The sequence below is a fragment of the Collinsella stercoris DSM 13279 genome, assembly GCF_020735465.1.
In the GTDB taxonomy this organism is placed as follows: Bacteria; Actinomycetota; Coriobacteriia; order Coriobacteriales; family Coriobacteriaceae; genus Collinsella; species Collinsella stercoris.
Map to the genome: position 1 here is coordinate 1,035,832 of NZ_CP085935.1, position 230,686 is coordinate 1,266,517.

Genomic DNA, 230,686 nt, shown 5'->3' on the forward strand with positions numbered 1-230,686 from the left:
CGGGTCCTCCGGCACGTCGAAGTTAACCACGTAGCGCACGTCGGAAATGTCGATGCCGCGCGCCAGCACGTCGGTGGCAACCAGCACGTCGCACTCGCCGGCGCGAAACGCCTTGAGCGCGCGCTCGCGCTGGGCCTGGCTGCGGTCGCCATGAATCGCCGCGCAGGTGATGCCCGCGCGCGCCAAGCGACGGCTGCAGGCATCGGCACGGTGCTTGGTGCGGCAGAACACGATGGCGCGGGAGGCGCCCTCACGCTTGAGCACGCTCGCGAGCAGCGCGTTCTTGGCCTCAAGCGAAACAGGGAGCACGTACTGCTCAACCGTGTCGGCGGTGGAGGTCACCGGGGCGATCTCCACGCGGGCGGGGTCGTGCACCAGATCGGTGATGGAGCCCACGGCTTGCTCGTCCAGGGTCGCGGAGAACAGCAGGGTCTGGCGGTCGTCGCGTGTGTAGCCCACAATGCGGCGCACGGCGGGCAAAAAGCCCATGTCGAGCATGCGGTCGGCCTCGTCGAGCACGAGGACCTGCACTTGGTCGAGCGAGCAGGCGCCCTGGTCGATGAGGTCCTGCAGGCGGCCCGGCGTGGCGATGAGGATGTCGCAGCCGCGCTTGAGCTTGTCGCGCTGCGGGTTGTAGCTCACGCCGCCCACCACGGTGACGCTCGTGTGGCCGGTGCACTTGGCGATGGCCCGGCACACGTCCTCGATCTGCTGGGCGAGTTCGCGCGTGGGCGTGACGACGAGCATGAGGGGGCCTTGCGCGGCGACGCGGCCACGCGCGCGCCCGCGGGGCACGTGCGGCAGGTTGTTCATGGTGGGCAGCAGGAACGCCGCGGTCTTGCCGGTGCCGGTCTGGGCGGCGGCGAGCACGTCCTCGCCGTCGAGGGCGTGCGGGATCGAGGCTGCCTGCACGGGCGTGGGCGAGGTGTAGCCCATGTCGGCCACCGCGGCGAGCACCTCGTCGGAGAGGCCAAGGTCGGCAAAGGTCGGGCCGTCGCCTGCCGCGGACCCGGCGGACGGCTCGACGGCAGACTCGACATACACAGTCTTGTCGGCGTGACGGGAGCCTCGTACCTCATTTTCGCGTGCGGCGCGATCGTTCATGGTGTTTTGAGAAGACAAAGGGGATTTCCGTTTCCGCGCGGCGGCAGGACATGAGCGCCCCATACAAGGAGCCGCATGCCGCATATACCCGTCCGCGCAAGAGGGTTCAATACAGATGCGCGGGCCGGTTTTCCGCGCGGTGGAGCGCGTCCGCACCGGCAAGCCGTATCGCCCGGGCACCGTGCCCGGGCGTAGGCGCATTCGCGTGACGCGTGGAGCAGATTCCACCGCAGGCAAGTATAGGGGCTCTCCCGCGCACCCCGCCCTGGTCGCTCCGTTCCGCAGCAAAACCCCACAGCCTGTCGCGCACGCGCTGCAACCGTGGTCCGCAGGCCCTCTTGCGCCTTCTACCAACAGAAAGCCGTCGGTCGCGCCGCGCCTCACGTGTTACGACAATTTTTCAATCGCGTCGCCGTCGGCAAACCAGTCGACATGTCCGCAATGCGCGCACGTGAGCGTCATCGCGCCTTTACTTGCCCAGTCAAATCCCATGAACGACATTCCACGGGAATCAAGCAGCGCACTACCTTCTAAAAAGCGCGTCCCGCCACAATGAGGGCACTTCACCTCAAGTCCGGCGACCGAATACCGAGCCCCCGACTCATCGCCGTTGACGGCCTTCGAAAACTCTGAAAAGAACCCCATGGTGCCCTCCTTGTGCTCAACGCCACCCCACGATGGCTTTTCAGGTTTGTACCCAGCGGGGGGGGTGGCAACGCGAAATCGAGAGTCAACTCTCGAAGCGATATCTCGCCCGTTTTGAACAAATAGCTTCCCGAAAGTTAACTCTCGGGGAACCTCCCGCCAGCGAACCACGCGCGCACGCACCGCGAGCGTGCGTCCTCCCAGCGAGACCCCGGAGCCTTTTGGGCACCTTAAAAATCACCCTCATAATTCACCTGGAGCGCACGGAGCTCCGCATCCGTAGTCCGCGCCGCCCAGGACCCCACGCAGCCCATTTCGGCAAAGCCGCCTCACTCACCCACTAGACACCCCAGGGGGGTGGGGTATACTAAGCCCATAAGATGATACGAAGGGAGCTGCATATGGCTCAAGAGAGATTCGATGTGGGCGGAATGACCTGCGCGGCGTGCCAGGCGCACGTCGAGAAGGCCGTCTGCAAGCTCGACGGCGTGTCCGACGTCTCCGTCAACCTGCTGTCCGGCAGCATGCAGGTGACCTACGACGAAACTGCGCTCACCGACGAGGACATCTGCAACGCCGTCGACCGCGCGGGGTACTCCGCATCCCCCGCCGTTGACTCCCCCGGCACCGCAGCTGGAAGCACCCGCGCCGCGCGCGCCCTGGAGTCCCCCACCAAAAAGCTCGAGGAGGCCGCGCGCGCCATGCGGGGGCGCCTCGTCACCTCGATCGCGTTTCTCATCCCTCTTTTCTACCTGGGGATGGGGCACATGCTCGGCTGGCCGCTGCCGGCGTTTTTCGGCGCGCCCGAGAACATCATGAACCTCGCGCTCACCGAGCTGCTCCTGCTCGCACCCATCCTCTACGTCAACGACGCGTACTTCAAAAACGGGTTCAAGTCGCTCGTCCACGGCGCCCCCACCATGGATGCGCTCATCGCCATCGGCGCCACCGCGAGCGTCGCCTGGTCCATCTACGGCATCTACCGCATCGGCGCGGCGCTCGCGGCGGGCGACATCCACGCGGCGCACGCGCTTGGCATGGACAACCTCTACCTGGAGAGCGCGGGCACCATCCTCTCCCTCGTGACGGTGGGCAAATATCTCGAGACGCGCAGCAAGTCCAAGACCGGTGGAGCGATCGAGGCCCTCATCGATCTCGCCCCCAAGACGGCGACGATCGTCAACGCCGACGGCACCGAGAGCGCCCTCAACGCCGACGACATCCAGCCCGGCCAGGTCATTCTGGTGCGCCCGGGCGAGACCGTCCCCGTGGACGGCGTGGTGCTCGAGGGAGCCTCCTCCATCGACGAGAGCGCCCTCACCGGCGAGTCTATCCCCGTGGAGAAGGCCCCGGGCGACACGGTGAGCGCCGCGACCGTCAACCGCACCGGCTCGTTTACCTTCCGCGCCACCCGCGTGGGCGCTGACACCAACCTGGCACGCATCATCCGCCTGGTCGAGGACGCCAACGCCACCAAGGCGCCCATCGCGCGCATCGCGGACAAGGTCGCCGCGGTTTTTGTGCCCGCGGTGCTCGTCATCGCGGCCGTGACGTTTGCGGCGTGGCTCGTCGCGACCGGCGGCGATGTGAACGAGGCCCTCACCGCGGCCGTCGCGGTCGTGGTCATCAGCTGCCCGTGCGCGCTGGGCCTGGCCACCCCCGTCGCCATCATGGTGGGCACCGGGCGCGGTGCCGAGATGGGCGTCCTGTTCAAGAGCGCCGAGGCGCTCGAGGCCCTGCGAGACGTGGACACCGTGGTGCTCGACAAAACCGGCACCATCACCCAGGGCAAGCCCGTCGTCACCGACATCCTGCCCGCACGCCGCGCCGACGGCGAGGCTGCTATCAGCGAGAAGGGGCTCCTCAAGCTCGCCGCGGCGCTCGAGCGCAACAGCGAGCACCCCCTCGCCGAGGCGATCATGGCGCACGCCGAACAGCGCGGCATCGTGGCCCGCACCGTGGAGGCGTTCCAGGCGATTCCCGGGCGCGGCGTGACGGCGCACGAGGGCGCCAACCGCATCGCCGCGGGCAACGCCGCCCTCATGGCTGACCTGGGCATCGAGGTCGACCGCGCGCAGCTCGAGGCCTTTGCCCGCGACGGCAAGACGCCGCTCTTCTTTGCCAAGAACGGCGCGCTCATGGGCACGATCGCCGTTGCCGATGAGCTCAAGCCCACCGGCAGGGAGGCCGTCGCCGCACTCGACGCGCTCGGCGTGCGCACCGTCATGCTCACGGGCGACAACGAGCTTACGGCGCACGCCATCGCACGGCTCGTGGGCGTGGGGCAGGTCATCGCCGACGTGCTCCCCGCCGACAAGGAGCGCGTGGTTCGTGAGCTGCAAGATGCCGGCCACCGGGTCGCCATGGTGGGCGACGGCATCAACGACTCCCCCGCCCTCGCCCGCGCTGACGTCGGTCTGGCGATCGGTGCGGGCGCCGATGTCGCCAAGGAGGGCGCCGACGTCGTGCTCATGAAAAGCGATCCCCTGGACGTCGCGCGCGCCATCGAGCTCTCCCGCGCCGTCATCCGCAACATCAAGCAAGACCTCTTTTGGGCGCTTTTCTATAATTCTCTCGGGATTCCGCTGGCGGCGGGCGTGTTTTACCCGCTGTTGGGGTGGCAGCTCTCCCCCATGTTCGGCGCGGCGGCTATGAGCCTCTCGAGCCTCTGCGTGGTGAGCAACGCCCTGCGACTGCGAGGGTTCAAGCCCAAAAGCTGATGGGCGAATCGACCCCAAAGACCGAGGCGCAGACGTCTGTAACGGCAAAGCATGTGACCGGACGCCGCAAATCGGGCGATAATGTAACGAATTTTGAAACACCCCGAATAGAGGCACGCAATTCTTGGAATACCCGCAGGAAACACGGAGCGAAATATGCCATATACTCGACCCGTCTCATTTTTCGTTACATTATCGCCCGATTTGTGGCACTCCGGCCTCAGACCACCCCTCCGCAGCGGCAAGTCGGCCTTCCGCAACGGCGAACTGGCCCTCGAAAACAGTAAGTCGGCCCTCCGAATCGGCCATCCCCTCCACGACGACGAAGCCCCTTCATGACGACTACCAATTCCGCGGTCATAACGACCGCAAGTCCTCAAACATGACGAACGCCAACTCCTCGCGAAGGCGAAAACGCCCCTCCACGACGACCGGGGCCATCGCCGCAGCATCGAGGCAATCGCCACGACGGCCCCAAGCTCGTCTCGAAGCAAGCCCGCAGGCGTCTCTCTCGATGGCGGCGCATTCCCCATCGCGATACCCTCGAGCCCTCCACCGCAACGATCTCACGCGCCCCACCAAGACGAACACGGCCACCCCTCCGTCCAGCGTCACATATGAATCGGGTACCAAGAGCGGCACCGACGCCTCTCAAACATAGACAAGGCACAGAAAGGAACCATCATGAACTACATCATCAAAACCGAAGGCCTCATGTGCGGCCACTGCGATGCGTCCGTTGAGACCGCCCTGCTCAACGTGGCAGGCGTCACTGACGCCGAGGCCAATCACGAGACGCAGACCGTCACCGTCACGTGCTCCGACGAGGTCGTACCCGAGCAGCTCTCCGCCGCCGTCCAGAGCGCGGGGGAGAAGTTCCGCGCGCTGTCCGTCGAGGAGGCGTAGGCTCACATGATGGCAAACCGCGAGCGCACGCTGCGCCTGCTCAAAACCGCGCGGGGACAGATCGACGGCATCATCAAGATGGTCGAGGACGACCGCTACTGCATCGACATCTCCACGCAACTCATGGCGACCCAGTCGCTTATCGGCCGCGTGAACGCCGACGTGCTCAAGGCGCACATCGGCGGCTGCGTGCAGCAAGCCGTTGAGAGCGGAACCGACGCGGAAAAGACGGAGAAGCTCGCCGAGATCGAGGCGGTCATCGAAAAGCTTGCGAAATAACTGTTCGATCTGTGTCAGTTTGTCGTGAGTTGGGGTACCGTAACGGGATGAGAGTCTCAGCCGCGCGCAGGGCACGGCGTTAACTTGGGAGGAACCTCGTGAACGACTTCATGAAAGACCGGTACGGCGTCGACGAGCTCGCCATGATCATGGGCGGGACCGGCGTGGTGCTCGCGCTCATCGGCACCATCGCCAATCTGGACCCGCTCACGTGGCTGGCGCTCGCGGTCATCCTGCTCGCGCTTGCGCGCGCATTCTCGAAGAACGGCGCGGCGCGGCGTAAGGAAAACGAGGCGTTCCGCTCGTTCGCCAACAAGGTCCCGGGTCTGCGCGACCTTGTTGCTCGCATGGGTGGCGGCGCAGGCGATAGCGCGGCGAGTGCGTCCGGAGCCAAACGCGGCCCGTCGCAGGCCGACCTCGACCGAGCCAAGCGCACCGCAAAGAAGATGTGGAAGGAGCGCAAGACCTCGCACTTCCTCAAGTGCCCCAACTGCGGGCAGATCATGTCCGTTCCCAAGGGCAAGGGCAAGATTCGCGTGACGTGCCCCAAGTGCCGCACCAAGATAGAGACTAAGTCCTAACTAGAGATCAAGCCCTAACGGCGCGCGTTCTGATCGCCGACCAATGACATGTCCTGGTGTCCTGGGACCGCGGCGCATCGTCATGCGTCGCGGTCCCAAGCTGTTGCGCTGCATATTCGCGTTCGAGCCCCGGCGCTGATGCACGCAACCGCGTTCGGCGACACGGCTCATCTGGAAGCGATATGCGACGACACGCGCCCCAGAGCGACCCCCGACGGCACGCGCCCCAGAGCGATCCCGCGACAACATGAGTTCGCGTCCTAAACCCAACACCATTCGTCTTGGGTCGCTCTTCTTGCCCCGCAAACCGCAAGACGCCTGCGCACCAACAAGAAACCGACACGCCAACAAGACGCCTGCGCACCAACAAGGCGCTTGCGCGATGTGCGAAAACGGCCGTTTGAAAACACCCCGTTCGTTTCAAACCATTGATAAAGCACATTACCAAGGCCATTTCTGTGCGAAAACCACCTTTTGAAACCATCCGGTACATTTCAAAAGGTGGTTTTCGCATATCCGGGCAATGTAGCCAGCCTATCACGGCAATGCGTCTGGCGTTCCAGGGGGAATGCAACCGGCATGTCAGAGCCTGCGGCGGGTATGCCAGGGGGAATGCAGCCGGTATGTCAGAGCCTGCGGCCGATATGTCGGAGCCTGCGGCGGGTATGCCAGGGGCAGCGAGCCCAGCACATCGGGGATAACGCATCCGGCGCATCCGGGGCAACGCACGCGGCCTATCAACGTACGCGGCACGTCGGGGGCAACGCACGCGGCCCGTCGGAGGCAATGCACCAGGTCCGCAACGTACGCTGCCCGTCGGGGGGCAACGCATCAGGCCCGTCGAAAGCAATGCACCGGGGCCCATCGAGGGTATGACCAGGTCCATCAAGGGCGTGCACCCCGCATACCAGGGGCAATGCGTCCGCATGCCGTAAAGGCTTTGGCAACCCTACGGAACCGGTTGCTCCATGATCCAGTCGAGCTCCGCGTCCAGCTCGGGAATATGCTTGACGCGGGGGCGCTCGACGTACGCCCCACGGCACATCACGTGGCGCACATCGCGCAGGGCACAAAGGTCATCGAGCGGGTTGCGCTCGACCACGATGAGGTCGGCCGACTTCCCCTCCTCGACGGTGCCCGTCTCTTCGCCCAGCCCGAGAAGACGAGCGTTCACGGCGGTCGCCGTATGCAGCGCAAAGGCGTTGCTCACGCCGACGTACTTGGCAAAGTACGCCACCTCGCGCCACATGTCGTACTGCGTCACGTACGGGCAGCTCGAATCGGTGCCAAGGCCCACATCGATCCCGGCGTCGAGGGCCTCGCGGGCGCTTTGGATGATGCCCTCGCACACGATGTCGCCGTTGGCCTTTTGGACGTCGGTGGAGCGGGTCTTTTCCGGGTCGAGCTTGGCAAAGGGCAAGGCGGGCGAAATGGTGCACGTGAGGCTCGGTTTACGGCCCGCGAGCTGCGTGTGCGCCGCACCGCGGTACAGCTCGACGATCTGCGGGGTCATGGGGGCGCCGTGCTCGATGGTGTCCACGCCGGCCTCGAGCGCCACGCGTACGCCCTCGGTGCTCTCCACGTGAGCCATCACGGGAAGGCCGAGCTTGTGTGCGGCGGAGCAGGCGGCGGCTGCGATTTGAGGAGACATGCGCAGCACGCCGGGCTCGCCCATCTTGGTGGCGTCGAACACGCCGCCCGTCACGAACAGCTTGATCACGTCGGCGCCGTGCGCGGCGATCTCGCGCACGAGCTCCGCGGCGCGCTCGGGACTCTCGGCAATCTGGGCGAAGAGCCCCGCGCCGTGCCCTCCCTCGACCGTAATGCCCGTTCCCGGCGTGATCATGCGCGGGCCCACGTACTTGCCCGCATCGAACCCGTCGCGCACGGCGATGTCGCCATACAGGGGGTCCCCGGCACCGCGCACCGTGGTCACACCGCTCGCCAGCTGCTGCTGAGCGCTCTTACGTAGCAGCTTGCGCACCACGGCGCGCCCCAGCGGATTGTCGAGCTTCTTCATGAGCGCACCGGCGTCGCCCGCGCTCGTGGGCCGACCCGACCCGCAAAAATGCACATGCATGTTGATGAGCCCCGGCAGCAGGTACGCGCCGCCCAGGTCGACCACGCGCGCCCCGGCCGGAACATCGACCCGTGACGCCTTGCCGACCCGCGCGATCACGCCGCGGTCGACCACGACCGTCATGTCCTGCTGCGGCTCCATGCTGGCGGTGCCGTCGAGAATCGTTGCATGGGTAAAGGCGATCGACTCGTTTGGCGTCATCGTGCCCTCCTTAGGTCCTTGGTGTGCCCGCGCCCCGCGCATAGCTCAAACCACTTTACTCCTTTAAAGCGTTTGTGGAGAAGTCGATTTGCCCCGGTGGCCACAGCAAAGGGCAATTCGGACGAGCCGGGGCGAGGCGAAGTCGGGCCGCAGCGACGGCTCGAGCCCACACCGCGCCCTCGCAACCTCGAAAACCTACCGCTCGCCGAATCACGCCGAACCCTTGCCGACTCTTTGGGCGAAGCGCGCGGGCGCTGGGGTATCAATAGGGCCATTGGAACGGTAAAACGTTTTTCGGTGGGCATATCCCGCAATCGTGCAACTCAGGCGACGGCTTGCGCCCGCCCGAGGCAGAACCAGAGCGGCATACGAGCCCGTGCACCGATTAACCGCAACCAGCTCATCCCAAGGAGGATCGACATGTCAACCACTTCCGTCACCCAGGTCCTGGCCGACCACGGCGTCCATGCGGCAGAGGGCTCCATCCACGTGGACATGGTGCCCGCCGAGCTCGTCGAGTGCGCGCTCGCCCGCAAGGAGGGCAAGCTCGCCTCCAACGGCTCGCTCGTGGTCGAGACCGGCAAGTACACCGGGCGCAGCCCCAAGGACCGCTTTGTGGTGGACACCCCCGACGTGCACGACAAGATCGCCTGGGGCAACGTGAACGTCCCCATCTCCCAGGAGAGCTACGAGAAGGTGCGCGACGGCGTCGCCGCCTATCTCTCCGAGCGCGACATCTACGTGGTCCGCGGCCTCGCCGGCGCCGACCGCGGCCACGCCCGCAAGTTCATGGTCACCTGCGAGCGCGCCAGCCAGGCCCTGTTCATCACCCAGCTGCTCGTCCGCCCCACCGATGAGGAGCGCGCTGCCTACGGCGAGCCCGACTTCACCATCCTCACCGCGCCCGGCTACAAGTGCGACGCGTCCATCGAGGGCCTGAACTCCGAGGCCGCGGTGCTCGTCAACTTCTCCGAGCGCACCGTCATCGTGGCCGGCACCGAGTACTCCGGCGAGATCAAGAAGTCCGTCTTCTCCGTCATGAACTACCTGCTGCCCGTCGAGGACAAGGTCCTCCCCATGCACTGCTCCGCCTCCATGGATCCAAAGACCCACGACACCGCCGTCTTCTTCGGCCTGTCCGGCACCGGCAAGACCACCCTGTCCGCCGATCCCAAGCGACTGCTCATCGGTGACGACGAGCACGGCTGGGCCATGGGCGAGGGCATCTTCAACATCGAGGGCGGTTGCTACGCCAAGTGCGACGGCCTCACCGAGGAGCGTGAACCCGAGATCTTCCGTGCCGTCAAGTTCGGCGCCCTGTGCGAAAACGTCATCCTCGACGACAAGCGCCAGCCCGACTACGACGACGTGTCCCTCACGCAGAACACGCGCGTGGGCTACCCGGTCGAGCACATCCCCAACAGCTGCCTTGAGGGCGTGGGCGGCGAGCCCAGCGTGGTGATCTTCCTGGCCTGCGACGCCTTTGGCGTGCTGCCCCCCATCTCCCGCCTGTCCGCCGACGCCGCCATGTACCACTTCGTGAGCGGCTTCACCTCCAAGGTCGCCGGCACCGAGCTCGGCATCAAGGAGCCCGTGCCCACGTTCTCCGCGCTGTTCGGTGAGCCCTTCATGCCGCTCGACCCCATGGTCTACGCCGACATGCTGGGCGAGCGCATCGCCGAGGGCAAGACCCGCGTGTACCTGGTGAACACCGGTTGGGTCGAGGGCTCCTACGGCGTTGGTCACCGCATCCCGCTCGTGTACAACCGCATCAACGTCAACGCCGCGCTCGACGGCTCGCTCGAGAACGCCGAGTTCATCCACGACGACGTATTCAACCTTGACATCCCCACCAGCTGCCCCGGCGTGCCGGACGACGTGATGGTCCCGTGGAAGTGCTGGTCCAGCAAGGACGAGTACGACGCCACCGCCAAGAAGCTCGCCGGCATGTTCCAGGAGAACTTCGAGAAGAAGTACGCGCACCTGCCCGAGAACGTGAAGAACGCCGGCCCGCGCGCCTAATTCCCCCACAGCACACCAACGCAAAGGAGCCTCGTGCAACCCATCTGCACGAGGCTCCTTCTCTATGGATTCGGCTCAACCGCTGTCAGACCAGCGCTACAGCAGCACCGCGCCGGCCATGCCCAGCACCGCCATGAGCACCATGAACGCGAGGGCGATGGGCAGCACGCGCGCGAGCAGCTTGCCCTCGATGCCGACGACCTTGACCGAGGCCATGCCGATGGCGAGCGTCTGGGGCGAGATCATCTTGCCCGCACCCACGCCCAGCGAGTTGAGGGCCACCATCCAGTACGGGTCCATGCCGAGCGCCTCGGCGGCCTGCTGCTGCACCGAGCCGAACAGCAGGCCCGAGCTCGTGCCGGAACCGGTCACGAACGCGCCCACCGCGCCGATGACCGGCGCCATGAGCGGAAAACACGCCCCGGTCACGGCGATGCAGAACGAGGAGATGGCGCCGATCATGCCGGCGTAGCCCATCACCTTGGCGCACCCCAGCACGGCGAGCATCGTGGCGGCGGTGGGCAGCATCTGCCGCACGGTGGCGACGAGCACCTCGCCCATCTGGCGCAGGCTCGCGCCCTGGATGAGGCCGCCGGCGAAGGCCGCGATGAAGATCCACACGCCCGGCGTGTTCGCCCAGGTAAAGGTGACCGTCGAGGGGTCCTCGCCGGTAAAGATCGTCACGGAGCTCGCCAGCGGCGCCAGGGCGTCGTGGACGGCCGGCAGCAGGTTCGACGTGCCCATGAGCAGCACGAAGATGAAGATGAAGCACGACCAAGCGCGCAGCGCGCCCGCGACGGTCACGGCCTCGCCCGCATCGACCTCCATGCGGTAGGCATCCTCGACGGCGGCGGGGCGTCGGGCCAAAAGCGCCGTGGCGACCAGCGAGCACAGCGAGCCCACCACGACCGCGAGCTCGGGGCCCACAAACGCGGCGACGGCCACGGACGGCAGCGCGTACGCGACGCCGGACGCCAAGGCGATATGCCACACGCCGCGCAGGGCGGAGGCGATACCGGGCTTGGGCGCGCCCTCCTCGCCCGTCTGGGCGGCGAGCACCACGATGATGAAGGGGACGATCACGAAGAAGGGCGCAAGCTGCAGCATCTCGGTGAACGCCAGGCGGATGGGGTCGAGCCCCGTGAGGCCGGCGAGCGACACCGTGGGCACGCCCACCGAGCCAAAGCACGTGGGCACGCCGTTGGCCACCAGGCAGATGAGGACCGCCTGCAGCGGCGGGAACCCGAGCGCGGCGAGCATGCCGGCGGGGATGGCGACGGCCGTGCCAAAGCCGCTCATGCCCTCCATGAAGCCGCCGAAGCACCAGGCCACCAGCAGGGCGAGCACGCGGCGGTCGCAGGAGAGCGAGGTGATCATGGAGCCGATGACGTCCATGGCGCCCGTGCGCACGCACAGGTTGTAGGTGAAGACCGCGGCGATGATCACGAGCACGATGGGCCACAGGGCCATGAGGAAGCCCTCGAGGCTCGCCGAGGCGACCTCGACCACGGGCATGCCCCACCAGGTGAGTGCGAGCACGCAGGAGATGGCGAACGACCCCAGGGCGGCCTTCCAGGCGGGAAGGTGCAGCGCGACGAGCGCGACGATCAGCCAGATTATTGGCAACAGGGCCAAGGCAAAGGGAACGGCGAGTTCAGCGATGGACAAAACGGCTCCTAACGACATCCGATGTGCTGTATCCGATCATGCGGCGCGGCGCACGAGGGGCCGCGCGCCGGAACATGGTACCACTCGCCGACGCGGGCGCAGGCACGCCGCCCGCTTGCGAGACCCGTTGGAAGCAGATGGCACAGGCAGGCGGCCTCCCATCGCAGGGCGCCGGGGGCGCCACGCCACCATGCGCGGGCCGCCCGTCCCATCGCCACTCGCCCCATCGCCGACCACCCGCGCGCAAAGGGACTATACTTGCGTCCATCCCGATCGATTGGAACGTCCCGTGCCCATCCATCCGCTCGACAACCTCCGCCGCAAGGTCCGCGATCTCCACGCCCGCCACGATGCCCGCCACAGCGTGACGCTGTTCGGCCCCGGCCGCCCGTCCTCCGCCCCGGCAGGCGGCACCCCGGCGGGCGGCGCCCCCTCCGCGCCCGGCATGCGCGAGCCCGGCCCACTCGCCCGCATGGCGAACGCCTGGTGGACGCGCCTCATCGACTCGGTGTACGACGGCGGCCTCGCCGCCCAGGAGGCGGAATACGAGAGCGGCGAGACGCGGCGGGACTACCTTTGGAACACCGTCGGCGTGGGCGCGTGGGGCATGGTCTTCCCCGCACTCACCGTCGTGGCCACCCAGCTCGCCGACCCCGAGCAGGCGGGCCGCTTTTCCATGGCGTTCGCCGCGGGCACCCTGCTCATGTTCCTGTCCAACTTCGGCGTGCGCAACTTCCAGGTGTCCGACATCGACCAGACCAGCTCCTTCGCCTCCTACCAGGTGCACCGCTGGGTCACCTCGGGCCTGGCCCTCCTCGTGGGCCTTCTGTACTGCACCATCCGCGACTACGGCCCCGCCATGCTCATGCTCTCCATGGGCGTCTACGTCTACAAGATCGTCGACGGCCTCGCCGACGTGTACGAGGGGCGCCTGCAGCAGGCCGACAAGCTCTACTTGGCGGGCATCAGCCAGGCGCTTCGGTCCGTCGCGGCGATCGCGGCCTTCGCCATCCTGCTCTTCCTCACCCGAAGCACCGCCATCGCCGCGGTGGGCATGGCCATAGCCGCCGTCGCCACGCTCGCGCTCGTGTCCGTCCCCCTCGCCCTCCTCGAGACCGAGGCGTCCCGCCCGTGGAAGACGCAGGAGGTCGGCGAGCTGTTCCGCCACTGCCTCCCGCTGTTCTCGGCGCTCTTCCTGTTCAACCTCATCGAGAGCCTGCCCAAGTTCGCCATGGAGGGCATGCTCCCCTACGACAACCAGCTCTACTTCAACGCGCTGTTCTTCCCCGCGCAGGGCATCCTGCTGGCGGCGGGCTTCATGTACAAGCCGCAGCTGCTGCGCCTGGCGAACATCTGGGCCAACCCGCGCCGCCGCAAGCGCTTCGACCTCATCGTGCTCGCCATGGTCGGGGTCATCTGCGTGCTGACGGTGGGCACGCTGGTGTTCATGGGCTGGATCGGCATTCCCGTCATGGGCTTTATGTACGGCATCGATTTCGAGAAGTTCCGCGCGCTCGCCTACCTCATGATCGCCGCGGGCGGCGTGAGCGCGGCGATCGACTTTCTCTACGCCATCATCACCGTGCTGCGCCACCAGGACTCGGCCACCAAGCCCTACCTCGTCACGTTCGCCTTCGCGCTCGTGGTGCCCACCGCGCTCATCTGGCTGCTCGGCCTCACGGGGGCCGTCGTTGGGTACCTCGCCTCGATGCTCTTGCTGCTGGTGCTGCTGGGTATCGAGTACTACCGTATTCGGCAGAACCTCTCGCAAAAGAACCGCTCGCCGTTCCGCTCGTAGGACGCGTGAACTGCCTCCCATTTCCTGGACGCGAGAAATGGGAGGCTTATTCTGGCAGGAAACGCTCTTTACGACGTCGGGACGAGGATGCGCGCCGTCGAGCTGCGCGACGAGGGATGGGGCCGGCGCTCGGTCGCGTCCCTGCTCGGCGTTCCCGAGGAAACCGTGAGAAAATGGCTGGACACCTATAGGTCTGCGGGCATCGAGGTTCTGGCTATGATGGGCACGAAGAGGACAGCGTACTCGTTCGAGACGAAGCTGGCCGCCGTCAGGGCGGTCGCGGACGAGGGGATGACCAGGCCCGAGGCCATGGCGAAGTTCGGGATAGCATCGACCACCCCGTTCAAGAAGTGGCTGAAGGCGTACCGCGAGGGCGGCCCGGAGGCGCTCAGGCCGAAGCCCAAGAGAAGGCCGAGGGGCGCCGTGCCGGCGCCCGCGGAGCCCACGCGCGAGCAGGAGCTCGAGCGTCGCATCCGGAGGCTCGAGGCGGAGAACGCCTACCTAAAAAAATCGATAACCCTGAAGGCGGAGAAGCGCTCTCGAACCGCGAGAAGGCCGCGGCCGTGAGCGAGCTTTTGATACTGTCAATGAGAAATTACCCATCTACACCAACGAAACTTACCCGATCGCGCCAACGCCCGTTGGCCAGCGGCGCCAGCCGACCCTACCCGGTTTCGGCTACTTCTGCTCCTCCTTCCTCTCCACCGGGACGTCCTTGAGCCTGTAGGAGCGCCCGGTTATCCTAACGATGTGGCAGTGGTGGCATATCCTGTCCGCTATCGCGCTGGCGGCGACCTCGTCCCCGAAGACCTTCGCCCACCCGCCGATGCCGACGTTCGTGGTGATTATCGTCGAGCGCTGCTCGTAGCGCGTGCCGACCAGCTGGAACAGCAGGTCGGCGCCCCCTTCGTCGATGTCCAGGTAGCCGAGCTCGTCTATGATGAGGAGCTTGGAGTGCGCATAGTACTTGAGCCTCTTCTTCAGGATGCCCCTCGCCTGGGCGTCCCTCAGGTCGTCGACGAGCCTCGCGCAGTCGATGAACTTGACCTCGCGACCCGCCCTCACGGCCTCGACCCCGATGGCGACCGCGAGGTGGGTCTTCCCGACGCCCGGGCTCCCCACCAGCAGGACGTTCTCCGCCCGTTCCATGAACCTGAGGGTGGAGAGCTCCTCGAGAAGCGGGCGCGGGACCGACGGCTGGAACGTCCAATCGAAGTCCGCCAGCGTCTTCACGCACGGGAGGCCGGAGGAGCGTATCCTCAGCCTCGTGATCCTCTCGGTCCTCGCCTCCACCTCGACCTGGGTCATCTCCGCGACCGCGCGGGCGAGGTCGGCGTCCCCCTCCGCCACCATCCTCATGTAGTCAGGCAGCATGGATGCCATCTCGTGGAGCCCGAGCGTGCACAGGTTCGCCTGCGCCCGGATGTAGGGGCTGGCCTCGCCCACCGCCGCCGTCACAGCCCGCCCCCGATCCCCTCGAGCAGCTCGAGGTTGGCCCGGGCCTGCTCGCGGATGTCGGCGTCGGCCGCCCACGCCTTCCCGGCCATGGCCTCGACGTAGTGGTCCTCGGTATAATTGATGCGCGCGGAGCCCCGCGAGGCATCGTGCACGGCGACGAGCCCACCCGCCACGGTGACCCGTATCTGCCCGCCCGGCATCGACACCACCCTGGCCTTCCTGCCTATGCACCCGCGGGGCACCGACCACTGCCTGCCCGCCGCCCTGACCAGCATCGTCGGGGGCACGACCTGCTCGGTGACGTCGCCGACCATCGACTCGAGCAGCGCGACGTTGCCGATCGGCCGCAGGTGCTCCTTTTCCCGCAGGAACAGCGCCGCCGGGGGCAGGCCGGTCGTCTCGTTGGGCTCGGAGTTGCTCCTCGACTCGATCCGCGCTATCGCCTCGAGCAGGCCCTCCAGCCCGACGAAGTCGCCGTCGTAGGCCAGAAGGCGCGACAGGAACCTGTTGGCCGACTCGTCCTTGCCCTTCGTCTGCGGCGTGCGGGTCCTGCAGAGCTGCAGCTCGAATCCCGCCTCCCTGGCGAAGCGGGACACCCGCCCGTTCTTCTCCCTTCGGCCCGACGATGCGCTCACGACCGCCGCCATGTTGTCGGTGAGGCACTCCTGCGGGACGCCGCCCATGAACCTGAACGCGCCGAGCAGGCACGCCAGCAGGTCGTCGGTCGTCCTGGTCGGGGAGTAGGTGAACTTGTGCAGCCTCGAGTACCCGAGCGTCGCCGTGAACACGTTGAACTCGAAGACCTCGCCGTTCGCGTCGACCATCCTGACGTCCTCCTTCCAGTCGAATTGCAGCTGGCGGCCCGGCGGGGTCTCGAAGCGCGGGTGCGCCTCGGAGTCGCGGGCGGCGCCGAACTCGATGCCGCGGCTGCGGCAGTACGCGGTGAAGGCGTTGTAGCCGGGCAGCCCCGCGCCTGCGTGGCGGTGGAGCAGGTACTCGTGCACGGCCCTCTTGGTGACGCCCGGCAGCCCCGCCTTCTCCTCGATCACCTCCCTCACCGCGTCGAACCCGCTCGGCCGCGGCGGCCTGTCGGCGGGCGCCTCCCCGAGGCGCCAGTACTTCGCCACGGTCTTCCGGTCCATCCCGTGCCTCCGCGCGACCTCGCTGAAGTTCGGCTTGGCGCCGGCCTGCCTGTACATATTCAGCTCTCCCATCACGTTCCTCTCCATCAAGGTCCTCCTTTCGAGCGGCGCTCGAGCGGAGGGTACTTCGTTGGTCTGGTTGGGTAAAGCCGATTGGCGCGAACGGCCGTTGCGAATTGGTGCGACCGGGATTCCCGCTTGGTGTGAATGGGGATTTTTATATTGGCAGTATCAGCTTTCAGGGCGCCACCTCCTTTCCGACCTGCTGGAATGCGCGGGCCTGGCCAGGTCGAGCTACTATTATGCGCTGTCGCACCCGAAGGCGCCCACGAGGCCCGAGCTTTGGGAGGCCGCCGCGGAGATATTCTCCCGCACCCCCAACGGATGCGGGCACCGCCAGATAGCGATGTGCCTGCGCGCCGAGCTGGGCGCGCGCATAGCCGACAAGACGGTCCTCAAGATGATTGCGCGAGATGGGCATCAGCTGCGGGATACGGCGCGAGACCGACTACCACCGCTACAGCTCCTACAGGGGCGTCGTCGGAAAGACCTTCGAGAACGTCGTCGGGCGCGACTTCTCGGCCGCCGCGCCGTGGCAGAAGATGGGGACCGACGTCACCGAGTTCAAGCAGCCGTGGGGCAAGGCCTACTTCGCGCCCGTCTACGACTTCGGGAGCAAGGAGATCGTCGCGTGGGCGGCGTCGACCAGGCCCGACATGGAGCAGCAGGAGCTCCTGCTCGACCGGCTGCTGGAGCGGATGCCGGAGGGCGCCAGGCCCATCCTGCACAGCGACATGGGCTGGCAGTACCAGCACCCCCGCTGGACGGAGAGGCTGAGGGCGGCGGAGATCACCCAGAGCATGTCGAGGAAGGGTAACTGCCTGGACAACGGGGCGACCGAGCAGGTGTTCGGCCACATGAAGGACGAGTTCTTCCGGGGCCGGGAGTGGCCCGACTTCGAGTCGTTCAGGGCCGACCTCGACGCCTACGTGACCCACTGGAACACGAGGAGGCGCCAGGTCAAGCTGAATGGGCTGACCCCGGAGGAGTTCCGGGGCCAGCCCATCGCGGCGTAGTCTATATTTGCGTCGTCCAAGTTTTGGGACGCAGTTCAGGTTCAGACCGGGACGCCCCTCCGAAAAGAACGCGATTGTCGTCTACCGCTCCAGCTCGGCCTTGAACCAGCTCGTGAGGCTCGTGGGGTGCGTGATGGCCGTCCCCACCACGACCGCCCACGCACCGGCGTCGATGGCGGCGCGCGCCTCGGCGGGCGTGTGCACGCGACCCTCGCACACCACGGGCACGCCGGGGAATTCCTCGACCGCCTGTCGGAGCAGCGGCAGGTCCGGGCCGTCGGCCATACCGCAGTCGATGGCGGCGGTCCCGTGCGAGAGCGTGGTCGAGACCATGTCGAAGCCCAAATCGGCCGCGCGGCGGACGTCCTCGATCGTGGCGCAGTCCGCCATGATGAGCACGCCCTCCTCCTTGAGGGGCGCCACGGTGTCCTCGAGCGAGCGGCCGTCGGGGCGCGGGCGGTCGGTGGCGTCTATCGCGACGATGTCGGCCCCGGCATTCACACAGGCGCGCGCGTGGCGCAGCGTCGGGGTGATGTACACCCCCTCGTGCCCGTCCTTCCACAGGCCGATGACCGGCACCTCGACGCGCCCCTTGATGGCGGCGATGTCGGCCAAGCCCTGGCAGCGAATCGCGGCGGCGCCGCCCAGCTCGCAGGCGCGCGACATGGCCGCCATGATCTCGGGCGTGCGCAGGGGCTCGCCTGGGTAGGCCTGCACGCTCACGATGAGTTTGCCCTCAAGCGAGGCGATGAGCGGGTTCATTGACATAGCGGTGCCTCCTATCAACCGATGCTATGCGGTGAGCATCTCGGCAATCTTGGGCGCGAGCAGCTCGGTCAGACGGTCGTAGCCCGCATCGTTGAGATGCAGCCCATCCACGTAGAGCTCGCGGCGCGCCTCCCCCGTCTCGTCCACGAACGCGGGGAACACGTCCAGAAGCTCGGTCTGCCCATCCAAGATCAACTCCTGATATTCGGAGAAGATCATGTGGGAGAAATCGTTGCTGCGGATGCCGGGAACCTGATGATAGCTGCGCAGGGCCTCGATGCACGGCAGCGTCGAGTACAGCAGCACCTTCGTCTGCGGGCAGTTTCCGCGGATCAGGTCGATGACGTTCTTCACGTTGCGCGCTATCTCGCGCGGCGAGCTCATGACCGTGTTCCCCAAATCGTTGATGCCCACCATGAGCACCACGAGCGCGGGGTCGTACTTCACGACGGCCTCGTCCACAACCCACAGCAGCTCTTCGGCGACCGCGCCGCCGATACCGCAGTTGTACTTGTTCTCTATCTCGGGAAAGCACCGCTCAATCGGATAGCACTCGGTCAGCGAGTCGCCGAAGAACACCACGCCGCCGGGACGCGCCGCCTTCGTCTGCTCCATGATGGCGAGGATGCGCCGCAGCTGCCCCTCGCGCAGCTGGTAATAACCCGGGTTGTACCTCATCGTCTCCCTCATGCGACCCCCTCTATCTCCATGCCGATCTCGAACATGCGGTGCCAGGGCATGTAGACGCGCCCGATGCGGGTCGGGCACGCGCGGGCGAAGTCGAGTTCGTCGAAACGCTCCTGCAGCTCGGTGCGGATAATCTCGGCGACCTGCTCCTCCCGGTCCTTGAAATCATAGTAGCCCAAACCGAGGGCGGGCAGCTCCTCGGCGACCACGCGCGGACGCACGAGCGCCTGATAGAACACGTCTTCGATGATGCGGTAGCAGGTATTGCGGGCAATCTCGCCCTGGTTCGTCCCCACGAGCGCCTGCGCGAGCACGGTGCCCAGCGTGTTGCAGTTCGTATTCCACCCGGCGTAGGCGCAAAGCCCGCCGAGCACGCCCAGACGATCGAGATAGCGGACGCACTGGGCGTCGCCGCCGTTGGCGAAGGCGCTGTCGCACAGGGCCACGCGCCTGCCGTCGGCCAGATACTCGGCGATGCGCTGCGTGAAATCGGAGAGCTGGCGCCAGCTCGTGTAGGTGAGGTCCTTCTCATGCTCGGGGACGAACGCTTCCTGCATCACCTTGCCGGGGCAGTTGATCGCGAGCAGCACGTCGGCCTCGGCCGGGGCGTCGGCGAGGCGCGCGCCCGTCACCCGCACGTGGGACTTCAAGCTCTCCATCATCGGCCGGTCCTCGTACAGGGGAACGATGTGCGGCCCCGCGACCGATGCGAAGAACGGCCACACGCGCGGCGAGCGCCCGGCGGCCTCGTTGCATGCGCGGGCGAGCAGCGACATCGAGACCTCGTCGGCGCCGGGGTAAATCATGCACCGCATGTCCAGCCCGCGGCGCTTGAGCTCGGCGATGACGCGCTTCTGCGAGATCGCCGTGTAGCCGAAGGGAGCCGAATCGTCCTGCGGGATGACGAGGAAGTCGATGGTGCCGTCCTCGAGCAGGCCGAGCGCCTCGACATTCATGTCCTCGTTGAAGGCGCGGCGGCTCTCATAGTCGAGGACCACCTCGTCGGGAATCTCGATGGCCGCGAGCTCCGCGTCCTCCTCGGGCGAAAGCCCCTCGCGCTCGCGCAGGTCCATGAGGTACTTGCGGCGGAACAGGCGGTAGCCCCAGTCGGCGTAATATTCCGGCTCCTCCTCGGACGAATCGTAGGAGGGGGCGCGCATGATGCACTGGAACGCGTATATCTTGAGGCCGGGGTTGGCGCGGCGCATCTGGCGCAGGACCCCGAAGCGCCGGACGGCCTCCTCGCGCTCGAGATGATGGAGGCGCGAGGGAATCAGCCCTCCGTACAGCAGCATGTCGAGCGACACGACGGCGAAATCGAGGTGCTCGATGCCGTCGAGCAGAAAACGCTCAATCCGGGCGGCGTCAGCCGGAATCCGCTTGCTCCCCAGCACCTCGAGCGCGGGGACCTCGAGTTCCAACTCCTCGTTCGTCCGCGCGATCATCTGCGGAAAGACGCGGTTGCACGGTCGCTCGTCGAGCGGCAGCAGCTTTCCTTTCACTTCAAACTCCCATCTAGACAGGAAGGGGCCGCGAGCACGGCCCCTTCCGAACAATCTGTCGGCGAGGCGTCAGGCGAGGTATCGCTCGATATCCCGCAGCGCCTCCAAAATCGACGGCTCGCGCACCACATCGACCGGACACGCGACATCGGAGACCAAGTAGGAACGCTCCGCCTTGCCGAACATCTCGAAATCGTTCGGCGCGTCGCCGATGGCGAAGATGCGCTTGCCAGCATACATCTTCGCGAGCGCCGCGCCCTTCGACACGCCGCGCGGCATCAGCTCGAGCGAGGTCGCCGACGACATCACCGCCTGCACGTCGCGATAGGTCTCGTTGACCATGCGGGCAATCGGCTCGAGGTCGGCCGCATCGCCCACCACCAAAAACAGCACGACCGGCTGGCAGCGGATGAGCTCGCGCATATCGCTCTTGATGATATGCGAGTCGTACAGCTCCTTGGGGAAGCTCGGGTCGCGCTCCGAGGTCCAATACCGGTTGGAGACCGTGTTGATCTCGATGCGCACGGGGGCGTGCTCGATGCGCTCGAAGATGGCGAGCGCGCTGGCCGGGTCGAGAAGCTCGGCCTCGATGCGCCCGCCGCTCACGCGCACGGCGCCGTGCTGCGAGATGCGATTCGCGAAATGCAGGCCGAAACGCTCGCCGGCGCAGATGATGTCGTGATCGAGGCGCCCGGTGCCGATGGCCATCGTGCAGCCACGTTCCTGCAGGCGTCCCAAGGCATCCACCGTCTCCTGGCCGCCGATCACGTTGTTGTCGGCGTCGAGCAGCGTGCCGTCCATATCGAAGGCGACGACGATGTCGCGGGGGTCGAGAGAGGCCACGGCGTTACGCCTCCTCGGTCGAGGCCGCCTCGACCTCGCGGTCCATGGCCTTCACGAAGGGCATGTAGATGAGCACGCACACCACGAGGATGACGACCGCCGTGAGGGCCGCGCCGATGCTGCCGCCCGTCGAGAGGAAGGCGCCGAGAACCGGCGGGGTCACCCAAGGCGTCATGACGTAGGTGTACCCGGCGATGCCGAGCGTGGTCGCCAGCGCGCCGATGCCCATGCCGACGAGCGTCGTGATAATCATGGGGATGATGAGCACCGGGTTCATGACGACCGGCAGGCCGAACATGATGGGCTCGGAGATGTTGAACAGGGCGGGAACCAGACCGACCTTGGCGACCGTGCGGTAATCGGCGCGACGCGAGACCAGCAGGATGGCGATGACGAGCGCGAGCATGTTGGCCGCGCCGCCCATGAACATGAACGAATCGAGGAACGGCTTGGTCATGATGCCCGCCATCGCTCCGCCGGAGGCGACGGCCTCGGCGTTAGCGGTGAGCGTGATGAGGAACAGCGGCTCGAGGATGGGGTTCATGATGCTCGCGGAGTGGATGCCGAAGCCCCAGAGCAGCATGTAGACGATGTAGATGACCACGAGGCCGACCGGCGAGTTCACAAGGCCGAGCAGCGGCGTCTGCACCCAAGAGGTGATGAGGTCGTTGACGGGCATGCCCGCAAGTCCGCTCAACACGCGCACGAGGCCGAAGATGATCACGGTCAGCGTCACCGGGATGATGGAGTTGATGGAGCGGGCGATGCCGCCGGGAACCTCGGGCGGCATCTTGATGATGAGCGCGTCGAAGCCCGCGAGGAACCGATAGAGCTCGACCGCGAGGATGGCGGAGATGAACGCCGTGAACATGCCCGTGGAGGATAGATAGCCGGTGGAGACGAACTCACCGATGTTCTCGTCCGTGCCGAACGGCGTCAGGCACAAAAAGCACACCACCGCGGTGGTGGCGCCGATGCTCGTATCGAGACCGTAGTGCTTCGTGAGCGCCTTGGACGTCGTGAACGCCAGAAGCAGGCCGAGCACCGACATCGAGGCCGAGGAAATGAAGGCGCCGAGCTGCTGGGCCTCGGTGAAGGGGTTGCCGAACAGCATGTTCGTCAAGCCGCTCGGTCCCAAGATGACACTGTTGATGAGCGTGAACAGCGACGCCGTGATGACGAGCGGCATGACGGCGATATAGCCGTCGCGGATGGCGCAGAGCCACCGGTTGCTGCCAATCTTTCCCGCAAGCGGCATGATCTTTTCCGAAATCTTGTCTAAGAGTCCTGTTTTCATCTACGTCTCGCCCTCCCAATCATGTACGGTTTCGACGTGCATTGCCGGATATTTGGGGATTAACCTGCAGGTCAAAGCCTTGCCCCATCTCACCGGCGTCCTGTGCGAACCTCTGCGCGCTCGAGATTCGCCTCGCATACCCTGCATTGTATGGAACGTCGATACGCGCTACTTGTCCAAATTCGCTTTGTCAGTCGTTCAAATTTCGCGAGTTCGTGATATTTGTTCGGAATTGCACAGAAATCTGTTGACAAGATAGCTATCAAATAGAAAAGCGATATGCAAAGCCATGTGCGAACTCTGAGTGCGATTATGCACTTTTATCGTGCTATACCTGCGCTTTTTGAACCGTCTTCACGAAGATGGCCTCCAACCGTTCGCCGAATATTTGCATCCTTTGGGCGAATTGTCATCCATCTATCAAACACAGCGTCACAATGGAAGAAATTTTTGACAATAACCGTACAGGCGAGGAACCGTGGACGCGACGACCACCGGCAAGATATTCCAAGTCAATATCGAATCCGACCACAACGAGCCCATGCGCTACAAGAACGTCCTGCTCTACCAGCTCGGCGAGGTGCGCTACGAACAGGGATTCGACGACGACCACGAGCAGTGGTGCTACGAGCTGAGCGTCATCCTCTCGGGCACCGGGACGTTCTCCATCGATGGAAGCGTCATCCCCGTGAAAGCGGGCGACATCGTGCTGTCCCCAAAACGCGGCCGCCACGTGGTGTCGGCGCTCGACAACCAGTTTCGCTTCCTCTATCTCGGTTTCGACCTCGCACACGACACCGGCTTCGAGTACATGACGGTATTCCAGATGTATCTGGGAAGCCTGCGCGAGAACGTGTGCCGAACCGACCTCTACGGCATCGGAGGCATCATGTCCTCCATGATCGAGGAGTTCAACAAGAACCTCCCCTACTCGTTCGAATACCTCATCAACAGCCTGGAGACCATCATCATCCTCTCGTTCCGCACGTTTGGGAACTACCGGCACGAAGGGGAGATGACCGCCGTCAAGGCGACCTCCGTCGGCACGACCGTCTACACGCTCATCAAGTACATCGAGGACCACGTCTTCTCCATCCCGGACATCAAAACGCTCGCCGCGCAGATGCACTTCAACTACGACTACGTGTCGCATGTCTTCAAAAAGCGCACCGGCACCACCCTCAAGCACTACATCATCCAAGTGAAGATGAAGAAGGCGCGCGAGCTGATTGCCGACGGAACGTGGTCCATCTCGGAAATCGCCTGCATGCTGGGCTACGAATCGATACAGTCGTTCAGCAAGGCGTTCAAGAAGGAGCTGGGCGTGTCTCCGAGCGCCTTCAAGCGCGGGGCGGACGTCTCGGGCGGCACGTCCGAGACGTCCGCCCCTATAATGGAGCCAAACGATACGACCCAAGAAAGCGAGACCTCGTGACGAACCCCGCCGCAAGCTCCCATTCCGCAGACACCCCCGATGGCCCCAAGCCGGAGACCGCCAAGGACCGGCTGTGCATCATCTTGGGAGCGGAAGGGCTCTCCCGCGTCGAGGGGTCGGTCGTCATGGTGCTCGGCTGCGGCGGCGTCGGGTCGAGCTGCGTCGAGGCGCTTGCGCGCGGCGGCGTAGGCACGCTCGTCATCGTGGACAAGGACGTCGTCGCGCCCTCGAACATCAATCGCCAGGCCATCGCCTTCGAGAGCACCGTGGGCGCACGCAAGGTCGACATCATGGCCGCGATGGTGCGCGACATCAACCCCGCCTGCCGCGTCATCGCGCGCGACGCCTTCGTGCTCGCCGAGAACCTCGAAGAGCTCATCGACACCTGTCTCGCCGCGACGGGCGGACGCCTCGACTACGTCATCGACGCCATCGACACCATCTCCACGAAGCTCGCCATCGCCGCGCTCACCCAGCAGCGCGGCCTTCCCCTCATCAGCTCCATGGGCGGGGCGAAGAAACTCCATCCCGAGTGCCTACGTTTCGCCGACGTGCACAAGACGGTGAACTGCCCGCTCGCGCGCATCATGCGCAAGGAGTGCCGTCGTCGCGGCATCCGCCATCTGCGTGTCCTGTACTCCTGCGAGGAACCCGTGCGCATCTCGGCCGCACCCGGCGCGGCGCGCAGCGAGCGCACCGATCTGGGCACCGCGAGCTGGATGCCCCCCATTATGGGGCAGATGCTCGCGGGAGAAGTCCTGCGGCAGCTCTCGGGCGTCGGCGCGGACGACGACACCAACGCGGCGCTCGCCATGCACGACGCCGCACAAAAGGGCAAGCTGGCCGGACGCAAGGGCGGCAAGGCGTGAGGGCCGCTGCGCGCGAGGCGGGCGGGCGGACGCTCCGTCCGAGGTGCGCGGGAACGCAAATCCTTCCGGCGAAGATGCGCCCCCGGCGGGGGGCTATCGCCTCGTCGACATGCACTGCCACCTGAGCCACATGGCGAACGGCCCCGAAGTCGCGGCCGCCGTACGACAACGCGGTATCGCCCTGCTCGACGCCACGCTCGCACCGTCCGAGTACCCGGCAGCGTGCGAGCGCTTCGCCGCGGCACCCAACGTGTGTGTCGCTTCCGGGCTCCATCCCTGGCGCATCGAGGCGGGCCCTGCCGGCGAGAAGACGGCTGCGCGGGCGGCCGCCCAAGCCGCCGCCCACGAATTCGTGGGCGAAGTCGGGCTCGACTTCTCGCGCGCCCATGCATCGACGCGCGCGGCGCAGCCCTGCGCCTTCGACCGCATCGTGGCCGCCTGCGCCGCGCAGCCGCGCGCGGGCCGCGTCGTGTCCATCCATGCCGCGCACGCCGCCACAGAAGCGCTCGACATCCTCGAGCGCCACGGTCTCCCCGCATACGCGACCTGCATCTTCCACTGGTTTTCGGGCAGCGGCGAGGACTTGAACCGCCTGCGCGCGCTCGGGCGCCTCGTCTCGGTCAACGAGTGCATGCTCGCGACCAGGCGCGGGCGCGCCTACGCGCGCCAACTGCCGGAAGACGCACTGCTCTTGGAGACGGATACGCCCGCACGGCTCGATGCCCCCTGCTCCGCCGCAGAGCTGGAAGCCTCGCTCGCCCACACGCTCTCCCTGCTCGCCGAGATCCGCGGCACCTCTACGCAAACGCTCGCCCCCGCTCTTGCGGAGACGAGCGTGCGTCTCTTGCGATTGTAATCAGCAGATGCGCGGGGCGGCGCATCGCGCAACTCGATGAACCGCCCCGCCGCAGTCCGGACGGTTAGACCACATTGAACGTGAAGCGCGTGCCCGCACGCAGGCCGTCGAGCAGCATGAGCTCCGCGCCATCGATATACCCCACCACATTCGTCCGCCCGCTGTTTTCCATGGCCGCGAGCGCAATCTGAACCTCGCCGGCATACTGGCCGTAACCGTCGTTGTCCACGAGCACATCGCCCCGCCGGATATCGACCGTGTTGAAGGGAGCGACCTCCCCTTTCACCATCCGGCTCTCGACGGTACGCACGAGATAGCCGTTTTGCTCGGGACGACACGACAGGCCGAGGCGCAGGCGCCGCTCAAGCTCCTTCGGCAAACCGGGAGCGCAATGCAAGGTGAACGCCATCGGGGCTGCGACGCCCGCAGCGATTGCCGCAAGCTCGCGCTCGCTCGCAAAGCAGTTGCCCACGATGATGTCATCCACGCAGCCGAGTTGCACGAGGTGACGGGCCTGCACGGCGGCGGGCAGATCGCGATGCATCTCAAGCGTAGGCAAACCGTCGCATGCCGGCCACGGACCGAAGGCCTCCGGCTCCTGCGATGACACGAATGCCTGGAGTGGAAGCCCGCGCTCCTTCCACCGACGCGAGCAGGTCAGAAAATACTCGAGCGTCAGACCCGTGTAGCGATGCGGATAGTAGTTATGGCAGCCTACGATGCGCGCCGGCTCCCCACCGCTCGCGAGCAGCGCCCCGATGTGGTCGCACGCGTTTGCCGAGGCGTTGAGGCACACCCCGATGCCCGCCTCGTTGCGCGTGAGAAACGCCTCCTCCATCTCGGAGAGACCGAGATCGAGACGCATGACATCGCAGCCTATCTCCTGGAGAAATCCCAGATCGAGCTTGCCGCGCAAAACGCTCGCATTCACGCCGAAGCGCGCAAGCACCGAAGGGTTCACGTCGCAGAACACCTCGAAGCCGAGCGCATGCGCCTCGTCGGTCAAAGCCCGATAACGTGCCGTGACTTCATCGCGTTCATCGCGGACGCCGAGCAGTGCCACGAACAGCACGCGATAGCCGTGACGGGCGGCGAGGCGCAGGTATTCTCGGCACGCCTCGGCAGAGGCGAATTCCGGGTAGAGGGAAATGCCCAACCGCACCTCACGCATGGGAGACCTCCCCGCCGAGATCCTCGCCGTTCGTCTCGATCACGCGCTGGTACCAATAGAACGAGTCCTTGCGGCTGCGCTCGAAGGTGCCCGTTCCGTCATCGTGGCGATCGACGTAGATGAAACCGTAGCGCTTCGCGAACTCGCCGGTCGAGGCGCTCACCAAGTCGATGGGGCCCCACGAGGTGTAACCCATGAGGTCGACGCCGTCGGCCACCGCCTCGGCCATCTGCTCGATGTGCTGGCGCAAATACTCGATGCGGTACGGGTCGTGGATGGAACCGTCCTCCTCGACCGTATCGTAGGCACCCAAGCCGTTCTCCACGAGCATGACGGGCTTCTGATAGCGATCCCAGATGGCATTCAGCGACCAGCGCAGGCCCACCGGATCGACCTGCCAACCCCAGTCGCTCGTCTTGAGGTAGGGATTCTTTGCGCCGAAGGCGAAGTTGCCGCCCGTCGTCTCGAGCTTCTCGGGATGCGCGGAGAGGCAGACCGACATGTAGTAGCTGAACGTGACGAAGTCGACCGTGCCGCGCGCGAGCGTCTCGGCGTCGTCCGGCTCCATCGCGACCTCGATGCCCTTCTCGGCAAAGTGGCGCCTCATGTAGCTGGGATAGTATCCTCGCACCTGAACATCGGAGCAGAACCAATTGGCCACGTGCATGCGCTGCTGCACGAGCACCGCGTCATCGGGATCGCAGGTATAAGGGTACATGAGCGCAAACGAGGACATGCAGCCGATGCGGTACTCGGGATAGCGCTCGTGGGCCAGAGCCGTCACGCGCGCGGCAGCGACGAGCATATGGTGCAGCGCTTGGAAGCGCTCGGCGGGGTTATCGGGCAGGCCGTTGATGGGCCCCTCGTACCCGCGGACGGTGCTCAAGTTGAGCACGGCCCCGCCGCGACCGATGCCCGTATTCATTTCGTTCAGCGTGAGCCAGTAGCGCACCTTGCCCCGATAGCGCTCGAACACGCAGGCGCAAAAGCGCTCGAAGCACGCGATGAGCTCACGGCCGGCCCAGCCGTTGTACTTGCTCGCCAGCGCATAGGGCATCTCATAATGGCTGAGCGTCACGATGGACTCGATGCCGTGCTCGCGGCAGCAGTCGAACACGCGGTCATAGAACGCCAGACCGAGCTCGTTGGGCTCCGCCTCCTCCCCCGTAGGGAAGACGCGCGTCCACGCAATCGAGAGCCGCAACGCCTTGAAGCCCATCTCCGCGAGCATCGCGATGTCCTCGCGATAGCGATGGTAGAAATCGCACGCCTCGTGGCTCGGATAGAACGTGTCCGGCTCAAGGGTCGGCGTGATGCGCTTGTCGACTTTATGCGATCCGGCCGTACACACGTCAGGCACCGAGACGCCCTTGCCGTCCACATCCCATGCGCCCTCGATCTGATTGGCCGAGATGGCGCCGCCCCACAAGAATCCATCGGGAAATCTACCCATGGAACACCTCCAAATACAACGAGGGGCGAGGCTCGAAGAGCCGCGCCCCAATCACAAGTCACCCGCAGAGAGCGGGGCACATGCGCACATGCGCCAAGATGGTCCCTACGCTTCGGAAGCGGCCTTCTCGGCAGCCTCCTTCTCGCACAGCTGATGGTCATACACCTTCACGAACGGCAGGTAGACCAAGAAGGCGATGACGAAGGCCATAGGGGCAATGAAGAGGTTCTGCCACGCAAGGGAGGGCATGAAGCTCTGCATGATGATCGGCAGCTGCGTCATGATGAGCAGGTGGCCGGGCTGGAAGAAATCGAGCGAGTAGCCGATATAGGCAAAGAACATGATGATCATGGGGTTCAGGATAAACGGGATGGCCATGATGGGGTTATAGATGATGGGGGTACCGAACGCCATGGGCTCGGAGATGTTGAACACCGCAGGAACGATACCGGCCTTGCCCACAGCGCGAAGCTGCTCGGACTTGGAACGCATGCAAAGCACGGCGAGCGGCAGCACGTTGCCGCTACCACCGCAGCAAGACATGACGCCATACAGGGCGATCGGAGCGAACATGGCAGCCTGGCCGGAGGCGACGAGCTCGGCGTTCTGGGTGTAGAACTGGATCATGGGGGCCATGATGACCGGAGAGAGCACCATCGCGCCGTGGATGCCGAGACTCCAGAGCAGCTGGCACACAAACGCGAGTACGAACATGCCGGGCACCGACATGAGGGGCGTCAGCGGGATGGACAGGATACCGGCGATGGCGCCCGGGAGCACGACGCCGATGGTCATCTGGGCAAGTGTGTTGAGACCATGCCAGAGCAGGATGCAGATGACGAGCGGCACGAGGGTCGCGAAAGCGTCCGAAAGGAACTGCGGAACCGCGTCGGGCATCTTGAGGCTCACGTGATGCTTCTGGCAGAAATCGATGATCTTGACCGAAACCAGCGGGATGATGAGCGCGGTGAAGAGACCGGTGCCGCCAAGGTAGGTGGTGGCGAGCACGCTCATGGTCGAGCCGTCCTGCAGGGTGACACTCTGAACGGGAGCACACACGAGCAGGAAGAGAATCATGGTGACGATGCCGTTCGCCAGCGCGCCCTCCATCTCCAAGTTCTTGGAGTAGATGTAGCCCACGGCGAAGGCCACGACGACGCCCAGGATGCCCATGGTCATGTTATAGGGCGTGGTGAGCCACATATAGGCGGCGTCGGTCGTCTCGAGCACGCCTACGATATCCAGCAGCGTGGCGACGACGGTGAAGATGGCGCCGGCGAGGATGACCGCCATGGCCGCCATCATGCCACCGCTGATGGCGGACAGGGCCTTATTGGCCTGGAGCTTGCCGCCCCATTCCTGCAGCTTCATCATCACTGGGGATTGATACAGGTTGTCAAGTTTGGACATTGGTGTTCCGTTTCTCTTCGATCGAGACGGGTATCTAGCCCTGGACGAGAGACTCGACGAGCTTCATGATATTGGCGCAGTTGCCCGTGCCGTAATCGGTCGGCGGAATGACGGCGACCGGCATGCCGGACTCGGCGGCGATGTTGTCCTTCTGATAGGAAATCTGCGGACCCATGAGGATGCAGTCATACTCATGGCAGACCGTCTTGTACGTGTTGACGCTCTGGGCGGCGATGCTGAAATCGATCCCCTGCTCAGCGGCATACTTCTCAAGCTTCTTCATGAGAATGCTCGTGGACATCCCCATGGCGCAAACCAGCAATACCTTCATTGTTGCGATTCTCCTTGCATAACGGTCGTATCAACAAAGACGGCGGCCTTGAGCGCGCCATCCCGCCCGCATTACTCGGCGCGCGTCGCGTCGAGCTCGCGATACACATTCACGATCTCCTCGACCAGCTCCTGCGCGAGCATCGAGGTCATGAGATGGTCCTGGGCGTGCACGAGCATCACGTCGACGACGGTATGGTCGCCCAAAGCCTCCTTGGAAAGAAGCTGGGTCTGCACGTGATGGGCCTCGAGCGCGGCCTCCTTGCTCTGCTCGAGCAGGGCCTTCGCCGCCTCGAAATCATGCTCCTTGGCCTTCTTCAGCGCCTCGAAGGCGAGGCTGCGCGCCTGACCCGCCGAAGCGATGATGCCGAAGGAGATCATCTCGGTGCTCTGTTCCTCCTCTGCCATGGTTTTCACCTCCCTCTCGGTTTGCAAATATCTCAATGGAAAACGTATGGGCTATCGTGCGGAGCACGACTCGATGGGATCGACCAACTCGATGAGCGTCTGCCAAGAGCGCTCGGAAAGCAGGCGGTCGATGAACGCCTCGCTCAAAACCAGCTCAGACATCGCCGAGAAGAAGCCCTCGGAGACGTCGGTCGCATCGCGGGCGATTGAGACGAGGAACACCGCCTGCACCTCGCGACCTCCCCAGATGATGGGTTCGTCGATGAGGGCGAGGGCCACGAAGCTCTGCGTGCTCGCCGCTTCGAGCGGGTGCGGCATGGCGACCCGGTTGCCGAATGCCGTCGGAGCCGCCTGCTCGCGGCGATACACCAAATCGAGGAAATCGGGCGAAAGGTCGTAGACACGCGAGGCCTCGCCGACCAGCAGCTCGATTGCCTCCTCGGGCGTCGAGCACGACGCATGCGGCAGAAAAAGCTCCTCGCAGAACAGCGGGCGGGCATCCGACCGCCGCGAATCGGAAAGCAGGATTTCACGCACGTCGCTCACCTCTGCCGCGTCCAGAAAATAGCCCACTTGGCGTACCGGGACCGGCACCTCCTCGGCAAGCGGAACCGTCGTGAACACATAGTCGATGCGCGAGAAGTCGACGAAGCGCACGTGGGCGGCATCGCATGTCTCGATATGCTCGACGTACGAACCGAACTCCTGACGATAGCGGTGCTCCAGCAGCCGGGCGCTGCCCGCGCCCGAGGCACAGACCACCAGAATGCGTTTCTTGGGGGCATCGGTCTTTTGGCGCTCGAGCGCCAAGGCGAAGGAGAGAGCGATGTAGCCAATCTCTTCCTCGGAAAGCTCGGCTTCATAATGCGCCGCCAACGAGGAGCCCGCCTCGACGGCCATGGAATAGGCAAGCGGAAAACGCGACTTGATGTCCCCCAAGATGGGATTATCGAGATGCAGATGGTGATGCAAGCGCACCTCGAGCGGCACGAGATGGCGCGCGAGATTCATGCGCAGCTCCAAATCGTGCCTCAAGTCGAATCGGAACGTGCGCCACACCGCGTCGAGCATGCCCGTCACGGCATCCCACACCTCATCCGAGATGACAAGCCCCGCCTCCTGATCATCCCCGGCATCGAAATCCCCGAGCAGGCGCTTGCCCGTCAGATGGATGGCGATATAGGCGACCTCCTCGTCGGGCAAAACGACGCCGGTGCGTGCGCCGATGGAATCGGAGATGCGCCGGGCAATCGGGAAACTCGGGGACTTCCGAATCTCGGTGAGCTGCTCGCCCTCCATGGGCACATAGCAACCTTCGCGTATCCGCAACAATGCGATGACGATATGCGTGATGAGATTGCGGTAGGCGACCGAGTTGATGGCGAAGCGTTCCTCGGTCGTCACGTCGTCGACGCAATCGGAAACCACGTCGAACAGCGCACGATACGCCTCGGCGTCGACCGAGAGGCGCGCCGCGCCCTTCAGCTCATCCGAGCCCTCCATGGCGAGGCTCGCGAGGCACAGACGCTTGGCCATCTCGGATCCGATGACCTTGATGCCATGATGGCTGCGCCTGTCGATGGCGAGGCCAAACTGCGCCAAGCGCTCCTCGACCTGTTTCAAATCGTTCGATATGCTCGTCCGGGATACATAAAGGACGCTCGCCAGTGTGTCGATGGCGATGTAATCACTGCGCGAGAGCAAATCGTTGAGGAGATAGGAGACGCGGGCCTCGGCCGTCTGGGGCAACGACGCACGCCGCTGCTTGCGCGCCTGCTCGAATATCGCATCAAGCGTCTGCTCGTCGGCGACGGAAACGGTATAGCCCCGCCCGCGCGCAAGGTCGATAGACGCGACGCCCTCAAGGCTGCGATTGACCGCCTGCACATGGTTGCGCACGGTACGAACGCTCACGCCGAACGCCTCGGCAAGCTCAGCGGGCTTGATGCCCTCGTGCTCCATGATGTGGAGCGCAAATCGCGCCAGCTGCACGTCCATCGGCTTTGACCTCCCCTCGCCTAGCTACGATACCAGCGGCGATGGGACGGGTTCCATACCCGGCTTTTCCCTTCCGAGAAGGAAAGCGTTTGCCGAAAACGAGCGCGCGGCGTGCGTGTGGCGCTCGCCGCGCTCTTTGAGACCCGCCAAGACCTCGTGCACGCCGGGATTCATCAGTGCGGCGTAATCGACCTCGCGCCCGTTCTTCCAATCCCGATAGATGCGCAGGGCCTCGTCAGGCGTCACCGCGCGCCCGATGCGGCCCAACCAGTCGACGAGGGAGCGCTGGAACGACTGGAACGAGGCGCCCACGGTCGCCAACAGCTCCTCGTCGCTCACCTCGATGCCGAATTCCTCGAAGAACTCGCGCTGCTCGATCTGGTAATACGCCTCGGTATCGACGATGACGCCGTCCATATCGAAGATGACGGCTTTGAAGGGAAAGGCTCCTTGGACCATGATGATGGTTCTCCTGAATCCACTCGTGCGCCGCAACGGCGAAGGGCGCCCTTCGCGACGCTACATCGAAAAGGTGTATCGCGACCCGATGATATATTGCTGCCCCACGTACAGCGGCTTGTTGAATTGATCGCGATACCTGCCCCTCAGATTGAAGAGGGGCTCGGCGAGAGGGACCTCGAGCAGTTTCGCGAGCTCGTCATTTGCCAGTTGGATACCAAGCGACTGCTCGCTGCCGCGAAACGCGCGACGATCCGTCCGCTCGCGAATGAGCTTGAACAGCGAAGCGTCGCCCAGCGGCTCAGTCTCGAGGAACTCGAGACCCACTCGAGGGAAAAGATTGTGCTCGACCATGATGGGGCTGCCGTCGGCCGTGCGGATGCGGTCGATGGCAATCAACTCCTCGACCTCATCGCCAAAGAACTCGCGTTCCCCCTCGGGAACCGAAACGACTTCACGACGCAGCAGCTGGGCTCCGGGAACAAACCCGTTCTTGCGGCAGGAAACCGAAAAACCGTTGATTTCCGAGCTCCTGTCATCGAGAATCACGCGCTCGCGGCGTCGCGGCTGGACGAACGTGCCCTTACCTTGACGCTTGACCAACAACCCCTCGTCGACCAGCTGCTCGATGGCCTTGCGAACGGTAATGCGGCTCACGGAGTAGAGCTGGCTCAACTCGGCTTCGGAAGGAATCCGATGCCCCTCGTGATACACGTCGTTCTCGATTGACGAGCGCAAATCGCCCGCCACTTGTTGATAGAGGAGCAGCGGCGAATCTTTGAGCGTTTGAGCGGACATCGACAGCCAGACCTCCTCAAATAAACACCCGGTGTCACTTCACATGACATATTAAGATGATGGGGCTTGCCTAGTTTAGGGGCCTTTCCCGGAGTTCCCGAAGCATGAATCTGTACATGTCCCGCCCCCGCATGTTGAACCTGAACTCGCATTCCTTCAGATGGAGGTAGAAGTCCTCCTTGGGTATCCCCTGGTATTTTACCAGCCTGTTCTTGGCGTATCCCCAGAAGCTCTCGATGCCGTCGATATGGTTGCCCGGGCTCCCCCGCTCGACGAACCCGTTCTCGCCGCGGCTCACCCTGTAATGGCGCTTGCAGCCCCAATCGACCAAGCCGTCGTAGGACGCGGACCCGTCGGTGCACATTATGGAGTCCTTGGACACCTTTCCCTCGATGACCGCATCGACGTCCTGCGGGTGACGTCCGGCACGATCCGGGTGTGGACCTTGCCGCCGCGCTCGGGCAGCCCGAAGGCGATCGCCTTGCCCCGCCCCCCGCGGCCCCGGACGCCCCTCGCGCGCCTCGCGCCGAAGTAGCTCTCGTCGGCCTCGACCTCGCCGTCGAAGGGGCTGTCGGCCTCGCTGATCTCGGCTATGCGCGCCCTCGGCATGCCGTGGCAGCGGTTGACCGTGTTGCGGTTGAGGCCCGTCGGGGAGGCCGCCGAGAGCGCCGTCACGTCGGCGCAGAAGAGCCTCGGCAGCTCCCTGAACTTGCGCTCCGAGAGGTGCGATTTTGTGACGTACTTGTTCTTCGGTGCCTTCTTGCTGCTCATGGCCTAATTCTAGAGCCTTTCCGGCCCCTAAACTAGGCAAGCCCCTATGTACGGCATCGATTTCGAGAAGTTCCGCACGCTCGCCTACCTCATGATCGCCGCGGGCGGCGTGAGCGCGTCGATCGACTTTCTCTACGCCATCATCACCGTGCTGCGCCACCAGGACTCGGCCACCAAGCCCTACCTCGTCACGTTCGCCTTCGCGCTCGTGGTGCCCACCGCGCTCATCTGGCTGCTCGGCCTCACGGGGGCCGTCGTTGGGCACCTCGCCTCGATGCTCTTGCTGCTGGTGCTGCTGGGTATCGAGTACTACCGTATTCGGCAGAACCTCTCGCAAAAGAACCGCTCGCCGTTCCACTTGTAGGACGCGACCGCAGTCGCGGTTGCAGCGGCACCTCAAATTAGGGACTGTCCCTAAATTGAGGTGGTCAAAGGGGCCCTCGCCGACCCCTGCCTCCGCTACTCGCCCTCGTTGATGTCGGCGTACCACACGCGGCGGTCCTCCAGGCGCATGACGCCCACGCGGCCGCTCGGGTACCCCGCGGCGGCCGAGCAGTCGATGCAGATGCGGTCGGCGACCCCGCCCGTGTCGCGCGTCGGGCCAACCTCCACCATCACGCCGCGCAGGTTCTCGTCCACGCCCGTCCCGCACATGAGGCGCGCATAGCGACCCAGCAGGATCGACGGGGTGTGGCCGGCCACCACCACCGGGCCGCGGCCGTCCAGGCCCACAAGGCCCGTGGGGTTCGACCAGAACTCGCGCCGAATCCACAGCAGGTCCTCGACCTGCTGGGAAACCATCGCCCCCAGCAGGTCCTCCGCCGTGGCGTACGCATAGCCACCCCGGCCATCCGGCCCCACGCCCGCCTGGGCCAGCGATGCGCGCAGGCGCGGCGCGTCGATGCCGGCGTGGCACAGCACGTGCATGCGGCGGGCGCCGGGGGCGGCGGTGGGACGAGCGTCATCGGTCTCCACCACGGCGAACGTGGGCAGCGCCGCGAGCCAATCCATGAGCTCGGCGTAGCGCTCGCGCGGCAGCGCGTCGAGCTGCTCGGAGGTCACGAACCCGCCGTTCATATGCCACGACATCATGTCGAGCTGATCGTCCTTGAGGATCGTCTCGAGCAACATCGCCTCGTGATTGCCCATGAGCACGTGGACGTTGGGCAGCGAACGCACCAGGGTGATGACGCCCAACGGGTCGGGGCCGCGATCGACCATGTCCCCGAGGACGAACACCGTGTCTTGGGTTCCGGGCCGTGCCATCTCAAGGGCGCGGTCGAGCGCCCGCACATGCCCGTGCGCGTCCGATGTCACATACGTCGCCAAAGCGCCCTCCTTCAAGGTCAACTTGAACGTTAGGGTTATTGTATGCCCTCATGGCCCGAAGCTCAAACAACTTGTGGGACACTTGTTAACATTCAGGTCACGCGCCCTTCATCCGCCCGGCAAGTACTTTACAGTGCTAAAGTTCTCGTCACATCATCCGTCCGATTGGAAGGTGCGCCATGGCGCGTGTGCACAATTTCTCCGCCGGCCCGGCCGCGCTCCCCGAGTGCGTGCTGCGCGAGGCTCAGACCGAGCTGCTCGATTACGCGGGCAGCGGCATGTCCGTACTCGAGATGAGCCACCGCTCCGCCACGTTCCAATCCATCATCGACGACGCCGAGGCGAGCTTGCGCCGTCTGCTGGGCATCCCCGGCAACTACCGCGTCCTGTTTCTCCAGGGCGGCGCGACCCTGCAGTTCGCGGGCATCCCGCTCAACCTCATGCGCACCGGGCGCGCCGGCTACCTCCTCACTGGCAATTTCGCCAAGCTCGCCTGGAAGGAGGCGTGCAGATACGGTGAGGCCGAGGTGCTCGCCACCAGCGAGGACACGAACTTCGACCGCATCCCCAACCTTGAAGCCGCGGGCGAGCGGGCGAGCCGGAACGACCTCGACTATGTGTACATCTGCCAGAACAACACCATCTTTGGCACCATGTTCAGCGAGCTCCCCCCTACCGGCGCGACGCCGCTCGTCGCCGACGTGTCGAGCTGCTTCTTGTCGCTGCCGCTCGAGGTCGAGCGCTACGGGCTCATCTACGCCGGGGCGCAAAAGAACGCCGGGCCCGCGGGCGTCACGGTGGTGATCGTGCGCGAAGACCTCATCGAGAACGGCCCCGCGCGCGCCGACATTTGCCCCACCTACCTGGGCTACCAGCTGCAGGCGGCCAAGGGCTCGATGTACAACACCCCCAACACGTTCGGGATCTACCTGTGCGGCAAGGTCTTTCGCTGGGTCGAGCAGACCGGGGGCCTCACCGCCATGGAGGCGCGCAACCGCGCCAAGGCGGAACTGCTCTACGACCTGATCGACCACAGCGAGCTGTTCCACGGAACCGCGCAGCCAACCAGCCGCTCCATCGCCAACGTCACGTTCCGCACGGACGACGCAAACACGGATGCGGCCTTCATAGCCTTTGCGCGCGAACGCGGCATCGAGGGCGTCAAGGGGCACCGCCTGGTGGGCGGCATGCGCGCGAGCATCTACAACGCCGTGAGCATGGAGTCCGTCGAGGCGCTGGCAACGTGCATGCGCAACTTCGAGGCCAGCTGGTCCCCGCGATCTATCTAGGGCCTTGGCGCCCCAACCCGCCCGCCCGGGCGGTTGGACCCGCCTCGGGCAGTCCCGCTCGCGCGAAGAGCCCACTGATCTCTTCGGCTCGTGGGAAACTCGCGGCGGCACTGACCGCCCGGGCGGGCGGATCGGGACTCCAAGGCCCCTCAGCACGCGAGCCTTTACCACTAGCATGAGGGCCGAGCGCTTGGGCGGATGATGGAGTCCGCCGCGAACTCCGCACGCAAAAGAGACCCCGTGGGCCCCTCCGTCGTGCGCAGGGCTGTTCGAGCGCCGGACCTCATCATCCACCCAAAACGGAAATCGAGGACCATCATGCGATACATCAAGACCATCGACGACATCACCAAGGACGGCGCCATCGACTTTGGAGCCGGTTACGAGTTCGTCGAACGCGCCGAGGACGCCGACGCCATCCTCATGCGCTCCACCGACCTGCACGGCTACGACCTGCCCGAGGGCATCCGCGCCATCGGCCGCTGCGGCGCCGGCGTGAACAACATCCCCATCGAGGAGTACGCGCGCCGCGGCGTGGTGGTGTTCAACTCCCCCGGCGCGAACTCCAACGCCGTCAAGGAGATCGTGCTCGCCATGATGATCATGTCGAGCCGCGGCATCGTGCAGGCCATGCAGTGGGTGCGCGCCAACGCCGACGACCCGGACATCCTCACGTCGGCGGAAAAGGCCAAGAAGGCGTTCGTGGGCCGCGAGATCCGCGGCAAGCGCATCGGCGTCGTGGGCCTGGGCAACGTGGGCTCCAAGGTGGCCAACGCGTGCGTCGAGCTGGGCATGGACGTCTACGGCTACGACCCGTTCATCTCCGTCGAGCACGCCTGGGCGCTCAACCGCGAGGTCCAGCGCGTGGGCACCCTCGAGGACCTCTGCCGCGGCTGCGACTACCTCACCTTGCACGTGCCCTCCAAGGCGGACACCGTCGGCATGATCTCGACCGAGCAGCTCGCCCTGCTCGCGCCGGGGGCGGTGCTCATCAACTTCGCGCGCGAGACCATCATCGACGAGGACGCGGTCGCCGCGGCGCTCGAGGCCGGCAAGCTCTCCTGGTTCGCCTGCGACTTCGCCACGCCCAAGACCGTGCGCATGCCCCGCACGTTCATCACCACGCACTCCGGCGCGGGCACCGAGGAGGCCGAGGCCAATTGCGCCGACATGGCCATCTCCGAGCTCAAGGACTACCTGGAGAACGGCAACATCGCGCACTCGGTGAACTACCCCGCCTGCTCCATGGGCAAGGCGCGCGCCGCGAGCCGCATCGCGTGCCTCCACGCCAACGTGCCCAACATGATCGGCCAGATCACGGCGATCCTCGCAAAGGACAACGCCAACGTGCAACGCATGGTCAACGAGAGCGCCGGCGAGAACGCCTACACCATGTTCGACACCGACGAGCACCTCGACCGCGCGACCATCGAGGCCCTCAAGCAGATCCCCTCCATGTACCGCGTGCGCGTGATCAAGTAGGCGAAGGCGCGCTGGGTATCGAGCCGAACGGAGCAGTCGCTACGACCCCAAAATCGAATCGGCGGCGTCGGGCGGGAACGCGATCGACGCGATGCCCTCCGCCACCAGGGCGCTCACCGCGCTCGAGACGCTCTCGATGGGCACGCCGCCGTCCGAGGCGATCCAGCGCCGATACGCCGCGAGGATCCCGCCGAACACGAACGAGAGGTAATACTCGAGCAGTTCGGCGGGGATCGCGCGCGGCACCGCCCCGTAGCGCCTGAGCTCCTCGAGCATGGACGCCTTGACGCAGGAGAGCAGCAGGTCGAACGGGACGCACTCGAACACGCGGCGGTTGAGCGAGATGTTGGTCATGAGCGACACGTTCACCATGTCGAAAAACGTGCGGAGCCGCACGTCGAGGTCCTGCTCCAAAAGCTCCCCATCGCGAAAGAGCAGCGCGTGCGTGCTCTCCACGATCTCGGCGATATGCCGGTCGAGGATGTAGGCGAGCAGCCCGTCGATGGACCCGAAGTGCTTGTAGAACGTCTTGCGGTCCACATCGGCCTCGCGCGCGATGTCCGTGACGGTGATGTCCTCGTAGGGCTTGGCCCTCAGCAGATGCTCGAACGCGTCGATCATCACCTTGCGCGAGCGCATCACGCGCTTGTCCGTGCGCTTGTCCGGATGCCCATCCATGCACTCGCCTGCGCGCCCGTCCGCGCGCTCGCCCGCGCGTCCACCCGCATGCGCATCCGCGTGCACCCTCGCACGTCCATCGTCGTTCGGCACCGTCTCCACGCTCCTCCCCATTTGGGTCGAAGTGGGTATAAACCCACAACTACCTGCATTTCGTTGATTAGACACAACTGTAAGTCCACAGTTGTAGAATATACCACAGCTGTTATCATGCATCCTCAAGGCAAGGCCCGTGGCACCGTCCGCCGTTACCGCGGCGCCGCAGGCGAGCCCCAGACCCAAGGCGCTCGGAACCCGGCAACGCACCCCTAAAAGCGCACCGCGAGAAAAACGGGGGCGACTCCGCACCGAGACGTCCGTTTGCGAGAGAGGAAGCAGGTATGGCACTCACGCAGGCCGCCGAGCGCGCGGCCCTCAACAAGCTCATCGACTATCTCGACGAGGACCCTAAGGCCCATATCGACAAGATCATGGCGCTCGTCGACAGACTCGTGCCCGAATCGGTTCTGACCTCGCAGCGCCGGGCCTTCGACACCGCGATCCGCGAGCGCAACAACTGGTACCGCCTCATGATGCGTATCTTCGACCTCAACCCCGCCGTCCGCACCAAGCTGCTCAAGGTGCTCATCGCCGATTGCAGCATCCTGGGGTGGCCCATGCAGGAAAAGATGCGCGAGGAGCACCAGTGCAACATACCCTACGCCATCCTGCTCGACCCCACGAGCGCCTGCAACCTCCATTGCACGGGCTGCTGGGCCTCCGAGTACGGCCATGCCCTCAACCTCTCCCTTGAGGACATCGACTCCATCATCTGCCAGGGCAAGGAGCTCGGCTGCCACCTCTACATCTACACGGGCGGCGAGCCGCTCGTGCGCCGGAACGACCTCATCGCCTTATGCGAGAAGCACCAGGACTGCGCGTTCCTCTGCTTTACCAACGCCACCCTCATCGATGAGGCGTTTTGCCAGGACATGATCCGCGTGGGCAACTTTGTGCCCGCCATCTCGGCCGAGGGTGACGAGGCCACCACCGACGCGCGGCGCGGGCGCGGCACGCACGCCAAGATCGAGCGCGCCATGGCGCTGCTCAAGGAGCACGGCCTGCCCTTTGGCATCTCCTGCTGCTGGACGCGCGAGAACGCGGACACGGTCGCCACCGAGGAGAACATGGACTGGATGATCGGCAAGGGCGCCCTGTTTTGCTGGTACTTCCACTACATGCCCGTGGGCGCCGCATCGCCCGCCTCGCTCATGCCCACGCCCGAGCAGCGCGAGCGCATGTACCACTTTGTGCGCGACATGCGGCACAAGAAGGACCTCTTCACGCTCGACTTCCAAAACGACGGCGAGTATGTGGGCGGGTGCATCGCCGGCGGTCGCCGCTACCTACACATCAACGCCGCGGGCGACGTGGAGCCCTGCGTGTTCATCCACTACAGCAACGCCAACATCCACGACGTCAGCCTGCTTGAGGCGCTCAAGTCGCCGCTGTTCATGAAGTACTACGAGTCGCAGCCCTTCAACGACAACCACCTGCGCCCCTGCCCCATGCTCGAGAACCCCTACGAGCTGGGGCGGATGGTGGCGGAGTCCGGCGCCCACGGGACCGACCTCGTGGAGCCGGAGACGCCGGAGGAGCTGCGGCGCAAGACCTTGCCGGGCGCAGCCGACTGGAAGCCCGTGGCCGAGCGCATCTGGCGCGACGAGGCCGACCCCATGCACGCCAAGCGCGCGGAGGGCCCACGCCAGGGCATGGCGGAGAGTGACCTCAAGCGTTTCGAGCGTTTGAAAAAGTAACTTGTGCGGCGAGGGGATCCGGCGGACAGGGTACGATATTCGCATGCGCGATTCACCCGCCGCGAGAGGATTTTCCATGAGAGCGCTTCCCTTTCCCTGCATACGCCCCGTCCCCGAGCACGCCGCCGAGGTCGCCGCGCTCCCCTACGACGTGTTCGACCGAGCTGAGGCCGCCGCGTACGTCGCGGACCGTCCGCTCTCGTTTTTGAACATCGACCGCCCCGAGACGCAGTTCGCGCCCGAGCAGGACATGTACGCCCCCGAGGTGTACGAGCGCGGGGCGGCGCTCCTGCGCGAGCGCATCGAGGACGGCACGCTCGTCGAGGACCGCAACCTTTCGTACTACATCTACGAGCTCTCGTGGGAGGGGCACAGCCAGACGGGCATCGTCGCCGTGTGCTCGGTGGACGAATACGAGCAGGGCGTCATCAAGCGCCATGAGCTCACGCGCGAGGAGAAGGAGCGCGACCGCATCGAGCACATCGGGGCGCTCGGCTGCCAAACGGGCCCGATCTTCCTCGCCTACCGCGATCAGCCCGTGCTGGACATGATCGTCGGCGCCGCCAAGACGTCCACGCCCCTGTACGCGTTCACCGACGATGACGGCGTACGCCAAACGGTATGGGAGGTCGTGCGCCGCGACGCGGTAGACGCGCTCCACGCGATGCTCGGGCAGATTCCGTGCGCCTATATCGCCGATGGGCACCATCGCGCGGCGAGCGCCGTGCGCGTCGCGCAGCGCATGCGCGAGGAGGCGCGCGCAGCGGGCACGTACACCGGCAAGGAGCCGTTCAACTACTTCCTGTCCGTGCTGTTCCCCGCAAGCCAGCTCACCATCCTGCCGTACAACCGCGTCGTGGCCGATCGCAACGGCCTCAGCACCTATGAGCTGCTCGAGGTCCTGCACGGCGCGGGGTTCGGCATCGTCGAGTCGCCCGTGCCGGTCGAGCCGCGCGAGCGCGGCGTCTTTGGCATGTACACCGATGGGACCTGGTACGAGCTGCGCGCCGACCAGCCCGACGCGCGCGCCTACGCCGAGAGTACGGGCGGCGGTACGGATGGCGAAGCGAGTGAGGTCCGCGTCGCCGACGCGAGCGAAGCCCTCGTCGCCGACGCCCCCTCCTCCGGTGACTCCGACGCGTTCGCCTGTGCCGCATCGAGCCCTGTCGACGACCTCGATGTCTCGATCCTGCAGACCTGCATCCTCGCGCCGATCTTTGGCATCGACGACCCGCGCACCGACGAGCGCATCGCCTTTGTGGGCGGCATTCGCGGCACCGAGGAGCTCGAGCGCCGCGCGGGCGCGGAAGGCGTGGCGTTCACCCTGTGCGCCACCGGCATCGACCAGCTGCTCGCGGTGGCGGACGCCGGGCTGGTCATGCCGCCAAAGTCGACGTGGTTCGAGCCCAAGCTCCGCAGCGGCCTGTTCATCCACCGCATCGCAAAACAGTAACGGCTCCGCCCAGAGCGGCGCCGCACCGCACCATAAGCGCTGCGCACCAACACGCAGGGCATCTCGCAGTTCAAGCGAGAGGCCCTGCGTTTCTCATTCCCCACAAAGAGGCGGTGTTGCGGAAGACGTCGACGTCAATATGCGATGTTGCGGAAAACATCGACGTAGACATGTGATATTGCAGAAACGTCCACGTCGACATGCGATGTTGCAGAGATGGGCGCATCAAGATGCGGCCGCGCAAAGTCGGACGTTTCCGCATGGCGGCGGGTCACCGCGCGACGCGCGGGACGGCCGAGCACTACTCCCCCAACAGCTCCCTCAATCGATCCTGCTCAATGACCTCGCTGAGCGAGAACACCCCGCCGTCGTATGCGAAGCGCATGATGCTGCAGTTGCCGGGCACACCACCTCGGTCATAACCGCCTTCGGGCACCCAGTGCGAGAGGAACTCGCGACATGCAGAGCCGTGGCTCACCGCCAGCACGCGCTCATGCCCGGCGCGGCTCATGATCTTGGTGAGCGCATCGCACACGCGTTTACGCACGTCGGCCTGCGACTCACCGCCAAACGGCACGTAAAAATCGCCCCAGGGAAACGACGACATCAGGCTCACGCGCTCTCCCTCAAAGGCGCCAAAGCCCCATTCCCGCAGATCCTGCACGCGCTCATAGGGCATGTCGACGATGCGCTCGATGGTCTGCTGCGTGCGCGTGAGCGTGGAGGTGTACGCATGGTCAAACGAGATGCCCTCGCGCGCGAAGTAGCGCCCGATGCGCTCCGCCTGCTCCTCCCCTTCCCGGGTTAAGGGCGCATCGCACCAGCCCTGGATCACGCGCTTTTCGTTGAACATCGTCTTGCCGTGACGAACCAGATAGAGCTCCCGTGCCATTGCCTCTCCCATCAACCGGCGACGCCGCCTTCCAAACGGCGGCGATCAACAATCATGCATGCACAGCATGATAGCCTTCGGCGGCACCAGCAAGGCGGCTCGCGCAGGCGTCGCGCGAGCCGCACCTACGGGGCGCGGTGCCACGCTCCGGCGCTGCCCGCGATGAGGTCATGCGCGTCAAGCGGACCGGCGTCCTCGCGGCGGCGCTTCCCTTGGGCTCAAGGCCCCTCCGGGCTCGATGCGGGTCTACCCCTCGAGTTGCTCGCTGGCCTCGAGCCAGGCCATCTCGAGCTCTTCCAGCTCCTCCTGGGCGGCGGCAATGGCCTCCTGCTGCGCGGTCAGCGCCGCGAAGTCCGTGGGGTCGATGTCGAACATGGCGGCCTTGAGCTCGTCGATCTTGGCGCGACGCGTCTCCATCTTGCGGTCGAGCGAGGCGACCTCCTTTTTGAGGCGCTGGCGCTCGGCATTGGAAAGCGAGGGCGCCGCGGGAGAACCCGAATCCCCAGAGCCCTTGGCGGCCTCACCGGAAGCGCCCGGAGCGGCGGCACCGGCGCCAGAGGCAGGCACGGCGGCCGCGCCCGTGAACCCGGGCGCCTGCAGGCGCGCATTGCCGGAGGCGTTCAGCTGCCCCGCCAGGTGCAGGTACTCGTCGACGCCGCCCGGCACATGCCGCAGCGTGCCGCCCACGAGCGCCCACTGCTGGTCGGTCACGCGCTCCATGAGGAAGCGGTCGTGCGTCACCAAGATCAAGGTGCCCGGCCAGCTGTCGAGCAGGTCCTCAACCAGCGCGAGCATATCGGTGTCCAGGTCGTTGCCGGGCTCGTCCAAAATGAGCACGTTGGGCTCGTCCAAGATGGTAAGCAGCAGCGACAGGCGGCGCTTTTGTCCGCCGGACAGGTCCTTGATGCGGCTCCACATCTGCTGCTGGGTAAAGCCCAGGCGCTCGAGGAGCTTTTCGGGCGTGGTCTCCTTGCCCTCGACCATCACGTAGCGCTTGCCGCGCGCGAGCACCTCGCGGATCGTGTCGTCCTCGACGGGCTTGAGCTCGTCGAGCTGCTGGGAGAGCACGCCAAAGCGCACGGTTGAGCCGATTTTCACGCGGCCGCGCAGGGGCTTGAGCTTGCCCTGGATGATGTTGAGCAAGGTGGTCTTTCCGGCACCGTTCTCGCCGAGCAGGCCGTAGCGGTCGCCCGCCCCGATGAGCCAGGTCACGTCGGAGAGGACGGGACGGTCCGAGGACGCGGCGGATGTCGAATCGCCGGTGGCGGCGGCCGTCGCGTGCTCGGCACCTGTCGCGCCGTCGGGAGATGCCGCGGCGCCGGAAACCTCGCCCGCCGAGCTGAGCGCCGCGTCGCGGCCGTCCGCAACGCCACCCGCAGCGCCTGCGCCGCGCGCATACCCGGCATCCACGTCGATCACATCGATGACCTGCTTGCCCAGACGGCTCACCGCCAGGCGCTTGAGCTCAAGCTCGTTGCGCACGGGCGGGACGTCGGCGATGAGCTCGCGCGCGGCCTCCACACGGAACTTGGGCTTGGTGCTGCGCGCCTGGGCGCCGCGCGAGAGCCATGCGAGCTCCTTGCGCGCCATGTTGCGACGGCGCTCCTCGGTGACGGCCGCCATGCGATCGCGCTCCACGCGCTGTAGGATGTAGGCCGAGTAGCCGCCCTCGAATGGGTCGACGCACCCGTCGTGCACCTCCCACATGGACGTGCACACCTCGTCGAGGAACCAACGGTCGTGCGTCACCACGAGCAGACCGCCGCTCCCCCGCTGCCAGCGGGACTTGAGGTGGTCGGCGAGCCAGTTGATGGTGCGCATGTCCAGATGGTTGGTGGGCTCGTCGAGCATGAGCACGTCGTAATCGCCGATGAGCAGGCGCGCGAGGTCCACGCGGCGGCGCTGACCGCCGGAGAGCTCGCCCACCAGGCCCTCCCACGGCACGTCGGCAATCAAGCCGTCCAGGATCTGGCGCACGCGCGGGCTCGAGGCCCACTCGTACTCGGGGATGTCGCCCACCACGGCGCGGTGCACGGTGCTGGCGCTGTCGAGCGAGTCGCGCTGGCCCAGCACGCCCACGGCCACGTCGCGGCGGCGCGTCACGCGGCCCGCGTCGGGCTCAAGGACGCCGGCGAGCACGGACAACAGGCTCGACTTGCCGTCGCCGTTCTTGCCCACGATGCCGATGCGGTCGCCCTCGTTGACGCCCAGGGTGACGTCCTTCGCGATCAGCTTGGTGGGAAATTCCAGATGCACGCTGTCGCAACCCAGCAAAATGGCCATAAGCACATGCTCCTCGCACTCGTATTCACAGCCATTCATCTTAGCAGGGTCAGGCGCTCTAACGGCTGGGGTGGAGGGCGTAAGGTCCGATGCTCGGACAATCGTTTCGAGTAAATACGAGCAGTCCACTGGACTGCTCGGCATGCGGAACTCGCCTCGGACCTTACGCCCTCCACCCCAGCCGGCACGTCATCGCCGTGGGCCCTGTGCTCCAACTCACTTAACACGCTTTCGCCATGACTCGCACAAAGCCGTCTTAGGTCCTGCACATCCTATCAGCGCGCTCTTGTCGCAGGCGCCATATGTCCCCACTCCACTAACATGTTCCCGCCGCGAGCACTGAACCCTCCGTCTTTCCGATACGTCGTCTCAACACGCAATAACCAGGAGCCCTCCCGGGGCATATCGTCCCGCGCGCAGTTCCGCATGAGCCGGAGGGTCCAGTGGACCCTCCGCGCGAACAGGATTGTTCGAGCACGGGATGACGTGCCCCGGGAGGGCTCCGATGGGATTGGTGCGCCCTACGAGAACATACCGGTCAGGTAGTCGTTCAGGCGCTTGTCGCGCGGGCGCTGGAAGATCTGGTCGGTCTCGCCGTACTCCACCATGTCACCCATGTAGAAGAACGCCGTGCGATTGGACACGCGGCTCGCCTGCTCCATGTTGTGCGTCACGATCACGATGGCGCGGTCGCGCACCACGGAGTGCATGAGCTCCTCGATGGCGAGGGTGGAGATGGGATCGAGCGCCGAGCACGGCTCGTCGAACAGGATGACGTCCGGGTGCATGGCGAGCGTGCGCGCGATGCACAGGCGCTGCTGCTGGCCGCCCGAGAGCGAGAACGCGCTTTGATGCAGCTTGTCCTTGACCTCGTCCCACAGCGCGGCGCCGCGCAGGCTCTCTTCCACGAGCGCGTCGAGGTTGTCCTTGCCGCGCAGGCCGTGGCGCTTGGGCGCGAACACGATGTTCTCGTAGATGGTCTTGTGGAACGGGTTGGGCTGCTGGAACACCATGCCGATGGAACGGCGCAGCTCGTAGAGGTTCTCCTCGCGCGTGTTGACGTTGCGCCCGCCGTAGAGGATCTCGCCCTCCACGCGGCAGCCACGGATCTCGCGGTTCATGAGGTTCAGACTGCGCAAAAAGGTGGACTTGCCACAGCCCGAGGGACCGATGAGCGCGGTGATCTCGCCCTTATGGAACGCCAGCGAGGTGTTGTGCAGCGCATGGTTGTCACCGTAGAACACGTTGACGTCGCGCGTCTCGAGCACGACCTCAGGGGCTGGAGCCACCGCGGCAGCGACACGACCCAGCTCACTCGCGGCTGAAGACGTGCCTGCGGCGGCCGATACGCCCCCGGCTATGCCCGCGGAACCAGACATCGGTTGCGCTGCAGGCGCAGTGGTCCCCAGCCCGTTACCGTCGGGCGCGGCTGCCGTCGACGCACCCGCACTACCTGCGGCGGCTTCGCCCGTAATCACGTCACTCATTCGGCAGTCATCCTTTTCGCCAGGGCCTTGCCCGCCACGCGGGAGACCACATTGAACAGCAGTACGCAGATCATCAGCAGCGCGGCGGTGCCCCACACGATCTGCTGGGCCTCCGGGGCACCCTCGCCGTAGATCTTGTAGATGTGCACGGCGAGCGACTCGCCGGGGCGGAAGATGTTCCAGGCGCACGTGGGGCTCGCGAAGTTGAGGGTGAAGAAGTTCAGGCGCACGGGGCTCGACATGCCCGAGGTGAACAGCAAGGCGGCCGCCTCGCCGAACACGCGGCCCGCGGAGAGCACCACGCCCGTCACGATGGCCGGCATGGCAGCGGGAATCAGCACGTGCACGGTGGCCTCCCAGCGCGTGAGGCCCATGGCCAGGCACGCGTCGCGCTGGTGCTGGGGCACGTCCTCGAGCGCCTGCTGGATCACGCGCACCAGGATGGGGATGTTGAACATGGTGAGCGCCACCGCGCCGGAGATGATGGAGTACTTCCAGCCAAAGTTGACGGAGAACACCAGGAAGCCGAACATGCCCACCACGATCGACGGCAGGGAGGAGAGTGTCTCGATGGCCGTACTGGCGATGTGCGTGATGGGGCCCTCGGGAGCGTACTCGGTCAGGAACACCGCGGCCCCCAGGCTCACGGGCACCGAGATGAGCAGGGTGATGACCAGCAGGTAGAACGAGTCGAACAGCTGGTAGGCCACACCGCCTGCGGCGCCGTTCGCGCGACTGGGCTGCGTGAGGAACCCGGGCGTGAGCAACGTGGAGAGGCCCTCGTACAGGATATAGGCCACCATCGACACGACGATGAGCATGACGAGACCCGCGATGGCGGTGAGGACACCGGTGGCGATGCGGTCCATGCGCTGCGCGCGGGCGATGTGCCCCGTGTCGACCTTGAGTCCCGCGTTGGCCCCGCGCCCCGCATCGACCTTGTGACCCGCATCGGCCCTCCGCCTTGCGTCAACCTGAGATCCTTCGTCAACCTTAAGCCCCGCTTCGGAGCCCGCCGCGGCGGCGGCCGCTGGCACCGTTGGCGCCGCCACGGGCGCCGGGGACGTTCGGCAGGTCTTAGCCATGGGACTTCGCCCCCTTCTTGCCGATGAAGTGGATGATCATGATGAAGATGAGGGACATGCCCATGAGCATGAGGCCGAGCGACCACAGCACGTCCTTTTGCACCGAGCCGTCGGCGTAGATGGCCATGCTCGTGGTGAGGGTGGTGGTGATGGTCGAGGCGGGCGAAAGCAGCGAGGCCGGCATGACCTCGGCGCCACCGATGACCATGCGCACGGCGAGCGTCTCGCCAAAGGCGCGCGTCATGCCCAGGATGACCGCGGTCATGAGCGAGGGCAGCGCGCTTTTGAGCACCACGTGCCAGATGGTCTGCCAGCGGGTGTAGCCGAGCGCGAGCGACCCCTGGCGGTATCCGTCCGGCACCGCGCGCAGCGCGTCCATGGAAAGGGTCGTCACCGTGGGCAGGATCATGATGGAGAGCACGATGGCGCCCGGCAGGATGCCCATGCCCGTCTGCGTGCCGAACAGCACCTTGCACGCGGCGACCACCACGTGAAAGCCGATGAGGCCGAACACGACCGAAGGGATGCCCACCAGCAATTCGACCATGGGCTGGAACACGCGCTTGCCGAACGAGGGCGCGATCTCGACGGCAAAGATGGCGGAGCCGATGGCGATGGGCAGCGCGATGGCGGTCGACAGCAGCGTGACCGCGAACGACGTGACGATGAGCGGCAGCGCGCCGGTCTGCGGCAGGCCGGTCGCCTCGTCCACGTTGGCCAGGCTCCAGTCAGTCCCGGTAAAGAACCCCACGACGTCGACGCCGTCCTTGATGAAGGTCGACAGGCCCTTTTGCGCCACCATGACGATGAGCGCAAGCACAAGGAGCGTCACGAGCGCTACGCACGCGCCCGTGACGCCCTGGCCGACCCTCTCAAGGTTGCGCTTGGGCAGCTGTTTTGCCATGACGCACCTTTCGAGATGATTGCAGATCAGCGATTACTTGTTGGAGACGTTGCCCTCGGCGTCCTTGACGACGACCATCTCGGACACGGGGATGAAGCCTTGCTCCTCGACGAGCGAGCTCTGGACGTCGTCGGAGAGCATGTACTCGAGGAAGGCCTTGGTGGCGTCGTCGGCGTCCTTGGCGCAGTACATGTGCTCGGTGGCCCAGATGGGGAAGCTGTTGTCGAGCACGTTCTTGCTCTCGGGCTCCACGCCGCCCACCTTGATGGCGGTGAACTTAGTGTCGTCGAAGTGGGAGAAGTCGATGTAGGAGATGGCGTTGTCGGTGGAGCCCATGAGGGTCTGGACGTCGCCGGACTTGTCCTGTTCGGGCTGGGCGGGCTTGTAGCTGTTCTTCTCGTCGCCAAAGACGGCCGCCTCGAAGGTGGCACGGGTGCCGGAGCCCTCCTTGCGGTTGACCACGACGATCTCGGCGTCCTCGCCGCCGACCTCCTTCCAGTTGGTGATCGTGCCGCCAAAGATGCCCTTGAGCTGCTCCAGGGTCAGGTCGTCGACGGTGACGTTCTTGGAGACGATCGGGCCCATGCCCACCACGGCGACCTCATGGTCGACGAGCTTGGCGGCGGCGTCGGCGTCGAGCTTGGTCTCGGCGAACACGTCGGAGTTGCCGATGGTCACGGTGCCAGAGGACACGGCGGTGAGGCCCGCGCCGGAGCCGTTGCCGGAGCCGGACACAACGCAGTCGGGGTTCTCGTTCATGAACTGCTCGGCGGCGGCCTCCACGAGGGCCTGGAAGGAGGAGGCGCCGTCGTAGGTGACCTCGCCCACAACGCCCGCGGCGGCGTCGGCGGAACCGGCGGCGGGGGCGTCGGAGCCGCCGCAACCGGCGAGGCCAAGGCCCGCGAAGGCGGCAAGGCCGCCGGCGAGGCCGAGGAAGGAGCGGCGAGAGCAGGAATAGTCGAACATGGTTCTCCCTTCGAGAGCAATAAAGCGCGTCATCGCGCAGACGGCATGCGCGGGCGTTCCCATCCCGCGCGGGGCGTGTCTGGTTTTGCCCCATCCGTCGTACGGCTAGCACCTTACCGCGCGCTCGCCGCGCGCCCGCTCTCGCCCGCCGACTCTTACGGCGCTTTGACCAAGCATTACCGCGAGCTGCGCCCGCGCTTACACGCGGCTTACATTTGGCCCTCGCTGGCGAATCCTGGTTTACACGGAACATGAGGTCCGAAAAACAGCCGCAATGCATCGAGGAGTTTCTTATATGTCGCCTTCCACGCAGGACATGCAACGCATCCCACGCAAGGACATGACGCAGGGCATATATCGCAGCCCACGCAAGACATGTGGCATACTTCGCGCGGGACATGTGGCGCGTCCCACGCAGGACATTGAGAACTGGGGAGCGACAACAATCGGCAACACATGAAAGATCGCCCCGGCCCGAAGGGAGCGCCCCGGCTTGGTCGCCAAACGACCAAGCCGGGGCGCTCTCCCCTAATGTTTCGATCCTAACTGCGCCTCAAGACGCTTTGCGTGCCCCCATTACACGCCGCTCGACAAAATGTGTGGGGTTTTCTGGGCCCATGCGATATATCCACTTATTTTGGACTACAGCGACCTGCGGTTTCATTGGTTAAAAAGCCCGTCTACTCACGTAGACCGCGATAAACCCCACACTTTTTAATAAGTGACACCCTATCACCCTGCCCGTTTCACCTTATAACGCCCAAACATCCCGCTCGCGCTCACCATCAATAGGGCAAACTGGAGACAAAGCGCAGCATGAAAGCCTAACGCTTCTTGCGTGAATGTTTCTTCGCGTTCGATTGTTTCTTCGCACCCGATTGCTTCTTAGAGCTCGACTGCTTCTGTGGGTTCGACCCCTTTTGAGAAGCGGGGCGGGAAGCACTCGTACGACCCGTGGTCCCGCCATGATTCCTACGATACAAAAATCCACCGAACACCATTGCCAACGCAACGACCACGATGCCGAACAGCTGCTCCCAAATACTCGGCATAGTCGATCTCCTTCTCTTTCACTTGCGGTCGATCCTTCTTGAGCGAGAAGGATCGACCGCGTTCCTCGCCACCGATGCGGCGCTCGTCCGCACTTCGAAGCATGTTGCCCATCGAGCCCGCGCTACAAATCAAGCTCATTCAGGCGCAACAGCGCCAGAATGTACATCTTGAGCGCATCACGCAGCAACGCCTCGTTCACAGCCTCATTGGGACCGTGCATCGTGCCCGCCCACGCCGGAAGCTCCAGCGAATTGTCCTCGGGGCCAAACGAGACCGCGCTCGCGAAATTGCGCGCGTAGGTGCCGCCGCCCATCGAGAACGGTTCGGCCGACCTGCCCGTAACCTGGCGATATACGTTGAGCAACGCCTGGACGCACGGGCTGTCCGCCGAGACGGAGAACGGTTCCTTGACGCTGCCCTGGCAGAACTCGGCACCGTATTGGGCGGCCGTCGCGTTGCAGATCATGCGCATCTCGTCCGCCGTGATGGAATCGGGGAAGCGAACGTCGATGGTCTGCAGGATGCGGCCGTCCACCACCTCGATGGTGCCGGCGTTGCAGGTGAGCGGGCCGAACGCCGCGCTCTCGGAGGCGATGCCCAAACCGCGGCCCGCCGTATCCTCGTGCACGCAGGCGAGCAGGTCCAGGAAGGCGCACTCCTGCGCGGCGAAGAGCTCCGGCCTCGCAGCGGCAACCTCGCGCAGGTACCCCACGACGAGCGCGATGGCGTTGATCGTGCCCTCGGGCAGCGAGGCGTGACCGCCGATACCCTGCGCGAATATCCGCGCGGAGCCGTCCTCAAGCGCCTCAACCGCCACGCGGTCGGCGTTGGCCCGCGGCACGGGCAGCTCGGAGACGGAAACGCCGAGCACGCAGACCGACTCGCTCGGAATGGCGTTGGTCGCCTCGGCGCCGCTCCACGAGTGAATCACACCGCCCTCGATGGGCGCGCTCGCGAACGTGCCGCCAAAACAGCCCTTCTCGGCGTTGCATACGGGGAACTCGGCGTCGGGCGTGAACAGAAACAGGGGCTGCTCATGCGACTCGAGGTAATGATGGACATCGGACATGCCCACCTCCTCGTCGCACCCCAGCAGGGCGCGGAACGTGTAGCGGGGCGTTATGCCCTGGCGCAGCAGGTACGCGCCCGCATACAGGGAGAGCACCGCCGGGCCCTTGTCGTCGATCACGCCGCGGCCGAGCAGCCAGCCCTCGCGTCGCTCCATGGCAAACGGGTCGGTGGCCCAGCCGGGGCCGGCGGGAACCACATCCACGTGCGCGATTGTGGCGATGTGCTCCGCGCGCTCGCCGGCGATATCCGCGTAGCCTACAAAGCCCTCGTCGTCACCCGTCTGGTAGCCCAATCGCTCGGCGATGCCGAGCGCGCAGTCCAGCGCGGCGCGCACGGGACGCCCGAACGGCGCACCGGGCTCGGCAGCCGACGCATCGGCCACGGACGCGTGCGAAACGAGCGTGGAGATATCCGCAACGACGTCCTCCCACACCTCGTCGACGTACGCGTCGACGCTCTCCATCACATCAGCGCGCATGGGCGCCTCCTTCCCTCAAAAACAGTCACGCCGCTTATTGTGCCCCATTACAAGAAGCGGATACACCTCAAACATGGCGCAGAGCCCCACGCGCCCGGGACCGCGCGCGGCGCCTAGACGCCCGAAACTCACACGCCCGGCATCCACGACAGGCTCGCGGCATTTAGACGCCCAGCACGCGCGCGACGTCGAACATGTCGGAGCACACCGCGGCGGCGCCCGCCTCCTCGTGCTCACCCGGCGCAGCGGCGCCCGAGTAGATGCCGATGCAGGGAATACCCAGCTCCGCGGCGCCCAACACGTCATACATGCGATCGCCCACCATGACCGCGTCCTCGGGGCGAACGTCGAGCGCCGCGAGGGAGGCGGCGATAGACTCGGCCTTGGTCTGACGCACGCCGGGCACGCGACCGCACACCGCCTCGAAGTGCGTCACGCCCAAATCGCGCACCAGCTCCGCCGTGGAGGCCTCGAGGCGTGACGTGGCCACGGCCATGCGCTTGCCCGCCGCCGCGAGGGCGTCCAGCAACGCCACGGTTCCGGGAAACAAAGGGATGTCGGTCGCGGTGACCGTCCGTGCAAAAAGGTCGCGATACTCCGCGGCGATGCGCAACGCCTCGTCCTCGCCCACGTTTGCGACCAAACGGATGCCGTCCTCGAGCGGCGGCCCGATCAACGGCAGCATCTGCGCCTCGGTGAGAGAGATGTCGCGTCGCGCCAGCACCTCGCTCACCACGCGCATGATGGCGGGTTGCGTGTTGGCGAGCGTTCCATCGAAGTCGAACAGCACGACGGGGCGCGCCGCCAGCGACGGGTCGAACAGCCCGCACGCATCAGAATCGGACGTCAAGCCCGAACCGCGCGATGCAATGCCCCCGCCCGCGGACGCCCCACCCGTCCGCCCCTCCGAGCGGAACACCTCCAACGCGGGCACCGCCCCGCCGTCGTCCTTCCTCCCGGCCATCATCTCGTTTCCCATCATCACGGCTCTCCCCTCTCGGCAATCGATAGAAAAACCCCGACGGGCGCAGAGCCCATCGGGGTTTGCAGCGAACCTAAGGTTCAAAGGCGACACGCGCGGGCGCTACTCGGCGTCCTCGGCCTTCTCCTCGCCCTCGAGCGGGGCGACCTCGATCTCGATGCCGAGGGTCTCGGCAGCGGACTTCATGGAAAGGGAGATGCGACGACGGTCGAGGTCGATCTCCATGACCTTGACCTGGACCTTGGCGCCCACAGCGGTGACCTGGGCAGGCTGGTCCACGTGCTTGTTGGCCATCTCGGAGATGTGCACGAGACCCTCGATGCCGTCACCGAGGTCGACGAACGCGCCAAAGGGCACGAGCTTGGTGACGGTGCCCTCGACGATGGCGCCCACGGGGTACTTCTTGACGAGCGCGCGCCACGGATCCTCGGTGGTCTGCTTGAGACCGAGGGAGATGCGCTCGCGGTTCAGATCGACGTCGAGCACCTCGACCTCGACCTCCTGGCCGACCTTGACGACCTCGGAGGGGTGGTTGACGTGGTTCCAAGAGAGCTCGGAGATGTGGATGAGGCCGTCGATGCCGCCCAGATCCACGAAGGCGCCGAAGTCCACGATGGACGAGACGGTGCCCTTGAGGCGCATGCCGCTCTTGAGCTTGGAGAGAATCTCGGAGCGCTCGGCCTTGCGGGACTCCTCGAGCACCACGCGGCGGGAGAGCACGACGTTGTTGCGGTTGCGATCCATCTCGATGACGCGGGCCTCGATGCGGGTGCCGAGGTAGGAGGTGAGGTCCTTCACGCGGCGCAGGTCGACGAGGGAGGCGGGCAGGAAGCCGCGCAGGCCGATGTCGAGGATGAGACCGCCCTTAACGACCTCGATGACCTCGCCCTCGACGTTCTCGCCGGCGTTGAACTTCTCCTCGATGCGGTTCCAGGCACGCTCGTACTCGGCGCGCTTCTTGGAGAGAACCAGACGACCGTCCTTGTCCTCCTTCTGGAGCACGAGCGCCTCGATGGAGTCGCCCAGCGCCACGAGGTCGGCGGGGTTGGCGTCCTTGCGGATGGACAGCTCGCGGACGGGGATGACGCCCTCGGACTTGAAGCCGATGTCGACGAGGACCTCGTCGCGCTCGATCTTCACAACGGTGCCGTTGACCAGGTCGCCCTCATCGAAATCGGTGATGGAGTTGTCGATGAGGTTGTTCATCTCCTCGGTATCGACGTCGTCGAGGGAGAAGATGGACGAGTTCTGAATCTCACTCAAAGGTGGACCCCTTTCGAACTACGGGGCCCCGATTACCTGACCTGCAGATGGTTGCGAGCCTTGAGGGCACATGCCGCCAGCGCGCGCGCACCGTTTGGAACAATCTCGGGGGCCGACAGATACTGATGTGAAGCATACGCATTCACGAAACAGTAGGTTACGTGGAAACTTCTGTGTTTTCAAGCGTGAAGTACGATTTTTTCGTACTCGGCAACAAACCTTACGCGAATGGCATTCCGCCTGCTTGGGCCCTCACGTAGAATGCTTTATATAAATCGATTCAATTCTGGGAGTCGTCGTGTCCACCATCCAAGAAGTCGCCAAACGTGCCGGCGTCTCGGCGGGAACGGTCTCGCGCTACCTCAACGGGCATCAGCTCAAGGCGAGCAACCGGATCCGCGTCGAGGCGGCCATCGAAGAGCTCGGCTACCGCAGCAACTACCTGGCGCGCAGCCTGCGCTCCAAGCAGAGCATGTCCATCGGCCTGCTCATCAACAACATGCTCAATCATTTTGCCGTGAGCGTGGTGGCGCAGGTGGAACGCGAGATGGAGCTCAACGACTACAACATCATCCTCTCCGGCTTTCGCGAGGACCGCGAGGTGTTCGTGCGCAAGCTCGAGAACCTCATCGACCGCCGCGTCGACGGGCTCATCCTCTTCGAGGCCATCGAGGACGACCGCGCGCGCAGGCTCCTCGAGCAAAGCGGCATCCCGACGCTCTCCATCTCGAACCCCCTGCCCTATTCGTGCGTGGACAACATGCTCGCCGCTAACCGCGCGAGCTGCCGCGAGGTGACCGGGCGCATGATCGAGGCGGGCCACGAGCGCATCGGCATCCTGGCCGCGTCGCAAGACGAGTACGTCTCGCGCGAGCGCCTGGCCGGCGTGCTCGAGGCGTTCGACGAGGCGGGGCTGCCGCGCAAGAACGCCGTGGTGCGCATTGGCGGCTACGAACGCGAGTGCGGGTACCGCGACATGATGGCGCTCGTGAACGAGGACGGCATGGACTGCGTGTTCGTCCTCAACTACGGGCGCAGCCAGGGCGCGCAGCAGGCGCTCAACGAGCTGGGGCTGCGCGTTGGCGAGGACATCTCGTTTGCCTGCTACGACTATCTGGACACCAAGACGTACTTCCACCCGAGCATCACCACCGTGTGCCCGCCGTCGATCGAGATCGGCTCGCGCGCCGCGCGCGAGATCCTCTCCATGATCGAGGAGGGGCGCCTGGGCTCCGGCAAGACGACCTACACCGACGAGGACATCGCCTGGCTGCCCTCGATCATCGGGCTCAAGGGCTGCTAGATCCCAACGTTCGACATCGATATGCCATTCGCTCCGGCCCGCCGGCATGGTCCGGCGGGCCGTCCCACGATGAAGAAGGACCCTGGCGGCCGGAACAGGGGTCATCGGGCCAACGCGTAAAACAACCGAGGCGATCAGCGCGGGAACCGTGCGACCAGCCAATGCCAACGACGGGCAAGAAAAAGCCCCGCAGCCGCCATGCGACTGCGGGGCACGCGATGGCCCGTCTCGAACGAACCGGGCCTTGGGAAACGACCGTTTGTCTAGGCGTTCTTCTTGGCAAGATCGATGAACTTGCCGGCCAGGATCTTGAAGGTCTCGGCGCTCATGAGCTGGTCCTCGGCGTGGATGAGGATGATGCTCGGGTCGATGTGCTCGCCGCCGGCCTCCTGGGCGATCATCTCGCCGTGCTTGGCGTGACCGGTCAGGAAGAACTGCTCGCCCTCGGCGACACGGGCCTCGGCCTCCTCGATCTTGCCCTCGCCGGCCAGGTCGATGGCCTCGATGAAGCAGCTGCGGGCAGAGCCCACGTTGGCGATGATCTCAAAGCACGCCATCTCGATCTTGTTCATGTCGTCCATGTTACTCCTCGCTCTCCGCGGCATCGGCTGCCGCATCCTCGGACTCCTCCGCGAGACCGGCCTCGGCCTCGTCATCCAGGGAGGACGCCCCATGTTGCTTGATGTAGGTTTCCATATCGCGCAGGCGGTTCTTGATCTTGCGCTTGGCAAAGGGGCTGTACAGCGCGCCCATGAGCTTGCCGTTCAGGTCGTTGAGGGCCTTGTCGCCCGCGTAGCCCTCCTCGTAGACCACGCTGATCCCCTCCCCGCCCTCGAGCGGGGAGATCTCGTAGCGCACGGTGTTGACGCCGCGCGAGGACGTGATCGAGGCGGCGTACAGGCGCGGCGGCTCGAACTCGGTGATCTTGGTGGTCACGTGCTGCGCGCCGCCGACCTTGGCGGCGAGCGTCTTTTGGTAGGTGAACCCGGCCTTGATCTTCTTGGCGGGGACCTTCTTGCCGCGCGCCTGCTCGGCGTCGTAGCGCACCGAGGTGACGATGCTCTCAAAGAGCTCGTCGGCGCCGATACCCATCTTGACCTGTACTTTCATTACCCCTCCTCAGAGGGCGCCGCCGTTGCCCGAGCACGCGCGACGCCCCATCTGCCTTCCTAGAAGCCGCGCGCCTCGGCGAGCTGCTTGTACCAGCGGCCGCTCTTCTTGATGCGGCGCTCCTGCGTCTCGAGGTCGAGCTCCACCAGGCCGTAGCGGTTCTTGTAGGCGTTGAGCCAGCTCCAGCAATCGATGAACGTCCACAGATGATACCCGATGCAGTTGGAGCCCTCGTCGATCCCGCGGGCGAGCTCGGTCAGGTGCTCCTTGATGAAGTCGATGCGATAGTCGTCCTGGATGGTGCCGTCCGCCCCGCGGAACTTGTCCTCGCCCTCGACACCCATGCCGTTCTCGGAGACGATCCACTCGATGTTGCCGTAGTTGTCGCGCAGGTTGATGGCGATGTCGTACAGCGCGTGCGGGTAGATCTCCCAACCGCGGTGCGGGTTCATGCGACGGCCCGGCATGGCGTACACGTCGTAATAGTACGTGGGCATGAAGGGCGCCTCGGGGTTGGGCAGGCTCGCACGGGCGCAGACGCGCAAGGGCTGGTAGAAGTTGACGCCCAGGTAATCCACCGTGTTGTCGCGGATGATGGCGAGATCGGTCTCGTCGACCACGGGCATGAGGCCGTGCTTCTTGATGAGCTCGACGAGCTCGGGATCGTAGGCGCCGTGCACACTCGGGTCCAGGAAGCTCTTGTTGGCGAAGAGCTCGGCGATGTGGGCGGCGCGGACGTCGGCGGGATTGTCGGAACGCGGATAGGCGGGCGTGAGGTTGAGCACGATGCCGATCTTGGCGTCGGGCAGGACCTCATGGCAGGCACGGACGGCCAGCGCGCTGGCGAGCGCCGTGTGGTAGGCAACCTGTGCCGCGGCCTTAGGGTCGACCTTGCAGGGGTAGTGGTACTGCTGCAGATAGCCGCACTCCACGTGCACGATGGGCTCGTTGAACGTGTACCAGCGCTTGACGACGTCGCCGAATAGCTCGAACGCAATGCGGGCATAGCGCTCGTAGAGGTCGACGACCTCGCGGCTTTCCCAGCCGCCGCGCTCCTGCAGGGCGACGGGCATGTCAAAGTGGAACAGGTTCACGAAGGGCTCGACGCCCTCGGCGCGCAGCGTGCCGAACACGTTGCGGTAGAACTCGACGGCCTCGGGGTTGGGGTCGCCCTCCGGGTCGGGCAGCAGGCGCGACCAGCTAATCGAGGTGCGGAAGGAGTTCTGCCCCGTCTCGTGCAGCAACTCGATATCCTCGCGCCAATGCTCGAAGAACGTCGACGTGTCGGCGGGACCGACGCCGCCGTGGAACTTGTAGGGCTCCTCCTCGAACCAGAGGTCCCAGATATCCGGGGCCTTGTGATCGGCGGTATGGGCGCCCTCCGCCTGGGTCGCGCTCGTGGCGCTGCCGAAGTAGAACCCTTCCGGGAACTTGACGTCCATCGTCTTACCTCTTTCTCTTCACGAACAGGTAGATGCCGCTCACCACGACGATCACCAGACCGCCCACGAGCAGGCCGATGCTCCTCGGTGAACCCTCGGCGGCGCCGAAGTTCGACATCACGATGAAGAAGAAGCCCACGCCCAGCATGAACACGGCCCAAGGCGATCGAAATCCCATGAGTGACAAACCTTCCTTAGTAAAAGGGCCGTCGGTGAGTCTGGGACTACCGGCGGCCGAGTGGGCGCGGCCCGCATGGAGCATATGCAACCACTGTGGGCCACGCGAATCAATCGTTGAGAGCCGAAGCCCTTAACGCCTAGGCAGCGACCTCGGCCTTCTCCTGCTCCTTATTCGCCAGAATGACGAACGGGAGCCAGATGATGAAGGAGACGCCGAGGTTGAGCAGGGCGACCAGGGCGGCCATGATATTGCCGCCGGTGGCGAAGAAGGCGTACAGGCCGACGGGCATGATCCAGGGCACCTGGATGTAGACCGGCGGGATGATGCCCGCATAGGTGAAGCCGAGCGCGATGGCGGCGGTGACCACCGGGACGAGCAGCCAGGGGATAAAGTACAGCGGGTTCAGCACGATGGGCATGCCAAAGATGATGGGCTCGTTGATGTTGAACACGCCCATGGGGGCGGCCAGCTTGGCGATGGTCTTGGAATCCTCACGCTTGGAGAAGAAGAGGATGGCGATGATCAGGCCGAGGGTGAGGCCGGAGCCGCCCATCATGGTGTAGGCGTCGAAGGAGCCGCGCGTCCACATGTAGGGAAGCTGGGACAGGTCGTGCGTGGCCTCCCACACGGAGAGGTTCTCGAGCAGTGCCGGGGTGTAGATGCCCTCGGTGATGGGGGCGAGGACGTTCATGCCGTGGATGCCGAAGAACCAGAAGAGCTGGGCCAGGAACTCGACGAGCAGGACCGTGAAGAAGCCGGAGCTCATGCCGAGCAGCGGGCGCTGGATGAACTCGGAGATGAGGTCGTTGGGGTAGGCCCCGGTGGCCACGACGCAGATCTGAGTGATGGCGCCGGAGGCGAAGATGGCGACGACGCCGGGGATCATGGCCACGAAGGCGCTGTTGACCGCGGGCGGGACGGAATCCGGGAGCTTGATGGTGAGCTTGGCCTGAATGAGCTTGATGTAGATCATCGAGCAGACGAGGCCGAAGATGAGCGCGGTGAACAGGCCAGTGGCGCTGGTGAGCGTGGTGGAGATCATGCTCGGGGCCGTGACGCTCATGCTGACTGCGCCGTCGGCGACGGAGAGGCCCGTCACGCCTGCCGCCTCAAGCGCCTTGACCGCGTCAGGGCTGACGTCGGGCAACGAGAGGGCGAACTCGGGCGCGAAGTTCATCGTGGCCACGACGGCCGCGAGGGAGACGGCGCCGCCGGAGATGGGCGACACGTCATAGGCCTTGCACAGGTGATAACCGAGGGCGAACGCGAAGCAGAGCGCCAAGATGGAGATGGTGCCGTTGTAGACGTTCACGTTGACGTTGATGAGCTGCGTGCACGCCGTTGTGAAGGCGTTGCCCGCACCCCACCAGGTGTTGGGCAGGTCGCGGAAGAAGACGTTCAGAAGAACGGCGACGGAACCGGCCATGGTAACCGGCATGATGGAGATGAAGCCGTCGCGGATCGCGACGAGGTGGCGCTGGTTGCCGATCTTCTGCGCGATCGGCATGAACTTGGTCTCCATCCAGTGCATGAAACCGTCCATGGGTGATGCCATGTCATCTCTCCTTAGAAAAATCGGGGTGATGAATGAATAGATTCACGCGCACGAACCGTGCGCACGTGCGACGCGCAAACGCGCGGGGCACCTACTCGTGGCCGATGAGCTTGAGGCCCTGGTCCAGGACCTTGGCACCGTCCATCATGCCGTACGCCATCATGTCGATGACCTCGACCGGCGTGTCGCCGGCGACGGCCTTGATCTTGTCCAGCAGGAAACGCACCTGCGGACCGAGCAGGATGACGTCCGCCTTGTCGGCGTTCGCCTGAGCCTCGGCCTCGGGCACGGCCCAGATGGTGGCCTCGATGCCGCGCTCGGCAGCGCTCGCCTGCATCTTGGAGACCATCAGGCTCGTGGACATTCCTGCAGAGCAGCAAAGCAGAATGTTGACCATGAGCTCTCCTCCTTTCCTTCTCCCCGCACCATGCGGGAACGACATTTCGCGACCGCCGGGGTGGCCGTCGCGATATTCTCATCACCCCACCTTGATGATACGCCGTGGGGCAAAGAATACCCAGACCAACGCTGGCGCGACTCGCCAGCCGGTAACATCGCCCGCCTACGCGAACTGCGGCAGATACGCCTTGTGGGCCTCCATGAGCTCGTCGGCCACGACGTTGGCGAGCGCATCGGAGGGGCACAGCGGGTTCATCTCGAGCGCGGCCACCGCCAGATCGCGGTCGCCGGTGACGGCGGCCTCCACGACCATGCGCTCAAAGCCCTTCATCATCTGGACGTAGCCGGCGATGCGGGGCTTGAGCTCGCCCGTGGCGATGGGCTGCGGGCCGTTTGCGGTGATGCGGCAGGCCACCTCGACGGCACTGCTGCTGGGCAGGCCCTCGATGCAGCCGTTGTTGCGCACGTCGACGTACTGGATGTCGCCGCGGTTGGTGTGGATGGACTCGATGAGGTTGCAGGCCGCGTCGCTGTAGCGGGCGCCGCCGCGCTGCTCGAGCTGCTTGGGCTTGACGTCGAGGTTCTCGTCGCGGTAGATCTCGAAGAGCTCCTCCTCGAGCCTGGACACGACCTCACCGCGCACGTTGCCCTGCTCGAACTCCTTGAGCTCCTCGGCGAGCATCTCGTCGGTGTGGAAGTAGTAGTTGTGGTACGGGCACGGGATCGCGCGGATGCCGCGGATGAACGCGGGCGAGAACGGGATGGACATGAAGTTCTTCATGGCGAGCGCCTCGTCCTCCGAGACGTGCGCGTACTTCTCCACGGCCTCGTCGAGGACGGACACGCCGTCCACGAACACGTCGGTGGCGAACACGAAGTGGTTCACGCCCTGGAGCTGGAGCTCCAGGCGGTCCTCATCGACGTCGAGCACGCGGGCGATGCCGGCGTGCATGTTGATGGGCACGTTGCACAGGCCGATGGCGCGGTCGAAGTCGGTGTAGTTGAGGATGGCCTCCTCGATCATGCCAGAGGGGTTGGAGAAGTTGATCATCCAGGCCTGGGGGCAAAGCTCCTGGACCTCGCGCACGAAGTCCAGGATCACCGGGATGGTGCGGAAGGCCTTGAACATGCCGCCGGCGCCGTTGGTCTCCTAGCCGAGCATGCCGTGGGACAGCGGGATGCGCTCGTCGAGCACGCGGGCGGGCAGGCGGCCGATGCGGACCTGGGAGGTCACGAAGTCGGCGCCGTCGAGGGCGGCGCGGCGGTCGGTGGTGAGGATCACCTTGGTGGGCAGGCCGGCGTGCTTGACCATGCGCTGCGCGAGGGCGCCCACGGTCTGGAGCTTCTCCTCGCCCTCGGGGATGTCGACGAGCCACAGCTCGTCCACGGGGAGGTTGTCGTAGCGCTTGATGAAGCCCTCGACGAGCTCGGGCGTGTAGCTCGAGCCGCCACCGATGGTCGCGATCTTGATGCCGTTTGCCATTGTGGATCTCTCCTGTTCCTCAAAAGTGAAACGTCGCATGTCCACGTCAAAAGTCAAAAGAAGTCGGAAGAAGTCGAAAGTCCGAACGTCTGAAATGCGCCGCCCGCCCACGGGTTTGAGGCCGGGCGCGGCGGAGGCGCTGCGCCACGGCGAAGGCAACCGGGCGTCGCAGGGCGCCAGGGGCGCATGGCGGCGCGGCGCGCTTAGAGCAAGATGTCGAAGCGCGACCAGGAGTCCAGGTAGTCGAGCAGCATCTGCTCATGCGCGGGCAGCGTGCCGATCGCGTTGCGCGTGCCGTCATCGGGCATGTCCTTAAGCACCAACTGCAGCTCGCCCTTGTAGCGCGGGCTCTCGTTGTTCACCACCACGACGTCGCCGCGCACCAGGCCGCGACCCACGGGGCGCGCCGGGATGTCCAGGTTCGCGAACTCGACGCGCGACCAGGTGCTGCGCAGCAGGTACGGGCTCACGTCGCCGCGCACCTTGTGCTTGGCGTACGACGCGACCGTGCGCTCGTTCTCGGTGATACCGGCATCGAGCGCGGGGCGGAGCTGGACCTTGGAGCGGTCGATGCGCTCGATGGAGGCGAGCTCCTCCTCTGTGGCGAAGCAGTTGGAGATGATGATGTCATCGACGAGGCCCATCGCCGAGAGGTGGCGCGCCTGGAAGTCGAGCGGCAGGTCGCGATGGCACTCGAGCGTGACGAGGCCCTCGTTGAGCGGCCAGGGGCCGAACGCGTCGGCGCGGGGCAGGCCGATGAAGGCGGCTAGGTTGACGCCCAGCTCGCGCACCGCGGCGCTCTCGCGCTCGAAGAAGGCGGTGTCGAGGCCGCTGAAGCGCTGCGGGTAGAAGTTGTGGCACGAGATGAGGTGGGCGCGGTCGGGATCGTGCACGAGCGTGGCGGGCAGGATGCCGTCGGCGCAGCTCGCGTTGAGCTCGATCATGAGGCCGTAGGGGTTGCGGGTCATATCCGCCACCTGGCTGGGCTGGAACGGCTCGTCCAAGCGGATGCCGTCGGCGCCGATCTCGTGGAAGAAGGAGAGGTCGTCGTAGGAGATGCCGAGCTTGGCAAAGACGTTGGGGGCGACGTCGAACACGACCTCCATGCCGTTGGCGTGCGCGTATGCCGTGAGCTCGGCGGACTCGTGCTTGACCTGCTCCGGGTCCCCTTCCACGGACAGCAGGCACGAGAAGATACGGGCAAAGCCGTGCGCCGCCGCGCGCTCGATGTACGCGCAGTCCTGCTCAACCGTCGAATGCTCGGGATACAGCGAGATTCCCCACTTCATACGCCCGCACGCTCCTTCTCAACTTGCCGACCTTGCGGCCCCGCGGCCTTTGTGTGCATCTGATGGTTGAAATTATATCGATTCAATTAGAGATCAAGGTCGGCGTTTTACCTGCCCCATTCAGGTGGTAACACGGTTTATCCCGCTGAATCCGCAGATAATTGTATCGATTTAATTTTTATCGCCAGATAATCTCAAACCCGCGAACGGTACCTATTTTCCGGTGAGCGGAAGGACGCCCTGCGCCCCCGCCGCACCTCAAATTAGGGACAGTCCCTAATTTGAGGTGGGCTGAGACTGCGGACGAAAAGTTGGACCGCCCAGGCGCACCTCAGATTGGGGACTGTCCCTAATTTGAGGTGGGCTCCGGAGGTGATGGGGCAGAAAACGGCAGGTCTGGGGCTGAGCATCCTTGTTTTTGGGCATAATTGGAAAATATGGCCATCGCATAGGAAAGGGAGTCGCCCATGGCGGAGCTCAAGGCGGTCGTCTTCGACATGGACGACACGCTGCTCAGCATCAATTTGAACGCGTTCATCGGCGTTTTTGCGCTCGACGAGGCGAACCTCCTCGCGCAGGCGGCGCGCAAGAGCGCCGTGTCGATGTTCACCTCGATGGGCGGCGCCATGCTCGAGCTCAACAACGGCGAGCGCACCGAGGGCGACATGCGGACCAACCGCCAGTTCTTCGCCGATGAGCTTGAGCGCCGCAGCGGAGTCCCCCTGCTCGAACCCGCCGTCCTCGACATGATCGAGTTTTACGAGCGCGAGATCCTGCCCAAGAAGAACGACCGCCTCATCTCCGCGCGCCCGCGCGAAGGGGCACACGAAGCCGTCGAGGCAGTGCTGGACCGCGGCCTGCGCATCGCGCTGCTCACCAACCCGAGCTTCTCGCGCACGTGCATCGAGTGCCGCATGGGCTGGGGCAACATGCTCGACATGCCCTTTGAACTGGTGACCACGTGGGAGAACTCCACGCGCTGCAAGCCGTGCGCCGGCTACTACCTCGAGGCGCTCGAAAAACTCGGCCTCTCCCCCGAAGAGACCCTCATGGTGGGCAACGACCCCAAGCGCGACTTCCCCTCCCCCGCTATCGGCCTGCAGACGGCCTATGTGGGCAACGGCACGCAGCCGCATGCGCTCTGGAACGGCAGCATGGCCGACTTTGCCAAGAACTTCGACGAGATCGCGGAGCGGTTCGACGCGAACCGCGAGAGCGGCGACCGGTAGCACGCAAGCCTGGCACGCAAGCCGCAAGAACACCACACGGGCGGGAGGGCGCCTTACGTGCACGCCCTCCCGCCGCGGCCCACAGCCGCGCCTCGCCTTACGGCTGCGCCTTGTCCTACAGCCGCGCCATGCCTTACAGCCGCGTCTCGCCCGTCATGATCTTGAGGATCTCGACGTCGGTGTCCTTCATGCCCACGCGGCCCACGTAGCCCATGCTGGCGATGGTCTCCTCCACCGTGTCCTGCACGATGCCCTCACCCGCGCGGAACCCGCGGCCGGCGAGCGCCATGTCGCACCCCAAGATGGCGGCGTCGACCGCCGCGGAGATCTTGGCCGCGCAGCTCGCCTTGGCGCCGTCGCACACGATGCCGCCCACGTTGCCCAGCGTGTTCACCACCGTGGCACCGATCTGCTCGCGTGTGCCTCCGCGCATCCAGCAGACCGCCGCGCCCGCACCGCACGCGGCGCACACCACGCCGCAAAACGCGGAGAGCGCGCCGATGTAGCTCTTGGTGTGGATGGCGACGAGGTCGGCGAGGGCCAGGGCGCGGGTGAGGCGCTCGCCCTCGACCCCAAGCTCCTCGGCGTAGGTGAGCACCGGCAGCGCGCAGGTGATGCCCTGATTGCCCGACCCGCATACGATCGCCACGGGAAGGGCGCAGCCGCTCATGCGAGCGTCGGAACCGGCCGCCGCACGGGCGCGGGCGCGGCGGGCGATGTCGTCGCCGCGCGTCGCCAGCAGCGTGCGGCCCACCTCGGCCCCCCAGGCGTTCTCAAGGCCCTCCGCCGAAATGGCGGCGTTAAGCTCCAACTGGCGCTCGAGCGAGGCGCGCGCGTGCGAGACGTCGCCGTCCTCGATGTAGTCGAGGATCATGTCGAGCGAGAGCCCGAGAACCGGAGCCGCCTGGGCAGCGTCGGCACCCTCCTCCCGCGCGGCCTCCTGAGCCGTGACCGCGCTCATGAGGGCGCATGTGCCCGAGCAGGCGTCTTCCACGTCGGCCCCGGCACGGGCGGCGGGGCACAGCTGATTGGCGGGCACGCCGTCGCGCGTGCAGCGCACCACGTTCGTGTGATGCTCCGAGATCGCGACCTCGGCCACATGGCCCAGCGCCTCGGCGCGCACCTCGATATAGAGGTTGGGAACACCCTCGACGAGCGACACGGAAACATAGCCCTCGCGCCCCAACAGCTCGCGCGTGCGGGCGATGTCCGCCTCGGTCACGCCCTCGAGCGTCTCCAACGCCGCCGCGGCGTTGCCGCCCACGGCGCCCAACACCGCCGCCGCCTCGACACCGCGCATGCCGCCGGAATTGGGCACCGTGACGCTCTTGACGTTCTTGATGATATTGCCCGAGCACCCCACAGCGAGCTGCTCGGGTTCGCAACCGAGCACCAGGCGCGCCAACGCCGCCGCATACGCCAGCGCAATCGGCTCCGTGCAACCCAAGGCGCAGATGAGCTCGCTGTTCAGCAGCTCGCCCAGGGCAAGGTCGCGCTCCTCAACCGTCATTTCGCACACGCTCTGCTCCGCCACGGGGACCTCCTCATCCGTATTTCCGACGCACCCAGTGTAGCGAACCCAAGGCCGCCCGCGCCACACCAAAGCCCCCGCCTCCCGGACTTCTCATTCCAAGTCCAAGAGACGGGGGCGATTCGGCGCAGGTCGCCTCGTAATAGCTCGATTCGGCGTAGATTGAATCGACGCGTAGCCCGACTCCGCCAAAGGACGTTTAGCCGAAGAAGCGCTCGATCTCGATGGCGGCGTTCTCGAGAGAATCGGAACCGTGGATGACGTTGGCGTTCACGTCGACGGCGAAGTCGCCGCGAATGGTGCCGGGCGCGGCGTCGAGCGGGTTGGTGGCGCCCATGAGCGTGCGCATCTTGGAAACCGCGGAAAGGCCGGAAACGACCATCTTGACCACGGGCCCGCTCGTCATGAACGCGACCAAGCTGGGGAAAAACGGCTTGTCGGCAAGGTGGGCGTAGTGAACCTTGACGGTCTCCTCATCGAGCACGCACTTCTCCATCTTCTCGATGGTGAGGCCGGAGCGCTCGATGCGGTCGATGATCTGGCCGGTCTTGCGGTCGCGCACGGCGTCGGGCTTGATCATGATAAACGTCTGCTCGATAGCGGGCATTGCGTCCCCTTTCAACAGGAATCGACGATGGCGCACGGTGCGACGAGCTGCCAGCGAGACCGCGACATTGCACCAGCGCTGGGGCCATCTTACCCCATGCGCACGTTCGCCAAGCGTCCTGCTCCGCCAAAGTGCACTTTGGAGCGCTTCGATTCGAGTTTCTACGGGAAATCATCACCGAGAGTTAACTCTCGGTGATGCGACCGGGCTCAGGCGCGCCCCGGTCTGCGGCCACGCCCGGGTCCAGACCCGCAGTCGATAGCGCACCCGAGCACACAGCAGTATCCGACAGGAGCCGCGCCCCGGCCTGCGGCCGCGCTCGCACCCGTGCCGCTCCCCGGTCCGCGGCCGCACTCGGTCCGCGTTCGTACTCGCACCCGCGCCCGCGCCGCGCCCGCAGCCCACCGCCGCGGGCGCCTCCTCAAGCCGCTACGCCCCCGCGCCCATGGGGACCACGTGGCCCAGGCCCTCGACGCGCGCCTCGTCCCCCACCAGCGACGTGCGCACGAACTTGAGCTGCTCGGCAACCGCGGAAGGCGCCGTGCCGCCCTCGGTGGTGCGGGCCGCCACGATGCCGTCGATGTCCAGCGCGCCCGTGATGTCATTGCCGAACAGGGGGCTCGCCGCGCGGAACTCCTCGATGGGCAGCTCGTCCAGCTGGCAGCCCCGCTTGTCGCACTCGAGCACCAGGCGCCCCACCACGGCGTGCGCCTCGCGGAAGGGCATGCCCTTCTTTGCCAGGTAGTCCGCCACGTCCGTCGCGGCCAGATGGCCCACGCGGCACGCGGCGCGCATGCGGTCGGCGTTGACGTGCATGGTGCCCACCATGCCCGCCATCACCTCGAGGCACTGCACGAGCGTGTGCGCGGAGTCGAGCGCGCCCTCCTTGTCCTCCTGCAGGTCCTTGTTGTACGCGAGCGGCAGCCCCTTGCACGTCACCAGCAGCTGCATGAGGTTGCCGTACACGCGGCCCGTCTTGCCGCGGACCAGCTCGGCAAAATCGGGGTTCTTCTTTTGCGGCATGATGGACGAGCCGGTCGAGAACGAGTCGGACAGCGTGATGTAGCCGAACTCCGAGCTGCTCCACAGCACGATCTCCTCGGCCAGGCGCGAGAGGTGCATGGCCATGGTGGAGCAGGCAAAGTGCAGGTCGAGCAGAAAATCGCGGTCGGACACCGCGTCGAGCGAGTTGGGGATCACCCGCGTAAAGCCCAGGGCGTACGCCGTGGCCACGCGGTCGAGCGGATACGTGGTCCCCGCGAGCGCGGCGGCTCCCAGCGGCGAGGCGTCGGCGGCCTCGAACGCCGCGTCGAGCCGCTTGAAATCGCGGGTGAGCATCCAGTAATACGCGAGCAGATGGTGCGCCAGCAGCACGGGCTGGGCATGCTGCAGGTGCGTCATGCCGGGCAGGACCGCGTCCGCATGCTCCTGCGCCACGCGCACCAGCGTCTGCCGCAGGGCTAGATTGGCCTCCATGAGCTGCTTGACGAGCGCCTTAGTGGCCAGGCGCGTGTCGGTTGCCACCTGGTCGTTGCGCGAGCGCCCCGTGTGCAGGCGCTTGCCCGCCTCCCCGATGCGGCGCGTCAGCTCGCCCTCGATGGCCATGTGGATGTCCTCGTCATCGATGTCGAAGGCGAACGCGCCCGCATCGATCTCGGCCTCGATCTGCCCCAGGCCCCGACTGATCGCATCGCAGTCGTCCTGGCTTATGATCCCCTGCTTGGCGAGCATCGCCGCGTGGGCGCGCGACCCCGCGATGTCCTGCTTGTACAGGTGCTTATCGACCGGCAGCGACGCACCGAACTCCTGCGTCGACGTCTCCACGCCGCCCTCGAACCGTCCGCCCCAAAGCGCCATCTACCTATCCCCCTTATCCGCAGCGGCCGGGCCGCCGATCATGGCGGAGCGCACGCGCGAGCCGTGCGCCGCGCGATACCCCTTGAGCGTGTACACCGGCGAGTAGCCGTCGGCCTCCCGCACGGCGGGCTTCCAGAGGGCGGCGACGCGCATGCGTGGGCCGGCCCCGGTGGTCCATGCCTTGAGCGAGGGCGGAATGGCCTGTGCGGCGGCCGTGTCGAATGTGGTGGCGATCATCGAATAGATCCCTTCCCTCGCGTCGCTTAGCAGTTCACGGCCTGGGCGAAAGTCTGCCCGTACGCATCGGCGCACGCAGCTTCGCCCGTACCGTCGAGCACGTCGAGCTGCACGTCCTGCGGGGCCTGGGCCAGCTCGGTGCGCTTGGTCGCCCACGTCTTGATGGACAAGCCCTGGATGTCGATGAAGCCCTTGGCGGCCTTCTGGTCGAACGAGTCGTCGTTGTCGTAGGTGGCCAGGCCCGCATCGTACAGGGACGCGGCGCTGGAGCGTCCCACCACCACGCAGCCGCCCTTGTAGAACTTGAGCTTCACGCTGCCCGTGAGGACCTGCTGGGTATTGGCCATGAACGCGTCGAGGGCCTCCTTGAGCGGGCTGAACCAGCGGCCGTTGTAGACCTGATCGGCCCAGATCTGCTCGAGCGCGAGCTTGTGGTGGAGCACGTCGCGCTCAAGGCAGAGGTCCTCGAGCGCCTTGTGCGCCTGGATGAGCGCCAGGCCCGCCGGGACCTCATAACACTCGCGGGACTTGAGGCCCACGTAGCGGTTCTCGATCATATCGATGCGTCCAAAGCCGTTCGCGCCCGCGATTTTGTTGAGCGCATCCACGAGCTCGGCGAGCGGCATGTCCTGGCCGTTCAGGCTCGTGGGCACGCCCGCGGTGAACCCGATCTCCACGTAAGTGGGCGCATCCGAGGCGTCGAGCGGGTCGACGGTCATCGTCCAGATGTCCGCCGGGGGCTCGGCCCACGGGTCCTCGAGCACGCCAGCCTCGATGGCGCGGCCCCACAGGTTATCGTCGATGGAATAGGGCTTCTCGATGCTCTGGGCCACCGGGACGCCGTGTTTCTTGGCATAGGCGATCTCGTCGGGGCGCATGCCCAGGTCCCACTCGCGCACCGGCGCGATCACCTTGAGCTCGGGGTCGAGCGCGATGATGGAGGTCTCAAAGCGAACCTGGTCGTTGCCCTTGCCGGTGCAGCCGTGGGCGACGCACGTGGCGCCGTACTTGTGGGCCACCTCGACCAGGTGCTTGGAGATGAGCGGGCGCGAGAGCGCGGAGAGCAGCGGGTACTTGTTCTCGTACATGGCGTTGGCGGCGATGGCGCAGGTGAGGTACGTGTTGGCGAACTCGTCGGTCATGTCGACGACCTCCACCGCAACGCAGCCGAGCTGCTTTGCCTTGGCGGCGACCTTCTCCAGGCCGTCGTGCTCCTGGCCCACGTTGCCGAGCATGGCGATCACGTCGAGGTCCATCTCGTTTTGGAGCCACTTGATGCACACGGAGGTGTCGAGGCCGCCGGAATACGCCAGCACGACCTTCTCTTTGGCGGTTGCGGATGCGGGGGTTGCAGATACGTTCATGGGTTCGTCCTTTCCAAGATGCCATATGCTGGCCTGTGAGCGGGCGAGCCCAACTGATATACCGGTGCCCCGGGATGTGCCTGCGGCGCATGCACGGCGAGTCGCGTGCAGTGCATGCGTAAGAAAAATCCGCCTGCTCGGCGGACGCTCCCTCGACGATATCAGTTGGACTCTGCTGAAGGCCCTGGGCCTTCATGCGAACAGAGACAACGAGTTATCGTCGTCGGGAGATTGCGCGCTGGCGTCGGCCGGCTGCGTCGATGGCATTCTGGCGGGGCATGCTGGCGATCTTCGCCATACCCTCATATGTCGCCAGAGCGTGTGCCATGTGGACTACAACCTCTCCATACCAGTCAAATCGCAATCAGATTCCCACGAACGGTCGCTATGAATCCATGAACGGTCGTTCGCGTTGTTGCTATAGTAGCGTAAAGTGCCTCACGGGAGCATAAAGAATATCGAATATTACAGCCCTGTTTCTCACGTGCATAAGAAACAGGGCTGCATGCATATTACGGGCTTAATCCCGAAGATATCTGGATAGGAACTCACGCGTGCGCGGATGTTCCGGAGCCGTGAAGATCCGCTCGGGATCCCCCTGCTCGGCAATGACGCCGCGATCCATAAAGACCACGCGGTCGGAGACCGTGCGCGCGAACTCCATCTCGTGCGTCACCACGACCATCGTCATGCCGTCACGCGCCAAGCCGCGCATGACCTCGAGCACCTCGCCGACGATCTGCGGGTCGAGCGCGCTCGTGGGCTCGTCGAACAGCATGATCTTAGGCGCCATGCACAGGGCGCGGGCGATGGCGACGCGCTGCTTTTGGCCGCCCGAGAGCGTGGAGGGCGCCGCGTGCGCAAAGCCCTCCAGACCCACCGACCGCAGGTGCCCAAGCGCCACCTCCTCGGCCTCGGCCTTCGACATCTTTTTGCGGATCACCGGCGCGAGCGTGCAGTTGGCCAGCACGTCCATGTTGTTGAACAGGTTGAAGCCCTGAAAGACCATGCCGATGTCCTCGCGCAGGCGGTTGACGTCCACATGGTCGGCCGTGAGGTCGCTGCCCTGAAACCACACGTGGCCCGCATCGGGGGTCTCGAGCAGGTTGATGCAGCGCAGCAGGGTCGACTTGCCCGAGCCCGACGCGCCGATGATGGTCACGACCTCGCCGGGCGCGACGTCCAGGTTGACGTCGCGCAGGACCTCGAGGTCGCCAAAGGATTTGCGCAGGCCCTCGATGCGCACCATATACGTGTCGGCGGGGACTTGCGCGGGGGCAGTGCCGGGGGCCGGGATAGGGACCGGATTGGCGGCCGAGACGGGGGCCGGGGCCGGATTGGCTGCGGGAGCCTGAACGGGGACAGGGGCTGAAGCGGGGACCGGATCGACGGCCGGGACGGGGGCAGGGGCAGGGGCAGGGTCGACGGCGCGGACGGGAACCGCCGTTGTTTCATTCATGTCCATGGTTTAGCGCTCCTCGACGTTGACGGGCTGGTTTGACGTGCTGCCAAGCTTGACCGATTTGACGTTGAGGCGGTTGGCGAAGCGCCCCAGCAGCCACGACGCGAACATGGTGAGGCACAGGTAGATCACGCTCGTCACGAGCGCCGCCTCGAACTTGGCGTAGTAGATGCCGCCCACGGTGGTGGTGGCGAACATGAGGTCAAAAGTACCGATGACGGACAGCACCGACGAGTCCTTGATGTTGATGACGAGCTCGTTTGACAGGCCGGGGATCGCGAACTTGACGCCCTGGGGAAAGACGACCGTCCGCATGGCCTCCCATTGGGAGAGGCCGAGCGAGCGGGCCGCCTCCGTCTGCCCCGCGTCGACCGACTCGATGCCACCGCGCAGGACCTCCATCATGTAGGCCGTGGAGTTGAGCACGATGGTGACGAGGCCCGCCGTGAAGGTGCTCCAGATGGCGTTGATCTGCGTGGTGGTGAGGTTGGTCATCTTGAACAGGCCGAACACGCCAAAGAAGATGATCATGGCTTGCACCATCATGGGCGTGCCGCGCACCACGGTGCTGTACACGCGGGCAAAGCCGCTGCCCACGACCTTCCAAAACCGAACGAAGTCGTTGTCGGACCGGTCGATGACCTGCATGCGCAAAAACACCAGGAGCAGGGCGAGGAAAAACGCGATTACCGTTCCGAACACCGCCAGGGCCACCGTGGTCTTAAAGCCCGAGAAAAAGATGGCCCGGCTGTTGTAGAGCATGAAGAGCATGCTCTCGAGCATGGAGGTGGGGCGCGACTGCGCGGTGGTGGCGACCTCCCAGGCCGAGGCGAGGCCGCAGCCGATGCGATCGACGGCGAGCAGGGCGGTGATGGCGCACACGACGTACGAGCCGTAGCGCAAGGCGTGCGCGACCGCCGGGCGCGTGAAGGGCGACACCCGGGCATAGGTCTTCCACGCGGCCAGCTTGAACACCAGCGCCACGGCGCTCAGCGCGACCCACGCCACAAGCAGGTAGTACATGGCGACTTCGAGCGTGTACGCGCCGGCCAAAAAGCTCAAGGCGGGTCGCGGCTGGCTGGACAGCGCCATGCCCAGCGCCGCGATCGCGCTCGTGCCCAGCAGCACGTAGCGATGGTCTGCGCGTATGAATGAGATGAGCTTGGCGCGCCGGGTACCCTCCGCGCCAGATAGGATGGAGGTCATGCTCTCTCCCCTAGTTCCGAGATATGGCCTTACGGGCGCGCGCGGACCATGCGGCCCGTCGCGCGCCCGTAAGGCACAGCGATTGTGCGGGTGATGAGATCTGCGCAAGCCTTACGCGGGCTGGCGATCCATGCAAGCGGACCACATGTCCTGGCGCTGCTCATCGTCGATGCCGTCGATGATCTCGTTGACCTGGTCGAGGATGGCCTTGTTCTCATTGGCAACCGCGGCGTTATCGGGCATGAGGGAATCCTCGAAGGAGTCCTCCATATCGAGCACGACGAGGTCGTGATACACCTCGAGGAGCTTGGGAGCGGAGAGCATGGAATAGGTGATGATGTCGCACGTACCGTTCATCAGGTTCTCGACGACCATGGGCTGCGTCTCAGCAGGCGTCATATGGTTGACGTCAGGAATCTGCTCGATCACGTCGTCGTACATGGTCGCCGCCTGGCCGAGAATCGAGGCACCCGCAAGCTCGTCGAACGTCGTGGCGCCCGCGTAGGCGGAGTCGTTCTTGCAGATCATGACGATGTCGTCGTCGACGTAGGAATCGGAGAACGCGGCGGCATCGGCACGCTCGGGCGTGATGGACATGCCGGCGCACACGATGTCGATCTGGCCGCTGTTGAGCGCATCGATGAGCGAGCCGAACTCGAGCTTGACCGCGACGGGCTCCATGCCCAGGCCCTCGGCGATGATCTTGGCAACCTGAACGTCATAGCCGTCGGCAAAGGCGCCGGAGACGTTCTCGATGGGGATGGTGTACTCGGACTCCTCAGACACCTGCCAGTTGTACGGGGCGTACGCGGCCTCCATGCCAACGCGCAGCGTCTTGCCGTCGCCCAGTTGGGCCGTCGTCGCGGCGTCTGCGGCGCTGCCGCTCTCGTCGCCACCCTGGGGAGCCGGGCCGCAGCCCGCGAGGAACATCATGCCTCCCATGCCCAATGCAGCCATGCCCGAGAGCTTGAGAAAATCCCTGCGGGAGCGCATGGCAGGCTGGATAGTTGCAGATACAGTCTCGTGAGTCATGATGATACCTCCTGTTGTAGACTGAGACCCCTTCCGCACGACGCAACCAGAGGGGGCCCATCCCCCTCTCCCTTGCAACTTAATGCGTGAAAGTTCCGCGTGCTGCAGGGCAGAATACTCCACTAAACAGGAGTGCTCCCATGCGATATACCAAGAAATCGTTTAGTTACATTTGTTATTCGTTTTTATGAATATGATTTGCCGCACAGGCATGCGACGCGCGAAAGAAGCTGCCACCGCGTTACGGCGCCGACATCGCACGCGCCGCGACGGCCGTCAAGCTATACAATACCGGCGGACAAGACTCGTCGCGATGCCGGCAGACCGGGCGCGACAACGGTGGGCGAGGCCAACCATCATGCAGGCACACCAGGCGCTATGCAGGCAGGCCAGTCGCGATGCCGGCGGACAAGGTCAGTCGCGCCACGACCCGAAACGAAAGGACCCTATGCTTCCCTCGTATCTCTCCGACACCAACCTGGACTCGATCAAGCTCGTCGCCACGGACATGGACCTCACCCTGCTCGCGGACGATAAATCCATGCCCGCCGGCGTGGACGAGCGCATCGATGCGCTCGCGAAAAACGGCGTGCTCTTCTGCGCCGCGAGCGGTCGCCCGGCGCTCGCCCTGCGCGAGTCCTTCCCCGCACATCACCAGGACATGGCGCTCGTGGCCGACAACGGAGCCTCGGTCTACCTGCGCGACGAACTCGTCTACCGCGACCTCATCGATCGCGACCTGTACCACGAGGTGCTCGCCCTCGCCACGGCAACTGAGGGCAGCGTGCCCGTGCTGTGCGCCTTTGACGACGCCTATGTGCTCGAGCGCGACCGCTGCCACGAGGATGTCGTCAGCATCTATTACCGTTCCATCACCTACGTCGAATCCTTCGAGGAGCTCGACGTCGACTCCAACAAGATCTCGATCTACTTCCCGGGTTGGGACAGCAAGCAAAAGAACGACGAGGTGTACTCGCCCGCATTCGCGTCGCGCTTGTACCTGACGTGCGCGGGCAACGAGTGGCTCGACTTCATGAACATCGGCGTCGACAAGGGCTCGGGCATCCGGCACCTCGCCCAGCACCTGGGCATCGACCTGTCCGACATCGCCGCGTTCGGCGACACCTACAACGACATCCCCATGCTCGACATCGTGGGCCACAGCTACGTGATGGCAAACGCCGCCGAGCACATGCACGACCACGGCAAATTCCTCGCACCCAGCAACAACGAGGCGGGCGTGCTGACCGTGATCGACCATATCGTCGACGTGATGGGCGCCAAACCCGAGCCCGTTGCCGCAAATCAAGCGAAAAGGTAACGAAATTCAGAGAGGGTCAAGTATACGAGGGTTTCCCTTCCTTGCGAACTGGGTTTTTGCCCTCCAAAACGGCCGTCTACTCGGGGAGTCTCATTGTTCGTTACCTTTTCGCCCGATTTGCGGCAGGAGGATCGGAAAAGAGGGGATTGCGGGCAAAAAATCCGGGCCGGCGAAAGCCGGCCCGGAACAGAAATACACATGTTTAACGGGAAAAGCGATTGAGATGGTACACACCGTGCGAAATATCGGCGTCCGCGCGAAACCTCCACGAACAAAGGTTGCGCTATCATGGGCGCGCATCGCGCGAAATATCGACGTCCGCGCGGGACTGTGGACGATTTCTTATGCCTACACCGCATAGCCCAGCGCGAGCCGGTATCGCGTCACGAAAAGTGGTGTAGGGCCGTTCCCCGGGGCCGCAGCCATACCCCCCATGCTACGCCGCCATACGCCTCCCGTCGGACGCACCCCCACAACATCAAAAATCGGGGCGCTTGCGCATCCAAAACGCAAGCGCCCCGACCGTTGAACCTCAATCGCTAAAAAGCTGCGCCTCGGTCCGGATTAATCTCGCCTTAACCCAGAATTACTTCCCTCAGCCCAGAACTACTTCGCCTCAGCCCAGGTCTCGCCCACGCTCGCGTCCGCGATGAGCGGGACGCGCAGCTGGGCCACGCCCTCCATCTCCTCGCGCACCATGGCCACCAGGGCGTCGACCTCACCCACCGGGCACTCGAAGTCGAGCTCGTCGTGCACCTGCAAGATCATCTTGGCGGCAAAACCCTCGGTGCGCAGGCGCTCGGCGACGCGCACCATGGCGATCTTGATGATATCGGCGGCCGAGCCCTGCATGGGGTGGTTCATCGCCGTGCGCTCGCCGAACATGCGCTGCGCCGGCACGCGCAGCTCCGGGATGGGGCGGCGACGTCCGTACATGGTCTCCGCGTAGCCCGTCTGCTTGGCAAAGGCAACCGTCTCGTCCAAATAGGTGCGCACGCCGGGATACGCGCGGAAATACGCGTCAATCATCTCGCGCGCCTCCGCCATGGGGATGTCGAGCGCCTGCGACAAACCATAGGCCTGCTGGCCGTACACGATGCCAAAGTTCACCGCCTTAGCGCGGCTGCGCAGCTGCGGCGTGACCTCCTCGACCGGCACGCCGAACACGCGCGCCGCGGTCTCGGCATGGAAGTCCTCACCCTCGTTGAACGCGCCCACCAGGTGCTCGTCGCCCGAGAGGTGCGCCAGCAGCCTGAGCTCGATCTGGGAGTAGTCGATGGCGACGAAGACCGAGCCCTCCTCGACCGAGAACGCCTTCTTGACGGCGTGGCCCAGCTCGGAACGGGTGGGGATGTTCTGCAGGTTGGGGTTGGAGCTCGACAGGCGCCCGGTGGCGGTGATGGTCTGGTTGTACGTGGTGTGCACGCGCCCGTCCGTCTCGCGCAGCGCGCCCAGCGTGTCCAGATACGTCGACTTGATCTTGGTGCGCTCGCGGTACTCCAAGATGAGGCGCACGATCTCGTAGTCCTTGGCCAGGTCCTCGAGGACCTTGGCGTTGGTGGAGTAATAGCCGCGCTGGGTCTTTTTGAGCCCCGCGGTGGGCAAGCCGAGCTTGTCGAACAGGACGCGGGACAGCTGCATGGGGCTGGAGAGGTTGAACTCCTCGCCGCCCGCAAGCTCGCGGATGCGGTCGGAGAGCTCCGCGATCTGGCCCGAGAGCTCCTCGGACTGCGCGGCGAGGCGCGCCGGGTCCACGTACATGCCCGCGCGCTCCATGGAGGCGAGCACGCGCACGAGCGGCATCTCGATCTTGGTGAAGATGTCCTCGGCGCCTTGGGCCTCGAGGGCGGCCGCAAGCGGTTCGCGCAGGATGCGGGCGAGCCATGCACTCCGGGCGGCGGCACTCGGCGCATCCGCGGGCGCGCCGTCCTCCCCAGCCGCCGCAGGGAGCGCGGCATGGAGATAGGTCTCGGCTAGGTGCGCGTCGGCGAAGTCCGAGCGCACGGAATCGAGCAGGTACGCGGCAACGACCGTGTCGAACAGGCGCGCGGGGTCAGCATCGAGCGGGTCCATAAGTTCCGGCTCGCTCGAGTCGACCGGCGAGAGCACGTGCAGCAGCGCCTTGACGTCCGAGGAAACCACGGAGCCCTTGGCGAACAGAAGGCCCAGCACGCCGGGGATGACGCCGTGAGAGCAGTCGATGTCGGTGGCGAACACGCCGCAGGGGCCGATGGGCTCCTCGAACGAGAGCAGCGCCCGGTCGGTGGCGACCCATAGGCGGCGCGTCATGCCAAACAGGGCGTCGGCCTCCTTGTCGTCCTCCATGGCGACGCCGAGCCATTCGCCCGCCTCGAGGGCGCGCATCAGCTCATCGAAGCAGGCATTCATCTCAGCGCTTTCACGATTGCTTTCAGCCTCATCAAAAGCCCTGGAGGCGTCGAGGGACACCCGCAGGACCTCGGGCAGCTCGAGCTTCGAGACCGCAGCCTGCGACGCGGCGGCGTCGCCCAAAAGCGCCAGGAACCGATTCTGCATGGCCATGATGCCCAGGGCGCCCAACGCCGCGGAGACGGAGGCGGCGTCATAGGCCGGGAAGGACACCTCGTCCAAGTCGCACTCGACCGGCGCGTCCGTCATGATCGTGGCGATCTTGCGCGAGACGAGCGCGTCGTCGATGTGCGCGCGCAGGCTCTCGCCCATCTTGCCCTTGACCTCGTCGGCATGGGCGATGACCTCGTCCAAGCTGCCGTATTGCACGATGAGCGCGCTCGCCTTCTTGGGACCGATGCCCGGCACGCCGGGGATGTTGTCGGAGCTATCGCCCTTGAGGCCGTAAAAGTCGGGCACGAGCTCGGGCGTGATGCCGTGGTACAGGTCGTCCACGCTCTCGGGCGTCATGATGGCGATGTCGGACAGGCCCTTGCGCGTGGATACCACATGCACGTGGTCGGTCACGAGCTGGTACATGTCGCGGTCGCCCGTGACGAGGTACATGTCGCAGCCGGCAGCCTCGCCGCGGCGGGCGAGCGTTCCCAAGATGTCGTCGCCCTCCCAGCCCTCGAGCTCGACCACGGGCACGGACAGGCTCGCGAGTAGCTCCTTGATCATGGGAAACTGAGCGCGCAGGTTGGGGTCCATGGGAGGGCGCTGCGCCTTGTACTGCGGCAGCATCTCCATGCGGACCTTCGGGTGCCCCTTGTCGAAGGCGCACACCACGCCGTCCGGCGAGAACTCATCCACCATCTTGAGGAACATGTTGAGGAAGCCGAACACCGCGTTGGTGGGACTGCCGTCCGGCGCGTTCATGGTGGGGGGCACGGCATGGAAGGCGCGGTGCATGAGCGAGTTGCCGTCGATGACGGCGATCACGCGGCGGTCGCGAGCCGCGGAAGCGCTATCTGACATGGGGAAGACCTCATTTCGTCGTGGTACGCATCCAGTCTACCCCACCGGGCGGACGCCTTGCCGTCGATGTGCAAAAGGGCACCTCAGATTGGCACCCGTCCCTCATGTGAGGCGGCACCTCAATTTGGGGACAGGCACCAATCTGAGGTGCGAACGGCTCGGGATACGGTGAGCTTAGTTGAACTTGAAGATCTTGGAGGCGAGGTGGTACATGCCGATGGTGGTCTTTTCGCCCATCTTGCCGGGCAGGTTGGTGCCCCAGCCGATCACGCCGTGACGGGCCTTGCGGTACATCTTCTCGTCGTAGGCGCGCAGGTCGCCCCACAGGGCGGTGAGCTCGTCGTCGATCCCCGGCTTGTCGGACAGCTTGGTGAACACCGAGCAGATGGCCATCATCATGGTGAAGTAGCCCATCATGTAGGAGCGCAGCTTTTCCTGCGGCACGTCCTCGTACAGGTGGTAGCTCTCCATCATGATGCGCGTGATGCGGTACTGCTGGTCCAGGCGCTTGACCATGGTGGCCTCGTTGACGCTCTGACCCTCGCGGCCGATGAAGTAGCGGTACAGGTCGATGTCGGCGTAATAGAGCGTCTTGCAGTTGGGCAGCGGCACGTAGGCGTAGATGTTGTCCACGTAGAACGTGTGCGGCGGCATGGGGAGCTCGTGGGCGCGCAGCACGTCGGTGCGGTAGCACAGCGAGTGCATGAGCAGGTTCTGGTCAAAGCGGAACCGGCCGATGTCGTCCCACGTGAAGACCTTCTTGCGCGGCAGGGCCATGCGATAGCTGATGGTGGTGTGCGTACCCTCGTGCACCTTCTCGTACACATAGTTCGAGATGAACAGGTCCACGCGCAGGTCGCGCTCCTCAAAACCGCGCAAAATGGTGAGCATGGTGGACAGCGCGCTGGCATCCAGCCAGTCGTCGGAGTCCACGACCTTGTAGTAGGTGCCGTGCGCCTCGCGCAGGCCCGCGCGAACGGCCATGCCGTGCCCGCCGTTCTCCTGGTGCACCACGCGAACGATGCCCGGGTAGCGCGCCTCCCACTCGTCGGCCTTGGAGCCCGTCTCGTCCTGGGACCCATCGTCCACGATGATGATCTCGACATCCGGGGCGTACTTGGAACCCTCGAGAATGGACGAGATGCAGTGGTCCATGTCCTTGGCGGCGTTGTAGCTGGGAATGCCAAAGGAGATGACCTTATGGCCCTCCCCCGCCGGAGTCACGGAAATCGTCTTGATGGGAAACGCGGCGCGGGCCGCCTCGATATCGTAGGCCGCCGCGGGCGAGGTCTGTTCGAAATTAGGCATGGCAGGCAATGATCTCGTCTGAGAGGTTGAGGGCGGAGGCGGTCACGGCATCCATGTCGTAGTAGCGGTACTCGGCAAGGCGGCCGACCGGGTGGAAGTTCGTGATGTGGCGCACGCGCTCGAGGTAGCGTCCGTAGAGCTTGCGGTTGTCCGGGTCGAGGATCGCGTAGTACGGCGTCTGGCCGCTGCCCGGCTCGTAGGCATGGCTGTACTCGCGCATGATGGTGGTCTTGCCCGGAAGCTCCTGGCCGGTCATGTTCTTGAACTCGGTGATGCGCGTGAAGTCCTCGGAAACCGTGTAGTTCACGGTGCCCACGGGCTGGAACTGGTCCACGTCGAGGGTCTCGAACTCCATGTCGAGCGTGCGGTACGGCAAGGCGCCCAGGTCGAGGTCGAACAGCTCGTCGAGCGGGCCGGTGTAGACGACCTCGCCGCCGTACACGTTGCCGCACACCTTGACCGTGGTCTCGTCGAGCTCGAAGATGTCGCGCGCGTCGACGCCGCAGAACACGTCGATGCAGTCGTGGTCGAGCATGTTCTCGAAGAGCGCGGTGTAGCCCTCGGCGGGCATGCCCTGGAAGGGCGCCTGCGGGAAGTAGCGGTCGTCGTCGCCCACGAACACGGGGACGCGCGCGGTGACGGAGGGGTCGATCTGGTCGGGAGTCTGGCCCCACTGCTTCATGGTGTAGTGGAGGAAGACGTTCTCGTACACGTAGTCGGCGACCTCTGCCAGGTCGGGGTCGTTCTTCTCGCGCAACTGCAGGATGGGCACCTTGACGTCCTTGCCAAAGGTGTCGATGAGCTTGTTGTAGAGCTCCTCGCCGCGCTCCTCGCCAAAGGCGAGCAGCAGGCTCTTGTGGTTGAAGGGCACCGGCATGAGCGTGCCGTGCACGTTGGCGAGCACCTTGTGCTGGTAGTCCGTCCACTCGGTGAAGCGCGAGAGGAAGTTGTGCACGTTCTCGCTGAACGTATGGTAGATGTGCGGTCCGTACATGTGGACCAGCACGCCCGCCTCGTCGTAGTAGTCGTATGCGTTGCCGGCGATGTGATCGCGGCGCTCGAGGACGGCGACACGGAAGCCGACGGTCTCGGCGAGGCGGCGGGCGCACACGGCGCCGGCGTATCCCGCGCCGACGACGATCATGTCGTAAGCACTCGGGTTGAAATCCTCCGGGAGACCGAAAGTGATCTGCATGACAGCTCCTTGCAGGTGGTGGCGGCATCCGTTCCTATGAGGCGATGCGCGGGGCCGCCATGACCCGCATATCGCGTTTTCATCCAAACGATTATACCGGTCGAGTCCTATAATTACCCCTGTCACACCAATAATGCTCATCGCGACGCGCAAAGAGGCGATGGGCAGGTCGCATTGAGGAGCGTACATGAGCGATTTCCTGACCCGCATGAAGGCCGCCGCCAAGGCCGACAAGAAGACCGTCGTCCTCCCCGAGGGCGAGGACCAGCGCACCATCGACGCCGCCAAGATCATCGTCGAGGAGGACCTCGCCAACCTGGTCATCCTGGGCGACCCCGACAAGATCGACCTGCCGGGCGTCACCGTGATCGACCCCAAGTGCGGCCCCAAGCACGAGGAGTACGCGCAGAAGTTCGCCGAGCTGCGCGCCAAGAAGGGCGTGACCATCGAGCAGGCCCGCGCCCAGATGAACGACGCCACCTACTACGGCACCATGATGGTCAAGATGGGCGACGCCGACGGCCTCGTGTCCGGCGCGTGCCACTCCACCGCCGACACCCTGCGCCCCGCGCTGCAGATCCTGAAGACCGCCCCGGGCACCAAGCTCGTCTCGGCGTTCTTCATCATGTGCACGAGCACCCCGCAGTTCGGCACCGACGGCACGCTGATCTTCGCCGACTGCGGCCTGAACATCAACCCCACCTCCGACGAGCTGTCCGAGATCGCCATCGCGAGCGCCAAGAGCTGGCAGACCTTCATGGGCGGCGCCGAGCCGCACGTGGCCATGCTCTCCTACTCCACCATGGGCTCCGCCGGCGGCGAGGTCGCCAAGAAGGTCCAGGAGGCCGTCGCCTTCTGCAAGGAGAAGGCGCCCGAGGTGCCCATTGACGGCGACCTGCAGCTCGACGCCGCCATCGTGCCCACCGTGGCCCAGCTCAAGGCCCCGGGCTCCCCGGTCGCCGGCAAGGCCAACGTGCTCGTGTTCCCCGACCTCGAGGCCGGCAACATCGGCTACAAGCTGGTGCAGCGCTTCGCGGGCGCCGAGGCGTACGGCCCCATCCTGCAGGGCATCGCCAAACCGGTGAACGACCTGTCCCGCGGCTGCTCCGCCGAGGACATCGTGGGCGTCGTGGCCATCACGGCGGTCCAGGCCCAGATGGCCGAGTAGCCGCCAGACGGCCGAAAGACCAAGCCCCGCACAAGCCCCGCGGCATCGCAGCGCCTCGCGCCGACACCGCGGGGCTTTTTTGCGCCGCTCGCGGTGCGCCTCGTCTACATTGCCGCGCGGCAGGGTACAGAACCTACAACGGATGCCAAGGCGAGAGAAAGGGGCACCCATGCTGTTCAAGAACGTTTTGGTTCCCTTCGATGAGTCCGAGCACGCGCAGGCGGCGCTGCATTTGGCCATCGACCTCGTGGGGGACGACCCGGGCGCGACCATCCACGTCGTCACGGTGGTCTCGAACGACATCATGCCGCCCTCGATGATCTCCGCCTCCGGCGCGTTCGGCGAGGCCCCCGTCGACTACAGCACCTACGAGTCGTTCCTCTCCGCCATCGCCGAGCGCTCCGACCACGACCTGCACGACAGCATCGACAGCCTGCTCGGGCAGGACGCGCGGACGCTCCAGGCAAAGCTCGTCGTCGACACGCGCCTGGCGCCCTCGCCCGTCGACGGCATCAGCACCTACGCCAGCGACCATTGCTGCGACCTCATCATCATGGGTCGCCGCGGCCTTGGCGCGCTGCGCGGCATGCTCGGCAGCGTGAGCTACGGCGTCCTGCGCTCCTCCGACATCCCCGTCCTCACCGTCAAGTAGCCCATGCGCCCACATGGGCTCATGCGTCCCTTGCCCTATGAGCCCACACGGCCCATACGCTCACCTGGCTCATGTGCCCACAGGGTCATGCGCCCACACGGCACATGCGTCCACACGGCTCATGCGTTCACCTACAAAAGCGGCCCCTCGCGTTGAGAGGCCGCTTTGCTCAGGTAGCTGTAAGTCGCCGCCGCCTGAAATGGCGAGCCGGCGCTAGCGAGTCGGCATCAGCGAGTCGGCGCTACTTGGCGAGGCGCTCGACGTCCAGCGAAATCATATACTCCTCGTCCGTGGGGATGACCACGACGGTCACGCTGGAGCCGGCGGCGGAGATCACGCCGCCCTTGCCGCCCACGCACTCCTTGTTCTTGGCGCGGTCGACGCGGACGCCGAGCCACTCGAAGAACTCGCAGAACGCCTGACGGGTGGCCCAGTCGTTCTCGCCGATGCCGCCGGCGAAGGTGATGGTGTCCACGCCGGCCATGGAGAAGATCATGGAGCCGGAGTGCAGCATCGCCTTGTACGCGAACAGGTCGAGCGTGAACAGCGCCTTCTCGTCGCCCTTGAGGGCGGCCTCGCGGATATCGCGGGCATCGCTGGTCTTCTCATACATGGCCAGGATGCCGGACTGCTTGTTCATCATGGTGTCGACCTCGTCGGCCGTGTAGCCGCCCACGCGCTGCAGGTAGCACACGGTGGCGGGGTCGATGGAGCCGCAGCGGGTGCCCATCATGAGGCCGTCGAGCGGCGTGAGGCCCATCGTGGTGTCGCGGCAGACGCCGTCCTCGATGGCGCACAGGGAGCTGCCGTTGCCCAGATGGCAGGACAGCAGGCGGTGGCAGCGGTCGCCGAGCATCTCCTTGGCGGTCTTCCACTCGTAGCGGTGGCTCGTGCCGTGGGCGCCGTACTTGCGCACATGGTACTTCTCGCGGACCTCCTTGGGCAGCGGATAGGTGTAGGACATCTCGGGCATGCCCATGTGGAAGGAGGTGTCGAACACCGCGACGTTGGGGATGCTCGGGTAGGCCTCGCGGCAGAACTCGATGACGCCCGCCTCCGCGTAGTTGTGCAACGGGGCGAGCGGGGCGACCTCGTAGATCTTGGCGAGCACGTCATCGTCGACGAGCGCGGAATCGGTGAAGTGCCAGCCGCCCTGGACGATGCGGTGGCCGATGGCGTCCATCTCGAAGCCGTGCTCGTTGATGAGGTCGATGACCATGCGGACGGCGGTGCCGTGATCGGGCAGGACGACGGTCTCCTTGACCTTCTCGCCACCCTCGCTGTGGCCGAAAATGCCCTCCTCCAGGCCGATCTTCTCGCAGTTGCCCTTGGTGAAGATCTCGCGAGTCTTGGTGTTCATGAGCTGGAACTTGAGGCTCGAGCTACCTGCGTTGAGAACGAGGACGTTCATGGCACTCCCTAGAAATTGGCGCACGACGGAGCACTCCGGCGCGCGGGTCGAAACATTGCTCTTATCATAGCGCGAAAGCGCCCCCGGTGCGAAACGCGGGGCGGCCGCGCGGCGTGAAGCCGGTATGAGGTCGGAGCGGCTGGCGTGAAATCGAGACGCGACCGCCTGCGGACGAAAGCGGCGCCGGTCAATGAGGGCAACGATGCCGCACGGGGCCGATGGCGCCGGACGGGGCCATCGCCTCTGCTCCGGACAGGCGATGCCCCTGCACCGGGATGAGGCCGGCGCCTCCGAACGGAACCGACGGCGCCGCTATACGAGGCCCTCGCCCAACGGCTTGCCGCCGAGGACGTGCAGGTGGACGTGCATGACGGTCTGCCCCGCCGCCTCGCCCTTGTTCGAGATGACGCGGAAGCCCTCATCGAGGCCCTTGATGCGGGCGACCTCGGCGACGGCGTGCATCGTGGCCGCGAGCGTCTCGGCGGGAACGCCGTCGATGATGTTCTCGTAATGCGCCTTGGGGATCACCAGCGTGTGCACGGGCGCCTGCGGGTTGAGGTCGTCGAATGCGATGACCAGGTCGTCCTCGTAGACCACGGTGGACGGGATCTCGTGCGAGGCGATCTTGCAGAAGATGCAGCCGGACATGGGGGGGGTTCCTCTCAATCGTTCCCAACGGCTCCGGGACGCGATGCCCCTGAGCCGTCGCCATTCAACTTGATTATCGCACCGGATGCGCAGAGGGGACCCGGCCCCTCATGCCCATCTTGCAGATTGAGGGCTAAAGGTTGAGGGCGTCGGCGTCGCTGGCGGGCTCGCCGGGGACCAACTGATCGGTGCCGTCGACGTCCTGCAGCAGCACGGAGACCTTCTGCTCCGCATCGGCCAAACGTCCGCGCAGGCTCTTGAGGAGCTCAACGCCGCGGGTGTAGCTCTCGAGCGACTCCTCCAACTCCATGTCGCCGGACTCCAAGCTGCGAATGATGAGCTCGAGCTCGGTGGAGGCCTCCTTGTAGGTGAGCTCCTCGACGTTCTTGCGTTCTGCCATGTTGTTCTCCTTACTCACGCGCCGCATGGTGCGGCGGTCATGTCCATCAATCGTCGCGACCGGGCCGCGGGGCGAGCGACACCTCGTCCACCCGGGCGCGCACGTCGCCATCGGCCATGCGCACGCGCAGGCCATCGCCGGGGGCGAAGGACCCCGCAGAGGTCGCCACGCGCCCATCGCCGTCGTAGGCGATCGAGTAGCCGCGCGCGAGCACCTTGAGGGGCGAGAGCGCGTCGAGCGCCGCCGCGCTGCGCCCCAGGCTCGCGAGCGGCGCGCTCAGCAGCCGAGGACCCGTGGCGCGCAACTGCGACGTCGCCAGGTCGAGGGCGTGCCGCTTGCGTGCAAGGCCCGTCGTGCTCCCGACCAGGCGCGGGGCCATGCGCTCCAGGGAGGCCGCATGGCGCTCCAGGGAGCGATCGCACGCTTGGGCGAACCGATCGGATGTCTGCGCCAGCTCGGCGCGCCGACGGTCGACTACATGCGCGGGGTCCGCCAGGCAGGGACGCGACGCATAGCCCTCGATCGCCAACGAGAAGCGCCCGAGGAGCGCGGACGTCGCGCGACCGAGACGCGCCGCCCGGCCATCCAAATCGGCCGCCGCGGATGAGGTGATCGCGGACAGCGAGCGCTGCAGACGCTGCTCGCGCATATCCAGCACGTTCACTAGCTCCGCAAACTCGGGCGCCACCGACTCCGCGGCCGCCGTGGGCGTTGAGCAACGGCGATCGCTCACCATGTCGCAGATCGAGTTGTCGGGCTCGTGTCCTATGCCCGTCACCACGGGGACGGGACACGCTGCGACGGCGCGGGCAAGCTCCTCGTCATTGAACGTCATGAGGTCCTCGAACGACCCGCCACCGCGCACGAGCAGGATGCAGTCGGGCGCGGGTGTGATGGCGGCCGCGCGGCGCAGGCCCTCGATGAGCTCAGCCGGGGCACCTTCGCCCTGCACCTTCGCCCCCACGCAGATGACCTCGACGAGCGGGTTGCGCCGGCGCAGCGTGCGTTTCACGTCGTTGACGACCGCGCCGGACAGCGAGGTGACGACCGCCACTCGGGTGCAGAACACCGGAATGCGCCGTTTGCGCTCGGGCTCCATGAGCCCCTCGCGTCGCAGCCGCTCCGCGAGCTGCGCCACCTGCTGGCGCAGCAAGCCCTCACCCGCCAGCGTGAACGAGCTCGCCTTGAAGCTCATCTTCCCCGTGGGCTTGTAAAGATCGAACGTGCCGGTGAACAGCACCTGCAGCCCGTCGCGCAAATCGAAGGCGCGCTTGTCGTAGGTGCCCTTCCACACGATGCAGTCGAGCGCCGCCGATTCGTCCTTGATTTGGAAATAGCAGTGCCCGCTGCGCGCGTTGGGGCCGCGAAACCCCGTGACCTCGCCGAGCACCGTGATCTTGGGCACCCCGTGCAGGGCGCCCGCCGCAAGCTCCGCCGCCTGCGAGACGGACAGGGCGTCATCCTCGCCCGCGGCGCTCGGGGGCGCCGGCGGCTTTTCGGCCGTCAGGTTCCAAACGTTCAAGAGCAGTCCCCCTCTCCTACCTCGTCATTCTTGGTTTGCCTATCGTATCGCGCCGTCCGGACAAAACATTTGCACGCACCTACCGGTCATCGTTCGTGCGGGCGAGCAGGTACAGCAGCTGCAAGATACTCGTGAGGGCCGCGGCGACGTAGGTGAGCGCCGCGGCGGTGAGCACCTTCTTGGCGCCGCGCACGTCGACCTCGCCCATGCCGGACTGCTCGATGTACGCGACGGCGCGACGGCTCGCATCGATCTCGACGGGGAGCGTGACGAGCTGGAACACCACGGAGAACGCGAAGAACACGATGGCGAGCGTGGTGAGGCCGGCGATGTTCATGAACAGGCCGAGCATAAGGACGAGCATCCAGGTGTTCTGGGTGAAGTTAACCACGGGCACGAGCGCAGTGCGGACCTTCATCATGGCGTAGCCATGCGCCTTCTGCGCGGCGTGACCGGCCTCGTGGCACGCGACGGCGACACTCGCCACCGAGCCGCCCGTCAGGTTCTCGCTCGAAAGGTGCAGACTGTTGTCGCGCGGGTCATAATGGTCGGTCAAGTGGCCGTTCACGCGCTTGATGTCCACCACTTGGCAGCCGTTGGCGTCGAGCATGCGACGCGCCACGTCGGCTCCGGTCGCGCCGGAGGCGGGCACGCGGCTCCACGTGCGGTACGTCGAGTTGATATAGCCCTGCGCCGCGAGGCCGATGACCGTCGACACCAGGACGAGCAGCATATATGCAGGGTCGAATCCAAATCCATAACCGTAGTAAGGCATGCGCGGTTCCTTTCAAGATGCGCCACGATACACATGGCATACCTTGTACCCAAAAAAGAAGTGCCCCGACATGCGTCGGGACACTTCGAGCACACTGTCCGAATCGGGTTGCGGCGACACGCAGCGCGCGCAACGCCCGCGCACACGCGGGGCGCACAGTACTCGCACACGCAGAGCACATCGCCTTCGCGCACAAGGCACATCACATCCGCATGCGCCGTGCGCACAACGTCCACACGCACGGGGCGCATCGCCTTCACACGCACCGTGCGCACAGCGCCTGCACGCGCACAACGCACGGGGCACCCTTCGCCCGAACCCCTTAGCTTAGAAGTCCGCGGCGCCCTCGCTCGCCATCCACTCGGCCTGGAACTCGGCATAGCGGCCGTCGATGATCGCCTGACGGGCGCGACGCATGAGGTCGAGCAGGAAGTAGATGTTGTGCTGGGACAGCAGGATGCCGCCGAGCATCTCCTTTTGCGTGACCATGTGGCGAATAAGCGCGCGCGAGTACCCGCCCGTGCACACTGGGCACGTGCACTTCTCGTCGATGGGACGCGGGTCCTTGGCAAACTTGGCATTCTTGAGGTTCATGCGACCCTGACTCGAGAACGCGGTGCCCATGCGGCCGGTACGCGTGGGCAGAACGCAGTCGAACATGTCGATGCCGCAACCCACGCCGCGCACGAGCGTGGTGGGGTTGCCCACGCCCATGAGGTAGCGAGGCTTGAGGCGCGGCATGTGCTCGGACACGAGTGGCTCAAGCGTCTCGAACATGACCTCGTGGGGCTCGCCCACAGAATAGCCGCCGATGCCGTAGCCGGGGAAGTCGCCGATCTCCTCGAGGTGCTTGAGCGAGCGCAGGCGCAGGTCCAGGTGCATGCCGCCCTGCACGATGCCGAACAGCGCCTGGTCATCGCGGGTGTGCGCCTTGTAGCAGCGCTCGGCCCATATGCTGGAGAGCTCGACGGCGCGCTCCACGAACTTGCGCGTGGCGGGGTAGCCCGGGCACTGGTCGAGCTGCATGCAGATGTCGCTACCGAGTTTCATGGCGATGTCCATGTTGTCCTCGGGCGTCCAGAACACATGGGAGCCGTCGTAGTCGGTAGCAATGAAGCGCACGCTCTCGTCAGTGAGCTTGACGGCGTCGGAGTGGGAGAAGATCTGGAAGCCGCCGGAATCCGTGAGGATAGGGCCATGCCAGTTCATGAAAGTATGCAGGCCGCCGAGCTCGGCGATGGTGTCCGCACCGGGGCGCATGGCCAGGTGGTAGGTGTTGGCGAGCACGATCTGGGCGCCCAGGTCCTTGACCGTCTCGGTGGGGATGCCCTTGACGTTGGCCTTGGTGCCCACGGGCATGAAAATGGGGGTCTCGATGTCGCCGTGCGGCGTATGCAGGACGCCCGCGCGCGCGTGCGTCTTGGGATCCTCGGCGACGATCTCGTATTTAAACAGGGACTGATCCATATGCGGCTCCTCGGCCATCCAGCACCTCGCGCGCTCGGCACGCCGACCGCACGGGTCCCGGCGCGGAATCTCGCGCGGGGCGTATCCCCAAGCTGCGCGTTTCAACAGGCGCCTATTGTACTATCGCGATGCGCGTTGCAGGTGATGCGACGGAAAATGAGCCGGAACACCATGCGAGGCACAACTCCCCTACTCCGCGCCCGGCAGGCCGTTGTGCGCACCGCGGTTGGGGCGCTTGAGGGCGAGGAGCTGGTCGCGTACCTGCTCGCACTGGGCAATCGCCTGTTCAACACGTTTTTGCGACTCGATGATCCGCTGTTGGACCATGGCGTCCATAAAGGCGTTGTCGAACAGCCAATCCGCAGCGAGAAGGAAGTCGCCCACATCGGGACCGAGACCTGCGAAGCCCTCAACGTCGTTCAGTTCGTCCGCCAAGCGGCCCAGCGCCGCCTGAGCCGCGGAGAGATGTCGCTGAGCCGTCTCCATCTTGCCGTGCTTGAGCATGGAGGTAAGGAAGCCGCCGCCAAAGATGTCGAACCATCCCCAGTTGCCGGCACTCTTGAGGTCGCGCGCCGCCGCGTCGAGGCATTCCAAGGCATCCTCAACCGCTCCAAGCGCCTCATCGATCTCTATTTCCTGGCGTGCCATGGAACTCCTCCCCCTGCGCCGGTGTACGTTACGGGGCAATTCTAACGTTGCCCGAGACCCATTTGTCTGTCCAAGCCTTTTTACATCTGAACATTTTTACGTTCAACAATCGTCGGACGGGCGCGCTGCACGCGTCACGACACCACCTGACGGGGTCAGCCGCCAAAACCCCGCCACTCCAGATAACCCCACGCACGTATCACAACGCTACCTGATGGTGCCAACCGCCATGTCGTGGCGCGCTTCTCAAATCCAACAAGGGCAGATCCCGTCCCAAGTGCGCGAAATTACGCAAATGCGCGGATAAATTCGAGACTGCCCAGTAGAACGCGGGAGGCAATAGAGAAAAGCGCAGGTAGTTGACTCATGAGCAAAAGCCATACTCCGGCTCCCCGAGTTTTATCCGCGCATTTGCGAAGTAACGCCCCGCAACGGCAAAAAAATGGCTCGCCATCCACCGAATGCAAATGGCGAGCCGTGAAATCCTCAGCTTACTGAACGACACCAAGGGAGACCGAGAGTTTCTCAGGTGCCGCAGATTCGCGCGAAAGAGAATCGAGACGTGCCAACGCACGTGGACGACGATTGAGCGCGAAGGTACGGCACCCGAGGAAACCTAGGGACGCTGGCCCATGCCGCCCTCGAGGGTGAGGGTCTCACCGTTCATATACTTGAAGTCCGGGCCGCAGAGCTGGACGACCACACGGCCGATCTCGGTCTCGACGTCGCCGTAATGACCCGCCGGCGGCATGTGGACATTGGCCTCGAAGGCCTCGGGATAGGCGGTCTGGAAGTTCTCGAGCTGAGCCGTCCAGGCGAGCGGGCACACGATGTTGACGTTGATGCCGTCGGCGCCCCACTCGTTGGCGGCGACGCGGGTCAGACCACGGATGCCCTCCTTGGCGGCGGCGTACGAGCACTGTCCGTAGTTGCCGAACAGCCCGGCGCCGGAGGCGAAGTTCACCACGGAGCCACGGGTCTCCTTGAGGTGCGGATAGCACTTCTGCATGTACAGGAACGTGGCGTACAGGCCGGAGTACATGGCCAGATCGAACTGCTCCATGGTGTGATCGGCGATGGTGACGCCGGAGGCGGACGCCTGCGCGTTGTTCACCAGCGCGTCGATGCGGCCGAACGTCGCGATGGCCTCATCGACCACGTGCTGCACGACGGCCTCGTTGTCCTGGCCAGCGGAGACATCGGCCGCCACGGGCAGGACCTTGATGCCGTACTCCGCCTCAAGCGACTCCTTGGCCGCCTCGAGCTTTGCGACGTTGCGGCCGGTAATCACGAGGTTCGCGCCCTCCTTGGCGAACGCGATGTCGATGCCGTAGCCAATCGAGCCGGCAGACCCGTCCTTGAGCGTCGCCTTGCCGCCACCCGTAACGATGACCGTCTTGCCAGTAAAGAGTCCCACGATGCTCTCCTTTCTCACCGTCAGCGCGCAGCTGATTGCGCGCACTGTTAACTCCACGATACCCAACGCCGCCGACGCATAACGCGACGGTCGGGTACCGGTCGACCAACGGCCCCCTATCCGCCCTTGCCGGGATGCGGGCAAGCGAGCGGCGGGAGGCGGTGTGCGGGCGAGTGAGCCGAGAGGGGGCGGGCGTAACGGACACGGCGGAAGGCGCTGTGACGGCAGACGGGATTGGCGTTGAGAGCGCAGCGGATAGGGCTGCGGCGGGCGAAGCTGCGGGCACGGCGGGGTGGGGCTGCGGGTTGTAGGTGCGACGGAAGGGGTTGCGGGGGTGCCGGACGAGAGCACCGCTGAGGCATGTCAAGCAGAGCCGAGGATGAGAAGGCGAGGAAGTCGGGCACGGACGGCAAACACGCCAACGAGCCCCACGCAACGCATGCGTAAAACAAGTTGGGACCGCGCGACATCGCACCCGATCCTTTGGCGCAGCCGTATGATAGATGCAAACACTTACCGGGATGTAAACACTTACCGGGCAATGCCCGCGTGCGAAAGGAGCGCCATGAGCGAACTTGAGAACACGCAACAAGATACCGTGACGTGCGATGAGCAAAAGAGCGGCCTTGAGCCGCCGACAATCGACCGACCCGCCGGCACTGCCTATCTCCAAGCCGAAGACGCCGACAATCGCCAAGCCGAAGATGCCGCCGGTCTCCAAGTCGAAGACGCAACAGGCCTTCAAACCGATAGCGTCACAGGCCTCCAAGCCGGCAGCGGCGCCAATCGCCAAGCCGGCAGCGGCGCCGATCTCCAGGCCGAAGCCGCCACAGGCCTTCAAGCCGATAGTGGCGCCGGTCTCCAGGCCGATAGCGCCACAAACCCCCAAGTCGGCTACGCCGGCCACCTCCCACTTGGCGGCTCCATCGAGCTCGAACAGGATTCCCAAACGGGCGGCGTCCTCGACCTTCAGCGGAGCGACGAGATGAGCAGCGTCGCCGGCCCAAATGGAGACGGCCGGGCACGTGGCATCCCCACCCCCGAAGAGGGCGACGGCACGGGCACCGATCCCGAACTCGAGCCCACACGGAACAATCCGCCTAGTGACCTCGTCGAGGCAGGACCTGGGCAAAACAACCAGTCACCCGAGGCAATCGAGCCCAAGCCCGACGACCAGACGGGAGCCTCCGGCATTGCGGGCGCGGCACGTACGGTCAGCGCGCTCTTTTCCGAAGGCGTGACGAGCATGAAGGAAGTGAACGCCGCGCACCGCGCGCATGCCGCGGCCCGCGACGAACTCGAACGCCTGGACAACACCATCGCCTCGCGCGAAGCCGAGCTTGAGCACCGTCGCGACATAGCGGCGCGCTACGACGAGATCATCGCCGAGGAGTCCGCCCGCAAGAACGCCGCCCGCAAGAACCAGGCATCCGCCACGCAGCAGCGCGAAAAGTTCCTCGCCAAACTCGCTGAACTCAAAAAGCAGCTCGAGGACATGCGCGAGGAGGACGCGACAACCGAGCGCCGCCTCAAAACGGCCCTCGAGGCAGCGGAGGACAAGGAGCGCTCGGCGCGCGAATCCGGGCGCCGCCTGCAACGCAGGCTCGACGACGCGCAGGCCAACCTCGAGCGCACCATCAAGGAGCAGAGCGAGGGCGTTGCCGCGGCGCACCAGGCGGTGACCAGCGCGGAGGCGCATCTCGCCACGTTGAACTCCGAATATGCAGAGATCCAGAAGAACCCGTCCGCCAACCCGGCAGGATACTCCGTGCGCAAGCGCGAGCTGGAGGACGAGATCTCCGATGCGACCGAGGCGCTCCGTAACGCCAAGAGCGACGTCCCGCGCATCGAGCAGGAAACGCAAACGGCGATCGACAAGGCGCGCGCCGCCGTCGACGAGGCGGAACGCCCGATCGCCACGGCAAAAGAGGCGTTCAACACCGTCGCCGCGGCCGCAGACCGAGCTCGCGACGCCTACGGCGAGGCGCGGGAGGATGCCGAGAAGCGGCAAAAGGAGCTCCGCGGCACGATTTCCGAAGGAGAGAAGGCCGCCAAAGCGCAGGAGCGCGCGACGCAGGATGCCCAAGCGAGGGTCGATGCCGCCCAAGCTGCCATCGACGAGGCGAACGACATCCATGCGCACCCCGAGGCGACCGCCGCGCTCGTCAACGCGCTCGAGGCGGATCGCGCCGAGCGCGAGGAGCGCGTCGTCGAGGTCGAGCAGCTCGCCGGCGCCGAGCAGGCAGTGCGCGAGCGCACACGAGGCGCCCGCGTGCGCCTCACGCTCGCAGTGGCGGGCATCGCGCTGACCGTCCTGCTCATGTTCGTCTGGACGTACATCGCGCAATAGCGTGTCGCCGTACGCAAAAATCCGGCCTCCCAACGCCATGTGGCGTGGGAGGCCGGATTTTTCATGTGCGATGGCGGGGGCACCCCGTTACTCGGCGACCTCGACGAGCTCGATGTCGAAGTTGAGGTCGCAGCCGGCGAGCTCGTGGTTGGCGTCGAGCTTGATACCCTCGGGCGAGACCTCGACAACCGTCGCGGGGACGGGCATGCCGCCGGGGCCCTGCAGGAAGAGCTTCATGCCAGCCTCGATCTTGTCGAACTCGGGCACCTGATCGGCCGGGAAGAAGAGAATCATGTCCTCGCTGCGCTCACCGTAGGCCTCGGCGGCGGGGATGTGGACGGTCTTCTTCTCGCCCACCTCCATGTCGAGCACGGCGGCGTCAAAGCCCTTGATCATCTGACCGGCGCCGGCCACGAACTCGATGGGCTCGCCGCGATCGTAACTGGAATCGAACTGGGTGCCGTCGTCGAGCGTGCCGCGGTAGTGGGCCTTGACCGTCTTACCCTGGTTGGACATGTGCATCCTCTTTCAAAATCGTTGTGGGCCTCGAAGCCGACGTTTCGGCGACAAGGCATGACCATCGCCGACGTGGGCCGCATGGCGAACGCCGGCACGTGGAACCACTATACCCGAGCACGGGCGAGATTATGCCTGCGCCTCCGCCTCGCCCTTCTTCTCCGGCGGGAGCACCAGATTCAAGATGATGCCCACGAGGGTAGAGGTGGCCATGCCGGGCAGGGTGTAGTCACCCAGCGGGATGGCGATGCCGGAGGTCTCCATGCCCACGCCCAAGATGATGACCACCGAGGCGATCATGAGGTTGCGGTTGACGTCGAAATCGACACGATTGGACACGAGCATGCGCAGGCCGTTTGACGCGATGAGGCCGAACAGCAACAGGCACACGCCGCCCATGACCGGACTGGGGATGGAATTGATGAGCGCGGCGAGCTTGGGGCACAAGCCGCCGACGATGAGCGCGAAGCCGCCCGCGTACCAGAAGATCTGGGTGGAGTAGACGCGCGTCACGCTCATGACGCCGATGTTCTCGGCGTACGTGGTGGTGGGAGGACCGCCGAGGAAGCCCGAGATCATGGTGGACAGGCCGTCGCCTGCAAGGGAGCGCGGCAGCAGCGGGCGATAGTCCTTGTCGACGATCTCGCCGACCGCGAGCAGGTGGCCGATATGCTCGATGACCGTCACCACGGCGACGGGCGCGATGAGCGCGATGGCGCCCATGTCGAACTTCGGGAAGCTGATACTGGGCAGGCCGATCCACGCGGCCTGGGCGATCGGGGCGAAATCCACCATGCCGAACACGCACGCGACCGCATATCCCACGATGATGGCGAGCAGAACCGGCACCGTGCCCACGATGCCGCCGCGCCCGGAGAAGATCACCGCCGCGAGCAGGGTGATGGCGGCCACGATGGCGCCCTGCGGATTGAAGACCGAGGCACCCGCGGCATCGGTGCCCATAAAGGCCATGTTGGCCGCGGTGGCGGAAAGGCCCACGCCGATGACAACCATGACGGAGGCGACGAGCACCGGCGGCAGCAAGCGGTCGAGCCAGCCCGTGCCGACGAGCTTGATGATGCCCGCCACCGCCAGGAACACCGCGCCCGCGACGATTACGCCGGACATGGCGGCGTCGAGGCCGCGCGTGGCGCCCACCGCGAGGATGGGGCTGATGAAGGCGAACGAGCTGCCCAAGTAGCTGGGAATCTTGTTGCCGGTCACGAGCAGGTAGCAAATGGTGCCGATACCCGAGCACATGATGGCGACATTGGGGTCGAGGCCGGTCAACACGGGCACGAGCACCGTGGAGCCGAACATGCTCATCATGTGCTGGATGCCCAGCGGGATGGCGCGAGCGGGAGAAACCCGGTCGTCGACGCCGATGACCTCGCGTTCGCGGTGGCTCATAGGCGGTCCTTTCTGTTGGATGCAATTCGGTCTATGGTACCGTGTAACGTGCATGAGCGGAATGACAGCGCGCAAACCGGAACGGTTCGCTAAGGCAGCCCTCGCTGCAGGCCGCTCGGCCATGCCGGCTGACTCTGGTACCAGCGGCTCTCGTGCCACCGCGCCGTCCCCCTGCGGTTGGTGTCGAAGGCGCATCCGCCCCTCCGGCAATTCCAGGCGTCACCACAACCACATCGACAGCCCTGGGCATTCCCCCAACGCCGTCCGAAACGCTTCGCCCGCTTCAATCAGCCTCGAAAGGAGCCCTCGCGCATGAACGCCGCCCCGTTCATCCTCGCCCTGAACATCGATGGGCTCGAGATTCCCATCGAGGTCACCCGCAAGCGCGTGAAGAACCTCAACCTGCGCGTGCGCTCGGACGGCACGGTCACGCTCAGCATTCCCCTGCGCACGCCGTCCGCGTACGCCCAGGCGTTTCTCGATCGAAAGGCCGCCTGGATTGCGGAGCGCGTTATCCGCGCGCAGGCACGCGAGCCCCAATGCCTTACCCCCAACATGCCGGAACTCATCCCCCTCTGGGGTAGCCTCATCCCCCGCAATTCCAACCTCACCGACCAAGCAGCGCTCGATGCACGGTATCGAGTCGAAACGCAAGGCGCCCTTCCCGACGTGTCCGCGCGCATGGAACGGCGCATCGGTGTCCAAGCTTCACGTTGGAGTGTGCGCATCATGAAGACGCGCTGGGGGTCGTGCACGCCCAAAACGGGCGCGATTCGCATCAACGCTCGACTCGCCGCCTACCCTCCCGAATGCCTCGAGTTCGTGGTGGCGCACGAGCTCGTCCACCTGCTGGAGCCCAGCCACAACGCACGGTTCCACGCCCTGCTCGACGAGTTCTACCCCGAGAATCGCCGCGTCTCACAGCTCCTCAAGCGCCCCGCAGCCGAATAGCCGGACGCACGATGTCCCTACAGCATCCAAGCTCGCGTGATGTACCGTGCTGGCACTCGATGCACCTCCCGAGCGTCGATATGCTCTGAATGCCGATATGCTCTGAGTGTCGATGCGCACCGAGCTTCGCTGCGCCACCCTCTTCGGAGCCCGATGCGCCCACCGAAACCCGATGCACTTCCTGAGACTCAGTGCACCTAACGAAACTCGGTGCGCTTCCTGAGACTCGATGCACCTAACGAAACTCGATGCATTTCCTAGAACTCAGTGCACCTGTCAACCATTTTCCATCCGAGATATGGTTAATACGCGCACTGAAGATTCCCGGGTGCACCGAAGATTCCCGAGCGCACCGAAGATCCCTGGGTGCACTGAAAATCTCAAAGTGCGTCGAAGATTCCACTGCGTCCGGGGACGACATCGCGTGATGCCCGGGAGCCAAGTGCTCAATGCCCCAAATGGGCATGCATTACGCGCTGCATTCACTGAATGGTGGTGCCTTAGGCGCAAAGTGCCGTGAATGGAGATGCACCGACCGGCAACATCGCCCCCCTTGCGCCAAGCGCGCTCCGTCGCAAGAACTCCGTCGAGCAACGTGCAAGCCGAGTAGCGTACGGACCGAACAGCGCGCAAGCCGAGTGGCGCACATGTCGAGCGGCGTGCAAGTCGAACGGCGCGCAAGCCGTGTTGTTATTGTGGGTTGTGAAGCATCTCCATCCAACTAGCAGCAATGTCAGGCTTTTGTCAGAGAAACAGCGATGTCTGCCTGGCACGTCATCGCTATGGTCGCCTCAACCATTTGCTGTAGACAAGGGGCAACCATGGAGACCAAGAGCGCCACCGATTTAAAACTCGAGCTCGCAACGCGGCACGCATGTCTCTTGCTCCCCGCAGACACACCGGAAAAACGGCGCCTGGACCGTCGCGTCACCAAAGGGACGGTATGCATGCCTTATCCCGGCGCATACGCCCTTGCCGAGCCGTACAACAAGCTCAACCCGCGCGCCAAAGCCCGCATGACGCTCAAGGCCATACACGCCCTTCACCCAAACTGGACGTTCTGCTCATTTTCCGCCGCCGTGGCGCATGGACTCCAGGTTCCCCGGGCGCTACTCGCCCCCGTTCATATTGCGATCTCGCCAACGGAGAGCCGCCGCAAAAATCCAGGGCACATTGCATGCCACACCGATCACGGCGGATCTCGCGTCATCACCGATGGAATGCCCTGCACCTGCCTTTTGCAGACGCTGCTCGATTGCCTATGCGCAACCGGGTTTCGCTATGGTCTGGCAATCGTCGATTCGGCGCTGCACTACCATTTGACGACGCATGAAAAGCTGGCCCGCCACTTCGCCGATCATGGAAAAGGCAGGCGCGGCATCCGACAGGCGCGGCAAACACTGGCCTACGCAGACGGTAGGAGCGAAAACGGCGGGGAGTCCATTGTCCGTGCGGCAATCATCGAACTCGGGTTCCAAACACCCGAACTTCAAATAGAAATCGAGGACCCCATGAATCCGGGAGCACCGAAGCGCTCAGACATGGGATGGAGACTTCCAAATGGCAGGTACATACTCGTCGAACTCGATGGGCTTTCAAAGTATCTATCCACAAACGCGAGAACGCATGAAGAGCCCTCTGTTTATCAAGCTGTTCGGACCATGAGGGCCGAAAGGCTACGAGAGTCCCACCTCAACCTAACAGGAGCGACCATTCTGCGGCTTTCTTTTGCGCAGGCTCTCGATGCCGACTACCTCTTTCGGCTACTCTCCACAGCAGGGGTCCCACTCAATAAGGAAACTTCTAGCTAGTGAGCCACACAAATAAAGAGCCCTCTAGCCAGTAACCCCTGCTCAATAAAGAACCCTCCAGATAGTTAAAGAAGCGTCTGCCTTGTTAAAAAAGCTTCCGCCTGGTTAAAGAAACCACCGTCTGAAACCCCTATCTGGTTAGAGAGGCGAATAGGAACGAGCAAATCCGCCGAATACAACACCCCCGCTAACATCCCTGCTAAATCGGGTGAAGAAAGCAGGGACTCGGTGCATGTGCAGGAACTCAGCGCACTTATCGAAGCTCGGTGTATGTGCAGAAACTCAGCGCACTGACCGAAGCCCAGTGTTTGTGTCGAAACTCGATGCACTTCCAGAAACTCGATGCATTTGCAGATATTCGGTGCACTTGTAGAAACTTCGATGCACCTGGCAACCATTCCACACTTCAAAAATGGTCTAAAAGTGCACCGAGAATCGCTGAGTGCACCGAAGATCTCTAGTTGCGCCGCTAATCTCTGGGTTCACCGAAAAAATCTGGACGTAAATAAAAATTCTGGACGCACCGAAAACCCCTATCACATCGAAGGTGCCCCGGCGCGCCTACGTTTCCCGGTATTCCGGAAAACCATGAGTGCACGGGTTCAGCATCGCCCGTGGAGCCGTGAGCTCAACGTCAGCCGTGGGCGGGTCGACGTCGATCGTGGTGCCGCAGGTTCAACGTCAGCCGTGGGCTCAACGTCAGCCTCGACGCCGCAGTTTCAGCGTCGGCCGTGGGCGGGTCGACGTCGACCGTAGAGCCGCAGGTTCAACGCCAGCCGTAGGCGGGTCGACGTCGATCATAGAGCCGCGGGGTCAACGTTAACCGCGAAGCCGCGGATTCAGCATCGACCGCGGGACCGCGGGTTCGACGCCGGCCGCGGGACATAAAAGAAGAGGCGCCTCCGAAGAAGCACCTCTCTCTCAAACAACTTGATGCGCAGTCGAGCGCTATGCGCGCGCTACTCCTCGACGAGCTCGAACTGGTCCGGGCCAACGCCGCACAGCGGGCAGACGTAATCCTCGGGCAGCTCGGGGGTGTCAACCTCGACCTCGTAGCCGCACACAAGGCAAACGAACTTGTAGGTCTTGTCAGCCATGATGGCTCCTTTCACAGGCGAATGAACGTAGGGTGAGTATACCCGACTTACGTTCCAGACAAACAGGAACGGGCTCAGAATCACCCCGTCTCTGAATTATATGTTACCGGAATACATTCCTATTAGCAAGCGGCCCGACGCAAAAGAACGCTTACGCTTGGTACGAGCTCGCCTTGGGCGGCGTCTTGCCCTTGAGCGTGCTGTGATAGTAGGCATACGTGAGCGGGGGCTCGTCCGAAAGGCGCTCGGCCTGCACGACCTCGCCCACGAACAGGTAATGCGTGCCCACGTCGACCGTATCGATGAGCCTACAGGCGTACATCGCGCACGCGTGCTCCGGGCAATACGGGGAGCCCGTCTCCGACACGGCCGCCTGGTACTTCTCGAACTTGTCGTAGGTGTCGCTGGTGCGGAATCCAAAATTGCCGATATAGGGCATGTCCGCCGTCTGATCGAGCGCGGTCACCGCAAAGGTGCCCGCCTCCTTGATGACGCGTGCAGTCACGTTGTCCTTGTGGACCGCGACGCTCATGCGAATGGGCTCCGCCGTGACCTGAACCGCCGTGTTGACCACGCAGCCCGCCTTGAGGCCATCGGCTTCGGACGAAACGACGTACAGGCCGTAACTCATCGAGAACATCGCCGTGGAATCGATCGCCATACATACTCCCCTTTCTCAGAGCGCCCACGCCCCAACACGAGGCTGGTGGGCGACCCATCTTTCAAGTCCGATGAGAATCCGCTCCCACCGGACTCGTCGTAACTCAGTCGGCGCCAAGGCGCCTCGCCCAGGGAACATTGTGCCCCTTGGCGGCCGTACTGCACCCCTGGCAACTACGGCCTAGCGGCTGCGTTGCTTGAGCGCTCGGTCGATCTCGCGCTGCATATCGCGCTTTGCCATATCCTCGCGCTTGTCGTAAAGTTTCTTGCCGCGGCCGAGGCCGAGCAGGAGCTTGACGCGCCCGTCTTCGTTGAAATACAGCTCAAGCGGGACGAGCGCCACGCCGCGCGTGCGGAGCTTGCCGTCGAGATAGTCGATCTGCTTGCGGTGCAGCAGGAGCTTGCGGCGACGGTCGGGGTCGCGGTTGAAAATCGAGCCGTTGGAATACGGATGGATATGCACGTTGTACAGCCAGCACTCTCCGTTGCGGATGAGGGCGAAGGAGTCCGTGATCTGGCAGGCGCGCTCGCGAAGGCTGCGCACCTCGGTTCCGGCGAGCTCGAGACCGCATTCGAACGTCTCGTCGATGAAGTACTCGTGATGCGCTGAGCGGTTCTTGGCGATGAGCTTTTTCTCCTTGCGGGGCTTGGGCGCAAAACCGGCCATGGCTACTCCTCCCCCGTCTCGGATGCGGCGATAGGGTCGCCAGTGCCATCGGAACCGTCGCCCGCGCCGCGAGCCGCCCCCGCAGCCTGCGCGAGCTCGGCATCGGACTCGCGAATCAGGCGAATGAGCGCCTCGCACGCCGGGGCGCCGATCAAGTCGCGGGCGAGCAGCGTGAGCCGCGTCGCCTCGTTGCGGTCGCCCTCGGCGGCGGCGTCTGTGGCGCACATGAGCAGGCACACGGCGATCTCGGCATTGGCGCCCGTCGCCAGGCCCTCGGCCTCGACCGCACCGTTCACCTCGGCATCTGAGCGGTCGGCGAGCTCAGGATGCTCACCGTCGATCTGTGCGGCGAGCGCGGTGGCCGCAGGATCGTCCGCGCAGGCGCGAATGGCGGCACGACGGCAGCCCTCGGCGACAAGCGGCTTTTCTGCGGCAAGGAAGAACTGGCCGAGGTTCGCAAACGCGCGGGCGAGCGCCTGGGGCGTTGCGGCCCGCTCGAGCACCGAGGCGGAAAGCGCCGCCCACTCCTGCGTGTTGCCGAGCGCGCGGAACACCTCGGCGAGGTTCAGGCGATGCGCGCAGTTCATGGGGTTCCAGCGAACCGCCTGCTTGAGCGCATCGCGCGCGCTCTCGTACTCGCCCTTTTGGATGTACACGTATGCGAGGGCAGCGTACAGCCGGTCGAACGGCGTCTCGAGCTGCGTGAGCTCACGCGGGTCGCGCTCGACCCGCCGGTATGCCAAGCGCTCGAACGGGCTGGCGAAGCTGAACCACTGGCGGGCATCGGTGGCGATACAGGCGGTGTCGGCGTACTCCCCCGCCTCGGCGGCGAGCTCTTCAAGAAGCACGCGAGCGGTCTCGAGCTCGCCCTCGGCAAGCAGGTCCTCCGCGTAATCGATGTCGTGGGCCGCGATGGGCATATCCATGGTGTCCTCCTAAATAGAGTCGAAACTCCAGTGTAGCGCAGAAGCGCTGCCGGCAAGAACGACGTACAGGGCGGGCTATCGAACCGCGCCTTCGACGTGGATGAGCTTGAAGTCGAGATGCCCGCGCAACACGTTGACGCCGACGACCTCAACCACCACGCGCTGGCCGAGCTCGATCACCGTGCCGGTCGACTCGCCCACCAGCCGAAGGCGGATATCGTCGTAGTCCCACCACTCGTTGCCGAGCGAAGCCATGCGCACCAAGCCCTCGGCCCCCGTTCCATCCAAACGCACGAACGCGCCCATGTCCGAGATCCACGAGATCGACCCGGTGTAGCGCTCGCCCATGCGCCCCGCGAAATACTGCGCGACCTTGACCTTTTGGGAGGCGCTCGCCGCGGCGTCGGCATCGCGCTCAAGGGCACTCGCCTGACGGCACAGCTGCGGACAGATCTGCACAAGAGACTGAGCGCCCGTGCCTATCAGCTGCGGCGCGCGCTGAGCGGCCTGGCGCTTGCCGAGATCGCGCTTTGCGAGCGCCACCTTGAGCACGCGATGGACGATGAGGTCGGGATACCGGCGGATGGGGCTTGTGAAGTGACAGTAGGCGCGGGCGCCCAGCGCGTAATGCCCGCCGTTCTCGGAACGGTAGACCGCCCGCTGCTGCGCGCGCAGCAACAGCGCGTTCACCAAGGGCGCATAGGGCGTGCCATGGGCGTCGGCGACGGCGGCCGCCATGGCGCGCGGCTCCCCCGCCATGATGCCGACCGCCAAGCCTCCATCGATCGCGCCGAGCTCCGCGAGCGTCTTTGCCGCCGCGGCGAGCGTGTCGGGAGAGGGCTCCTCATGCACGCGATACGCTGCCGTAAGATCGCGGTCGGAAATGAACTCCGCCACGCATTCGTTGGCGAGCAGCATGGCCTCCTCGACCAAACTGGTGGCGGCACTGCGCTCGCGCGTGACGATGTCGACAGGCAGGCCGGCGTCATCCAAAAGCACGTGGACCTCGGGCGTCTCGAAGTCGATCGACCCGCGCTTGCGGCGGATCTCCCTGCGAGCGCTCGCCAGCGCATCTGCGTTCTTAAGGAACTGAACGAGGTCGACGCCGCATTGACGGGCAGTGTGGGCGGCTTCGGCAGCGCGCCGCAGGGTCGCCTCATCCGCGTGCCGATTCTCTTCCGGCGCACCAACCGCGCCACCCGTGTCGCTGACATGCCGCGCGGCGCCCTCATCCGCGCCCTGTGCCGTGCGAGCGTCCTCGCGCATCACATCGACAGCAGTGTCTGAGCTGTCTGAACGCCCGGCCGTCCCTTTCTCTGCACCCTGGGGCTCGCAAGCCCCCGCAAGCAACGCATCGGCGGCACCGTAATCCATGCGCACACGTGAGCGAATCACGCTCGGGTACGCCTCGTACGCGCGCACGCGCCCCTGCGCGTCAAGCTCGATGTCGACCGTGACCGCCAGTCGGTCCTCTTGAGGGCGCAGTGAGCACAGATCGTTGCAGAGCCGCTCGGGCAACATGGGCAACACGCGATCGGCCAGGTAGACCGAGGTCGAACGGCGACGCGCCTCAAGGTCGACGGCACTCTCCCAAGCCACATAATGCGAAACGTCGGCAATGTGCACACCGAGCATCCAGCCGCCGCGCACCGTGCGCGCGACCGAAATGGCGTCGTCGAAGTCGCGCGCGTCAACCGGATCGATGGTCAGCAAAAAGCGATCGCGGATATCGCGACGCAAGGGGTCCTTGAGCGCCTCATCGACATCGACGCACAGCGTCTCAGCCTCGTCAATCGCCGCCTGCGGATACCCGTCCGCCAAACCGTAACGGGCCATGATGCACTCGATACCCAGGCTCGGCTCATTCGCGTCGCCGATGCGGCGCTCCAGCGTGACCACGCCCGACTCCGTGCGAGACGGGTACTCGACGATGCGCGCGGACACGATGTCGCCGGGCTCCACGCCAAGGCGCGCTGGGGAATCGTCGCTGGGCAGTACGAAGAAATCCTGCTTGATGCGCGCATCGAGCGGGCAGACCGCACCCAAGGGTCCCGCAGGTGCGAACACGCCCACGATGGCGGCGACCGCGCGATCGATGACATGCTCGACCACGGCACGGCGCTGGCCTCCGCGACCCCGATGCAGGCTCACATACACGCGGTCCCCCGGCATAGCCTCGCGCATCGAGCGCGCTCCCAGCCGGTAGACGCCCTCAGCGGTCTCGACCTCGGCGCGCGCATCGTACACCCGCACCGTTCCCGTCAACCCCGGCAATCGACGAGACCGCGCAGGCCCACGCCGTCCGCTCTTCGAACCCCTACCTCTACCCATGCAATCCTTTCGTACTCATGCTGATGCGCCCCCTTTAGACGCGATTTCGTCTGTTATACCCGCTTTGCCCCACACACCGTTCACAGGGCTCTCTCCACGAACAGCAGCGCAATCGGCGTTTGCACATTCTCCCTACGTGCGCAGCATCGCAAGAGCAGGAAACCCCTGGGTGTTTCCTCAGCAAACATTCCGCAGGAGGTCGAGCGAAACTCGCCTTCCGAGGACGTTTGCGTGGAAACACCCAGGGGCTTCCGATGGGATCGACCGATACTCGCGCCTACACCTTGAGGTAGCGCCTCATCGCGATGGCAGAGCCGAACAGGCCGATAATCACGCCCAGCAGCACCAGGGCGCCATAGGTCGCATAGTAGACCTCCATGGGCACCGCAAAGCTCATGTAGCTGATGCTGGACGCCACCTTGGGAACCACCAGATTGCGGAACAGCTCGAGCACGCCAATGGACAGAAGCGCGCCGATCATGGCCTGCAGCACGCCCTCCGTGATGAAGGGCCCGCGAATAAAGCCGTTGGACGCACCGACGAGGCGCATGATGGCGATCTCGCGGCGGCGGGCGGTGATGGAAAGGCGAATCGTGTTGTTGATGAAGATGAACGCCACGAACGTCAGCAGGGCAACCAGCACGACAGCCGCGATGCGGATGTAATTGGTGAGCTGGAACAGGCGGCTGACTTCCTCCTGGCCGTACCGCACGTTCTCGGCGACGTCCGCGTCCTTGTCATCGACCTCGGGGTTAGCGTCGTCGACGATGTCGCGGAAGTCGGAGTCGGCCTTGATCTGGTCGGCCATGGCCTCGACCTGGGACGGGTCCTCCATCTCGATGCGGAACGAGCGAGGCAGCGGGTTCTGGCCGTCGAGCGCGGAAAGCGTCGCGTCGGCGTTGCTCGAGATGGAGCTGCTGTACTCCTCGAGCGCCTCCTCCTTGCTCACGAACTCGACGTTCTTGACGTTGTCCATGTCCTCGAGCTTCTCGCGATAGCCGTCGACATCCTCGTCAGAAGCCTCATCGGAGATATACGCCTGGATGGTCACCTGGTCCTCGACGGTGCCGATGGCGGAGTTGATCAGCACCGATCCGATGATGAACAAACCGATGATGAACAGCGACAGGAAGATGGTGATGACGGCGCCGAAGGACGTCGTCCAGTTGCGGAAAAAGTGGCGGAAGGCCTCTTTGATGGAATATCCGAAATTAGAAGGCGCCATAGTTGCCGTAGCCTCCCTTCTCCTGGTCGCGGATCACGCGGCCGCCCTCGAGGGCGATGACGCGACGGTGCATGGAGTCGACCATCTCGCGGTCATGCGTGGCCACGATCACGGTCGTGCCGGTACGGTTGATGCGCTCGAGGAGCTTCATGATGCCCAGCGAGATCGCGGGGTCGAGGTTGCCCGTGGGCTCGTCGCAGATGAGCAACGGCGGGCGGTTGACCATGGCGCGGGCCACGGAGACGCGCTGCTGCTCGCCGCCGGAGAGCTGATCAGGCAGCGAGTCCATCTGCTCTGCCAGGCCCACCAGGCGCAGTACCTCGGGGACCTGGGCCTTGATGACGGCCTTGGGCTTGCCGATGCACTGCAGGGCAAAGGCGACGTTCTCGTAGGCGGTGCGGTTGGGCAGGAGCTTGTAGTCCTGGAACACCGCGCCGATCTGACGGCGCAGGAACGGGATCTTGCGGTTCTTGATCTTCATGAGGTCCTGGCCGGCGACCATCACGCGGCCGCTCGTGGGCTTGACGTTGCGCAACATGGTGTTGAGCAGCGTGGTCTTGCCGGAACCCGAGTGGCCGACGAGGAAGACGAACTCGCCGGGGTAGATCTCGAGGTTGACGTCATCGAGGGCGGGCTTGTTGGGCTGCGCCGGGTAGATCTTGGTGACATGCTCCATGAGGATGACGGGCTCGACGCCGGCCTCGCGAGCCTGACGGGCGCGGGAATCGTCCACCGGTGCGAACACGGTGGTGAAGTCCGGGTTGTTGGCGAGCGCGGCATCCAGGGAAGCCACCTCGGCCGCCTGATCGGGCGTGACCGCGGGCGCGGGCGCCGTCGCGGGGGACGGAACGCTCACGGGCGCGGCGCTGGGCGCGTCGGGCGACGGCACGTTGAACAGCGGGTTGGCCGCCGGCTGCGGGGCGGCTGCGGCCTCGCCCTGCTGAGCGGCGGCGAACACCTGCGACCCGAGCGCATCGGGCGCCGCCGGTGCATCGAAGACGGTTTGGGGAATGTTCTGCGGGACGGGCTGCTCGAACAACCGATCCTGCACGTCCGTTGACGGCGCGGCGGGCGCGGCGCCCACAGGATCGACCTGCGGCACCTGCGGTGAGGCCTGCTCGTCTCCGGGGGTACGGAAGTGGTTACCCACTAGAGCTCCTTAGAGTCGTGCGTTTGAACTACAGACTCACCTATTTTAGCAACATGGCGCCCCTACCATCAAAGCAACACGGCGGAGCCCTCACGTCACCGCCACCTCAGATGAGGGACGGGCACTAATCTGAGGTGTCAACGAGCTGCGGCCCCATGCTCTGCCTCAGATGAGGACCTCAAATTAGGGACAGTCCCTAATTTGAGGTCGGAAGGTCAGCCGATCGACTTGAAACCGTAGCCGATGGCCTCGTTCACGTCGGTGATGATGAGCATCGCGTTGGCGTCGTGCTCGTACACGATCGTCTTGATGATGGAGATTTCCCGGCGGCTCAGCACAAAGAACAGGACCGGACGGTCCTTCTTGGTCCACGAGCCCTGCGCCAACAGGCGCGTGCAGCCGCGGTCCATGGCGTGCAGGATGTCGTGCTCGATGTCCTCGTACGCGTCGGAGATGATGAACGCCGCGCGCTGGCTGTTGCCGCCGTCCACCACCACGTCCACCACGTAGCCCATGACCACCATGGCGAGCGCCGCGTACAGCGCGTTCGTCAGCGAGAACACGGGGGCGGAGGCGGCGCACACCGCCACGTCGATCGCCATCACCGTGGCGCCCACCGGCAGCGAGCTCTTGCGCGCGATGATCTGGCCGATGGTGTCCGAGCCGCCGGTGTTGGCGCCGCAGCGAAACACCAGGCCGTAGCCGATGCCCGAGACGATACCGCCCCACAGGGCCGAGAGCATCAGGTCGCTGTGGCCGACATGGAGCACGAACGGCGCGAACAGGTCGGTGAAAAAGCCGAACAACACAAAGCCGGTGATGGTCTGGACAACGTACTTGAGCCCACCGGAGCGCACGACCACCAGGATCAGCAGCGCGTTCATGACGATGGTCTGCAGACCAACGGGCAAATTGAGGCCAACGCGGCGTCCAAGCTCGGCGATGATCGTGGCCAGGCCGGTCAGCCCGCCGGCGGCGAGGCCGTTGGGAACCATGAAGGCGTCGGTGGCGAAGCCGGCGATGGCGCAACCCGCGATGATGAACGGAAGATCGCGCACGAATTGCGATTTGATGATGCGGTTGATGTCGATGCGCCGTGCCATATGCCCCCTCTTGACCACGCGGCACCTATATGTGCCCAGGCAATTCTAGCAAGGTCCACTGCATCGCGTCAAAGCGCATGCCTCACTACAGGACGCAATCAGCAGCCCCATCGACCTTGGCCGCAACGACATCATGAGGCCGCGTAATCACACCGCAGCCTCCCCTGCCGGCCCCATTCACTTGCATGCACCTCGGCAGGCAAAGGCGGACGGGCGCGCCATTCGCACCCGCCCGCCTTGCGACAGCGCCCAACCCCTTCCCGCGATGCGTTGCAAGAAGGGGCAAACGCACGAAAACGATACAGCCGCTACTCCGCCTGCTCGGTCGCCCAGCGGTGATACCCGATGATGAACGGGTCGAGGTCGCCGTCCTCCAGCACCGAATCCACGTTGCTGGTCTCCACCCCGCTGCGCAGGTCCTTGACCATCTGGTAGGGATACAGCACGTAGCTGCGAATCTGGTTACCAAAGCCGATCTCGGTCTTGGGGCCGCGGATCTCATCGAGCGTCTCGGCGCGCTTCTCCAGCTCGAGCTCGTACAGGCGGGCCTTCAGGATCTGCATGCACGCGGCCTTGTTCTGGATCTGGCTGCGCTCGTTTTGGCAGGTGACCACGATGCCCGTGGGGATGTGCGTGACGCGCACGGCGGAGTCGGTGGTGTTGACGCCCTGGCCGCCGGGGCCGCTCGCATGGTACACGTCCACGCGGATGTCGTCGGGCGCGACCTCGATCTCGATGTCGTCGGGCAGCACGGGGATGACCTCCACGCCGGCAAACGTGGTCTGACGGCGCTTCTTGGCGTCCGTGGGCGAGATGCGCACCAGGCGGTGCACGCCCGCCTCGGCGCGCAGCATGCCGAACGCGTCCTTGCCCTCGACGGTGATGGTGGCGCGGTCGATGCCGATGACCTCGGCCGCGGGGCAGTCGTTCACCGTGACCTTCCAGCCGCGGCGCGCGAAGTACTTCATGTACATCTTGAAGAGCATGAAGGTCCAGTCCTGAGCCTCCAGCCCGCCCTGCCCGGGCTTGATGGAGAGGATGGCGCTGCCGTGGTCGAACTCGCCGGTGAACCAGCTCGAGAGCTCCATCTCGTCGATGGCGCGCGTGAGCTCCTCGGCGGCAGCGGCGGCCTCCGCGATGAACTCAGCGCCGTCCTGGCCCATCTCGTCGGCGAGCTCGAGGGCGGCACGCGCGTCGGAAAGGCGCTCGTGCGCGCGGTCCACCAGGCCAACGTCGCCCTTCACCTGGGCGAGCTCGGCCATATAGGCGCGAGCCGCCTCGGCGTCGTCCCAAAACCCGGGAGCGGCGCTGGCCTCCTCGAGCTCCGTCACGCGCCCGCGCGCCTCCTCGATATGCAGATAGGCCTCAACCTCGGTCAAGCGGGCGCTGAGCGCCTCGAGCTCGGCCAAAACGGCGTCGGCGTTCGCCTCCGCCGCCATTAGCGGTTCCTGCCATGGCAGTTCTTGAACTTCTTGCCGCTGCCGCACGGGCACGGGTCGTTGCGGCCCACGTTGGCGTACGGGTCGCCGCTCTGGTCCTTGCGATACGTGCGAACGGTCGCGCCGGCGTTGCCCGCGGCACCCTGCGGCGCGCGTCCGGCGCCCGCCGTGGCAGCCTGCTGCGCGGCCTGGCGCTGGATGGTCGAGGAACCGGTGTCGCCATCGACCTCGGCGGGACCGCTCATGCGGGCGCCGGCGAGGGCCGGGTTGCGCTCGCCCTCGATGCGGGCGCGCGCGACCTCGGGGTTCTTGAACTCGGCGTGCATGACGGTGCGCAGGTAGTCCTCGTACATAGTGTCGACCAGCATCTGGAACGCGCGGAACGCCTCGGTCTTGTACTCGACGAGCGGGTCGCGCTGGCCAAAGCCGCGCAGGCCGATACCCTGCTTGAGGTAGTCCATCTCCTGCAGGTAGCCCATCCAGCGGGTGTCGATCACGCGCAGCATGACCTGGCAGTTGAGCTCCTGCATGAGGCTCTCGCCCAGGCGCTCGGCCTTGGCGTCGTACGCCTTCTCGACAAACGCCAGGACCGCATCGCAGAGCTCTGTGTAGGAGGCGTCGGCGAACTGCGGGGCATCCGGGCGGCCGGTGAGCTCGACGACCCACTTGTGCAGGCCCTCGAGGTCGCGCTCGCCCTCGTGCGAATCGACGGGGCAGAACTCGGTCACGCAGCGCTTGATGGTATCGGCGATCACCTCGTCGATGTGGTCGGAGAGGTCCTTGCCGTCCAGGATCTTATTGCGCTCGACGTAGATGACCTGGCGCTGCTTGTTCATGACGTCGTCGTACTCGAGCACGTTCTTGCGCATGGAGAAGTTGATGTTCTCGACCTTGCGCTGGGCGCCCTCCACTGCCTTGGAGATCATCTTGTGCTGGATGGGCTGGTCGTCACCCATCTCGGTGGCGACCATGAGGTTGGAGATCTTGTCCATGCGGTCGCCGCCGAACATGCGCATGAGGTCGTCCTCGAGCGAGAGGTAGAACTGCGTCTCGCCGGGATCGCCCTGACGGCCCGCGCGGCCGCGCAGCTGGTTGTCGATGCGGCGGGACTCGTGGCGCTCGGTGCCGATGACCGTCAGGCCGCCCGCCTCGACCACCCGGTCGTGCTCGGCGCGGCACACGGCCCGGGTCTTGGCCATGACCTCCTCGTATGCGCGCGCGATCTGCGCGAACGTGGCGGTGTCGACGTCGATGCCGAGAGCGCGGACGCCCTCGAGCACCCGGTTGAACACGGAGCGCTCGACCGGCTCGAGCTCCGTCTCGTCCTTGCCCAGCAGGCGCCAGTTTGCCTCGTGGAGCACGCGGTCGAGCACCTCGGCGTCGATGCCGAAGTCGTAGCCCATGAGCTCGTCGCGGGTCATCTCCTCGGCGTTGCCGCCCAGCAGGATGTCCGTGCCGCGGCCGGCCATGTTGGTGGCGATGGTGACGGCGCCCAGGCGACCGGCCTGCGCGACGATCTGCGCCTCGCGCTCATGGAACTTGGCGTTGAGCACCTCGTGCTTGATGCCGCGCTTGTTGAGCAGGCGCGAGAGCCTCTCGGAGCTCTCGATGGACACGGTGCCCACCAGGACCGGCTGGCCGGCGGCGTGGCGGTGCTCGATCTCGTCGGCGACGGCGTTGAACTTGGCGTCGATGGTGCGGTACACCAGGTCATCGTGGTCCACGCGCTGCACGGGGCGGTTGGTGGGGATCACCTGCACGGGCAGGTTGTAGATCTCGCGGAACTCGGCGTCCTCGGTGATGGCGGTACCGGTCATGCCGGAGAGCTTGTCGTACAGGCGGAAGTAGTTCTGCAGCGTGATGGTGGCGAGCGTCTGGTTCTCCTCGCGCACGAGCACGCCCTCTTTGGCCTCGATGGCCTGGTGCAGGCCCTCAGAGTAGCGGCGTCCCTCCATGATGCGGCCGGTGAACTCGTCGACGATCTTGACCTCGCCGTTGGTGACCACGTACTGCTTGTCGCGGTGGAACATGTACTGGGCCTTGAGGGCCTGCTGCAGGTGGTTGACCAGCGCGCCGGAGAGGTCGCTGTAGATGTCGTCGATGCCGAGGCGCTGCTCGATCTTCTTCAAGCCCTGCTCCGTGGCGGCGATGGTGTGCTTGGCCTCGTCCATGACGAAGTCACCGGTGGCCTCCACGGGCTCACCGGCTGCGAGCATGTCGAACTGGGCCTCCTCGCCCTGGGTGAGGCCGCGCACGGCGCGCGCGAAGTCCTTGTAGGTGCTGGCGCTCTTGGTGCCCGCGCCGGAGATGATGAGCGGGGTGCGCGCCTCATCGATGAGGATGGAGTCGACCTCGTCGACGATCGCAAAGGCGTGGTCGCGCTGGACGCGCTGGCCGGCGCGCAGGACCATGTTGTCGCGCAGGTAGTCGAAGCCGAACTCGGAGTTGGTGCCGTAGATGACGTCGCACTCGTAGGCGGCGCGCTTCTCGGTGAGGGGCATGCCGTTTTGCAGCAGGCCGACCGTGAGACCCATGAAGCGGTAGATGGAGCCCATCCACTCGGAGTCGCGCTTGGCCAGGTAGTCGTTGACCGTCACGACGTGGACGCTCTTGCCGGAAAGCGCGTTGAGGTAGCCCGCGAGCGTGGACACGAGCGTCTTGCCCTCGCCCGTCTTCATCTCGGCGATCTGACCCTCGTGCAGGGCCATGCCGCCGATGAGCTGCACGTCGAAGTGGCGCAGGCCGATGGTGCGCTTGGACGCCTCACGCACGGCGGCGAAGGCCTCGGGCAGCAGGTCGTCGAGCGTCTTGCCGGCGGCGAGGCGCTCGCGGAACAGACGCGTCTGGTCGCGGAGCTCGTCGTCGCTCATGGCATCGTAGGTGGGCTCGAGCGCGTTGACGGCGTCGACGTTCTTCCAATAGCGCTTCAGGTCCTTGTCGGAGCCGAAGGAGAGCAGCTTAGAAACGAATCCCATGTGGTTTCCTCTTCACGATGCGCCGTGGCACGCGGCGTTGCGCAGACCCGCAACCCCCGTTTGTCTCAACGCGTAGACACAGTTAAGGAAACTTTAGCCAAACTGCAAGCACCCTATGCGCAGGATGTGTGTGCTCACAGGGAAAATACGGCGAACGGCCCGGAGGCGAGCGGTGCCGGGCGAGCGGGCTGGGCGAGCGGGGGGGGGTCCGGGCAGCGGGAGCCGGGCGGGCGAACCAGACCACACGCCGAGTGTGCGCTTTTCCAACGTTTGAGGTGCCCCAAACGTTGGAAAAGCGCACACTCGATTTCCGCGACACGGCGGTTCTGCGGGGCGGCGCTTTTTCAGCACATCGTTTTTGCAGCATGTCGTTCCTGCTGAATGGCACTTCTACAAGATGGCGCTTTCGCAGCACGCCTCTTCTGCAGCGCGGCGGTCCTGCGGAATGGCGTGCACTGGAGCCTCGTTTCCCCACCGCTGCCGAATCACATCAAAAAAGTCCCGCTCCCCAAAGGGGAACGGGACTTCACGCGTACAGATGATGACGCGAGCTACTCGGCGGCAGCCTCGGTCTCGACCACAGCCTCAGCGGCGGTCTCCTCGGCAGGAGCCTCTTCGGCCTTCTTGGCGGCCTCGGCGGCAGCCTTCTTCTCGTACTCGGCGGCACGCTTGGCCTTCTCGGCGAGCTTGGCCTCGCGCTCGGCGGCCTTCTTGGCAGCGGCCTCCTCGGCAGCGGCCTGCTTGGCGGCCTTCTTGGCGGCCTCGCGCTCGAGGGCGGCCTGGGCGGCGCCACCGAACTTGTCAGCAAAGCGCTGGACGCGTCCACCGGTATCGACGAACTTCTGCTGGCCGGTGTAGAACGGGTGGCACTCGTTGCAGAGTTCGACCTGGATCTCGGACTTAGTGGAATGGGTCTTGAAGGTGTTGCCGCAGCTGCAGCGCACCGTGCACTCCACGTACTCGGGATGGATGCCAGACTTCATGGCAGGGCTCCTCTTCTGGTCACGTCCTGGTTACCGACCAGGACAAAGGGGTGACTTGGTTTCCGACCAAGTCAAAATAGCTTGTCAATGCTACCACAGGCAGCCCACGTGCGCGAGGCGGCACAAAAGGTTCACGACCTAACGTTCACGACCCAACGGCTCGCACTCAACACGAGGCACTCGACACGGCGATACCGCAATGGCTGGGCGGCGCTCGAGCCGCCCCCTACCCCGCCTGGCAGTCGTGGTAGCGGGGGCGCTTTGCCAGCGGCACGTAATCGCCCGACTCGAGCACCGAGCGGTACGCGGGGCGGATGATGCGATGCGCGCAGATGAGCTCCTCCATGCGATGCGCCGCCCAACCCGCGGTGCGCGCCACGGCGAACAGCGGCGTGAACATGGTGTCGGGGATGCCGAGCATGCGGTAGATGAACCCTGTGTACAGGTCGATATTCGCGCAGATGGGCTTGGTGGTGCCCCGCACGTCGGCCATCACCTGCGGCGCGAGCTTCTCGATGCGCTCGATGAGCTCGAACTCCGCGCCCATGCCCTTGGCGTTCGCCAGACCGCGCGCATAGCGCTTGCACAGCACGGCGCGCGGGTCGGACAGCGTGTAGACGGCGTGCCCCATGCCGTAGATCAGGCCGCTGCGGTCAAACGCCTGGCGGCGCAAGATCTTTTCCAGGTACGCGGCGAGCTCGTCCTCATCCTCCCAATTGGTCACGTGCGCGCGGATGTCCTCGTGCATCGCCACAACCTTAGCGTTGGCGCCGCCGTGGCGCGGACCCTTGAGCGAGCCGATGGCGGCGGCATAAGCGGAATACGCATCCGTTGCGGAGCTGGACAGCACGCGGCAGGCAAACGTCGAGTTGTTACCGCCGCCATGCTCGGCGTGAAGCATCAGCATGACGTCGAGCAGCATGGCCTCGGCGCGGGTATACCCGTCCTCGCCACGAAGGATCTGCAAAATCGCCTCAGCCGTGGAGAAGCCGGGCTCCGGAATGGGAACGGGCGCGCGCTTGCCACTCAGCTGGGCGATGCGGAACGTCTGGGCAAAGGCGGCAAGACGGGGCAGACGGGACAACAGTGAGATGGCAACGTCGACCTCGTGCTCGGGCGTTATGGAATCCGGATCGGAGTCGAAGGCGTAGAGCAGCAGCACGGCGCGCTGCAGCGCATTCATGATCGAGGGGCTCACCGTGGTGATGGGGAACTGGCACACGAACTCACTCGACAGATGACGATACGCGCCCAGGCGACCGTTGAAATCGTCGAGTTCGCTGGTAGTGGGCAGCTCGCCGGTGATGAGCAGATACGCGACCTCCTCATACCCAAAACGGTCCTCCTTCTGGGCATTCTCTATAAGGTCCTCGATGTCGTAACCACGCAGGATAAGATGGCCCTCGTCGGGCACGACCCGACCGTCGACCACGTTGTATCCGTGCACGTCCGAGATACGCGTGAGACCGGCGACCACGCCGGAGCCGTCCGCATTGCGCAGGCCGCGCTTCACGTTGTGGGTGCGGAACAGGTCCTCGGAGTATTCCTCAGAGGGAATATCGTGGTAGAGACGGTCGGAATTCTCATCAACGCGGCGGCTCGCCTCGTAATCGAGAACCAAGCGGCTCAGGTGATCGTCGAAGCGATAGTAGATGTTGTGGGCGTCGTACGACATAGCGGGCTCCTTATTTGGCAAGCGCCCCGGCATATCGCCGGGGCGAACGAGAAACGATGGACGGAGTCGAGGATCACGCCGCGTGCAAACATGCACCCGTCCCCAAATGGCACAGGCTACAGGCGGTACATGAACTGGAAGACATCCTCACGCTGCATCTCGACGGTGACGCCGAGCACATCACCCTTAGCGGAAAGCGCCTCTTGGAGCTCGGAGAAGCCGAGCGTCGAGGCGGACACATCGGCGATGAGGGTCATGGTGAAGATATCTTCGATGATGCTCTGCGTGATGTCGCGGATATCGACGCTCGCCTCGGATAGGACGCACGTCACGCCGGCGACGATGCCGGGGCGGTTCTTACCGAGGACAGTGATGACGACGCGGCTGGAAGAGGTCTCTGCCATGGGGTTCCTTTCGGGTCATGCGGCGATGCCGCCCAAATCATTGCAAAGTGCCCGCCCTCGACGGCGTACGGAAGACGGGTGGAGCCGCGCGGCGCTAAGCCAACATCCGGCATGTCCAAACGCACTCCATTGCGATGCAGTGTTCCCAGTCTAGCCGATTTTGCGTGCCACAAGGCACGCCGAGACCCCCGCATCGACAAATGCAATCAAATTGCAAATCTCCGCGTTACCGCAGCGACTCGAGGACTCGGCGCATCTCCGTCTGCACGGCATGGTCGACGTTGCACCCAACGACCCTGTCGGCGACAGCCTGCAAGGCGGGGCGGCCGTTGGCCATTGCGCAACCCGTGCCGACAAATCGGATAATCTCGTAATCGTTCATCGCGTCTCCAAAGGCCATGACCTCATCACGCTCGATGCCGTAATGGTCCATGAGCAACGCGATGCCCGACGCCTTGGACACCCCGGGCTGCATCGCGTCGATATAGGAGTTGCCCGAAGGCGCGAAAGTGAACAGATCGCCGAGCTCGCGCTGGAGGACATAGGCGTTGTCCATCACGTTGCCATCGTCGCAAAAGATAGTCGCCTTGATGATGTTGACCTTCGGCGACGGAAGCTCATAGATACGCTCCGCATTGGGAAGGTCCTTATCGACCTCCCGTACAAATATGTCCTCATCGTCGAGCAGGTAGGACTTTGTACGATCGAATAACGCCAAATGCATGTTAGGAAACATGGCCACAGTCCGTGCCAGGCGGCGAATCGCCAGGTGCGAGTACACCTCTCGGTCAATTTGCACACCATCCGCGTAGACTTGGGCCCCATTAGATGCGACGAAGTCCATGCTGTCCTTTATGGGGGCGAAGAACTCGCACAGTCGGTCATACCGCCTGCCCGAACTTGCCGCAAAGTGAACGCCGTGCTCCTTGAGTTCGAGGATGAGGTCGTATGTCTCGGCGGGAACCATTCCGCTCTCGTCGAGGAGGGTGCCGTCCATGTCGGAGGCGATGAGCTTGATGTGTCGTGTCATGATGACGCTTCCTTACGCGTACAGGCCCCGCGGCAGCCATGCGGCCGCGGGGCGCAACCTGTCGAGAAGCGTACCCCCGTAAAGCCGAGCGCAAGCACCGCTCACCAAAAGAGCCCGAAACCCTTACCCAGCACTTATTTTTTGTGGCCTTGCTAAGGAGGTCGGGAGGCGTCACAAACTACTCTGCGTAGGCGAACGTGGTGACGTCGAACATGCCCTCGGGGCGGATACGCAGGGTGGGGATAACCGGCAGCGGCAGGAAGATCATGCCCATGATGGGGTCGAGCGGCGGCTCGATGCCCATCGCGCGCCCGGCGTCCATGAAGGCGTCGTGCTCGCGCGCGATCTCCTCGGCCGTCTTGTCACTCATAAGGCCACCGAGGGGCAGGTCGATCTTGGCGACGACCTCGCCATCGCGCACGAGGACAAAGCCGCCCTGCCCCACCGCGCGCACGGCGGCGAACATGTCAGCGGGGTTGTCGCCCACCACGCAGATGTTATGGGAGTCGTGCCCGATGCTGCTGGCGATGGCGCCGCCGGTGATGGTGAAGCCGCGCACCCAGCCGCGACCGATGTGCTTGCCCACCAGGCCCATGCCGCACGCGCCGTCGCCATCCGCGCCAGCCTGCTGCGCCGCCACGCCGCGACCGTGACGCTCGATGAGCATGATGCGGCGCAGGCCCTCGGCGGTCTCGGGGCGCGCCATGCCGGTGACGGCGTTGCCGGGGATCACGTCGATGACCGGCTCGCCGGGGCGGAACTCGTAGGAAAAGACATCGAGGTCGAGCTCGGGCAGCTTAACGGAGCCGCGCAGGCGCTCCTCGAGCTCTTCGAGGCCGGGGCGCGAGGCCGCCGGGGCGACCGTCCCCACAAAGGCGCCGTCCTCGGCGACAAGCTCGCCCGCGCTGTACACGCGGTGCGGGGCGGCAGTGAACGCCAGGTCGTCGAGCAGCAGGATGTCGGCGCGCTTGCCCGGGGCGATGGCGCCGCGGCGCTGGGCCGCGCACAGGTCGCCATGGTCGAAGCCAAAGATGTCCGCGGCGGAAAGCGTCGCCATGGAGACGGCGACCACCGGGTCGATGCCGGCCTCGACCGCCATGCGGCAGGCGTTGTCGATCATGCCGATGTTGAGCGCGTCCGACGGCGCGCGGTCGTCCGTGGCAAAGCAGCAGCGACGCGCGAGGGCGGGGTTCTCCAAGATGAGCGGGGCGAGGGCGGCCAGGTCATGGCTGCAGGTGCCCTCCCGCAGCATCACGTACATGCCGCGGGAGATCTCGTCGAGCGCCTCCTCGACGCCCGTGTTCTCATGGTCAGCGATGATGCCCGCGGCGGCATAGGCGTTGAGGTCGTTCCCGGCCGTCATGGGGGCGTGCCCGTCCACCTGGCCGGATACGGTCTTCGCACCGACCGCGATGCGACGGCAGGTCTCCTCGTCAGCGCCGTAGACGCCGGGCAGGTTCATCATCTCGCCCAAGCCGAAGATGGCGCCGCGGTGCTCGTCCATGAAGGCCTCCATATCGGCGGCGGAGATCTGGGCGCCCGCCTGCTCGTCGGGCAAGGCCGGGACGCAGGAGGGCAGCATGAACTTGATGTCGAGCGGCGCGCGCTGGGCGTCCTCGATCATGAACGCGAGGCCGTCGAGGCCGCACACGTTGGCAATCTCGTGGCTGTCGGCGATCGCGGTGGTGGTGCCGCGGGAAAGCGCCATGCGCGCGTACTCGGACGGGCGGATGTTGGAGCTCTCGATGTGCAGGTGCCCGTCGATGAAGCCCGGGGCGAGGTAGCGGCCCTCGCAGTCGACGACGCGCTCGGCCTCCCATGCGGGAACGGCGGCGTCCTCGCAGTCGCGGCCCTCGAACAGCACGCCCGCGATGCAGCCGTGCTTCACCGCCACCTGGCCGCGCGCCACGCGCAGCCGATACACGTCGACGATCCGCGCGTTCGTGAACACCACGTCCGCCGGAACGCGCCCCTCCGCCGTGTTGATGAGAGCCTGCATCAGGCCGACCAGATCGTTTTCCATCTTTGAAGCACCCGCCCTTCCCGTATGTTGCCATTGCACCCATGGTACCCAACCCGATCGAGTTACGCGCGGGACACGCAAAAGCAGGCAGGCGGTGTCGTCCCTTGCCGGCACCCAGCCCGATCGAATTGCGCATGGGACACGCCAACACGCTCACCCCTGCAAGCCGGTCCGCCGCACGCGACCGCTCCGGCGGCGCGCGCAGGGCGGACCTTTCATCGCATGCCCTCTCAGTCCGCACACCGACACCGGCGCGCCCTCGGTCCGCCTACCGGTGCAGATCGAACCGCTCGCCGACGACCGCGGGATCCTCATACCGGTGCCCCTCGGTCCGCTCGCCGACGACCGCGGGATCCTCATACCGGTGCCCCCTCGGTCCACATACCGACAAAGTAATTTCACCCGGCATGAAACATTCCCACCCTCGCGAACGTACTCTAGATGAGGGCCCACATCCCATTCCCCACAACAAGAGAGGAGGCGAGCATGGGCAAACGTAGAAGAGCTCGTCGCGCCAGAAGGGCTCGTCGCCCCCGAACCGCAAGATCGCCGTTCGGGGCGACGTTTTCACGACTTGCCGGGCTCATTACCCAGGTTTAAAAAATGTGCGGGGTTTATTCTGGGGTGTTGGGGATGCGTGGCGATTGATCATATCTCAGACTCAAAAATGTGCGGGGTTTATTCCGTACCCTTGGAGTAGAGAGCGCGATCTCGCAACAAAACCGCAGGATTGCTCTGCGATTTATCCCCGTATACTCCGACCGTCGGAATAAACCCCACACAATTTAATTTATAACCCCCTGCACCATGATCAATAGTCCCTCATTTCATACGAAAGAAGGCCGATCGGCGACAAACCGATCGACCTTTTGCGTCTTTGGGGCATCGAAAGAGGTAATTCGGCGCCTCGGCGGCGGCGCTACAATCGCATTATTAAAAAACCACGGCGATATCGCATCGTCGCGATATCGCCGTGGCTTGAAGGCTCGTGCCCGCGATATGAAAGGTCGCACCCGTGACATGAAGGCTCGCGCGATACCTTGCCGGCCAATCGCACATGGGCAATTGTGCCAATGTGCATAAATGGACAATCGCGCTAGCGTGATTGAAGCTTACGCCAAGCGGGCGAAGTGGCGCTTGCCCACCTGCAGGACCGTACCGGGCTTGAGCGCGGCGGGGTCGACGTTGTAGGCCTTGGGCGCAACCGCCTCGCCGTCGAGCTTGACGCCGCCGCCGTCGATGTCGCGGCGGGCCTGGCCGGCGCTCGGCGCCAGGCCAGCGGCCTGAAGCACGGCGGGCAGGTACACAAGACCCTCGTCGTTGACCACGATCTCGACCGCGACCTCGGCAATGTCGCTGGGCATCTCGCGGTTTTTGTGCACCTGGTCGAACTCGGCCTCGGCGGCAACGGCGGCCTCGGCGCTGTGGTAGGTGGTCACCAGATCGCGACCGAGCGCGCGCTTGAGCTCGTAGGGGTTGGCGGAACCATCGGCAAGCGCGGCGTCGATCTTGTCGACCTCCTCGGGCGAGAGCGAGCTGGCAAGGCGGTAGTATTTGCCGATCATCTCGTCGGGGATGGACATGGTCTTGCCGAACATATCCGCGGGCTCGTCGGTGAGGCCGATGTAGTTGCCGTAGGACTTGGACATCTTGCGGGTGCCGTCGGTACCCTCGAGCAGCGGCATGGTGAGCGCGATCTGCGGCTCCATGCCCATCTTCTCCATGAGCTCACGGCCGGCGAGCAGGTTGAAGAGCTGGTCGTTGCCGCCCATCTCCACGTCGGCCTCGATCTTGACCGAGTCGTAGGCCTGCATGATGGGGTACAGGAACTCGTGCAGCGCGATGGGGGTCTGGGACTGGTAGCGCTTGGTGAAGTCGTCGCGCTCCAGGATGCGCGCCACGGTGAACTTGGACGCGATGGACAGCAGCTCCGCCAAGCCCATGGGGAACATCCAGTCGCCGTTGTGGACGATGGTGGTCTTTTCGGGGTCGAGGATCTTCATGGCCTGCGCGACGTACGTGGCGGCGTTGGCCTCGACCTCCTCCTGCGTGAGCTGCGGGCGGGTGGAGTTCTTGCCCGACGGATCACCGATGGTGGCGGTGCCGTTGCCGATGATGAGGGTCACGCGATGTCCCAAATCCTGGAACTGGCGCATCTTGCGCAGCGGAACGGCGTGGCCCAGGTGCAGGTCCGGACTGGTGGGGTCGACGCCGAGCTTGATGTTGAGCGGCACGCCGCGCTCGAGCTTCTTCTTGAGGTCGGCCTCGGGCACGATCTTGGCCGCGCCGGAGGTGATGATGCGCATCTGCTCGTCGACAGGCAACATAAGGTGCACCTTTCTACAAGGTCATAGCACCCTCGCCGCATCTTGACGCTGGTGCGTAGACGGGCGGTGCTGGGAGTTACGTGTAGTCGATAGTGTAGCGCACAATGGGCCCCGGAGGACAGGGCGGAGTTCGAACAGGGACGAATGCATCGAAGCGGACGTGAAGGTGCGTCCCGACCGAGTAAGCGCCGCCCCCGGCGAAGCCCCGCGCGGCGCGGGCGCAGGCGACCCCGCTGCAGGTCCGTGACGATGCGGGCGCGGGCGACCCAGCGGCAGCGCGTGCGCCGATGCGAGCGCGGGCGATCCTGCAGCAGGGCACGCGCAAATGCGAGAGCGGGCGGTCCCACAGCGGAATCCCAACTAACACCGGCATGTGATGCCACACGGCAGGGCTCCCATCACCACCTGCATACACGGCACCGTGACAGAGCCCGCCGTCTCCGGCGGGGCGACCCGACGGGGCGATCCCGCGGCAAAGCCCCTAACGATACAGGCGCGTGCGGCCCTGCTCGTCGACGCGCACGCGCACGCGCGCTCCGGAGCTCTTGCGGTCAAGCTCAACCAAAACGCGCTCGCCCCGCTCACTCGCCAGACGACGAGGGCACGTCGCGCACGCATGGTCGCACGACCCCTCCGCGGTGAGCACGCAATGCTCCAGGATCATGAGCGGCGTCGAGCCCCGCGACGCATCCTCAAGGTCGATCGCCAGGCCATCGTCGACGGCGGCGGAACGGACGGCGCGGCAATCGGGCTCCGAAAGCTCCTCGGGAAGCCATACGCGGCGGGCGCCCAGATCCTGCAGAACGCGGGCCGCCCGGGCGTTCCACACGTTGAGCGGAGCCGCGGCCTCCCACGGCACGGCAGCCTCAATCGCAAGCTCGACCTGGCCGATGTTGCGGCATAGGACCGCATCCGCCTCCCAGCGGGCCACCGCATCGCAGGCGCGGCGCACCGCGGCGATGTCCGACGCGCGGCACACCTCACCCAAATCGATCACGCGGTCGCCAAAGGCGGCCCCAGCGGCGTCATCGAGAGTCAACTCTCGACGGCAAAAATCGCCAGACGCATCATCTGGAGACATCGAAAGCGAACTTTCGCGAGTGGGCGAGGACTTGCGCCGCGCATGGGCGTGCCGCGGCACATCGCCCGAACGCGGCACGTCGCCCGAATGCGGCCCGTCGCCATGGGGACGCCCCGACTCCTCGTCGCGCCATGCGAGACCCTCGCACAGCCTCTCCTCCTCCACGCGCATCGACTCGACGGCGGTGCGGGCCTCCTCGATCACGCCCGCGGACCGCACGACGTGCACGGCGCTCCCCGCCTCGACCTTGCGTTTGCAGCGCACGAAGACGCGCTCGCCGGCGCGAACATCCGCCGCGCACGGCACGATGGGCCAGCGCTTGGGGACATCGGCGGGGGCGTCCGTCCCGGGCGTCGAGCGGATCTCGAGCATGTCGCCCGCCGCCACATCGCGGTCGAACCTCACCCACGCGCCCTCAAACCCGGACTCGTCGACGCAACCGACTTCGAGCCCCTGGTTGATGGCGCGCTCGACGCTCATGAGCCCCGCGCCGGTGGCCGCATGGCCGCCGAGCAGGTACCCGTCGGTGAACCCCCGACTAAAGGACCGGGCGAGCTGGGCCTCGAGCGCATCGAGCTCCGCCTCCCCCAGCGGAGCCCCCGCAAGCACGGCGTCCAGCGCCCGCCGATAGCAGCGCACGACGTTGTAGACGTAATCGGGGCCCTTCATGCGACCCTCGATCTTGAGGGCCGCCACCCCGGCGCGCACGAGCTCCTCCACATGGCAGATGCCTAGGTAATCGCGCGGGCACAGCAGGCGATCGCCCTCGGGCCGCCCGCCGGGCCGCGACGCGTCGCGCCGCCACGCCCCGCCGGCAAGGACGCGCCCGCTGCCGTCCTGCAGCTCGTAGGCCAAGCGGCACGGCTGCGTGCAATCCCCTCGGTTCGCCGACCGGCCGCGCATAAGGGCGGAGTACGAGCACGCCCCGGAATAGCAGATGCAAATCGCCCCGTGGCAAAACGCCTCGATGGGAACGCCCTCGGAGCACAGCCGCCCCAGCTCGGCGCACGACAGCTCGCGCGCGCACGTCACCCGCCCAACGCCCAGCTCGCGCGCGGCAAAGCGCACCGCGGGCGCCGACTGCGCCCCCGCCTGGGTGGACAGGTGCAGTTCGACATGGGGCAGCTCGCGTCGCAGCACGGAGCACAGGCCGATATCGGCGACGATGAGCGCGTCGGCACCCGAGGCGGACGCCGCGGCGGCGAGCTCGACGGCGGCGGCACATTCGCGATCGCGCAGGCACACGTTGAGCGTCACGTAGACGCGCGCGCCGCGGGAATGCGCGAGCACGCACCCGCGCGCAAGCTCGTCGAGGGAGAACCCGCCGTTCGCCGCGCGGGCGTTGAACGCGCCCAGCCCCACGTACACGGCATCGGCCCCCGCCGCGACCGCCGCGCGTAGCGCATCCGGCGTCCCCGCCGGCGCCAGCAACTCGACCCCTTGAGCCATATGCGCCCCTTCTCCTCCCGCACCGCCCCGTGCCCGCCCAAGCAATCCAAGCCCCTGGGCACGCGGATTCATCTGCGTGTTTTTTCGCGTAAGTAAGGATACCCGAGCGCAGGGCGCATCGCGGTTGCGCTATCGTATGAACATCTATGTGTACGTCGTCCGGGCATGTCCCGGTCAACCAGCAGGAGGTCGTCTATGGGTCCTCGACAGCGTCGCGCGCGCGGTCGCGCCAAAACGCACGCCGCCCCCGTCATCCTCGTCTCGGTCCTGGGGTTTTTGCTCGTCGCCGGCATCGCGTTCGGCATCGGCATGCTCGGCAACGTTGAGCGCTGGCTCTCCGATTTGCCGGATTACACCGACGCGGACGAATACCTGGTGAGCGAGCCCTCGCACATCCTCGACGCCGCGGGCAACGAGATCGCCACGTTCTTTGTCCAGAACCGCGAGAGCGTCACCGCCGACCAGGTCTCCCCGTGGGTCCTCAAGGGCACGGTCGACGTCGAGGACGAGCGCTTCTACGAGCACCCGGGCGTCGACATCATCGGCATCGGCCGCGCCGTGCTGGCGCAGCTCTCGGGCCGCTCCGAGGGCGCCTCGACCATCACCCAGCAGCTCGTGCGCAACACCATCCTGTCGGAGGAGCAGTTCGACCAGACCATCGAGCGCAAGGTCCGCGAGGCCTTCATCGCCCTGGAGATGGAGAAGATCTACTCCAAGGACGAGATCTTGATGATGTACCTCAACTGCATCTACTACGGCCACGGCGCGTACGGCATCCAGGCCGCCTCCAAGACCTACCTCTCCAAGAACGCCAGCGACCTCACGCTCGCCGAGGCCGCGCTGCTCATCGGCCTGCCCAACTCCCCCTCCTACTACGACCCCACGGTCAACCCCGAGGTTGCCGTCGAGCGCCGCAACAAGGTCCTGGGCAACATGCTGCGCCTGGGCACCATCACCCAGGAGGAGCACGACGCCGCCGTCGCGGAGCCCCTCGCCCTGAACGTGACCGAGGTCTCCGACTCGGGCATCACGGTCAACGCCTACCCGTACTTCGTCGATTACGTCAAGACGCTGCTGCAGGAGGAGTTCTCCACGGACGTCCTCTTTAAGGGCGGCCTCACCATCAAGACCACCATCGACCCCGTCGTGCAGGCGGCGGCCGAGAACGCCGCCGTGAGCAACCTGAACAACTACGCCGCGACCGCGCGCGAAAACATGGACCTCGATATCGGCATGACGGTAATCGACCCCAAGACCGGCGCCATCAAGGCGATGGTGGGCGGGCGCGATTACAACCGCGTGGAGGACGACGGCAGCGTGCTGCACCTCAACCACGCCACCGCGCGCCAGCAGCCCGGCTCCTCCTTCAAGCCCTTCACGCTGGCGGCCGCCATCGAGCAGGGCATGAACCCCAACATCATCCTCAACTGCAATTCCCCGCTCACCTGGAAGATCGCCGGGCAGGCCGACTACCGGGCGCAGAACTACGGCAACCAGTCCATGGGCTACATCTCGCTCGCCCGCGCGACCGAGCTCTCGTCCAACACCGGCTATCTCCAGGTCGCCGAGACCATCGGCAACCAGAACATCATCGCCATGTGCAAAAAGCTGGGCCTGGACACCTCCCAGATGGAAGACGTCCTCACCATGACGCTCGGCACGGGCAGCTTCTCCACCATCGAGATGGCCTCCGCGTACGCCACGTTCGCCAACGGCGGCACGCGCCATGAGCCCATCGCGATCTCCGAGATCGTCTCCCGCACGGGCGAAACGGTCTTCAAGGCGGACACCACGGGCGAGCAGGCCATCAGCCCCAGCGTCGCCAGCGCGGTGACCGGCGTGCTCGAGGGCGTTATGACCAACGGCCTGGGTGCCCCCGGCAACCCCTACAACAACCAGCCCGTGGCCGGCAAAACGGGCACGGCGGGCACGGCCGACTCCGCAACCGCGCTGTGGTTCTGCGGCTACACCCCGCAGTACGCCGCCGCCATTTGGGTGGGCGGCTACAACGGCACCGTCGACCTTGGAAGCTTCATGGGCAACCAGCTCACCCTGCCGGTGTTCCGCTCCTTTATGAAGGCCGCGCTCGACGGCGTCGCGCGCGAGGAGTTCCCCACCGCGGACGCTCCCAAGTACAAGAACAACTCCGAGTGGAAGTTCTCCAAGACCAAGTCCGGGGCCGAGCGCACCGCCGAGGAGGCCGCAAAGGCGGAAGAGGAAAAGAAAAAGGCCGAAGAGGAGGCCCAGAAGGAGCAGGAGCAGCAGACGCCCACCACGCCCGAGTCCGGCAACGGCAACACGGGCGGCGGGTCGAACGGGGGCACCTCGGGCGGCACCGGCGACGGCAACTCCGATGGTAACACGGGCGGCTCCGGCGGCAACTCGGGCGGCAATTCCGGAAACTCGGGCGGCGGAACCGGCGGCAACGGGGGAACCGGCGGAGGCACGGGCGGCGGCACCGGCGGTAACGGGGGAACCGGCGGAGGCACGGGCGGCGGCACCACGCCACCCACCACGCCCCAAACGGGCAACTAGCGCCTATACCGTTCGGCGCCGCGCGCTCCCCATGGGCGATCAGCTCCCACGAAGGCGCGCGGCGCGCCCGCAATGGGCGATCCGCCAAGCGTGGCTCCGCGCGGCGCCTCCCCAATGGGGGGCAACCCCACGCGGGGACGCGCGACGTCTCTCCAATGGGGGGGGCAACCCCACGCAGAAACGCGCGACGTCTCCCAGGCGAGCGGCCCGCCCGCGCGCCATCGCCGCACGGCGCATGCCATGCGGTCGGTCAGTTCAACGCGGCTCTGTGCGGCATCCAAAACAGACAGCCAGCCTTATGCGACACATGCGCCGCATCCAAGGCAAACCGAAGCCCCAGTCGTACACCATGACGACTGGGGCTTCTTCATGACGCCGCCCTTCTTACCATCGTGCCCAGCCCCATCTCCCCTGAGGCCGCCCCCTAGCGCCTCCCCGTCGCATCCATCCCCTCGAGTCCACCGGCCCCGAGCGCTCCGGCCCCGAGCGCTCTGGCCCCGAGCGCTCTGGCCCCGGCCTCGAGTCCGCCTCCCCAACCCGGCGCCCCCGGGTTCATCGTGCCAGAGCGATATGACAAAACCACCTTTTGAAACGACTCGTTTGTTTCAAAAGGTGGTTTTGTCACAAAAATGGCCTTGGTAATGTGCTTTACCAATGGTTTGAAACGATCTCCGCCGTTTCAAACGGCTGATTTCGCACATCGAGGGGCAATTGCTCGCCGTTGAGCCGCTAACCAGACTGCCGGCCACGCGCATCACCGTCCCGCAGCTCATCCGAATGGAACGGAGGCTCGCGCCGCTACCCTACCGGCTGCGCCGCCAATACGCGACGAGCAGGACGACAAGCGCGATGGGCAACAGGATGAGCAGGCTCAACAGAATCGTATGGACGACCATGGGACTCATTTGCGCACACTCCGCAGCTTGGCGATCATCGCCTCGAACTTCTCGCCGTCATCAGGCGTCTGGGTAATCACGAGAATGGTGTCGTTTCCGGCGAGCGAACCGAGCACGTCGGGCAGCTCGGCGGCGTCAATCGCCGCGGCGATGCCGAGCGCGGTGCCGGGCTGAGCCTTGATGATCACGAGATTCTCGGTGCGTTGCACGCCGATCACCAGCTCTGACACCATGCGCTGCAAGTGGAGGTCCTCGGCAAGGACGTACATACCCTCGGGGAGCTTGCGCAGGCCCATGTCGGCGATATCGCGCGAGACGGTCGCCTGCGTGCAATCGAATCCGCGCGCCTTGAGCTCATCGACGAGCACCCGCTGCGTGCGCACGTCCTCGGTGCGCACGATCTCGCGGATGGCGTCTTGGCGGCCATTGCGCTTCTTAGCCATATCCCTCACCGTTCCCAGCTATACCAAGCAATTTCCCAGTAAGCATACCGCCCCTTGCACACAAAGCGGCTAAGCAGGCAGCATGCTACCGAATTGAAACATTTTTGTATATAACGAGAGAATAATACGCCATGAATGCATATGAACGCCAGTGCGCCGGTGCGAAGCCATCGTATGCCGGCATGAGAGCCGGCCTGTGCCGATATGGGCGCCAGCGCGGTCTCGATACGAACGACGATGCATGCTGACATGAGCGCGAGCGAATCGACATGAACGCCAGCACGCGCCGGGGGGGCGTGACCCGCAACGCTAGGGGCAGACGCTCAGCACGCCCTCGTCATAGGCCACATCCATAAAGCACAGACCGCGTGCGGGCGCGGTCGGGCCGGCGGCACGGCGGTCGCACGCCGCCAAGACCTCGACGACCCAGGCCGGATCGCGCCTCCCCGCGCCGACCTCGACGAGCGTGCCCACGATCGTCCTCACCATGGAATGCAAAAAGGCGTTCCCGGTGATGGTGAAGGCGAGGTGATCCTCGCCAAGCGCCTGCTCACGCGCGAACGACACGGAGATCACGTTGCGGCACGTGGGTTTTCCCACCGCGGAGGACATCTTGCAAAAGCTCTTGAAGTCGTGCTCGCCCACCAGATGTACGGCGCCCGCCTCCATGGCCTCCACGTCCAGCGGCAGGCGGTGCCACCACGTCACATTGCGCGTGAGCAGCGGACGGGCGTCCCCCGTCGCGATGCGATACGTGTAGGTGCGTGAGCGGGCATCGAAGCGCGCCGAGAAGCCCGGGGCCGCATGATACACACCGCTAAGGGCGATATCATCAGGCAGCAGCGCCGCCATGGCGCGCATCCACCGGCGATGCTCGATGGCGAGCTCCTCGCGATGCGCTGGGACGCTCACGTACTGCGAGATCGCATGCACCCCGGCGTCGGTGCGGCCGGCGCACGTCATGTCGATGGGGCGGCGCAGAAACGTCTCGAGCGCACGGCGGGCCTCCCCGGCGACCGTTCGCACATCGGGCTGCTCGGCAAATCCGGAAAACCCGGCGCCATCGTAGCCCAAGCGAAACACCAGCGTGCCGTCGAGTACCTCGGGTTCATCGCAAACCGCCGCCACGGTCGCAGGTTCGATACATGCGGTCATACTGCCTCCCTCATACGCCCTGTCATCCTACCAAAGTTGCGCGAAAGCACCCACCGCGGACAACGCGATCGCAAGCCCGGTCCCCACGATGAGCACTCGACGATCCAAGGAGCCAAGCGGACGAGGCGCGGGCAGACGTCCCGCCGAGACCGCATCGTAGCATCGCGCCGACATCGCCTCGGCCAGACGGTCGGCACGGCGGAACAGACCGATCATGAGCGGCGTGAGCACCGATGCCCACACGCCGATCCGTTCGATAACGGTGCCGTTGTCGAACGATGCCCCACGTGCCCGCTGCGCAAGACGGATACGGTTGAGTTCCTCGCTCACCAGCGGAATAAAGCGCAGCGCCAGCGAGAGCACCGTTCCGAGCGGGCCCACGGGAACCCCCCAGCGCGCGCACGGGCGCAGCAGGCGCACGCAGGCGTCGCTGAGCTGCGTGCCCGTCGTCGACGCGGCCACCACCAGGGAGAACCCAACGAGCAGCGCGATTCTCACCACGGCGAGAAGGCCGCGCAGGCCACCGGCGGGATCGAGCCCCACGGGCCCCGCCAGCTCGATCGTGGCGCGGCCATCGCACGACACGAGGTTGGCGATGAGCGTGAACGTCAAGACGATGGCGACCGGCCGCATGGCGCTCAGGATGCGGCTTGGCCTCATACGGGCCGCGCCGAGCGCCCCAAATAGCACCACGGCCCAAGCAGACAGCACGACGGGCGATTGCGCAGTGAACACGCCGACCGTGGCAAGCAGCAATAGGATGAGCTTGACGCGCGCATCCACCCGTGCCGCGGGAGCATGAGGCGTGTAGCCTCCAAGCGCCGTCAGCGGCGTTGCAGTGCCCCCAGAGGACACATGAGAAGAACCGTCGCCCCGCGGCGACTCTCCCGGCGCGCTCACACGTCCGTCGCACGCAAATGAAGCTGCGCCCGTCGCGCCGCGGCCGCGCTCGTGCAGCGAACCGTCCGCGAGCTCCACAATACGCGAGGAGACGGGCGCCCACTCGTCGACATCGTGCGTGATGACGAGCACCGCCCGCCCCTCGCGGGACAGGTCCTCCACCATACGACGGGCAAACGCCCTGCCCTCCGCATCGAGCGCGGCACTCGGCTCGTCGAATATATATGCGGGTGCATCGAGGGATAGAACCGACGCAAGCGCCACCCGGCGAGCCTGGCCGCCCGAGAGCTCGAACGGAGAGGACGCGATCAGGCCCTCGTCAAGCCCCACGGTGCGCACGGCGGCATGGACGCGGCGATCCACCTCGGCCTCATCGCATGAAAGGTTGCGCGGCGCATAAGCGATCTCATCGTATACGGTGTCGAGAAAGAACTGGGCTTCCGGCTGTTGAAATGCCAAGCCAACGTCGCCCGGCACGGGAGGCGCGCCCCACAGACGGACCTCACCCGAGCAGGGCGCCACCAGCCCGGCGGCAATGGACGCGAGGGTCGATTTGCCCGCGCCCGAAGCCCCCGCCAACAAGACGACCTCCCCCGCATGCACGCGCAATGAGACGTCGGTCAACACAGGACGGTCCCCGTAGGAGAAGTAGATACCATCAAGTTCGAGCACGGGTCGCGCATGCACGATATCCGCGCGTCCGACCCGCGAGCACGTAGCGGCCCCGAGCGAACCGCCCTCAGACGCGTTGTCCGCTCCCGCGTCGCGCGCGTCACTCGCGCACGCATCAAATGAACGCACGCTATCCAGGCTCGCATCGCCCGTGCTCCAGGCGCCCACGAGCGCATCATCTACGCACGCGCCGCTCCCGCGCGCTTCGTCCCCGCGCACGTCACCCACGTGTGCATCGTTCGCACGGTCCCCACCGGCGGATGCATCGCTCGCACGCACCCCCATGCGCGCCACGTCAATCACGCGATCGGCACGCGCGATCTCGGCAAAATCATGGGTAATCAGCACGATACCCATATGCGATTCGTGGGCGAGGCGCGAAAACAGGTCGCGTAACCCCGCGCGGGCGCTCGAATCGAGCTGCGCGGTCGGCTCGTCCAGCACCAGATACGTGGGATGCATGGCAAGGACGCCCGCCAGGGCGATACGCTGCTGCTGCCCACCGGATAGCTCGGTGGTAACGCGATCGGCGAACGACGGAATGCCAACCAGGTCAAGAGCCGCAAGAACGCGCCTCTCGACCTCAGCATCATCAAGACCCAAGTTGCGCGGGCCAAAGGCGACCTCGTCGAACACGAGGGATGAGACGATCTGGTCGACGGGATCCTGGCACACCCGCCCCACCAAAGCGCGCACACGTAAACGCTCCAGCTCACTGACGGAGGGGTCGTGACCGTCGACGACCACGCTCCCTTCGTCAACAAGCTGCGCCGCGCACATAACGCGTCCCAGCGTAGACTTACCGCACCCGTTGTCCCCCACCAGGGCCACAAGCTCACCGGGGTCAACGGAAAGCGAGGCCCCGCTCAGCACCTCGACATCGCCATATCCAACACCAGCGTCAACAACTTCAAGCATATGCACACCTCCCCTCACAGGTGCCAGCAGCATAATCACCTCAGTGGCAGTAACATCACAAGCGGATCCAGGATTACCAGAGCACAATGCCTATCACGAGGCATCTATCGATTATTTCTCTTCATGCAAGTCGAAGATCAGGCAAGTCATCTTTGTCTATCCGGGCCCGCCCAGGACCGCATCGTCCCGCGCGAGCTCCGCACGCAAAGGAGAGCCCTGTGGGTTCTCCATCTTGCGCAGGACTGTCCGAGCCCGGGATGATACGGCCCAGTCCGGGCCCGAGACAGACAAAAAGGGGCACGCGAACGTGCCCCTCTTCAACGCGATGCAAGAGCAGCAAATGCTACTCGGCAGCAGCCTCGGTAGCCTCGGCCTCGACGACCTCGGCGGTCTCCTCAACGGCCTCGTCCTTCTTGACGACCTTGGGAGCGGCGGCCTTCTTGGCCGGAGCAGCCTTCTTGGCCTTAGGGGTGCAAGGCTCGGAGACGATCTCGATGATGACCATCTCGGCGCAGTCGCCCTTGCGGGGGCCGAGCTTCATGATGCGGGTGTAACCGCCGTTGCGGTCGGCCCACATGCCCTGAGCGGCCTTGTCGAAGATCTCGGCAACGAGGTTCTTGTCGCCGAGCTTGGCGATGGCCAGGCGACGGGAGTGCAGGTCGCCCTTCTTGGCCCACGTGATGATCGGCTCGGCGTAGGAGCGGAGAGCCTTGGCGCGGGTCTCGGTGGTCTTGATGCGATCGTTCTCGAAGAGCGCCTTGGCAAGGCTCTTCTTCATGGCCTTGGTGTGGCTGGCATCGGTGCCGAGCTTCAGGCCCTTCTTCTTGTTGTGACGCATGGTCTAGTTCTCCTCTATACCTAGGGTTTAAGCCTTGAGGCTCAGACCCATGGACTCAAGCTTGTCCTTGACTTCCTCAATCGACTTCACGCCGAAGTTGCGGATGTTCAGCAGGTCGTTCTCGGAGAACTCGACCAGCTGACGCACGGAGTGAATGCTCGCGCGCTTGAGGCAGTTGTAGGAGCGGACGGAAAGGTCCAGGTCCTCGATCTGCTTGTCAAGCTCGGCGTTATCGCTCGTCACCTCGGGGGCGAAGATGGAGATCTCCTCCTCCGCCTCGGGCTCGTCAGCCAGGGTCATGAACGCAGCCATGTGCTGGTTGATGATGTTGGCAGCGGAGACCACCGCGTCACGCGGGTTGATCGCGCCGTTGGTCTCGATCTCGAGAACGAGGCGATCGTAGTCGGTGTGCTGGCCAACACGGCACGCCTCGACGAGCTTGGCGCAGCGCTTGACCGGGGAGAAGAGCGAGTCGACATGGATGATGCCGATCGGATCGTTGTCGCGCTTGTTCTGCTCGTAGGACACATAGCCGCGGCCGTACCCGATGCGCATGCTCATGGTCAGGTGACCGCCCTCGGTGAGGGTGGCGATGTGCTGCTCGGGGTTGACGAGCTCGAACTCGGACGGAATGAAGAAGTCAGCGCCGGTAACCTCGCACGGGCCATCGACCGAGATGGTCGCGGTGCCCTCGTCCGTGGTACCGAGCGTGCGGAACACGAGACCCTTCACGTTCAGGACGATGTCGGTGACATCCTCGACCATGTTGGGAATCGTGGTGAACTCGTGCTGGGCGCCATCGATCTGGATGGCCTCGACGGCTGCGCCCTCGAGCGAGGAGAGCAGCACGCGGCGCAGGGAGTTACCCAGCGTGTCGCCATACCCGCGCTCCAGAGGCTCGACGGAGACGCGAGCGGCAGTGTCGCTGATCTCCTCGACGTGAACCTGGGGCCTAATGAATTCGGACATGTAATACCTCCAGCGTAGCGCGCAACCGATTACTTCGAGTAGAGCTCGACGATGAGCTGCTCGTTGATGTCGCCGCTGATCTGCTCGCGGGAAGGCAGCGAGATGACGTTGCCGGAGAGCTTCTCGATGTCGACCTCAAGCCAGCCGGGAACCTCAAAACGCTCAGAGGAGATGAGGGCCTCCTTGATGGGGAGCAGGTCGCGGAACTTCTCGCCCACGGCCACGACGTCGCCGGCCTTCACGCGGTAGGACGGGATGTCCACGCGCTTGCCGTTGACGGTGAAGTGACCATGGCGGACGGACTGGCGAGCCTCCTTGCGGGTGCGAGCGAAGCCCAAGCGGAACACGACGTTATCGAGACGGGTCTCGAGGATGGTCATGAGGTTCTCACCGGTGACGCCGTCCATGCGGAGGGCGTGCTCGTAGTAGTGGTGGAACTGCTTCTCGAGAACGCCGTAGATGAACTTGACCTTCTGCTTCTCGCGCAGCTGCATGCCGTACTCGGATTCCTTGCGACGGCGCTTGGGCTGGCGAATAGATTCCTTCTTGGAGCTGTAGCCGAGCTCAACGGGATCGATCCCGAGCTGGCGGCAGCGCTTAAGAACCGGAGTCCTGTCGATTGCCATAATAAATCGATCCTTTCAGTTACACGCGGCGACGCTTCTTGGGACGGCAGCCGTTGTGCGGGATGGGGGTCTTGTCCTGGATGCTGGAAACCTCGAGGCCGGCAGCCTGGAGGGAGCGGATCGCGGTCTCGCGGCCCGAACCGGGGCCCTTCACGAAGACGGCGACCTTGTGCATACCGTGCTCCATGGCGGCCTTGGCGCAAGCCTCGGCGGCCATCTGGGCGGCAAACGGGGTCGACTTACGGGAACCCTTGAAGCCCACGGTACCAGCGGACTGCCAGGCGATGACGTTGCCCGCGGGATCGGTGATGGAAACGATGGTGTTGTTGAACGTAGAACGGATGTGAGCCTGGCCCACGGAGATGTTCTTACGGTCGGCGCGCTTGATGCGAGTGGAGGCGCCGCGCTTGTTCTTTGCAGTAGCCATGATGCGTCAGTCTCCCTTATTTCTTCTTCTTGGCACCGATCTGACGCTTCGGACCCTTGCGGGTGCGAGCGTTGGTGTGGGTGCGCTGACCGCGAACAGGGAGGCCCTTGCGGTGACGGAGGCCGCGGTTGCAGCCGATGTCCATGAGGCGCTTGACGTTCTGGGAGCGCTCGCGACGGAGGTCGCCCTCGACCATCAGGCCGTTCTTATCAATGTAATCGCGGATCGCCGAGATCTGCTCCTCGGTGAGGTCCTTGATGCGAGTGCCGTCGACAATGTTCAGATCGGCGCACATCTTCGCTGCGGTGGTGCGGCCGATGCCGTAGATGTAGGTCAGACCAATCTCCGCACGCTTCTCGTTCGGAAGGTCGACACCGTTAATACGGGCCACTGTGGATCTCCTCTCTTAGCCCTGGCGCTGCTTGTGGCGCGGGTTCTCGCAAATGACGAGCACCTTGCCATGGCGGCGGATGATTTTGCACTTATCGCACATCTTCTTGACGGAAGGGCGTACCTTCATCGTTCTTCCTTTCGGGTAGTGCTCAAGCTACAAGGTGGAATGTTATCTACTCGCCCAGCCGCAGGCGTTAATAACGAATGGCTGGAACACACGTACGCGAACCGGCGGGGCAGAGCACTCCCCTCTCGGTTCGCAAGCATGTGCAATGCGTGTCGCTACTTATAGCGATAGGTGATGCGACCGCGCGTGAGGTCATAGGGGGAAAGCTCCACCACGACCTTGTCGCCCGGCAGGATGCGGATGTAGTTCATGCGGATCTTGCCCGAAATGGAGCAGAGAACCGAATGACCGTTCTCAAGCTCGACGCGAAACATGGCGTTCGGCAGCGGCTCGGTGACCGTGCCCTCAAGCTCGATAGCGTCTTCCTTCTTCACGTGCAGCATCTTTCTCTCAGAAACGACAGCAACAGTGCATGTTACTACATGCAGAACAGGCAATCGAGTATTACCCAATCGCTTCACAAATTCTTCCGCCCGGTGTCGGCCGGGCATTTACCTCCGCTGCTCGAACAGTCCTGCTCGCACGAAGAGCCCACTGGGCTCTTCGGCTCGTGCAGAACTCGCGACGGAGGTAAATGCCCGGCCGACCCCTACGGAGAATGTACTCGTAGCTCGGGATCGGGCGTATATCGTCCGAGCGCAGTTCCGCACGCAAAGGAGCGTCCAGTGGACGCTCCGTCTTGCGCAGGACTGTCCGAGCAGCGGACGATATACGCCCGATCCCGAGCGGACAGACTACATAGAACCGCCGGACATGGGGCACCAGGGGCCCTGCGCGTCCTGGGTGAGAATCACGGGGCCGTCGTTGGTGATGGCGATCGTGTTCTCGTAGTGCGCGGCGGGCAGACCGTCGTCGGTGCTCACGAGCCAACCGTCCGCACCGGTGTGCACGCGGTTGGATCCGAGCGTGATCATGGGCTCGATGGCGATGACCATGCCGGCCTGCAGCTTGACGCCGCGGCCCTTCTTGCCGTAGTTGGGCACGTTGGGATCCTCGTGCATCGCGCGGCCCACGCCGTGACCGACGTAATCGCGCAGCACGCCGTAGCCATTGCCCTCGGCAAGGGTCTGGACCGCATGGCCCACATCGCCGATGTGGTTGCCCGGCACGGCCTGCTCGATCGCGGCCTTGAGGCAATCCAAGGTGCATTCGCACAGGCCCTTGACCTCGGTGCTGGGGGTGCCCACGTAGAAGGTCCACGCGTTGTCCCCCACCCAGCCGTCGACGATGGCGCCGGTGTCGATGGAGATCACGTCGCCGTCGCGCAGGATGACGTCGGGATTGGGAATGCCGTGGACCACGGCGTCGTTCAGCGACGCGCAGATGGAGCCGGGGAACCCGCCGTAGCCCTTAAAGGCGGGGGTACCGCCATGCATGCGGATGATCTGCTCGGCGAGCTGGTCAAGCTCGAACGTCGATACGCCAGGGCGAATCATGGCGCCAACGTGGCGGAGCGCCATCTTGGACAGCGCTCCGGCCTTCTTCATCTGCTCGATCTCGGCCGCAGACTTAATCTTAATCATAGACCGAGCTCAGCCTTCACATCGCCGTACACGACATCGATGTCGCGGTTGCCGTCGACGACCTTGAGGATACCCTGACCGCGGTAGTACTCCACCAGCGGGCTGGTGTTCTTCTCGTACACGTCAAGACGGTTCTTGATGGTCTCGGGCTTATCGTCGTCGCGCTGGTACATCTCACCAGAGCACTTGGGGCACGTCTGGGTGTCGGGACCCGCGGTGTAACCGCAGTCGCGGCAGGTGCGACGCGAGGACAGGCGATCGACGATGACCTCCGCCGGCACATCGACCAACAGCGCGCCATCGAGCTCACGGCCCATGGCGGACAGCTCGGTGTCGAGCGTCACGGCCTGCGTGGTGTTGCGCGGGAAGCCGTCGAGGATGAAGCCCTTCTGGGCGTCATCGGCGGCGAGGCGCTCCTTGACTAGGTCGATGACAAGCTGATCGGGCACGAGCTCACCGGCATCCATGTACTTCTTGGCAGCGACGCCGAGCTCGGACTGAGCCTTGACCGCCGCGCGAAGCAGGTCGCCCGTGGAGATGTGCGCCACGCCAAAATCGGCGACAAGGCGCTGGGCCTGCGTGCCCTTACCGGCGCCGGGGGCGCCCAACAGGACGATGTTCATGCGAGACTCCTTACACGTCCTACTTGAAGAAACCGTCGTAATCGTACATCTTGAGCTGGCTCTCGACCTTGTCGATCGTATCGAGCACCACACCGACCATGATGAGCACCGAGGTGCCGCCGAAGGCCTGAATCAGGGCGTTGTTGGTGAATGAGAACACGATCGAGGGGACGATGGCGATGAGGGCCAGGAACACGGCGCTCGGCAGGGTGATCTTGTTGAGTGCGTTCTTGATGTACTTGGCGGTCTGCTTGCCCGGGCGCACGCCGGGGATAAAGCCGCCCTGCTTCTTGAGGTTCTCCGCGGTCTCGTCCGGGTTGAACACCATGGACGTGTAGAAATAGGCGAAGAACACGATGAGCACGACGTTCAAGATCCAGTTGATCCAGCCGCTCGAGAGCGCGCCGGCAAACGCCTGCATCCAACCCACGTTGGGGAAGAAGACGGCGAGCTGAGCCGGGAAGTACAGCAGAGCGCTCGCGAAGATGATCGGCACGACGCCCGCGGTGTTCACCTTGATGGGCAGGTAGGTGGACTGGCCACCCATGATGCGACGACCCACCACGCGCTTGGCGTACTGCACCGGGATGCGACGCTGGCCGCGCTCGAGGTACACGATGAACGGGATGACGCACAGGATCACCAAGACGACGACGAGCGTGGTGATAATCGCGACGCTACCACCGTCCATGGACTGGATGATGGCCTGCGGCAGGCCGGCCATGATGTTGGCGAAGATGATCAGGCTCATGCCGTTGCCGATGCCACGCTGGGTGATGAGCTCACCGATCCACATGATGAGCATGGCGCCCGCGGTGAGCGTGCCCACGATCATGATGTCGAAGATGACCTCGGGGGCCTCGGCACCGGTGAACTGGATACCAAAGCTCTTGAAGAGGAAGAGGTAACCCACGGAGTTCAAAAGCGCCAAGGCGAGCGTGAGGTAGCGCGAGTACTGGGTGATCTTGGTCTGACCAACCTCGCCCTCACGCGCCAGCTCGTGCAGGCTCGGCACGACGGCCTGGAGCATCTGCATCACGATGGAGCTGGTGATATAGGGCATGATGCCCAGGGAGAAGACGGACACATAGGAAAGCGCACCGCCCGAGAAAAGATTCAACAGGGCCATCGCGCCGCTGGCGAACGTGTCACCGGCGGATGTAAAAAGGGCCGACATCCCCTGGAAGGGGATGCCGGGCACCGGAACGTGCGCACCGATACGGTACACGACGAGCATCGCGATGGTAAAAAGAATCTTTCCGCGGAGTTCTTTGATGCGGAAGGTGTTCTTTAGACCAGTTAGCAAGGGAGCTCAACCTTTCCGCCAGCGGCCTCGATCTTGGCCTTCGCGGAAGCGGAGACCTTGTCGACCTTGACCGTGAGCTTCTTGGTGATCTCACCGTCACCGAGCACCTTGACCGGCTCGAACTCGGACTTGGTGATGCCGGCGGCCTTGAGGGAGGCACCGTCGACAACGGCGCCGTCCTCGAACTTCACCTCGAGGGTGGAGACGTTCACCGCGGTGTACTCGATGCGACGGGGGTTCTTGAAGCCCGGGAGCTTGGGGAGGCGCATCGCGAGCGGGGTCTGGCCGCCCTCGAAGCCGGCGCCCTTGGTGCCGCCGGAGCGGGAGCCCTGACCGTTGAGGCCACGGCCGGCGTAGGTGCCGCCCTTGCCGGAGTTGCCGCGACCGACGCGCTTACGGCTGTGGGTGGAACCCGCGGCCGGAGTCAGATCATGAAGCTGCATTGTTACTCCTCTACAATCTCAACGAGGTGCTTGACCTTGAAGATCATGCCGCGGACGCTCTCGTTGTCAGCGATCTCGCGCGTGTCGTTGATGCGGTGCAGGCCGAGGGCGCGCACGGTGCGGCGCTGGTCCTCCTTGCAGCCGTTGATGCTGCGAACCTGCTTGATCTTGATGGTAGCCATGCCTAGTTCTCCTTCTTGCCGATGAACATCTCGGAGACGGTGAGACCGCGGCGGGCGGCGACATCCTCGGGGCTGGAGAGCTGCTTGAGGCCCTCGGCAGCAGCCTTGATGATGTTCAGGCCGTTGTCGGAACCGAGAGACTTGGACAGGATGTTCTTGATGCCGGCGAGCTCGAAGAGCGGACGCACGGCGCCACCGGCGATAACACCGGTACCCTCGACGGCGGGGCGCATGATGATGCTGGCGGCACCGAACTCGCCCTGGACGTCGTGGGGAATGGTGCCCTCAGCGGTGACGGGCACGTGGAACATGTTCTTCTTGGCGTCGATGGAAGCCTTGGAGATGGCCAGCGGCACCTCGGCGGACTTGCCCATGCCAAGACCGACGTTGCCCTTGCCATCGCCCACGACCACGAGGGCCACGAGGCTCATGCGACGACCGCCCTTGACGGTCTTGGCGACGCGGTTGATGAAAACGACGCGCTCCTCGAACTCGGAGGCCTCGCGCTGCTGCTTCTGCTGATTACGAGCCATGCTCTAACCTCCTAGAATTCGAGACCGGCGGCGCGGGCACCGTCGGCGAGGGCCTTGACGCGACCGTGGTAGATATGGCCACCGCGGTCGAAGGAAACCGTCTTGATGCCGGCTGCGAGGGCGCGCTCGCCCACGAGCTTTCCGACCTTCTCGGCAGCCTCCTTGTTACCGGTCTTGGTGCCCTCGAACTCGGCCTCGAGCGTGGAGGCGGAGACCAGGGTGTGACCCTTGGTATCGTCGACGATCATGGCATAGATGTTGGCGTTGGAACGCACGACGCGCAGACGCGGACGGGCGGGAGTGCCGAAGATCTTGCCGCGGACACGGCGCTGACGACGCTTGAGGCCGGCGCGCTTTGCCTGTTGCTTGTTCATGTGAAACTCCTTAAGAAGTCCTGCCAGCACCTGACGGGGTGCTGGTCTTACGACGTGGAAGCGCTCTACTACTTAGCGGCCTTGCCGAGCTTGCGGCGGATGTGCTCGCCCAAGTAGTGAATGCCCTTGCCCTTGTAAGGCTCCGGCGGACGCTTGGCACGGATCTCGGCGGCAACCTGGCCGACCTGCTGCTTGTCGATGCCCTTGACGTGGATGTGGGTGTTGTCGGGGCACTCGAAGGTGATGCCCTCGGGAGCGGTGTAGATCACCGGGTGAGAGTAACCGAGGGACAGGTCGAGGTCCTTGCCCTTGAGCTGGACACGGTAGCCGACGCCGGCGAGCTCGAGGACCTTGGTGTAGCCCTCGGAAACGCCCGTGACCATGTTCTGGATGAGGGCGCGGGTGAGGCCGTGGCGGGCACGGGTCTCACGCTCGTCGTCGGGACGGGAGACGGTCAAAACGCCGTCGGCGACCTCGATGGTGAGCTTCTCATAGAAATCGGCCTCAAGAGTACCCTTGGGGCCCTTCACGGTCACGTGCGTGCCGTCAACTGCCACTTCGACTCCGGCGGGAATCTGGACAGGCTTCTTACCGATACGAGACACGGTGTTCTCCTTTCCTTCTACTCGCCTAAGCGAATTACCAGATGAGGGCGACGACCTCGCCGCCGATGCCCTTCTTGCGAGCATCGCGGTCGGCCATGACACCCTGGCTGGTGGAAACAATGGCGGTACCCAGGCCACCGCGGACGCGGGGCAGGTCCTTCACGCCGGCGTACTTGCGCAGACCGGGCTTGGAGTAGCGCTTGATGCCGTTGATGACCTTGGACTTCTTGGGACCGTACTTGAGGGTGATGTGCAGGGTCTTGGCGGGGGCGGTGTCCTCAACGGTGTAGCCCTCGATGTAGCCCTCCTCGTAGATGACTCGAGCGATCTCGACGAGCTTCTTGGAGCTCGGCATCGAGACCTCGGCCTTGTTCGCAGCATTGCCGTTGCGGATGCGCGTGAGCATATCTGCGATCGGGTCGGTGAGATTCATGTGGATTCTCCTTCGTTCTTGATGAGTCCATGTCCTCGGTACTCTCCCACCCTTAGCGGAAAAGCCTATAGGACACGTCTTCCGTGCGCGTGTTCCGCATCAATGAGCGGCTCGCGCGCTGGCAGTGACTTACCAGCTGGCCTTCTTGATGCCGGGAAGCTCGCCCTTGAGCGCCAGCTCGCGGAAGCAGACACGGCACAGGCCGAACTTGCGGTACACAGAGTGCGGACGGCCGCAGCGCTGGCAGCGCGTGTACTCGCGGGTCGAGAACTTCTGCTTGCGATTGCACTTGACGATCATCGATGTCTTAGCCACTTATTTCCTCCTCACATATTGATATATGCGCCTTGGGACGGGCGGCACGTGCTCTTCGCGCACCGCCCGTGGGCCCCAGGGCTTTAAGAACCTATTTCTTGAACGGGAAGCCGAAGGCGTCGAGAAGGGCCTTGGCCTCTTCGTCGGTCTTGGCGGTGGTGACGATGGTGATGTCCATACCACGGGTGTGATCGACGGAGTCGAAGTCAACCTCGGGGAAGATGAGCTGCTCGGTCACGCCCATGGAGAAGTTGCCGCGGCCGTCGAAGGACTTGGCGGAGATACCGCGGAAGTCGCGGATACGGGGGATCGCAACGGAGGTCAGGCGATCGAAGAACTCCCACATGCGGTCGCCGCGCAGGGTGACCTTGGCGCCGATGGGCATGCCAGCGCGCAGCTTGAAGGAGGCGATGGACTTGCGGGCGCGGGTGACCATGGGCTGCTGACCGGTGATGACGCGCAGGTCGCGGACGGCGCCGTCGATGGCCTTGGAATCGGTGGCGGCCTCGCCGACACCCATGTTCACGACGATCTTCTCGAACTTGGGGATCATCATGACGTTCTCATACTGGAACTTGTCCTGCATGAGCTGCTTGACCTCGTTGTTGTACTTGGTCTTGAGACGCGGCACGTACTTTTCAGCCATTGTTCACTCCTTAATGGGGTTTTAAGCACGGGGTTGGCCTCTTGGACGAACCATGCACCCGACCTTGCCTCATCAATCGTCGGGCGCCGCACGCAAGGCGCGCACCCTCCTCTTTCAAGGCAATCTCGGGCACTTGGCTCGCCCAACCTTTTGGATGGGTTAGCCTCGTGCCTCCTGCTGCCGTGCACGCCGCATCTGGCTGGTTGCGACATGACGAAACGCGGCAGGAGCCGACAAAACATTCGTTACTATACGCCGATGCGCACGTATGCGCCAGTAAAACTTCATCTGTGCAGGCGATTCCATAACTTTTGCCCGCTTCCGCGCGCAGCACCCGCGGCCCTTGACGGCCACCACGCCACGCGCCACGCGCACCCGGGCACTGCAACGTACAGCGGCTAGCGCATAGCCACCAAAAACGCCTCATCGGCCAAGATGAATTCCTCGCCTGCGGCAAGCGGGACGGGCACATGCGCCGCAAGGCGCTGCCCGCGCACCTGCGTGCCATTTGCCGAACCCAGATCCTCGATCAGGCCCGCCGCCATATCAAGCCGCACATGACGCCGGCTCAGCGCGCCGTTTCCCGCCACCGCGATGTCGCACGTCGCGGAGCGCCCGATCACAACCGGGGCGCAGGGCAGTTCGTAGCACGCATGATCACGCAGGCGCTCGAGCACGAAAACGGACGTGCGCGGCGGCTCATCGGCAGGTGGCTCAGATGCGACAGCATCCCCAGGCGGCTCAGGTGGCCGCAGCAGCGTGGTCCCCTCAACATGCGCAAGCGGACCGGAATCCACCATGCCGCCCACCTCGGTGGCGACCCCATGGGCAACGTGGCGTCGTGGCGCCGCGCCCGTCATCATGGCAACGGGATCGAGCGCCATGGGTCTGTGCGCCGCATCCGCATCGCGCGCCGAGGCGTAAGCTCCCAGCAAGCCGCTCGTGCGTGGGCGCTGCGCGCGCTCGGCCTCCGTCATCACATGCGTGTCCACGGCGGTCGTGGACGTACGGCCCAGCGAACTCGATCCCGCGAGCATGCCAGACCCCAGCCGCGACCCACACGCGCCCAGCTGCTCGCTCGCGGCGCCGGCGCCGAAGCACTCCGTCAAAAACGCGTTGAAATCGGCCGCAGGCAGCACGCTGCGACTCCGGGCAAACGCCGCTACCTTGTCGCGCACGGCCTTGTCTTGCGGTAGCACCATTCGAACGGCGCGCCCACTGATATATTCCAGCAGCTCCAGTGCCGAACTCGTCCCATCCACCCGTTCGAAGGGCACGAACGCAACGTGCAGGGCGGCGCGCTCGTCCACGAATACGCATGAGGGGTCAAAGCAGATGTTGCCTTGGGGCAGCCCCTCGCGCACGCACAGCTCCATCACATCGCGCAGCGATTCCAGCAGCGTGCGGTACTGCACGAGCGAAAGCGGCAGTGCCATGAGTGCATCGAGACGCTTGAGGGCGCCCACGCTGTAGTAAAAGGTGCGATCCCCTTCCTGGTGCACCTCCAACAGGCAGGCGCTTTGCGCCTGCTCCGCCTGCGCCAGCAGGCGGTAGTTCACCGCATCCCGCCTGCCCACTTTGAGCACGAGCGCGTTGAGCGCGGCGCTGTACTTGATGTTGATACCCGCCATGAACCGTCCGCCTTACGCCACGGCAACCAGCGTGCCGTCCGACAGATCCCCGTTTTCCACGAGCACGCGGATCAGATCGCGCGGGTTGAGCATGTTGCCCGGGCACGCGGACAACGGGTCGATAATGGCAAGGTCCGCCTGCGGATTAGCCTCGTATTGCTCGCGCTCGCGAGCGGCCAGCAGCTCGGAGATCATACGCGCGGCGTCCTCGACCGTCATATCGTACGGCACGCGAAACTCGTAGCGTCTCCCCGTCGCCGGCAACAGCACACTCAGCAGCACTTTGTCTTTCATCCAAGCCTCCCCGCAGCAGACCTTATGGGCAGTGTATACCCGTATGCGGCCACGTCCCCTCCAAAAATCAGAAATCGCCTTTTGCTGTTGGATAATGATGCAACGTACCAAAGTGCGGGGGCATCGTATGGGGCATCGTCGCATCGTCTACGTGGGTTCGCGCGACCAGCGGGGTCGGTTTTGGACCGTCCGGCAACCCGACATATAAAGGGTTCGGATTCAGACCATCCAGACCGCAAAAACGCTTCCAGACGGCCCAAACCCGAACCCTCTACGTGCCGGATGGTTCGCACGCGAACCCTTTATCGGCGAGCGACTCACGCGTGAACCGTTTTCACCGGATGCCCCCGCCGGCCTACCGTGCGGCGTCGATGCGGCCCTGCGCCCAGCGCGCGAGCTCGCGCGCGTCGGCGCCGCCGAGGGCGGAGGCGGGGACGAAGGCGTCGCGCAGCCCGTCGCGCGACGCGGCCTGCAGGAGCATGTTGTAGCCCAAAAGCATCTTGAGCCCGCCGCCGCGGCCGCGGCGGCACTCCAGGAGCAGCCCCTCGCGCCCAGAGCGCGCCGCGCGCCACTCCGACCAGGGCACGTCGACCACGAGGGCGCTCTCCGCGTCCTCGTCCGGCGGCCAGCACGCCAGCCCGACCCCGTCCTCGCCCAAGACGACGCGCCGGCCGAAGGGGCCGCCGCCCCGGGGCGCGCCGTGCCGCTCGAGGTAGGCGCGGGCCTGCGGGCGCCGCGCGGACGCGATCCAGGGGGCACGTCCCGCGACGCCGGCCGCCAGACACCCCGCCGACAGCACCGCCAGGGCGGCGAACGCCAGGGCGGCGCGCGCGTCGCCAGCCGAGAGCGCGGAGGGCGCGAGCAGGAGCGCGGGGGACAACAGGAGCCCCGTGGACAGGCCGGCGACGCGCATGAGCCCCCGGTCGCGCAGCGTCACGTAGGCGCGGTACTCCTCCTCGCCGAACGCGAATTCGTACACCATCGGCTCGCTCATCGGGCAGCCTCCCCTTCCCCGGCGGGGCCTGCGGCGCCCTTCAGCTCGGACGCGAGCGCGTCCAGGCGGTCTACCAGCGCGGCAAACTGCTCGTCTTGATATCCCAGGGCAAGAACCCCCTCGATCGCATCGCGATCGAACATGACATCGCTCTCGTCGGGCGACCATCCAGACGGGTACCGCCTGGCAAAGCAGTCCCACACCTTGCCCCCACCGGCGTCGCTCCCGAGATACCCGACGATCATGACCGGGTCCTCGAACCCACCGACATACACAACCGAGCCAATCGGCAGCCAATCATCCGTCGTAACCATGCAGAGCATCCTCCTTCATATGCAATGAACCTTATCGTTCCGAGTAATTCCTGATACGTAGGCGAACCGCGCTCGCCCTCGCTCGGGCGGACGCTGCGTTTGCGGTTGCCGCGCTGAGGCTGCCCTGAGCCGTTGCCAGCGACCCCTCCAGGGTCGCTATCTCCTGCTGCAGGCTTGCGACCAGCGCTTCGCAGGCCGACTTTGCGGCCGACGCGGTATCGGCGTCCCCCGAAGCGATGGCCTCGACCTCGCTTGAAACGTCCTCCCCGATCGCCGACGCCAGGTTCGCACCGAGCTGGCGGAGATCGTCCTCAACCTGGGACACGGCATCGACGACATTCCCGCATTCCGTGTCGGCCGCCTGCGCCAGCGCCAATTGGCCCCGCTTGTAGTCAAGTTGCCCCGCCAGCGTGGACACCGTGGCCCCGAGCCCGGCGGCCTGGTCCTCCCAAAAACGCTCCGCACCCTCATGCTCCGCGAGCGCAGAACGCAACTGTTCCAATCTCATAGATCTCCCCAATCAGCCGTTATCCAAGCAATGGGGCGACTGTCACTCCGAGTCTCCCCCACGCAGCTTGGATGCTATGAACTCGTCTGCCTCCGCAAGCGTACTCACCCCGTCGCCGACCATGTTGCAATGCCTGAGCAGAGCGTCCTGCGCCTGAGTCAGATACCCGCCGACCTCTTCGAACGTCAGGCTTGCCTGGCTGGCCGCCCGGCCCTTCCAAGACCCCTCCAGCGCATCGCGCGCCATGCCGATCTGCTCGCACACGCTGGCGATCTCGCGGGCCTCCGACTGGAACCGCTCGATGGCCTGCAGGCTTTCCTCGCGGTTGAGGCGGATCACACCGGGCAGCATGGCTCATTCACCCTCATCCGCATCGCGACCCTCGCCGCGCATCCGCTCGAAGGCCGGGGTGTTGGCCTCAAGAAATACCTGAAACGCGTAACCTCGGTCATCGAGGTATCCCAACTGGCACAAGCGCTCGACCATGCCCTTGTCGAAGAAATACCCCTCATCCGATCCCGCGCGACCCTCGGGATACGGGACGCCCACATAGTCCCAGTATCGATTCGTTTTTCCGTCGAGCGCCATGACGCCGGCGACCATGAGCGGGCGCAGCGCCCCCTCCACCATCACAACGCTGCCCACCGGCAGCCAGTCTTCCTTCGCGATCATTGCAGTCCTTTCTCCACCGGCCCGCCGCACCCGGGCCTACCTGAACTCCTCGGGGTAGTCGTAGAAGTCGAACATGTAGTCGAGCAGCGTTCCGCCCGAAACGAAGTCGATAACCGAGAACTCGGTGAAACCCCTCTCCTCTGGCGATTTAATCGCCGAGCCATCCGTCGACCTGGCAGGTATCTCTCCTGGCGATTTAAACGCGCCCGCACTGGTCATGAAAGCTCCCGCCGATGGAAAAACGAACGAACACTTCGTCCTCCACTGCTCCCCCGTGGGCGTCGGGATTGTGAAGCCAAGCGATTCATCAAACGTGCTATCGCGCAGGTCGGCAGAAACTACCGAGCGCACCTCGCGCCTGAGTGCGCGATCGGAAGAGAGGCGCGCCGCGAACCCGAATAGGGCCCTGCCGTCGCTACCGTACCTGGCGCATAGGGCGCGCAGGTACGCAACGTCATTTCGTATAATCGACTCTCCAATGTTAGGGTCCGGCCTACACACAATCCTCTCTTGTACAGGCGCCGGAACGATCGGCGGGATTCCGGCGAGCTCGCGGAAGCGCTCGTCCCACCCGGCGGGGTCCCCCAGCGGGTGGACGGTGAAGCCGCCGCGCCGTCCGGGCTCCCGGCGCAGGGCCGTCGCCCGCCCCTCGTAGAAGGCGGCCGACACGGTGCGGCCGTCCCGCTCCCCCGCGGACATACGCGGAGAACCGTCCTCGACCGTGACACCCGGCTTGTTCAGGGGGTAGAGAGCCTCTGCCAACGCGTCGCAGGGCTCGCCCGCGGAGTCGACCAGGCCCGTGGGCGCCAGGCGCGCGGCCATGGCCCGCCGCCAGACCCCCATGCCCTCTCGGTCCAAGCGGTCGAAGTCCACCGTGTACTCGTCGACCGCGAACTGCCCGGCGTCGGCCCCGCCCAGCAGCACGAAGAGGTCCTCGCTGGTGAAGCGCACCCGGGGCAGCGGGACCGCCGCCTGCGCCGCGTGGCGACGCGTCAGGAACCCGAACATGTGAAACCACCTTTCCCGCCGGCACCTACAGGCCGAAGAAATTGCCTATCGCATCGATGCCGTCAGATATCTTATTTGCAAGATCCTTCTTGAAGCCCGTCTTTTCGAGATGCTCCTCACCCATCTTGATTAACTCGCCCACGCCCCAGCCCACAAACGCGCCGGCAGCAATACCGATAGGGCCACCGATGGCGCCGACCATGGCGCCAACGCCAACGCCAGCACCGAACTCGACAAGCCCCTCTGTAACCTCAACGGCCGCGGCGCCGATCTTGTCACTCGTGTCGCCAACGGTCGAATTGTACGCCGCACCAGCCTGCCCCAGCGTGTCGACGACTTGGATCGCATTTCCAAGATAACCGAGCCCTTTCACTGCGCCCGCAGCGTCATCAGCAAGGGATGACATGGCTTTAAATGAACCGTCGAAACCCTTTCCTAGCTTCTGATGGCCAATAACGCCCTTCGCCTGCTCCCCAGCAGCCTTCAGGAAGTCTTTAGCATCACCAGCCGCTTCCGCCCTTTTGCCCGGCTTGATCCAATCGGTCGCCCCCGCAATGAAATCACTTTTTACCATGCTCCCAAATTCACTCCAACTCGATGGAATGATATGGATGCTATTCGACAGACGGAAGCCCAGCCACGCATCGCTCGCGCGCTCCAACAACGGCGCACCTTTGTCGAATCCGGTATTCGCCAGACATGCAAACGCGGTCTTCAAAAATGCGATGTCCTGCTTGTCGACCTCGCCTGCCGCGCCCGCGATTCCCGAAAGAATCGTCGTTATATTCCCATACATCCCAGACACTTGGAATGGGACAGAGCCAAGAACCTCTTCCCTTGCGGCCTCCATCTCTGCCTCTATCTGAGAGACCATCTGCTCAGTCAAGAAGTTCTCAGGCGCAAGCGCCGCGCCATAGGTGGACTCAAAGGTCTCAATAGACTGCGTGTATGTTCTATAGGCATCTGAAACGGACTGGAGCGTTTGCACCCTGCCCGGAAGAACACCAGACAGCGCGTTCAGCTCTGCGGCAATTGCAGAAGAATTGTCCAATCCAGCAAGCGCATCAATGGCAATAGAAACCCCGCTTTGCGCGTCCTTCACCGAATCGCTCGCGTATTGGCAGTAGCCATCGACATTGTTGCCCGCCTCGAACATGAGCCGCTGCTTCACAGCCGCCTGCGCCGACACGGACGAAAGCAAAGTGTCACGAGCGGGAATCAAATCGCCCTTGAGATACTCTTCGGCCGATGCATACGTGTCCGCCATACCCTCAAGACCCTTGCTCAACGCACGAAGGGTGAGTTCAAGCACATTGAACGACCTGGCTTGCGCCGAAACCCATGCACCGGACATCAGGTTTGTAAGGCTCATGTTCTCTTGAGAGAGGCGATTGACCAGGTCCGCTTTGTCCATTGATGCATTCTTAATATCGGTGACCGCCGCGGAGAACGTCTCAACATCAACCTCGAACACTGCGCACCTCCTTAGTGCAGTGGTTTTCCACAATATGTCTCCTCTCGACTGGCCTTTCATCTCGCCGAGACATCGTCACACCCCCCTTCTGCCGTCTCTTGTAGTAAACGGGTCCATATGGACTCACCGCGTAGGAACACAAACCCTTCAGACGCGGGGATTGAACGGCGATGCTCCGGCAGGGCGCGCGGCACTTTGAACACCGTCTGATCCAGCACGCCAGATCCAATCCATAGGCCGTTTCCGTATGCCGTAAGGGCCTTCAACCAATCGTCGTATTTCCCCCGGATGCGCCACATCTCGCTCGTTGCGATAACGCCCGTTCTGCCCTTTCCCTTTTCCTGGGCCACATATGCCGCAAGCGCTCTGGATGCCTCCACCGGCAACGAACCAAGCAGGGAGGAGATATCCATCAGGATTAGCATCCGAGGCACTGCCTCAGCATCGGCAGAGAGGCTGTCCACAAACGATGCGATATCCTCAGGTTCGTTCAGCACATGCGGAAGCGAATTCAACTCCCCACTCAGGTCCACCGCGCGATACGGAATGCCCTCAGACTCAAACAACGAACAAACTGCACGCATATACGCACCAATCGGAGTCATTTCATTCGAAACAACCAACATGCTCGGAAGGCGTTCAAGGTCAAACCACAACGGAGCAACACTTGCATGCGCAAACCCGACGGGAACAGAATAGGCACTCGGCGCCTCAGACATATCCCGCTCCGTCACCGCATCGGGCAGCACGGGAATCGTAGTTGCTTGAGCTCCACCGTTTTCCATGCTCAACCTAGAAGCAAGTGCGGCAATTGCCTCGGCTGCTGTTTGGTTCTTATCGCAGAAATCCGCGCCCTGAAACTCATACAAGCTTTTGTCACGCTGCGCGACGCCGCGCATATTCCCTTTTGCAACCTTCACATCAGGTCGATGCCCAAAGATGGTCGCATAGTCCCCTTCATCGTTTAGTACCGTCGTAATGCTCATCGAGAACGCGGAACGGAAACGCAGTCGCGGTACCGTTGCGCCCGTTGCAGTAACCACAAAGTAGATACCGTATCGAGCGGCATCGCGCACCAGGGCGTTGAGCCGATCTTCGAGATCAGCATAGGCCTCATAAAACGCTGCAAGGTTTGCGATCGCCACAACGATGCTGGGCTCGTGCCCCCAACGCGCCCCAGAAGCTATGCGACCCCGACGAACAACTATCTCCTCTTCGAGCATCTTAAAGAGGTTGCGTGCCAATTCGTCATTCCCCGGCAACACAATGCCACCGCAACATGGCAAGGCGCGCAAACAACTCAGCATCCCCGCATCAAAATCAAGCACATAGAAGGAGAACTCTTCCGCTGAATAGCCTCGCGCCAACGAACAGATCGCCGTAGCGATAAGCTCATCGGTACCCGTCCCCTGGGCGCCATATATCATCAGGTTGCCATTGTGACGGAAATCAACAATGTGAGGAGCCCGTCGCTGCTCGGCAGGCATATCGATTTCACCCAGCATAGCAGCAAATCCATTGTCCATACGCGCCGCTTCGAGCTCGCCGGCGTAGCGCCCCTCGAGCTCCGCAAGCCCCAACCAGTCGGGCAGGGGATCCAGCCATAGCCGCGCTGCGGCCAGCCGCTGCCCGGACGCCTGGCGCTGAATCTCGCCCAACGCCGCATTGATCTCGGACAGGCCGCTTTTGACTGCCACCGCTGCCGGACGGGCAGATGCGACGGGGGTACCCTCGTCGTCGATGAGCTCCACGGCGTCGTCGCGTTTGGGCGCGAACCGCTCCACCGGCGCGTAGGGGGCGCCGGCGTAGGCCGCCTGGCCCCCGGTGAAGTACTCGTTGAAGCCCACCAGCAGGTAGAAACGCCCCGGCTCGCGAATCTCGGCGGCGTCCGCACGGCCGATCATCTCCTTGGAGTCACCGGCGTCGGCCACCTTGAGGCAGACCTTGAAGCGCATGTTGGAGCGGATCTGGTCGTTCACCACACCCGAGGGCTTCTGCGTGGCCAGGATGAGGTGCACGCCCAGGGAACGGCCGATGCGCGCGGCGCTCATGAGCTCGTCCATGAACTCCGGCTCCTGCTGCTTAAGCTCGGCAAACTCATCGGCCACGATGAACAGGTGCGGGATCGGCTCGGAGAGCACCCCGCGCAGGTAGTACGAGATGTACTTGTAAATGTCCATCGTGGCCTCACCCGTGGCCTCGCGGGCGCGGTTGAAGGCGTCCTGCCTGCGCTTGAGCTCGCTTTTGATGGACACGAGGCTGCGCGAGATCGCCGCGCCGTCCAAGTTGGTGATGGTACCGGCCAGGTGCGGCAAGCGGAAGCGCTCGTTGTCGAAGGCGCCGGCCAGGCCGCCGCCCTTGTAATCAATGAGCACGAAGGCCACCTGGTCGGGTGGGTAGCACGCCGCCAGGGACAGCACGTAGGTGATGATGAACTCGCTTTTGCCCGAGCCCGTGGTACCCGCAATCAGGCCGTGCGGGCCGTGGACCTTCTCGTGCAGGTTGAGCATGGCCGGCTCGCCTTGCGCGTCCACGCCCACCGGGGCCTGGAGCGTGCGCGAGGCGTCCGCTGCGGCCCAACGCGCGGCGATCCCCAGCTGCCCCACGTTGCCCGCCTCGAACATCTCCAAAAAGCCCAGGGACGCCGGCAGCGTGCTGCGCTGGCCGGGCATGTCCAAGTGCACGCGCGCCATGCAACGCGCGAAAGCCTCCATGTCCTGCGGGGAAACACCGATGTCGCTGGAAAACGGCAGCATGGTGCCCGAGACATCGGCGCGGTCGAACATGCACGCGCCCGGCTGGGAGGCGCCACCCTCGCCAGCCACCGCGCCAGCGAGGTCGATGACGTAGGCGCACTCACGCGGCAGGTCCTTGAGCTCGTCGCCCATGAAGATGAGAGAGACCCCCCGGTACGCGCGCAGGCGCGCCAGCCGCCCGATCGTGTCGGACGGATCGGTCAGGGCCTTGTTGGCACACAGGACAACGTAGCGCGGGCCGGCCTCCAGCGCCTCCTCGCCGCGCTGCGCGCCACGACGCTCGAGCTCACGCTCCAAGTGCATGGTGAGCCCCATGAGCCCCTCAGGGCCCGTAGCCAAAAAGCGGGTCCGGCCCGCGTCGTCGAACAGGTGCGGCAACGCGCGCATGCAGCCCCATTCGACCTCCTCGCCCGCATCGGCCACGAGCATGAGCTTCACGTCCTGGTAGCTCATGAGCGCGCACAGCTGCACCACCAGGCCGCGCGCAAAGGCCCATACCCGCTCAGTGGGACCCACAACGCCCGCCACGTAGTGCTCGGCCGGGTTGAAGGCCAGCGGCACGCCTGCCAGGAACGGCGGGCGGTGCGATGCCTCGATGACTTTCGCCAGCAGTCGGTCGCGGTCGACCGCGAACTGCTCCGCAGGCCAGCGGACGTCGGCCTCCAGCGGCAGATCGCCCGTGCCGACGCGCAGGTCCATGAAGTCACTGTGCGCGCTTGTGCGGTTCATGAGCTCGGGCGACAGCGTCGATGCGCGGTCGAGCAGCGCCGGCACGGTCACGCGGTTCTCGGCCAGCACGCCGCCCTGCACGGCGCACTCCTGCTGCAGAGCGTGCTCGATGGCGTTGAGGTAGTCGGTGTAGGTGCTCTCGCGCCGTGCCTCCTCGCGCTCGTCGCGGCGGCGCTCGTAGCGCCTGGACACGAGCGGCCACACCAGCATGCCCGCGATCATGGAGATCGACATGGCAAGCATGGGCAGCGTGGACGTCACATCCGCCCCGGCCATCAGGCGCGAGACGGTGTTCGCCACCATGAATACCGAGGCCAGGCCCATGATGAATGAGGGGCCGAGCTGCATAATAGCCGGGGACTCATCGCGCTTCCTGCCGGGCGGAGGGCCATCCACGGAAAAGGCGCGCCGATGCACCGAATGCATCAGGCGCGGGGCGGGATAAAACAGGTGCTCCTCCCCCGTCGGCTCGACGGGGTCGGGGCTTGCCGCCCTGAACGCGGCGTGCTCAATGGGGCGAGCGACCTCGATGGACGCCTCCAACGGAACGCTCCGGCGACAGTTGGCCACCACGTAGCGGTTGCCCACCATGCACTTGAACGCCGCGATCTGCACCACGTCGCCCGCGCGCAGCCGTAGCGGCGTGCGGGCGGGCAGTGCCCGACCGTTCACGAGCGTGCCGTTGGTGGAGCCCAAGTCCTCCACCGTGAACGCATCTCCGCGCAGGGTCAGCCGGGCGTGACCGCCCGAGACCTCGGGGGCCTCGTAGCGGATCTCGGCGTCCGGCGAGCGCCCGATCACACAGCTGAAATCGTCGGCGAAGCCCACGACGCGGAACTGCCGCGCCTCAGGCTGCATGGTTGATGCATGTTGCTCTGCCATGGCGATACGTTCCCCTTGCCACCTGGGGTGGCCGCGCGCGACGTTGCGGCGCGGCCACCCGTGCGGTCAGTTCCTACCCGCGGAATGCGCTTGCGATATTCGCGTCCGTCTCCTCCAGCGCCTGGGCGGTGGAGTCGAGGCTCTGGGCGATCTCGGTGATGAGCTCCTGGGCACGCACGAAGCTGGGACGCAGCTCCTCGAAGCGGGACGCATAGGCGTTGGACGCCTCGCCTTCCCACTCGCTTTGCAGCGCGGACAGCAGGCTGTCCATGCGGCTGATCACGTTGCCCACGTTGTCGGCCTCGACCCGGTACTCACCGGCGCGAGAACGCATCTGATCCGGGGTAATCCTAATCTGACCTGCCATGAGAAACTTCCTTTCTCTCATGCGCCGTCCATCTTGAACGGCGCGGTTCCACATGTGGTGCACGGCCCGTTATGAATTGAGCCGCTCCCTCAGCTCGCGGATGCGCCTGGCGCGACGCCACAGCGCCCAGCTCACGCCAACGACGGCGCCTGCCGCGAGAATCACGCCGCCCACGGTGCCAAACAGCAGGCGAGGTGTGTTGAGGATGAATGAGATCCAATCGCCGGTGACCACCACGTCCTCGTAGCGGGCATACGCCGTGTTGCCCGCGCGGTCCGTGACGGCAAGCTCGTAGGTATGGGGCTCGGCATCGGCCGGCAATTGCCACGTGGGCGCACCGTTGACAAGGTCGGCGGCATCCCAAGCTTGGACGTCGCGACCGTCCACCGTGAGCGCCACGCTCGCAAGTTCGACGTTATCGTGCGCGTCGACATGCACCTGCTTTTGCGGGTCAAGATACACCCCGCGAGAGCCGATGCCGGCAAGGCCTGCCACCGGCGCCGTGGTGTCGACGGCGAACTTGACCTCGAAAGCGCCGTCGCGCGTGGCGTTTTTGCCGTCCATGGTGTTTTGCGACAGGTTGCCCGCACGGTCGCGCGAGGTGAGCAAGATGCGATAGAAGCCGTCCTCATCAAAAAGCTGCTGCCCAAAGCGATACGTGGTCGCGCTCCATCCGCCCGTCGAGCCGTCGACCAACTCATAGTCCGCGCCGGCCTTGAGTGCCTGCGTGCGCGAGTCGTGCACGAGCTCAGCGTGGGTGCGACCGGTATCGAGGCCGCTCACGTTGACCTCAACGATGTCCACACCCTGCGGTGCGGCCAAGAACTTGCCGGCAACGTCGCTGCCAGGATTGGCAAAGTAATAGGTCGACCCAAAACGGTTGACCGAGAAGGTCACGGCCTGTTCGGCCGAATTACCGGCAAGATCGTCGACGCGCGCCGTCAGGGTATAGATGTCATCGCGCTCCAAAACATGCTCGAAATCCTCGTAGTGCACGGTCTTTTGACCTGGCAGCTCCTCCTCGCCGGCCGGCGCATACACGTTGCCCTGAGCAGCACCAACCAACTCATAGGTCGCAAAGAGCGGGTCGAAGTTCACATCGGCGTAGCTGATGGACGGCTGCACCGCATCCGCGTACGCCGCATGGTGCTCGACGCCCGAGATGGCAAGCGCCGGCGCCGTGAGGTCGATCACGAACTCGGGCTCTTCGAACACCTCGGCGGCGTTGCCGGCCAAATCGGTCGCCTGTACGGTGAAGCCATAATGCAGCTCGCCGGTAAACGAGATGACGGCATCCTGAACCGCGCGCGGCTCGCGCTCGCACCATGCGGACGCCGCCGGTGCACCCACCGCAGCACCCGAAACATCTTTGGCCCACGCCGTGACGCCGGACTGCGCCGCGTCGAAGTTGCGTTCGTCCACCGTGACGGTGGCCGTGCGCGGGGCCTTGTAGTACATGCCGTTGGCGACGTCGTTGTTGTCGAACTCGACCATGATACGCGGTGCGGCCGTGTCCACCACGAATTCCTCGCGTGCAACCTGCGCCAAACGCCCCGTCATATCCTCAATCGAGGCGGAAAGCGCCCAATCGGCATCGGAATCGCACGCCACCGTGGCGATCCAGGTCGCCCCGTCACCCGAGGGGTTCTCAAAGTCCTCGGCCACAACCGAGGTGGCGGAGCCATTGCGCTCCACCTGCACGACCTCGCGATGCGGGTCGGACGCGCGGATCAAATCAAAGCTGGGCTCGACGAGCGTCACCGTGGCCGTGCGGGGAGCCTTGTAGTACATGCCGTTGGCGGCGTCGTTGTTGTCGTAGGCAATCGAAAGCTCAGGGGCGCTCGCATCGATGCACACGCCCAGGGCGTCCTTGGGCAAATCGGTGCCCGCACGCAGGGCAAGGGAGCCGGAATCGACCACGTTGCCGGCCCGATCCTCCACGCCCAGGCGCGTGCCCTCGAACACCAGGCGCTGCGCATCGCCGGTCAGCGTCAGCCGGAACTGGCCGTTGTTAGCCTCATCGGCAGGCTCATACGATAACTCCGGGGTCGCCGTTCCCGCCACGGACAGCGCGGCAGAGGCGGGCTCCACGCCCGAAAGGTTATCGCTCACCGCCAGCGTGATGTGCTCGGACTCTGGCGCAAATACCCAGCCCCACTCGTAGGGCTCGCTCACGGAAAGCGCCAGCTCGCCGAAGGACGGACCGGTGTAGTCGATGCCGAATTCCACAGGAGATGCCGGGCACACGGTCCCCGAGAGCGCTCGATACCCCAGCTCCAGCCGATACATGCCCTCGAGCGGCAGCGCATGGGCGAGCTCATGCGTACGAGGCAGCTCGTAGCGGGCGCTCCATGTATCGGAATCCGGCAGGTGGGTGAAATCCGCAAGCGCCAGCGCGGGCAAGGCGGAACCGGCAAGCTCGCCCGGCCGCTGCAGGGTGTTGATGGACAGCAGGCCATCGCTTGTGGGCAGAGCGCGGCGTGCCTCGAACCAGCGATCCTCGATGCTGGCCGTAACATGCACGGCACCGCGGTGGTACGCCGCATCCTTAGACGACGGGGTGCCGGGCGCATCCACCACGCTCAGCTGCACGGAGGGCAGGGTGTCATCGGCGTCCACCAAGATGCCATCGACGCCCCACGTGGCAACGTCGCTCGCACGCAAACGATCACCGCGGCCGTTGCCGGCGTTATCCGGCAACACGAGCTGCAGGTCGGCCAAGTTGTAAACGCCCTCGTCCGTCAAGGGGATCGAAACCCAACCATGCTCGTCCACCGTGAGCGCGCGTTGCATCGTCGGGGCGTGCAGGCCGGCCAAGTCGAGCAGGCGCTCCACATAGGCAGTCAGGGCGTGCTCGTCCAAACCGGCCGTGTTGTCTTCTTGCGAGCCCTGTACGTCCGCCGGGGCATCGCCCTCGCCGCGCGGCTGCAAATCCTGCACGCGCAGATGTAGCGTGCGCGCCCCGCCCACCGCCAGACGGCCCCTGCCGTCCAGCGCCGCGACATCGCGCGCGGGGTCGGGCCGGGCATCCATATAGGCATCCGTCACCGCAGGGGCCGTCGTGTCCACCATGAACTCGCGGGAGACCGAGGAGCTCAAATTACTGCCTCTAAATGACACCTCATACAAACCGTCACGTACGCCGCCGTCGGGGTCGAGCGGCAAGGTGAGCACCGCCTCGTAACGACCGGTGGCATCATTCATGACGAAGGTGGGCTGGACATCCTTAGAGGCAAGGATCTCCTCGCCCTTCCACGAAACATAGCGGGCCTGCACCGCCCGGCGAAACGCCGGCGTCATCTTGAACAGACCGAAGCGCCAGCCGCCGCCCCACAGCGTCACCTGTACCTGGTCATCCTGGTAATAGCGGTCGTTGCCCGCCGAGCCCTTGGGGCCAATCTCAATGCCAAAACCCTGGTTGGGCGCCGGGGCGTCCGCGTTCTCCACGGCGATGCGATCGAAGGTGACATCGCCCGCGATGCTCGCCAGCGAAATAGAGGCGCTCGTGTCACCCGCACGGTCGCGCACGGTCAGCGTCGCCTCGCCCAGGATATAGGTGCCCGCGTCCTCAAGCGGAATTTCAACGGTGCCGTTGTTGCCGATGGCATAATCGCGCTCAGTGAGCGTCTCGGTTACAGAGGCTCCCGTGCCGTCGATCTTGTCGTGCCGCACCAAGGTGAGCGTATAGCCCGCCACGCCGGACGCCTCGATGCCTTCCGCCGCCGGGGCGTCCGCAAGCGAGAGCGTGAGCGTGCGTTTGCCGCCAAACAGAACGTCGTAGGCGGGCTTGCCGTCTTGGCCGGGGATCTGCGCCACTTCGCTGTCGGCGTCGTAGCTGCCCTTGACCCGCACCGAGGCCGCAGCGGGCGCCGTACGGTCGATTACCACCGAAACGCTGTCGGACGCCTCGAGCTGCATGGGCTTTTGCTGCTCGGCAGCCAGGCTCGCACCCGTGTAGGATACGCTTGCCGTATGGCGGCCCTCCGCATCCCATGTGGCAAGCACGGCGCTCTCAAACCGCCGCCTTGAGCCGCGGCCTGAACCCGTGAGCGTCGCAGGGTCGAGCGTTTGGGCAGCGCCGTCAAGCACGGCGGAAATAGGATGCTGTTCAAACCACGCGGCATCGCGCAGCGCCTCGAACAGCGGGTCGGCAATGCGGGCACTCACCTCCACGGAGGCGGCATTGGTATACACCACACCGTCAGCGTCCGCTCCAGCTGGTTTACCGCCGAGCAGCACCCATGCCGCCGGAAGCGCATCCTCCTCATCCGTGCGCACGAAACGAATGCGCTCGATTGAGGCATCCTTGAACAGCGGCAACTCGGACAAGGGCGCGGAGGTGACTTCCTTGCCCTTGACGTCCCGTACCCGAACAGTCACGCGGCTCAAATCGACAACGTCCGCCCTGCACGTCGTCGCATCAAAATCGAACACGAAATGGTTTGGCGCGGGCTCTTGTGGGTGCTGCGGCTCCTGAACGGGGATCTCAACCTTATCCACCACCAGATGGATCTCGTCCATCTGCTCGCGCAGCTCTTCGTCGACCGTGCAGGAGACGGACAATCCCGGGCTCACGACCGCCAGCGTCTTATCGTGCAGCCAGGCACCCTTGATGTCGATCGGCTCATGATCGACCCCGAGCACAGCGATGTCCGTAATCTGCGCATCGGCTGGGTCGGCGGCATCGGAGCCGGGGCGGTCCGCATCGGCGTTATCAGAAGGCGTGTTGGCAGTGGAAACATGCTCGTCCGCCGCGCCCGAGGCTGCCGGGGCGGCCCAGGCCAACGGCGTCGCCGCGCCCAACAGCGCGGCGCAAAGCACCAGAGCAGGTATCACACGTTTGTGCATGTGCTATTCACCTTCTTTTTTGCCGAGCCGCGCAGTCACGAACTCGGACGCCGGCTCGCCCTGTGCGGAGGCAAGACCTTGCAGCAACGTGGTGTGCTCCTCCGAGGCCGTCGCGGGCTCATCGGCACCCAACAGCGTGGTGCCCGCCTCGGAAACCGGCGCACTCCCCTTGCCGGCAAGCAACGTGGTGCCCAGCTCGGAGGCGCCCTCCTTGGCGATGGCGCCCAGCAGCGTGGTTCCGGCCTCCGAGGAATCCCCCTCCGCACCGTCATCGCCCAAGGCAGCCTTGGACTCGCGCACCGCCGTAGGGGCCTCAGCCGTCAGGGGAATGGAGGTGGCCCCGTGCCTCACCTGCAGGCTACCGCTTTGCACACCGGGCGCACGGCCACCCGGTGCCGCCGACACCGGGGCGCCCATGGCACGGTGCCCCGAGCGCAGCTCCTCAATGGCGCGAGCCGCCGCACGACCCGTCAGCTCGTCGCGCACCTCACGAACATGATGGGTCACGCCATACGCGGCCGCCGCCACCGCAAACACCACGGCAAGCCCAAAACCCACAACGGCGATCACGCCGAACAGATCCGCATTCATCGCACTTACGCCTCCACATCTTCATAGGCGTCCGTCACCGCTTGGCGCGCCGTTCCCACCAGCGCCAGTGCACGCGCCCGCTCGCCATCGAGCGCATCCGTCGTGGGATGCACCGATGACACCAACTGCTCGGCCCGACTTGCCAGCTCAAACAGCTGCTCCTGCTCAACATCATCGGCGCGAAACTTGCGCGGATAGGTGCACAGTGCATCCAGCGCGAGATTTGCCGTCTCGAGACGGACGACGCCGTTTTCCTCAGATGCCAGCTCGTCAACCAAAAAGGAAAGCTGTTCAAAATAGGGAGCATACAAACCGGCGTCCGAGCCCTCATTGATGAGCGGCACGATCCGCGTCTCAAAATCCGCGATGTCGGCGTACGCCTGCGCCAGCGCATGTTGCTCGAACTCGGCATCCGATGCGGCATCGCGCATCCACTGCGCCGCCGCGCGAATGCGCTCCGAACGCGTGGCGGGCGCGCCCGTGCCATCGGCCGCGTAGTTGTACCAGTACAGTTTTCCCACATTAAACGCCATGGCAGCGTATTCGCTCGAGCCGCGCAGCGCCTCAAGGCGAGGCAACGCCGCCTCGCGGAACTGGCGTTCCTCGGCCAGGGTGAACACCTGGTCCGACCGATACAGATCGGCGAGGCCCTCATAAGGCGCTACCTCACCCGGTTTGATAGAAGCGGCGCGCAGATACGCCTTGGTCGATTCAGACTCTACCGAGGTGGTGCGGGCAATCTGCATCCAGTGCTCGTAGTCGGAGTTGAGCGAGAGGTTGTAGCCGACCGTTCCCGCAACGCCCAGCACCAAGCCGAGCGCCGATGCCGCCGCCAGCGCCACGAAGCGCCGCCACGTGCGTGTGAGCTCCTGACGATGCCCCGCGTCCTCCTCCCGATAATGGGACAGCGCGTAGGCCATCTCGGCGCAATCTTGGAAGCGATCGGCCGGGTCGGGCTGGGTGGCCTTCGCAATCACCCGTTCCAATCCCGGTGAGAACGAGGCGTCAATCTGGCGCAGCGGCATGATTTGATAGGGAGGTTCCGCCGGTTCTTGCCCGTGAGCATGGTGTAGAGCGTGGCACCCAACGCATATACGTCGGCGCGCGCATCTGTTTGGCCGCTTCCTCCATACTGCTCCGGGGGTGCGTACCCGCGCGTCCCGAGCTGTACCGTGTCGCCCACCGCCGCCGTAACGGATTGACCGTCCGCGCGGTATTCCCGCGCGATGCCAAAGTCGATGATTTGCACCAGGCCGTTGGGCTTGAGCATCACATTCGATGGCTTCATATCGCGGTAAATGACCGGTGGGGTGCGGCGGTGCAAGTACTCAAGGGCATCGCACAACTGCAAGCCCCAGCCCACCACATCGTCCTCGGACTGCGGGCCATCGGCCGCAAGCACGCTCGAAAGCGCACGGCCCTCCACATAATCCATGATTACGTACAGGGTGCCGTGTTCATCTACCAAATCAACGATGCGCGGAATGGCCGGGTGATCGAAGCTCTTGATCATATTCGCCTCGGTCACGATGCTTTGCACAATCAGCTCGCGCTGCTCGGGTCGGCCACATCCTTGATTTCCTTGGCCGCCCATTGCTTGTTGAGCACGGTGTCGAGCGCAAGATACACCGTGGACATGCCGCCAACGCCGATCTTTGCGAGCAACTGATAGCGTTTGCCGATGACGGTCAATTCACGCCCCATCGCCTATTCCCCCCAAAGAACACATTGCCGATGTGAAACACCTGACACATAGTACGGCAGCGCGCGGACAAAAACCCGCGCCTTTCGTCGAACGGCGCGATTTGTACCACGAATAGAAGCCGTTGTATATCCAGGTTTACATCCGGGCGCGGATTCGGGCTCGTGACGAGCTGATCTGGGGAATAGCGGGCGTATTTCCGATAACGTGCGTGCGGATGTGGGGCACCACGTCTATACTTGTTCCATCCATTTTCCCACTTGGAGTCACGCATGAGCACACCGCACCCCTCCACGCCCGAACTGCTCGCGCCTGCCGGCGGCCCGGAACCGTTTTACGCCGCGCTGGCTGCCGGCGCCGACGCCATCTACTGCGGCATGGGCGCATTCAACGCCCGGCGCAAGGCCGCGAATTTTACCGACGAGGCGTTTGCCGATGCGTGCCGTGCGGCGCACCTCGCCGGCACGCGCGTCTACGTGACGGTGAACATCGTCATCAAGCAAACAGAGATGGCCGAGGCGCTCGCGCTCGTGGAGCGCTGTTGGCATCTGGGTGCGGATGCCTTCATCATCCAGGATTGGGGGCTGTTCTTCGAGATTCGCCAGCGCATGCCCGAAATTGAAACGCATATCTCCACGCAGGCGAATATCCACGACGCACGGGCAACCGTTTGGTGCCGCGATGCCGGCGCCGACCGCGTGACGCTCTCTCGCGAGCTGTCCATCGATGAGATCTCCCGCATCGCCCGCACCGGCGTCGAACTCGAGGTGTTCGCGCACGGGGCCATCTGCTTTTGCTACTCGGGTGTTTGCCTGCTATCGAGCTTCACAAGCCACGGGCGCTCGGCCAACCGCGGCATGTGTGCACAGCCGTGCCGCCTGCCCTACGAGCTGGTGGACGAACGTGGGCGCAGCCATGCGCGGCCCGGGCGCGAACGAGCGCTGTGCCCGCGCGACACCTGCACGGTCCACCTACTGCTGGAGCTGCTCGATGCCGGTGCGCACGCACTGAAGCTCGAAGGCCGCATGAAAGCACCGGACTACGTGTACTCCGTCGTACGTGCCTATCGCGCGCAGCTCGACGACATCCTGACCGACCGCGACACGACCCCCGCCGAAGCCGAGGCGCGCTACCGCCTGCTCAAGCGCTCGTTTAACCGCGATTTCACCACGGCCTATCAGCTGGGCACCTCCGGCGACGAGATGATGAGCTACGAGCGGTCCAACAACCGAGGCCAAATCGTGGGCGAGGTGCTCGGGAGCCGCCCATTGGGCGGGACGCGCGGCCTCAAGCCCGACGACAAACGGCGTCGCGCCGCCTGGTGCACGCTGCACGTGGACGAGCCTGTGGGCAAGGGCGATTTGCTCGAGCTGCGCCACGACGACGAATTCGATCAGTTCCTCACCACGCACGCGCCCAGGGACCTCAAGCGCGGCGAAACCGTGGAATGCCGCACGGCGCGCCCCATGCCGGCGGGCGCTCGCGTGCGCCTGATTCGCAGCCAGGCGGCAATCGACGCCGCCGAAGCCGCACTCAAACAGCCGGTTGCACGCAAGCGCGCCGTTGATGTCCGCATACGTGCTCGACTGGGCGAACCGTTTGTTGTGGAGCTTTCCTGCGTGGATGCGCCGGAGCTGCACGGCGAGGCCGAGGGCTTTGTGGTCGAGGCCGCGCGCACCCGCCCCGTCCAGGCAGCGGACTTGATTGAACATGTGGGGCGCATGGGTTCCTCGCCATTTGAAGCAGCGCATTTTGATGTTGAGCTGGACGAGGGCTGCGGTATGGGCTTTTCTGCCGTGCACCAGGTACGTGCGGCGGCCTGCGAAGCGCTCGAGCGCGCGATTCTTGCCCCTTACGCAAAACGACCGCAGGACGGGAAGGTGGCCTGTGCGCCGACTGCGGCTGCATCTGGCGAGCATGACGCACATGCGACGTCATCGGGTAAGGCGCCGTCCGATATCGAGCTGTGCGCGCTCGTGACCTCGCTCGATGCCGCCCAAGCGGCACGTGAGGCCGGGGCGGAACGCATCTACATGGCCGTCGATGACGTGGTTGCCGCCGGCCTCTCCCCTGCCGACGTGGCCGATGCCCGCATCGTCCCCGTGCTCGATGAGGTGTGCCGCGAGGGCGACCACGAGCGACTGGATGCCTGGGTGCAGCGTGGGCTGCCCCTCGCCATTGGCAATATCTCCGAGCTGGCACTTGCCGCTGAGCGCGGTACCATCGCGGAAATCCGAAGCTGCATCCCCGTGCACAACACCTCGTGTATCGATGCCCTTCAAGCACACGGCGCTGCGGGCTTTTGGCTCTCGCCCGAGCTCACGCTCCGCGAAATCGAGGAGCTCGGCGCCGATCGGGCCGCAGCCGGCCTCGGCGTGTGCGTGCTCGGCTATCCGCGCCTCATGACCAGCGAGCACTGCATGCTGCAGGTTGCGGACGCCTGCATCCACGACTGCGAGCATTGCAGACTGCGCGCCCGTAAGTTCAGCCTCAAGAACATCGATGGCCGGCTGCTGCCGGTGCGCAGCGACATCCGCGGCCGCAGCCATCTCTACGATAGCGAGCTGCTCGATGTCACCCCGCACATCCCGCAGCTCATACGCGCCGGCATATCCCGCGTGCTGGTCGATGGCACCCTGATGGATACCGATGAACTCACCCGCATGGTGGTCCGCGCGCGCCGCGCGATAGTCGCCGCGCGCGATGGTCGCACGCCCGATCGCCGACTGCCCGGCTCGAGCTCGGGCTGCCTGTTCAACGGGATCGAATAGCGATGGGCGTATCAGCCGGGTTGCGCGTGCTCTATCGCGATCCGTGGCTTATGGCGGTCGATAAGCCTGCGGGCATCATCGTGCACGGCGATGGCACGGGTGCGCCAACGCTCACCGACGCCGTGCGGGCGCATCTCGTCGCCAGCGGCGAGGCCAGCGCGAGCGCCGCTGCGCAAGCGCTGCAACGCCTCGATCGGGACACCACGGGTATCGTGCTGTTCTCACTGGATAAAGAGGCGCAGCCCGCCTTTGACCGCATGATTGCCGAGCGCTCCATTCAAAAACGGTATCTTGCCATCGTGCATGGACGCTTCCCCGCTGCCAAGACAATGTGCCAGCCCCTCGGACGCGACCGCCACGATAGCCGCCGTATGCGCGTCAGCCGCACGGGCAAGCCGGCGCACACCGATGCAAAGCGCATCGCCTACGCAAAAGCCGATGCACGAGCACCGGAGCGCTCCCTGCTTGCCATCGATTTGCACACGGGCCGCAAACATCAGATTCGCGTGCACCTGGCGCACGCGAAGTTCCCCCTTTTGGGCGATTCCCTCTACGGAGGCCCCTCGTGTTCAGGCGGGTTGATGCTGCATGCCAGCGAGCTGTCCTTCACACACCCCATCACCGGGGCACCCACCCATATCCAGGCTCCCTACCCCGCCCGGTTCCAGCGCATCATGTCCCAGTAGCGCAAGCAGAGCGCCTTTGCCTCCGTGCCGCCCTGCATGGTCATACCCGATGAGAACCCGTGATTCAGCCGCTCTTGACAGCTTTTGATTCCTTTTGCGAACCTGGCTCGCACGGGCGCCTACTCCTCTTCGGGGTAGATAACGCCCCACTCGCGGCGCAGGCGCGTCATGATATCCATGACATCGGCTGCAAAGTCGATGAGCTGCAGCGCTCGCGCATCGCCCGCCACCGCTTGCTCAAGATCCGCCACCTCGTAGCACAGCGCGTATGCCTCAACGCCCTCCTCGACCTCCTCGCGCCGACCATCGGCCGTCCAGGTGATGGTGGCGCGATCGGCACGCGGGTAGCCCATGACTTCAATGTAGCAATCATCAAAGCAAAGCGTGGCTCGCTTGGGCTGTTTGGCATGCATGGTGAGCGAGAACACGCCAAGCTGGCCCTCGGCATTGCGTGTGACAAAACCGCTTTCCTCATCCACGCCCGTGGTAAAGCAATTGGCGAGCGAAACGACCTCTTGAGGCTGGCTTTCCATAAACAGGCGGGCGACTGAGAGCGCATACACCCCGATATCCAGCATGGCGCCACCGGCGAGGCCGCGATTCCAAAAGCGGCTGTTTGCATCGTCGTAGCTATGCCAGCTGCCAAAATTCACCTGAGCTAAGCGCATCCGGCCAAATTCGCCCGTATCGGCTCGGCGCATGAGCTCGGTATACAACGGCATGTGCAACACGGTCGTTGCGTCCATGAGCACCACATGGTGCTCGACGGCAAGGGCGCGGGCCTCAGCAAGCTCCTCACTGTTGAGCGTAATGGCCTTCTCGCACAGCACGTGCTTGCCGGCCGCGAGCGCCGCCCGTAGGTACGCGATATGCGTGTTGTGCGGTGTGGTGATGTAGATGGCATCGACCTGCGGATCGGCGTAGAGGTCTTCCACCGAATCGTATACCTTCTCGACCCCGTATTCCCGAGCGAACGCCTCGGCTTTGGCGCGCGTACGATTGGCGATACCGTGTAGCTTGCGGCCTGCCAGTGCGAGTGACTGCGCCATTTGGTTTGCAATGACACCGCACCCGATAACGGCCCAGGTAAGCTCGGGCGCCGTAAAGATATCCTGCGGGAACGGCTTGCCCGCAACGGCGGCAAACGCAGCCTTGGCCGCAGCCGCGGCATCCTTCGGAGCGGGCGCCCCAATCGCATCGGCCATTTCAAACCCCTCACCTCTAGGGTCGAACAGAACATGCCCATTGTGGCACAAACAATTCGAACGCCTGCTCATGGCGATTATCTTTCATATTATTTAATTTATAAGAAAGTATCTTTCACTCTGCCGTCACAGGGGCGCTTAGCTGCACGCCCACAACACCCGCTGCGGTGACCGTGCGGCGGCATCCAATGCGCCGTTTACAAGGCGGGAATTCAGCATGCGAATCGACTCAAGACGCAAGCGCGCACCACCTCATCTCGAAAAAGCACGCAGCACCTCGAGCCTCGGCTCAATATCTGCAATCAGATCATCGGCAACGTAGGGCGTCGACTCAAGAACGGGGTCAGCATCTCCCGACCCCGCACGATCGAGCGCACCGACGAGCGTGGCAGCGATCTTCTTTGCAATACGACGAAGCGCATGATCCTTGATGCCAAGCTCCCGCGCCAGGTTCTCTAAAGTCTCCGGTGTCACCTCGTCAATCGAGCGAGCGCCGCCCAAGTCCATCGCAAGGTCCCTGCTGTATTTTGGATACAGCGTCGTACACACCAGATCATAGGCGGGGGACAACTCGAACGAGACACTTTGCCCTCCGTTCGATTCCCGATACAAAAGCGAGTAGTTTTTGAGATGCGCATCGCAGTTCCCGATGACATACGAAAAGAGCAACTGCTGCGCAAACGCCATGATTTCACGCACGGGGCGCGCACTCCGCTCGCGCAAGAACGATGCGATGCGCCGAACGCTGCCACCCTCCAGCTCCGCATATTTCGACCCGGGCAACATGCGAAACGCTTGGCAGAAATCCTCTTGGTGCAGCCGTTCAACATGCCAGCCCTCGCGCGCCTCCACGATGCGGCGATCAAAGCGCTCAACGACCAAAACGGGAGTCGCGTAACTCAGCAGCGACACCTTGGCCACATTCAGTCCGCATGCACGCGCCGCTTGCATACATAGAAATTCGTTCTCGGGGACGTCGCGCATCGAGCTCGTTTTCAGCATATGCGTTGTGGCCGCAAGGCCGCGCGGAGAAAGCCAACCCGTCTCCATGGTGCAATCAGGCCGGTGCGCGAGGCCAGTCTTTCCCTGCGCACCAGCAAGGGATAATCGCCTGTCTGCATTATGCTCCGCAATCTGAGGAAGACTCTCGAGCATATGCATGATCTCAGCTTGCGTAACGGATACGTATCCCGCATCGACTGGCATTGGAGCGTATTCATCGGCTATGACAATGTCCCCTATGCAGTCACGCCCGCATGCCACAAGCATCGCGAGCCAATCGTCCTCTCGAAGCTTCAGTTCCGCTGCAAGCGCCTGGCGAGCAATCCCCTCGGCTAGCAAACCTTCAAAATACGGACGATATTGCGGCGGAGAAAACGGCTCGGCACGAAGCGGGAGAGATGCTGAGAGCGGAGCGGCGTGAGGGTTCGACAAATACGCCACATCATAGGTAAATGTCGATCCGTCCGCCGCGATTCGACCTACGAGCTCCGGCACGCGATACGACACGCGCGACACAAGCAAGGTGCCCATTAGCCACGCCTCCGACCTACAAGATCGATTCCAAGTGTGTTCAGAACCGTGAGCACCTTGCCGATCTCGGCGGTTGCTTTTCCATTTTCCAACTGCGACAAAAACGTAACGCCAACATTGGCATAATCGGCGAGCTCAGCCTGCGCAATCCCCTGGCGCTTGCGCTCGGCTTTAATCAGCTTGCCAATGGATGCCACTGACCCCAAATACTCTTCCATAGTTCCTCACCGTCTTGCGCGTTCGCGTACGTTTAGCGTAAAAACTCAAAAGTTTTCGCGTTCGCATAATTTATAAAAAATACTATCAGATTTTATGCGTACGCAAAAGATAAGAGTAGGGCACCTAAAAGCGGTTAGCTTTGCATCATCTCAACACTCAGAGCCAACAGTCCGTAAACGCAAAACCCCGTGGTATTCCTTAGCAATCACTCCACAGCTGAACACGTTTCATGCTCAGAAAGGACGCTTGCGTGGAATACCACGGGGCTCCGATGTTCGTTCTAGCGGTTATGCTTTAGAACTTGTGGCCGCACTTCTTGCAGACGCGCAGCTTGGTCTTGTGACCGTCGAGCTCGCCGGCCTCATGACCAACACGGGTACGCTTGCCGCAGGCGGGGCACACCAGGTTGACGTTGGATGCATCGATGGGCATCTCGGTCGGGACGATACCGCCCTGGTTGCCCTGGGTCGGCTTCACGGCCTTCTTGGCCACGGCGACGCCCTCGACAACAACCTTGCCCTCGGAAGGCAGGGCGCGCAGGACAACACCCTGCTTGCCGCGATCCTTGCCGGAGAGCACCTCGACCTTGTCGCCCTTCTTGATGGACATAGACATAGTGGTCTCTCCCTTACGTTAGAGGGTCTCGGGTGCGAGCGAGACGATCTTCATGTACTTCTTGTCACGAAGCTCGCGAGCGACGGGCCCGAAGATACGGGTGCCGACAGGCGAACCATCCTTGTTGATGACGACGGCGGCGTTGTCATCGAAGCGGATGTAGGAACCGTCCTTGCGGCGGACCTCCTTGACCGTACGCACGATAACGCAGCGCACGACATCCTTCTTCTTGACGTTCGCGCCGGGCGTGGCCTCCTGCACGGCGGCCATGACGACGTCACCGATGCCGGCGTAACGGCGCTTAGAGCCGCCCAGCACCTTAATGCAACGAACCTTGCGCGCACCAGAGTTGTCGGCAACGTTCAGCATGGTTTGCATCTGAATCATGGTTGGAACCTTTCCGAACCTAAGCCGGAGAGAGGTGCGACCGCCCTATACAAGAGCCAAAGGGGCTCAGGCGGGCGCACGTCACCGGAGGGTTTACTTCGACAAGCCTACTTGGCACGCTCGACGATCTCGACGAGACGCCAACGCTTGGTGGCGGACAGCGGGCGGGTCTCCATGATGCGAACGGTGTCGCCGACGCCGGCCGTGTTCTCCTCGTCATGGACGTGGAACTTCTTGGTGCTGGTCATCATCTTGCCGTACTTGGGATGACGCTTGCGCTCCGTGGTGGTCACAACAATGCTCTTGTTGCCCATGATGGAGGAAACGATACCCTGGCGGACCTTGCGCGCGTTGCGCTCAGTTGCTTCAGCCATTATCTACTCCTACAACTACTCGGTGGCAGCGGACTTCTCCGCTGCGATCTGACGGGCACGCTGCTCCGTGAGGACACGAGCGATGTCCTTCTTCACGGCACTCACGCGAGCGGTGTTGTCCAGCTGGCTGGTGGCCATCTGGAAACGAAGGTTGAAGAGCTCGGCGCGGCAATCCTTCAGCTTCTCAGCAAGGGCCTCGTCGGAAAGCTCACGAATCTCTGCGGGCTTCATTACTTGTCCTCCCCGTTCTTAGCGCGGGTAATGATCTTGGTCTTGATCGGCAGCTTGTGCTGGGCAAGACGCAGGGCCTCGCGAGCGATCTCCTCGGACACGCCGGCGATCTCGAACATAACGCGGCCCGGCTTGACGACGGCCACCCACTCCTCGGGGTTACCCTTACCGGAGCCCATGCGAGTCTCCGCAGGCTTCTTGGTGATGGGCTTGTCGGGGAAGATGGTGATGTAGACCTTACCGCCACGCTTCATGTAGCGGGTCATGGCGATACGAGCGGCCTCGATCTGACGGTTGGTGATCCAGTGGCGATCGAGGGCGACGATGCCGTACTCACCGAAATGGAGCTCGGTGTTGCCCTTGGCCTGGCCCTTCATGGAGCCACGCTGCACCTTGCGGTGAAGAATACGCTTAGGAGCGAGCATTACTGATTCCTCCTATCGTTGTTGCGACGACGCGGACGGGAGGTACCCTCGAGAGCCATGTTCGGGACAGGCTGGCCGGGGAGCTTCTCGCCCTGGTAGATCCAGACCTTGACGCCGCAGGAGCCCATGGTGGTGTGGGCGGTGGCGGTGCCGTAGTCGATCTTGGCGCGCAGGGTGTGCAGCGGCACGCGACCCTCGCGGTACCACTCGCGACGGCCCATCTCGGCGCCGCCGAGACGACCGGAGCACTGGATACGGATACCCTTGGCGCCGGCCTTGCGGGCGGACTGGACGGCCTTGCGCATGGCGCGGCGGAAGGCGACGCGGCCCTCGAGCTGCTCGGCGATGGACTGAGCCACCAGCACGGCGTCGAGCTCGGGACGCTTGACCTCGATGACGTCGACGGACAGGTTGCCCTTGGTCACGCCGGCAACGCGCTCGAGCTCGGTGCGCAGACCGTCGATCTCGGAGCCCTTCTTGCCGATGACGACGCCGGGGCGGGCGGTGAGGATGATGACCTTCACCTTGTCGCCGGCGCGCTCGATCTCGACGCGGGAGACGGCGGCACGGGCGAGGCGCTTCTCGAGGAAGCGACGGATCTCGATATCGTTACCGAGGGTCTTGGCGTAGTCCTTCTCGGCGAACCAGCGGGAGCGCCAGTTCTCAGTGATGCCAAGGCGGAAGCCAGTAGGATAGACTTTCTGACCCATGACTTAAGCCTCCTTTCGAGAAGCAACGACGACGGTGATGTGGCTCGTGCGCTTGAGGATGCGGGAAGCGGAGCCCTTGGCACGAGGACGGATGCGCTTGAGCGTCGGGCCCTCGTCCACATAAGCGGCCTTGACGAACAGGTCGTCGGCGCGCATCTGGTTGTTGTGCTCGGCGTTGGCGACGGCGGAGCGCAGGACCTTCTCCACGTCCACGGCGACGGAGCGCGTGCAGAAGTGGAGGATGTCGAAGGCCTGAGCGACGTTCTTGCCGCGGATCAGGTCGATCACGAGACGAGCCTTGCCGGGGGAAACGCGCACGTACTTGGCCGTGGCGCGGACCTCACGGGTCTCGGTGGAAGTGTTAGCCATTTACCTAAACCCCCTATTTGGCCTTGTGACCACGGAACGTACGAGTGGGCGCGAACTCGCCCAGCTTGTGACCGACCATGGACTCGGTGACGTACACGGGAACATGCTTGCGGCCGTCGTGGACGGCGATGGTGTGGCCGACCATCTCGGGGAAGATGGTGGACGCGCGGGACCAGGTCTTCACGACGTCCTTCTTGCCAGCCTCGTTCATCGCGATGATACGCGAGAGGAGGCGCGCCTCTACGAACGGGCCCTTTTTGAGACTTCTGCTCATAAGTGCTATCTCCTAACGGGTATCGGTTACTTCTTGCGACGACGGATGATGAGGTCGTTGGACGTCTTCTTCTTGTTGCGGGTGCGGTAGCCCTTGGACGGGGTGCCCCACGGAGAGACGGACGGACGACCGGAGGTGTGCGAGCGACCCTCGCCACCGCCGTGCGGGTGATCGACCGGGTTCATGACGGTACCACGGACGGTCGGACGGACGCCCATCTTGCGATGACGGCCGGCCTTACCGATCACGATGTTGGCGTGCTCGGAGTTGCCCACCTCGCCGATGGAGGCGCGGCAGGTCACGAGAACGCGGCGCATCTCGGAGGAAGGCATGCGCACGATGGCGTATTTGCCCTCCTTACCCATGAGCTGGCAGGCGGTGCCAGCGGAACGGGCGATAGCGGCGCCCTTGCCAGGCTGGAACTCGATCGCGTGGATGAGCGTACCCACGGGAATCTCGGACAGCGGCATGGCGTTGCCGGGCTTGATGTCGGCGCCGGCACCGGAAACGACGGTGTCGCCGACCTTGAGGCCCTTGGGGGCCAAGATGTAGCGCTTCTCGCCGTCCACGTAGTGGAGCAGGGCGATGCGGGCGGAGCGGTTCGGGTCGTACTCGATGGTAGCGACCTTGGCCGGCACGCCGTCCTTGTTGCGCTTGAAGTCGATAACGCGGTACTGGCGCTTCACGCGGCCACCCTGGTGACGCATGGTGATGCGACCGGCGTTGTTACGACCAGCCTTGACCGGCAGCGGCTCGAGAAGGGACTTCTCGGGCTTGGTGCAGGTGATCTCGGAGAAGTCCGCGATCGTCTGCCAGCGGCGGCCGGCGCTGGTCGGCTTAAGGTGCTTTACAGCCATTCCTTATCCCTTTCAAATCGGTCCGTTGGCCACTGCAAGCTGGGATTGCGGATGCAGTGACACCGGATTACCACGGCTCCGGGCGTTTCCTTTTCTTACGCACGGAGCACTTGAGCTTGCCTCCCCTCTCGAAGAGGCAAGCGTCAAGTAACAACTAAGGCGAAATTACGCCTGGGTGCCAAAGACCTCGATGGTCTGACCCTCGGCCACGGTGACGACGGCCTTCTTCCAAGAACGGGTCTTGCCGGCGACATAGCGCACGCGCTTGGTCTTGGGCTTGACGTTCAGGGTGTTGACGCGAACAACCTTCACGCCGAAGATCTCCTCGACGGCGTCCTTGATCTGGAACTTGTTGGCGTCCTTGGCGACCTCGAACGTGTACTTGTTCTCCTCCATGGCGGAGTAGGAACGCTCGGACACGATCGGGCGGATGATGATCTCGTGAGCGGTCATTTAAGCGAGCACCTCCCCGAAGTGAGCGGCGACGTCGGCGGGCATAATCAGCGCACCGTTGTTGATGAGGTCATAGGTGTTGGCCTCGGCGGGCGTGATGATCCACGTCTTGGGGATGTTGCGGAAGGAGAGGTAGGCGTTGATGTCATCCTCGCGAACGATGATGGTCAGACGCTTGCCCTCGAGACCCAGGGCCTTGAGCATGGCGACAGCGGCCTTGGTGGACGGCTTCTCGAAACCGTAGTCGTCCACGAGCACGAGCTCGTTGTCGCGGAGCTTGGCGGACAGGGCGGAACGCATGGCGAGCTTGACCTCTTTGTTGTTCATGCGCTTCACATAGGTGCGGGGCTTGGGCCCGAAGATCACACCGCCACCACGCCACTGGGCGGCGCGGATGGAACCCTGACGAGCACGGCCGGTGCCCTTCTGACGCCAAGGCTTCTTGCCGCCACCGGAGACCTCGGAACGGCCCTTGGTGGACTGGGTGCCCTGACGCCAGCAGGCCTGCTGGCACTTGACGATGTGGTGCATGACGTGGATGTTCGGCTCGATGCCGTACACGGCGTCGGCGAGCTCGGCCTCGGCGACCTGCTTGCCCTCGGCGTTCTTCACTTCAAACTTAGACATAGCGACGGTCCTCCTTTACGCCATGCGGATGGCGACCAGACCGTTCTTGCCACCGGGCACAGCGCCCTTGACAAGGATGAGGTTCTGCTCAGCATCAATGCGGACAACGGAGAGGTTCTTCACAGTCACGCGGGCGTTGCCCATGTGACCGGCCATCTTGACGCCCTTGAGGACGCGGGCCGGGTACGCGCACTGGCCGATGGAGCCGGGGTGACGCTGGATGTGGGAACCGTGGGACATGGGGCCGCGGTGCTGATTCCAGCGCTTGATGCGACCCTGGAAACCCTTACCCTTGGAGGTGCCGATGACGTCGACCTTGGCGACGCTCTCGAAATCAGCGACAGTGACGACGTCGCCGACCTTGTGCTCCTCGCCGTTCTCGACGCGGACCTCACGAAGGTAACGGACGGGCTCGACGCCAGCCTTGGCAAAGTGACCAGCCATGGGCTTGTTCACGTGCTTGGACTTGATGTCGCCGAAGCCGATCTGAACGGCGTTGTAGCCGTCGGTCGCCTCAGTTTTAACCTGCGAGACGGTGCAGGGGCCAGCCTGGATGACCGTGACGGGGACGACGTTATCGTCCTCGTCCCAAACCTGGGTCATGCCGATCTTGCGGCCGAGAATCATGTTGATCATTCGATCTCCAACTCTCGGTGGTCTTGGGACATTGCACGCGCCCCTTGCGCGTGCCCCTAGAGGACCACATACGGACTGCTGCGCCTGCTGCTTGCATTCGCCCTCGCCCAACCCGCGGCAACCCATTTGCGCAGGTAGATGGCCTAGGCAGAATCCTCCTAGTAGACACAGCTTGATTAGTATACACGCCCGCGGGCGTCTCCATATTGTCTTCGCAATGTTTTTGCAGGTAGGGACGGTCGGCTCTATGTGCCTCAGTGGGTCGGCGAGCCGCTCGCACCCTGGATGCACTTCTTCAACTTCGGAGCACTTTCAGAACTTCGGTGCACCTTGCAACCAAAACCAACCGAAAGAATGGCAGCCAGGTGCACCGAAGTTTTCACCTCAAAAAAGGGACTGTCCCTAATCTGAGGTTGGGGGGCTACTCGCTGCGGAGAGCCTCGACGGGGTCGCGGCGGGCGGCGTTGCGGCTGGGGATCAGGCCGGCGATCACGGTGAGCAACACGCTGATCAGGATGAGGCCGAGCGCAGACGCCACCGGCAGCTGCATCACGTTCTCGATCTGGTGGTTGGCGAGCGCCCAGGCGTTCACCGGAATCGACACGGCAACCACAACGGCTATCGCCAGCACGCCCGCGATGAGACCCTCGATGAAGGTCTCGGCGTTGAACACGTTGGCGATGTTGCGCTTGGACGCACCCATCGCGCGCAGGATGCCAATCTCCTTCTTGCGCTCCAACACACTGATGTAGGTGATGATGCCGATCATGATAGAGCTCACCACCAGCGAGATGCTCACAAAGGCGATGAGCACGAGCGAGATCATGTTCACGATGCTCGTCACGCTGCCCATGAGCACGCCCATGTAGTCGGTGTAGACGATGGTCTTGTCTTCCTCGCCGTCCGCGCGCATGTCCTCGTTGTACGCGTCGATGTGCGCGAGGACGGTCTCCTTGGCCTCGAAGTCCACGGGATAGATGCTCACGGCAGCAGGGTCGCTCGCGTCGGCGTAGCCGAGCGTCACCAGGTTGTTCTCGTAGGTGAGCTTGCCGGAGTTCGCGTAGCTCGCCATGAGCGAGGCGAGGTCGTCGGCATCCATATTGAAGTGGATCGCGCTGGCGAAGGCGCTGCCATCCACATGGAAGGCGTTCTGCATGTTGGCGGCAAGGCGCTCACCCAGCTGAGGGCCCAGCTGCTCGGCGAAGGCGCCCATCGCGGCTCCCAAACCGGACTGCAGCTGGCTCGAAACAGCCTGGCCGATGCTCTCGCCCACCTGCTCGAACAACCCCGTGAACGCCTGGGCCATGTACGGCGCGAGCTGGTCGCTCACGTACGCGCGGGCGATTCTCTCCAGGCGGTCGGCGACGGGCTTGCCGGCAATGTCCGCGATGGCGTCCAGCGTTGCACGGGCCTCCTCGGTCTGCGCGTATGCGGCAAACGCCGCAAGGAGTTTCTCGCCAAAATCGGGCGCCGAGGGATCGAGGCCCGCCCCTCCCCCGCTCATGAGATACGTCAGGAACCCTTGCACGTACGCACCGGATAGCTCGGCCACGCGTTCCAGCTCCTCCGGCGAGAGCACGGGGTCGGACCCCAAGTCGCCCAAAATCCCCGAGAGGTCGGGGGCGGGAGCACCAGCGATAATCGACTCGATGTCCACGCCCGCGAGCGCGCCCGAGAGGTCGATGTCCACACTCGGCAGCTTCAAGCCCGCCAGGTCAAAACCGGCTAGGTCGAGCCCCTGGGAGAGCGCGGAGGCGTCGATGGAGAAGGCGCTGCGCAGCATCGCCTCGTCGACCGTGAACAGGCTCTCCAAGTCCACGCCGCGCTTGGCCTCCTCCTGCAGTGTTGCAAAGCTCTTGCCCGTGAACACATCGACCTCGGGATTCGCCAGCTGCTGACGCACGATCTCGGAATCCGTGGCGCGGTCCATGAGCGCGTGCGTGAGGGCGGGCGTGTAGGCGATGCCCTGGGAGAGCGCGGCGGACTTGGCGGTGGGGCTGGGCCGCACCACGCCCACAACACGCAAGTCGAGGCCGCGCTCAACCTGCTGTGCCATAAAGGCGGCGTCGTCGGACATGTCGGTCCAACCACCCGTCTCGGCGTTCTTGCGATACGAATCGACCGGGCTCAGGACCTTGAAGCTCGTGCCCAGCGCGTCGTCGTACGTGAAGTCCACGTCCGCCTCGGGTACCTCGACCTCGCCCGTGCCGCCCATGGCGCCCTCGACCATGGCGTCGAGCTTGGCGGGGTCGAGCACGCCGATGCTGTAGAGGGTGTAATCGGAAACCTTGCCGGTGCTCGAGAGCACGAGCACGCATTCATCGGCGGAACGCGCCCAGCGACCCGCCACCACGTCGTACTGCTCGTCGAGCAACTCGGGATTGTCAATCATCTCGTTGAAGGCGGTGGTGCCCGTCATCATCGTGCCCGCCATGGCCGCGGAGCTCGCCCCGCCGGTCATGGCCGTCGACATGGCGTTGGGCGATACCCGGACGGGATCGGCATCGGGGTTCCGGCGATACACGAGCGGCGTGATACCGTAATCGTACTGGATTGCCGAGACCTCGCTCTCGAGCTCCTTGGCGTCCTCGTCGAGGAAGGTCTTGAAGCTCGCCATGTCGTTCGACTTCACGCTGGCGAACATGTCGGACAGCATCGTGAACACGGGAATCTTGTCGCCGGGCTCGGGTTGTGCGTCATCGCGCGAGGCGGAAGCCGTGTCGTCGCCGGCCGCGTCCTCCCCCGCCGCACCGTCCGCATCCTCGCCCGAAGTGGAACCGCCGTCCCCCGTCATCATGCTCGTGAGGTCGTAGCTCTGACGGGCAATGGTGAGCGGGTAGCTCGACAGCGTGTCCTGCTCGACCTTGGCGATATAGCCGTTCACGCCGTTGGAGAGCGCCAGGATCGCCGCGATGCCGATGATGCCGATCGAACCCGCGAAGGCCGTCATGATGGTGCGGCCCTTCTTGGTCATGAGGTTGTTGAAGGAGAGCGAGAGCGCGGTGAGCAGGCTCATGGACGAGCGGCGCGCCGGACCCTTTGCGGGCGCACCGGACCCCTCGCCTCCCAGGCTCCCGTCCTCGCCACGCGCGGCCTCCCGGCGAGACGCCGCCGCCTCCTCGGGCGTGACGGGGTTCGTGTCGCCCACGATGCGCCCGTCCTGGATGCGCACGATGCGCGTGGCGTAATCCTCGGCGAGTTGCGGGTTGTGCGTAACCATGATCACCAGGCGCTCGCGCGCGACCTCGGCGAGCAGGTCCATCACCTGGATGCCCGTCTCGGTGTCGAGCGCGCCGGTGGGCTCGTCGGCGAGCACGATCTCGGGGTCGTTCACGAGCGCGCGGGCGATGGCCACGCGCTGCATCTGCCCGCCGGAGAGCTGCGCGGGCTTTTTGTTGATGTGCGCCCCCAGCCCCACGCGTTCGAGCGCCGCCGTGGCGCGGCGCGTGCGCTCGGCACGGTCGACGCCGGCGAGCGTGAGGGCAAGCTCCACGTTGGCGAGAATTGTCTGATGCGGGATGAGGTTGTAGCTCTGGAAAATGAACCCCACACGATGGTTGCGGTAGGTGTCCCACTCCGCATCGCCGTAGTCGCGCGTGGACACGCCGTTCACCACGATGTCGCCGGAATCCGCACGGTCAAAGCCACCCAGGATGTTCAGGAACGTGGTCTTTCCCGAACCGGAAGGCCCGAGCACCGCCACGAACTCGCTGTCGCGAAACGTCACCGACACCCCGTCGAGGGCGCGCTGGACCAAATCGCCGGTGGTATAGGTTTTGCGGATATCACGAATGTCGATCATAGAGCCCCGTCTCGTCCCTGCGGCCTGCACCTGCGTCGGCGAGATCGAGGTCGCCGCGCGCCATGGTGGCCCGCAATCGTTTTCGCACTCCATGGTAGCTTTTCGCGGCCGATGCGCGGGGTGCCACGCTCATTTCGGAAAACAACCGTATGAATTGGACTGACTGAATTGGACGGACGCACCGCACGACGCACCGGAGGAAAGGCGTCGCCAGACGATGCCCGCTCGCGAACGGGGCCGCTCAAGAGACGCGCGCTCGCTCGCCAAGGCTGCCGCACCCCGACTCGCCAAAGCTACCGCACTACCGCTCGCCAAGGCCACCGCATTACCGCCCGCCGAGGCCACCGCACAACCGCGTGCCGAGGTTGCCGCGCCGCGACCCGCCGATGCTATCGCGCCGCGGCGCCGCCACGCGCCTCGCGCTCGGCCAGGCGCGCATTGGTCCATTGACGGAACAGCTCGTACAAAACCGCCACGATGGGGATGAAGAACACGATGCCCACGATGCCGAACAGCTTGCCGCCCACCAGCGCGGCGATGAGCGTCCACAGCGCTGAGAGCCCCACCGAGGACCCCACCACATGCGGGTAGATGAACTGGTTCTCGATGAACTGGACGGCCAGGTACACGATTACGCACAGCGGCGCGTGCTCGGGCGAGGCGAGCAGCGTGAGGAACGCGCCGATGGCGCACGAGGCGAACGCGCCGACATACGGCACGAAGGCGAACAGCGCCGTGAGAAAGCCGATGAGCCCCGCATAGGGCAGGCGGAACAGCGAGAACGCCAAGAAGATGAGGGTTCCCAAGATGCACGCCTCGAGGCACTGGCCCGAGAGGAACTTGGAATACGTGTCCGTCGCGAGCGAGGCGACGTGGCGGATGCGCGCGGCGTGCCCGGGCGCCAGGTGCGCGTCCATCACGCGATTCACCTGCCTGCCGAGCGTGCGCTTGCTCGCCAGGACATATACCGCGATGACGAAGGCGAACACGCTGCTGGAGAGCACCGAGACCGTGGAGCGCGCGGCGGCGAACACCGAGGACGCGATCGATCCCAGGCCAAGGTTCAGCAGGCCCTGCGCGCCGGACCCCGCGGCGGCGGTCGCGGAGGAGGCACCAGCTCCCTGGAAGAACTGCGCCAGCTTTTCCACATCGACGCCGTTGGCGACGAGGCTCTCCTCGATTTCGGGCAGGCGCTCCGCCAACAGGGGCGCGACGGTGCGCGCGGACGCGATCAGCTCGGGCACGAGCATGGTCACGCCCAGGACGGCGACGCCGGCGATGGCGATGAGCACCAGCACGATGCTCGCCATGGTGATCGCGCCCTCCCCGGGGCGGCGCCCCTCGGGCACAAGGCCCACCGCGCGGTGCAGCAGCCGCTCCATGCCCGAAACCGGCACGTTCAGCACAAAGGCAAAACCCAGGCCCAGCAGCACCGGGAAAAAGATGTCGACGGCGGCGGAAAGCGCGCCGAGCACCACATCGAGGTGCATCATGGCCGCGTACAGGCAAACACCGAAGGCGATGAGGAAGAGGGCGCGGCGCGTTTTTTGATCGAACATGGTTGCGTGGGGGACCTTTCGGGCTACGTGCGTGATTGTGGCTCCTTATACCCGTTTTGCCCATGCGATTCAGCCCGCGCAACGGTCCCTTCCCCATCCGCACATACGCTGCGCGTCCGTCTGGACCTATTCACTCGCCGTCCAGAACTCCCACATCGCCTGGGAGTAGCACGCGCTGCCGTATGCCGACGGATGCGAATAGTCGCGCAAAAAGAGCGGGTCGTATTCCTTATCGGAGAAATCCGCGACCCGCGCGCCCGCGCGCGAGCACGCCGTGCGGATCATGTCGTAGTAATCCGCGCGGGCGTCGCGCGTGTACGCGGTCTGATCGTACGCGGCGCCCTTGACCGGCTGGATCACCACCAAGGGTTCAACTCCCGTCTGGCGGCACACCTCGAGCATGAGCTCGAAGTCCTCAAGCTCCTCGGTGCTCCAGTACTTTCCATCGGCGACCTTCCAGTTTTTCTGGGCGCCCGCCAACCAGCCCCGATAGCTCGAACGGTACCACGAGTCGTAAAACCCGTACTCGTTGCCCTGCGAGGCCCGCTCGGCGCACGCGCGCCCCTCGGCGATCAGGGCCTGCCAATTGGGTGCGGAATCCGTCGATGAACCGTGGACACCGGGGGCACCGGCACCCCCATCGGGCGCCGCGAGGCCGTGGTCCATCGGCATGCGCGAGCCGCCCTCGGCGCGGGCCGGCTCCCGATGCGCGTCCTTCCAGCGCAGCGAGGCGGCCAAGCGCACATCGGACGCGAGCGAGGACGCGGCCCGGTCGATGCCGCCGATCGCCTGGACGAGCGGCCCCTCCCCGGAGACCTCGGCATCGGGGACGCCGTAGGCGCGCACGCGCTCGGCGACCCGGCTCTTCACGTCGTCCGAAATCGCCTCGTTGCCCATGAACGCATCATAGGCCCCTTGCGAGAACACGCCGGGAAACGTCGAGCTCGGATCGCGGTAGCACATGAACCACTGCATGCTCACAAAGATGACCGCGCGCCTGTCCCCGCGGGGCATCTCGGGCGCAAAGGCCCCCACCTCGATCGCCTGCCACAGGTCGTTCACGCCCGCACGGCCCGCTATAACCGACGTCTCCCCGTACCGGCCGTCGGCGAAAAGCCGCCCGGGGTGCGCCGCGCCCGCCGTCTTGGATTTGAGCTCGGAGGACCCAAAGACGAGCCGCGGGTTCTTGCCGGCATCGCGCAGCGACCGATACTGCCCCGCCATGAAATTCCAACTCGCCACCTGGTCGTACCCCGGATAGGCGCTCCGCAGCTCACCCGAGGGCAGCTGCGCCACGCCTCCCCCAAGCACGGCGAACACCATGCATGCCAGGCTCAACAGCAGGGCGGCGGCAACCGCCGCGATGCGCTTGATCATGAGGACCTCCTTTCCAACGCCATCGCCGTCCCACGCGCCATCGCCGTCCCACACGCCATCGCCGCCCCACGCGCACGGGGCCTCCGCCCAGAAGGGGCCCGCCCCCTTGCGCGCATGGAAGAGCGGCGGGACCTAGAACTCGGCATAGACCGGTGCGGCAGGGGCGCCATACGGCGATGCGACAAAGAACCAGGCGAGCACGCCGGCGCAGAGCGCAATGGCGGCCAGCCAGGCGAGCGCGGCGCTCGTCGCGTCCGAGTAAAACCATGTGCGGACGCGTGCAGGCACCCCCGCAGCGCGCGTGAGCGCCTTGCCGAGCGTCCCTTGCGCGCCGGCCGCGCATCGCAGGGCGCTCACAGGCGCGCCGCGATCTGGTCGATGATCTTGTTCACGGTGTTCATCTCCTTGCGCTCGACCGCCGTGGGCGCGATCTCCACGCCGAAGTTCTCCTCAATGCCCACGAACACCTCGATGGCGGCGAGCGAGTCGAGCAAACCGGCGTCGAACAGGTCGACGTCGCGCTCCTCGCGCACGGCGTCGTCCGCGCAGATGTCCTCCAGCATGTCGAGCACCTTGCTCTCCAATTCGTTTCTATCCATGTCCATATCCTTTCTCTCACGCGCATATGGCGCGTCTGAACACCCTGTATGGCGGGAAGAGCGGCCACGCCCCTTCGCCACGCATGCGGCTAACGGCCGCGCAGCGCCGCGCACACCAGCGTTGTTATCTGCCCCGAGAACAGGGCGAACCCCAGCACGACGAGCTGCATCGTGATGAACCACGACAGCAATCGGTACCACCGCTCCCTGCGGTGGCGCTTGTAGAACGCCGAGCGTTTTTGGTAGACCTCCGCCGCTGCGAGCAAGAGCCCGTGGTACACGCCGTAGGCGAGGTAGTCGACGGTCAGGCCGTGCCACGCGCCCATGAGCGCCATGTTCACCAGGTAGCCCGCGCACGCGGTCTGCACCCGGTTCGCGAACAGCTTGCGCTTGGTCGCCGTGCGCACAAAGCGCATGAAGACGAAATCGCGCAGCCACGTGGAAAGCGTGATGTGCCAGCGGTTCCAAAAGTCCTTGATGTCCACCGCCACGTACGGCGCACGGAAGTTGGCGGGCGTGGCGATGCCAAAGCAGCAGCTCGCGCCCACGGCCATGAGCGAATACCCCGCGAAATCGAAAAACAGGTACGCCGCGTAACCGTAGGCGCGCACCACCTCGCGCACGGCGGCGGGGACCGCGAGCGCGTCGACGGTGAGCACGCCTGCGGGGGCCGACGCCGGGTCGTAGAACCCCCGTGCCATGGTGGCGAGCACGAGCTGCATGACCGCGCCCGCAAACAGCATGAGCACGCCGCGCGTGAGCAGGTCCGCGTAGGCGCGCCGGTCGGGACGCGCGTCCGCGTCCTCCATGAACCGCCGCGAACGGTCGATGGGACCCGACGTGAAGGTCGCGAAGAACGTCAGAAAGTAGGCGTAGTCGAGCGGCGCCAGGCGTTCGATGAGACCATCGCGCATCTCGATGAGGACCTGCACGGCCTTGAAGGTGAGGTAGGAGATGCCGATGAACCCCAGCAGGTTCTGGTCGAACACCGCACCCACCTTATATATGACCAGCGGCGCAACGGTCGCCGCAAGCGACGCGCGATACACCGCCAGGCTCTTGGACCCTCCCGGTCGCACCCAGCTGTGCCAGACCGCATAGGCGCTCGCCGACGCCGCCGCCAGAAAGACCGCGAACGCGGCGAGGCCGCGCGGGTCGCCGGCAAACAGCAGCGCGAGCATGGCACACGAGGCGGCCATGCCGTACGGCTTGATGCGCCGGCCCGTCAGACCGAGCGCGGCGGCCGGGACCACGAGGACGGCGAGCGCCAGGAAAAACGATGGCGAGGTGTAAAAGCCCATGCGCCGCTACGCCTTCGCCGGCGCGCCCACGAGCGCGCGGCGGTCGACCTTGCCGTTGCCCGTCAGGGGCAGCGCCTCGCAAAACGCGATCTTTTTGGGGATCATGTAATGGGGCAGCGTTCGCCTGAGCTGCTCCTTGAGCGCGAGGCCGGCGCGAAACGGCGTCTGCGCGAGCGGGCCGGTGGGAACCACGTGCGCCACCAGGTGCGCGACCCTGCCGTCGCGCTGCTCGGCGACCACGGCGACCGCCGCCACGTCGGGCAGGCGGCGTATATGCTCCTCGATTTCGCCCAGTTCGATGCGAAAGCCGTTGAGCTTGACCTGCAGGTCGAGGCGCCCGCGAAAATGGAGCATTCCCTCGCTGTCCAAGCAGCCCTCGTCGCCCGTGCGGTACGAGCGCACCGGGGCGCCCCCGAGCTCCGCCGCGCCGAACGCCGCCACCGTGAGGTCGGGGCGGCGGTAGTACCCGCGCGCGACGGTATCGCCCTCGATCACCACCTCGCCGAACACGCCGGCGGCGCAATCGCGCCCCTCGGCATCGACGATGCGCAGGCGCGTCCCACGGCGCGGCGCGCCCACGGGCAGGGGCTCGCGCGACGCCGCCATCCGGGGCGTCACATCGACCGCGCTCACCGCGACCGTCGACTCGGTGGGGCCGTACGTGTTCACCACGCGGGCGCGTCCAAAACGCTCGAGCAGGCGGGCGGCGACGGCGTTGGGCAGGGTCTCGCCGCAGAACAGGAAGAGCCGCAGCGCAGGCATGAGGTCCTGCGCGAACTCGGCGCTCGCCAGGCACATCCCCGCAAACGAGGGCGTCGACACCCAGACGGTCGCCCCCGACGCGGCCAGCGCCTCCATCTGAGACGCCATGCTCTGCTGGGTCTCGTGCGCGAGCGAGAACAACGTACCGCCCGTCGCCAGGGCGCCGGCGAGCTCGAACACCGACAGGTCGAAGGAGAACGGCGCCTGGTCGACCCATACGTCGGCGGGCGCGGCGCCGTCCACACCGCACGGCGCCTCGCCGCCGCGGCGCGACAGCTCGACGTTCCACGCGCAGAAGTTGTCAAAGCACGCGGCCGTCACCTCGACGCCCTTGGGGTCACCCGTCGATCCGGACGTGAACAGGATATAGGCGATGTCCTCCCCTAAGATCCAGCCCGATCGTTTTGAGCCCTCACGAAACCCGGCGCCCACGATGCGGCACAGGTCCTCATGCGTAAGGACCTCCACCGGCGGCATGTCATCGACGCGAGGGAACTCCTCGACCGCCAAGACCAGCGGGGCGGAGCAGCCGCCGGCGATCTGCCGGGCGATGCTCGCCACCCGCTCCGCGGGGACGGAAAAGCAATCCACGGGTACGTACGGGCACCCGGCCTTCATACACGCGAGGAATCCCGCCACCATGAGCGGATCCTTGTTGCCGTACACCAGCACCGGCGAACCCGGTTCGACGCGCCGCGCGATGGCGAGCGCCAACGCCTCGGAGGACGCCCAGAGCTCCCCATACGTGAGGTGCACGCCCGTCGAGACGCGCACCGCCTCGGCATCCGGTCGCTCAAGCGCCGTCTTCTCGATCAATTCCAGGTATCTCATGGCAATCTCCAGGTGTCTCGTTGGGCGGAACCCCTCGGCGTCCCCGCCCATGGCGCGGCGCGCGCAAAGGCTCGCGAACGCCCCGTCCCGTCCGACGCCGCCGCAAAGAGCCTACCCCCCCCCCCGACGCCCATTTGGCAAGAGGGGGTTACAGGGGCCCGCGCATTGCGCCCATTGTGCCCCCGCGACCCTTAAGCAAGACTTACCGCACCGTGACATTGCTGTAAGAGTGGTTATGAACCAGTGAAGCCGGGGCGGGCGGGCCGCGATATGGCCGCAAACGCCTTCCCGGCGGGCCGCGCACCCCCGCCGGCGCGTCCGTGAGCGTCCGCAACGCGCGCCCGTCATGTGCAAAACGTACCCGTCCCCAATTTCACCGGGGCGGTGCGCGACAAGCGGGCGGCGTGGCGTATTATTGAGAGGTTAGCAATCCGTTTGGTTCAAGGCGGTGCAACAGGGCGTTTGCCGCCCGCGCGCATCGGCCGCCGCCAACGGCCCAACCCGTCCAAAAGAAGGGCAGGACTCAATGGTCTCTCGTGTGTACGTAGAGAAAAAACCCGGGTTCGACGTCGAGGCGCAGCAACTGCTCGCCGAGCTCCGCGACACCCTAGGCATCGAGGCGCTCACGGCCTTGCGCGTCATCAACCGCTACGACGTCGAGGGCATCGACGAGGAGCTGTTCGCCCGCTGCGTGCCCACCGTGTTCTCCGAGCCGCAGGTCGACATCGCCTCCGCCGAGCTCCCCGCCGCAAACGGCCCCGTCTTCGCCGTCGAGGCGCTCCCCGGCCAGTTCGACCAGCGCGCCGACTCCGCCAGCGAGTGCGTCCAGCTCATCTCCCAGGGCGAGCGCCCCACCGTGCGCGCCGCCCGCGTGTACCTGCTCGAGGGCGAGCTCACCGAGGCCGACGTCGAGGCCATCAAAGGCTACGTGGTGAACCCCGTCGAGTCGCGCATCGCCGCGCTCGAGCTGCCCGAGACGCTCGCCACCGACGTGCCCGAGCCCGAGCCGGTCGAGGTCATCGAGGGCTTCCGCGAGCTCGACGCCGAGGGCTTGGCCGCGTTCATCGCCGACCGCGGGCTCGCCATGGACGAGGCGGACATCGCGTTTTGCCAGCAGTACTTCAAGGACGAGGACCGCGACCCCACCATCACCGAGATCCGCGTGATCGACACCTACTGGTCCGACCACTGCCGCCACACCACCTTTGGCACTGTGCTCGAGAACATCGAGATCGACGACTCCGTGGTCGCCGCCGCGTTCGACCGCTATCTGGAGATGCGCCACGAGCTCGGCCGCGACGAGAAGCCCATCTGCCTCATGGACATGGGTACCATCGGCGCCAAGTGGCTCAAGGCCCAGGGCACCCTCACCGGGCTCGACGAGTCCGAGGAGATCAACGCCTGCACCGTGCGCGTGACCGTCGACGTCGACGGCGAGGACCAGGACTGGCTCTTCCTCTTCAAGAACGAGACGCACAACCACCCCACCGAGATCGAGCCCTTCGGCGGTGCCGCCACCTGCGTGGGCGGCGCGATCCGCGACCCGCTCTCGGGCCGCTCCTACGTCTACCAGGCCATGCGCGTCACCGGCGCGGCCGACCCCACGGTGCCCGTGAGCGAGACCATCGCCGGCAAGCTGCCCCAGCGCAAGCTCGTCACCACCGCCGCGGCCGGCTACTCCTCCTACGGCAACCAGATCGGCCTGGCGACCGGCCAGGTGTCCGAGCTCTACCACCCCGGCTACATGGCCAAGCGCATGGAGGTCGGCGCCGTGGTGGGCGCCGCCCCCGCGAGCCACGTGCGCCGCGAGTGCCCCGCCCCCGGCGATAAGATCATCCTGCTCGGCGGCCGCACCGGCCGCGACGGCATCGGCGGCGCCACCGGCTCCTCCAAGGCCCATAACGTCGAGTCCATCGAGAAGGACGGCGCCGAGGTCCAGAAGGGCAACGCCCCCATGGAGCGCAAGCTGCAGCGCCTGTTCCGCCGCGGCGACGCCTGCCGCCTCATCAAGCGCTGCAACGACTTCGGCGCGGGCGGCGTGTCCGTCGCCGTGGGCGAGCTGGCCGACGGCCTCTACATCGACCTCGACATGGTCACCAAGAAGTACGACGGCCTCGACGGCACCGAGCTCGCCATCTCCGAGTCCCAGGAGCGCATGGCCGTGGCAGTGGCCGAGGAGGACGTCGAGGAGTTCATGGGCTACGCCGCGGAGGAGAACCTCGAGGCGACCGTGATCGCCGAGGTCACCCACGAGCCCCGTGTGCGCATGGCATGGCAGGGCGACGCGATCGTGGACCTCACCCGCGCGTTCCTCGACTCCAACGGCGCCGCCAAGCACCAGGACGTGCACGTGCTCGGCCAGGGCATCGCGCCCATCGCCCCCGAAAGCGACCTCGCCGAGGCCGCGCTCGCCGAGTTCGGCAGCCTCGAGGGCATCTACGAGAGCACCGTCCCCATGGTGCCGGGCGCCGAGACCTGCGAGTCCTTCCATGACGCCATGACCGAGCTCGTCGGCGACCTCAACGTGTGCTCCAACAAGGGCCTCTCCGAGCGCTTCGACTCCACCATCGGCGCCGCCACGGTGCTCATGCCCTTCGGCGGCGAGCGGCAGCTCACCCCCAACCAGGCGATGGTCGCCAAGTTCCCGGTCGACGGCGAGACCACCACGGTCTCCGGCATGGCCTGGGGCTTCAACCCCTACATCATGGACGCCGACCAGTACCGCGGCGCCTACCTCTCCGTGGTCGAGAGCATCTCGCGCCTCGTTGCGACCGGCTTTGACCATGAGAAGGTCTACCTGTCCTTCCAGGAGTACTTCGAGCGCCTGCGCGACGTGCCCGAGCGCTGGGGTAAGCCCATGGCCGCCGTGCTCGGCGCCCTCATGGCGCAGGTCGAGCTTGGCGCGGGCGCGATCGGCGGCAAGGACTCCATGAGCGGCTCCTTCGAGGACCTGGACGTTCCGCCCACCCTCGTGTCCTTCGCGGTCGCCGTGGACAAGCTCGCCCACATCGTGTCCCCCGAGTTCAAGGGCGCGGGCCATCGCGTCGCGCTCATCCAGCCTGGCTACCAGGTCGACGACCTACTGCCCGAGACCACCTCGCTGCTCGCCGCCTTCGATGCCGTTGAGGACCTGGTGCGCGAGGGCCACGCCCTTTCCGTGTCCACCGCCGGCTTCGGCGGCCTGGCCGAGATCGTGTTCAAGGCCTGCCTGGGCAACCGCATCGGCTTCGAGCTCGCCGACGCCTACTACGAGCTCGAGGGCGCACGCGACCTGTTCGACCACTCCTACGGCAGCTTTATCGTGGAGCTCGCCGATGACGCCGAGCTGCCCGAGGTTGAGGGTGTGACCGTGGTGGAGCTCGGCCGCACCACCTCCGAGTACGAGCTCGTCGGCTACGGCGAGACGCTCGACCTGTGCGAGCTGCAGGAGACCTGGGAGTCCGCGCTCGAGGGCGTGTTCCCCTACCGCAGCGCCGCCGATGACGTCAACGCCCCCGATGAGCTCATCCCCGAGGAACGCTACCGCTGCGAGGAGGAGGGTCGCATCCGCGCCACCTACGGCGGGCTCAAGATCGCCAAGCCCCGCGTGATCATCCCCGTGTTCCCGGGCAACAACTGCGAGTTCGACTCTGCCCGTGCCTTCCGCGCCGCCGGCGCCGAGGCCGACGTCTTCGTGATCAACAACCTCACGCCCGAGAACGTCGCCGAGTCCACCCGCGAGCTCGCCCGCCGCATCCGCGAGTCCCAGATCGTCATGATCCCCGGCGGCTTCTCCGGCGGCGACGAGCCCGACGGCTCCGCCAAGTTCATCACCGCGTTCTTCCGCGCACCCGAGGTCACCGAGGCCGTGCGCGACCTGCTCCAGGCCCGCGACGGCCTGATGCTCGGCATCTGCAACGGCTTCCAGGCGCTCGTCAAGCTTGGCCTCGTGCCCTACGGCGACATCGTCGATGCCACCGCCGACGCCCCGACGCTGACCTTCAACCAGATCGGCCGTCACCAGAGCCGCCTCGTGCGCACCCGCATCTGCAGCGACCTGTCTCCGTGGCTCTCCCAGTGCGACCCCGACGAGCTCTACACGGTGGCCATCTCTCACGGCGAGGGCCGCTTCGTCGCCAACGACGACGTGCTCGCTCAGCTGCGCGCCGGCGGCCAGATCGCCACGCAGTACGTCGACGTGTCGGGCATGCCGTCCATGGACCTCGACGTAAACCCCAACGGCTCCGTCGCCTGCATCGAGGGCATCACCAGCCCCGACGGCCGCGTGTTCGGCAAGATGGGCCACGTCGAGCGCCGCGGCGACGGCCTGTACAAGAACGTCCCCGGCGAGAAGTTCATGCCCCTGTTCGAGAGCGGCGTGGCCTACTTCTCGTAAGGCGCCCACTCAAAGGCCAGCCCGTTAGCGCATTTGCCGCGCATAGCAAAAGCCGCCGTCCGGATCATATGTCCGGGCGGCGGCTCTTTTCCAACCTCAATTTGGGGGTGAGCGCTCAAATGAAGTACTCCGTCTCAATTGAGCGCCCATCCTCAGCCAGAAGTATGTCTCACATCTCTCGTAGACCACACTTGGCACCGGCAAGCGCCGTCGCTCACATTGGTCGACAACGCTTCTTAGAATTACGCCAATGCGACCACTTCCGGCATTCCCTTATACTCAAGCATCTTGAGCTGATAGGACGCCTCCAAGTTAAGCCAAAACTGCGGGGTCGTACCCAATGCGGCGCCAAACAGCCACGCCATCTCAGGGGTAATCGAGCGCCTCCCGTTCACGATGTCGGAAATGGCGGACTGCGACTTGCCTATCGCTTTCGCCAGGCGATACTGGCTAATCCCCATTGGCTCAAGAAATTCCTCGCGAAGTATCTCGCCAGGGGTTGAAATAACCTCATCGATGGTAGTCACAAAGCTCAACCTCCTTCGCCTCGCCTGCCGCCCATCTAAAACAAAGACGCCATTGCTGGTTGACGCGGATGCTGTACTGACCCTCCCGATCGCCTCGGAGTTTTTCCAGCCGATTACCGGGCGGAACACGCAAATCGCACGCTGCGCATGCAGCGTCGAGCATTTGCAACTTGCGGTACAGCGTCTTCCGAAGCTCAGAGGGGATCGTCGACGATGTTTTCGAAACAGGGTCTTCCCAAAAGGCCTCAAGCCACTCGTCTCGAAACGTCATCTTCATCACCAGTACTTCTGCATTACAGATATACTACCGCTTCCCGAAAGTATTACAACCATGCCCTCCCCTTTCTTTTTCTTCTTTATAGTATAGTACATGTGTTCGTAGAACGTACGTTCTCTTATAATTATCAAGTCGACGCTACGCATACGCAAACACAGCACCGACTACAAAAAGCCAAACATGTCCGCACGCCAACCCATGGAAAGCCCCCTCCGCAGCCCCTTCTGCAACCTTCCCGTCAATTGAAGTCCCAATCAGCTATTCTTAGCGCCAAGAACGAAAAATGCAGGCTGCCTGAAGGCTTGCGGAAAGCAAGCTGCGTATGGAAAGCCGCACGTCAGAACCCATAATCGCCGAGAACCCGTCTCACAATGAGTATCCGGCCCCATTCGAGCGTCCCCATACTCACCCCATCCCATCGGAAAGGCACACCCATGGAGCTCATATCCAAGCGTCTCATCCTACGCCCCTGGCTCGACAGCGATGCGCCTGCTCTTTATAACCTGGCGCGCAACCCCAAGGTCGGGCCGGCCGCCGGATGGCCCGCGCATGAGAGTGTCGAGCAGAGCCTCGATATCCTCTGCAACATCTTGCGCGGACCGGAGCAATACGCCATAACCCTGCGTGATACGGGCGAGCTCATCGGAGCGATCGGTCTTAAAACGCGTGAAGACTGTCCGTATCTCCCGTCTGACAACGATTATTCCGTTGGATATTGGATTGGAGAGGAGCACTGGGGCCACGGCTACGCTCCCGAGGCCCTTGAGCGCCTTATCGAGCATGCCCGAGTCGATCTTAAAGCCCACACAATTTGGGCCGACCACTTCATTTGCAATGAAAAATCGCACCGCGTGATGGAAAAGTGCGGACTTCTTCCCGTGCGCACCGACATAAGCGATGCCGTGGGCCCGGACGGCTCCCGGGAAACCCTGATCATGCGCCATGATCTTCGCTAGGGCGCTGCACTCGCGGCTTTCGCGTTCGCGCAATCGCCCCTTGAGCCGTCGTGCCCAGGCCCCAAGGGCCAGTTTGAGATTTCCCCCTACCCGCGGCAACCCCCTCACCAATACGCCCCAGATTGGGGACGGGCGCCACATTGAGGCGCGCCTGCCTCAATGTGGCGCCCGTCCCCAATCTGGGGTTACCTTCGCGGCTGCGTGGGTATATCGCTAAATGTTAGTCGATAAGAGTTACTTGGAGGAGCCCATGCTCGACTCACACGACCTCGTGTTGTATTACCGCCCGACCTGCCCGTTTTGCGTAAGGGTTCTCAGGCACATGAAGGACCTTGGCATTGAGGGCGCCATCACCCTCAAGAACATCTCCGACGATGAAGAGGCGGAGGCAACGCTCATCAGCGTAGGTGGAAAGCGCCAGGTTCCCTGCCTGTTCATCGATGGCGAACCCTTGTACGAGTCTGGCGACATCGTGACCTGGCTTGAGAGGCATAGCGCACGCGCATAAGCCCCCACTCCGCCAAGTCGAGTAACAGCACGTGCAGCAATATGGGATCGCATACGAGCATGCCCGCGCCCGAGCACTCAAGCTTGATCATGGATTCCTGATTCACCGCGCCACGGAACATCTTACCCGTCAAATCGCCCGGGTCCTTTACGCTAGTTTAGGCCTGGATATACCCGTTATACAAATCGAACCATTCGATGAACGGCTCGTCGCATTCATAAACCTCTGCAGCATCTTATTGAGCAGCGCTCACGTAATCCTCGTCGATGGTGATCTTGGGCACCGCCTCGGGATACGCCTCGATAACCAGGCTCGAGAGGCGTTCCTTGATCTCTGAGGCGCCAAGCGGGCAATCCTCGGGACGCAGGCAATCGAAGATCACATTGGTGTGCGTGGGACCCGGGACCGTGCGCAGGTCGTGAATGGACAGGTGCGCGTCAAGCGTCTTGGCGGCGGCGTCGATACGATTGCGCATGTCGACCAGATGGGGATCGTGCGTCACGATGGGATCGTAATGCAGCGTGACGATGAGCCCATCCTCGTCCTTGAACGCCTGCTCGATATTGTCGAGCGTATCGTGACTGGTCATGGGGTCGGCCTCCGCGGCCATCTCAACATGCGCGCTGGCGAACTGCCTGCCGGGGCCGTAATCGTGCACCATGAGGTCATGCGTGCCCAGCACACCGGGATATCCCATGATCTTGGAGCGGATGTGGGAGACCAGCGCGGGGTCGGGGGCCTGCCCCAGCAACGGGCTCACGGTGTCGCGAATGAGCTCGAAGCCGCTCCAGCCAATGTAGGCGCCCACGGCCAAACCCACCCACGCATCGAGCGCGAGTCCCGTGAGGTGCGCCATCACCGAACACGCCAGAACCGCCGCAGTCGCGATGACGTCGTTTTTTGAATCCTGCGCCGTGGCGCGCAGCGTCTCGGAATCGATGGCATCGCCCAAGCGCTTATTGAAATGCGCCATCCACAACTTGACGGCACAGGAGAGCAGCAGCACGGCGACGAGCGCGGCCGAGAACTCGACAGGCGTGGGCGCGATGATCTTCTCAATCGAGGAGCGGATGAGCTCAATGCCGATAAGCAGCACCAGCACCGCCACGACCAACCCGGATAGATATTCATAGCGACCGTGACCGTACGGATGCTCAGGGTCGGCGGGCTTGCTCGCCAGCTTGAACCCGAGGACGCTCACGATGTTGGAGCTCGCATCGCTCAGGTTGTTGAGCGCGTCGGCCACGATGGAGACAGACCCGGAGAGCACGCCGATGGCGCCCTTAGCGCAGCATAGAACAACGTTGAGCGAGATGCAGACCATACCGGCCAGAGAACCGACCTTTGAGCGGTCCTCCCCCGCCCGTGCAAGTACCCATTCGACCATATCCAACATCCTTCCTTACCAGCGAAGCACCCATGGTAGCACCGCGCCACGACAAAACCAAAAGGCCGCCACCCCTGTGGGTAGCGGCCTTTGCGTGAATACTCGACGCGCGGTCAAGCAAAAGAGCGCAACTCTTAGAGCTTGATCTCGATGTCAACGCCCGCGGGCAGGTCGAGGCGCATGAGCGAATCGACGGTGCCGGGGGTGGGGTCGAGAATGTCGATGAGGCGCTTGTGGGTGCGCATCTCGAACTGCTCACGGGAGTCCTTGTTCACGTGGGGCGAACGGATGACCGTGTACAGGTTGCGCTCGGTCGGCAGCGGAATGGGACCAGAGACGCGGGCGCCGGTCTTCTGGGCGGTCTCGACGATGAGCTTGGCGGACTGATCCACGACCTCGTGGTCATAGCCCTTCAGGCGAATCCTGATCTTCTGGGTGGACAACGTAACCTCCAACAGGGAATAGCGAGGGCACCCTCGCGGTGTGCTTACAAGTACGAGCGAGGGACCTTAGTTGGTACCGTTCTTGGCCATGACCTCATCCACGATGGACTTGGGAGCCGGCTCATAGGAGTCGAACTGCATGGTGTAGGAAGCGCGACCCTGGGTCTGGGAGCGGAGGTCGGTGGCGTAACCGAACATCTCGCCCAGCGGCACCTTGGCGCGGATGACCTTGCTGCCAGCGCGGTCGTCCATGCCCTCGATCTTGCCACGGCGACCGGACAGGTTGCCCATGACGTCGCCCATGTACTGCTCGGGGGTCTCGACCTCGACGGCCATGCAGGGCTCGAGGAGGATCGGGTCGGACTTCTTGAGGGCGTCCTTGATAGCCATGGAACCGGCGATCTTGAACGCGGCCTCGGAAGAGTCGACCTCGTGGTAGGAGCCGTCGAACAGGGTGACCTTGACGTCGACGACCGGGTAGCCGGAGATGACGCCGGTGTTCAGCGCCTCCTGGATACCCTTGTCGATGGACGGGATGTACTCCTTGGGCACGACACCGCCGACGATGGCGTTGACGAACTCGTAGCCAAAGCCCTCTTCCATCTTCTCGAGCTTGATGACGGCGTGGCCGTACTGACCGCGACCACCGGACTGGCGGACGAACTTGCCCTCGGCCTTCTCGACGTCGTGACCCGGGGCCTCACGGTAGGCGACCTGCGGCTTACCGACGTTGGCCTCTACCTTGAACTCGCGGAGCAGACGGTCGACGATGATCTCGAGGTGCAGCTCGCCCATGCCGGCGATGATGGTCTGGCCGGTCTCGTGGTTGGTGGACACCTGGAAGGTCGGGTCCTCCTCGGCGAGCTTGGTGAGCGCGATGGACATCTTGTCCTGCTCGGCCTTGGTCTTGGGCTCGATGGCGATGTCGATAACGGGCTTGGCGAACTCGATCTGCTCGAGGACGATCTCCTTGCCCTCGGCGCACAGGGTGTCACCGGTGGTGGTGTTCTTCAGGCCAACGGCGGCGAGGATGTCGCCGGCGGAGGCGCCGTCGACGTCGACACGATCGTTGGCGTTCATCTCGAGGATGCGGCCGAAGCGCTCGCGGTTGCCGTTGGTGGCGTTGACCACGTAGGAACCGGCGTCCACGTGGCCGGAGTACACGCGGAAGAAGGAGAGCTTACCGACGAACGGGTCGGTAGCGATCTTGAAGGCCAGAGCGGCGAACGGGGCATCGGCGGAAGCCTCGCGGGTCTCGGTCTCGCCGGTCTTGGGGTTGACGCCCTCGACAGCCGGGACGTCGAGCGGGCTGGGCAGGTAGTCCACGACGGCGTCGAGGAGCTCCTGAACGCCCTTGTTCTTGTAGGCGGAGCCCACCAGGACGGGGTTCAGCTCGTTGGCGAGCGTGCCCTTGCGGATGGCGGCCTTGAGCATCTCGACGGGGATCTCCTCGCCCTCAAGAGCCATCATCATGAGGTCGTCGTCGTAATTGGCGGCGGCATCGACGAGCTCCTCGCGCTTCTCAGCGGCGATCTCGGCGAACTCGGCCGGGATCTCGTCCATGGCCTCGGGATAGGTCATGCCCTTGTCATCCGGCTTGAAGTCCCAAGCGGTCATGGTGACGAGGTCGATGACGCCCCAGAAGTTGTCCTCGGCGCCCATGGGGACCTGAATGGCAACGGCGTTGGCGTTCAGGCGCTCCTTCATGGTGTCGATGGCGTGGAAGAAGTCGGCGCCCACGCGGTCATACTTGTTGATGAACGCGATGCGGGGGACGTTGAAGTTGCGGGCCTGGCGCCACACGGTCTCGGACTGCGGCTGAACACCGGCAACGGCGTCGAACACGGCGACGGCACCGTCGAGAACGCGCAGGGAGCGCTCGACCTCGGCGGTGAAGTCCACGTGGCCGGGGGTGTCGATGATCTGGATGCGGTAGCTCTTGCCGTCCTTGGGCCAGAAGCAGGTGGTGGCGGCGGACTGAATGGTAACGCCGCGCTCCTGCTCCTGAACCATCCAGTCCATGGTGGCAGCGCCCTCATGGGTCTCACCGATCTTGTGCTTCTTACCGGTGTAGTACAGGATGCGCTCGGTCGTGGTGGTCTTACCGGCATCGATGTGGGCCATGATGCCGATGTTACGGGTCTCGGAAAGCTTGTACTTGGGCTTAGCCATGAGTCAGTTCCTTCCTAGAGATTACCAGCGGTAGTGAGAGAACGCGCGGTTGGCCTCGGCCATCTTGAAGACGTCCTCGCGCTTCTTCACGGAAGCGCCAACGCCGTTGGAGGCGTCGATGATCTCGGCGGCAAGGCGCTCGGCCATGGTCTTCTCCTTGCGGGCGCGGGAGAAGTTGACCATCCAGCGGATACCGAGCTGGGTGGAACGACGGGCGTTGACCTCCATGGGGACCTGGTAGGTAGCGCCACCGACACGCTTGGGCTTGACCTCGAGCGTGGGCTTAATGTTGTCCATGGCCTTCTTGAAGACGGCGAGGGCGTCCTCACCGGTCTTCTCGGCGACCATCTCGAACGCGCTGTAGACGATGCGCTCGGCGGTGGCCTTCTTGCCGTCCAGAAGGACCTTGTTGATGAGCTGCGTCACGAGGCGGTTGTTGTAAACAGCATCAGGCTGGACCTCGCGGCGGTGAGTTTTAGCTGCACGACGCGGCATATTGAATCTCCTCTATCTGAATGGGATCGGGTCTAGAAGCTCGATTACTTCGGGCGCTTGGCACCGTAGTGGGAACGAGCCTGCTTACGGTTGGCAACCGGGGCGCAGTCGTAGCAGCCGCGGATGATGTGGTAACGCACACCAGGCAGGTCGCGAACACGACCGCCGCGGACGAGCACGATGGAGTGCTCCTGCAGGTTGTGACCCTCGCCGGGGATGTAAGCGGTGACCTCGATGCCGTTCACGAGGCGCACACGGGCAACCTTGCGAAGAGCGGAGTTCGGCTTCTTGGGGGACGTGGTGAACACGCGGGTGCACACACCGCGCTTCTGGGAGTTGCTCTTGAGAGCGGCGTTCTTGGACTTCTTGGGGACCGAGCGGCGGCCCTGGCGAACCAGCTGGTTGATAGTAGGCAAAGCGTACTCCTTCTCGAAATATCCAGCTTCCATTCCATGTGCAACGGCATATTAAGGGGCGTCAGCATCCTCCCACAAAACACGCGACTTGCTATGGTACGCGCGTGTACGTGCCCGGTCAACAGACCACGCGTCCGGGCGTTTCCCTATTTGGGGCATATTCCGCAGAGTCTCCACAATGAGGATCGCAAGGGTCTGTGGCCCCTGCGTCGCGCGAATGCTCACGCGCACGCGTGACCTCTCGTCCAGCCGCAATGCAAAGGGGCTCCCGCAACTGCGAGAGCCCCATGACAATGAGTCGCATTGGGGAATCGTGGTTATTTGGGCCTTCTGCCCTGCATTACGCCTTGCGACGGCTCGCGAGCAGACCCATGCCGAGCACGCTCAGACCAGCGGACGCGACCGCAAGAATCTGGACGGGGTCGCCCGTCTGGGGCAACTTCTCGGACGGCTTGAGCACGGGCTTGCTACTCGGCTTTTGCTCTGGCTTGACAACAGGCTTCTTAACCAAACCGTCCACGGCAGCGTTGATTGCCGCCGCCATCGCATCGACATCAGCCTGCTTATCGACTGTATAGCCACGCTTCACGGAAGCAACCGCATTTTGAACCGTCACACGCGTCGCGTCCGTATATCCAGTAAGGTCCTTGGGGACGCGAGCGAGGGCTGCGTCCACTGCCGAGTAATCAGCAGGTCGGAACGCAAGGGCATCGATGGCAGCATTGATGTCCGCAGCCATCTTATCGACCTCGGCCTGCTTATCCGCCTTGTAGCCGCGCTTGACAGCGGCAACGGCGTCCTCAACGGCCTTGCGAGACTCCGGCGTATAAATGGAGAGATCCTCGGGCACGGTCGCGAGAGCCTCATCGACCTTGGCGTAATCCGCAGGCTTGGGCATATGCTCGGCGTGCTTTGCGCTGAACGCGTCCATGAGCTGGAAGATGCGCTCCATGTCATGCGGCTTAGAAGGCTCATCGCACCAGACGCACTGCATGCTGCCGATCGTCGGGATGGTGCCACTGGCACCCGTCACCTCGTTGAAGCCTTTCTTTTCGATGTTGCTCATCGCGTTGTTGAAGTGATAACCGCCATCCGAGATGTGGCCAAGCACCCAATACCATGCATCATTGGTGTTGAGAATTTCGAGGCCCTGCTGCTGCAGGAATTCCGGCTTGGCAACGTAGAAGCCCCACCAACCAGAAGTCCAATAGGACACGGTAAGGTCCTGGTCGAATGCGCCAAAATTAGTCTTTTGGTTGTAATAGATGCCATCATTGAAGCACAGCGGCTTCATGCCGGCGTCCTTGATGATGCCGCAAACGTGGTTAGCGTACTCGATGAAATTCTTGTACTCGCCGTTCCGCTGGATCTCACCCCAGCCGGGATCAGAAAACACATCATTGGCAAACTCATCGGCACCAAAGTTGAAGTACTCAGAGGCACCGGCATTGCCGAAGTAGGTGACGTACTTCTGCAGCATGGCATACAAGAAGTTGACGGCTTTCTGATTGGTGATATCGACGGTGCGTACCGAGACCCTATCACTATTCGAGTACGCCGCGTTCTCGATTCCGAGCTCCTTCATGGCGACCAGCAGTGCGTCCATGTGGCCCGGGCTATTGATGACCGGAACGATACCTACGCCCTTCGCCTTGGCGTAAGAGATGATGTCGTTCATCTCCGCCTCAGTGAGAGCGTTGCCGTTGGGGTCCTTGTAATAGGAGTCGTTACCGGCGGTGAGGGCGGCCTTGACAGCATCGCTCTCGTAGACCTTGCCGTCGGCCTCAATTGACATGTCGTCGAGGAAGAAACGCATGCCGTCGTTTGCGAGAATCAGCTGGACATCGGTGTAACCGTTCTTTGCAGCACGATCGATGATCTGCTTGAGCTGATCGGCGGAGAAGTACTTGCGTCCAGCATCTATTGAAAAGATGCTATGGCCCCCCGCCGCATACGCACGAGCCGGCAGGGCGACTAGACACGTCACTGCGAAAACAGCGGCGACAACGCCCGCAAGCACGCGCTTCATGCCATGCTTCATCTTATACACGTTCCTCATTCCTTTCTATAAACGAAGGGTTGCCGAACCCACCCCAATGCGACCCTACATTTTATACCTACGGGCGTCCGCCGTTCTGTTTCTCGGAAAGGCGCATTGATACTAACAGTCACGTCCGCATTCGCATATGAACCAGCGGCGTTCATCTCGCAATTGCCTATGGCCGCCGTCGATCTGCCTATGCCCGCCGCAATTTCTCCTATGCCTAGTGTCGCTTTGCCTATGGCTATCTGCCGCTTCAACGTTTCAAACGGCAAATAGCCATAGGCAATTACTCACAGTGTGATGTGGTCGACACTTCCGCGAAGCATGGGGCGCACATGCAAAAAGCCCGCCCTCCCCTTTCGGGAAAGGCGGGCTTCAAATCAAGGGAACTCGCGAGCGGACCTCAGGTGCCCCAAATCGCCCTGAAAAAGGTGGGCGCGCGCCTAGCGTGCGGCGCCCGACGATTGAAGGACGAGGTGGGGTGCCTGAGGCCCGCGCAGCGTTAGTCCTCCTGCTCCTCAGGGTAGACCTCATCGGTGTCGACGAGCTTGTTCAGCAACTCGTCGAGGGAGGCCATGTCCTCGTTGATGACGCCGTTGCCGTCCTTGGCCTGCGCGGGGGCGCCGATCATCTCCTCGTCGGAGTCGAGGTGGTGGCGTGGCGCGCTGGAGCCGAGCAGGATGTCGTCCGGGCCGTCCGGGCTAAAGACCATCTGCAGCAGCTGGGAGAGGTCCTCCTCGTCGGCCACGTCCTCGGAGTTATCGAGGATGTAGAGCAGGTTGTGCTCCTCAAGACCGTCGCGCAACTCCTCGATCGCCTTGGCGCCGATGCCGTCGATCCGGAGCAGATCCTCCTCGGACTTGCCCACCAGGTCGCCGACGGTCTCGATGCCCACCTCGCTGAACTTGTTGGTCCAGCGCTGCGACACGCCCAGGTCGTCGAACAGGTACAGGCGCGCGTCCTCGGCGGAGATGGTGCGGCCGTTGCGGGTGAACTGGCCGCCCTCGCCGCCGTACTCGCCCGCGCCGAAGTCGAGCTGCTGCGGCAGCTCCTCGTCGAGCTCCTTGAGCTCCTCGGGCGCCCACTCGGGAAGAACCTTGGCGTGGGGCGAGGAGAGGTTCTCGATGACTTGGTAACCCTCCTCGGTGCGGTAGGTCAGACCGGCCTTGGCGTACGGCTTGAGGCCGGTGCCCGCCGGGATCTTCTTGCCCACGATGACGTTGGACTTGAGGTCGAGCAGGTGGTCGACCTTGCCCTCGATGGCGGCCTCGGTGAGGACGCCCGCCGTGCGGATGAACGACGCGGAGGACAGCCAAGAGTCGATCGAGGACGCGACCTTGAGCGTACCCAGGATCGCGGGCTCGGCGGCAGGCGGGGTGAGGCCCAGACGCGCCACGCGGTCGACCTCGTCGGCGAACTCGTAGCGGTCCACGTACTGGCCGAGCAGGTAGCGGGAGTCACCGGGGTTTGTGATCTGAACGCGACGCAGCATCTGGCGAGCCATGACCTCGATGTGCTTGTCGTTGAGGTCGACGCCCTGGGAGTTGTAGACCTCCTTCACGTTCTCGACGAACGTGTGCATAGTGGACTCGATGTCCGTGAGCTGGCGCAGGTTGCGGAAGTTCACGAAGCCCTTGGTGATCTGGTCGCCGGCGCGGACCTCGCAGCCGTCCTCGATGCCGGGCATGAACTGGACGGCGGCGGGAACGCGCTTCTCGTCCAGGATGCGGCTCGGGTCGTCCGTGTCGGTGAGGGTGAGCACGTACTCGGACTTCTCGGGCTTGATGGCCAGGTGACCGGAGAACGGGGCCAGGTCGGCCTCGCGGCCGAGAATCTTCTCGTTGACGTTGCCGACGATGTCGAACATACGCGAAACGGTCGGGAGACCCTGCGTGATGTCGGCAACGCCCGCGACGCCGCCGGAGTGAATGGTGCGCATCGTAAGCTGCGTACCGGGCTCGCCGATGGACTGGGCGGCGATGATGCCGACCGCGGTGCCGATGGCGACGGGACGACGGGTGGAGAGGTCCCAGCCGTAGCACTTCTGGCACACGCCGTACTTGGAGCGGCAGGTGAGCAGGGCGCGCAGGGCGACCTTCTTCATGCCGGCGTCGATCATCTTCTTGAGGTCGTCCACGCAGGTGATGTACTCATCCTTCTTGAACAGGACGGTGCCGTCGGCAGCCACGACGTCCTCGAGGAAGCAGCGGCCGACGAGGTCGGCGTTGATGTCCTCGGTGCCGGGGATGATCAGGTTGTAGGAGCAGCCCTCGGTAGTGCCGCAGTCCTCCTCGCGCACGATGACGTCCTGGGCCACATCGACGAGACGACGGGTGAGGTAACCGGAGTCGGACGTGTGCGAAGCGGTGTCGACGAGGCCCTTACGGGCGCCGTAGGTGGAGATGAAGTACTCGAGCGGGAGCAGGCCCTCGCGGAAGTTCGCCTTAATGGGAAGGTCGATCGTCTCGCCGGACATGTCCGCCATGAGGCCGCGCATGCCGCCGAGCTGACGCAGCTGGGCCTTGGAGCCACGGGCGCCGGAGTCGGCCATCATGTAGATGGGGTTCTCCTCGTCGAACATGGCGAGCATCTTGGACGCAACCGTGTCGGTCGCGGCAGTCCACTCGTTGACGACCTCGATATGGCGCTCCATCTCGTTGAGGAAGCCCTCTTCGTAGTAGGCGTTGATCTGGTCGACGTTGCTCTGGGCGCGGTCGAGGACCTGCCACTTGTCGTCCGGGATCAGGGCGTCCCACACGGAGATGGTCAGACCCGAGGTGGTGGCGTAGTGGAAACCGGAGTACTTGATGGCGTCGAGGATCGGGGCGACCTCGGCCTCGGGGTAGCGATCGCAGCAGTCCGAGACGAGCTTGGCGATGTCGCCCTTGACCATCTTGTAGTTGATGAACTCGTAGTCGGCCGGCAGGCACTGGCGGTTGAAGATGATGCGGCCGATGGTCGTCTCGAAGCGAGCGGTCTTGGAACCGGTCACGTCGAAGTCCTGGACCTCGTTCTTGCCCATCTTGACGCGGAACAGCTTGGTGCCGTCCCCGAGCGTGACGTTGGCCTCGGACTCGGACACGCGGACCTGGACCTTGGCCTGCAGGTCGACGCCGGCCTCGGCGCGGCAATCATAGGCGCGCAGGGCGTCGTCGAAGCTCGCGAACACGTGGCCCTCGCCCGGCATGCCGTCGCGGGCCTGGGTGAGGTAGTACACGCCGATGATCATGTCCTGCGACGGGATGTTCACGGGCTTGCCGGAAGCCGGCGAGCGCAGGTTGTTGGAGCTCAGCATGAGGATGCGCGCCTCGGCCTGTGCCTGGACGGACAGCGGGACGTGGACGGACATCTGGTCGCCGTCGAAGTCCGCGTTGAACGGGGCGCAGACGAGCGGGTGCAGGTGGATGGCCTTGCCCTCGACCAGCACGGGCTCGAAGGCCTGGATGGACAGGCGGTGCAGCGTCGGGGCGCGGTTGAGCAGGACGAGGCGGCCGTCGATGACCTCCTCGAGGATGTCCCACACAAAGGAGGCGCGACGCTCGATGGCGCGCTTGGCGCCCTTGATGTTCTCCACCTTGCCGAGCTCGGTCAGGCGCTTCATGACGAACGGCTGGAAGAGCTCCAGGGCCATCGTCTTGGGCAGGCCGCACTGGTGCAGCTTGAGCTTGGGGTCGGTGACGATAACGGAACGACCGGAGTAGTCGACGCGCTTGCCCAGCAGGTTCTGGCGGAAGCGGCCCTGCTTGCCCTTGAGGGCCTCGGCGAGCGACTTGAGCGGGCGACCGCCACGGCCGGAGACCGGGCGACCACGACGGCCGTTGTCGAACAGGGCGTCGACGGCCTCCTGGAGCATGCGCTTCTCGTTGTTCACGATGATCGCGGGGGCGTCCAGGTCGAGCAGGCGCTTCAAGCGGTTGTTGCGGTTAATCACGCGACGGTACAGGTCGTTCAGGTCGGACGCGGCAAAGCGGCCGCCGTCGAGCTGGACCATCGGGCGCAGATCCGGCGGAATGACCGGGATGACGTCCAGGATCATGTTCGCGGGGTCGTTGCCGCCCTTGAGGAAGGCGTCGACGACCTCGAGGCGCTTGACGGCCTTCTCGCGCTTCTGCTTCTGGGAATCCTCGTCGGCGATGATGGCCTTGAGGGTCGCGGCCTCCTGCTCGAGGTCGATGGAGGCGAGGAGGTCGCGAATGGCCTCGGCGCCCATGTCGCCCTTGAAGTACATGGAGTAGTAGCGCTTCATCTCGCGGAACAGCGGCTCGTCGGAGACGAGGTCGCGCTCGTTGAGCTGCATGAAGGCCTGGAACGCCTCGGAGCGCAGGTCCTTCTCGTCGCGGCACTCCTCCTGGATGTCCACGATGCCCGCGGCGATCTCCTCGGGGGTGAGGGGCTCCTCGTCGGAGAACTCGTCGAAGTTCTCGGGGTTGCCCTGCTCCTTCAGCGACTCGATCTGGCGGGCGCACTCGGCGTCGATCTCCTCCAGGTCGGCCGCCAGCTCCTCGCGCAGGTCGTCGGCATCGGCCTCGCGGGCCTCATAGTCGACGTGCGTGATGATGTAGCTCGCGAAGTACAGGACCTTCTCCAGGTCCTTGGACTTGATGTCGAGCATGCGGCTCATCGGGAACGAGGTCGGGCTCTTGAAGTACCAGATGTGGCTGACGGGGGCCGCCAGCTCGATGTGGCCCATGCGCTCGCGGCGCACCTTGGCCGTGGTCACCTCGACGCCGCAGCGCTCGCAGACGATGCCCTTGAAGCGGATGCCCTTGTACTTGCCGCAGGAGCACTCCCAGTCCTTGGCGGGACCGAAGATCTTCTCGCAGAACAGGCCGTCCTTCTCGGGCTTGAGGGTACGGTAATTGATGGTCTCGGGCTTCTTGACCTCGCCGCGCGACCACGAGCGGATCTTGTCGGCGGAAGCAAGCGAGATCTTTACCGCATCAAAATCAGTAGCTTCGAAATCTGCCACAGTCAACTACTCCTTATCGGTGGTGGTGGCGGCGAGCTCATCGAGGATGGCGTCGGCCGCATCGGCGGAGGTGTCGGCCTCGTCGAGCGAGGGCAGGTCGTTCAGGTCGAGCTCGGCGTCGTCGGCGGCCACGGGAGCGGCGGGCGCTTCCGGCTCGGCGTCGCGGATGGGCTCGATGTCGAGCGCCAGGGAGCGGATCTCCTTGACGAGAACCTTGAAGGACTCGGGGATGCCGGCCATGGGGACGTTCTCGCCCTTGGTGATGGCCTCGTAGGTCTTGACGCGGCCGATGGTGTCGTCGGACTTGACCGTGAGGATCTCCTGGAGCACGTTGGAGGCGCCGTACGCGTAGAGCGCCCAGACCTCCATCTCGCCGAAGCGCTGGCCGCCGAACTGGGCCTTACCGCCCAGCGGCTGCTGGGTGACGAGGCTGTAGGGGCCCGTCGAGCGAGCGTGGATCTTGTCGTCGACCATGTGGCCGAGCTTCAGGATGTAGGACGTGCCCACGGTGATGGGCTCGCGGAACTGCTCGCCGGAACGGCCGTCGTACAGCACGGTCTTGCCGCGCTCGTCGAGCTGGGTCACGAACGAGGGGTTCATGTGCTCGCCAAAGCGCTCGGAGGCAAGGTTGAGCATGTTCTTGTTGGCGCGACGGATGACCTCGGCGATCTCGTCCTCGTGCGCGCCGTCGAAGACGGGCGTGGAGACGAAGAACGGACCGGGGACGTACTTGTCGGAGTCGGCGGACTCGGTGTCCCAACCGCAGGCGGCGGCCCAGCCGAGGTGGCACTCGAGCAGCTGGCCCACGTTCATACGGGACGGGACGCCCAGCGGGTTCAGGATGACGTCGACCGGGGTGCCGTCGGCCATGTAGGGCATATCCTCCACGGGCAGGACCTCGCAGATAACGCCCTTGTTGCCATGGCGGCCGGCGATCTTGTCGCCCTGCTGGATCTTACGGCGCTGCGCGACGTAGACGCGCACCTGCTCGTTGACGCCCGGGGCGAGGTCGTCGCCGTTCTCGCGGCTGAAGCGAACCACGTCGATGACGCGGCCCTCGGCGCCGTGGGGCATCTTGAGGGAGGTGTCGCGGACGTCGTGCGCCTTGGTGCCGAAGATGGCGCGCAGCAGGCGCTCCTCAGCGGTGAGCGCGCTCTCGCCCTTGGGAGAGACCTTGCCCACGAGGATGTCGCCGGCCTTGACCTCGGCGCCGATGCGGATGATGCCGTCCTCGTCGAGGTTGGCGAGCATGTCCTCGGACAGGTTCGGGATCTCGCGGGTGATCTCCTCGGGGCCCAGCTTGGTGTCGCGGGCGTCGAGCTCGTAGCGGGAGATGTTGATGGTGGTCAGCAGGTCCTCGGAGACGAGACGCTCGGAGACGATGATGCCGTCCTCGTAGTTGAAGCCCTCCCACGGCATGTAGGCCACGGTGAGGTTCTGGCCGAGCGCGAGCTCGCCGTGATCGGTCGAGGGGCCGTCGGCCAGCGGCTGGCCCACCACGACCTGGTCGCCCACGCGCACGAGCGGGCGGTGGTTGATGCAGGTGGACTGGTTGGAGCGCTGGTACTTGGGCAGCTTGTAGGTGTCCATACTCTCAGCGGTCTTGACCGTGATCTTGGCGGCGTCGGCGAAGATGACCTCGCCGGCGTGCTTGGCCAGGGTGACCTCGCCGGAGTCGATGGCGGCGCGGCTCTCCATGCCGGTGCCGATGTAGGGGGCGACCGGGTGGACCAGCGGCACGGCCTGACGCTGCATGTTCGCGCCCATGAGGGTACGCTTGGCGTCGTCATGCTCGAGGAACGGAATGAGCGTGGCGGCTACGGAGAGCATCTGGCGCGGGGAGACGTCCATGTAGTCGACGTCCTCGACCGGCACGTCGGCCGGGGCGCCGAAGGAGCCGTCGAAGTCGCGCGTGCGGGCGACGACCGTGTGCGGGCGCACCAGGTTGCCGTCGGCGTCGATGGTCACGAGCTCGCCCGTCTTGGGGTCGATCGGGGTGTTGGCCGGCGCGATGATGTGGTTCTCTTCCTCATCGGCGGTCATCCAGTCGATCTGGTCGGTGGCCACGCCGTTCTCGATCTTGCGGTACGGGGCCTCGATGAAGCCGTACTGGTTCACGCGGGCGTAGAGGGCCAGCGAGCCGATCAGGCCGATGTTGGGGCCTTCGGGCGTCTCGATGGGGCACATACGGGAGTAGTGCGAGTTGTGGACGTCGCGGACGGCCGTGGGCACGTTGGTGCGGCGGCTGGAGCCGGACTTGTGGCCCGCCAGGCCACCGGGGCCGAGGGCGGACAGACGGCGCTTGTGGGTGAGACCGGTCAGCGGGTTGGCCTGGTCCATGAACTGGGAGAGCTGGCTGGAGCCGAAGAACTCCTTGATGGAGGCCACGATCGGGCGGATGTTGATGAGGCTCTGCGGCGTGATCTCGTCGATGTCCTGGGAGCTCATGCGCTCGCGCACGACGCGCTCCATGCGGCTCATGCCGATGCGGAACTGGTTGGCCACCAGCTCGCCCACGGTGCGGATGCGGCGGTTGCCGAAGTGGTCGATGTCGTCGATCTTGAAGCCGGGCTCGCCCGCCGCCAGGGACAGCAGGTAGCGCAGGGTCGCGATGATGTCCTCGTCGGTGAGAACGGCGACCTCCTCCTCGGTGGTGAGACCGAGCTTCTTGTTGACCTTGTAGCGGCCCACGCGGGCGAGGTCGTAGCGCTGCGGGTTGAACAGCAGGCCCTCGAGCAGGCTACGGGAGGCGTCGACGGTCGGCGGCTCGCCGGGGCGCAGACGACGGTAGATCTCGATGAGGGCGTCCTCGCGGGTGAGGGCGGTGTCGCGCTCGATGGTGCGCTTGATCACGTCGGAGTCGCCGAGCAACTCGAAGATGTCGTCGTTGGTAACGGCGATGCCAAGAGCGCGCAGGAACATGGTGGCGGACTGCTTGCGCTTGCGGTCGATGGAGACCACGAGCTGGTCGCGCTTGTCGACCTCGAACTCCAGCCACGCGCCGCGGGCCGGGATGATCTGGGCCTTGTAGACCTGCTTGCCGCCGTCCATCTCGGAGCTGTAATACACGCCCGGGGAGCGGACCAGCTGCGAGACGACGATGCGCTCGGTGCCGTTGATGATGAAGGTGCCCTGGTCGGTCATCATGGGGAAGTCACCCATGAAGACGAGCTGCTCCTTGATCTCGCCCGTCTCCTTGTTGGTGAGACGGACCTCGGTGAGCAGCGGGGCCTGGTAGGTCATGTCCTTTTCGCGGCACTCGTCCACGGTGTGGGACGGGTCGCCGAACTGGTGGTGGCCAAAGGTCACCTCGAGCTGGTGGTTCTGGCTCTGGATGGGGCTGGACTCCCTAAAGGCGTCGCGCAGGCCCTCGTCCATGAAGCGCTCGAAGCTCTCCTTCTGCACGGAGATGAGGTTCGGCAGCTCCATCGTCTCCGGGATCTTCCCGAAGTTGACGCGTGTGCGCTCGGTGGCGGTCACGGTCTTGGTAGCGTTTGCTTTCGGCACCAGGTGTTTCCTCCTTCTTGGGAAAAGGCGGTTGGTCTGACGGCCGCTCGGTCCCTCGCTCGTGCGTGCGGGGCGGACGGACGTGCATCGCATTCCGTCTATGGGCGCGCGCAAGCGCGTCGCCCCTCCCCCAACGCATTCACGGGCTACAGGCATAGCTCCGCCAGGTAAGGCAACCTACTAGTTTAGCAGGTGCCCGCCGTTCGGCAAGAAAGGTCTTGACTCATGGGCCTTTTTGGATTAGCAAAGTTTTTCTAAAGAAAAACACCTGCTCAACACTAGTGTATCGAACAGGTGTTCATGTATTTTGGATGAAGCCGTCAAATGTGCGACATGCGGGGCCTACCGGCCCGCAAAGGCTACTCCTCGCGCGTAAGGCCGCCGCGCTCGTCAATCGCGGCCCAGAACTCGTCCGCAAAGCGCGGGTCGTTGGCGGCCATGAGGGCGTTCGTGGCGATCCAGCCGGAGGGGGTGCCGGTGTCGTAGCCCGAGAGCGGGTCGATCACGACGGCGTACATGGCCTCGCGGTCCAGGCTGCGCGCCATGGCGTCGGTGAGCTGGATCTCGCCGCCCTTGCCCGGCTGCTGGTTGGCGAGCAGATCCATGACCAACGGGGAGAGCAGGTAGCGACCGACGATGTAGAGGTTGGAGGGAGCGGCCTCGGGGCTCGGCTTCTCCACCAGGCCGCCGATGCGCCACACGGCGCCCGGCTCGGTCTCCCCCGCGCCCTCGCAGCCCTCGAGCGTGCCCACAAAGTCGCCGGCGATGACGCCGTAGCGGTCCACCTGGTCGGGCGCGCAAGGTGCGACGGCGATCACGGACGCGCCGCCGTGGGCGCGGGAGACCTCGAGCATCTTGTCGCAGATGTCCTTGGCGGGAACCACGTAATCGCCCAGCAGGACGAGGAAGGGCTCACCGGCGCAGGCGTCTGCCGCGGAGCGGATGGCATGGCCCAGGCCGCGGGGCTCGTACTGGTAGCGGAAGTCGACGGGCATGTTGCCGGCGTGAGCGATGGCGTCAGCGTATCCCGCCTTGCCGCGCTCGCGCAGCAGGGCCTCGAGCGAGCGATCGGGCTGGAAATAGCTCAGCAGCTCGGGTTTGCCGGGGCTCGTCACGATGATGGCGCCGTCGACCTCCTCCGGGTCGAGGGCCTCCTCCACCACGTACTGGATGACCGGCTTATCGAGAACCGGGAGCATCTCCTTGGGGGTGCACTTGGTAGCGGGCAAAAAGCGGGTACCGAGGCCGGCGGCGGGGATGATAGCCTTCATGTTCGAGTTCCTTTCCGAGCGGAATGGGCGCGCAGGCGCCTTTCATCCAGCTTGCAGGATATAGACACATTCGCCTATGGTACTCGCACGAACCGTTTTGTGCGACCCCCTCACCGATACCCGACAAAATCGCGCACAGGACTGCAATGGCACACAGACTCACACGTGCATATGGGCTCGCACGTGCAACCGTATGCACGCGTCAGACGGGTCCACGCCGGCAAACAAGCTCGCACGGGCAACCAGTCCTCATGCGCAACCGAACTCACACGTCCACCTCGATGCCCGCGGGGGCCGTGTGCACATGAAAGGGAAAGACCACGAGCTCGAGGCCGAGCAGCAGCACATGATGGCCGACGCTCGCCAAGGGGGAGATCAGCAGCATGGCTCCTAGCACGAGCTCGAACGCGCCGGTGAGCAACGGGGCAACCCAACCCGCGCCGGACGTGTGGGCGGCAAGCGACTCGTCGATCTCGCGTGCGGCCTTCTCAAGGCCGAGCAGGCCCCACATGATGGCGATCACGTTGAGCGATTCGCGGGTGTTGAGCAGCGTAACGACGCCGAGCACGATCATGACCACATCCGTGCCGACGGTGATTTTCCCCGGGGTGCTGTCGCGGTCGAGAAGATCGGTCACGATGTCTGCAGCGCCCACGAACAACATGACCGCACCCAAGATATGGGGCAGATGCTCGGCGACCTGCCCCGAGAACAACAGACAGGCGACGCCCAGAATGGGAAGCAGCAGCGTTGCGATAAAGGCGATCCTGCCGGGAGCTTTTTGATTGGCGAAGCTTCGATCCATTTGGACACGCGACATAATGCGAATCTCCCCGTTCCTGCAGCGGTGCGCCGCATATCGGGCGCCAACGAATCAACTCCCAGAGCTTTACCCGGTGGAGCCCGCCACAACGCCGAAAAAGGCGCCACCATGGAATCTGCAGGGACGATTGGGAAGGCAGAAAACGCAAATGCGCGGATAAAATCCCGACCGGCAGAGTATATGGCCAAAACCGAATACAGAATGCACAGGTAGACGCGTCATCACTTTTCGCCGTACTCGCCATTGCCATAATTATCCGCGCATTTGCGTATTCAATCCCCCCCACAGCGGGGCCCCGGGCGGAAGGGCGGGGCCCCGGGCGGAAGGGTGGGGCCTCGGGCGGAAGGGTGGGGCCTCGGGCGGAAGGGTGGGGCCTCGGGCGGAAGGGCCTCGTCCGACAAGCGAGCGAGGCCCTTCACGCAGGTGCAGTTGTTCCGACGGCAGCCACATTCAGCCGCAACTGAAACGGCACGCTACCGCGCGGGAAAAACGCCGGTCATCCTACTTCGCACGGGCGCGGTTGTAATTGATGAGGCAGCCGGCTTTGACGATCGCGCGCTCCTCGGGGGTCATATCCGCGACAAAGAGCGAGATGTGCTCTACCCGGAGCGCGGAATCGCCCTCGGGACAGGATGCCGAGGCGTGCACCACCCAGGCAGGGATGTCGCCCATGTCCCCATCGAGCGCAGTGCGAATTCCGGGCACGAACACGTAGTCCCCCACCTCGAACGACGGCTCGCCCTCCAGCTGGAAGGGCACCATGCCCCAGTTCATCACGTTGGAGCGATAGCGCTTGGTGGCGTACTCGCACGTGATGTTGGCAAGGCCGCCGAGCACGCGCTGGCAGCTCGCCGCCTGCTCACGTGCCGAACCGTCACCGGGCTTCACTGCATAGATCGTCGAGCCGATCTCGACCGCGGCGGGATCGGCACCCGCAAGCGCGCCAGCCGCCACGAGGGCGTCGAACACCGGCGCAACCTCGGCGGGAACGGACGGAGCGACAGTAACCGCTCCGCCATCCACCGCAGGCGCGCCTTGGCCGGCACCGGCCGACGCGCAATCGACCCCAACGGGAGCGCCCTCTCCGGTCCCGGCATCAATGCCTTCGCACGCGACCGCAGCGTCCTTGCACACGCCCGCAGCGGCCGCGACGGCTCCGTCCGCGCCCGCCAAGCGCTCGCGCTCGAGCTCGGCAACCGCCTTGGCGCGGCCCACGTACTCGGGGTCGCGGCGGCTCAGCGTGAACTCAGCCAAACCCAGCGGGTTGGAGCGGTACGAGCTCGTCTCGCCGGAGGGAATCAGCTCGTCGGTGGTGGTGACGTCATCCATGATCTTGGACGCCACGCGCAAAAGGATGTTCTCGGCGAGCGGCTCCGTCTCGGGCCAGTCCTTGATGTTGGGGCCGTACACCAGCTCGCCCTCAGCATCGCCGCGGCCGAACCCCTGATACACACGGTGCTCGTAGGCGCTGGCATCGAAGTGGTACGCCACGTGCTCGTCCCAGGTTTCGGCAGGCAGGTCGGTCGCCGCGGTCAGCACGCCGCCCGCCGCGGCGGTCGCGGCGATGGAGCGCGCATCCATGAGCGCGACGCCCGTGAGCTGGCCCGCGCCCGGCTTGGAGCCCTCGCGGTTGGGGAAGTTGCGCGTGGTGTGGCGGATGGACAGGCCGTTGTTCGCCGGCGTGTCGCCCGCGCCAAAGCACGGGCCGCAAAAAGCCGTGCGCACGATGGCGCCGGCCTGCATGAGCTCGAGCGCCGCGCCGTTGCTCGCCAGTTCAAGGAACACCGGCTGGGAGCTCGGGTACACCGACAGCGCAAACTCGCCGTTGCCGCACGTCTTGCCGCGCAGGGCGCGCGCCGCCTGCATCACGTTGGTGAAGTTGCCGCCGGAGCAACCGGCGATGACGCCCTGCTGGACTTGCAGGCGTCCGTCGGGGCGAATCTTGTCAAGAAGCGACAAGGAGGCGCGCCCGCCGCCGACCTCGGCCGCGCGCCGCTCGACCTCGCTCAGGATGTCGACCATGTTCGCGTTGAGCTCGTCGATGGTAAAGGCGTTCGAGGGGTGGAACGGCAGGGCGATCATGGGGCGCACCGCCGCAAGGTCGACCTCGACGCAGCCGTCATAGTACGCAACCGACGCCGGGTTGAGCTCGCGGTAATCGTCCGCGCGGCCATGCTCGGCCAGGAACGCGCGCGTGTCCTCGTCCGTGCGCCAGATCGAGGTGAGGCAGGTGGTCTCGGTGGTCATCACGTCCACGCCGTTGCGGTAGTCGGTCGGCATGCTCGACACGCCGGGGCCCACGAACTCCATCACGGCATTCTTCACGTATCCGCAGTCGAAGACCGCGCGGATGATGGCCAGCGCGATATCCTGCGGGCCCACGCCCGGAACCGGCGCGCCCTTGAGGTAGACGGCGACCACGCGCGGATAGGCGACGTCGTAGGTGTCGCGCAGCAGCTGCTTGACCAGCTCTCCGCCGCCCTCGCCGATGGCCATGGTGCCCAGGGCGCCGTAACGGGTATGCGAATCGGTACCGAGAATCATCTTGCCGCAACCGGCCTGCATCTCGCGCATGTACTGATGGATGACGGCGATATGCGGCGGGACGAAGATGCCGCCGTACTTCTTGGCGGCGGACAGGCCGAAGACGTGGTCGTCCTCGTTGATGGTGCCGCCCACCGCGCACAGCGTGTTGTGGCAGTTGGTGAGCACGTAGGGCACGGGAAACTCCGTCATGCCGGACGCCTTGGCGGTTTGGATCACGCCCACGTACGTGATGTCGTGGCTCGCGAGTGCGTCGAAGCGCAACTTGAGGCGATCCACGCTGCCGCTCGTGTTGTGCGCGGCGAGGATGCCGTGGGCGATGGTGCCCTCGCGAGCCGCCTCGGGCGTGGGCAGCGCGCAGTCGCCCGCGAGCTCGGCTGCCTGCTTTTCGGGGACGATCGTGGTGCCATCAAGTAGGTAAACGCCGCCGTCATAGAGCTGTACGGGTTCTGCCATGAGGTCGCTCTCCATCCTAGTCGCGCGCACCGGGCCGCGTGGCCCAGCGTGCTCCGGGGTTATGCCCTTACGCTTTAGCTTGCGACAGTATACCCGAGCGCCGAGACAGTTCCGGCACCGCCGTGCTTCTTCGACAAGTTGCAATAAACAGCCGAAGCGGCCGATACGACCATTCTTGGCAGCGGGCGCAGCCCCTACGCCACGGCCCGCGCCCTCATCAGGCGGAACAGCACCGCAACGGTCACCACCCAGCACACGGCGACAACAACGGCGCCCACAAGGCCGATCGCCTCAATCGACACGGACGTGACGACCACGCCGCCCAACGCGGAGCCGGCTCCGATGCCAAAGTTGAACAGCCCTGAGAAGATCGACATCGCGACGGACGACTCGTCTTCCTCGACGCCCTTGATGATCTCGGCCTGAAACGCCACGTTGAATGCCGTTCCGCAACAGCCCCACAGCATAAACACGGCGAGCACGGCCGGAACGCTCCCCGCGACGACGCGCAGCAACGCAAGTGCAGCCACCACGCCGGCAATCGAAAGCGCCAAGAACAGCCGGCTCCTACCGTCATACAAGCGAGAAAAGAGCATGCTCCCCAGGATCCCGGCAAAGCCGAACACCGTCAGCGAAACGGTGATCATGCCCGCATCGAACGAGGCGACCTGCTGCAAAAACGGCTCGATGTAGCTGTAGCAGGTGTAATAGCCCGTGGCGAACAACATGGTCGCCCCATACATAACCACCAGTGGTCGGTTCTTGAAGAGGTACGGCAGTCGCGCCAACGTAAAGGGCTTTCCGGCGGGAATTGTCGGCAGCACCGCCGCCAGATACGCGATGATGGCGATGGCGATAACGCTCACCACGCCGAACGTCATGCGCCAGCCCAGGGCGAGGCCAATCGCGCGTCCAAGCGGCAGGCCGAATATCTGCGCGATCGAAGAGCCCGTGGCGATCATGCCGATGGCGAGCGACCCGTGCCGAACGTCGACAAGGCGCGTCGCCATGACGGCGGCAATCGACCAAAAAATGGCGTGGGCGCTTGCCACAACGATGCGTGCGAGGATGAGCAGGAAAAATGTCTGGGCAACAGCGGAAAAAACCTGACCAGCCGCGAACACCATGAGCACGCCCAGCAACAACCGCTTGAACTCGACCCGCGAGGCGGCAATCATCAGCGGCAAGGACAACAGCATGACGGCCCAAGCGTATGCCGTGATCATGAGTCCGCACGTCGCCTCGGTAATGGAAAAGCCCGCCGAAATATCGGTGAGCAAGCCGATGGGCATGAACTCCGAGGTATTGAGGATGAAGGCCGAAAACGTGAGACCCGCAAGCGCCATCCATTGCCGCGCCGAGAGAGCATTGCCCCCGTGCCCTTCTTCCCCTTTGAACTGCTCGCTCGCCCCCGACATTGTCACTCCCCTGCCTTTCGCACGACAATCCCCACGTCGCACGCGGCGTGGGGACCTTTTGATCGGGTGAGATTATATCGACCGGGCATCAGCCGTCAGCGCCAGATCAGCGGTGAAAACGATGTGTAACAAGGGACGACAAATGTTCAGGCGGACCGCACGCCCACTCAGCGCCCGGCGACGCGCCAGAGCACGCAAATCGTCCCAATAAAGAGGGCGCCCATGGCGACCAGGCATCCCAGCATGCCAGCCGCCCTCGACACGGCCCCGCGGACGCCGCCGGGCGCGTCGCTCTCGCTCGTCGCGTATCGGTCGATCTGATACGGATTCTTCATGTCCAAACGCCTCCCTCTGCGCGGGCAGACCGTCAAGGCGCCCGCTCGCCTGTTCTTGAGGACATCTTCACCTACCTGCATGTTCGTTTCCATCGATTTGACTTACAGGCCCCTTGCGCTTTTGTAAGAAAGCTTGCGAAAGGGTGAAGGGCCCCTAAGGGAGCGATTCTCTCCATGCAAATACGAACATCTGTTTGCTTATATGCTAGACTGGAGAACTACGCAAACGCGCACGAACACGAGAAGGGAGGCCGCCGTGAGGCCCATGAACGGAGCGAAGCCAAACGCGCGCGAGGTCATTGCGCGCATCCTGGCAGACGAGCGCCTGAGCACCAGCTCACATTTCTCTGAGCGCGTCTACGGCGACGAGCCCATTCTCACAACCGGCAGGCAGGTGGCCTCCTATCTGCCCGATGAGTACCGCCGCATGCGCGCCGTCTCCCGCTGGCAGGAGGGAGAGGGCGGAGCGGGCGGGCGTTGGCTTTCCGAAGCCGAGCTGTTCTACCGCCAGGGAATCCTGATGGCGGACTTTGAGGACGACTGCCCCTACCATGGCACCTTCAAGTCCTACTTCCCCACGTACAACGCCATGAGCGATCGGCAGCTGCGCGGGTACTTCACTTGGCGGGCGGCCGTGCGGCGCGGCATTGTTGAGGAGACCTCGCTCTCCTTCGCCTACGTCTACCTCTACGAGCTCATCAACGGCATCGGCGTCGCCGATCCGCACGAGGGCTTCCGGGCCCTTGAGTCGTTTTGGCGCTCGTACCGCGAGATCGCGCCCGAGATCGATCGCTTTGCCAGCGTGTGGTTGCAAGATTACGTTGTCTACCATGGGCTTCCCGCCGAGCTGCTCGAACCCTACAAGGCGCTCTCGTTCGACCGTTCCCTCATGACCCTGCGCGCCGCCGATGAGCACGCCCGCGCCATCGCCGCTCAGGCACCCAAACGCAAGCGTGGCATCTCCGCCCTCCCCTTGCCCGCACGGGCATCCGAGGAACAAGAGCTTTTCTGCGCCCTCGATGCGCTCTCGACCTACCATCTCGCGGGCAGTCGCCTGAACAAGCAACAGCCCGACGCGCTGCGCCACGTGGCGTGCGCCGTCTTTGTCCGCATGAGCTCCTACTATCAAAGGCAGCGTTCGAGCAGCTTGATCGAGAGCTGGTTTGGAGAGGAGGTCTCGCTGTCGTACACGATGTTCGGGTCGGCCATGTTTTTCGAGCCCGAGCCGCATGCCAATGCCGTCTACGAGCTCGACCCCATCCACCGGTATCGCTGCGATCAGGGGCGCTGGACCTGCGAGCGCTTCCATGGCAGCCGGTCGAAGAGCCCCAAGCTCGGGTCCCTCATGCGCAGCGTCGACCGGTGCCTACGCGAGGCGCTCGGGTTTGAGCATCCGCTCAAAGTGACGGGAAAGACCCCTAAATACGTTCAGAAGTTCATCGATGAGGAGATCTCCGCCTGGATGAGTTGGCAAGCGGCACACGCTCCCCGCCATATCGAGATCGACGTGGGGCAGCTGGCGGGCATTCGCGCCACCGCCGCCGTCACCTGCGACGCGCTGCTCATCGACGAGGAGCGTACCGGCGAGGGCTCGTTGTTGGAGGCGGCATGCGCACGTGATGCCGTTGAGGAGAGCGCGGCGCATGACCCCGCTGAAGAAAACGGGCCGCGTTGCTCCGAGCAGGGGTGCGAAGTCTCAAGCGCAACTTTCTCGGAAACATCAATCGACAGCACTCAGGCCAAGAGTCTGACGGACTCCCATACCCTCAGGCCCAACATCGCAGCGAGTTCCCATACCTCTCCGGATACGCACTGCGGCCAAAACCCTTTGCCCGCCACACCTTTTGCCGTCCTCGACGCGACCTCGAATGCACCCCTCAAGCCCGCCGGCTCATCCGCATCCGCGTCCCCGCTTGCCGCGCATGAGCTCGCGTACCTCTCCGCCCTGCTCTCCGGCGACCAGCAGGCGATCCAAGACGCGCGCACCGCCGCAGGCGTCTCCGAAGACCTGCTCATGGACGCCATCAACGAGGCGCTCTTCGATATGGTGGGAGACACCGTGCTCGAGTTCGGCGCAGACGGCCCCGCCCTCATTGACGACTACCGTGACGACGTGGAAGGAATGCTCAGCCATGCGTAACGCACCCTCACCATCCCTCGATCCGCAGGCCGCCCCGCGCGTCCCCAAGCGCGTGGCCGCCGTGGTCCTCAACTCCCTCAAGGGCGGCGTCGTCCCGCGCATCGGCCTGCCCTACATCACCGTGGGTCGCGAGATTGAGATTCAAGCCCTCCTTGCCGACCTGGGGCTCATCGCCGAGGGCGGCGCGAGCTTCCGCTTTCTCGTGGGTCGCTATGGCGCAGGCAAGAGCTTCTTGCTGCAAACCATCCGAACGCACGCCATGGGCGAGGGCTTTGTGGTCGCCGACGCCGACCTCTCCCCCGAGCGCCGCCTGCAGGGCGGGCAAGGCCAGGGACTCGCAACGTATCGCGAACTCATTCGCAACCTCTCGACGAAAACGCGTCCCGAGGGCGGCGCGCTCAATCTGATTCTCGACCGGTGGGTCGCCAACATCGAAGCGGAAGGCGATTCCGGCGGAACCCCATTGCGCGCTCAGCTTTCCGCACTTGAGGAGATGGTCCACGGCTTCGAGTTCGTCCGCGTGCTCAACGCCTACCGCACCGCATCGCGCGAGGGCGACGAAGAGGCGAAGTCGAGCACCGTCAAATGGCTGCGCGGCGAGTATCGCACCAAAACCGAGGCACGCGCCGAGCTGGGCATCACCACCATCATCACCGATGACACGTGGTACGACTACGTCAAGCTCCTCGCGCGCTTCCTCACTGGTGCGGGGTACAAGGGCCTGCTCGTGCTCATCGACGAGCTCGTGAACCTCTACAAGATTCCCAACGCCATCACGCGCCAGTACAACTACGAAAAGATCCTGCAGATGTACAACGACACGCTGCAGGGCAAGGCGCATCACCTGGGCATCATCATGGGAGGCACGCCCACCAGCATCGAGGACCGCAGGCGCGGCGTGTTCTCCTACGAGGCGCTGCGCAGCCGCCTTACCCAGGGGCGCTTCGCACACGAGGGGATGCGCGACATGCTCGCACCCATCATCAGGCTCCAGCCGCTCACGTATGAGGAGCTGCTCGTCCTCATCGAGAAACTCGCGCAGATCCACGCGGGCTACTTTGGCTACGCGTGCGCCCTGAACGAGAACGACCTTGTCGAGTTCCTCAAAATCGAGTTCGGCCGTGTGGGCGCCGACACGCACCTCACCCCACGCGAGGTCATCCGCGACTTCATCGAACTGCTGGATATTATGTGCCAGAATCCCGGCACAACGCTGGCGAGCCTGCTGCAGGGCGAGGTCATGGCGAACGGGCTTCCGAGCGCAATACCCCCGAATGCCGCTCCGGGCGGACGGGAAGACAACGCGCCATTCGCGGAGTTCACGATTTAGCGAGCGGCTATCGAGCGAGGATCGCGGCGCCTCAAAAAAAGACCGCCGCTTTGAGCCATTCTTTAATACGAACATCTGTTCTGTTTTGTGATATACTGTCGGCATGGATCCCAAGACCTGGAAGGAGGTGCATATGAACGTTTTCGATCGATATGCCCCCTTTGTGCAGGACTTCATCTACGAGCACGAATGGGAGTCGCTGCGCTCCATCCAGGTCGCCGCCGCCGACGCCATCTTCAATACGGACGAGAACGTCCTGCTCACCGCCTCGACTGCATCGGGCAAGACGGAGGCGGCGTTCTTTCCCATCCTCACCGAGTTTTGGGAGAACCCGCCCGCGTCGGTGGGGGCCCTCTACATCGGCCCCCTCAAGGCCCTCATCAACGATCAGTTCTACCGCTTGAACGACCTGTGCGACGAGGCCGATATCCCCGTCTGGCATTGGCACGGCGATGTCTCCGCGTCGCATAAGGCCAAACTACTCAAAAAGCCGAGCGGCATCCTGCAGATCACGCCCGAATCGCTCGAAGCGCTGCTTTTGCACAAGCACCTGGCGGTGCCGCGCATGTTCTGCGACCTTCGCTACATTGTGATAGACGAGGTCCACTCGCTCCTCCGCGGCGACCGAGGAGGGCAAGCCCTGTGCCTTATCGAGCGACTCTCCCGCATGGCGGGTGTCAACCCGCGCCGTATTGGACTCTCCGCGACCATCGGCGACCCCGAGCGCACCGGAGCGTTCCTCTCCGCAGGCACGGGACGCAGCTGCATCATCCCGCGCTTTGAGGAGCCGCGACGCACATGGTGCCTGTCGATAGAGCACTTCTACATCGGCGGTCCTCAGGCACAAGAGCGGGCGCGTTCGAATAACGGAGTTGCCGAAGCGGACATCGTGAGCTGTTCGCCCGTTCAAAACGATTCGACGAGTCTAGAGGATCTGCTATCCCGGGCGTACGCGAAAGACGGCGAGGCCGAGCTCGGGCCGCCACATCAGGGAACGACCGCCGTGCATGAACCCCAAACCGAGGTGTACGTTGATACCCCGGCGTCGACCGAGCTCCTCGCCCCAACCGACACCGCACCGCAAGACGCCGACCCGGGGCTTGGATACATCTTCGAACACACCCGCGGACGCAAGTGCCTCGTTTTCGTCAATTCGCGCGAGGAGGCAGAGGCCGTGTGTGCCAGCTTGCGCTCCTACTGCGAAGCCAACCACGAACCCGACCGTTTCCTCATCCATCATGGCAACTTGTCGGCGGCCTACCGCGAGACTGCCGAGGAGCTCATGCGCGACGAGGAGCAGGCCCAAACCACCGTCACCACTGCGACGCTGGAGCTCGGCATCGACATCGGCAGGCTTGAGCGGGCATTTCAAATCGACGCCCCCTTTACCGTTTCGAGTTTCTTGCAGCGCATGGGCCGTACCGGACGGCGCGACCTCCCGCCCGAAATGCACTTCGTCATGCGTGAGGAGCAGCCCGAGCCGCGCGCCATGCTGCCCGAGACCGTTCCGTGGAAATTGCTGCAAGGTATTGCGCTCGTGCAACTGTATCGCGAGGAGCACTGGGTGGAGCCGCCCGCGCTCGACCGTCTTCCCTACAGCTTGCTCTACCACCAGGTGATGGGCATCCTCGCAAGTTGCGGTGAGCTCACGCCCGCGGAACTCGCCCAGCGCGTGCTCACCCTGTCGTATTTCCACCGCGTGAGCGCCGATGACCTGCGTTGTCTGTTGCGCCATCTTATCGAGATCGACCACATCGAGGTCACGGAGTCAGGCGGCCTCATCGTGGGACTCGCCGGCGAACGAGTCACGAACTCATTCAAGTTCTACGCCGTGTTCCAAGAAAACGAGGAGTTCACCGTCCGCTGCGAAAGCGCCGAGCTCGGCACGATCGTGAACCCTCCCCCCGCGGGAGAGCGCATAGCGATCGCCGGCCACTGCTGGCTGGTCGAGGAAGTCGACTGGAGACGTCATCTGGTGTATTGCACCCAGATCAAGGGACGTGTGCCGGCGTACTTTGGCGACTGCGCAGGCGATATCAACACCCATATCTTGGAACGCATGAAGCGCGTGCTCGAGGAGCACGAGGCGTATCCCTATCTCATGGGCAACGCCCGCGCACGGCTCGCGCAGGCTCGGCATGTCGCGCAAAACGCCGGCATTGTCGGGTCGCCCGAAGCGGCAGCGAACAGGAGAGCACGCACCTTCTCCAGCGGAGAGAGCCCGCTCATCAACCTGGGCGGCGACACATGGGCGCTCTTCCCCTGGCTCGGCAGCTACGCCTTCCTCGCACTGGAGCGCCTGCTCAAGATCAAATGCGCGGCGGAGCTGGGACTCAAGGGGCTCGATCCCTCCCGTCCCTACTTCATGCAATTCCGCATGAAAGCCGACCCCCAGACCTTCTTTGAGGTGGTCGCAGCGGAGGCGGAAGACCAGTTCGACCCCATTGACCTTGTCTACCCGGGCGAAGTACCGTACTTCGACAAATACGATGAATTCCTTCCGCAAGAGCTCGTGCGTAAGGGCTTTGCGGAAGGGGTTCTGGACATAGAAGGCATGCGCGAACGTGTGGTGGGCTGGCGCGATGAGCTGCACCGCACCGTCGGCACGATTGCGTAGGATCCGCCATGCAGCCCTGGGAGACCTTAGGTGACTCCGGTCATACGGGGCCGGTCAATCGTAACGCCGGTCATACGGGGTCAGCCAATCAAGAGATCTCGACACGCCGGCGCATGTCCATGGGGAGGGGCAATGGCCGCCACGCATTCCGATCAATCAGGACAGGCGGCAGCCCCTGCACATGGGCACCAAAGTCGAGCTGCAGGCGTACCTAAAAGGGTCAATCGGTGAGCACGGCGCCGTAGAACTCGCGCGGCAAGGGCAGCTCTCCCTCAAACCCATAATCACCGTCGGTCGCGATGAGCAGGTAGTTGTCCTCCCCGCCGAACTCCGCGTCCTCGCACGGCACGACATGAACGTGCGCGAACACCGTCGCCGCAGTTGCCGCCGCATCGCGCAAGAAGTCGATGTTCTCACCGCCGCCAGCCGACACCACGTTGGCGAAGTACAGCCCACCGGGTCTCAAGCAGACCTTCGCTTGGCACAGCGCCTCGACCGTCGCCAGACTGCGCACGGGCTCGGAGCCCGAAAAGCAGTCGTTGACGATAGCGCCGTAGCGAAGTCCCTCTGCCACGGCGCGCGTGAGGTAGCCGCGGGCATTCGCCGTGATGCTCCGCAGGCGCTCGCCTGCCAGCCGCTCGAGCTCGTCGAGGAAAAACCAGCGCCGTGCCAGGCGCGTCACCGCCGGGTCGATCTCCACCACATCCATGACGAGCCCTGCATGCTGGGTGAGCGCGTGCTTGGGATACGCATACCCACCGCCGCCGAGCATCAGCACGCGCTCGACCCCATGGCCTGAGGCGGCACGTAGAACAGGCTCGGCATCGAACATCGCATCGAACGCACGGTAGTAGGCAAACACCGGCTCGAAGCGCCGCTCGCCCACATACGTCGCGCTTTGGTAGACACCGCCCTGCTGCAGCACGCGAATCTTCTCCCCATGCTCCCCGCGAATGCCCTTGACCCGCGCGATGCCTGCCCGGGTGTGCACGAGCTGCACGCACGAAGACCCCACGGCGACGGCGCCGATCGCCACGCCGGCGGCAACACCCGCGGCGGGCGGCAGATTCAACGGCTTCTTGCTCATAGCAGCTCTTTTCTCTGATACAGGCCGTGGTCGCAGAACCCCAGATGGCGGTAGTACTCACGCGTGCCAACTGCGCTGATGACGTTCACATGCCTGTAGCCCGCCGCGCGTGCAATTGCGCACGCGCGCTCGACCAAGCGACGTCCGAGCCCCAGGTGCTGGGCGGACGTTCCGTCAGCCCCCAGCTGCGTGGCCATACCGTACACGTGAACTTCGCGAATCATCGCCTCGCCCTCGCGTATGGGCAGGCTGCCTACGCGCATCTCGAGCTTCTCGCACGCCTCACCAGGCTCGCACTCGGCGCGCATTTCTTCCGCACCGCTTTCCACACGCCCCCGGCCCATCGTATCGCCGAGCGCCCGCACGTACGCGGCGTTCGGCAACGAAAGGCGCAGGAACCCGGCGATGCGATTGTCCGGTGTCACCCATTGCAGGAACCGCTCGCTCGTATTGCTCGTCTCGTATGCAACGACGTCGAGTTCAAGTTCGCCCATATTGATGCGGGCCGTGCCGACCTCGCGAAAACGGATCTCCTGGATGCCCTTCGTCTCCCCCTGCTCGCGCAGACGCATCTCGACCAGCTGGCGCAAGTTCGGCTTCTTGTTACCCGCCACGATGTCATGAGACGAGAAATCCCGGATCATGCGCGAGATGCGCGTCCACGCGGGCGTGGCCGCGACGTCGCTCACCAGGACATCCAGCAGCTCATCCTCCGAGTAAGGGCGCCATGTGCCCCGCTCGTAGCACGCGCACAGCTGGGCTCCCTCGATGAGCGCGCACGGGTAGAGCTTGATCTCGTCGGGCTGGAACGGGCGCTCCCGAACCAGCCGCTCGTAATCGCGCTTGTCGCGCTCGGGCGTGGAGCCAAAGAGGTTCGCCATGGCATGGGCGTGAATCTTGAACCCGAACACCCTCAGCAGCTCAAATGCCTCCTGGATACGCGCGACGCCCATGCCCCGCCCATTTGCGTTGAGTACCTCCTGGTCGAGCGACTGAACGCCCATCTGCACCTTCGTGCAGCCCAGGCGGCGAATGGTCGTGAGCGCGGCAGGCGTCACGGCGTCGGGGCGCGTTTCGATGACCAACCCCACCACACGGTGACGGGCGCGCTCGTTCTCCCGCTGCTCCGCCTCGAGCTCCTCCCAGCTCGCCCGCTGCCAACGCGCGGCCCCATCCCAAACGGAGTCCTTGCCGTACAGGCTGCGAAATGCCTGGTTGTACGTTCGCTCGCCCGCATGCAGGGCATCTTGCTCGCCCGCGGCGAATGCGGCGAACTCGTCGCCGCTTTGGGGAAAGCCACCGCTCCGATACACCGCGCGCCGCTCCTCGGCGGCGGCCTCGGCGCCCGCCCCGTCGTTCAGGGCGCGGAACAGCTCGGCCATGAACCAGACCTGGTACTCCTGCGGGTAGTCGCTCCACGTTCCGCCCAGGACGATCAGCTCGATCTTGTCCGTCGCGTGCCCCATCTGCGCGAGCACGTTCAAACGCGAGGAAACCTGCAGGTACGGGTCGAACCAGTTTTGCTCGGCGCGCTCGCAGGCGGGTTCGTTATGCAGATAGCTCTTGGGCATGCGGATGTCGTTCGGGCAGAACAGGCAGCTGCCACCGCACGGCCAGGGCTTGGTGATGACCGTGATGGTCGCCACGCCCGAGGCGCTGCGGCGCGGCTTCATGCGCAGGACCTTGAGCAGGCGCTCCTCGAGCTCGGGCGTCACGCGCCAGCTCTCCCAGCGCCCAGGGTCTTCCCGCTTCACGCTTTGGTAGAACGGCAAAAGGCGGCGCTTGGCAAACGCCCGCTTGTCCGCCTGCTCGCGGCGGGCGGCGGCGTGGCTCAACTTGAGCAGCGTGCGATCGTCGACCTCGCGCCCCGCGCGGAGCTCGGCAAGTATGTCCAAAATAATCTCTTCCATGGTCGAGAATTGTACGCCATCGAACGCCCCGCCCGGCCTCCAAGGGCCGGCGGCTACAATACCGCCGAGGAGGAACATGGACACCAGCACGATTCAGGCGCTCATCGCGCTCAACAACCAGTTCTACGCACAGCACGCCGCGTCGTTCGCCGCAACAAGGTCCGCGCCGTGGCACGGCTGGAGCGCGCTCGCCGACCTGCTGCGAGAGCGCTCGCAACGCTGCGACACGCCTGGGGAAACCAGCGCATCGAATCATGCATCGGGCAAATGCGGCATATCGGGACCCACAGCCCCCTCGCCCAAGAAACCGCCGTCCAGCTTACACGCACTCGACAACAGGCGGGCCTCGGTGACCACCCCGATCGCCGCGCCCGGCAGCCGGCCGGCACTCGACGGCACCAACGACCGCATCCCCGAGCACCGCGCCCGCACCGTGCTCGACCCTGCCTGCACCGTGCTCGACCTTGCCTGCGGCAACCTCAGGTTCGAGGAGTTCCTCGCCTGCGAGTTCCCGCATGCGCGCTTCTCGTTCAACGCCGTCGACACCTGCCCGGCGCTCGCCTCACCGCAGGCGCTCGCCCAGGCTAATATCCGCTATCGAGAGGTGGACATCCTGCAACACGCCCTCGCGGGGCACCGCTTTATCGACGACGTGCCGACATGCGACCTCACCGCGTGCTTTGGCTTTATGCACCACGTGCCCAGCCGCGAGCTCAGAAGCGCCGTGCTCGAGACGCTCTGCGCACACACGGCCCCGAACGGCCTCATAGCCGTCTCCTTCTGGCAATTCATGTATGACGAGAGGCTCGCGCGCAAGGCGATGCAGGCCGGCGCCCTCGCGGCAGACGCCTCCTCGCCGTTCGCGGCACTCGGCATCGACACGTCTCAGCTCGAGGAACATGACCACTTCCTGGGCTGGCAAACCGACCCCTCGCCGCTGCGCTACTGCCACCACTTCCCCGAATCCGAGGTCGACGAGCTTGTAGCATCTGTGGGAACGGTCACGCGCGAGGTTGCGCGCTACTCGGCGGACGGATCGTCTGGTACCCTCAATCGGTACCTTGTCCTCGAAAAACTCTGAAAAGCGAGTCCGCCCATGCACGCACGCATGCCCAAGAACTTCGTCCTCGACCAGCGCATCGAGCGCGCCGCCGACGCCATCGAGACCAATGCGGCGGCCTACCGCGGCCACTGGGCCGAGGCGTGCTGGCCCCTTGCGGGCAGCGGCGAGGACCCGGGCGCGCCCACACGATTTGCCCACGTTCATCTGGACCTCGGATGCGGCAAGGGCGCCTACATCGCCGCGATGGCCGAGCGCCACCCCGACACCCTGTTCATCGGCATGGACAGCGAGCCGGTGTGCGTCGTGCACGCGGCGCAGCTCGCACTCGACCGCGGGCTCAAAAACGCGCTGGTCATCCCCGGTGACGCCGCCAAGCTCGACCGCATCTTCGCGCCGGGCGAGCTCTCTGGCATCTCCATCAACTTCCCCACGCCGCACCCCAAGCGCCGTCACGCCCACCTGCGCGTGACCACCGCCGAGCATCTTAACGGCTACCGCCCACTTGTCGCCGAGGGCGGCATGGTCGTGCTGAGAACCGACAGCCTTCCGCTGTACGAGTTCTCGCTTCCCCAGTTCGAGACCATCGGCTGGAATGTGGTCTGCGCGACGCACGACGATCGCGCCGCCCATCCAGACCAGCCCATCACCGAGTATGAGCAACGACTCACTGAGCAGGGAGCGACCGTCCACGCCGTCTATGCGCACCCCGCCCCCGAGCCAGCCACGACCGACCAGCTTCAAGCCGCACGCGATCTACCTCAGAGCCTCATCGACTACCTACCCGAGGACCTCTTCGCCCAAGACTACATCCCATACGGAATGAGCTACGCCATCGACAACCTCCGCAACCGCCGCCGACACCTTGCGACGCATGAAATTGCATCCACGCGCAACATTACGTCCACGTACGAGACCGCATCCGGACGTGACGCTACATTCCCGTCCGAAAATGCATAACCCCAGCCTATTCCCATTGCATAACGCATAGATTTTTTCAGCTCCGCGCATGCGAGTCGTGCGTCCTCTCTCAGATGGTCAAAATACCCCGATTGCGCGTCAAGTTGCAGCGACACCCGCGGCAAACCCCCAGGATCGACCTCCCCAAACGCCCGCGTTACCGGCCCGGCGCATTCACCAACTTGCAAACTCACGACAAAACCGCAGGATTCTTCCGATCGCGGCTTTATGCAGACCTCGCATCGCGGACTCTTCGCCGCACAATCAAGGTATTTTGACCATCCGCGCGATACCGCGCGCCAAACGGCTCCCCCGCGCACCCAACGCCAGCATTTTTATCCCGTTTCTCCGGCAACCTCGTGCCCGCCCCGGAGCGCTGGGTCGGGAGCGCGGCTTTCCGCCAGGGTTTCCGTCATAATGGGCAGCATCAGCAACGACGAAACGGAACCTCCATGACTGATGTAGATATAGCCTTCGACCCCTTCGCCCACGGATCGCTCGGAGACCTCGCCCCCAGCTGGTGGGTCGATGACCCCGCAGAGGGCGAGAGCGTCTCCGAACCCGAACCCTGGCTCACCCCCGAGGAGGCGTACGAGCGCTTCATCGATTGGGTCTCCGCCCGGGGCATCGAACCGTGGCCGCACCAAGAAGACGCGCTGTTCTCCCTCGCCGCGGGCAGCAACGTCATTCTCGGAACGCCCACGGGATCGGGCAAATCGCTCGTCGCGCTCGGCATGCTGTTCATGGCCATGGCGAGCGGCCAGCGCGCGTACTACACCGCGCCCATCAAGGCCCTCGTCTCCGAGAAGTTCTTCTACCTGGTCGACATCCTCGGTCGCGACAATGTGGGCATGATCACCGGCGATTCGCATATCAACACGAGCGCGCCCGTGATCTGCTGCACCGCTGAGATTCTCGCCAACCAGGCGCTGCGCGAAGGCGAGGACACCGATGTGGGCTGCGTGGCCATGGACGAGTTCCACTTCTTCTCCGACCCCGACCGCGGCTGGGCCTGGCAGGTCCCCCTGCTCACCCTGCCGCACGCGCAGTTCCTGCTCATGAGCGCCACGCTGGGCGACATGACCGCCATCGGCGACACGCTCACGCGCACCACCGGCCGCGACCTCGAGCTCATCGCCGACGCCCCGCGCCCGGTCCCGCTCTCCTACGAGTACGTCAAGACCGCCCTCGAGGGCACGGTCGAACTCGCGCTGCGGCAAGGCGACTCGCCCCTGTACATCGTGCATTTCTCCCAAGATGCCGCATTGCAGTCGGCACGCGCGCTCGCCAGTTACGGCGTGGCGAGCAAGGAGCAGCGCGAGGCCATCAAGGAGGCCATCAAGGGCGGTCGCTTTACCACGGCGTTTGGAAAGACGCTCAAGCACCTCATCTCGAGCGGCGTGGGCCTACACCACGCCGGCATGCTTCCGCGCTACCGCCTGCTCGTGGAGAAGCTCGCCCAACAGGGCCTGTTGCCCGTGATCTGCGGCACCGACACGCTGGGCGTGGGCATCAACGTGCCCATCCACACCGTGTTGCTCACCGGGCTCACCAAATTCGACGGACGCAAGCAGCGCCGCCTGCGCTCGCGTGAGTTCCACCAGATCGCCGGGCGCGCCGGCCGTTCCGGCTTCGACACCGAGGGCGTCGTAATCGCGGAGGCCCCGGAGTTCGAGATCGAGAACCACAAGGCGGAGCTCAAGGCCATGGGCGACCCCAAAAAGATGAAGAAGCTCAAGAAGAAACGCCCGCCCGAGGGCTTTGTCACCTGGAACGAGGACACCTTCACGCGCCTGATCGACAGCGAGCCCGAAACCCTCAAGCCGCGCCTGCGCATCACCCATTCCATGGTGCTGGCGGAGGTCGAGCAAGGCGGCGACGCATGGACGCGCGTGCTCGCGCTCATCGACGCCTCGCTGCAAACGCCCGAGGAAAAGGCCAAGCTCAAGGCACGCGCCGCCGAGATATTCGCCACGCTCATCGATGCCGGCGTCGTCGTCCGCGAAGCCGAGGATGCCGATGCGAGCGATGCGGAGCAAACCAAAACGACCCCATTCACTGCACCCGCAGGGGGCGCAAGCGCGATCACGCTTACCGAGGACCCCGCAGACCTCGATGGGCAGCGTGAGCCCGATAGCCAGATCGACGACACGGCGCCCGCGCAGGCCCACCCTCTCGATGGGCCCGCGAGCTACTACCTCACGGTCGACCTGCCCGAGGACTTCGCCCTCGACCAGCCGCTTTCACCGTTCCTGCTCGCCGCCCTCGAACTTCTCGACCCCGAGAATCCCAGCTACACGCTCGATCTCATCTCGATGGTCGAGGCCACGCTGGAAGACCCCAAGCAGATCCTCCGCGCGCAGGAGCGCCGTGCGCGCGACGCCGCGATGAACGCCATGAAGGCGGAGGGCGTCGACTTTGAAGAGCGGCTCGACCGCCTGCAGGACATCACCTATCCCAAGCCCCTCGAAGAGCTGCTCGACGTCGCGTTTGCCAAGTACTGCGCGCAGGTGCCCTGGGCGAACGACTACGAGCTCAGCCCCAAGTCCGTGCTGCGCGACATGCTCGAGACGGGCTGCGACTTCAAGAGCTACATCGCCCAGTACAAGATCGCTCGCTGCGAGGGCATCCTGCTGCGCTACCTCACCGAGGCCTACCGCTCGCTCGACCGCACCGTGCCGGTCGAGCGCAGGACGGAAGAGCTTGACGACATCGTCTCGTGGCTGGGCCTCGTCGTGCGTTCGGTCGACTCCAGCCTCGTGGATGAGTGGGCGAACGCCGGCACGGCGCCCGGGGCAGCCCCGCTCAAGCGCGCCGACGTCGTGGTGCAAGACCGTCGCGGCATGACGCTCATGGTTCGCAACGCCCTGTTCCAGCGAGTTCGCTTGGCGGCACAGGACAAGGCCGCGGAACTCGGCGCTTTGGACGAGGAGTGGGGATACGGGGAGTTCCGCTGGAATCGCGTCCTCGATGCCTTCTATCGCACCCACGACGAGCTGCTCGTGGACGCCGACGCGCGGTCTTCGGCGTTCCTCACGATCGATGACGGCGACGAGCTCACCGATCACGTCTGGCACGTGCACCAGGTCTTCCACGATTCGGAAGGGGACCATGACTTTGGCATTATGGCCGATGTCGATTTGGACGCCACGCAGGACGGCGACGGCATCGTGTTCAAGGGCTATCGCGTGGGTGCAATTGAAGACCTACTGGATCTGTAGACGCTAGGAGGCGGGCCTCAGGGCAGCCGCTTCCATCTGAGGGCCGTGCGCGCTTTCGCCCCGCCCGGGCTTCGAAGCGCCGCGCGCCCTCCCGCCCTGCTCGACGCGCCATACCCCGCGTGTGGCGTTTTAATCATTCGTTAAGCTCCATGACCCCTTTGTCATGTTCGCGTCATGCACACGCAAATGCCAAGGCTCACCATTGGTGGCACGCCACCAGATAAAGGAGCCCAGGACATGAAAGAGTGCGAGCAGAATCCCATGCGACGAGCCACCAGGATCTATGACGGCCCGGTCGGGGGCGGACGGTATCGCGCGGGGCAAGCGGGTCCGCGCGCATGCAGGCACGGCGGGGCGCAGCGCACTTTGTTTGCAGGCGCGCCCCTCACCCGCATGCGTCCCAGACGCGTGCGTCGCAAGCGCGGCGGGCGCGCCCTCGCCATCGCGGCCCTCATCGTATGTCTCATCGTCGCCATCCCCGCCTTCCGCTCGCTCGGCACGAACGACCTCGGCTCCTTGGCCGGCCAGACCACCGGCAACCAGGAAAGCCCACGTTCGACACCGGTGCAGGAATGGCGGAAGGGAGAGGTTCCCCATCTGTACCAGGTCGATCCGCAGTGGGCGAATGAGCCCTATGCGGGAGGCGACATGCGCGAGAACGGCTGTGGGCCCACGTGTCTGTCGATGGTGTACGTAGCCCTCACCGGAAACACGAACGGCGACCCCGTCGCCATCGCCCGTATGAGCGAGGAGCAGGGCCACACCGTTGACGGCATGACCGCATGGACCCTCATGAGCGACGGGGCTCAGGCGCTGGGGCTCGCCTCTTGGGAGGTCGCGGCCTCCGCTGACGACGTACGCGCGGAACTTGAAGCGGGAAACCCCATTATCTGCAGCGTACGGCCGGGCGACTTCACCACCACGGGTCACTTCATCGTTCTCGCCGGCATTGCGGACGACGGCCAGGTCATCGTGCACGACCCCAACAGCGCAGAGCGCAGCGAGCACACCTGGGACCTCGAGCGCGTCCTCTCGCAGTGCGCCAATCTATGGGCCTTCAGCGCATAGACGCCGCGGCAGCCCTCGCTCCGCCCCGTGTCACTCGCCACGGGCCACACGGCGCTGGCCCTTACAGCAATCCCGATATCATGCCCACAACCAACGGAACGGCGATCCCCATGGCGAACAGGGCAATCGCCCATGCGGATTCCTTGACTCTACCCAGGCGCGCCAACACGGGTACGCGCGCATGTATGCGCGCCTTGTAGAGCATCAGATAGCAAAGGGAGCCCATCGACACCATTCCCACGCCCACATACTCGATTACCCTAAACCAAAGCGGCAGCAATGCATCATGGGCATTGGGGGACACGATCGCATTGACCGACCCGATGAAGAAGACGGAGAACCCGCAATAGATCCATCCGTTCCACAACACAGACACCCAGCGCAGTGGCCTCTCAAACCGCAAGGCGAATCGCTCCCACCGCGCCCGGAGGGAGTTCCACCACAGGGGCGACATGGGGCTGCGCCCCGCAATCGACGGTCGCCCAGCGGACGACGCGCGCGCACTGGCCTCATGTTCCTTTGCGACGGCAGCGGGATGCGAATTCGATGCAATATCGCCGGACAAGTCCCAAGCGAAGCCCCTCGCGTGCTCGGGCGTCCCCGTGCCGATGGGGGCACGTCCGCCCCCGCCAAACGGGCCCAACGCATCAAGAAGAGCGCGCCTTACCTCGCGGGCGCTGCGATACCGGGCATCTGGATCAAAAGCGCACGCCCGACAAACGACCTCGCACGCCTTGGGCGAAAGACCCGCACGCTCGCACGCCTGCCGATCGCATACATTGGGCGGATCTTCCCCAACCAGGCAGAAATACAGCAACTTGCCAAGCGCGTATACGTCGCTGCGCACGTCAGTCTGCCCAAAACCGAACTGCTCGGGCGGGGCGTACCTGCGCGTTATGAAATGGGTGGTGTCGGCATCGGCCCCCTCGCGCCATTGACGAGCCGATCCAAAATCGATGATGACCGGCATGCCGCCACACATGAGAACATTGGAGGGCTTGAGGTCGCGGTGGATGAGCGGCGGGTCGAACGACTCGTGCAGCATCGCCACGGCATCGCACAGGCCGGGCATCACGAGTTCGGCCGTCTTGCTGCCCGCGCCAATCGCCGCCACGAGCGCGCGCACCGTGCATCCATCGACGTATTCCATTACCACCGTGAGTTCGTCATCGTTGCGGCTGCACTCGACAAGACGGGGGACGCAAGCGGGGCACGAGCCCTTCCGCTGGGCATTCCACAGCGCGATATATGCACACCCGGCACCCACGCCTACATCCAGTCGCTTGCGTATATAGCGCCCAGACGAGCCCTCCCTCGGGTCGCCGCGCACCAATTCGGTTGTCTCAAAATCGGACTGCTTGATAACCCGCTCGACATGCCATGTTGTCGCACTCGCGGCAGACGCCAGAAACTCATCGAGTTCCCCGTGAAATTCCGCTATGTCATCACTTCGCTCCATGGCAAGAATCATACCAGCACGTGCGGACAGGCAGACAGGCTAACTGACCGTGTCCTCCCCCAGGCGATACAGCTCCTCATTGACCTTTTGCAGCGAGCACCCCTGATCGATGCAGAAGATGATAATCGCGTCCCGACGGCATTTGGGATCGAGGGAGCTGGCGCCCGCCGCCATGAGCGCGCGGTTGGTTTCGCGCAGGCTGAGGGCCATGGCGAACGCTATCTGCAGAACCTTGTCGCGCGACGGGTTTCGTGCGCCCGTGAAGATCTGATACCCAAAGGTCTCGTTCAGGTCGGCCATGCGGACGACGCGCGAGCGCTTAAGCCCCTTTTTCTCGAGCATCCGCTCTAAAAACTCCGGTAACGTGACCGCGGGAAACTCATGAGCGTCGATGAACTCATCAAGGCTCGGCGCATCCAGCAGCTCCTGCAAAACCTCCTCGGTCAAACGCTCCGTCACGTCTTCCCCCATCATCTCGATCGACCTTCATTGTATGTGTTTGGCACGCGAGGGGCGCACCACATGATGCGCCCCTCGCGTTCGCTCATGGCGAGCATGCGGTCCTAGGAGATTTTCCAAGATGCCGCTGCCGCATCCGAGAACGCTGACGAGTAATACAACACGCGTGCGAGGTCCCCTTCAAAATAGACGAAGCCCGTCACCGTGCCGCCCGCCGACAAATCGCCATACGACAGGTCCTCCGTTGCCTCGGAATAGTACGACGAATCGCTCTGCACGCCGTTGGAGCTCTCGCCCTTCCAATCATACGAATTGAACGAGGCGGTTTTATCGCTGTTATTCACATAGGTAACGCGCACGCCGGTCATTGCCGTGCCATCGTAATTAACCAGGCCGGTCACGATCTCGTCCACGGAAACGGTCACCCCGTTGGCCAGCTCGACCTTCGAGCCTACCGCAAGATTCTCTGCGACGTCCTCCTCGTCCTCCTTGTTCGAACCTGCCGTAGAGTCGGTTCCGCCCTTGGAGGACGCAACCGCCTGGGGTCCGTTCACCGCGCTGTCGATTGCAGAGCTGTACATGCTCTGGCTCACCAAAACGGCGACAATCGCAACAACGTTTACCGCGACCGCGGCGACGGCAAGGCCCTTTGCGCCCCGCTTACCACGCAGGCAGGACACGAGCCCCGCGATCGCCAAAACCGCTCCCACAAGCGCGGCGAAAAACGAGATGTTGTTGATAATGGGCAAAAGCGATGTGATCAGCGCGAGTATGCCGACGATCAAGCCTGAAATCGCAAGCCCCGAGCGCGGATGCTCCGAATGCGTGTTTCCCACGTAAACTACCTCCCCTAACAGCGGCTCTCCTTGCGAGCCGAACGACATGCCCATTATTGACATCCCTCTTGCCCGTTTCATTAGCTGAGAGCTAATGACAGCCCCTTTGAGACAAGGCGATCGGCTCCCACGTGCGGCAGCTGCGAGCGCGCGATGTCGTGCGCGCGAGGTACTATGGGTAGGTCCGATGCCGTGTAAAACGCTCTCACCCATCTTCGATTGAATCGAGCAGCCATGGATGCACATCCCGCCACAAAAGAAAGCCCTCGCAGGGACGAGGGCTTCTTCGAGCGTGTATACGAGGTTGTCGAGCAGATCCCGCGTGGATGCGTGGCAACGTATGGCCAGGTGGCGGCGCTCATGGGCGCACCGCGCTGCGCCCGCCAGGTTGGATACGCGCTGCACGCGAACCCCCGACCGGGCATCGTCCCATGCCATCGCGTCGTGTTTGCCGATGGGCACATCTGCGAGGGGTTCGCCTTTGGCGGAGCCGAGGCTCAACGCGAGCTCTTGGAGGCAGAAGGCGTTGCGTTCAAAGACGACACACATGTCGATATGAAGCGATCCCGCTGGCAGGCGGGGCTATAGAGAAAACGGGGGCACCGGACGGCATCTCCGAAAAGACGAATGCGCGACCTGCGCAAACGATCAGCGAACGCTCTCCGGATGATACGGGCACGCTACGCCCAAGCACACCGAATTCTGTTTTGCGACCGAGCACGCGGGCTGCTCATAGGCAATGTCCAAACCGGCGCCAAGACACCGATTGAACCACGGCACCGCCGCCTGCACGGCGATGCGCGCATCGCGCTTGCAGCAACGCGGCGAACCCGCCCGTGCGATGCGCTCCAAAATATCGGCGACCATGAGCTGGCCCTCACTCCATCCTTCGGCCCGCAGAGGCGCGTTGCCTGCAAGCACGGCAAAC

The 230,686-nt window shown here is 64.7% G+C and carries 195 protein-coding genes and 1 pseudogene (2 of these 196 running past the window's edge); 38 read left to right on the top strand and 158 right to left on the bottom strand.

The window, feature by feature from the left end; genetic code table 11:
• Together LK434_RS04450 and LK434_RS04455 are read right to left on the bottom strand one after the other, a co-directional pair.
• Nucleotides 1-1,122: the 5' portion of a DEAD/DEAH box helicase gene (locus LK434_RS04450; RefSeq protein WP_227917865.1), read on the bottom strand. Its footprint begins 1,008 nt before the window's first position; 1,122 of the gene's 2,130 nt are visible here — the first part of the coding sequence; the start codon lies at nt 1,120-1,122; the stop codon falls past the left edge of the window.
• A 369-nt stretch (nt 1,123-1,491) separates the two neighbouring features.
• Nucleotides 1,492-1,749 (bottom strand): hypothetical protein, encoded by a 258-nt coding sequence (locus LK434_RS04455; RefSeq protein WP_006720482.1) that lies wholly within the window; start codon nt 1,747-1,749, stop codon nt 1,492-1,494.
• A gap of 401 nt (nt 1,750-2,150) precedes the next feature.
• Between LK434_RS04455 and LK434_RS04460 the strand changes: the two genes are divergently transcribed.
• From LK434_RS04460 to LK434_RS04475, 4 genes are all read left to right on the top strand, one after another.
• Nucleotides 2,151-4,469, top strand: coding sequence for a heavy metal translocating P-type ATPase (locus tag LK434_RS04460; RefSeq protein ID WP_040360563.1), 2,319 nt, complete (start codon nt 2,151-2,153; stop codon nt 4,467-4,469).
• Between the two features lie 684 nt (nt 4,470-5,153).
• Nucleotides 5,154-5,375: a heavy-metal-associated domain-containing protein gene (locus tag LK434_RS04465; protein ID WP_006720478.1), complete on the top strand. Its 222-nt coding sequence runs from the start codon at nt 5,154-5,156 to the stop codon at nt 5,373-5,375.
• Between the two features lie 6 nt (nt 5,376-5,381).
• Nucleotides 5,382-5,654 (top strand): metal-sensing transcriptional repressor, encoded by a 273-nt coding sequence (locus LK434_RS04470; protein WP_006720477.1) that lies wholly within the window; start codon nt 5,382-5,384, stop codon nt 5,652-5,654.
• Between the two features lie 98 nt (nt 5,655-5,752).
• Nucleotides 5,753-6,235, top strand: a complete 483-nt coding sequence (locus tag LK434_RS04475) for a hypothetical protein (RefSeq protein ID WP_040360562.1) — start codon at nt 5,753-5,755, stop codon at nt 6,233-6,235.
• Nucleotides 6,236-7,184: 949 nt separating this feature from the next.
• Here the strand turns inward: LK434_RS04475 and LK434_RS04480 are convergent.
• Nucleotides 7,185-8,516 (bottom strand): amidohydrolase family protein, encoded by a 1,332-nt coding sequence (locus LK434_RS04480; RefSeq protein ID WP_040360561.1) that lies wholly within the window; start codon nt 8,514-8,516, stop codon nt 7,185-7,187.
• Between the two features lie 420 nt (nt 8,517-8,936).
• Here LK434_RS04480 and pckA point away from each other — a divergent pair, with 420 nt between their 5' ends.
• Nucleotides 8,937-10,538 (top strand): phosphoenolpyruvate carboxykinase (ATP), encoded by a 1,602-nt coding sequence (gene pckA / locus LK434_RS04485; RefSeq protein WP_006720472.1) that lies wholly within the window; start codon nt 8,937-8,939, stop codon nt 10,536-10,538.
• A 96-nt stretch (nt 10,539-10,634) separates the two neighbouring features.
• On the opposite strand, the gene LK434_RS04490 is transcribed toward pckA, so the two are convergent.
• Nucleotides 10,635-12,206 carry an L-lactate permease gene (locus tag LK434_RS04490; protein ID WP_006720471.1) on the bottom strand — a complete coding sequence of 524 codons (1,572 nt, stop codon included), beginning with the start codon at nt 12,204-12,206 and terminating at the stop codon, nt 10,635-10,637.
• Between the two features lie 289 nt (nt 12,207-12,495).
• On the opposite strand from LK434_RS04490, the gene LK434_RS04495 reads away from it, so the two are divergent.
• On the top strand, nt 12,496-14,004 hold the full coding sequence (locus tag LK434_RS04495; protein WP_227917866.1) for a lipopolysaccharide biosynthesis protein: 1,509 nt from the start codon (nt 12,496-12,498) through the stop codon (nt 14,002-14,004).
• A gap of 87 nt (nt 14,005-14,091) precedes the next feature.
• A complete protein-coding gene (locus LK434_RS04500; protein WP_006720468.1) occupies nt 14,092-14,571 on the top strand; it encodes a helix-turn-helix domain-containing protein in 480 nt (159 codons plus the stop codon).
• Nucleotides 14,572-14,682: 111 nt separating this feature from the next.
• On the opposite strand, the gene istB is transcribed toward LK434_RS04500, so the two are convergent.
• On the bottom strand, nt 14,683-15,462 hold the full coding sequence (istB, locus tag LK434_RS04505) for an IS21-like element helper ATPase IstB (protein ID WP_006722192.1): 780 nt from the start codon (nt 15,460-15,462) through the stop codon (nt 14,683-14,685).
• Nucleotides 15,459-16,691, bottom strand: a complete 1,233-nt coding sequence (gene istA, locus LK434_RS04510) for an IS21 family transposase (RefSeq protein ID WP_227917745.1) — start codon at nt 16,689-16,691, stop codon at nt 15,459-15,461. Before istA ends, istB begins: the two co-directional genes overlap by 4 nt.
• A gap of 386 nt (nt 16,692-17,077) precedes the next feature.
• On the opposite strand from istA, the gene LK434_RS04515 reads away from it, so the two are divergent.
• Nucleotides 17,078-17,680, top strand: coding sequence for an IS3 family transposase (locus tag LK434_RS04515; protein WP_006720466.1), 603 nt, complete (start codon nt 17,078-17,080; stop codon nt 17,678-17,680).
• Nucleotides 17,681-17,761: 81 nt separating this feature from the next.
• On the opposite strand, the gene LK434_RS04520 is transcribed toward LK434_RS04515, so the two are convergent.
• From LK434_RS04520 to LK434_RS04540, 5 genes are all read right to left on the bottom strand, one after another.
• On the bottom strand, nt 17,762-18,448 hold the full coding sequence (locus LK434_RS04520; protein WP_006720465.1) for an N-acetylmannosamine-6-phosphate 2-epimerase: 687 nt from the start codon (nt 18,446-18,448) through the stop codon (nt 17,762-17,764).
• A 24-nt stretch (nt 18,449-18,472) separates the two neighbouring features.
• Complete coding sequence (locus LK434_RS04525; protein ID WP_006720464.1) at nt 18,473-19,138, bottom strand: SGNH/GDSL hydrolase family protein; 666 nt, start codon at nt 19,136-19,138, stop codon at nt 18,473-18,475.
• The gene (locus tag LK434_RS04530; protein ID WP_040360558.1) at nt 19,135-20,637 is read right to left on the bottom strand and encodes a DUF4127 family protein; all 1,503 of its coding nucleotides are present in this window, start codon (nt 20,635-20,637) and stop codon (nt 19,135-19,137) included. The genes LK434_RS04525 and LK434_RS04530 overlap by 4 nt, the downstream gene beginning before the upstream one ends.
• A gap of 69 nt (nt 20,638-20,706) precedes the next feature.
• Nucleotides 20,707-21,480, bottom strand: a complete 774-nt coding sequence (locus LK434_RS04535) for an HAD-IIB family hydrolase (RefSeq protein ID WP_006720462.1) — start codon at nt 21,478-21,480, stop codon at nt 20,707-20,709.
• Between the two features lie 4 nt (nt 21,481-21,484).
• Nucleotides 21,485-22,777, bottom strand: a complete 1,293-nt coding sequence (locus tag LK434_RS04540; RefSeq protein WP_006720461.1) for a PTS sugar transporter subunit IIC — start codon at nt 22,775-22,777, stop codon at nt 21,485-21,487.
• A 478-nt stretch (nt 22,778-23,255) separates the two neighbouring features.
• On the opposite strand from LK434_RS04540, the gene LK434_RS04545 reads away from it, so the two are divergent.
• From LK434_RS04545 to LK434_RS04555, 3 genes are read left to right on the top strand one after another with little or no spacing between them, the layout of a single operon-like run.
• Nucleotides 23,256-24,212 carry an AraC family transcriptional regulator gene (locus LK434_RS04545; protein WP_006720459.1) on the top strand — a complete coding sequence of 319 codons (957 nt, stop codon included), beginning with the start codon at nt 23,256-23,258 and terminating at the stop codon, nt 24,210-24,212.
• Nucleotides 24,209-25,081, top strand: coding sequence for a tRNA threonylcarbamoyladenosine dehydratase (locus tag LK434_RS04550; RefSeq protein ID WP_006720458.1), 873 nt, complete (start codon nt 24,209-24,211; stop codon nt 25,079-25,081). The genes LK434_RS04545 and LK434_RS04550 overlap by 4 nt, the downstream gene beginning before the upstream one ends.
• 43 nt (nt 25,082-25,124) lie before the next feature.
• On the top strand, nt 25,125-25,937 hold the full coding sequence (locus LK434_RS04555; protein ID WP_227917867.1) for a TatD family hydrolase: 813 nt from the start codon (nt 25,125-25,127) through the stop codon (nt 25,935-25,937).
• Between the two features lie 64 nt (nt 25,938-26,001).
• On the opposite strand, the gene LK434_RS04560 is transcribed toward LK434_RS04555, so the two are convergent.
• The 9 genes from LK434_RS04560 to LK434_RS04600 form a co-directional block, all read right to left on the bottom strand.
• Nucleotides 26,002-27,108 (bottom strand): DUF871 domain-containing protein, encoded by a 1,107-nt coding sequence (locus tag LK434_RS04560; protein WP_006720455.1) that lies wholly within the window; start codon nt 27,106-27,108, stop codon nt 26,002-26,004.
• A complete protein-coding gene (locus LK434_RS04565; protein ID WP_006720454.1) occupies nt 27,101-28,561 on the bottom strand; it encodes a glycoside hydrolase family 1 protein in 1,461 nt (486 codons plus the stop codon). Before LK434_RS04565 ends, LK434_RS04560 begins: the two co-directional genes overlap by 8 nt.
• Before the next feature lie 105 nt (nt 28,562-28,666).
• A complete protein-coding gene (locus tag LK434_RS04570) occupies nt 28,667-29,971 on the bottom strand; it encodes a PTS sugar transporter subunit IIC (protein WP_006720453.1) in 1,305 nt (434 codons plus the stop codon).
• A gap of 34 nt (nt 29,972-30,005) precedes the next feature.
• Nucleotides 30,006-30,302: a PTS sugar transporter subunit IIB gene (locus LK434_RS04575; protein ID WP_006720452.1), complete on the bottom strand. Its 297-nt coding sequence runs from the start codon at nt 30,300-30,302 to the stop codon at nt 30,006-30,008.
• Nucleotides 30,303-30,373: 71 nt separating this feature from the next.
• On the bottom strand, nt 30,374-30,709 hold the full coding sequence (locus LK434_RS04580; protein WP_040360557.1) for a PTS lactose/cellobiose transporter subunit IIA: 336 nt from the start codon (nt 30,707-30,709) through the stop codon (nt 30,374-30,376).
• A 51-nt stretch (nt 30,710-30,760) separates the two neighbouring features.
• A complete protein-coding gene (locus LK434_RS04585) occupies nt 30,761-32,707 on the bottom strand; it encodes a BglG family transcription antiterminator (RefSeq protein WP_006720450.1) in 1,947 nt (648 codons plus the stop codon).
• Nucleotides 32,708-32,731: 24 nt separating this feature from the next.
• Nucleotides 32,732-33,166, bottom strand: coding sequence for an HAD family hydrolase (locus LK434_RS04590; protein WP_006720449.1), 435 nt, complete (start codon nt 33,164-33,166; stop codon nt 32,732-32,734).
• Between the two features lie 60 nt (nt 33,167-33,226).
• Nucleotides 33,227-33,964, bottom strand: a complete 738-nt coding sequence (locus LK434_RS04595) for a GntR family transcriptional regulator (RefSeq protein ID WP_006720448.1) — start codon at nt 33,962-33,964, stop codon at nt 33,227-33,229.
• A 70-nt stretch (nt 33,965-34,034) separates the two neighbouring features.
• Nucleotides 34,035-34,895: an IS1595 family transposase gene (locus LK434_RS04600; protein ID WP_227917868.1), complete on the bottom strand. Its 861-nt coding sequence runs from the start codon at nt 34,893-34,895 to the stop codon at nt 34,035-34,037.
• Here LK434_RS04600 and LK434_RS04605 point away from each other — a divergent pair.
• The gene (locus LK434_RS04605) at nt 34,782-35,099 is read left to right on the top strand and encodes a hypothetical protein (protein ID WP_006720446.1); all 318 of its coding nucleotides are present in this window, start codon (nt 34,782-34,784) and stop codon (nt 35,097-35,099) included. The genes LK434_RS04600 and LK434_RS04605 overlap by 114 nt on opposite strands.
• A gap of 95 nt (nt 35,100-35,194) precedes the next feature.
• Here LK434_RS04605 and LK434_RS04610 read toward each other — a convergent pair whose 3' ends face one another.
• The gene (locus tag LK434_RS04610; RefSeq protein ID WP_040360556.1) at nt 35,195-36,064 is read right to left on the bottom strand and encodes a metallophosphoesterase; all 870 of its coding nucleotides are present in this window, start codon (nt 36,062-36,064) and stop codon (nt 35,195-35,197) included.
• 179 nt (nt 36,065-36,243) lie between these two features.
• Here LK434_RS04610 and serC point away from each other — a divergent pair, with 179 nt between their 5' ends.
• Both serC and LK434_RS04620 read left to right on the top strand, forming a co-directional pair.
• Nucleotides 36,244-37,353 carry a 3-phosphoserine/phosphohydroxythreonine transaminase gene (gene serC, locus LK434_RS04615; RefSeq protein WP_006720444.1) on the top strand — a complete coding sequence of 370 codons (1,110 nt, stop codon included), beginning with the start codon at nt 36,244-36,246 and terminating at the stop codon, nt 37,351-37,353.
• Between the two features lie 318 nt (nt 37,354-37,671).
• The gene (locus tag LK434_RS04620; RefSeq protein WP_040360555.1) at nt 37,672-38,835 is read left to right on the top strand and encodes a phosphoglycerate dehydrogenase; all 1,164 of its coding nucleotides are present in this window, start codon (nt 37,672-37,674) and stop codon (nt 38,833-38,835) included.
• A gap of 39 nt (nt 38,836-38,874) precedes the next feature.
• Here the strand turns inward: LK434_RS04620 and LK434_RS04625 are convergent, their stop codons facing one another.
• On the bottom strand, nt 38,875-39,615 hold the full coding sequence (locus LK434_RS04625; protein WP_227917869.1) for a TetR/AcrR family transcriptional regulator: 741 nt from the start codon (nt 39,613-39,615) through the stop codon (nt 38,875-38,877).
• Nucleotides 39,616-39,893: 278 nt separating this feature from the next.
• Here LK434_RS04625 and LK434_RS04630 point away from each other — a divergent pair, with 278 nt between their 5' ends.
• The gene (locus LK434_RS04630; protein WP_006720441.1) at nt 39,894-41,309 is read left to right on the top strand and encodes a radical SAM protein; all 1,416 of its coding nucleotides are present in this window, start codon (nt 39,894-39,896) and stop codon (nt 41,307-41,309) included.
• Nucleotides 41,310-41,385: 76 nt separating this feature from the next.
• Nucleotides 41,386-42,762, top strand: a complete 1,377-nt coding sequence (locus LK434_RS04635; protein WP_006720440.1) for a DUF1015 domain-containing protein — start codon at nt 41,386-41,388, stop codon at nt 42,760-42,762.
• A gap of 301 nt (nt 42,763-43,063) precedes the next feature.
• Here LK434_RS04635 and LK434_RS04640 read toward each other — a convergent pair whose 3' ends face one another.
• The 9 genes from LK434_RS04640 to rpsA form a co-directional block, all read right to left on the bottom strand.
• Entirely contained in the window at nt 43,064-43,654 is a 591-nt protein-coding gene (locus LK434_RS04640) for a histidine phosphatase family protein (RefSeq protein ID WP_040360554.1), read from the bottom strand.
• Nucleotides 43,655-43,900: 246 nt separating this feature from the next.
• Nucleotides 43,901-45,937: an ABC-F family ATP-binding cassette domain-containing protein gene (locus LK434_RS04645; protein ID WP_227917870.1), complete on the bottom strand. Its 2,037-nt coding sequence runs from the start codon at nt 45,935-45,937 to the stop codon at nt 43,901-43,903.
• Nucleotides 45,938-46,458: 521 nt separating this feature from the next.
• Nucleotides 46,459-47,424 carry a phosphate ABC transporter ATP-binding protein PstB gene (pstB, locus tag LK434_RS04650; RefSeq protein WP_006720435.1) on the bottom strand — a complete coding sequence of 322 codons (966 nt, stop codon included), beginning with the start codon at nt 47,422-47,424 and terminating at the stop codon, nt 46,459-46,461.
• Nucleotides 47,421-48,509 (bottom strand): phosphate ABC transporter permease PstA, encoded by a 1,089-nt coding sequence (gene pstA / locus LK434_RS04655; protein WP_006720434.1) that lies wholly within the window; start codon nt 48,507-48,509, stop codon nt 47,421-47,423. Before pstA ends, pstB begins: the two co-directional genes overlap by 4 nt.
• Nucleotides 48,502-49,413 carry a phosphate ABC transporter permease subunit PstC gene (gene pstC, locus LK434_RS04660; protein ID WP_006720433.1) on the bottom strand — a complete coding sequence of 304 codons (912 nt, stop codon included), beginning with the start codon at nt 49,411-49,413 and terminating at the stop codon, nt 48,502-48,504. The genes pstA and pstC overlap by 8 nt, the downstream gene beginning before the upstream one ends.
• A 33-nt stretch (nt 49,414-49,446) precedes the next feature.
• Nucleotides 49,447-50,379 carry a phosphate ABC transporter substrate-binding protein gene (locus LK434_RS04665; RefSeq protein WP_227917871.1) on the bottom strand — a complete coding sequence of 311 codons (933 nt, stop codon included), beginning with the start codon at nt 50,377-50,379 and terminating at the stop codon, nt 49,447-49,449.
• A gap of 1,174 nt (nt 50,380-51,553) precedes the next feature.
• A complete protein-coding gene (locus LK434_RS04670) occupies nt 51,554-52,981 on the bottom strand; it encodes a Sapep family Mn(2+)-dependent dipeptidase (RefSeq protein WP_006720426.1) in 1,428 nt (475 codons plus the stop codon).
• Between the two features lie 163 nt (nt 52,982-53,144).
• Nucleotides 53,145-53,963, bottom strand: coding sequence for an HAD hydrolase-like protein (locus LK434_RS04675; RefSeq protein WP_006720425.1), 819 nt, complete (start codon nt 53,961-53,963; stop codon nt 53,145-53,147).
• 102 nt (nt 53,964-54,065) lie between these two features.
• On the bottom strand, nt 54,066-55,226 hold the full coding sequence (rpsA, locus tag LK434_RS04680; protein WP_006720424.1) for a 30S ribosomal protein S1: 1,161 nt from the start codon (nt 55,224-55,226) through the stop codon (nt 54,066-54,068).
• A gap of 298 nt (nt 55,227-55,524) precedes the next feature.
• Here rpsA and LK434_RS04685 point away from each other — a divergent pair, with 298 nt between their 5' ends.
• Nucleotides 55,525-56,529 (top strand): LacI family DNA-binding transcriptional regulator, encoded by a 1,005-nt coding sequence (locus LK434_RS04685; protein WP_006720423.1) that lies wholly within the window; start codon nt 55,525-55,527, stop codon nt 56,527-56,529.
• Between the two features lie 263 nt (nt 56,530-56,792).
• On the opposite strand, the gene LK434_RS04690 is transcribed toward LK434_RS04685, so the two are convergent.
• The 9 genes and pseudogenes from LK434_RS04690 to LK434_RS04725 all read right to left on the bottom strand — a co-directional run bounded on the left by LK434_RS04690 (nt 56,793) and on the right by LK434_RS04725 (nt 63,988).
• Entirely contained in the window at nt 56,793-57,110 is a 318-nt protein-coding gene (locus LK434_RS04690) for a PTS lactose/cellobiose transporter subunit IIA (protein WP_006720422.1), read from the bottom strand.
• Nucleotide 57,111: 1 nt separating this feature from the next.
• The gene (locus tag LK434_RS04695) at nt 57,112-57,639 is read right to left on the bottom strand and encodes a DUF3284 domain-containing protein (RefSeq protein WP_006720421.1); all 528 of its coding nucleotides are present in this window, start codon (nt 57,637-57,639) and stop codon (nt 57,112-57,114) included.
• Between the two features lie 59 nt (nt 57,640-57,698).
• On the bottom strand, nt 57,699-59,081 hold the full coding sequence (locus LK434_RS04700) for a glycoside hydrolase family 1 protein (RefSeq protein WP_006720420.1): 1,383 nt from the start codon (nt 59,079-59,081) through the stop codon (nt 57,699-57,701).
• Between the two features lie 4 nt (nt 59,082-59,085).
• The gene (locus tag LK434_RS04705; protein ID WP_156777679.1) at nt 59,086-59,259 is read right to left on the bottom strand and encodes a hypothetical protein; all 174 of its coding nucleotides are present in this window, start codon (nt 59,257-59,259) and stop codon (nt 59,086-59,088) included.
• A 139-nt stretch (nt 59,260-59,398) separates the two neighbouring features.
• Nucleotides 59,399-60,817 carry a PTS sugar transporter subunit IIC gene (locus LK434_RS04710; RefSeq protein ID WP_222859752.1) on the bottom strand — a complete coding sequence of 473 codons (1,419 nt, stop codon included), beginning with the start codon at nt 60,815-60,817 and terminating at the stop codon, nt 59,399-59,401.
• A gap of 91 nt (nt 60,818-60,908) precedes the next feature.
• Nucleotides 60,909-61,214, bottom strand: coding sequence for a PTS sugar transporter subunit IIB (locus LK434_RS04715; protein WP_040360550.1), 306 nt, complete (start codon nt 61,212-61,214; stop codon nt 60,909-60,911).
• A gap of 165 nt (nt 61,215-61,379) precedes the next feature.
• The gene (locus LK434_RS10535; RefSeq protein WP_269546186.1) at nt 61,380-62,168 is read right to left on the bottom strand and encodes a family 4 glycosyl hydrolase; all 789 of its coding nucleotides are present in this window, start codon (nt 62,166-62,168) and stop codon (nt 61,380-61,382) included.
• Nucleotides 62,151-62,738 (bottom strand): annotated as a pseudogene (locus LK434_RS10540) (family 4 glycosyl hydrolase); the annotation flags it as partial. The pseudogene LK434_RS10540 and the gene LK434_RS10535, both read right to left, overlap by 18 nt.
• 164 nt (nt 62,739-62,902) lie before the next feature.
• Nucleotides 62,903-63,988, bottom strand: coding sequence for a DUF871 domain-containing protein (locus LK434_RS04725; protein ID WP_006720414.1), 1,086 nt, complete (start codon nt 63,986-63,988; stop codon nt 62,903-62,905).
• Between the two features lie 467 nt (nt 63,989-64,455).
• Between LK434_RS04725 and LK434_RS04730 the strand changes: the two genes are divergently transcribed.
• Nucleotides 64,456-65,217, top strand: coding sequence for an HAD family hydrolase (locus LK434_RS04730; RefSeq protein WP_006720413.1), 762 nt, complete (start codon nt 64,456-64,458; stop codon nt 65,215-65,217).
• Nucleotides 65,218-65,350: 133 nt separating this feature from the next.
• Here LK434_RS04730 and LK434_RS04735 read toward each other — a convergent pair whose 3' ends face one another.
• The 8 genes from LK434_RS04735 to LK434_RS04770 all read right to left on the bottom strand — a co-directional run bounded on the left by LK434_RS04735 (nt 65,351) and on the right by LK434_RS04770 (nt 74,513).
• Complete coding sequence (locus LK434_RS04735) at nt 65,351-66,727, bottom strand: L-cysteine desulfidase family protein (protein ID WP_227917906.1); 1,377 nt, start codon at nt 66,725-66,727, stop codon at nt 65,351-65,353.
• Nucleotides 66,728-66,947: 220 nt separating this feature from the next.
• Nucleotides 66,948-67,355: a nucleoside-diphosphate kinase gene (gene ndk, locus LK434_RS04740; RefSeq protein ID WP_006720410.1), complete on the bottom strand. Its 408-nt coding sequence runs from the start codon at nt 67,353-67,355 to the stop codon at nt 66,948-66,950.
• Between the two features lie 429 nt (nt 67,356-67,784).
• Complete coding sequence (argH, locus tag LK434_RS04745) at nt 67,785-69,212, bottom strand: argininosuccinate lyase (protein WP_227917872.1); 1,428 nt, start codon at nt 69,210-69,212, stop codon at nt 67,785-67,787.
• Nucleotides 69,213-69,449, bottom strand: a complete 237-nt coding sequence (locus LK434_RS04750) for a hypothetical protein (RefSeq protein ID WP_006720407.1) — start codon at nt 69,447-69,449, stop codon at nt 69,213-69,215.
• A gap of 26 nt (nt 69,450-69,475) precedes the next feature.
• On the bottom strand, nt 69,476-70,813 hold the full coding sequence (locus tag LK434_RS04755) for an argininosuccinate synthase (RefSeq protein ID WP_006720406.1): 1,338 nt from the start codon (nt 70,811-70,813) through the stop codon (nt 69,476-69,478).
• A 520-nt stretch (nt 70,814-71,333) separates the two neighbouring features.
• Nucleotides 71,334-72,062: an amino acid ABC transporter ATP-binding protein gene (locus LK434_RS04760; protein WP_040360549.1), complete on the bottom strand. Its 729-nt coding sequence runs from the start codon at nt 72,060-72,062 to the stop codon at nt 71,334-71,336.
• A 219-nt stretch (nt 72,063-72,281) separates the two neighbouring features.
• Nucleotides 72,282-73,481, bottom strand: a complete 1,200-nt coding sequence (locus LK434_RS04765) for an amino acid ABC transporter permease (protein ID WP_006720403.1) — start codon at nt 73,479-73,481, stop codon at nt 72,282-72,284.
• 111 nt (nt 73,482-73,592) lie between these two features.
• On the bottom strand, nt 73,593-74,513 hold the full coding sequence (locus LK434_RS04770) for a transporter substrate-binding domain-containing protein (RefSeq protein ID WP_227917874.1): 921 nt from the start codon (nt 74,511-74,513) through the stop codon (nt 73,593-73,595).
• 448 nt (nt 74,514-74,961) lie between these two features.
• Here LK434_RS04770 and LK434_RS04775 point away from each other — a divergent pair, with 448 nt between their 5' ends.
• Nucleotides 74,962-75,834: an HAD family hydrolase gene (locus tag LK434_RS04775; RefSeq protein WP_148334494.1), complete on the top strand. Its 873-nt coding sequence runs from the start codon at nt 74,962-74,964 to the stop codon at nt 75,832-75,834.
• 606 nt (nt 75,835-76,440) lie between these two features.
• On the opposite strand, the gene polA is transcribed toward LK434_RS04775, so the two are convergent.
• The 3 genes from polA to glf form a co-directional block, all read right to left on the bottom strand.
• On the bottom strand, nt 76,441-79,239 hold the full coding sequence (gene polA, locus LK434_RS04780) for a DNA polymerase I (RefSeq protein WP_006720399.1): 2,799 nt from the start codon (nt 79,237-79,239) through the stop codon (nt 76,441-76,443).
• Nucleotides 79,240-79,413: 174 nt separating this feature from the next.
• Nucleotides 79,414-80,547 carry a glycosyltransferase family 2 protein gene (locus LK434_RS04785; protein WP_006720398.1) on the bottom strand — a complete coding sequence of 378 codons (1,134 nt, stop codon included), beginning with the start codon at nt 80,545-80,547 and terminating at the stop codon, nt 79,414-79,416.
• On the bottom strand, nt 80,540-81,742 hold the full coding sequence (gene glf / locus LK434_RS04790) for a UDP-galactopyranose mutase (RefSeq protein WP_006720397.1): 1,203 nt from the start codon (nt 81,740-81,742) through the stop codon (nt 80,540-80,542). Before glf ends, LK434_RS04785 begins: the two co-directional genes overlap by 8 nt.
• Before the next feature lie 187 nt (nt 81,743-81,929).
• Between glf and pta the strand changes: the two genes are divergently transcribed.
• Both pta and LK434_RS04800 read left to right on the top strand, forming a co-directional pair.
• A complete protein-coding gene (gene pta / locus LK434_RS04795) occupies nt 81,930-82,910 on the top strand; it encodes a phosphate acetyltransferase (protein WP_006720396.1) in 981 nt (326 codons plus the stop codon).
• A 169-nt stretch (nt 82,911-83,079) separates the two neighbouring features.
• Nucleotides 83,080-83,562 carry a universal stress protein gene (locus tag LK434_RS04800; protein WP_006720395.1) on the top strand — a complete coding sequence of 161 codons (483 nt, stop codon included), beginning with the start codon at nt 83,080-83,082 and terminating at the stop codon, nt 83,560-83,562.
• Nucleotides 83,563-83,803: 241 nt separating this feature from the next.
• On the opposite strand, the gene LK434_RS04805 is transcribed toward LK434_RS04800, so the two are convergent.
• The 8 genes from LK434_RS04805 to LK434_RS04840 all read right to left on the bottom strand — a co-directional run bounded on the left by LK434_RS04805 (nt 83,804) and on the right by LK434_RS04840 (nt 91,850).
• The gene (locus LK434_RS04805; RefSeq protein ID WP_006720394.1) at nt 83,804-84,973 is read right to left on the bottom strand and encodes an acetate/propionate family kinase; all 1,170 of its coding nucleotides are present in this window, start codon (nt 84,971-84,973) and stop codon (nt 83,804-83,806) included.
• 312 nt (nt 84,974-85,285) lie between these two features.
• Nucleotides 85,286-85,621, bottom strand: coding sequence for an HIT family protein (locus LK434_RS04810; RefSeq protein ID WP_040360548.1), 336 nt, complete (start codon nt 85,619-85,621; stop codon nt 85,286-85,288).
• Between the two features lie 133 nt (nt 85,622-85,754).
• Nucleotides 85,755-86,021 (bottom strand): exodeoxyribonuclease VII small subunit, encoded by a 267-nt coding sequence (gene xseB, locus LK434_RS04815; RefSeq protein ID WP_040360547.1) that lies wholly within the window; start codon nt 86,019-86,021, stop codon nt 85,755-85,757.
• 46 nt (nt 86,022-86,067) lie between these two features.
• Entirely contained in the window at nt 86,068-87,543 is a 1,476-nt protein-coding gene (gene xseA / locus LK434_RS04820; protein WP_227917876.1) for an exodeoxyribonuclease VII large subunit, read from the bottom strand.
• Nucleotides 87,544-87,622: 79 nt separating this feature from the next.
• Nucleotides 87,623-88,318: a zinc metallopeptidase gene (locus LK434_RS04825; protein WP_040360546.1), complete on the bottom strand. Its 696-nt coding sequence runs from the start codon at nt 88,316-88,318 to the stop codon at nt 87,623-87,625.
• A 327-nt stretch (nt 88,319-88,645) separates the two neighbouring features.
• Nucleotides 88,646-89,785 (bottom strand): tRNA guanosine(34) transglycosylase Tgt, encoded by a 1,140-nt coding sequence (tgt, locus tag LK434_RS04830; RefSeq protein ID WP_040360545.1) that lies wholly within the window; start codon nt 89,783-89,785, stop codon nt 88,646-88,648.
• A gap of 189 nt (nt 89,786-89,974) precedes the next feature.
• Nucleotides 89,975-90,433, bottom strand: coding sequence for a hypothetical protein (locus LK434_RS04835; protein WP_006720387.1), 459 nt, complete (start codon nt 90,431-90,433; stop codon nt 89,975-89,977).
• A 616-nt stretch (nt 90,434-91,049) separates the two neighbouring features.
• Nucleotides 91,050-91,850, bottom strand: a complete 801-nt coding sequence (locus LK434_RS04840; RefSeq protein ID WP_040360544.1) for an SDR family NAD(P)-dependent oxidoreductase — start codon at nt 91,848-91,850, stop codon at nt 91,050-91,052.
• 565 nt (nt 91,851-92,415) lie between these two features.
• Between LK434_RS04840 and LK434_RS04845 the strand changes: the two genes are divergently transcribed.
• A complete protein-coding gene (locus LK434_RS04845) occupies nt 92,416-94,200 on the top strand; it encodes a coiled-coil domain-containing protein (RefSeq protein ID WP_050754945.1) in 1,785 nt (594 codons plus the stop codon).
• 87 nt (nt 94,201-94,287) lie between these two features.
• Here LK434_RS04845 and LK434_RS04850 read toward each other — a convergent pair whose 3' ends face one another.
• Complete coding sequence (locus LK434_RS04850) at nt 94,288-94,716, bottom strand: FKBP-type peptidyl-prolyl cis-trans isomerase (protein WP_040360541.1); 429 nt, start codon at nt 94,714-94,716, stop codon at nt 94,288-94,290.
• A gap of 129 nt (nt 94,717-94,845) precedes the next feature.
• Nucleotides 94,846-96,126 (bottom strand): uracil-xanthine permease family protein, encoded by a 1,281-nt coding sequence (locus LK434_RS04855; protein ID WP_006720379.1) that lies wholly within the window; start codon nt 96,124-96,126, stop codon nt 94,846-94,848.
• Between the two features lie 312 nt (nt 96,127-96,438).
• On the opposite strand from LK434_RS04855, the gene LK434_RS04860 reads away from it, so the two are divergent.
• Nucleotides 96,439-97,077 carry a M48 family metallopeptidase gene (locus tag LK434_RS04860; protein ID WP_006720378.1) on the top strand — a complete coding sequence of 213 codons (639 nt, stop codon included), beginning with the start codon at nt 96,439-96,441 and terminating at the stop codon, nt 97,075-97,077.
• A gap of 821 nt (nt 97,078-97,898) precedes the next feature.
• Nucleotides 97,899-98,888 carry a hypothetical protein gene (locus LK434_RS04865; protein ID WP_006720375.1) on the top strand — a complete coding sequence of 330 codons (990 nt, stop codon included), beginning with the start codon at nt 97,899-97,901 and terminating at the stop codon, nt 98,886-98,888.
• A gap of 959 nt (nt 98,889-99,847) precedes the next feature.
• Here the strand turns inward: LK434_RS04865 and LK434_RS04870 are convergent.
• The 17 genes from LK434_RS04870 to LK434_RS04950 form a co-directional block, all read right to left on the bottom strand.
• Nucleotides 99,848-99,985 carry a rubredoxin-like domain-containing protein gene (locus tag LK434_RS04870; protein ID WP_006720373.1) on the bottom strand — a complete coding sequence of 46 codons (138 nt, stop codon included), beginning with the start codon at nt 99,983-99,985 and terminating at the stop codon, nt 99,848-99,850.
• A 151-nt stretch (nt 99,986-100,136) separates the two neighbouring features.
• A complete protein-coding gene (locus LK434_RS04875; protein WP_006720372.1) occupies nt 100,137-100,646 on the bottom strand; it encodes a flavin reductase family protein in 510 nt (169 codons plus the stop codon).
• 180 nt (nt 100,647-100,826) lie between these two features.
• Nucleotides 100,827-101,312, bottom strand: a complete 486-nt coding sequence (gene smpB, locus LK434_RS04880) for an SsrA-binding protein SmpB (protein WP_006720371.1) — start codon at nt 101,310-101,312, stop codon at nt 100,827-100,829.
• Between the two features lie 2 nt (nt 101,313-101,314).
• Complete coding sequence (locus LK434_RS04885) at nt 101,315-102,238, bottom strand: tetratricopeptide repeat protein (RefSeq protein ID WP_227917878.1); 924 nt, start codon at nt 102,236-102,238, stop codon at nt 101,315-101,317.
• A 75-nt stretch (nt 102,239-102,313) separates the two neighbouring features.
• Entirely contained in the window at nt 102,314-104,491 is a 2,178-nt protein-coding gene (locus tag LK434_RS04890; RefSeq protein WP_317134198.1) for a ribonuclease R family protein, read from the bottom strand.
• A 355-nt stretch (nt 104,492-104,846) separates the two neighbouring features.
• On the bottom strand, nt 104,847-105,794 hold the full coding sequence (gene ftsX, locus LK434_RS04895) for a permease-like cell division protein FtsX (RefSeq protein WP_006720367.1): 948 nt from the start codon (nt 105,792-105,794) through the stop codon (nt 104,847-104,849).
• Nucleotides 105,781-106,944 carry a cell division ATP-binding protein FtsE gene (gene ftsE, locus LK434_RS04900; protein ID WP_227917885.1) on the bottom strand — a complete coding sequence of 388 codons (1,164 nt, stop codon included), beginning with the start codon at nt 106,942-106,944 and terminating at the stop codon, nt 105,781-105,783. Before ftsE ends, ftsX begins: the two co-directional genes overlap by 14 nt.
• 215 nt (nt 106,945-107,159) lie before the next feature.
• Entirely contained in the window at nt 107,160-108,047 is an 888-nt protein-coding gene (locus tag LK434_RS04905) for a YitT family protein (RefSeq protein WP_006720364.1), read from the bottom strand.
• A 308-nt stretch (nt 108,048-108,355) separates the two neighbouring features.
• Nucleotides 108,356-109,486: a peptide chain release factor 2 gene (prfB, locus tag LK434_RS04910; RefSeq protein WP_006720362.1), complete on the bottom strand. Its 1,131-nt coding sequence runs from the start codon at nt 109,484-109,486 to the stop codon at nt 108,356-108,358.
• Nucleotides 109,486-112,461, bottom strand: coding sequence for a preprotein translocase subunit SecA (secA, locus tag LK434_RS04915; protein ID WP_006720361.1), 2,976 nt, complete (start codon nt 112,459-112,461; stop codon nt 109,486-109,488). The genes prfB and secA overlap by 1 nt, the downstream gene beginning before the upstream one ends.
• Nucleotides 112,462-113,012: 551 nt before the next feature.
• The gene (gene rpmE / locus LK434_RS04920) at nt 113,013-113,444 is read right to left on the bottom strand and encodes a 50S ribosomal protein L31 (protein ID WP_006720359.1); all 432 of its coding nucleotides are present in this window, start codon (nt 113,442-113,444) and stop codon (nt 113,013-113,015) included.
• Between the two features lie 226 nt (nt 113,445-113,670).
• Nucleotides 113,671-115,119, bottom strand: coding sequence for a citrate synthase (locus LK434_RS04925; RefSeq protein ID WP_050754944.1), 1,449 nt, complete (start codon nt 115,117-115,119; stop codon nt 113,671-113,673).
• A 116-nt stretch (nt 115,120-115,235) separates the two neighbouring features.
• Complete coding sequence (locus LK434_RS04930; protein ID WP_006720357.1) at nt 115,236-115,523, bottom strand: ACT domain-containing protein; 288 nt, start codon at nt 115,521-115,523, stop codon at nt 115,236-115,238.
• Between the two features lie 226 nt (nt 115,524-115,749).
• Nucleotides 115,750-116,553, bottom strand: coding sequence for a Cof-type HAD-IIB family hydrolase (locus LK434_RS04935; RefSeq protein WP_006720355.1), 804 nt, complete (start codon nt 116,551-116,553; stop codon nt 115,750-115,752).
• A 178-nt stretch (nt 116,554-116,731) separates the two neighbouring features.
• The gene (locus LK434_RS04940) at nt 116,732-118,576 is read right to left on the bottom strand and encodes an adenine deaminase (protein ID WP_227917886.1); all 1,845 of its coding nucleotides are present in this window, start codon (nt 118,574-118,576) and stop codon (nt 116,732-116,734) included.
• A 1,112-nt stretch (nt 118,577-119,688) separates the two neighbouring features.
• Nucleotides 119,689-120,903 carry a tyrosine--tRNA ligase gene (gene tyrS, locus LK434_RS04945; protein WP_006720350.1) on the bottom strand — a complete coding sequence of 405 codons (1,215 nt, stop codon included), beginning with the start codon at nt 120,901-120,903 and terminating at the stop codon, nt 119,689-119,691.
• A gap of 481 nt (nt 120,904-121,384) precedes the next feature.
• Nucleotides 121,385-123,433, bottom strand: coding sequence for a U32 family peptidase (locus tag LK434_RS04950; protein ID WP_227917887.1), 2,049 nt, complete (start codon nt 123,431-123,433; stop codon nt 121,385-121,387).
• A 195-nt stretch (nt 123,434-123,628) separates the two neighbouring features.
• Here LK434_RS04950 and LK434_RS04955 point away from each other — a divergent pair, with 195 nt between their 5' ends.
• A complete protein-coding gene (locus tag LK434_RS04955; RefSeq protein ID WP_006720347.1) occupies nt 123,629-125,968 on the top strand; it encodes a transglycosylase domain-containing protein in 2,340 nt (779 codons plus the stop codon).
• Nucleotides 125,969-126,869: 901 nt separating this feature from the next.
• On the opposite strand, the gene LK434_RS04960 is transcribed toward LK434_RS04955, so the two are convergent.
• The 37 genes from LK434_RS04960 to LK434_RS05140 all read right to left on the bottom strand — a co-directional run bounded on the left by LK434_RS04960 (nt 126,870) and on the right by LK434_RS05140 (nt 160,087).
• Entirely contained in the window at nt 126,870-127,307 is a 438-nt protein-coding gene (locus tag LK434_RS04960) for an arginine repressor (protein ID WP_006720344.1), read from the bottom strand.
• Between the two features lie 309 nt (nt 127,308-127,616).
• Complete coding sequence (truA, locus tag LK434_RS04965) at nt 127,617-128,462, bottom strand: tRNA pseudouridine(38-40) synthase TruA (protein ID WP_006720342.1); 846 nt, start codon at nt 128,460-128,462, stop codon at nt 127,617-127,619.
• Between the two features lie 27 nt (nt 128,463-128,489).
• Nucleotides 128,490-130,952, bottom strand: coding sequence for an ATP-binding cassette domain-containing protein (locus tag LK434_RS04970; RefSeq protein WP_006720341.1), 2,463 nt, complete (start codon nt 130,950-130,952; stop codon nt 128,490-128,492).
• A 343-nt stretch (nt 130,953-131,295) separates the two neighbouring features.
• Nucleotides 131,296-131,790, bottom strand: coding sequence for a 50S ribosomal protein L17 (rplQ, locus tag LK434_RS04975; protein ID WP_006720339.1), 495 nt, complete (start codon nt 131,788-131,790; stop codon nt 131,296-131,298).
• Nucleotides 131,791-131,817: 27 nt separating this feature from the next.
• Nucleotides 131,818-132,759 (bottom strand): DNA-directed RNA polymerase subunit alpha, encoded by a 942-nt coding sequence (locus tag LK434_RS04980; RefSeq protein ID WP_006720338.1) that lies wholly within the window; start codon nt 132,757-132,759, stop codon nt 131,818-131,820.
• A 29-nt stretch (nt 132,760-132,788) separates the two neighbouring features.
• The gene (gene rpsD, locus LK434_RS04985; protein ID WP_006720337.1) at nt 132,789-133,385 is read right to left on the bottom strand and encodes a 30S ribosomal protein S4; all 597 of its coding nucleotides are present in this window, start codon (nt 133,383-133,385) and stop codon (nt 132,789-132,791) included.
• 19 nt (nt 133,386-133,404) lie between these two features.
• On the bottom strand, nt 133,405-133,812 hold the full coding sequence (rpsK, locus tag LK434_RS04990; protein ID WP_006720336.1) for a 30S ribosomal protein S11: 408 nt from the start codon (nt 133,810-133,812) through the stop codon (nt 133,405-133,407).
• A gap of 16 nt (nt 133,813-133,828) precedes the next feature.
• On the bottom strand, nt 133,829-134,203 hold the full coding sequence (gene rpsM, locus LK434_RS04995; RefSeq protein WP_006720335.1) for a 30S ribosomal protein S13: 375 nt from the start codon (nt 134,201-134,203) through the stop codon (nt 133,829-133,831).
• Between the two features lie 15 nt (nt 134,204-134,218).
• Nucleotides 134,219-134,332, bottom strand: a complete 114-nt coding sequence (gene rpmJ, locus LK434_RS05000; RefSeq protein ID WP_006363204.1) for a 50S ribosomal protein L36 — start codon at nt 134,330-134,332, stop codon at nt 134,219-134,221.
• A 155-nt stretch (nt 134,333-134,487) separates the two neighbouring features.
• Complete coding sequence (gene infA, locus LK434_RS05005; protein WP_009141477.1) at nt 134,488-134,706, bottom strand: translation initiation factor IF-1; 219 nt, start codon at nt 134,704-134,706, stop codon at nt 134,488-134,490.
• A 360-nt stretch (nt 134,707-135,066) separates the two neighbouring features.
• Nucleotides 135,067-135,855 (bottom strand): type I methionyl aminopeptidase, encoded by a 789-nt coding sequence (gene map / locus LK434_RS05010; protein ID WP_006720333.1) that lies wholly within the window; start codon nt 135,853-135,855, stop codon nt 135,067-135,069.
• The gene (locus LK434_RS05015; RefSeq protein WP_006720332.1) at nt 135,852-136,478 is read right to left on the bottom strand and encodes an adenylate kinase; all 627 of its coding nucleotides are present in this window, start codon (nt 136,476-136,478) and stop codon (nt 135,852-135,854) included. Before LK434_RS05015 ends, map begins: the two co-directional genes overlap by 4 nt.
• A 19-nt stretch (nt 136,479-136,497) precedes the next feature.
• Entirely contained in the window at nt 136,498-137,784 is a 1,287-nt protein-coding gene (secY, locus tag LK434_RS05020) for a preprotein translocase subunit SecY (RefSeq protein WP_006720331.1), read from the bottom strand.
• Nucleotides 137,778-138,227, bottom strand: a complete 450-nt coding sequence (rplO, locus tag LK434_RS05025; RefSeq protein ID WP_006720330.1) for a 50S ribosomal protein L15 — start codon at nt 138,225-138,227, stop codon at nt 137,778-137,780. Before rplO ends, secY begins: the two co-directional genes overlap by 7 nt.
• A gap of 2 nt (nt 138,228-138,229) precedes the next feature.
• Nucleotides 138,230-138,409 carry a 50S ribosomal protein L30 gene (gene rpmD, locus LK434_RS05030; protein WP_006720329.1) on the bottom strand — a complete coding sequence of 60 codons (180 nt, stop codon included), beginning with the start codon at nt 138,407-138,409 and terminating at the stop codon, nt 138,230-138,232.
• Between the two features lie 2 nt (nt 138,410-138,411).
• Nucleotides 138,412-138,942: a 30S ribosomal protein S5 gene (gene rpsE / locus LK434_RS05035; RefSeq protein ID WP_006720328.1), complete on the bottom strand. Its 531-nt coding sequence runs from the start codon at nt 138,940-138,942 to the stop codon at nt 138,412-138,414.
• Between the two features lie 11 nt (nt 138,943-138,953).
• The gene (gene rplR, locus LK434_RS05040; protein ID WP_006720327.1) at nt 138,954-139,316 is read right to left on the bottom strand and encodes a 50S ribosomal protein L18; all 363 of its coding nucleotides are present in this window, start codon (nt 139,314-139,316) and stop codon (nt 138,954-138,956) included.
• 68 nt (nt 139,317-139,384) lie between these two features.
• Entirely contained in the window at nt 139,385-139,921 is a 537-nt protein-coding gene (gene rplF, locus LK434_RS05045; protein WP_006720326.1) for a 50S ribosomal protein L6, read from the bottom strand.
• 34 nt (nt 139,922-139,955) lie between these two features.
• Nucleotides 139,956-140,354 (bottom strand): 30S ribosomal protein S8, encoded by a 399-nt coding sequence (rpsH, locus tag LK434_RS05050; RefSeq protein ID WP_006720325.1) that lies wholly within the window; start codon nt 140,352-140,354, stop codon nt 139,956-139,958.
• A 129-nt stretch (nt 140,355-140,483) separates the two neighbouring features.
• On the bottom strand, nt 140,484-140,669 hold the full coding sequence (locus tag LK434_RS05055) for a type Z 30S ribosomal protein S14 (RefSeq protein ID WP_039910329.1): 186 nt from the start codon (nt 140,667-140,669) through the stop codon (nt 140,484-140,486).
• 91 nt (nt 140,670-140,760) lie between these two features.
• Nucleotides 140,761-141,315 carry a 50S ribosomal protein L5 gene (gene rplE, locus LK434_RS05060; RefSeq protein WP_006720323.1) on the bottom strand — a complete coding sequence of 185 codons (555 nt, stop codon included), beginning with the start codon at nt 141,313-141,315 and terminating at the stop codon, nt 140,761-140,763.
• Nucleotides 141,316-141,713: 398 nt separating this feature from the next.
• Complete coding sequence (locus tag LK434_RS05065; RefSeq protein ID WP_006720321.1) at nt 141,714-142,946, bottom strand: FHA domain-containing protein; 1,233 nt, start codon at nt 142,944-142,946, stop codon at nt 141,714-141,716.
• A 12-nt stretch (nt 142,947-142,958) separates the two neighbouring features.
• Entirely contained in the window at nt 142,959-143,240 is a 282-nt protein-coding gene (locus LK434_RS05070; protein ID WP_006720320.1) for a ubiquitin family protein, read from the bottom strand.
• 355 nt (nt 143,241-143,595) lie between these two features.
• Entirely contained in the window at nt 143,596-144,234 is a 639-nt protein-coding gene (locus LK434_RS05075) for a hypothetical protein (RefSeq protein ID WP_227917888.1), read from the bottom strand.
• The gene (locus LK434_RS05080; RefSeq protein ID WP_050754943.1) at nt 144,231-144,548 is read right to left on the bottom strand and encodes a DUF4176 domain-containing protein; all 318 of its coding nucleotides are present in this window, start codon (nt 144,546-144,548) and stop codon (nt 144,231-144,233) included. The genes LK434_RS05075 and LK434_RS05080 overlap by 4 nt, the downstream gene beginning before the upstream one ends.
• Nucleotides 144,549-144,579: 31 nt before the next feature.
• Nucleotides 144,580-145,056 carry a hypothetical protein gene (locus LK434_RS05085; RefSeq protein ID WP_006720316.1) on the bottom strand — a complete coding sequence of 159 codons (477 nt, stop codon included), beginning with the start codon at nt 145,054-145,056 and terminating at the stop codon, nt 144,580-144,582.
• A gap of 42 nt (nt 145,057-145,098) precedes the next feature.
• Nucleotides 145,099-145,407 carry a WXG100 family type VII secretion target gene (locus LK434_RS05090; RefSeq protein ID WP_006720315.1) on the bottom strand — a complete coding sequence of 103 codons (309 nt, stop codon included), beginning with the start codon at nt 145,405-145,407 and terminating at the stop codon, nt 145,099-145,101.
• A gap of 3 nt (nt 145,408-145,410) precedes the next feature.
• Nucleotides 145,411-145,728 carry a DUF4176 domain-containing protein gene (locus LK434_RS05095; protein WP_006720314.1) on the bottom strand — a complete coding sequence of 106 codons (318 nt, stop codon included), beginning with the start codon at nt 145,726-145,728 and terminating at the stop codon, nt 145,411-145,413.
• Between the two features lie 36 nt (nt 145,729-145,764).
• Nucleotides 145,765-146,736 carry a hypothetical protein gene (locus tag LK434_RS05100; protein WP_227917890.1) on the bottom strand — a complete coding sequence of 324 codons (972 nt, stop codon included), beginning with the start codon at nt 146,734-146,736 and terminating at the stop codon, nt 145,765-145,767.
• A 25-nt stretch (nt 146,737-146,761) separates the two neighbouring features.
• Nucleotides 146,762-148,210 (bottom strand): hypothetical protein, encoded by a 1,449-nt coding sequence (locus LK434_RS05105; protein WP_040360539.1) that lies wholly within the window; start codon nt 148,208-148,210, stop codon nt 146,762-146,764.
• Nucleotides 148,211-148,266: 56 nt separating this feature from the next.
• Complete coding sequence (essC, locus tag LK434_RS05110) at nt 148,267-152,577, bottom strand: type VII secretion protein EssC (protein WP_006720310.1); 4,311 nt, start codon at nt 152,575-152,577, stop codon at nt 148,267-148,269.
• Between the two features lie 73 nt (nt 152,578-152,650).
• Nucleotides 152,651-152,944, bottom strand: a complete 294-nt coding sequence (locus LK434_RS05115) for a WXG100 family type VII secretion target (protein WP_040360538.1) — start codon at nt 152,942-152,944, stop codon at nt 152,651-152,653.
• Nucleotides 152,945-153,013: 69 nt separating this feature from the next.
• The gene (locus LK434_RS05120; protein WP_227917891.1) at nt 153,014-157,792 is read right to left on the bottom strand and encodes an Ig-like domain-containing protein; all 4,779 of its coding nucleotides are present in this window, start codon (nt 157,790-157,792) and stop codon (nt 153,014-153,016) included.
• Between the two features lie 3 nt (nt 157,793-157,795).
• Nucleotides 157,796-158,383 carry a hypothetical protein gene (locus tag LK434_RS05125; protein ID WP_006720306.1) on the bottom strand — a complete coding sequence of 196 codons (588 nt, stop codon included), beginning with the start codon at nt 158,381-158,383 and terminating at the stop codon, nt 157,796-157,798.
• Between the two features lie 5 nt (nt 158,384-158,388).
• Nucleotides 158,389-159,408: a serine/threonine-protein kinase gene (locus LK434_RS05130; RefSeq protein ID WP_227917893.1), complete on the bottom strand. Its 1,020-nt coding sequence runs from the start codon at nt 159,406-159,408 to the stop codon at nt 158,389-158,391.
• Nucleotides 159,357-159,911, bottom strand: a complete 555-nt coding sequence (locus tag LK434_RS05135) for a serine/threonine protein kinase (protein ID WP_259804800.1) — start codon at nt 159,909-159,911, stop codon at nt 159,357-159,359. The genes LK434_RS05130 and LK434_RS05135 overlap by 52 nt, the downstream gene beginning before the upstream one ends.
• 14 nt (nt 159,912-159,925) lie before the next feature.
• Nucleotides 159,926-160,087 carry a hypothetical protein gene (locus LK434_RS05140; protein ID WP_006720303.1) on the bottom strand — a complete coding sequence of 54 codons (162 nt, stop codon included), beginning with the start codon at nt 160,085-160,087 and terminating at the stop codon, nt 159,926-159,928.
• A gap of 270 nt (nt 160,088-160,357) precedes the next feature.
• Between LK434_RS05140 and LK434_RS05145 the strand changes: the two genes are divergently transcribed.
• Nucleotides 160,358-162,856 (top strand): U32 family peptidase, encoded by a 2,499-nt coding sequence (locus LK434_RS05145; protein WP_006720301.1) that lies wholly within the window; start codon nt 160,358-160,360, stop codon nt 162,854-162,856.
• 2 nt (nt 162,857-162,858) lie between these two features.
• Nucleotides 162,859-163,542, top strand: coding sequence for an RluA family pseudouridine synthase (locus LK434_RS05150; RefSeq protein WP_006720300.1), 684 nt, complete (start codon nt 162,859-162,861; stop codon nt 163,540-163,542).
• A 119-nt stretch (nt 163,543-163,661) separates the two neighbouring features.
• Here LK434_RS05150 and LK434_RS05155 read toward each other — a convergent pair whose 3' ends face one another.
• The 22 genes from LK434_RS05155 to dltA form a co-directional block, all read right to left on the bottom strand.
• The gene (locus LK434_RS05155; RefSeq protein WP_006720299.1) at nt 163,662-164,747 is read right to left on the bottom strand and encodes a Gfo/Idh/MocA family protein; all 1,086 of its coding nucleotides are present in this window, start codon (nt 164,745-164,747) and stop codon (nt 163,662-163,664) included.
• A gap of 252 nt (nt 164,748-164,999) precedes the next feature.
• The gene (locus tag LK434_RS05160; protein ID WP_006720298.1) at nt 165,000-166,280 is read right to left on the bottom strand and encodes a type II toxin-antitoxin system HipA family toxin; all 1,281 of its coding nucleotides are present in this window, start codon (nt 166,278-166,280) and stop codon (nt 165,000-165,002) included.
• Nucleotides 166,280-166,498 (bottom strand): helix-turn-helix domain-containing protein, encoded by a 219-nt coding sequence (locus LK434_RS05165; RefSeq protein ID WP_006720297.1) that lies wholly within the window; start codon nt 166,496-166,498, stop codon nt 166,280-166,282. The genes LK434_RS05160 and LK434_RS05165 overlap by 1 nt, the downstream gene beginning before the upstream one ends.
• Before the next feature lie 295 nt (nt 166,499-166,793).
• A complete protein-coding gene (rplX, locus tag LK434_RS05170) occupies nt 166,794-167,114 on the bottom strand; it encodes a 50S ribosomal protein L24 (protein ID WP_006720296.1) in 321 nt (106 codons plus the stop codon).
• Between the two features lie 18 nt (nt 167,115-167,132).
• Nucleotides 167,133-167,501 (bottom strand): 50S ribosomal protein L14, encoded by a 369-nt coding sequence (rplN, locus tag LK434_RS05175; RefSeq protein WP_006720295.1) that lies wholly within the window; start codon nt 167,499-167,501, stop codon nt 167,133-167,135.
• A 107-nt stretch (nt 167,502-167,608) separates the two neighbouring features.
• Nucleotides 167,609-167,875 carry a 30S ribosomal protein S17 gene (gene rpsQ / locus LK434_RS05180; RefSeq protein WP_006720294.1) on the bottom strand — a complete coding sequence of 89 codons (267 nt, stop codon included), beginning with the start codon at nt 167,873-167,875 and terminating at the stop codon, nt 167,609-167,611.
• Between the two features lie 15 nt (nt 167,876-167,890).
• Nucleotides 167,891-168,106, bottom strand: a complete 216-nt coding sequence (gene rpmC / locus LK434_RS05185; protein ID WP_006720293.1) for a 50S ribosomal protein L29 — start codon at nt 168,104-168,106, stop codon at nt 167,891-167,893.
• Nucleotides 168,106-168,531, bottom strand: a complete 426-nt coding sequence (rplP, locus tag LK434_RS05190; protein ID WP_006720292.1) for a 50S ribosomal protein L16 — start codon at nt 168,529-168,531, stop codon at nt 168,106-168,108. Before rplP ends, rpmC begins: the two co-directional genes overlap by 1 nt.
• Nucleotides 168,531-169,241: a 30S ribosomal protein S3 gene (gene rpsC / locus LK434_RS05195; protein WP_006720291.1), complete on the bottom strand. Its 711-nt coding sequence runs from the start codon at nt 169,239-169,241 to the stop codon at nt 168,531-168,533. The genes rplP and rpsC overlap by 1 nt, the downstream gene beginning before the upstream one ends.
• 3 nt (nt 169,242-169,244) lie before the next feature.
• Complete coding sequence (gene rplV, locus LK434_RS05200) at nt 169,245-169,610, bottom strand: 50S ribosomal protein L22 (RefSeq protein ID WP_006720290.1); 366 nt, start codon at nt 169,608-169,610, stop codon at nt 169,245-169,247.
• 13 nt (nt 169,611-169,623) lie between these two features.
• Nucleotides 169,624-169,884 (bottom strand): 30S ribosomal protein S19, encoded by a 261-nt coding sequence (rpsS, locus tag LK434_RS05205; protein ID WP_006720289.1) that lies wholly within the window; start codon nt 169,882-169,884, stop codon nt 169,624-169,626.
• A 26-nt stretch (nt 169,885-169,910) separates the two neighbouring features.
• Entirely contained in the window at nt 169,911-170,741 is an 831-nt protein-coding gene (gene rplB, locus LK434_RS05210) for a 50S ribosomal protein L2 (RefSeq protein ID WP_006720288.1), read from the bottom strand.
• 165 nt (nt 170,742-170,906) lie between these two features.
• Nucleotides 170,907-171,194: a 50S ribosomal protein L23 gene (gene rplW / locus LK434_RS05215; RefSeq protein WP_006720287.1), complete on the bottom strand. Its 288-nt coding sequence runs from the start codon at nt 171,192-171,194 to the stop codon at nt 170,907-170,909.
• Nucleotides 171,195-171,821 (bottom strand): 50S ribosomal protein L4, encoded by a 627-nt coding sequence (gene rplD / locus LK434_RS05220; RefSeq protein ID WP_006720286.1) that lies wholly within the window; start codon nt 171,819-171,821, stop codon nt 171,195-171,197. It abuts the gene before it with no gap.
• 15 nt (nt 171,822-171,836) lie between these two features.
• Entirely contained in the window at nt 171,837-172,457 is a 621-nt protein-coding gene (gene rplC / locus LK434_RS05225) for a 50S ribosomal protein L3 (protein WP_006720285.1), read from the bottom strand.
• Nucleotides 172,458-172,878: 421 nt separating this feature from the next.
• Nucleotides 172,879-176,259 carry an ABC transporter ATP-binding protein/permease gene (locus tag LK434_RS05230; protein WP_006720284.1) on the bottom strand — a complete coding sequence of 1,127 codons (3,381 nt, stop codon included), beginning with the start codon at nt 176,257-176,259 and terminating at the stop codon, nt 172,879-172,881.
• Between the two features lie 389 nt (nt 176,260-176,648).
• Nucleotides 176,649-177,818 carry an AI-2E family transporter gene (locus tag LK434_RS05235; RefSeq protein ID WP_227917894.1) on the bottom strand — a complete coding sequence of 390 codons (1,170 nt, stop codon included), beginning with the start codon at nt 177,816-177,818 and terminating at the stop codon, nt 176,649-176,651.
• Between the two features lie 126 nt (nt 177,819-177,944).
• A complete protein-coding gene (locus LK434_RS05240; protein WP_227917896.1) occupies nt 177,945-179,195 on the bottom strand; it encodes a D-alanyl-lipoteichoic acid biosynthesis protein DltD in 1,251 nt (416 codons plus the stop codon).
• A 132-nt stretch (nt 179,196-179,327) separates the two neighbouring features.
• Nucleotides 179,328-179,552 (bottom strand): hypothetical protein, encoded by a 225-nt coding sequence (locus tag LK434_RS05245; protein WP_006720280.1) that lies wholly within the window; start codon nt 179,550-179,552, stop codon nt 179,328-179,330.
• On the bottom strand, nt 179,549-179,794 hold the full coding sequence (gene dltC / locus LK434_RS05250) for a D-alanine--poly(phosphoribitol) ligase subunit DltC (RefSeq protein WP_083784185.1): 246 nt from the start codon (nt 179,792-179,794) through the stop codon (nt 179,549-179,551). The genes LK434_RS05245 and dltC overlap by 4 nt, the downstream gene beginning before the upstream one ends.
• Before the next feature lie 89 nt (nt 179,795-179,883).
• Entirely contained in the window at nt 179,884-181,095 is a 1,212-nt protein-coding gene (gene dltB, locus LK434_RS05255) for a D-alanyl-lipoteichoic acid biosynthesis protein DltB (RefSeq protein WP_006720278.1), read from the bottom strand.
• Nucleotides 181,096-181,101: 6 nt separating this feature from the next.
• Nucleotides 181,102-182,688: a D-alanine--poly(phosphoribitol) ligase subunit DltA gene (gene dltA, locus LK434_RS05260; protein WP_227917897.1), complete on the bottom strand. Its 1,587-nt coding sequence runs from the start codon at nt 182,686-182,688 to the stop codon at nt 181,102-181,104.
• A gap of 526 nt (nt 182,689-183,214) precedes the next feature.
• Between dltA and LK434_RS05265 the strand changes: the two genes are divergently transcribed.
• A complete protein-coding gene (locus LK434_RS05265; RefSeq protein WP_006720275.1) occupies nt 183,215-187,063 on the top strand; it encodes a phosphoribosylformylglycinamidine synthase subunit PurQ in 3,849 nt (1,282 codons plus the stop codon).
• Nucleotides 187,064-187,305: 242 nt separating this feature from the next.
• Here the strand turns inward: LK434_RS05265 and LK434_RS05270 are convergent, their stop codons facing one another.
• Both LK434_RS05270 and LK434_RS05275 read right to left on the bottom strand, forming a co-directional pair.
• Nucleotides 187,306-187,590 (bottom strand): HigA family addiction module antitoxin, encoded by a 285-nt coding sequence (locus tag LK434_RS05270; RefSeq protein WP_040360534.1) that lies wholly within the window; start codon nt 187,588-187,590, stop codon nt 187,306-187,308.
• Nucleotides 187,574-187,867 (bottom strand): type II toxin-antitoxin system RelE/ParE family toxin, encoded by a 294-nt coding sequence (locus LK434_RS05275; protein ID WP_006720273.1) that lies wholly within the window; start codon nt 187,865-187,867, stop codon nt 187,574-187,576. Before LK434_RS05275 ends, LK434_RS05270 begins: the two co-directional genes overlap by 17 nt.
• A gap of 434 nt (nt 187,868-188,301) precedes the next feature.
• On the opposite strand from LK434_RS05275, the gene LK434_RS05280 reads away from it, so the two are divergent.
• Together LK434_RS05280 and LK434_RS05285 are read left to right on the top strand one after the other, a co-directional pair.
• Nucleotides 188,302-188,823, top strand: coding sequence for a GNAT family N-acetyltransferase (locus LK434_RS05280; protein WP_006720271.1), 522 nt, complete (start codon nt 188,302-188,304; stop codon nt 188,821-188,823).
• A 250-nt stretch (nt 188,824-189,073) separates the two neighbouring features.
• A complete protein-coding gene (locus LK434_RS05285) occupies nt 189,074-189,331 on the top strand; it encodes a glutaredoxin family protein (protein ID WP_040360533.1) in 258 nt (85 codons plus the stop codon).
• A 235-nt stretch (nt 189,332-189,566) separates the two neighbouring features.
• Here LK434_RS05285 and LK434_RS05290 read toward each other — a convergent pair whose 3' ends face one another.
• From LK434_RS05290 to LK434_RS05350, 13 genes are all read right to left on the bottom strand, one after another.
• Nucleotides 189,567-190,718: a cation diffusion facilitator family transporter gene (locus tag LK434_RS05290; protein WP_040360532.1), complete on the bottom strand. Its 1,152-nt coding sequence runs from the start codon at nt 190,716-190,718 to the stop codon at nt 189,567-189,569.
• A 134-nt stretch (nt 190,719-190,852) separates the two neighbouring features.
• A complete protein-coding gene (rpsJ, locus tag LK434_RS05295) occupies nt 190,853-191,161 on the bottom strand; it encodes a 30S ribosomal protein S10 (protein WP_040360531.1) in 309 nt (102 codons plus the stop codon).
• Between the two features lie 66 nt (nt 191,162-191,227).
• Nucleotides 191,228-193,333, bottom strand: a complete 2,106-nt coding sequence (gene fusA, locus LK434_RS05300; protein ID WP_006720267.1) for an elongation factor G — start codon at nt 193,331-193,333, stop codon at nt 191,228-191,230.
• A gap of 21 nt (nt 193,334-193,354) precedes the next feature.
• A complete protein-coding gene (gene rpsG, locus LK434_RS05305) occupies nt 193,355-193,828 on the bottom strand; it encodes a 30S ribosomal protein S7 (RefSeq protein ID WP_006720266.1) in 474 nt (157 codons plus the stop codon).
• Between the two features lie 44 nt (nt 193,829-193,872).
• Nucleotides 193,873-194,244, bottom strand: coding sequence for a 30S ribosomal protein S12 (gene rpsL, locus LK434_RS05310; protein ID WP_039910333.1), 372 nt, complete (start codon nt 194,242-194,244; stop codon nt 193,873-193,875).
• Between the two features lie 340 nt (nt 194,245-194,584).
• On the bottom strand, nt 194,585-196,303 hold the full coding sequence (locus LK434_RS05315) for a family 20 glycosylhydrolase (RefSeq protein WP_006720264.1): 1,719 nt from the start codon (nt 196,301-196,303) through the stop codon (nt 194,585-194,587).
• Nucleotides 196,304-196,790: 487 nt separating this feature from the next.
• The gene (locus tag LK434_RS05320) at nt 196,791-201,257 is read right to left on the bottom strand and encodes a DNA-directed RNA polymerase subunit beta' (RefSeq protein ID WP_187371197.1); all 4,467 of its coding nucleotides are present in this window, start codon (nt 201,255-201,257) and stop codon (nt 196,791-196,793) included.
• Between the two features lie 6 nt (nt 201,258-201,263).
• Nucleotides 201,264-204,764 carry a DNA-directed RNA polymerase subunit beta gene (gene rpoB, locus LK434_RS05325; RefSeq protein WP_006720262.1) on the bottom strand — a complete coding sequence of 1,167 codons (3,501 nt, stop codon included), beginning with the start codon at nt 204,762-204,764 and terminating at the stop codon, nt 201,264-201,266.
• Between the two features lie 359 nt (nt 204,765-205,123).
• Nucleotides 205,124-206,035 carry a UTP--glucose-1-phosphate uridylyltransferase gene (locus LK434_RS05330; RefSeq protein WP_006720260.1) on the bottom strand — a complete coding sequence of 304 codons (912 nt, stop codon included), beginning with the start codon at nt 206,033-206,035 and terminating at the stop codon, nt 205,124-205,126.
• A 265-nt stretch (nt 206,036-206,300) separates the two neighbouring features.
• Nucleotides 206,301-206,855 (bottom strand): DUF308 domain-containing protein, encoded by a 555-nt coding sequence (locus tag LK434_RS05335; protein WP_148334474.1) that lies wholly within the window; start codon nt 206,853-206,855, stop codon nt 206,301-206,303.
• Between the two features lie 504 nt (nt 206,856-207,359).
• A complete protein-coding gene (locus tag LK434_RS05340; RefSeq protein ID WP_227917655.1) occupies nt 207,360-209,858 on the bottom strand; it encodes a hydratase in 2,499 nt (832 codons plus the stop codon).
• A 194-nt stretch (nt 209,859-210,052) separates the two neighbouring features.
• Nucleotides 210,053-211,276, bottom strand: a complete 1,224-nt coding sequence (locus LK434_RS05345; RefSeq protein WP_006720254.1) for an MFS transporter — start codon at nt 211,274-211,276, stop codon at nt 210,053-210,055.
• A 167-nt stretch (nt 211,277-211,443) separates the two neighbouring features.
• On the bottom strand, nt 211,444-211,611 hold the full coding sequence (locus LK434_RS05350; protein ID WP_187371195.1) for a hypothetical protein: 168 nt from the start codon (nt 211,609-211,611) through the stop codon (nt 211,444-211,446).
• Between the two features lie 265 nt (nt 211,612-211,876).
• On the opposite strand from LK434_RS05350, the gene LK434_RS05355 reads away from it, so the two are divergent.
• From LK434_RS05355 to LK434_RS05365, 3 genes are all read left to right on the top strand, one after another.
• The gene (locus LK434_RS05355) at nt 211,877-213,751 is read left to right on the top strand and encodes a TerB N-terminal domain-containing protein (RefSeq protein ID WP_040360529.1); all 1,875 of its coding nucleotides are present in this window, start codon (nt 211,877-211,879) and stop codon (nt 213,749-213,751) included.
• Nucleotides 213,744-215,081, top strand: a complete 1,338-nt coding sequence (locus tag LK434_RS05360; RefSeq protein ID WP_006720251.1) for an ATP-binding protein — start codon at nt 213,744-213,746, stop codon at nt 215,079-215,081. Before LK434_RS05355 ends, LK434_RS05360 begins: the two co-directional genes overlap by 8 nt.
• 133 nt (nt 215,082-215,214) lie before the next feature.
• Nucleotides 215,215-217,698: a DEAD/DEAH box helicase gene (locus LK434_RS05365; RefSeq protein WP_040360528.1), complete on the top strand. Its 2,484-nt coding sequence runs from the start codon at nt 215,215-215,217 to the stop codon at nt 217,696-217,698.
• A gap of 220 nt (nt 217,699-217,918) precedes the next feature.
• Here the strand turns inward: LK434_RS05365 and LK434_RS05370 are convergent, their stop codons facing one another.
• Together LK434_RS05370 and LK434_RS05375 are read right to left on the bottom strand one after the other, a co-directional pair.
• Nucleotides 217,919-218,785: a spermidine synthase gene (locus tag LK434_RS05370; protein ID WP_006720249.1), complete on the bottom strand. Its 867-nt coding sequence runs from the start codon at nt 218,783-218,785 to the stop codon at nt 217,919-217,921.
• Nucleotides 218,782-220,695 carry an elongator complex protein 3 gene (locus LK434_RS05375; protein WP_040360722.1) on the bottom strand — a complete coding sequence of 638 codons (1,914 nt, stop codon included), beginning with the start codon at nt 220,693-220,695 and terminating at the stop codon, nt 218,782-218,784. The genes LK434_RS05370 and LK434_RS05375 overlap by 4 nt, the downstream gene beginning before the upstream one ends.
• A 76-nt stretch (nt 220,696-220,771) precedes the next feature.
• Here LK434_RS05375 and LK434_RS05380 point away from each other — a divergent pair, with 76 nt between their 5' ends.
• From LK434_RS05380 to LK434_RS05395, 4 genes are all read left to right on the top strand, one after another.
• Nucleotides 220,772-221,776 (top strand): class I SAM-dependent methyltransferase, encoded by a 1,005-nt coding sequence (locus LK434_RS05380; RefSeq protein ID WP_006720247.1) that lies wholly within the window; start codon nt 220,772-220,774, stop codon nt 221,774-221,776.
• A gap of 15 nt (nt 221,777-221,791) precedes the next feature.
• Complete coding sequence (trmB, locus tag LK434_RS05385) at nt 221,792-222,715, top strand: tRNA (guanosine(46)-N7)-methyltransferase TrmB (RefSeq protein WP_006720246.1); 924 nt, start codon at nt 221,792-221,794, stop codon at nt 222,713-222,715.
• A gap of 452 nt (nt 222,716-223,167) precedes the next feature.
• Entirely contained in the window at nt 223,168-225,936 is a 2,769-nt protein-coding gene (locus LK434_RS05390) for a DEAD/DEAH box helicase (RefSeq protein WP_006720244.1), read from the top strand.
• A 393-nt stretch (nt 225,937-226,329) separates the two neighbouring features.
• Nucleotides 226,330-227,004, top strand: coding sequence for a C39 family peptidase (locus tag LK434_RS05395; protein ID WP_050754956.1), 675 nt, complete (start codon nt 226,330-226,332; stop codon nt 227,002-227,004).
• 61 nt (nt 227,005-227,065) lie between these two features.
• On the opposite strand, the gene LK434_RS05400 is transcribed toward LK434_RS05395, so the two are convergent.
• The 3 genes from LK434_RS05400 to LK434_RS05410 all read right to left on the bottom strand — a co-directional run bounded on the left by LK434_RS05400 (nt 227,066) and on the right by LK434_RS05410 (nt 229,758).
• A complete protein-coding gene (locus tag LK434_RS05400; RefSeq protein ID WP_187371194.1) occupies nt 227,066-228,463 on the bottom strand; it encodes a serine/threonine protein kinase in 1,398 nt (465 codons plus the stop codon).
• A 39-nt stretch (nt 228,464-228,502) separates the two neighbouring features.
• On the bottom strand, nt 228,503-228,937 hold the full coding sequence (locus LK434_RS05405; RefSeq protein WP_006720241.1) for a helix-turn-helix domain-containing protein: 435 nt from the start codon (nt 228,935-228,937) through the stop codon (nt 228,503-228,505).
• 89 nt (nt 228,938-229,026) lie between these two features.
• Entirely contained in the window at nt 229,027-229,758 is a 732-nt protein-coding gene (locus LK434_RS05410; protein WP_187371193.1) for a DUF4352 domain-containing protein, read from the bottom strand.
• A gap of 234 nt (nt 229,759-229,992) precedes the next feature.
• On the opposite strand from LK434_RS05410, the gene LK434_RS05415 reads away from it, so the two are divergent.
• Nucleotides 229,993-230,346 (top strand): MGMT family protein, encoded by a 354-nt coding sequence (locus LK434_RS05415; RefSeq protein WP_006720239.1) that lies wholly within the window; start codon nt 229,993-229,995, stop codon nt 230,344-230,346.
• Between the two features lie 60 nt (nt 230,347-230,406).
• On the opposite strand, the gene LK434_RS05420 is transcribed toward LK434_RS05415, so the two are convergent.
• Nucleotides 230,407-230,686 carry the end of a DUF5714 domain-containing protein gene (locus LK434_RS05420; protein ID WP_006720238.1) on the bottom strand. It continues 290 nt past the right edge of the window, so only the last 280 of its 570 coding nucleotides appear in the window; its start codon lies off the right edge, out of view; it ends in the stop codon at nt 230,407-230,409.

Coding starts and splice junctions, on each gene's coding strand:
- LK434_RS04455 (WP_006720482.1), bottom strand. CDS start 1,749: ATGGGGTTCTTTTCAGAGTTTTCGAAGGCCGTCAACGGCGATGAGTCG.
- LK434_RS04460 (WP_040360563.1), top strand. CDS start 2,151: ATGGCTCAAGAGAGATTCGATGTGGGCGGAATGACCTGCGCGGCGTGC.
- LK434_RS04465 (WP_006720478.1), top strand. CDS start 5,154: ATGAACTACATCATCAAAACCGAAGGCCTCATGTGCGGCCACTGCGAT.
- LK434_RS04470 (WP_006720477.1), top strand. CDS start 5,382: ATGATGGCAAACCGCGAGCGCACGCTGCGCCTGCTCAAAACCGCGCGG.
- LK434_RS04480 (WP_040360561.1), bottom strand. CDS start 8,516: ATGACGCCAAACGAGTCGATCGCCTTTACCCATGCAACGATTCTCGAC.
- pckA (WP_006720472.1), top strand. CDS start 8,937: ATGTCAACCACTTCCGTCACCCAGGTCCTGGCCGACCACGGCGTCCAT.
- LK434_RS04500 (WP_006720468.1), top strand. CDS start 14,092: ATGCGCGCCGTCGAGCTGCGCGACGAGGGATGGGGCCGGCGCTCGGTC.
- istA (WP_227917745.1), bottom strand. CDS start 16,691: ATGGAGAGGAACGTGATGGGAGAGCTGAATATGTACAGGCAGGCCGGC.
- LK434_RS04515 (WP_006720466.1), top strand. CDS start 17,078: ATGGGCATCAGCTGCGGGATACGGCGCGAGACCGACTACCACCGCTAC.
- LK434_RS04520 (WP_006720465.1), bottom strand. CDS start 18,448: ATGTCAATGAACCCGCTCATCGCCTCGCTTGAGGGCAAACTCATCGTG.
- LK434_RS04525 (WP_006720464.1), bottom strand. CDS start 19,138: ATGAGGGAGACGATGAGGTACAACCCGGGTTATTACCAGCTGCGCGAG.
- LK434_RS04540 (WP_006720461.1), bottom strand. CDS start 22,777: ATGAAAACAGGACTCTTAGACAAGATTTCGGAAAAGATCATGCCGCTT.
- LK434_RS04560 (WP_006720455.1), bottom strand. CDS start 27,108: ATGCGTGAGGTGCGGTTGGGCATTTCCCTCTACCCGGAATTCGCCTCT.
- LK434_RS04565 (WP_006720454.1), bottom strand. CDS start 28,561: ATGGGTAGATTTCCCGATGGATTCTTGTGGGGCGGCGCCATCTCGGCC.
- LK434_RS04570 (WP_006720453.1), bottom strand. CDS start 29,971: ATGTCCAAACTTGACAACCTGTATCAATCCCCAGTGATGATGAAGCTG.
- LK434_RS04575 (WP_006720452.1), bottom strand. CDS start 30,302: ATGAAGGTATTGCTGGTTTGCGCCATGGGGATGTCCACGAGCATTCTC.
- LK434_RS04580 (WP_040360557.1), bottom strand. CDS start 30,709: ATGGCAGAGGAGGAACAGAGCACCGAGATGATCTCCTTCGGCATCATC.
- LK434_RS04585 (WP_006720450.1), bottom strand. CDS start 32,707: ATGGACGTGCAGCTGGCGCGATTTGCGCTCCACATCATGGAGCACGAG.
- LK434_RS04590 (WP_006720449.1), bottom strand. CDS start 33,166: ATGGTCCAAGGAGCCTTTCCCTTCAAAGCCGTCATCTTCGATATGGAC.
- LK434_RS04595 (WP_006720448.1), bottom strand. CDS start 33,964: ATGTCCGCTCAAACGCTCAAAGATTCGCCGCTGCTCCTCTATCAACAA.
- LK434_RS04605 (WP_006720446.1), top strand. CDS start 34,782: ATGTACGGCATCGATTTCGAGAAGTTCCGCACGCTCGCCTACCTCATG.
- serC (WP_006720444.1), top strand. CDS start 36,244: ATGGCGCGTGTGCACAATTTCTCCGCCGGCCCGGCCGCGCTCCCCGAG.
- LK434_RS04620 (WP_040360555.1), top strand. CDS start 37,672: ATGCGATACATCAAGACCATCGACGACATCACCAAGGACGGCGCCATC.
- LK434_RS04630 (WP_006720441.1), top strand. CDS start 39,894: ATGGCACTCACGCAGGCCGCCGAGCGCGCGGCCCTCAACAAGCTCATC.
- LK434_RS04635 (WP_006720440.1), top strand. CDS start 41,386: ATGAGAGCGCTTCCCTTTCCCTGCATACGCCCCGTCCCCGAGCACGCC.
- LK434_RS04640 (WP_040360554.1), bottom strand. CDS start 43,654: ATGGCACGGGAGCTCTATCTGGTTCGTCACGGCAAGACGATGTTCAAC.
- LK434_RS04645 (WP_227917870.1), bottom strand. CDS start 45,937: ATGGCCATTTTGCTGGGTTGCGACAGCGTGCATCTGGAATTTCCCACC.
- pstB (WP_006720435.1), bottom strand. CDS start 47,424: ATGAGTGACGTGATTACGGGCGAAGCCGCCGCAGGTAGTGCGGGTGCG.
- pstA (WP_006720434.1), bottom strand. CDS start 48,509: ATGGCTAAGACCTGCCGAACGTCCCCGGCGCCCGTGGCGGCGCCAACG.
- pstC (WP_006720433.1), bottom strand. CDS start 49,413: ATGGCAAAACAGCTGCCCAAGCGCAACCTTGAGAGGGTCGGCCAGGGC.
- LK434_RS04665 (WP_227917871.1), bottom strand. CDS start 50,379: ATGTTCGACTATTCCTGCTCTCGCCGCTCCTTCCTCGGCCTCGCCGGC.
- LK434_RS04670 (WP_006720426.1), bottom strand. CDS start 52,981: ATGCGCGCTGATGTGATGGAGAGCGTCGACGCGTACGTCGACGAGGTG.
- LK434_RS04675 (WP_006720425.1), bottom strand. CDS start 53,963: ATGATGGGAAACGAGATGATGGCCGGGAGGAAGGACGACGGCGGGGCG.
- LK434_RS04690 (WP_006720422.1), bottom strand. CDS start 57,110: ATGGACGACATGAACAAGATCGAGATGGCGTGCTTTGAGATCATCGCC.
- LK434_RS04695 (WP_006720421.1), bottom strand. CDS start 57,639: ATGAAAGTACAGGTCAAGATGGGTATCGGCGCCGACGAGCTCTTTGAG.
- LK434_RS04700 (WP_006720420.1), bottom strand. CDS start 59,081: ATGGACGTCAAGTTCCCGGAAGGGTTCTACTTCGGCAGCGCCACGAGC.
- LK434_RS04705 (WP_156777679.1), bottom strand. CDS start 59,259: ATGGGATTTCGATCGCCTTGGGCCGTGTTCATGCTGGGCGTGGGCTTC.
- LK434_RS04710 (WP_222859752.1), bottom strand. CDS start 60,817: ATGGCATCACCCATGGACGGTTTCATGCACTGGATGGAGACCAAGTTC.
- LK434_RS04715 (WP_040360550.1), bottom strand. CDS start 61,214: ATGGTCAACATTCTGCTTTGCTGCTCTGCAGGAATGTCCACGAGCCTG.
- LK434_RS10535 (WP_269546186.1), bottom strand. CDS start 62,168: ATGCACGCCGGCATCGCCCGCGTGCTCGACGTCGATGAGGACCGCCTG.
- LK434_RS04725 (WP_006720414.1), bottom strand. CDS start 63,988: ATGAAGTGGGGAATCTCGCTGTATCCCGAGCATTCGACGGTTGAGCAG.
- LK434_RS04730 (WP_006720413.1), top strand. CDS start 64,456: ATGGCGGAGCTCAAGGCGGTCGTCTTCGACATGGACGACACGCTGCTC.
- LK434_RS04735 (WP_227917906.1), bottom strand. CDS start 66,727: ATGACGGTTGAGGAGCGCGACCTTGCCCTGGGCGAGCTGCTGAACAGC.
- ndk (WP_006720410.1), bottom strand. CDS start 67,355: ATGCCCGCTATCGAGCAGACGTTTATCATGATCAAGCCCGACGCCGTG.
- argH (WP_227917872.1), bottom strand. CDS start 69,212: ATGGCGCTTTGGGGCGGACGGTTCGAGGGCGGCGTGGAGACGTCGACG.
- LK434_RS04750 (WP_006720407.1), bottom strand. CDS start 69,449: ATGATCGCCACCACATTCGACACGGCCGCCGCACAGGCCATTCCGCCC.
- LK434_RS04755 (WP_006720406.1), bottom strand. CDS start 70,813: ATGAACGTATCTGCAACCCCCGCATCCGCAACCGCCAAAGAGAAGGTC.
- LK434_RS04760 (WP_040360549.1), bottom strand. CDS start 72,062: ATGGTGCGCATCGAGGGCCTGCGCAAATCCTTTGGCGACCTCGAGGTC.
- LK434_RS04765 (WP_006720403.1), bottom strand. CDS start 73,481: ATGACCTCCATCCTATCTGGCGCGGAGGGTACCCGGCGCGCCAAGCTC.
- LK434_RS04770 (WP_227917874.1), bottom strand. CDS start 74,513: ATGACTCACGAGACTGTATCTGCAACTATCCAGCCTGCCATGCGCTCC.
- LK434_RS04775 (WP_148334494.1), top strand. CDS start 74,962: ATGCTTCCCTCGTATCTCTCCGACACCAACCTGGACTCGATCAAGCTC.
- polA (WP_006720399.1), bottom strand. CDS start 79,239: ATGTCAGATAGCGCTTCCGCGGCTCGCGACCGCCGCGTGATCGCCGTC.
- LK434_RS04785 (WP_006720398.1), bottom strand. CDS start 80,547: ATGCCTAATTTCGAACAGACCTCGCCCGCGGCGGCCTACGATATCGAG.
- glf (WP_006720397.1), bottom strand. CDS start 81,742: ATGCAGATCACTTTCGGTCTCCCGGAGGATTTCAACCCGAGTGCTTAC.
- pta (WP_006720396.1), top strand. CDS start 81,930: ATGAGCGATTTCCTGACCCGCATGAAGGCCGCCGCCAAGGCCGACAAG.
- LK434_RS04800 (WP_006720395.1), top strand. CDS start 83,080: ATGCTGTTCAAGAACGTTTTGGTTCCCTTCGATGAGTCCGAGCACGCG.
- LK434_RS04805 (WP_006720394.1), bottom strand. CDS start 84,973: ATGAACGTCCTCGTTCTCAACGCAGGTAGCTCGAGCCTCAAGTTCCAG.
- LK434_RS04810 (WP_040360548.1), bottom strand. CDS start 85,621: ATGTCCGGCTGCATCTTCTGCAAGATCGCCTCGCACGAGATCCCGTCC.
- xseB (WP_040360547.1), bottom strand. CDS start 86,021: ATGGCAGAACGCAAGAACGTCGAGGAGCTCACCTACAAGGAGGCCTCC.
- LK434_RS04825 (WP_040360546.1), bottom strand. CDS start 88,318: ATGCCTTACTACGGTTATGGATTTGGATTCGACCCTGCATATATGCTG.
- tgt (WP_040360545.1), bottom strand. CDS start 89,785: ATGGATCAGTCCCTGTTTAAATACGAGATCGTCGCCGAGGATCCCAAG.
- LK434_RS04835 (WP_006720387.1), bottom strand. CDS start 90,433: ATGGCACGCCAGGAAATAGAGATCGATGAGGCGCTTGGAGCGGTTGAG.
- LK434_RS04845 (WP_050754945.1), top strand. CDS start 92,416: ATGAGCGAACTTGAGAACACGCAACAAGATACCGTGACGTGCGATGAG.
- LK434_RS04850 (WP_040360541.1), bottom strand. CDS start 94,716: ATGTCCAACCAGGGTAAGACGGTCAAGGCCCACTACCGCGGCACGCTC.
- LK434_RS04855 (WP_006720379.1), bottom strand. CDS start 96,126: ATGAGCCACCGCGAACGCGAGGTCATCGGCGTCGACGACCGGGTTTCT.
- LK434_RS04860 (WP_006720378.1), top strand. CDS start 96,439: ATGAACGCCGCCCCGTTCATCCTCGCCCTGAACATCGATGGGCTCGAG.
- LK434_RS04865 (WP_006720375.1), top strand. CDS start 97,899: ATGGAGACCAAGAGCGCCACCGATTTAAAACTCGAGCTCGCAACGCGG.
- LK434_RS04870 (WP_006720373.1), bottom strand. CDS start 99,985: ATGGCTGACAAGACCTACAAGTTCGTTTGCCTTGTGTGCGGCTACGAG.
- LK434_RS04875 (WP_006720372.1), bottom strand. CDS start 100,646: ATGGCGATCGATTCCACGGCGATGTTCTCGATGAGTTACGGCCTGTAC.
- smpB (WP_006720371.1), bottom strand. CDS start 101,312: ATGGCCGGTTTTGCGCCCAAGCCCCGCAAGGAGAAAAAGCTCATCGCC.
- LK434_RS04885 (WP_227917878.1), bottom strand. CDS start 102,238: ATGGATATGCCCATCGCGGCCCACGACATCGATTACGCGGAGGACCTG.
- ftsX (WP_006720367.1), bottom strand. CDS start 105,794: ATGGCGCCTTCTAATTTCGGATATTCCATCAAAGAGGCCTTCCGCCAC.
- LK434_RS04905 (WP_006720364.1), bottom strand. CDS start 108,047: ATGGCACGGCGCATCGACATCAACCGCATCATCAAATCGCAATTCGTG.
- prfB (WP_006720362.1), bottom strand. CDS start 109,486: ATGGCGGCGGAGGCGAACGCCGACGCCGTTTTGGCCGAGCTCGAGGCG.
- secA (WP_006720361.1), bottom strand. CDS start 112,461: ATGGGATTCGTTTCTAAGCTGCTCTCCTTCGGCTCCGACAAGGACCTG.
- rpmE (WP_006720359.1), bottom strand. CDS start 113,444: ATGAAGTCTGGCATCCATCCCGAGTACGTGGAGTGCACGGTGCGCTGC.
- LK434_RS04925 (WP_050754944.1), bottom strand. CDS start 115,119: ATGTCGTACGACGCCCACAACATCTACTATCGCTTCGACGATCACCTG.
- LK434_RS04930 (WP_006720357.1), bottom strand. CDS start 115,523: ATGGCAGAGACCTCTTCCAGCCGCGTCGTCATCACTGTCCTCGGTAAG.
- LK434_RS04935 (WP_006720355.1), bottom strand. CDS start 116,553: ATGACACGACACATCAAGCTCATCGCCTCCGACATGGACGGCACCCTC.
- LK434_RS04940 (WP_227917886.1), bottom strand. CDS start 118,576: ATGGAAAACGATCTGGTCGGCCTGATGCAGGCTCTCATCAACACGGCG.
- tyrS (WP_006720350.1), bottom strand. CDS start 120,903: ATGTTGCCTGTCGACGAGCAGATGCGCATCATCACCTCCGGCGCGGCC.
- LK434_RS04950 (WP_227917887.1), bottom strand. CDS start 123,433: ATGGCTCAAGGGGTCGAGTTGCTGGCGCCGGCGGGGACGCCGGATGCG.
- LK434_RS04955 (WP_006720347.1), top strand. CDS start 123,629: ATGGGTCCTCGACAGCGTCGCGCGCGCGGTCGCGCCAAAACGCACGCC.
- LK434_RS04960 (WP_006720344.1), bottom strand. CDS start 127,307: ATGGCTAAGAAGCGCAATGGCCGCCAAGACGCCATCCGCGAGATCGTG.
- truA (WP_006720342.1), bottom strand. CDS start 128,462: ATGACCGCATGTATCGAACCTGCGACCGTGGCGGCGGTTTGCGATGAA.
- LK434_RS04970 (WP_006720341.1), bottom strand. CDS start 130,952: ATGCTTGAAGTTGTTGACGCTGGTGTTGGATATGGCGATGTCGAGGTG.
- rplQ (WP_006720339.1), bottom strand. CDS start 131,790: ATGCGTCACAACAAGAAGAAGGGCCTGAAGCTCGGCACCGATGCCAGC.
- LK434_RS04980 (WP_006720338.1), bottom strand. CDS start 132,759: ATGTCCGAATTCATTAGGCCCCAGGTTCACGTCGAGGAGATCAGCGAC.
- rpsD (WP_006720337.1), bottom strand. CDS start 133,385: ATGGCAATCGACAGGACTCCGGTTCTTAAGCGCTGCCGCCAGCTCGGG.
- rpsK (WP_006720336.1), bottom strand. CDS start 133,812: ATGGCTACTGCAAAGAACAAGCGCGGCGCCTCCACTCGCATCAAGCGC.
- rpmJ (WP_006363204.1), bottom strand. CDS start 134,332: ATGAAGGTACGCCCTTCCGTCAAGAAGATGTGCGATAAGTGCAAAATC.
- map (WP_006720333.1), bottom strand. CDS start 135,855: ATGATTAAGATTAAGTCTGCGGCCGAGATCGAGCAGATGAAGAAGGCC.
- LK434_RS05015 (WP_006720332.1), bottom strand. CDS start 136,478: ATGAACATCGTCCTGTTGGGCGCCCCCGGCGCCGGTAAGGGCACGCAG.
- rplO (WP_006720330.1), bottom strand. CDS start 138,227: ATGCAGCTTCATGATCTGACTCCGGCCGCGGGTTCCACCCACAGCCGT.
- rpmD (WP_006720329.1), bottom strand. CDS start 138,409: ATGGCTACCATCAAGATCAAGCAGGTTCGCAGCATCAACGGCTGCAAG.
- rpsE (WP_006720328.1), bottom strand. CDS start 138,942: ATGGCTCGTAATCAGCAGAAGCAGCAGCGCGAGGCCTCCGAGTTCGAG.
- rplR (WP_006720327.1), bottom strand. CDS start 139,316: ATGAACAAGCAACAGGCAAAGCGCGCCGGCCTCAAGCGTCGTCAGCGC.
- rpsH (WP_006720325.1), bottom strand. CDS start 140,354: ATGAATCTCACCGACCCGATCGCAGATATGCTCACGCGCATCCGCAAC.
- rplE (WP_006720323.1), bottom strand. CDS start 141,315: ATGGCTGAAAAGTACGTGCCGCGTCTCAAGACCAAGTACAACAACGAG.
- LK434_RS05065 (WP_006720321.1), bottom strand. CDS start 142,946: ATGGCGGGTATCAACATCAAGTACAGCGCCGCGCTCAACGCGCTCGTG.
- LK434_RS05070 (WP_006720320.1), bottom strand. CDS start 143,240: ATGAAAGACAAAGTGCTGCTGAGTGTGCTGTTGCCGGCGACGGGGAGA.
- LK434_RS05075 (WP_227917888.1), bottom strand. CDS start 144,234: ATGAGCGAGCCGATGGTGTACGAATTCGCGTTCGGCGAGGAGGAGTAC.
- LK434_RS05080 (WP_050754943.1), bottom strand. CDS start 144,548: ATGGTTACGACGGATGATTGGCTGCCGATTGGCTCGGTTGTGTATGTC.
- LK434_RS05085 (WP_006720316.1), bottom strand. CDS start 145,056: ATGAGATTGGAACAGTTGCGTTCTGCGCTCGCGGAGCATGAGGGTGCG.
- LK434_RS05090 (WP_006720315.1), bottom strand. CDS start 145,407: ATGCTGCCCGGTGTGATCCGCCTCAACCGCGAGGAAAGCCTGCAGGCC.
- LK434_RS05095 (WP_006720314.1), bottom strand. CDS start 145,728: ATGATCGCGAAGGAAGACTGGCTGCCGGTGGGCAGCGTTGTGATGGTG.
- LK434_RS05100 (WP_227917890.1), bottom strand. CDS start 146,736: ATGTTCGGGTTCCTGACGCGTCGCCACGCGGCGCAGGCGGCGGTCCCG.
- essC (WP_006720310.1), bottom strand. CDS start 152,577: ATGGCAGAGCAACATGCATCAACCATGCAGCCTGAGGCGCGGCAGTTC.
- LK434_RS05115 (WP_040360538.1), bottom strand. CDS start 152,944: ATGGCAGGTCAGATTAGGATTACCCCGGATCAGATGCGTTCTCGCGCC.
- LK434_RS05120 (WP_227917891.1), bottom strand. CDS start 157,792: ATGCACAAACGTGTGATACCTGCTCTGGTGCTTTGCGCCGCGCTGTTG.
- LK434_RS05125 (WP_006720306.1), bottom strand. CDS start 158,383: ATGAATGCGGATCTGTTCGGCGTGATCGCCGTTGTGGGTTTTGGGCTT.
- LK434_RS05130 (WP_227917893.1), bottom strand. CDS start 159,408: ATGCCGCTGCGCCAGATTGACGCCTCGTTCTCACCGGGATTGGAACGG.
- LK434_RS05140 (WP_006720303.1), bottom strand. CDS start 160,087: ATGGGGCGTGAATTGACCGTCATCGGCAAACGCTATCAGTTGCTCGCA.
- LK434_RS05145 (WP_006720301.1), top strand. CDS start 160,358: ATGAGCACACCGCACCCCTCCACGCCCGAACTGCTCGCGCCTGCCGGC.
- LK434_RS05150 (WP_006720300.1), top strand. CDS start 162,859: ATGGGCGTATCAGCCGGGTTGCGCGTGCTCTATCGCGATCCGTGGCTT.
- LK434_RS05155 (WP_006720299.1), bottom strand. CDS start 164,747: ATGGCCGATGCGATTGGGGCGCCCGCTCCGAAGGATGCCGCGGCTGCG.
- LK434_RS05160 (WP_006720298.1), bottom strand. CDS start 166,280: ATGGGCACCTTGCTTGTGTCGCGCGTGTCGTATCGCGTGCCGGAGCTC.
- LK434_RS05165 (WP_006720297.1), bottom strand. CDS start 166,498: ATGGAAGAGTATTTGGGGTCAGTGGCATCCATTGGCAAGCTGATTAAA.
- rplX (WP_006720296.1), bottom strand. CDS start 167,114: ATGTCTATGTCCATCAAGAAGGGCGACAAGGTCGAGGTGCTCTCCGGC.
- rplN (WP_006720295.1), bottom strand. CDS start 167,501: ATGATTCAGATGCAAACCATGCTGAACGTTGCCGACAACTCTGGTGCG.
- rpsQ (WP_006720294.1), bottom strand. CDS start 167,875: ATGGCTGAAGCAACTGAGCGCAACGCGCGCAAGGTCCGCCAGGGTATC.
- rpmC (WP_006720293.1), bottom strand. CDS start 168,106: ATGAAGCCCGCAGAGATTCGTGAGCTTTCCGACGAGGCCCTTGCTGAG.
- rplP (WP_006720292.1), bottom strand. CDS start 168,531: ATGCTCGCTCCTAAGCGTATTCTTCACCGCAAGGTGCAGCGTGGCTCC.
- rpsC (WP_006720291.1), bottom strand. CDS start 169,241: ATGGGTCAGAAAGTCTATCCTACTGGCTTCCGCCTTGGCATCACTGAG.
- rplV (WP_006720290.1), bottom strand. CDS start 169,610: ATGGCTAACACTTCCACCGAGACCCGTGAGGTCCGCGCCACGGCCAAG.
- rpsS (WP_006720289.1), bottom strand. CDS start 169,884: ATGAGCAGAAGTCTCAAAAAGGGCCCGTTCGTAGAGGCGCGCCTCCTC.
- rplB (WP_006720288.1), bottom strand. CDS start 170,741: ATGGCTGTAAAGCACCTTAAGCCGACCAGCGCCGGCCGCCGCTGGCAG.
- rplW (WP_006720287.1), bottom strand. CDS start 171,194: ATGACCGCTCACGAGATCATCATCCGCCCGATCGTGTCCGAGCGTTCC.
- rplD (WP_006720286.1), bottom strand. CDS start 171,821: ATGTCTAAGTTTGAAGTGAAGAACGCCGAGGGCAAGCAGGTCGCCGAG.
- rplC (WP_006720285.1), bottom strand. CDS start 172,457: ATGATCAACATGATTCTCGGCCGCAAGATCGGCATGACCCAGGTTTGG.
- LK434_RS05230 (WP_006720284.1), bottom strand. CDS start 176,259: ATGATCGACATTCGTGATATCCGCAAAACCTATACCACCGGCGATTTG.
- LK434_RS05235 (WP_227917894.1), bottom strand. CDS start 177,818: ATGTTCGATCAAAAAACGCGCCGCGCCCTCTTCCTCATCGCCTTCGGT.
- LK434_RS05240 (WP_227917896.1), bottom strand. CDS start 179,195: ATGATCAAGCGCATCGCGGCGGTTGCCGCCGCCCTGCTGTTGAGCCTG.
- dltC (WP_083784185.1), bottom strand. CDS start 179,794: ATGGATAGAAACGAATTGGAGAGCAAGGTGCTCGACATGCTGGAGGAC.
- dltB (WP_006720278.1), bottom strand. CDS start 181,095: ATGGGCTTTTACACCTCGCCATCGTTTTTCCTGGCGCTCGCCGTCCTC.
- dltA (WP_227917897.1), bottom strand. CDS start 182,688: ATGAGATACCTGGAATTGATCGAGAAGACGGCGCTTGAGCGACCGGAT.
- LK434_RS05265 (WP_006720275.1), top strand. CDS start 183,215: ATGGTCTCTCGTGTGTACGTAGAGAAAAAACCCGGGTTCGACGTCGAG.
- LK434_RS05275 (WP_006720273.1), bottom strand. CDS start 187,867: ATGAAGATGACGTTTCGAGACGAGTGGCTTGAGGCCTTTTGGGAAGAC.
- LK434_RS05280 (WP_006720271.1), top strand. CDS start 188,302: ATGGAGCTCATATCCAAGCGTCTCATCCTACGCCCCTGGCTCGACAGC.
- LK434_RS05285 (WP_040360533.1), top strand. CDS start 189,074: ATGCTCGACTCACACGACCTCGTGTTGTATTACCGCCCGACCTGCCCG.
- LK434_RS05290 (WP_040360532.1), bottom strand. CDS start 190,718: ATGGTCGAATGGGTACTTGCACGGGCGGGGGAGGACCGCTCAAAGGTC.
- fusA (WP_006720267.1), bottom strand. CDS start 193,333: ATGGCTAAGCCCAAGTACAAGCTTTCCGAGACCCGTAACATCGGCATC.
- rpsG (WP_006720266.1), bottom strand. CDS start 193,828: ATGCCGCGTCGTGCAGCTAAAACTCACCGCCGCGAGGTCCAGCCTGAT.
- LK434_RS05315 (WP_006720264.1), bottom strand. CDS start 196,303: ATGAGGAACGTGTATAAGATGAAGCATGGCATGAAGCGCGTGCTTGCG.
- LK434_RS05330 (WP_006720260.1), bottom strand. CDS start 206,035: ATGAAGGCTATCATCCCCGCCGCCGGCCTCGGTACCCGCTTTTTGCCC.
- LK434_RS05335 (WP_148334474.1), bottom strand. CDS start 206,855: ATGTCGCGTGTCCAAATGGATCGAAGCTTCGCCAATCAAAAAGCTCCC.
- LK434_RS05340 (WP_227917655.1), bottom strand. CDS start 209,858: ATGGCAGAACCCGTACAGCTCTATGACGGCGGCGTTTACCTACTTGAT.
- LK434_RS05345 (WP_006720254.1), bottom strand. CDS start 211,276: ATGTCGGGGGCGAGCGAGCAGTTCAAAGGGGAAGAAGGGCACGGGGGC.
- LK434_RS05350 (WP_187371195.1), bottom strand. CDS start 211,611: ATGAAGAATCCGTATCAGATCGACCGATACGCGACGAGCGAGAGCGAC.
- LK434_RS05355 (WP_040360529.1), top strand. CDS start 211,877: ATGAACGGAGCGAAGCCAAACGCGCGCGAGGTCATTGCGCGCATCCTG.
- LK434_RS05360 (WP_006720251.1), top strand. CDS start 213,744: ATGCGTAACGCACCCTCACCATCCCTCGATCCGCAGGCCGCCCCGCGC.
- LK434_RS05365 (WP_040360528.1), top strand. CDS start 215,215: ATGAACGTTTTCGATCGATATGCCCCCTTTGTGCAGGACTTCATCTAC.
- LK434_RS05370 (WP_006720249.1), bottom strand. CDS start 218,785: ATGAGCAAGAAGCCGTTGAATCTGCCGCCCGCCGCGGGTGTTGCCGCC.
- LK434_RS05375 (WP_040360722.1), bottom strand. CDS start 220,695: ATGGAAGAGATTATTTTGGACATACTTGCCGAGCTCCGCGCGGGGCGC.
- LK434_RS05380 (WP_006720247.1), top strand. CDS start 220,772: ATGGACACCAGCACGATTCAGGCGCTCATCGCGCTCAACAACCAGTTC.
- trmB (WP_006720246.1), top strand. CDS start 221,792: ATGCACGCACGCATGCCCAAGAACTTCGTCCTCGACCAGCGCATCGAG.
- LK434_RS05390 (WP_006720244.1), top strand. CDS start 223,168: ATGACTGATGTAGATATAGCCTTCGACCCCTTCGCCCACGGATCGCTC.
- LK434_RS05395 (WP_050754956.1), top strand. CDS start 226,330: ATGCGTCCCAGACGCGTGCGTCGCAAGCGCGGCGGGCGCGCCCTCGCC.
- LK434_RS05400 (WP_187371194.1), bottom strand. CDS start 228,463: ATGGAGCGAAGTGATGACATAGCGGAATTTCACGGGGAACTCGATGAG.
- LK434_RS05405 (WP_006720241.1), bottom strand. CDS start 228,937: ATGATGGGGGAAGACGTGACGGAGCGTTTGACCGAGGAGGTTTTGCAG.
- LK434_RS05415 (WP_006720239.1), top strand. CDS start 229,993: ATGGATGCACATCCCGCCACAAAAGAAAGCCCTCGCAGGGACGAGGGC.